The 230686-nt window shown below is 50.8% G+C and carries 171 protein-coding genes, 6 tRNA genes, 3 rRNA genes and 4 pseudogenes (2 of these 184 running past the window's edge); 80 read left to right on the forward strand and 104 right to left on the reverse strand.

Features of this window, described 5'->3' with window-relative positions; genetic code table 11:
* The 5 genes from fusA to DYH27_RS06215 all read right to left on the reverse strand — a co-directional run.
* Window positions 1-1825: the 5' portion of an elongation factor G gene (gene fusA / locus DYH27_RS06195; RefSeq protein WP_025067930.1), read on the reverse strand. It extends 293 nt beyond the left edge of the window; the window shows 1825 of its 2118 coding nt (coding positions 1-1825); its start codon is at window positions 1823-1825; the stop codon falls past the left edge of the window.
* Window positions 1826-1854: 29 nt separating this feature from the next.
* Window positions 1855-2331 (reverse strand): 30S ribosomal protein S7, encoded by a 477-nt coding sequence (gene rpsG, locus DYH27_RS06200; RefSeq protein ID WP_008821977.1) that lies wholly within the window; start codon window positions 2329-2331, stop codon window positions 1855-1857.
* A gap of 196 nt (window positions 2332-2527) precedes the next feature.
* A complete protein-coding gene (rpsL, locus tag DYH27_RS06205) occupies window positions 2528-2911 on the reverse strand; it encodes a 30S ribosomal protein S12 (RefSeq protein WP_004352803.1) in 384 nt (127 codons plus the stop codon).
* Between the two features lie 194 nt (window positions 2912-3105).
* On the reverse strand, window positions 3106-4161 hold the full coding sequence (locus DYH27_RS06210; RefSeq protein WP_025067931.1) for a hypothetical protein: 1056 nt from the start codon (window positions 4159-4161) through the stop codon (window positions 3106-3108).
* A gap of 23 nt (window positions 4162-4184) precedes the next feature.
* Complete coding sequence (locus DYH27_RS06215) at window positions 4185-4859, reverse strand: hypothetical protein (RefSeq protein ID WP_025067932.1); 675 nt, start codon at window positions 4857-4859, stop codon at window positions 4185-4187.
* A gap of 691 nt (window positions 4860-5550) precedes the next feature.
* Here DYH27_RS06215 and DYH27_RS06220 point away from each other — a divergent pair.
* Window positions 5551-7626: an LTA synthase family protein gene (locus DYH27_RS06220; RefSeq protein WP_025067933.1), complete on the forward strand. Its 2076-nt coding sequence runs from the start codon at window positions 5551-5553 to the stop codon at window positions 7624-7626.
* A gap of 127 nt (window positions 7627-7753) precedes the next feature.
* Here DYH27_RS06220 and DYH27_RS06225 read toward each other — a convergent pair whose 3' ends face one another.
* Together DYH27_RS06225 and DYH27_RS13560 are read right to left on the reverse strand one after the other, a co-directional pair.
* Window positions 7754-8167 carry an EamA family transporter gene (locus DYH27_RS06225; protein WP_025067934.1) on the reverse strand — a complete coding sequence of 138 codons (414 nt, stop codon included), beginning with the start codon at window positions 8165-8167 and terminating at the stop codon, window positions 7754-7756.
* 62 nt (window positions 8168-8229) lie between these two features.
* A complete protein-coding gene (locus DYH27_RS13560) occupies window positions 8230-8403 on the reverse strand; it encodes a hypothetical protein (RefSeq protein ID WP_244595151.1) in 174 nt (57 codons plus the stop codon).
* Between DYH27_RS13560 and DYH27_RS13565 the strand changes: the two genes are divergently transcribed.
* On the forward strand, window positions 8386-8583 hold the full coding sequence (locus DYH27_RS13565) for a four helix bundle suffix domain-containing protein (RefSeq protein ID WP_244595152.1): 198 nt from the start codon (window positions 8386-8388) through the stop codon (window positions 8581-8583). The genes DYH27_RS13560 and DYH27_RS13565 overlap by 18 nt on opposite strands.
* 152 nt (window positions 8584-8735) lie before the next feature.
* On the opposite strand, the gene DYH27_RS06235 is transcribed toward DYH27_RS13565, so the two are convergent.
* The 24 genes from DYH27_RS06235 to DYH27_RS06350 all read right to left on the reverse strand — a co-directional run bounded on the left by DYH27_RS06235 (window position 8736) and on the right by DYH27_RS06350 (window position 31067).
* Entirely contained in the window at window positions 8736-9068 is a 333-nt protein-coding gene (locus DYH27_RS06235; protein ID WP_004351845.1) for a DUF3467 domain-containing protein, read from the reverse strand.
* A gap of 239 nt (window positions 9069-9307) precedes the next feature.
* Window positions 9308-13681 carry a DNA-directed RNA polymerase subunit beta' gene (gene rpoC, locus DYH27_RS06240; RefSeq protein ID WP_004351854.1) on the reverse strand — a complete coding sequence of 1458 codons (4374 nt, stop codon included), beginning with the start codon at window positions 13679-13681 and terminating at the stop codon, window positions 9308-9310.
* 28 nt (window positions 13682-13709) lie between these two features.
* Window positions 13710-17519, reverse strand: a complete 3810-nt coding sequence (gene rpoB / locus DYH27_RS06245; RefSeq protein WP_029216583.1) for a DNA-directed RNA polymerase subunit beta — start codon at window positions 17517-17519, stop codon at window positions 13710-13712.
* 152 nt (window positions 17520-17671) lie between these two features.
* Window positions 17672-18049: a 50S ribosomal protein L7/L12 gene (rplL, locus tag DYH27_RS06250; RefSeq protein ID WP_004351841.1), complete on the reverse strand. Its 378-nt coding sequence runs from the start codon at window positions 18047-18049 to the stop codon at window positions 17672-17674.
* Between the two features lie 61 nt (window positions 18050-18110).
* The gene (gene rplJ, locus DYH27_RS06255; RefSeq protein WP_004351857.1) at window positions 18111-18629 is read right to left on the reverse strand and encodes a 50S ribosomal protein L10; all 519 of its coding nucleotides are present in this window, start codon (window positions 18627-18629) and stop codon (window positions 18111-18113) included.
* A gap of 18 nt (window positions 18630-18647) precedes the next feature.
* Entirely contained in the window at window positions 18648-19340 is a 693-nt protein-coding gene (gene rplA, locus DYH27_RS06260) for a 50S ribosomal protein L1 (protein WP_004351870.1), read from the reverse strand.
* Window positions 19341-19361: 21 nt separating this feature from the next.
* Window positions 19362-19802 (reverse strand): 50S ribosomal protein L11, encoded by a 441-nt coding sequence (rplK, locus tag DYH27_RS06265; RefSeq protein ID WP_004351875.1) that lies wholly within the window; start codon window positions 19800-19802, stop codon window positions 19362-19364.
* Window positions 19803-19856: 54 nt separating this feature from the next.
* On the reverse strand, window positions 19857-20405 hold the full coding sequence (gene nusG, locus DYH27_RS06270) for a transcription termination/antitermination protein NusG (RefSeq protein ID WP_004351838.1): 549 nt from the start codon (window positions 20403-20405) through the stop codon (window positions 19857-19859).
* Window positions 20406-20417: 12 nt separating this feature from the next.
* A complete protein-coding gene (gene secE, locus DYH27_RS13725; RefSeq protein ID WP_004351832.1) occupies window positions 20418-20609 on the reverse strand; it encodes a preprotein translocase subunit SecE in 192 nt (63 codons plus the stop codon).
* Between the two features lie 17 nt (window positions 20610-20626).
* Window positions 20627-20699 (reverse strand) — tRNA-Trp (locus DYH27_RS06280).
* A 67-nt stretch (window positions 20700-20766) separates the two neighbouring features.
* Entirely contained in the window at window positions 20767-21963 is a 1197-nt protein-coding gene (gene tuf / locus DYH27_RS06285) for an elongation factor Tu (protein WP_013671024.1), read from the reverse strand.
* 68 nt (window positions 21964-22031) lie between these two features.
* A tRNA-Thr gene (locus tag DYH27_RS06290) sits at window positions 22032-22103 on the reverse strand.
* 11 nt (window positions 22104-22114) lie between these two features.
* Window positions 22115-22187, reverse strand: a tRNA-Gly gene (locus DYH27_RS06295).
* Between the two features lie 17 nt (window positions 22188-22204).
* Window positions 22205-22286, reverse strand: a tRNA-Tyr gene (locus DYH27_RS06300).
* 32 nt (window positions 22287-22318) lie between these two features.
* Window positions 22319-22392: transfer RNA gene (locus DYH27_RS06305), tRNA-Thr, on the reverse strand.
* Window positions 22393-22480: 88 nt separating this feature from the next.
* Entirely contained in the window at window positions 22481-22780 is a 300-nt protein-coding gene (gene hpf, locus DYH27_RS06310; RefSeq protein ID WP_004351873.1) for a ribosome hibernation-promoting factor, HPF/YfiA family, read from the reverse strand.
* 22 nt (window positions 22781-22802) lie between these two features.
* Window positions 22803-23687 (reverse strand): tyrosine recombinase XerC, encoded by an 885-nt coding sequence (locus DYH27_RS06315; RefSeq protein ID WP_004351877.1) that lies wholly within the window; start codon window positions 23685-23687, stop codon window positions 22803-22805.
* Between the two features lie 69 nt (window positions 23688-23756).
* Window positions 23757-23948 (reverse strand): 30S ribosomal protein S21, encoded by a 192-nt coding sequence (gene rpsU, locus DYH27_RS06320; protein ID WP_004351865.1) that lies wholly within the window; start codon window positions 23946-23948, stop codon window positions 23757-23759.
* Between the two features lie 19 nt (window positions 23949-23967).
* Window positions 23968-24321 (reverse strand): hypothetical protein, encoded by a 354-nt coding sequence (locus DYH27_RS06325; RefSeq protein WP_025067936.1) that lies wholly within the window; start codon window positions 24319-24321, stop codon window positions 23968-23970.
* A gap of 851 nt (window positions 24322-25172) precedes the next feature.
* Window positions 25173-26792 carry a tetratricopeptide repeat protein gene (locus tag DYH27_RS06330; RefSeq protein ID WP_004351852.1) on the reverse strand — a complete coding sequence of 540 codons (1620 nt, stop codon included), beginning with the start codon at window positions 26790-26792 and terminating at the stop codon, window positions 25173-25175.
* Between the two features lie 449 nt (window positions 26793-27241).
* A complete protein-coding gene (locus DYH27_RS06335; RefSeq protein WP_036860567.1) occupies window positions 27242-28069 on the reverse strand; it encodes a Fic family protein in 828 nt (275 codons plus the stop codon).
* Window positions 28070-28462: 393 nt separating this feature from the next.
* On the reverse strand, window positions 28463-30250 hold the full coding sequence (locus DYH27_RS06340; RefSeq protein ID WP_029216584.1) for an aminopeptidase P family protein: 1788 nt from the start codon (window positions 30248-30250) through the stop codon (window positions 28463-28465).
* 65 nt (window positions 30251-30315) lie between these two features.
* On the reverse strand, window positions 30316-30849 hold the full coding sequence (locus DYH27_RS06345) for a hypothetical protein (protein WP_004351835.1): 534 nt from the start codon (window positions 30847-30849) through the stop codon (window positions 30316-30318).
* Between the two features lie 11 nt (window positions 30850-30860).
* On the reverse strand, window positions 30861-31067 hold the full coding sequence (locus tag DYH27_RS06350) for a hypothetical protein (protein WP_025067937.1): 207 nt from the start codon (window positions 31065-31067) through the stop codon (window positions 30861-30863).
* A 325-nt stretch (window positions 31068-31392) separates the two neighbouring features.
* Here DYH27_RS06350 and DYH27_RS06355 point away from each other — a divergent pair, with 325 nt between their 5' ends.
* Window positions 31393-32385 (forward strand): malate dehydrogenase, encoded by a 993-nt coding sequence (locus DYH27_RS06355; RefSeq protein ID WP_004351851.1) that lies wholly within the window; start codon window positions 31393-31395, stop codon window positions 32383-32385.
* 285 nt (window positions 32386-32670) lie between these two features.
* Here the strand turns inward: DYH27_RS06355 and DYH27_RS06360 are convergent, their stop codons facing one another.
* Window positions 32671-33495, reverse strand: coding sequence for a class I SAM-dependent methyltransferase (locus tag DYH27_RS06360; protein WP_004351861.1), 825 nt, complete (start codon window positions 33493-33495; stop codon window positions 32671-32673).
* A gap of 413 nt (window positions 33496-33908) precedes the next feature.
* Here DYH27_RS06360 and DYH27_RS06365 point away from each other — a divergent pair, with 413 nt between their 5' ends.
* Window positions 33909-34367: a GNAT family N-acetyltransferase gene (locus DYH27_RS06365; protein ID WP_004351843.1), complete on the forward strand. Its 459-nt coding sequence runs from the start codon at window positions 33909-33911 to the stop codon at window positions 34365-34367.
* Window positions 34368-34963: 596 nt separating this feature from the next.
* On the opposite strand, the gene trpS is transcribed toward DYH27_RS06365, so the two are convergent.
* Genes trpS through gltX form a run of 4 tightly spaced genes read right to left on the reverse strand, consistent with a single transcriptional unit; the run spans window position 34964 to window position 39373 of the window.
* Window positions 34964-36052, reverse strand: a complete 1089-nt coding sequence (trpS, locus tag DYH27_RS06370; RefSeq protein WP_025067938.1) for a tryptophan--tRNA ligase — start codon at window positions 36050-36052, stop codon at window positions 34964-34966.
* Window positions 36053-36099: 47 nt separating this feature from the next.
* Complete coding sequence (locus DYH27_RS06375) at window positions 36100-36591, reverse strand: hypothetical protein (protein WP_004351833.1); 492 nt, start codon at window positions 36589-36591, stop codon at window positions 36100-36102.
* Window positions 36588-37823 (reverse strand): 3-deoxy-D-manno-octulosonic acid transferase, encoded by a 1236-nt coding sequence (locus DYH27_RS06380; RefSeq protein ID WP_025067939.1) that lies wholly within the window; start codon window positions 37821-37823, stop codon window positions 36588-36590. The genes DYH27_RS06375 and DYH27_RS06380 overlap by 4 nt, the downstream gene beginning before the upstream one ends.
* 32 nt (window positions 37824-37855) lie before the next feature.
* The gene (gltX, locus tag DYH27_RS06385; RefSeq protein ID WP_004351864.1) at window positions 37856-39373 is read right to left on the reverse strand and encodes a glutamate--tRNA ligase; all 1518 of its coding nucleotides are present in this window, start codon (window positions 39371-39373) and stop codon (window positions 37856-37858) included.
* Window positions 39374-39526: 153 nt separating this feature from the next.
* On the opposite strand from gltX, the gene DYH27_RS06390 reads away from it, so the two are divergent.
* Window positions 39527-41578 (forward strand): HD family phosphohydrolase, encoded by a 2052-nt coding sequence (locus tag DYH27_RS06390; protein WP_004351867.1) that lies wholly within the window; start codon window positions 39527-39529, stop codon window positions 41576-41578.
* A gap of 258 nt (window positions 41579-41836) precedes the next feature.
* On the forward strand, window positions 41837-43522 hold the full coding sequence (locus DYH27_RS06395) for a membrane protein (protein WP_025067940.1): 1686 nt from the start codon (window positions 41837-41839) through the stop codon (window positions 43520-43522).
* A 479-nt stretch (window positions 43523-44001) separates the two neighbouring features.
* Here the strand turns inward: DYH27_RS06395 and priA are convergent, their stop codons facing one another.
* Window positions 44002-46308: a replication restart helicase PriA gene (gene priA, locus DYH27_RS06400; protein WP_029216585.1), complete on the reverse strand. Its 2307-nt coding sequence runs from the start codon at window positions 46306-46308 to the stop codon at window positions 44002-44004.
* A 154-nt stretch (window positions 46309-46462) separates the two neighbouring features.
* Between priA and DYH27_RS06405 the strand changes: the two genes are divergently transcribed.
* On the forward strand, window positions 46463-47188 hold the full coding sequence (locus tag DYH27_RS06405) for a hypothetical protein (protein ID WP_025067941.1): 726 nt from the start codon (window positions 46463-46465) through the stop codon (window positions 47186-47188).
* Between the two features lie 194 nt (window positions 47189-47382).
* Here DYH27_RS06405 and DYH27_RS06410 read toward each other — a convergent pair whose 3' ends face one another.
* The 13 genes from DYH27_RS06410 to DYH27_RS06470 form a co-directional block, all read right to left on the reverse strand.
* Entirely contained in the window at window positions 47383-48018 is a 636-nt protein-coding gene (locus DYH27_RS06410) for a porin family protein (RefSeq protein WP_004351879.1), read from the reverse strand.
* A gap of 161 nt (window positions 48019-48179) precedes the next feature.
* Window positions 48180-49211, reverse strand: coding sequence for a type IX secretion system ring subunit PorN/GldN (porN, locus tag DYH27_RS06415; RefSeq protein WP_029216586.1), 1032 nt, complete (start codon window positions 49209-49211; stop codon window positions 48180-48182).
* 151 nt (window positions 49212-49362) lie between these two features.
* On the reverse strand, window positions 49363-50952 hold the full coding sequence (porM, locus tag DYH27_RS06420) for a type IX secretion system motor protein PorM/GldM (protein WP_025067942.1): 1590 nt from the start codon (window positions 50950-50952) through the stop codon (window positions 49363-49365).
* Window positions 50953-51016: 64 nt separating this feature from the next.
* Window positions 51017-51805 carry a type IX secretion system motor protein PorL/GldL gene (gene porL, locus DYH27_RS06425; protein WP_025067943.1) on the reverse strand — a complete coding sequence of 263 codons (789 nt, stop codon included), beginning with the start codon at window positions 51803-51805 and terminating at the stop codon, window positions 51017-51019.
* Complete coding sequence (gene porK, locus DYH27_RS06430) at window positions 51806-53287, reverse strand: T9SS ring complex lipoprotein PorK/GldK (RefSeq protein ID WP_004351862.1); 1482 nt, start codon at window positions 53285-53287, stop codon at window positions 51806-51808.
* A gap of 9 nt (window positions 53288-53296) precedes the next feature.
* The gene (locus DYH27_RS06435) at window positions 53297-54235 is read right to left on the reverse strand and encodes a PorP/SprF family type IX secretion system membrane protein (protein WP_025067944.1); all 939 of its coding nucleotides are present in this window, start codon (window positions 54233-54235) and stop codon (window positions 53297-53299) included.
* A 409-nt stretch (window positions 54236-54644) separates the two neighbouring features.
* Window positions 54645-54866 (reverse strand): DUF2795 domain-containing protein, encoded by a 222-nt coding sequence (locus DYH27_RS06440; protein WP_004337463.1) that lies wholly within the window; start codon window positions 54864-54866, stop codon window positions 54645-54647.
* A gap of 20 nt (window positions 54867-54886) precedes the next feature.
* On the reverse strand, window positions 54887-55867 hold the full coding sequence (locus tag DYH27_RS06445) for an IS982 family transposase (RefSeq protein ID WP_036876464.1): 981 nt from the start codon (window positions 55865-55867) through the stop codon (window positions 54887-54889).
* 88 nt (window positions 55868-55955) lie between these two features.
* A complete protein-coding gene (locus DYH27_RS06450; RefSeq protein ID WP_081640809.1) occupies window positions 55956-56537 on the reverse strand; it encodes a cob(I)yrinic acid a,c-diamide adenosyltransferase in 582 nt (193 codons plus the stop codon).
* A gap of 33 nt (window positions 56538-56570) precedes the next feature.
* A complete protein-coding gene (locus DYH27_RS06455; RefSeq protein ID WP_025068503.1) occupies window positions 56571-57179 on the reverse strand; it encodes a hypothetical protein in 609 nt (202 codons plus the stop codon).
* 309 nt (window positions 57180-57488) lie between these two features.
* A 5S ribosomal RNA gene (rrf, locus tag DYH27_RS06460) occupies window positions 57489-57601 on the reverse strand.
* A 192-nt stretch (window positions 57602-57793) separates the two neighbouring features.
* Window positions 57794-60696 (reverse strand): 23S ribosomal RNA (locus DYH27_RS06465).
* 391 nt (window positions 60697-61087) lie between these two features.
* Window positions 61088-62618, reverse strand: a 16S ribosomal RNA gene (locus DYH27_RS06470).
* Together the 16S, 23S and 5S rRNA genes form the textbook arrangement of a ribosomal RNA operon.
* Before the next feature lie 462 nt (window positions 62619-63080).
* Between DYH27_RS06470 and DYH27_RS06475 the strand changes: the two genes are divergently transcribed.
* The gene (locus DYH27_RS06475; protein ID WP_025068175.1) at window positions 63081-63773 is read left to right on the forward strand and encodes an alpha/beta hydrolase; all 693 of its coding nucleotides are present in this window, start codon (window positions 63081-63083) and stop codon (window positions 63771-63773) included.
* A gap of 61 nt (window positions 63774-63834) precedes the next feature.
* Here DYH27_RS06475 and DYH27_RS06480 read toward each other — a convergent pair whose 3' ends face one another.
* Window positions 63835-64737, reverse strand: a complete 903-nt coding sequence (locus DYH27_RS06480; RefSeq protein ID WP_025068174.1) for a DUF3298 and DUF4163 domain-containing protein — start codon at window positions 64735-64737, stop codon at window positions 63835-63837.
* 163 nt (window positions 64738-64900) lie between these two features.
* Between DYH27_RS06480 and DYH27_RS06485 the strand changes: the two genes are divergently transcribed.
* The 4 genes from DYH27_RS06485 (at window position 64901) to DYH27_RS06505 (ending at window position 69300) form a co-directional block, all read left to right on the forward strand.
* A complete protein-coding gene (locus tag DYH27_RS06485; protein ID WP_029755026.1) occupies window positions 64901-65848 on the forward strand; it encodes a Gfo/Idh/MocA family protein in 948 nt (315 codons plus the stop codon).
* Window positions 65849-66002: 154 nt separating this feature from the next.
* Window positions 66003-66731 (forward strand): Bax inhibitor-1/YccA family protein, encoded by a 729-nt coding sequence (locus DYH27_RS06495; protein ID WP_025068173.1) that lies wholly within the window; start codon window positions 66003-66005, stop codon window positions 66729-66731.
* A gap of 500 nt (window positions 66732-67231) precedes the next feature.
* Complete coding sequence (locus DYH27_RS06500) at window positions 67232-68278, forward strand: Rid family hydrolase (protein WP_081640799.1); 1047 nt, start codon at window positions 67232-67234, stop codon at window positions 68276-68278.
* Between the two features lie 119 nt (window positions 68279-68397).
* Window positions 68398-69300: a M48 family metallopeptidase gene (locus tag DYH27_RS06505; RefSeq protein ID WP_025068171.1), complete on the forward strand. Its 903-nt coding sequence runs from the start codon at window positions 68398-68400 to the stop codon at window positions 69298-69300.
* A 595-nt stretch (window positions 69301-69895) separates the two neighbouring features.
* Here the strand turns inward: DYH27_RS06505 and DYH27_RS06510 are convergent.
* Entirely contained in the window at window positions 69896-71101 is a 1206-nt protein-coding gene (locus tag DYH27_RS06510) for an esterase (protein WP_025068170.1), read from the reverse strand.
* Window positions 71102-71183: 82 nt separating this feature from the next.
* On the opposite strand from DYH27_RS06510, the pseudogene DYH27_RS13730 reads away from it, so the two are divergent.
* Together DYH27_RS13730 and DYH27_RS13390 are read left to right on the forward strand one after the other, a co-directional pair.
* Window positions 71184-71360 (forward strand): annotated as a pseudogene (locus tag DYH27_RS13730) (DUF6377 domain-containing protein); the annotation flags it as partial.
* The gene (locus DYH27_RS13390) at window positions 71361-71498 is read left to right on the forward strand and encodes a hypothetical protein (protein ID WP_155803264.1); all 138 of its coding nucleotides are present in this window, start codon (window positions 71361-71363) and stop codon (window positions 71496-71498) included.
* A 159-nt stretch (window positions 71499-71657) separates the two neighbouring features.
* On the opposite strand, the gene DYH27_RS06515 is transcribed toward DYH27_RS13390, so the two are convergent.
* A complete protein-coding gene (locus DYH27_RS06515; protein ID WP_004351375.1) occupies window positions 71658-72611 on the reverse strand; it encodes an NAD-dependent epimerase/dehydratase family protein in 954 nt (317 codons plus the stop codon).
* A 182-nt stretch (window positions 72612-72793) separates the two neighbouring features.
* On the opposite strand from DYH27_RS06515, the gene kbl reads away from it, so the two are divergent.
* On the forward strand, window positions 72794-73981 hold the full coding sequence (kbl, locus tag DYH27_RS06520; protein WP_004351360.1) for a glycine C-acetyltransferase: 1188 nt from the start codon (window positions 72794-72796) through the stop codon (window positions 73979-73981).
* A gap of 843 nt (window positions 73982-74824) precedes the next feature.
* Here the strand turns inward: kbl and DYH27_RS06525 are convergent.
* Complete coding sequence (locus tag DYH27_RS06525; RefSeq protein ID WP_025068169.1) at window positions 74825-77407, reverse strand: thiol protease/hemagglutinin PrtT; 2583 nt, start codon at window positions 77405-77407, stop codon at window positions 74825-74827.
* Between the two features lie 978 nt (window positions 77408-78385).
* On the opposite strand from DYH27_RS06525, the gene purL reads away from it, so the two are divergent.
* The 3 genes from purL to DYH27_RS06540 all read left to right on the forward strand — a co-directional run bounded on the left by purL (window position 78386) and on the right by DYH27_RS06540 (window position 83531).
* Window positions 78386-82132, forward strand: a complete 3747-nt coding sequence (gene purL / locus DYH27_RS06530) for a phosphoribosylformylglycinamidine synthase (protein ID WP_025068168.1) — start codon at window positions 78386-78388, stop codon at window positions 82130-82132.
* A gap of 52 nt (window positions 82133-82184) precedes the next feature.
* The gene (locus DYH27_RS06535) at window positions 82185-82838 is read left to right on the forward strand and encodes a chromate transporter (protein ID WP_013670990.1); all 654 of its coding nucleotides are present in this window, start codon (window positions 82185-82187) and stop codon (window positions 82836-82838) included.
* Window positions 82839-82955: 117 nt separating this feature from the next.
* Window positions 82956-83531: a chromate transporter gene (locus tag DYH27_RS06540; protein ID WP_025068167.1), complete on the forward strand. Its 576-nt coding sequence runs from the start codon at window positions 82956-82958 to the stop codon at window positions 83529-83531.
* Between the two features lie 592 nt (window positions 83532-84123).
* Here the strand turns inward: DYH27_RS06540 and rseP are convergent.
* The 6 genes from rseP to tsaB all read right to left on the reverse strand — a co-directional run bounded on the left by rseP (window position 84124) and on the right by tsaB (window position 90097).
* Window positions 84124-85524 carry an RIP metalloprotease RseP gene (rseP, locus tag DYH27_RS06545; protein WP_025068166.1) on the reverse strand — a complete coding sequence of 467 codons (1401 nt, stop codon included), beginning with the start codon at window positions 85522-85524 and terminating at the stop codon, window positions 84124-84126.
* Between the two features lie 14 nt (window positions 85525-85538).
* Entirely contained in the window at window positions 85539-86696 is a 1158-nt protein-coding gene (locus DYH27_RS06550; RefSeq protein WP_025068165.1) for a 1-deoxy-D-xylulose-5-phosphate reductoisomerase, read from the reverse strand.
* Window positions 86697-86716: 20 nt separating this feature from the next.
* Complete coding sequence (rimM, locus tag DYH27_RS06555; RefSeq protein WP_013670986.1) at window positions 86717-87238, reverse strand: ribosome maturation factor RimM; 522 nt, start codon at window positions 87236-87238, stop codon at window positions 86717-86719.
* Window positions 87239-87424: 186 nt separating this feature from the next.
* Window positions 87425-88738, reverse strand: coding sequence for a UDP-N-acetylglucosamine 1-carboxyvinyltransferase (gene murA / locus DYH27_RS06560; protein ID WP_029216623.1), 1314 nt, complete (start codon window positions 88736-88738; stop codon window positions 87425-87427).
* Window positions 88739-88748: 10 nt separating this feature from the next.
* Window positions 88749-89348: a DUF4290 domain-containing protein gene (locus DYH27_RS06565; RefSeq protein ID WP_025068164.1), complete on the reverse strand. Its 600-nt coding sequence runs from the start codon at window positions 89346-89348 to the stop codon at window positions 88749-88751.
* 56 nt (window positions 89349-89404) lie between these two features.
* Complete coding sequence (gene tsaB, locus DYH27_RS06570; protein WP_025068163.1) at window positions 89405-90097, reverse strand: tRNA (adenosine(37)-N6)-threonylcarbamoyltransferase complex dimerization subunit type 1 TsaB; 693 nt, start codon at window positions 90095-90097, stop codon at window positions 89405-89407.
* Between the two features lie 90 nt (window positions 90098-90187).
* Between tsaB and DYH27_RS06575 the strand changes: the two genes are divergently transcribed.
* From DYH27_RS06575 to nadD, 3 genes are all read left to right on the forward strand, one after another.
* Window positions 90188-91066, forward strand: coding sequence for a YicC/YloC family endoribonuclease (locus DYH27_RS06575; RefSeq protein WP_029216622.1), 879 nt, complete (start codon window positions 90188-90190; stop codon window positions 91064-91066).
* 115 nt (window positions 91067-91181) lie between these two features.
* Complete coding sequence (gene gmk, locus DYH27_RS06580; protein ID WP_025068162.1) at window positions 91182-91859, forward strand: guanylate kinase; 678 nt, start codon at window positions 91182-91184, stop codon at window positions 91857-91859.
* Window positions 91856-92419: a nicotinate (nicotinamide) nucleotide adenylyltransferase gene (gene nadD, locus DYH27_RS06585; protein WP_025068161.1), complete on the forward strand. Its 564-nt coding sequence runs from the start codon at window positions 91856-91858 to the stop codon at window positions 92417-92419. Before gmk ends, nadD begins: the two co-directional genes overlap by 4 nt.
* A 212-nt stretch (window positions 92420-92631) precedes the next feature.
* On the opposite strand, the gene DYH27_RS06590 is transcribed toward nadD, so the two are convergent.
* Window positions 92632-93597 (reverse strand): helix-turn-helix domain-containing protein, encoded by a 966-nt coding sequence (locus tag DYH27_RS06590; RefSeq protein ID WP_115338003.1) that lies wholly within the window; start codon window positions 93595-93597, stop codon window positions 92632-92634.
* 744 nt (window positions 93598-94341) lie between these two features.
* Between DYH27_RS06590 and DYH27_RS06600 the strand changes: the two genes are divergently transcribed.
* The 12 genes from DYH27_RS06600 to DYH27_RS06655 all read left to right on the forward strand — a co-directional run bounded on the left by DYH27_RS06600 (window position 94342) and on the right by DYH27_RS06655 (window position 108015).
* Complete coding sequence (locus tag DYH27_RS06600) at window positions 94342-94557, forward strand: hypothetical protein (RefSeq protein ID WP_231287552.1); 216 nt, start codon at window positions 94342-94344, stop codon at window positions 94555-94557.
* Between the two features lie 25 nt (window positions 94558-94582).
* Window positions 94583-96193 (forward strand): hypothetical protein, encoded by a 1611-nt coding sequence (locus DYH27_RS06605; RefSeq protein ID WP_025068158.1) that lies wholly within the window; start codon window positions 94583-94585, stop codon window positions 96191-96193.
* Between the two features lie 194 nt (window positions 96194-96387).
* Window positions 96388-98043: a CotH kinase family protein gene (locus DYH27_RS06610; protein ID WP_025068157.1), complete on the forward strand. Its 1656-nt coding sequence runs from the start codon at window positions 96388-96390 to the stop codon at window positions 98041-98043.
* A 115-nt stretch (window positions 98044-98158) separates the two neighbouring features.
* Complete coding sequence (locus DYH27_RS06615) at window positions 98159-99988, forward strand: phosphoethanolamine transferase (RefSeq protein ID WP_013670978.1); 1830 nt, start codon at window positions 98159-98161, stop codon at window positions 99986-99988.
* Window positions 99985-101088 carry an acyltransferase family protein gene (locus tag DYH27_RS06620; protein WP_013670977.1) on the forward strand — a complete coding sequence of 368 codons (1104 nt, stop codon included), beginning with the start codon at window positions 99985-99987 and terminating at the stop codon, window positions 101086-101088. The genes DYH27_RS06615 and DYH27_RS06620 overlap by 4 nt, the downstream gene beginning before the upstream one ends.
* A 27-nt stretch (window positions 101089-101115) precedes the next feature.
* Window positions 101116-102141: an acyltransferase family protein gene (locus DYH27_RS06625; RefSeq protein WP_025068156.1), complete on the forward strand. Its 1026-nt coding sequence runs from the start codon at window positions 101116-101118 to the stop codon at window positions 102139-102141.
* Window positions 102138-103028 (forward strand): decaprenyl-phosphate phosphoribosyltransferase, encoded by an 891-nt coding sequence (locus DYH27_RS06630; RefSeq protein ID WP_025068155.1) that lies wholly within the window; start codon window positions 102138-102140, stop codon window positions 103026-103028. The genes DYH27_RS06625 and DYH27_RS06630 overlap by 4 nt, the downstream gene beginning before the upstream one ends.
* Window positions 103029-103092: 64 nt before the next feature.
* A complete protein-coding gene (locus DYH27_RS06635; RefSeq protein ID WP_025068154.1) occupies window positions 103093-103725 on the forward strand; it encodes an HAD-IB family phosphatase in 633 nt (210 codons plus the stop codon).
* A complete protein-coding gene (locus DYH27_RS06640; protein WP_081457098.1) occupies window positions 103715-104089 on the forward strand; it encodes a GtrA family protein in 375 nt (124 codons plus the stop codon). The genes DYH27_RS06635 and DYH27_RS06640 overlap by 11 nt, the downstream gene beginning before the upstream one ends.
* A gap of 180 nt (window positions 104090-104269) precedes the next feature.
* Window positions 104270-105628, forward strand: coding sequence for a DUF6080 domain-containing protein (locus DYH27_RS06645; protein WP_029216621.1), 1359 nt, complete (start codon window positions 104270-104272; stop codon window positions 105626-105628).
* On the forward strand, window positions 105622-107046 hold the full coding sequence (locus tag DYH27_RS06650) for a DUF6080 domain-containing protein (RefSeq protein ID WP_029216620.1): 1425 nt from the start codon (window positions 105622-105624) through the stop codon (window positions 107044-107046). Before DYH27_RS06645 ends, DYH27_RS06650 begins: the two co-directional genes overlap by 7 nt.
* Before the next feature lie 6 nt (window positions 107047-107052).
* On the forward strand, window positions 107053-108015 hold the full coding sequence (locus DYH27_RS06655) for a glycosyltransferase (RefSeq protein WP_025068152.1): 963 nt from the start codon (window positions 107053-107055) through the stop codon (window positions 108013-108015).
* Here the strand turns inward: DYH27_RS06655 and DYH27_RS06660 are convergent.
* Together DYH27_RS06660 and DYH27_RS06665 are read right to left on the reverse strand one after the other, a co-directional pair.
* Window positions 108012-109454 carry a lipopolysaccharide biosynthesis protein gene (locus DYH27_RS06660; protein WP_025068151.1) on the reverse strand — a complete coding sequence of 481 codons (1443 nt, stop codon included), beginning with the start codon at window positions 109452-109454 and terminating at the stop codon, window positions 108012-108014. The genes DYH27_RS06655 and DYH27_RS06660 overlap by 4 nt on opposite strands.
* Before the next feature lie 108 nt (window positions 109455-109562).
* Window positions 109563-109757, reverse strand: a complete 195-nt coding sequence (locus DYH27_RS06665; RefSeq protein ID WP_036860676.1) for a hypothetical protein — start codon at window positions 109755-109757, stop codon at window positions 109563-109565.
* Between the two features lie 626 nt (window positions 109758-110383).
* Between DYH27_RS06665 and DYH27_RS06675 the strand changes: the two genes are divergently transcribed.
* Together DYH27_RS06675 and DYH27_RS06680 are read left to right on the forward strand one after the other, a co-directional pair.
* A complete protein-coding gene (locus tag DYH27_RS06675) occupies window positions 110384-112372 on the forward strand; it encodes a leucine-rich repeat domain-containing protein (protein WP_025068148.1) in 1989 nt (662 codons plus the stop codon).
* Between the two features lie 13 nt (window positions 112373-112385).
* Window positions 112386-112610, forward strand: coding sequence for a hypothetical protein (locus tag DYH27_RS06680; protein WP_029216619.1), 225 nt, complete (start codon window positions 112386-112388; stop codon window positions 112608-112610).
* Window positions 112611-113038: 428 nt separating this feature from the next.
* Here DYH27_RS06680 and DYH27_RS06690 read toward each other — a convergent pair whose 3' ends face one another.
* The 3 genes from DYH27_RS06690 to DYH27_RS06700 form a co-directional block, all read right to left on the reverse strand.
* The gene (locus DYH27_RS06690; RefSeq protein WP_044112721.1) at window positions 113039-114019 is read right to left on the reverse strand and encodes an IS982 family transposase; all 981 of its coding nucleotides are present in this window, start codon (window positions 114017-114019) and stop codon (window positions 113039-113041) included.
* 487 nt (window positions 114020-114506) lie between these two features.
* Window positions 114507-116534, reverse strand: coding sequence for a M13 family metallopeptidase (locus DYH27_RS06695; protein ID WP_013670967.1), 2028 nt, complete (start codon window positions 116532-116534; stop codon window positions 114507-114509).
* A 640-nt stretch (window positions 116535-117174) separates the two neighbouring features.
* Complete coding sequence (locus tag DYH27_RS06700; RefSeq protein WP_029216589.1) at window positions 117175-119658, reverse strand: DUF2339 domain-containing protein; 2484 nt, start codon at window positions 119656-119658, stop codon at window positions 117175-117177.
* Between the two features lie 111 nt (window positions 119659-119769).
* Here DYH27_RS06700 and DYH27_RS06705 point away from each other — a divergent pair, with 111 nt between their 5' ends.
* From DYH27_RS06705 to DYH27_RS06715, 3 genes are read left to right on the forward strand one after another with little or no spacing between them, the layout of a single operon-like run.
* Window positions 119770-120729 carry a glycosyltransferase gene (locus DYH27_RS06705; protein WP_025068291.1) on the forward strand — a complete coding sequence of 320 codons (960 nt, stop codon included), beginning with the start codon at window positions 119770-119772 and terminating at the stop codon, window positions 120727-120729.
* 14 nt (window positions 120730-120743) lie between these two features.
* Window positions 120744-121463: an IspD/TarI family cytidylyltransferase gene (locus tag DYH27_RS06710; protein ID WP_025068292.1), complete on the forward strand. Its 720-nt coding sequence runs from the start codon at window positions 120744-120746 to the stop codon at window positions 121461-121463.
* A complete protein-coding gene (locus DYH27_RS06715) occupies window positions 121460-122494 on the forward strand; it encodes an NAD-dependent epimerase/dehydratase family protein (RefSeq protein ID WP_025068293.1) in 1035 nt (344 codons plus the stop codon). The genes DYH27_RS06710 and DYH27_RS06715 overlap by 4 nt, the downstream gene beginning before the upstream one ends.
* 7 nt (window positions 122495-122501) lie before the next feature.
* Here the strand turns inward: DYH27_RS06715 and DYH27_RS06720 are convergent, their stop codons facing one another.
* Entirely contained in the window at window positions 122502-123332 is an 831-nt protein-coding gene (locus tag DYH27_RS06720; RefSeq protein ID WP_004352561.1) for a LicD family protein, read from the reverse strand.
* Window positions 123333-123674: 342 nt separating this feature from the next.
* The gene (locus DYH27_RS06725; protein ID WP_244595153.1) at window positions 123675-124592 is read right to left on the reverse strand and encodes an Abi family protein; all 918 of its coding nucleotides are present in this window, start codon (window positions 124590-124592) and stop codon (window positions 123675-123677) included.
* Window positions 124593-126195: 1603 nt separating this feature from the next.
* Between DYH27_RS06725 and bcp the strand changes: the two genes are divergently transcribed.
* From bcp to DYH27_RS06745, 3 genes are all read left to right on the forward strand, one after another.
* On the forward strand, window positions 126196-126654 hold the full coding sequence (gene bcp, locus DYH27_RS06735; protein WP_004352558.1) for a thioredoxin-dependent thiol peroxidase: 459 nt from the start codon (window positions 126196-126198) through the stop codon (window positions 126652-126654).
* 486 nt (window positions 126655-127140) lie between these two features.
* Entirely contained in the window at window positions 127141-129294 is a 2154-nt protein-coding gene (locus DYH27_RS06740; protein WP_025068295.1) for a helix-turn-helix domain-containing protein, read from the forward strand.
* A gap of 549 nt (window positions 129295-129843) precedes the next feature.
* Complete coding sequence (locus DYH27_RS06745; RefSeq protein WP_029216590.1) at window positions 129844-132033, forward strand: glutamine synthetase III family protein; 2190 nt, start codon at window positions 129844-129846, stop codon at window positions 132031-132033.
* Between the two features lie 434 nt (window positions 132034-132467).
* On the opposite strand, the gene DYH27_RS06755 is transcribed toward DYH27_RS06745, so the two are convergent.
* Together DYH27_RS06755 and DYH27_RS06760 are read right to left on the reverse strand one after the other, a co-directional pair.
* Window positions 132468-133457 (reverse strand): GNAT family N-acetyltransferase, encoded by a 990-nt coding sequence (locus DYH27_RS06755; protein ID WP_025068296.1) that lies wholly within the window; start codon window positions 133455-133457, stop codon window positions 132468-132470.
* Between the two features lie 57 nt (window positions 133458-133514).
* A complete protein-coding gene (locus DYH27_RS06760) occupies window positions 133515-134366 on the reverse strand; it encodes a glycerol acyltransferase (protein WP_025068297.1) in 852 nt (283 codons plus the stop codon).
* Window positions 134367-134618: 252 nt separating this feature from the next.
* Between DYH27_RS06760 and mraZ the strand changes: the two genes are divergently transcribed.
* The 14 genes and pseudogenes from mraZ (at window position 134619) to DYH27_RS13740 (ending at window position 151286) form a co-directional block, all read left to right on the forward strand.
* Complete coding sequence (mraZ, locus tag DYH27_RS06765) at window positions 134619-135131, forward strand: division/cell wall cluster transcriptional repressor MraZ (protein ID WP_004353250.1); 513 nt, start codon at window positions 134619-134621, stop codon at window positions 135129-135131.
* Window positions 135128-136072 carry a 16S rRNA (cytosine(1402)-N(4))-methyltransferase RsmH gene (rsmH, locus tag DYH27_RS06770; protein ID WP_013670951.1) on the forward strand — a complete coding sequence of 315 codons (945 nt, stop codon included), beginning with the start codon at window positions 135128-135130 and terminating at the stop codon, window positions 136070-136072. The genes mraZ and rsmH overlap by 4 nt, the downstream gene beginning before the upstream one ends.
* Window positions 136065-136679: an FtsL-like putative cell division protein gene (locus DYH27_RS06775; RefSeq protein WP_004353286.1), complete on the forward strand. Its 615-nt coding sequence runs from the start codon at window positions 136065-136067 to the stop codon at window positions 136677-136679. The genes rsmH and DYH27_RS06775 overlap by 8 nt, the downstream gene beginning before the upstream one ends.
* Window positions 136680-136684: 5 nt before the next feature.
* Window positions 136685-138844, forward strand: coding sequence for a penicillin-binding protein (locus tag DYH27_RS06780; protein ID WP_029216591.1), 2160 nt, complete (start codon window positions 136685-136687; stop codon window positions 138842-138844).
* Between the two features lie 46 nt (window positions 138845-138890).
* Window positions 138891-140345, forward strand: coding sequence for a UDP-N-acetylmuramoyl-L-alanyl-D-glutamate--2,6-diaminopimelate ligase (locus DYH27_RS06785; protein WP_025068298.1), 1455 nt, complete (start codon window positions 138891-138893; stop codon window positions 140343-140345).
* Window positions 140346-140574: 229 nt separating this feature from the next.
* The gene (locus DYH27_RS06790) at window positions 140575-141846 is read left to right on the forward strand and encodes a phospho-N-acetylmuramoyl-pentapeptide-transferase (protein ID WP_013670948.1); all 1272 of its coding nucleotides are present in this window, start codon (window positions 140575-140577) and stop codon (window positions 141844-141846) included.
* 195 nt (window positions 141847-142041) lie between these two features.
* Entirely contained in the window at window positions 142042-143373 is a 1332-nt protein-coding gene (gene murD, locus DYH27_RS06795; RefSeq protein WP_004353258.1) for a UDP-N-acetylmuramoyl-L-alanine--D-glutamate ligase, read from the forward strand.
* A 43-nt stretch (window positions 143374-143416) separates the two neighbouring features.
* Complete coding sequence (locus DYH27_RS06800) at window positions 143417-144706, forward strand: FtsW/RodA/SpoVE family cell cycle protein (protein ID WP_013670947.1); 1290 nt, start codon at window positions 143417-143419, stop codon at window positions 144704-144706.
* Between the two features lie 85 nt (window positions 144707-144791).
* Window positions 144792-145898 carry an undecaprenyldiphospho-muramoylpentapeptide beta-N-acetylglucosaminyltransferase gene (gene murG / locus DYH27_RS06805; RefSeq protein ID WP_025068299.1) on the forward strand — a complete coding sequence of 369 codons (1107 nt, stop codon included), beginning with the start codon at window positions 144792-144794 and terminating at the stop codon, window positions 145896-145898.
* Between the two features lie 134 nt (window positions 145899-146032).
* Window positions 146033-147409, forward strand: a complete 1377-nt coding sequence (gene murC, locus DYH27_RS06810; protein ID WP_025068300.1) for a UDP-N-acetylmuramate--L-alanine ligase — start codon at window positions 146033-146035, stop codon at window positions 147407-147409.
* 47 nt (window positions 147410-147456) lie between these two features.
* Window positions 147457-148395 (forward strand): cell division protein FtsQ/DivIB, encoded by a 939-nt coding sequence (locus DYH27_RS06815; protein WP_025068301.1) that lies wholly within the window; start codon window positions 147457-147459, stop codon window positions 148393-148395.
* A gap of 54 nt (window positions 148396-148449) precedes the next feature.
* Entirely contained in the window at window positions 148450-149898 is a 1449-nt protein-coding gene (ftsA, locus tag DYH27_RS06820; RefSeq protein WP_025068302.1) for a cell division protein FtsA, read from the forward strand.
* A 177-nt stretch (window positions 149899-150075) separates the two neighbouring features.
* A pseudogene (locus tag DYH27_RS13735) lies at window positions 150076-150440 on the forward strand (cell division protein FtsZ); the annotation flags it as partial.
* Window positions 150441-150653: 213 nt separating this feature from the next.
* The gene (locus DYH27_RS13740; RefSeq protein ID WP_394366009.1) at window positions 150654-151286 is read left to right on the forward strand and encodes a hypothetical protein; all 633 of its coding nucleotides are present in this window, start codon (window positions 150654-150656) and stop codon (window positions 151284-151286) included.
* 120 nt (window positions 151287-151406) lie between these two features.
* Here DYH27_RS13740 and DYH27_RS06830 read toward each other — a convergent pair whose 3' ends face one another.
* Window positions 151407-152441, reverse strand: coding sequence for a YeiH family protein (locus tag DYH27_RS06830; protein WP_029216592.1), 1035 nt, complete (start codon window positions 152439-152441; stop codon window positions 151407-151409).
* A 200-nt stretch (window positions 152442-152641) separates the two neighbouring features.
* Window positions 152642-153370 (reverse strand): DNA repair protein RecO, encoded by a 729-nt coding sequence (gene recO, locus DYH27_RS06835; protein WP_025068303.1) that lies wholly within the window; start codon window positions 153368-153370, stop codon window positions 152642-152644.
* Between the two features lie 308 nt (window positions 153371-153678).
* Here recO and rpsT point away from each other — a divergent pair, with 308 nt between their 5' ends.
* The 3 genes from rpsT (at window position 153679) to DYH27_RS06850 (ending at window position 158007) form a co-directional block, all read left to right on the forward strand.
* Window positions 153679-153933 carry a 30S ribosomal protein S20 gene (rpsT, locus tag DYH27_RS06840; RefSeq protein WP_025068355.1) on the forward strand — a complete coding sequence of 85 codons (255 nt, stop codon included), beginning with the start codon at window positions 153679-153681 and terminating at the stop codon, window positions 153931-153933.
* A 942-nt stretch (window positions 153934-154875) separates the two neighbouring features.
* Window positions 154876-156849, forward strand: coding sequence for a DNA topoisomerase (ATP-hydrolyzing) subunit B (gene gyrB / locus DYH27_RS06845; RefSeq protein WP_004353263.1), 1974 nt, complete (start codon window positions 154876-154878; stop codon window positions 156847-156849).
* A gap of 273 nt (window positions 156850-157122) precedes the next feature.
* Window positions 157123-158007 carry an AraC family transcriptional regulator gene (locus DYH27_RS06850; RefSeq protein ID WP_029216593.1) on the forward strand — a complete coding sequence of 295 codons (885 nt, stop codon included), beginning with the start codon at window positions 157123-157125 and terminating at the stop codon, window positions 158005-158007.
* A 79-nt stretch (window positions 158008-158086) separates the two neighbouring features.
* Here the strand turns inward: DYH27_RS06850 and DYH27_RS06855 are convergent, their stop codons facing one another.
* From DYH27_RS06855 to DYH27_RS06885, 8 genes are all read right to left on the reverse strand, one after another.
* Window positions 158087-158677 carry a DUF3109 family protein gene (locus DYH27_RS06855; RefSeq protein WP_025068354.1) on the reverse strand — a complete coding sequence of 197 codons (591 nt, stop codon included), beginning with the start codon at window positions 158675-158677 and terminating at the stop codon, window positions 158087-158089.
* Between the two features lie 16 nt (window positions 158678-158693).
* On the reverse strand, window positions 158694-158819 hold the full coding sequence (locus tag DYH27_RS13670; protein WP_262498233.1) for a hypothetical protein: 126 nt from the start codon (window positions 158817-158819) through the stop codon (window positions 158694-158696).
* A gap of 154 nt (window positions 158820-158973) precedes the next feature.
* Window positions 158974-159675 carry a uracil-DNA glycosylase gene (ung, locus tag DYH27_RS06860; protein ID WP_004353210.1) on the reverse strand — a complete coding sequence of 234 codons (702 nt, stop codon included), beginning with the start codon at window positions 159673-159675 and terminating at the stop codon, window positions 158974-158976.
* A 15-nt stretch (window positions 159676-159690) separates the two neighbouring features.
* Window positions 159691-160356 carry a uracil-DNA glycosylase gene (ung, locus tag DYH27_RS06865; RefSeq protein WP_029216594.1) on the reverse strand — a complete coding sequence of 222 codons (666 nt, stop codon included), beginning with the start codon at window positions 160354-160356 and terminating at the stop codon, window positions 159691-159693.
* Between the two features lie 98 nt (window positions 160357-160454).
* Window positions 160455-160757, reverse strand: a complete 303-nt coding sequence (locus DYH27_RS06870) for a hypothetical protein (protein WP_004353216.1) — start codon at window positions 160755-160757, stop codon at window positions 160455-160457.
* A gap of 293 nt (window positions 160758-161050) precedes the next feature.
* Window positions 161051-161512, reverse strand: coding sequence for a hypothetical protein (locus DYH27_RS06875; protein WP_004353238.1), 462 nt, complete (start codon window positions 161510-161512; stop codon window positions 161051-161053).
* Window positions 161513-161660: 148 nt separating this feature from the next.
* The gene (gene gpmI / locus DYH27_RS06880; RefSeq protein WP_025068353.1) at window positions 161661-163178 is read right to left on the reverse strand and encodes a 2,3-bisphosphoglycerate-independent phosphoglycerate mutase; all 1518 of its coding nucleotides are present in this window, start codon (window positions 163176-163178) and stop codon (window positions 161661-161663) included.
* Window positions 163179-163391: 213 nt separating this feature from the next.
* Complete coding sequence (locus DYH27_RS06885; RefSeq protein ID WP_025068352.1) at window positions 163392-163913, reverse strand: energy transducer TonB; 522 nt, start codon at window positions 163911-163913, stop codon at window positions 163392-163394.
* 331 nt (window positions 163914-164244) lie between these two features.
* Here DYH27_RS06885 and DYH27_RS06890 point away from each other — a divergent pair, with 331 nt between their 5' ends.
* Window positions 164245-165426 carry a hypothetical protein gene (locus tag DYH27_RS06890; protein ID WP_025068351.1) on the forward strand — a complete coding sequence of 394 codons (1182 nt, stop codon included), beginning with the start codon at window positions 164245-164247 and terminating at the stop codon, window positions 165424-165426.
* 119 nt (window positions 165427-165545) lie between these two features.
* Here the strand turns inward: DYH27_RS06890 and DYH27_RS06895 are convergent, their stop codons facing one another.
* From DYH27_RS06895 to DYH27_RS06940, 10 genes are all read right to left on the reverse strand, one after another.
* Window positions 165546-166748, reverse strand: coding sequence for an SGNH/GDSL hydrolase family protein (locus tag DYH27_RS06895; RefSeq protein ID WP_029755009.1), 1203 nt, complete (start codon window positions 166746-166748; stop codon window positions 165546-165548).
* Window positions 166749-166928: 180 nt separating this feature from the next.
* Window positions 166929-167888, reverse strand: a complete 960-nt coding sequence (locus tag DYH27_RS06900) for a helix-turn-helix transcriptional regulator (protein ID WP_051132054.1) — start codon at window positions 167886-167888, stop codon at window positions 166929-166931.
* Window positions 167889-168011: 123 nt separating this feature from the next.
* Window positions 168012-168767, reverse strand: coding sequence for a hypothetical protein (locus tag DYH27_RS06905; RefSeq protein ID WP_025068349.1), 756 nt, complete (start codon window positions 168765-168767; stop codon window positions 168012-168014).
* Between the two features lie 29 nt (window positions 168768-168796).
* Window positions 168797-170467, reverse strand: a complete 1671-nt coding sequence (locus DYH27_RS06910; RefSeq protein ID WP_025068348.1) for a RagB/SusD family nutrient uptake outer membrane protein — start codon at window positions 170465-170467, stop codon at window positions 168797-168799.
* 20 nt (window positions 170468-170487) lie between these two features.
* On the reverse strand, window positions 170488-173763 hold the full coding sequence (locus DYH27_RS06915) for a SusC/RagA family TonB-linked outer membrane protein (protein WP_025068347.1): 3276 nt from the start codon (window positions 173761-173763) through the stop codon (window positions 170488-170490).
* 623 nt (window positions 173764-174386) lie between these two features.
* Entirely contained in the window at window positions 174387-174824 is a 438-nt protein-coding gene (locus DYH27_RS06920) for a hypothetical protein (protein ID WP_013670929.1), read from the reverse strand.
* Window positions 174825-174986: 162 nt separating this feature from the next.
* Complete coding sequence (locus tag DYH27_RS06925) at window positions 174987-175766, reverse strand: glycosyltransferase family 2 protein (RefSeq protein WP_025068346.1); 780 nt, start codon at window positions 175764-175766, stop codon at window positions 174987-174989.
* Window positions 175763-177037 carry a glycosyltransferase family 4 protein gene (locus DYH27_RS06930; protein WP_025068345.1) on the reverse strand — a complete coding sequence of 425 codons (1275 nt, stop codon included), beginning with the start codon at window positions 177035-177037 and terminating at the stop codon, window positions 175763-175765. Before DYH27_RS06930 ends, DYH27_RS06925 begins: the two co-directional genes overlap by 4 nt.
* Before the next feature lie 365 nt (window positions 177038-177402).
* Window positions 177403-178989, reverse strand: a complete 1587-nt coding sequence (locus DYH27_RS06935; RefSeq protein ID WP_029216595.1) for a hypothetical protein — start codon at window positions 178987-178989, stop codon at window positions 177403-177405.
* 38 nt (window positions 178990-179027) lie between these two features.
* Window positions 179028-179663: a DUF4294 domain-containing protein gene (locus tag DYH27_RS06940; protein WP_013670925.1), complete on the reverse strand. Its 636-nt coding sequence runs from the start codon at window positions 179661-179663 to the stop codon at window positions 179028-179030.
* Window positions 179664-179890: 227 nt separating this feature from the next.
* Here DYH27_RS06940 and DYH27_RS06945 point away from each other — a divergent pair, with 227 nt between their 5' ends.
* Window positions 179891-180259: a desulfoferrodoxin gene (locus DYH27_RS06945; protein WP_013670924.1), complete on the forward strand. Its 369-nt coding sequence runs from the start codon at window positions 179891-179893 to the stop codon at window positions 180257-180259.
* A gap of 359 nt (window positions 180260-180618) precedes the next feature.
* Here DYH27_RS06945 and DYH27_RS13395 read toward each other — a convergent pair.
* The 3 genes and pseudogenes from DYH27_RS13395 to DYH27_RS06960 all read right to left on the reverse strand — a co-directional run.
* Window positions 180619-180775: pseudogene (locus DYH27_RS13395) on the reverse strand (HlyD family secretion protein); the annotation flags it as partial.
* An 18-nt stretch (window positions 180776-180793) separates the two neighbouring features.
* A complete protein-coding gene (locus tag DYH27_RS06955) occupies window positions 180794-182983 on the reverse strand; it encodes a peptidase domain-containing ABC transporter (protein WP_029216596.1) in 2190 nt (729 codons plus the stop codon).
* Complete coding sequence (locus DYH27_RS06960) at window positions 182984-185257, reverse strand: TonB-dependent receptor (RefSeq protein WP_025068344.1); 2274 nt, start codon at window positions 185255-185257, stop codon at window positions 182984-182986.
* A gap of 695 nt (window positions 185258-185952) precedes the next feature.
* Here DYH27_RS06960 and DYH27_RS06970 point away from each other — a divergent pair.
* Entirely contained in the window at window positions 185953-186297 is a 345-nt protein-coding gene (locus tag DYH27_RS06970) for an ISAon1 family transposase N-terminal region protein (protein WP_025068505.1), read from the forward strand.
* Window position 186298: 1 nt separating this feature from the next.
* Entirely contained in the window at window positions 186299-187282 is a 984-nt protein-coding gene (locus DYH27_RS06980) for an ISAon1 family transposase (protein ID WP_455430468.1), read from the forward strand.
* A 110-nt stretch (window positions 187283-187392) separates the two neighbouring features.
* Here the strand turns inward: DYH27_RS06980 and DYH27_RS06985 are convergent.
* Window positions 187393-187466: transfer RNA gene (locus DYH27_RS06985), tRNA-Asn, on the reverse strand.
* 195 nt (window positions 187467-187661) lie between these two features.
* On the opposite strand from DYH27_RS06985, the gene DYH27_RS06990 reads away from it, so the two are divergent.
* The 10 genes from DYH27_RS06990 to DYH27_RS07035 all read left to right on the forward strand — a co-directional run bounded on the left by DYH27_RS06990 (window position 187662) and on the right by DYH27_RS07035 (window position 200901).
* Window positions 187662-189410 carry a S41 family peptidase gene (locus DYH27_RS06990; protein WP_025067166.1) on the forward strand — a complete coding sequence of 583 codons (1749 nt, stop codon included), beginning with the start codon at window positions 187662-187664 and terminating at the stop codon, window positions 189408-189410.
* A 531-nt stretch (window positions 189411-189941) separates the two neighbouring features.
* Entirely contained in the window at window positions 189942-190409 is a 468-nt protein-coding gene (gene rimP / locus DYH27_RS06995; protein ID WP_013670917.1) for a ribosome assembly cofactor RimP, read from the forward strand.
* 4 nt (window positions 190410-190413) lie between these two features.
* Window positions 190414-191679, forward strand: a complete 1266-nt coding sequence (nusA, locus tag DYH27_RS07000; protein WP_004353260.1) for a transcription termination factor NusA — start codon at window positions 190414-190416, stop codon at window positions 191677-191679.
* Window positions 191680-191814: 135 nt separating this feature from the next.
* Window positions 191815-194661: a translation initiation factor IF-2 gene (gene infB / locus DYH27_RS07005; RefSeq protein ID WP_029216336.1), complete on the forward strand. Its 2847-nt coding sequence runs from the start codon at window positions 191815-191817 to the stop codon at window positions 194659-194661.
* Window positions 194662-194793: 132 nt separating this feature from the next.
* The gene (gene sufB, locus DYH27_RS07010; RefSeq protein ID WP_025067165.1) at window positions 194794-196239 is read left to right on the forward strand and encodes a Fe-S cluster assembly protein SufB; all 1446 of its coding nucleotides are present in this window, start codon (window positions 194794-194796) and stop codon (window positions 196237-196239) included.
* A gap of 18 nt (window positions 196240-196257) precedes the next feature.
* On the forward strand, window positions 196258-196662 hold the full coding sequence (locus tag DYH27_RS07015) for a hypothetical protein (protein WP_029216335.1): 405 nt from the start codon (window positions 196258-196260) through the stop codon (window positions 196660-196662).
* 12 nt (window positions 196663-196674) lie between these two features.
* Window positions 196675-197433, forward strand: a complete 759-nt coding sequence (sufC, locus tag DYH27_RS07020) for a Fe-S cluster assembly ATPase SufC (protein WP_004353236.1) — start codon at window positions 196675-196677, stop codon at window positions 197431-197433.
* A gap of 109 nt (window positions 197434-197542) precedes the next feature.
* The gene (gene sufD, locus DYH27_RS07025) at window positions 197543-198886 is read left to right on the forward strand and encodes a Fe-S cluster assembly protein SufD (protein WP_025067164.1); all 1344 of its coding nucleotides are present in this window, start codon (window positions 197543-197545) and stop codon (window positions 198884-198886) included.
* An 81-nt stretch (window positions 198887-198967) separates the two neighbouring features.
* Window positions 198968-200185 carry a cysteine desulfurase gene (locus tag DYH27_RS07030; RefSeq protein ID WP_013670913.1) on the forward strand — a complete coding sequence of 406 codons (1218 nt, stop codon included), beginning with the start codon at window positions 198968-198970 and terminating at the stop codon, window positions 200183-200185.
* 113 nt (window positions 200186-200298) lie between these two features.
* Window positions 200299-200901, forward strand: coding sequence for a ribonuclease HII (locus DYH27_RS07035; protein ID WP_013670912.1), 603 nt, complete (start codon window positions 200299-200301; stop codon window positions 200899-200901).
* A gap of 190 nt (window positions 200902-201091) precedes the next feature.
* Here DYH27_RS07035 and aspA read toward each other — a convergent pair whose 3' ends face one another.
* The 9 genes and pseudogenes from aspA to DYH27_RS07080 all read right to left on the reverse strand — a co-directional run bounded on the left by aspA (window position 201092) and on the right by DYH27_RS07080 (window position 215782).
* Window positions 201092-202504, reverse strand: coding sequence for an aspartate ammonia-lyase (gene aspA, locus DYH27_RS07040; RefSeq protein ID WP_004353205.1), 1413 nt, complete (start codon window positions 202502-202504; stop codon window positions 201092-201094).
* Between the two features lie 138 nt (window positions 202505-202642).
* On the reverse strand, window positions 202643-203848 hold the full coding sequence (locus DYH27_RS07045; protein ID WP_025067163.1) for a porin: 1206 nt from the start codon (window positions 203846-203848) through the stop codon (window positions 202643-202645).
* A pseudogene (locus tag DYH27_RS07050) lies at window positions 203845-204389 on the reverse strand (asparaginase domain-containing protein). Before DYH27_RS07050 ends, DYH27_RS07045 begins: the two are co-directional and overlap by 4 nt.
* Window positions 204390-204546: 157 nt before the next feature.
* Window positions 204547-205866, reverse strand: a complete 1320-nt coding sequence (locus DYH27_RS07055) for an anaerobic C4-dicarboxylate transporter family protein (RefSeq protein ID WP_029216334.1) — start codon at window positions 205864-205866, stop codon at window positions 204547-204549.
* Window positions 205867-206381: 515 nt separating this feature from the next.
* A complete protein-coding gene (locus tag DYH27_RS07060) occupies window positions 206382-208397 on the reverse strand; it encodes an alpha-amylase family glycosyl hydrolase (protein WP_029216333.1) in 2016 nt (671 codons plus the stop codon).
* 346 nt (window positions 208398-208743) lie between these two features.
* A complete protein-coding gene (locus DYH27_RS07065) occupies window positions 208744-209751 on the reverse strand; it encodes a SusF/SusE family outer membrane protein (RefSeq protein ID WP_025067162.1) in 1008 nt (335 codons plus the stop codon).
* 82 nt (window positions 209752-209833) lie between these two features.
* Entirely contained in the window at window positions 209834-211015 is a 1182-nt protein-coding gene (locus DYH27_RS07070) for a SusE domain-containing protein (protein WP_025067161.1), read from the reverse strand.
* A gap of 54 nt (window positions 211016-211069) precedes the next feature.
* Window positions 211070-212695, reverse strand: coding sequence for a RagB/SusD family nutrient uptake outer membrane protein (locus DYH27_RS07075; RefSeq protein WP_025067160.1), 1626 nt, complete (start codon window positions 212693-212695; stop codon window positions 211070-211072).
* A 21-nt stretch (window positions 212696-212716) separates the two neighbouring features.
* On the reverse strand, window positions 212717-215782 hold the full coding sequence (locus DYH27_RS07080; RefSeq protein WP_025067159.1) for a SusC/RagA family TonB-linked outer membrane protein: 3066 nt from the start codon (window positions 215780-215782) through the stop codon (window positions 212717-212719).
* Between the two features lie 278 nt (window positions 215783-216060).
* On the opposite strand from DYH27_RS07080, the gene DYH27_RS07085 reads away from it, so the two are divergent.
* The 7 genes from DYH27_RS07085 to DYH27_RS07110 all read left to right on the forward strand — a co-directional run bounded on the left by DYH27_RS07085 (window position 216061) and on the right by DYH27_RS07110 (window position 229503).
* A complete protein-coding gene (locus tag DYH27_RS07085) occupies window positions 216061-217086 on the forward strand; it encodes a LacI family DNA-binding transcriptional regulator (protein ID WP_007369033.1) in 1026 nt (341 codons plus the stop codon).
* Between the two features lie 167 nt (window positions 217087-217253).
* Window positions 217254-218582, forward strand: coding sequence for an MFS transporter (locus tag DYH27_RS07090; protein ID WP_025067158.1), 1329 nt, complete (start codon window positions 217254-217256; stop codon window positions 218580-218582).
* Window positions 218583-219552: 970 nt separating this feature from the next.
* Window positions 219553-222246 carry a 4-alpha-glucanotransferase gene (locus DYH27_RS07095; protein WP_029216332.1) on the forward strand — a complete coding sequence of 898 codons (2694 nt, stop codon included), beginning with the start codon at window positions 219553-219555 and terminating at the stop codon, window positions 222244-222246.
* 25 nt (window positions 222247-222271) lie between these two features.
* Window positions 222272-222397 (forward strand): hypothetical protein, encoded by a 126-nt coding sequence (locus DYH27_RS13675; RefSeq protein WP_004353551.1) that lies wholly within the window; start codon window positions 222272-222274, stop codon window positions 222395-222397.
* Window positions 222394-224307 (forward strand): type I pullulanase, encoded by a 1914-nt coding sequence (gene pulA, locus DYH27_RS07100; protein WP_025067157.1) that lies wholly within the window; start codon window positions 222394-222396, stop codon window positions 224305-224307. Before DYH27_RS13675 ends, pulA begins: the two co-directional genes overlap by 4 nt.
* A gap of 71 nt (window positions 224308-224378) precedes the next feature.
* Window positions 224379-226262, forward strand: coding sequence for a glycoside hydrolase family 13 protein (locus tag DYH27_RS07105; protein WP_029216331.1), 1884 nt, complete (start codon window positions 224379-224381; stop codon window positions 226260-226262).
* Window positions 226263-227754: 1492 nt separating this feature from the next.
* Window positions 227755-229503, forward strand: a complete 1749-nt coding sequence (locus DYH27_RS07110) for a phosphoethanolamine transferase (protein WP_244595155.1) — start codon at window positions 227755-227757, stop codon at window positions 229501-229503.
* A gap of 232 nt (window positions 229504-229735) precedes the next feature.
* Here the strand turns inward: DYH27_RS07110 and DYH27_RS07115 are convergent, their stop codons facing one another.
* Window positions 229736-230236 (reverse strand): hypothetical protein, encoded by a 501-nt coding sequence (locus tag DYH27_RS07115; RefSeq protein ID WP_029216329.1) that lies wholly within the window; start codon window positions 230234-230236, stop codon window positions 229736-229738.
* A 413-nt stretch (window positions 230237-230649) separates the two neighbouring features.
* On the opposite strand from DYH27_RS07115, the gene DYH27_RS07120 reads away from it, so the two are divergent.
* On the forward strand, window positions 230650-230686 hold the start of the coding sequence (locus tag DYH27_RS07120; protein ID WP_013670893.1) for an AAA family ATPase. Its footprint extends 257 nt past the window's final position; only the first 37 of its 294 coding nucleotides appear in the window; the start codon lies at window positions 230650-230652; its stop codon lies off the right edge, out of view.

The following is a 230686-nucleotide window of genomic DNA, read 5'->3' on the forward strand; positions in this document are numbered from 1 at the left end:
GCTCCATGAGAACAGGACCCGCCTTCGGGCAAAGCACCTTGAAAGCCTGGTGAGCGACAAGCTCGAATGACAGCTGATCAGAGTCTACCGGGTGGAAAGAGCCGTCCGTCAGGGTTACTTTCATACCTGTCAATGGGAAGCCGCCGAGGACACCATTGCTCAGACAGTCCTTGAATCCCTTCTCTACAGAAGGAATGAATTCCTTAGGCACATTACCGCCCTTGACAACATTGATGAATTGCAGGTCACCCTCTGTGTAATCCTCGTCTTTCGGTTCGATGGTTACATCAATACAAGCGAACTTACCACGACCACCAGACTGCTTCTTATAAGTCTCACGACTCTGGGCGGCCTTTGTAATAGCCTCCTTGTAGTTAACCTGCGGCTTACCCTGGTTACACTCTACCTTGAACTCACGCTTCAGACGGTCGATGATGATATCCAGGTGAAGCTCGCCCATTCCGGAGATAATCGTCTGGCCACTCTGCTCATCAGTGCGGACAGTAAATGTAGGATCCTCCTCGGCGAGTTTGGCAAGACCATTGTCCAACTTGGCAACATCTGCCTGGCTCTTCGGCTCGACAGCAATAGAAATCACCGTATCCGGGAACGTCATGGACTCCAGTACAATCGGCGCATTCTCATCACAGAGTGTATCGCCCGTACGAATATCCTTGAAACCTACACCAGCGCCGATGTCACCAGCATCAATTGACTCCATAGGAATTTCCTTGTTGGAGTTCATCTGGAACAGACGGCTGATGCGTTCCTTTTTACGGGAACGTGGATTGTATACATAAGATCCTGCAACGACCTTACCGGAGTAGACGCGGAAGAACACCAGACGGCCCATGAACGGGTCGGTAGCGATCTTGAACGCCAGCGCAGCCGTAGGATCGTTCTCGCTTGGTTTGCGGTCTTCTTCTTCCTCCGTATCAGGATTCGTACCGACGATAGCCGGTGTATCGAGCGGAGAAGGCAGGAAAGCACAGACATAGTCGAGAAGCGGCTGAACGCCCTTGTTCTTGTACGAAGAACCGAGGAGCATCGGGCAGCACTCCATGGCGATACACCCCTTGCGAATAGCTGCAATGATCTTTTCTTCAGGAACATCTTTGCCTTCAAGGTACAGTTCCATCACCTCATCGTCAAAGTTGGCAGCACCTTCGAGCAGCTTGTCACGCCACTCGGCAGCCTCGTCGGCGAGGTCGGCAGGAATCTCCTCGACATCGTATTCTGCACCCATCGTCTCATCGTGCCAGAGGATAGCCTTCATCTTAATCAGGTCTACAACACCCTTGAAGTTCTCCTCTGCACCGATTGGAATCTGGACGGCAATCGGGTTAGCCCCCAGAATGTCCTTCATCTGCTGTACCGTTTCGAAGAAGTCTGCACCGGAACGGTCCATCTTGTTCACATAACCGATACGTGGAACATTGTATTTGTCAGCCTGACGCCATACGGTTTCAGACTGCGGCTGGACACCGTCAGCAGCAGAGTAAGTTGCGACAGCACCGTCAAGGACACGGAGTGAACGCTCCACCTCTGCGGTGAAGTCAACGTGTCCCGGGGTATCAATCAAGTTAATCTTGTAAGACTTGCCCAGATAGTTCCAGTTACATGTGGTCGCAGCAGAGGTAATCGTGATACCACGCTCCTGCTCCTGTGCCATCCAGTCCATTGTGGCAGCACCATCATGAACCTCGCCGATCTTGTGCGTCTTACCCGTATAGAAAAGAATGCGCTCAGATGTAGTCGTCTTACCGGCATCAATGTGTGCCATGATACCGATATTACGAGTCAAATGTAAATCGTGATTTGCCATTTTCTTTTTACCTTATTATAATAACTTGATTAGAATCTGAAGTGAGCAAATGCACGGTTAGCCTCTGCCATGCGGTGCATATCTTCCTTGCGCTTGTAGGCACCGCCCTGGTTGTTGAAGGCATCCATGATCTCTGATGCGAGTTTGTCAGCCATGCTCTTACCGCCGCGCTTGCGTGCGAAAGCGATCATATTCTTCATCGAGACGCTCTCCTTGCGGTCCGGGCGGATTTCAGTCGGCACCTGGAAAGTGGCACCACCGATACGGCGGCTCTTCACCTCTACTTGCGGGGTGATGTTGTCGAGCGCCTGCTTCCAGACCTCAAGTGGAGACTTCTCCTCGTCTTTCATCTTGCCGCCCACGATGTCGAGGGCTGCGTAGAAAATCTCGTATGAGGTGTTCTTCTTACCGTCATACATCAAGTGATTTACGAACTTTGACACCTTCTGGTCGTTGAACTTTGGATCCGGAAGGATTACACGCTTCTTTGGTTTTGCTTTTCTCATTTTATTTTTAAACTTTAATTCTGCGGAGGCTGTCGTCTTTCCGTTCTTCAACACCCTCTCCTGGGCATTTACTCAACCTTTGTGATTACAAATCTCCAGCAAAACTGTTTGTTTTTAGTTGCTTCTTCTTGAAGAGCCCCGGCGCATCGGCCATCACCGGCCGTTGCACCTCGGCTTTATGGATTGAAGTCTTCTGTTACTTCTTGGCCGCCTTAGGACGCTTTGCACCATATTTGGAGCGACGCTGTGTACGGTTGGCAACACCTGCGGTATCGAGTGTACCACGAACGATGTGATAGCGCACACCCGGAAGGTCCTTCACACGGCCGCCACGAACAAGCACGATACTGTGCTCCTGCAGGTTGTGACCTTCTCCCGGGATGTAGGAGTTGACTTCCTTCTGATTGGTCAGACGAACACGGGCAACCTTACGCATTGCCGAATTAGGCTTCTTAGGGGTCGTGGTGTAAACACGGACACAGACGCCGCGACGCTGAGGACAGTTGTCCAGAGCCGGGGACTTGCTCTTGTCTACGATGACCCGTCTGCCTTTTCTTACTAACTGTGAAATAGTAGGCATGATTTTTACTTTTTATTGTTATATATTTATTTTGTTTATTTTCAATCCATTACGAACGCAAGCTGAACGCTTTAAAAGCCTTATAATCTGCTCTGTCGTTTCGGGTTGCAAAGGTACAAAGATTCCCTTAAATGACCTAATAATAAGAAAAAGAATAATTCCCCGCACCTCTCATGTTAACAATAAATAACTTTTTATTCATTATTTAACGTACCTGCTGGAGTATTCTTTGTATCGACTTCTTGGACAAAGCAGTTCCTGCCCAAATCTATTGTGTAAATTTTTGCAGCGTCTGCCTCTGCACTTTCCTCATCATAAGTCAGCATAACAGTCCATATCCTGCGCTGAACGGTATCAATATAATATATCTGCTCATAAGCCGACAGGGTCTCGGCATTGTTATAATATTCATAACAGAGAACAGAGTCGGTAACCTTATCATTTACAGACAACAAGGCATAGACTTTTATGTATTCTTCCGATTTACTTTTCTCTTTACGCTTCTTGAACAACAATTTATGTGCTGCATCCAACTGCACCACCGGCATAAGGGAACTGGAGGACAAAAGGTAATAATCCACTCTCAGACAATCAAGTACACAATCCTCCCTGCCTGCAGCACAAGAGCCATTAACCCGATCTGAGAAGTCCGGCAAAGACACCAGACTGTCTCCCAGCACTTCAAAAAACTTTTTATTATTTCTGCCTGATATATTCATAAGATACTCACCTGTATCCTTCGGAGCATCCTGCACCTTAAAACTGTCGGTTTGTATCCATTTCCCGTTTGTCAGCAGATATGTCTTATAAACAGCATTACTGTCTGGCTGGAATTCATCCCCTTTTATGTCCTTGACCATTTCCTTGTTCAAGGCAATGGCAAAAACGTCATATCGCGTTATTCTCGCATTGATATAGCGTTCCATGTCTTTTTCGTATCTGTACGCCTGTTCAGCATCTTTGCCCTTCCAATATCCTTTCTTATTATATACATCCCAGAAACTTCGTTCTTTCTCCGTGCGACCAAGAAAATAAACCACATATAACTCGGTGTTGTTTTCGCCGGAAAAACAAGGCAACATAATCTGTTCGCCATCCGTAAACCTCAATGCCGAAGTCCTGTCATTGATGTTCAGGAAGTTCTTGGCATCATCTTCTGCATTCCCTTTCAGAATATGCCCTGCCGAAGCCACGCTGTTGACACACCCCCCAAAAGGTAAAATCATCAACAAAAGCAATAAGACTTTCATACTCGTTTTTCTTTTCGTTTACCTTACAGTGGCTTCTCCACAACTACTATATGCCTGCGCTCCTGTTGCTTCCAATATTGTATTGCAACCGTCCTATACTTTATTTGAGGATAGGCATGTAGCTGCCTGAAAGATGCAAAATCTTTATCTTTCATGGCAAGAACGTCCTTTGCCTGCTCAATATACTCCGGACAACATTCCTTATACTCGGTCTGTCTTTCCAGAATATTGTTATAGTACATCTTTTGAAACTGCAAAGACAACCCTTTAACAGCCCCCCAGTGATGCCTGTATAAATATTCCTCCTGTTCTTGAGAAGTCCAGAGGAAATACTTTTGTTTCATACGCTTCTCCAATCTGCTTCTTTCAGAAGAAAATTCCAACCATACAGCAGGTGTATCGTCTGTCGTTTCCTGCTTGACACCGATAACAATCGTTTCCTGTAGATTTACAACATGGATGTCCTCCGGGAAGAAAAGACCTGCTCCATCAAGCGTGAAGTATGTCTGTGGCATGATATATAAAGTATCATTTCTTTCTTCAAACATGAAATCTTCTTTGTCAGCATCAAGTAAATACAATACAATCCCATCAATGACATACAAATCGCCTTTCCATACGCAACCTGCCGTACTTTTCTGTATCAAACTGCTCAACAGAATGAACAAGACCAACACTTTCCTCATCCTATTCATCATACACTTAGCTTTTAGTTGATGATACTACCCTACGGCACGCTTTAAGCCTACAAGTCTCTTGCCACAGACCTCATACTCTACGGATCACAAGTACCTCATAATCAGAGCTATCACCCATTTGCTCAACATGCAGGACTCTCCTACCTTGACTTTCCCTTCCATCAGCACGGCAAAAGAGAACCTCCACCAGTACAGAAAGTTTCATCATGATGGTTTTATGCCTGCACAAAAATAGACTTTAATTTCTGAAAAACAAAGAAACAGAAAGAAAAAATGTCCTATACTTTGTAAGGGAGGAAGTAAACATCTTAGCCACAACACCTTACTTTAGTGGATAAAAGATAAATAGTGCTGCCCAATAAACATTTTCCCATATAAATTAGCCATTAGTGTCTTACTATATACATCATAATGGCCATAATGAACCACTCCTCCCACCTTCAGCCGATGTGGTGTTGCCCATCTCATGTGGTGTTATTGGTAAACACCAATGGTGATGAGTGCCAAACACCAATGGTGATGAGTGCTAAACACCATACAATACGTTGCCGATGTAGAATCAACTTGCTGTTTTCCCCCTGAGAGAACGGCATCCGATAGGTCCTCCGTTCCTCTTTGGGGAAAACGAAGAAGTTTTCTGTTCCGTCCGCTACGTTATCCACGGATTTTATGTAATTTTGCAGCAAAACAAATGACGATGAACAAGAACAAACTGATCTACAGAAACCCTGTCTTCCTCATCGAGACCCGATTCCTGAAACTGTATATGCTCGTAGGATTTCTCCTGCGAATCATCCTGATGTACACGGCACCCGGTGATGTCTCTTTCACTGTAGGAGAGACGGTCAGACTGTTGTGCATCGGGCTGCTCGCCGATTTCGGCATGGGCATCCTGCTCGCCTTGCCGCTACAGATTGTCTACCTCGGACTGAACGAGGGGAAATACCACCGCATCGCGGGATGGGTGATAGAACTGCTGCTGGCTGCGGCCTTCGTCTACGTGCTGTTCTTCCATACCATCTTCCACGAGTATGGCGGCGGTGCGCCCAAGATAGCCCGCCTCTTCCTGGGCTGGAAGCTGTTCAGCTTCTCCATCCGTTTTTTCTTCCCGAAGACGAGGGAGGCATGGCGGAGGGTCTCCCTCTATTTCGTCTGGGCAGTGTACGTCTTCCTGTTCCTGTGCATCACCGCAGGAGAATACATCTTCTGGGGAGAATTCGGAGTAAGGTATAACTTCATCGCCGTAGACTACCTCGTTTACACGCACGAGGTGATTGGGAACATCATGGAGTCGTATGCCATCGTTCCCCTGGTCGGTGCCACACTGCTTCTCACGGCAGGTATCATCTTCCTTCAGTCGCGCCATTACCGGATGAACGTCACCCGGCTGTACGGGGCGAAGCTGCTCATCGTTCACCTCTCCCTCTATGCGGTCTTTGCGACAGGCGCCTACTTCATCCTGTGGGGCACACATACGCTGCAGAGCGACAACCAGTACGTTACGCAACTGGAACAGAACGGAGCGTGCGACTTCGTCATCGCCTTCCAGGGCAACAAACTGGAATATGACAAGTTCTACGCCATGCTGCCCCAGAAGGAATGTGTGCGACTGTACCGGCAGCTGAGCGGCCTGGACAGTAACGGCAGGAAGACCGTCGGCGACAGTCTCGGGGCACAGCGTCCGAACATCGTGCTGATCACCGTGGAAAGTCTCAGTGCCGACTTCCTCACACGATACGGGAACCGGCAGAACCTCACGCCGCAGCTGGACAGGCTCATGCAGGGAAGTCTTGTTTTCGACAGTCTCTATGCCGCCGGCAACAGGACGGTGAGGGGACTGGAGGCCCTGTCGCTCTGTCTGCCGCCGAGTGCAGGGGAGAGCATCATCAAGCGGAAGACCAACCGGATAGGTGGGCTTTCCGTGGGGAGCGTGCTGTCGCACTTAGGCTACAGGGCGCAGTTCATCTACGGCGGCGACAGCTACTTTGACAACATGGGCGACTTCTTCAGCCATAACGGATATGAGGTCATCGACAGGAAATCCATCCCGGACAACCAGGTGACCTTCGCCAATATCTGGGGTGTGTGCGACGAGGATATATTCAGGAAAAGCCTGCAGGTGTTCGATGCCGACCATCGGTCGGGGCATCCTTTCTTCGCACAGATCATGACGACCAGCAATCACCGCCCCTACACCTACCCTGCCGGACGGATAAAGGTAGACGGCGACCCCAACACCCGGGAGGCTGCCGTGAAATACACCGACTACGCCATCGGCAGATTCATCGCCGAGGCGAAGAGGAAAGTCTGGTTCAGGAACACGGTGTTCATCGTCATTGCCGACCACTGCGCCTCCAGCGCGGGAAAGACATCGCTGCCCATCGACCGCTACCACATCCCATGCCTTGTCTATGCCCCGGAAATCATAAGGCGGGGCAAGGTGGGGAAACTCTGTTCGCAGATTGACCTCATGCCAACCGTCCTGTCCCTGCTCCACCTGCGCAGCAGCGTAGCCTTTACAGGACAGGACATCTTTGCCCCGACCTATCATCCCCGCGCATTCATGGCGACCTACCAGGACCTGGGCTATCTGGAGGGCAACCGCCTGACCGTGCTCTCCCCTGTCCGCAAGATAAGGCAATACACCGTGCGCCCACTGCAGGACGGCACCTGCGACGAGCTGCCTGTCAGACAGACAGACCAGAGTCTCGTTCGCCAGGCACAGGCATACTACCAATATACGAACCTGTATGTGAAAGCGAAGTAGACTGAAGGCAGTTCTGCCTGAGAGGGGGGACTGACAACTTCCACAAACGTGGAAGTTCCAGGATATGCCGCAAAAAAGATGGAGTGGAGACTTCCGTACAGGACCGTCTCCACCCCATCATAAAATCTCATACAATCATAAAGATACTGCCCGACGCTATCAGCACGGCACCGATGACGACCTTCAACGACGGCTGTTCGTGCAGGAAAAGGAAGGCAAGCATAATAGTAATCACCACGCTCAGCTTGTCGATCGGTGCCACACGGGAGACATCTCCCAGCTGAATTGCCTTGAAATAGAAAAGCCATGACAACCCGGTGGACAAACCCGAAAAGATGAGGAACACCCACGTATTCCGGTTCACGTCCTTCACCTCACTGAAATGGCATCCGAAGATAACGATACCCCATGTAAGCAGAAGGATAATAGTGGTACGGATGGCAGTGGCAAGATCGGAGTCGACATCCCTGACACCGGCCTTGGCAAAGACGGCGGTCAGTGCCGCAAAGAAAGCTGACAGAAAAGCATACAATTTCCACATAAACATCTGTTTTTTGACGGGCCGGGACCGAACACTATGAGGACTACATCAAGTCGCGCCAGCTACAGCTGTGGAAGAACACGCATCCCCGCTATGCACCGCTGTTCGAACACTGTCGGTCCCACAACGAGTATTCCGACTACGAGCCGTTTGTCTACCGCTGGACAGATGAGGAATTCTGCAACACTGCCGTCACGCTCCTGCATATCACGGACCGCATGATGAGCAGGTATCATGAATTTCTGCAAAAGACGTTCGTGGAACAGGGAGGAATCAAAGAGCGGATGTATGCCGCCCGTACCGGCTACCGCAGACAGCAGAACGAGCTCCTCAAAAGACTACAGCAGGAGAATGCAGTCCTCAAGGCTGAGAACGATCGGCTGAGGAAAGAGCTGGCAAAGATAGCAGGAAGATAGCGAGACGGGCGGGACCAGCGGGAATAAACGAGGATAGCAGCACTAGCAAGACTAACATTTAATAGTTTCGCCAGGACTGCTATCTTTCGATAGAGCCACTAATTTTTGATAGGGCTGCCAGTTTTTTCCAGACCCGCCAGTACCACCAGGACTTACGCCTCGACCTTCCCATTCCCGAAAGGCGCAATGGTACGAGGCCCATTGTCAGACTTGCGGGGACCAATCTCGCCGAACTCCTGCTTGTAGCGGACTATATTCTCCTGCAGGGCGGAAAGAAGGCGAAGAGCATGCTCAGGAGCGATGATGACACGGCTGGTCACGGTGGCCTTAGGCACACCGGGGAGAAGCGTGGCAAAGTCGATTACGAATTCCGAGCTTGAATGGGAGATTATCTGGAAGTTGGTATAGACACCTTTGGCGATTTCCGGTGAGAGGTCGATCTGCAGCTGCTGCCCCTCCTGATTCTGGTTGTTTTTATTGTCCATTCTGATTAATAGGATTTAGATAACAATTCGTTTATTTATTGCAAAGATAACACTTTAAAATCAGCTGCCCAAATAATAACGCAAAAGTTTTTACCTGTCCCCAGGTGTGAAAACAACCTGTCGGCAGGGCATCTGTGACGGATACACCATACAGCCTATACAACAGAAAAGGGATCCACGACATCGCCGTGAATCCCTTTTATTACCTTATGTTTATATACAGGAGGAAAGACCTGGATTTACTCCTTTGTAACCTCTGCTGCCTCCTGGTTGGCATAATCAAGAACGTTCTTCTTGTTGGCCTCCATGCGCTCGTGCTCTTCCTGTGAGCCGACGATGAGCTTCTGCCACTGGCGGAGTCCCGTACCGGCAGGGATAAGGTGACCACAGATAACGTTCTCCTTCATACCCTCAAGGTAGTCTGTCTTGCCACGGAGAGCAGCCTCGTTGAGCACCTTGGTTGTCTCCTGGAAGGAGGCAGCACTCATGAAGCTCTTCGTACCGAGGGCAGCCCGTGTGATACCCTGAAGAATCTGAGTGGCCGTTGCCTGAACGGCATCACGCACCTGGACGAGCTTGAGGTCACGACGCTTGAGGCTTGAATTCTCATCACGCAGCTTGCGGACAGAGAGAATCTGACCCTTATAGCAATTCTCCGAATCGCCCGGATCAGTGACTACTTTCTTGCCCCAAATGCGGTCATTCTCCTCGGCGAAGTCGAGCTTGTCAACCAGTTCCTGCTCAAGGAAAGTCGTATCACCCGGGTCGTCGATACGCACTTTGCGCATCATCTGGCGAACGATAATCTCGAAGTGCTTGTCGTTGATCTTCACACCCTGGAGTCGATACACATCCTGCACCTCATTGACGATATACTCCTGAACAGCCGTCGGTCCCATGATAGACAGGATGTCGGCCGGTGTAATGATACCATCAGACAGTGGAGTGCCGGCACGGACAGCATCATGCTCCTGCACCAGAATCTGCTTGGACAGACTTACAAGATACTTGCGCTGCTCACCGGTCTTGGAAGTCACGATGATTTCACGGTTACCACGCTTTACCTTGCCCATGGTAATCTCACCGTCGATTTCTGATACGACAGCCGGATTAGACGGGTTACGGGCCTCGAAAAGCTCGGTGACACGTGGAAGACCACCTGTAATATCACCGGCACCGCCAACGGAACGCGGAATCTTGACAAGCGTCATACCTGTCTTGACCTCTGCACCGTCCTGGAGAACCTGCTCCAAGTGGCCGCCTACCGGGAGGTTGTAAGTACCGAGGATGTCAGATGGCGCATAAAGGCCGTCATCGCCCTTCTCGGCACCGACCTTGACGATATCAACCGTCGGGACTTTCGTCTTGTCACGTGAATCCGTGATGATACGCTCGGTAAGACCCGTTGCATCATCGGTTTCAGCCTTATAGGTTACACCCTCTTCCACATCGTGCAGACGGAGGACACCGGCATACTCACTGACGATAACGGCATTGAACGGATCCCACTTACAGATAAGGTCGCCTTTCTTGACCGTGTCACCGGACTTGAAGTAGAGAGAACTACCGTAGGGGACGTTGTCCGTAAGGAGAACAATGCCTGTATTGGGATCGATGAAGTGGATCTCCGCCAGACGGCTGACAACCATCTGACACTCCTTGTCCTCATCGTCGACAAACGGTACGGTACGAAGTTCATCGAACTCAATCTTCGCCTCGTTCTTTGCAGTAATCGTTGCATTGGCAGCAGCATTACCAGCTACACCACCGGCGTGGAACGTACGGAGGGTAAGCTGTGTACCCGGCTCACCGATGGCCTGTGCGGCAATGACACCGACCGCCTCACCCATCTGCACCATGCGGGCAGTGGCAAGGTTACGGCCGTAACACTTCTTACATACACCCTTCTTGCTCTCACAGGTAAGTACGGAACGGATTTCAACCATCTCGATCGGCGACTCCTCGATAGCCTGTGCTTTGGCTTCGGTGATTTCCTCGCCGGCAGCGACGATGATGTCACCTGTCGTCGGGTTGATGACATCGTGTACCGACACGCGGCCCAGGATGCGCTCATAAAGCGTTGCGATGGTCTCATCGCCATTCTTCAGTGCCCGGCACTCCAGTCCACGGAGAGAGCCACAGTCCTCCTCGGTGATGATGACATCGTGGGAAACGTCTACAAGACGACGTGTCAGGTATCCGGCATCGGCTGTCTTCATAGCCGTATCGGCCAGACCCTTGCGCGCACCATGAGAAGCGATGAAGTACTCCAGTACGGACATACCCTCCTTGAAGTTGGAGATGATCGGGTTCTCAATGATCTGGGCACCTTCTGCACCCGCTTTCTGAGGTTTCGCCATCAAACCACGCATACCGGCAAGCTGGGCAATCTGATCAGCAGAACCACGGGCACCGGAGTCGAGCATCATATAAACAGCGTTGAAGCCCTGATCAGCCTCGGTCATGTGCTTCATCACACTTGCCTTGAGGTTATTGTTGACGTGTGTCCAGGCATCGATGACCTGATTGTAACGTTCCTTGTCCGTAATGAAACCCATTTCATAGTTGGCCTTCACCTGGTCAACCTCGTCCTGCCCCTTGCCTACGATGTCTTTCTTCTCATCCGGTACGATGATATCATCGAGGTTGAAGGACAGACCGGCAACATAGGCCATATGGTAACCGAGATTCTTGATACCGTCAAGGAACTCGCAGGCACGTGCCATGCCGACAGCCTTGATGACATCGGCAATGAGACCGCGGAGCGACTTCTTGGAAATAATGCCATTGAAGAAGCCAATCTCGGTCGGGATGATCTGGTTGACGATGACACGACCGACAGAAGTCTCTACCATACGCTTCTGTATCTTTCCGTCGACAAGGTCGTCAACGATGACCTTTACCTGTGCATGGAGGTCGCATCGCTTCTCGTTGTAAGCAATGATGGCTTCCTCTGAACCGTAGAAGGAGAGTCCCTCACCCTTGGCACCCGGACGGAGCTTGGTGATATAATAGAGACCGAGTACCATATCCTGTGAAGGGACGGTAATCGGCGCACCATTGGCCGGATTGAGGATATTGTGGCTCTGGAGCATCAGAATCTGCGTTTCCAATACTGCCTCATTGCTCAACGGGAGATGGACGGCCATCTGGTCACCGTCGAAGTCGGCGTTGAACGCCGTACATGCCAGCGGGTGCAGCTGGATAGCCTTACCTTCGATGAGCTTCGGCTGGAAAGCCTGTATACCGAGACGGTGCAGTGTCGGGGCACGGTTCAGCATGACCGGATGCCCTTTCATGACGTTTTCAAGGATGTCCCAGATAACCGGCTCGCGACGATCAACAATCTTCTTGGCACTCTTGACGGTTTTCACGATGCCACGCTCGATGAGCTTGCGGATGATGAACGGCTTGTAAAGCTCAGCTGCCATCAGCTTCGGCAGACCGCATTCGCCCATCCTCAACTCAGGACCAACAACGATTACCGAACGTGCAGAATAGTCAACACGCTTACCGAGGAGGTTCTGACGGAAACGGCCCTGTTTGCCCTTCAGCGAGTCGGAGAGAGACTTCAGAGGACGGTTGCTCTCACTTTTCACTGCCGACGACTTGCGGCTATTGTCGAACAGTGAATCGACAGCTTCCTGAAGCATACGCTTCTCGTTGCGGAGGATAACCTCCGGGGCTTTGATCTCCATGAGCCGCTTCAGACGGTTGTTGCGGATGATCACACGCCGATAGAGGTCGTTGAGGTCGGATGTTGCGAAACGGCCGCCATCCAATGGAACCAGCGGACGGAGTTCCGGGGGTGTAACCGGAATAATCTTCATGATCATCCACTCCGGTCTGTTCACGCCGACTGACTGGCGGAAGCCCTCAACCACCTGCAGACGCTTCAGAGCCTCTGTCTTGCGCTGCTGGCTCGAGTCGGTTGTCGCACGGTCACGCAGCTCGCCGGCAAGACGGTCAAGGTCAATCCCCGTAAGGAGGTCATAAACCGCCTCTGCCCCCATCTTGGCTATGAACTTGCTGGGATCGGAATCATCCAGACGGTCGTTCCCCTCCGGGAGCTTGTTGTCGATGATGTCAAGGTATTCGTCTTCGGAAAGAAGGTCGAACTTGTGAGAACCATTCAGGTCCTCTTCTGTATCGGCATTCTTCATGCCTTCCACGACACCCGGCTGGATGACAACATATTTCTCGTAGTAAATAACAGCATCGAGCTTCTTGGTCGGCATACCCAGAAGATAACCTATTTTGTTTGGAAGACTACGGAAATACCAGATGTGGGCCACCGGGACAACCAGTTCGATGTGTCCGGCACGCTCACGGCGCACCTTCTTCTCCGTCACCTCAACACCACAACGGTCGCAGACAATCCCTTTGTAACGGATGCGCTTGTATTTACCGCAGGCGCATTCATAGTCTTTCGTAGGACCGAAGATACGCTCACAGAACAGACCGTCACGCTCTGGTTTATAGGTACGGTAGTTGATGGTCTCTGGCTTGGTCACCTCACCATAGGAGTTTTCGAGGATTTCCTCAGGTGAAGCCAGTCCGATAGTAATCTTGCTGAAATTACTCTTTACTTTATTATCTTTCTTAAAAGCCATGTTTTACTTTTATTATGGGGTGTACGTATTAATCAAGTTTGATGCTCAGACCGAGGCCGCGCAACTCGTGCAACAGTACGTTCAGCGACTCTGGAATGCCAGGTGTCGGCATCGGCTCGCCCTTGACGATAGCTTCATAAGCCTTTGAACGACCCACAACATCATCTGACTTGATCGTAAGGATTTCCTGAAGGACATGGGATGCACCGAATGCCTCGATGGCCCATACCTCCATCTCTCCGAAACGCTGACCGCCGAACTGTGCCTTGCCGCCGAGTGGCTGCTGGGTGATCAGTGAGTAAGGGCCGATGCTGCGGGCGTGCATCTTGTCCTCGACCATATGACCGAGCTTCAGGAAGTAAGTGATACCCACCGTGGCCGGCTGGTCAAACTTCTCGCCTGTCTCACCATCATAGATGTATGTCGAGCAGAGATTGGGCAGACCCGCTTTGTCCGTCCATTCCTTCAGATCGGAGAGTTTGGCACCGTCGAAAATCGGCGTGGCGAACTTCACCCCTAACTTACGGCCTGCCGCACCGAGAATCGCCTCGAAGATCTGACCGAGGTTCATACGTGAAGGCACACCCATCGGGTTCAGCACCAGGTCGACCGGACTTCCGTCCTCGAGGAACGGCATATCCTCTGTACGTACGACCTTCGATACGATACCCTTGTTGCCATGACGGCCAGCAAGTTTGTCACCGACCTGGATCTTACGTTTCTTGGCGATGTATACCTTCGCCATCTGAAGCACACCCGACGGAAGTTCATCGCCGATGGTGATAGCGAACTTCCTGCGCTTCAGCTCTGCATCCATCTGCTTGTACTTGCGGATGTAATTCATGATCAGCTTCTGAATCAACAGGTTGGTATGCTCATCGTCTGTCCAGCCATTGGACTGGATTCCCTCGTAGTCGAGATTCTTCAATGCGGCAACGGTGAACTTGCTGCCCTTGGTGATAATCTCTGCATCAGAATAGTCCTTGACACCCTCCGACACCTTATCAGCCGTCAGTTCGAGCAGCTTGTCGACCAGAAGATCCTTCAAGTCGTTGACCTTTGCTTCCTGCTCCTCGTCGATCTTGGCAAGTGTCACCTTGTCCTGACGCTTGCTCTCACGTGTCTTGATGGCACGGCTGAAGAGTTTCTTGTCTATGACGACACCGCTCAGTGACGGATTGGCTTTCAGGGATGAATCCTTCACATCGCCGGCCTTGTCGCCAAAAATGGCACGGAGAAGCTTCTCCTCCGGTGACGGATCGCTCTCACCCTTCGGCGAAATCTTACCGATCATGATGTCGCCGGGCTCCACACGAGCACCGACACGGATGATACCGTTGTCGTCGAGGTCCTTTGTCGCCTCTTCGCTGACATTCGGGATGTCCGACGTAAACTCCTCTACGCCACGCTTCGTCTCGCGCACTTCAAGCGAATACTCGTCAACATGGACAGAAGTCAGCACGTCCTCACGCACCATGCGCTCTGAAATGACAACGGCATCCTCATAGTTGTAGCCCTTCCAAGGCATATAAGCAACCAGCAGGTTGCGGCCAAGTGCCAGCTCACCATTCTCTGTAGCATAGCCCTCGGTAAGGATGTCACCCTTCTTCACACGCTGCCCCTTGTCGCAGATCGGACGGAGGTCGACAACCATGTTCTGGTTGGTGCGGCGGAACTTAGGAATACGGTACTCCTTCAACGCCGGTTCGAAGCTGACGAACTCCTCCTCTTCCGTACGGTCGTAGAGGATGCGGATGGTCGTGGCATCTACATATTCTATAATACCGTCTCCTTCGGCAGTAACCATCGTACGTGAGTCCTCACAGACCTGCTTCTCAAGGCCCGTACCGACAATCGGCGCATCATTATGAAGCAACGGCACCGCCTGACGCATCATGTTACAACCCATCAGCGCACGGTGACCGTCGTCATGCTCCAGGAAAGGAATCAAACCTGCCGACACAGAAGCAATCTGTTGCGGAGACACATCAATAAGGTTGACCGAATCTGGCCCGACAACCGGATAATCAGCATCCTGACGGCACTTGACCGTTTCACGGATGAACGTACCGTCATCGTTCAACGGCGCATTGCCCTGTCCGATAATCTGGTCTTCCTCCTCTTCCGCTGTCAGGAAAACGACATCCTTGTTGTCCATGTCCACCTTGGAATCCTTCACACGGCGGTAAGGGGTCACGATGAAGCCGAGGTCGTTGATCTTGGCATACATACAGAGAGAAGAGATCAGTCCGATGTTAGGACCTTCAGGAGACTCGATCGGGCACAGACGGCCATAGTGGGTATAGTGGACGTCACGCACCTCGAATCCGGCACGTTCACGCGACAGACCACCGGGACCCAGGGCGGAAAGACGACGCTTGTGGGTGACCTCAGCCAGCGGGTTCGTCTGGTCCATGAACTGGCTCAGCGGATTGGTACCGAAGAACGAGTTGATGACGCTTGAAATGGTCTTTGCATTAATCAGGTCCGTCGGCTGGAACACCTCACTGTCACGGACGTTCATGCGTTCGCGGATAGTACGGTTCATGCGTGCCAGCCCGATGGAGAACTGGTTGGCCAGCTGCTCGCCTACAGTACGGACACGGCGGTTTGACAGGTGGTCAATATCATCAACCGTGGCATTTGAGTTGATCAGGCTGATGAGATATTTGATGATTTCAATGATGTCATCCTTTGTCAGCACACGGACATCCATGTCTGTATCCAGATTCAGCTTCTTGTTGATACGGTAACGTCCCACCTCGCCCAGGTCATACCGTTTGTCGGAGAAGAAAAGGTTCTGGAATACCTCCCGGGCACTGGCGTCATCGGCAGCATCCGCATTGCGCAGCTGACGGTAGATATAGTTCACAGCCTCCATCTCCGAATGGCTCGGGTCTTTGGCAAGCGTATTGAAGATGATGGAATACTTGTTGGCGGCCTCCTCATCTTTATGGAGCAGAATGGTTGATACAGAACTGTCGAGAATCTCATCTACGTTCTCTTCCGTAATGACGGTCTCACGTTCTACAACCACCTCGTTGCGCTCAATGGAAACCACCTCGCCGGTATCCTCATCCACGAAATCCTCCGTCCAGGTCTTCATCACGTTACCCGCAATCTTGCGGCCGATGGCAGCTTTCATGTTCTTCTTGTTGACTTTCACCTCCTCGCAAAGATCGAAAATCTGGAGAATGTCACGGTCGGTCTCGTAGCCGATGGCACGGAGCATGGTGGTGACGGGCAGCTTCTTCTTGCGGTCGATGTAAGCATACATGACATTGTTGATGTCGGTAGCGAACTCGATCCATGAACCCTTGAACGGAATAATACGGGCACTGTAAAGAACGGTACCGTTGGCATGGACACCCTGTCCGAAGAAAACACCCGGAGAACGGTGCAGCTGGGAAACGACGACACGCTCGGCACCGTTGATCACGAAAGTACCGTTGCTCGTCATGTAAGGAATTGTACCCAGGAACACATCCTGAATAAACGTACCGAAGTCCTCATGGTCCGGATCCGTACAATACAGCTTCATCTTGGCCTTCAAGGGTACGCTATAGGTCAGGCCACGCTCCAGACACTCCTCTATGGAGTATCTCGGGGGGTCAACATAGTAATCCAGGAACTCAAGGACGAAATTATTACGCGTGTCGGTGATAGGGAAGTTCTCTGCGAACACCTTATACAAACCGTCATTCTTGCGTTCCTCAGGCGGAGTGTCCAGCTGCAGGAAGTCACGGAAAGACTTCAGTTGCACATCGAGGAAATCCGGATAGGGATACGGATTCTTAACGCTGGCGAAATTTATTCTGGGTTTGTTTTCTAATGCCATAAACTGAAATTGAATAATCGAATGTTTAAAGTCCGGCGACGGACTGAAGAGGGAGTACAACTCCCTGTCAGTGTCAAAAGACACAAAAAGGTTAGGACTCACCTACCTGGTAAATCCTAACCGTATTGTATGAAATGTAAGGTAGAAGTAAATTACTTCAGTTCAACCTTTGCGCCCTCAGCCTCGATAGCCTTCTTCAGGTTCTCAGCCTCAGCCTTTGCCATGCCCTCCTTCAGGGTAGAAGGAGCACCGTCTACGAGGTCCTTAGCTTCCTTCAGACCGAGACCGCAAGCCTCCTTGACAGCCTTAACGACCTTCAGCTTGTTAGCGCCGACCTCAGCGAGGACAACGTCAAACTCCGACTTCTCCTCAGCCGCACCGGCTGCACCGGCTGCAGCAGGACCAGCAACAGCAACAGCTGCAGCTGCAGGCTCGATACCATACTCGTCCTTGAGGACAGTTGCCAACTCATTTACTTCCTTAACAGTAAGATTTACTAACTCTTCTGCAATAGCTTTTACGTCTGCCATTTTATTCTAACTTTTTAATTTTTTGTTCTAAAAATAATATATCTTTTGACTTTATCAGATTTTACTCAGGACGCTCGCCTAAAGTCTTAAGCACACCGTGGAGGGTGCCAGCGCCTGACTGGAGAGCAGAAACAACGTTCTTTGCCGGAGACTGCAGCAATGCCACAATGTCTGCAATGACCTCGTTCTTGCTCTTGAGAGCTGCAAGTTCCTCGAGCTTCTCGGCACCGACGAACAGAGTCTCCTCTGCGTAAGCAGCCTTCAGAGAGGGAACACCCTCCTTCTTGTACTCTTTCAGCAGCTTTGCCGGAACATTCGCAGTCTGTGTGAACAGCACTGCCGTATTGCCCTTGAGAGAACCATACAGTGGTTCAAAATCTACATCTGAAGCCTCAAAAGCCTTGTGGAGAAGTTTGTTCTTCACGACGACCATATTGATCTCGCTCTTGAAGCACTTGCGGCGGAGAGCACTCGTAGCCTCTGCGTTCAGACCGGTCACGTCAACCAGATAGAAATGAGGATAACTACGGAGCTTCTCACCGAGTTCAGCGATAATTGTATCTTTTACTTCTTTCTTCATTGTACAAAACTTTTAGAGTTATTCAACTGATTTAGGATCAATCTTGACACCCTTACTCATTGTGCTCGAAATAAAGATACTCTTGATATATGTACCTTTAGCAGCAGCAGGCTTCAACTTGATGACAGTAGAGATGAACTCCTTGGCGTTACCATAAATCTGCTCAGGAGTCATGCTGACCTTGCCGATTGAGGTGTGGATAATACCCGTCTTGTCAACCTTGAAGTCAATCTTACCCTGCTTTACTTCCTTTACTGCCTTAGCGACATCCATAGTCACCGTACCGCTCTTCGGGTTCGGCATCAAGCCGCGAGGACCGAGTACACGGCCTAAAGGCCCTAACTTGCCCATGCAGGACGGCATCGTGATGATGACGTCCACATCCGTCCAGCCGCCCTTGATCTTTTCAACGTATTCGTCGAGACCAACGTAATCAGCACCAGCCTCCTTAGCGGCAGCCTCCTGATCAGGTGTACAGAGACAGAGCACACGGGTAACCTTGCCGGTACCGTTAGGTAGTGACACGACGCCACGGACCATCTGGTTCGCCTTGCGAGGATCCACGCCGAGACGGACATCCACATCTACAGAAGCGTCAAACTTGGTAGTGGTGATTTCCTTCACCAGCTTAGCCGCCTCTTCCAATGAATATGCCTTCCCTGCTTCAACCTTCTCAGCTACTGATTTCTGATTTTTTGTCAGTTTACTCATTTTTACTTCTGAAGTTTAAAATTATTTACCAGGGAAGTCCCCTTTTACAGTGATACCCATACTGCGGGCCGTACCGGCAATCAGCTTCATGGCACTCTCCACCGTGAAACAGTTGAGATCCGGCATCTTGTCTTCTGCGATAGCCTTTACCTGCTCCCAAGTTACGGATGCGACCTTCTTGCGGTTCGGCTCTCCTGAGCCGCCTTTCACCTTGGCAGCCTCCATGAGCTGTACGGCTGCGGGAGGTGTCTTGATGATGAAGCTGAAAGACTTATCGTTGTAGTAAGTAATTACGACTGGAAGAACTTTGCCAGCCTTGTCCTGGGTACGGGCGTTGAACTCCTTGCAGAATCCCATGATGTTGATACCCTTGGAACCCAATGCAGGGCCTACTGGGGGGGATGGATTTGCAGCGCCACCTTTAATCTGTAATTTGATTAATCCAGCTACTTCTTTAGCCATTTCTTTGTTAATATTAAAAATTAAACTATAAGTCGAACAGTATCCGTAACAATACTATTCTTCTTTTGCGACTTGCATAAAACTCAGCTCCAGCGGATTCTGGCGACCGAAAATCATCACCATCACCTTCAGCTTGTGCTTCTCGGTATTCACCTCTTCGATGACACCGTGGAAACCGCTGAAAGGACCGTCGGTGACCTGAACCGTCTCACCCACCAGATAGGGAATATCCTGAACCTCATCAAGTTCGGTCTCTTCCACATTGCCCAGCAGACGGTTGATGTCTGCCTGACGGACAGGTGAGGGGTCGGACATACCTCCGAGAAATCCCAATACATTAGGCATGAAACGCAACGTAGAAGCTACGTCTGGACTCATGTTGGCCTGGACAAGCACATAGCCGGGGAGACTCAGTTTCTCCTTGACGACACGCTTACCGTCTTTACGCACAGTTGCATGTTTCTCCATAGGCAGCAACACCTCGAAGACACGCTCAGCAAGTTTCTCGTTCAGCCGCAGCTGGGCATCGATATACTCCTTTACCTTGCCCTCTTTGCCACTGACCGCCCGAAGAACATACCATTTCTTTTCTGTATCAGCCATTTTCCTAATGAATTAACCTGGATATACGAAATTCATCACATGCTGGAATACGAAGTCCATGGCAAACACAACCAATGCAATGACAAGGGAAGCAGTTAAAACAACCATTGCACTATGTGTAAGCTGGGCACGTGATGGCCATGTAGTCTTATGCGCAAGTTCGTCGTAGCAGTCCTTGCAATAATTAACTATCTTCTTAAACATAAAATCTTCTCTTTTTGCACGGGTTGAAGGACTCGAACCCTCGACACCTGGTTTTGGAGACCAGTGCTCTACCGACTGAGCTAAACCCGTAAGTCAGTTCCCGGTTCCGGAAGAACCGGGAACTGAATATCTGTGTAATCTACGACTTACCTTGTAATTACTTGATGTCGTCGAGGATTGCAGTAATCTGACCGGAACCTACCGTACGACCACCCTCACGGATAGCGAAACGGAGACCCTCGTTCAGCGCAACCTTGTAAATCAGGTCGACCTCGATCTCAACGTTGTCACCAGGCATTACCATCTCAACACCCTCCGGGAGCTTGATCTCACCTGTACAGTCCATTGTACGGAGGTAGAACTGCGGACGGTACTTGTTGCCGAACGGTGTGTGACGGCCACCCTCTTCCTTCTTCAGAACGTAGATGGAAGCCTTGAAGTGATCGTGAGGAGTGATGGCACCCGGGTGTACGACTACCATACCACGCTTCACCTCTGCCTTGTCGATACCACGGAGGAGCAGACCTACGTTGTCGCCTGCCTGACCCTGTGCGAGGTTCTTGCGGAACATCTCGACACCTGTGATGACAGACTTCTTGTCCTCACCGAGACCGAGCAGCTGGACTTCGTCGCCCACCTTGCATACACCTGTCTCGATACGGCCGGTGGCAACAGTACCACGACCTGTGATAGAGAAGACATCTTCAACTGGCATCAAGAACGGCTTGTCAACCTCACGTACAGGCTCCTGAATCCAGGTGTCAACGGTGTCCATGAGCTGCATGACAGAGTCAACCCACTTCTCAACACCGTTCAATGCGCCGAGCGCAGAACCGCGGATGATCGGGGTATCCTCTTCGTAACCGTACTGCTCGAGGATTTCACGGACCTCCATCTCAACGAGGTCGAGCATCTCCTCATCGTCAACCATGTCACACTTGTTCAGGAAGACAACCAGACGAGGCACGTTCACCTGACGGGCGAGCAGCACGTGCTCACGGGTCTGAGGCATAGGACCGTCGGTAGCAGCTACAACCAAGATGGCACCGTCCATCTGAGCGGCACCGGTAACCATGTTCTTCACATAGTCAGCGTGACCCGGACAGTCTACGTGTGCGTAGTGACGTTTTGCTGTTTCGTATTCGATGTGTGCAGAGTTAATGGTAATACCACGCTCTTTCTCCTCCGGAGCATTGTCAATCTGGTCGAAAGACTTGACATCTTCAGAACCGAAGCCCTTCTCGTGAAGAACCTTTGAGATTGCTGCAGTAAGAGTGGTCTTACCGTGGTCAACGTGACCGATAGTACCAATGTTTACATGCGGTTTGGTGCGCACGAATTCTTCTTTAGCCATAGCTTTTTCCTATTTAATATTAAATGAATAATCTGTGCTTTTTAGTTACACTCACTGAACGGCGGAAGAGCTGTAACTGAGAGTTGAACTCAGGACCTCTTCCTTACCAAGGAAGTGCTCTACCACTGAGCTATTACAGCAAAACCACGAGAGCGGAAAACGGGACTCAAACCCGCGACCCCCAGCTTGGAAGGCTAGTGCTCTATCAACTGAGCTATTTCCGCAGATTACATTTCCGATGTGGGTAGTGATGGATTCGAACCACCGAAGCAAGAAGCAGCAGATTTACAGTCTGCCCCATTTGGCCACTCTGGAAACTACCCGTCATCTCAATGTGTCCTCTCAGCCAGAGGAGAGCCTCTTGTCGGATTCGAACCAACGACCCCGAGATTACAAATCACGTGCTCTGGCCAACTGAGCTAAAGAGGCGTTACTTTGCAGCCGAAGGCTACTTGTCGTAAAACGGCTGCAAAGGTAAGGCTTTTATTTTAATCCCCAAAATATTTCAAGGATTTTTTCAACGCTTTCTCTGTTTTTCCTTATGCTTGGTAAGCTGGACCTTCATCGCATCCAGACACAGGTCGACACCTTCCTCGAACGTGTCGCAGGTCTTCTCCACGAACAGCGTCGTACCGGGAACGGTGACGGAAAGGCTCGTGGTCTTATTTAATGCGGTGGCCGGCTTCTCCACCTTCAACTGCACCTCTACTTTCTGAATGTCTTCGTAAGACTTTTCCAACTTTTCGGCCTTCTTGTTGATGAAGGCCTGTAACTTCTCGGTAGTGTCGAAATGAATCGACTGAATCTTAATTTCCATAGGTACCTCCGTTTTTAAAAGGTTAAGCCCTTGGATGGGCATTCTTATAGACTTTCTTCAGCTGCTCGAAAGTGGTATGCGTGTAGATCTCCGTCGTCGACAGACTCTCATGCCCGAGCAGCTTCTTCACACTTTCCAGTCCTGCCTCATGATTGAGCATCGCCGTGGCGAACGTGTGGCGGAGAACATGCGGCGTGCGCTTCTTCAGCGTCGACACTTTCGATAGGTTCTTCTTCACCAGCGCCCTCACCTGTGCATTCGTTATCCGTTCACCCTTCTCCGTACGGAACAGGGTCGGGGAGCTGTCTCCCGTCCTGGCATCACGCACACACCGGTAGGCGGCGAGCGTCTCTTCCAGCTCCTTGCCGAAAGGAATGATACGCTGCTTGTTCCGCTTGCCGGTCACTTTCAGCTCGCAGGTGACATCGTCGACATCCCTGTCGTCCAGTCCTGTCAGCTCCGACAGGCGGATGCCTGTCTCGTAGAACGTCACAATCAGCGTGCGGGCAAGCACGTCTTCATAGCCGTCTGTCCACATCGCCGGGTCCAGCAGCTGTTCCATCTCCGATTCCTTGAGGAACTGCGGAAGGGGCTTCTGCCGTCTGGGACCTTGCAGGCCGTGGACAGGGTCCTTGCTGACAAGTCCGCATCGGAGGGCGAACCGGTAGAAAGACCGCAATGCACTGATCCGCCGGTTGACGGATGATGCGGCGTTGCCCTTGTCCATCATGTCCTCCATCCAGTCTCTGACGACATCCGTGTCTACAGACTCCCAGGTAATCTGCGGGTCGAGTTCCTGGCAGAACCGCTCGAACGCTTCCAGGTCCTTGCGGTAGCTGATTACGGTCATCGGGGAATAGTTCCGCTCTAACCTCAAGTAATCCAAGAACATATCAATCATCGGCACATTGTCGGATCGTTTATGGCAACGAATTTACGGAAATTAATCCGGACTACCAAATTTTCAAGGAAGATTTTACTCCTCTGCGTCGCGAAGCTTCTGTACGTAAACGGCGTGTTCCATTTTCAGGCGCTTCTTGACAGATGGCTTGTCAAACTGCTGACGAGCACGGAGCTCTTTTACGACACCTGTCTTCTCAAACTTTCTCTTGAACTTCTTGAGCGCGCGCTCGATGTTCTCGCCGTCCTTTACTGGTACAATAATCATGCTTTTTGTTTTAAATTATTTATTGATTAAACATCTGCGAAAGGGCATGATACCACTTTTGCGCCTGCAAAGTTACACTTAATTCTCCTAACCGCCAAACAATTGCGGATTTTTCATCCGGACAGGGTCTTAAAACAGTTAAAACGGCTTTACAGGGGACTATCTTCCCAAAAGAGCCGGGCAGCACCTTATTAATAATGTCATCCAAAGCCATATCCATGATGGATCGCCTGCCCCGGCTTCCGGCAATATACTTCATAATCAGCCGCATGACATTGAAAACATCCGCAATCGGCAGAATAAAGCATATTATATTCTGCCGCAACAGGATTTTTTGCACCATTGCGGCAGAATCAAACATAAAATCATTCATACAACCCAAAGACTGCCTACAACAAAAGTACATTTTCGATTTGCTGTCATTTTTTGATATTCTTCATGCGTACATTGTGTATCATCTTGTCATGCATTTCTAAAGCCTGACGGCATTATAATGCCTGACGGAGTCCGTACCGGGCTTGACACCGAGGATGAATCCCACCTGCATCCATGGCGTTTGCCATCAACATACTGACAGAGAATGCCCTACCGGCATTTCAAACAGGATAAAACAAAAAACGTAACACGTGTTTCACAACAGATGTTACGCTATAAACTTAGAGAGTTGTAAAATCATTCAATCAGGTTATTTTTACCTTTGTGCCTCTCGCCAGAGGTCACGACGAATTTATGTTGTCTGGTAAAAGAGTATCACATAATTTCATTGTCGAGAACACTGCCTGTCATCTGCCCCTGCAGCTTCGCTGCCAAAGCCAATAAGCATACAGGCGGAAACCGACTAAGGAGAACACATTAAGAGTGACTTATAGGTAACTGGCGTGCAAGCCCATCACGCATGAATCTCCTTATATTATTATATTACCTGTTTTTCTCATCAGGAGTCTGCTAATATTCTCATCGCCCTGTTCTTCTCAGCAGGTCTCTCTCCTGCCCCTACTGACAGCAATGAGACCGGCTGCCGGTTTACGACTTCCTGTATCGGCGAAGACGTGTTGCAAAGTTATGGAACAGCACGAAAAAACGCCGCACAAAGACCTTGAAATCTTTGTGCGGCGAGAGAGAATTGTCAAACCAGGCTGGAATTTACCCCCTCGAAACAAAATTTAACAATCTGAAAACCAATTTGTTACATACAACAACAGGTTTTTTGACATCAAGAAAAGGTCATGCGCTGATATTCGTGTCATCTCCCTGCTGTTTCTGCCGGCGTATGTTGTAACGCATGGTGCGGATGCTGCCGTTGGAGACGTTCATGATCCGGGCAATCTCGGCATCGTTGTAGCCCTTCTTCCAGAGATAGAAGAAGATGGTGGGCTTCGCCGTCAGCTTCTCGCTCAGGGTGGCGAAGACATCCGGATCGATGAAACGTGCGTAGCAGATGTAGCGTTCCTGCGTGTCCTTGTCCCAGCCTTCCATCGTGGCCGTACCCCGTTCTATCGATTCGTAGAGGGGCTTTCCGTCGATGATCCGGTCGGCCTGCGTCTTGGAGTATTCCTTCACCTGTCCCTTGAGCTTCTCTATCTCGTGCGTCTGCCGGTAGGTCTTCCGCCTGAGCTTTCCCATCCGTTCGCGCGACCTGCGGATGTACCGCCGTGCCAGCAGGAACACATATCCGCCTGCCAGCAGGACGACGATGCCGGCGAACGTCATCCGCAGGCGGTTCTGCCGCTGGTTTTCCTGTTCCAGTTTGCGTGCGAGGTAATCGCGCTCCTGCACGGAGGCCTCGTTGAGCAGCCGGGCGTTGTGCCGTGCCAGTGCCGTGCCTACCGTATCGAGCCGGCGGCGTGCGTGCAGCTCTTCGTCCTTTGCCCCCATGTCGCTGTAGAACCGTGCCAGCGACCTGAGGAAACTTACCATCGGGGTGCGGTAGCTGCCGTCAGCACGGTAGAGGGAATCGGCCAGCGTCACGGACCGCTGCAGACATCGCTGGGTGTCGGCCGGGCGGTGCTCCATCCATGCGATGCGTGCCAGCCCCAGCTGGGCGTCCGGCATCCGTCCGTCGGCTATCAGGGCGTGTGAGAGATAGTATTTCGCCTTCGGCAGGTCGTTCTGTTCCAGGTAGTAGCTGCCGAACACCTCGTTGAAAATGTCGAACCGGTGGTCGTTGAACTTCGCCCTTTCACGGATGGCGAGCCGCAGATAGTAGTCGGCGCTGTCCTTCTGGCCGTTCTGCCGGAAGATGGTGGAGATGTCGTAGTGGGTGACGAGCTGCCCCACGGGGTCGTCCCTGCTGTCCATGAGCCTCACCATCTGCTGCATATAGCGGACGGCCATGTCGAAGTTGCCGAGCTGCTCGTAGACGGTGCTGAGCTGCTGGTAGAGACGTGCGCGGAACTCCGGGTCGTCATCGGGGAGGATGAGGAGGGCGTTCTCCAGCGCCACCATGCCTTCCACGGGCTTTCCGTAGCAGAGGTTGCTGATCATTCCCTGCCAGTAATAGCTCTCGGCCAGCTTCGGGCTGTCGTGCCGCTCCAGTTTCTGTACGGCGGTCGTGATGACGGAGTCGAGGCGGGGCGGGAAGCTCTGCGTCATATAGTTCAGAAAGAACTGCGCCTTGGCCTTGGCCAGCAGCATCCGTCCCTCTTCCTCTTCCTCGTCCGACAGGCCGCCACAGGCCAGTATGCTGTCAGTCCGGTGAAGGACGACCGCTGCCAGTTTGGGGTTGTCCGACTCCTTCTCTATCTTCCGGAGGGAGGGGTTACCGCTGCAGGCGGCAAGGAACACGATTGTCAGGACAGCGATCCACAGGCTTCTGTTCGTGCTCTCGTTTCTCTTCCGGTTCATTCTGTCAGATCTGTTTTGTTCCATAGTCTGCAAAGTTAAACAATCTTTTGCAGACTATGGCTTTTTACCCGAGGTTTGCGTTTCCCTCCCGGCCTATTTGCATAATCCGGACAGTTCTTTGCTGTTTCCCGGCAAAGTCCGGCTGCATACGATTCGCCCTGCGGCCAAGAAATCAAGCAGTCCAATTCAGACCGAAGAGGGATGAAATCCGTCTTGATGACTTTTTGCTTTTTACCCTTTTCGTTTCCTAAATATCCACAATCATCCCAATCAGCAGATGCTATGCTTGAAACTCGTCCTGTTAGTACATATACACAAGGAAGAAGGTACTCAGACAGCCTATAGGAAGGGTAACAGAAAATCTTCCAGACAAAGGTTTCCTTTGTTTTATATTACATGAGAAAGGGCCACTTGGACAGTGAAGTCCAGATGGCCCTTCATTTAATTGTTTATCTGGGGAAATGCCGGCGGTGTTTCTGTTCCTCCTCATCTTCCATGGACAACTTGTAGTTCTCGATTTCCTGTTGGAGGTTCTTGGCGTGCTCCTTGAACATGAAGTCCTGGAACGGTACACTCGAATCTTCCTCCCTTGACTTCACCAAGGCATTGATATATCCGGCCTTGTCCTCTTTCAGAACTTTATTGGGAACCAACCCAAACTCATTCTGAAGATGATTCATGATCAACCTCGACATTCTTCCGTTGCCGTCTACCCATGGATGAATCGTCACGAGTTTCAGATGTGCGTCAAAACTCAGACAATACTGCCCATATACATCAGGATTCTTTAAGAGATGCTCTCGTCTCTCATTCATCTCCCCGCAGAACTCTTTCAGCTTCTGTGGCACCTTCAGATAATTCATATAGGATTTTCCATCCTGTCCGGCTGTTACGTTTACCAGGCGTAAATCTCCTTTTGAAGAATCGAAGGTACCGGCAAGCGTGTTATATGTAGTACCGGTTCTCCGCATTACTATTGACGAAAGTTGCTTTAGCATATCAACAGAGAAGGGTGTATGTTCCTTTGCCAGTTCCATGCTTTGCTCATAAGCGTCTTTCAAGTCAAGGTTCATGTTTTGTTCTATGATGTTTTTCCCTTTGGCTGTAATGCCTTCGTCAAAGAGCAGCTGGTTCTCCACCTCGCTCATTGTTGAACCTTCTATGGCCGTTGAATGCGTTATGATGGAATACAGACAAAACTTTCCATAATCTATCTGTTCCTGGAAGCCCAGTTTCCTATGTTCTTCCAGTATCTCGAGAAATTCTTGCTTATTCATAATCATCTTGCATTTATGACGGCAAATATACTAACTTATACGGAGTAATACAATTTTTTCTGCAAGAAAAAACCCGTCCTGCCGGATAACGCAGCATTGACGTTTATGATTTAAAACGAATATCCGCAAGTACGTGTCAAGGATACATAAGCCCGCAATTTTTATACCAAGGATTGATTGTCCAGGCAGAATAAACTTTGCTGACTGGGATGATTTCGGGATATTCAAATTTACTTTTCCAACATTCCCAACCGGCCGGGAACTGGATTCCCAAGCCTTGGGAACAGAAGTCCCGACCGGTTGGGAACAGCATTCCCGACCGACTGGGAACAGCAACTCCGACCGGCCGGGAAAAACTACAGAACCGGCAGAACAAGGAGAAAGGAGACGGCCTCAGAGCGGGCGAGCAGCCGCCTTCAGCCATGCCGCTTCAGCAGCAGAGAGGTGAGGGGAAAGCGTTTCACGGACACGGCGGTGGTAGCTGTTCAGCCACTGCCGCTCCTCCGCAGTCAGCATATCCGGCAGGACCGGCGTCGTGTCGATCGGTGCAAGGGTGAGCGTCTCGAACCCGAGGAACTCGCCGAAAGGTGTTGTCGCAGCGGGAACGATGAGCAGGGTGTTCTCGATGCGCACGCCGAACTTCCCCTCGAGATAGAGCCCCGGCTCGTCGGTGACGGTCATCCCCGCCCGGAGCGGCGCCGGCCGCCACTCCATGCGAATCTGGTGAGGACCTTCATGCACATTCAGATAACTTCCAACCCCATGTCCCGTTCCGTGCAGGTAGTTATACCCCTCGCACCACATCGGTTCGCGGGCGATGGCATCGATCTGCGAGCCGCACGCCCCGGAGGGGAAACGGCACAGGGCAAGCTGGATGTGTCCCTTCAGCACCAGGGTGTAAATGCGCCGCTGCTCCTCTGTCAGCCGGCCCAGGGCAACGGTCCGTGTGATGTCTGTCGTACCGTCTTCGTACTGTGCCCCGCTGTCAATGAGCACCAGCCCGTGCGGCTCTATGGGGGCGTCCGTCGCCGGGGTCGCCTCGTAATGCACGATGGCACCGTGCGCCTCGTAACCCACGATGGTGTCGAAGGAGATGCCTTTGAAAAGCGGCTGTTCGGCACGCAGTGCCGTCAGCCTTCGGTCGAGCGACATCTCCGTCTGTCCGCCGGCCTCGACAGCAGGCTTCAGCCAGGCCAGGAATTTCACCATCGCAATGCCGTCGCGTAGCATGGCGGCACGGAAGCCGTCCTGCTCCACCCTGTTCTTGACGGCCTTCATCCCGGGGACAGGCGACTCGCCGAAGACGGCCTTGCCCCGCTGCAAGGCAGAGACCAGCGTGTGGTTCGTGGTGGAGTCGTCGACGAGCAGGTGTCGCCCGGGGTAATGTTCCAGTCCCCCGGCAACCGCTCCGTAGGGTTCTACCGCAATATTCCCGGCTGCAAGACAGTGCCTCACCTCCTCCGGGAGTTTCTCCTTATTTATATATAAGGTGACGTTCCCAGGCGTTATCAGCAGGTAGGAGACGAAGACGGGGTTGCAGTGTACGTCGCTGCCGCGCAGGTTCAGCACCCAGGCAATCTCGTCCAGGGCGGTCACCAGCAGGCCGTCGGCCTCCCGGACAGCGAGGCTCTTGCGGATCCGGCTTATCTTGCTTGCGGTCGTTTCGCCGGCATACTTCAAAGGATGGAGGCATACCTTATGGCCGGGTATGGCCGGGCGGGCGGTCCATAGCGTCGCCATCGGGTCGGCATCTGTCCGCACCCGGATGTTCCCTCTTGTCGCCAGTTCCTGCGTCAGGGCGGCTACCTCTGCAAAGGAATTGACGTTGCCGTCCAGTCCGACGACGGGCTTCTCATACGCCGCCAGCTCGTCGGCAAGCCATTCGCACACCGTAGGCGTGCCTTCCACACGGAGCTTCATCAGCCGGTATTCCGTGCCTGCCAGCTGTTCTGCGGCAGCGATGAAATAGCGCGAGTCCGTCCACAGGGCGGCGCGGTCGAGGGTGACGACAGCCGTCCCCGCCGATCCCGTGAAGCCGGAAATCCACTCGCGGCTCTTCCAGTGGTCGGCGACATACTCGCTGTTGTGCGGGTCGCTGCTCGGGAAGACGAAAGCGGAAAATCCGTTCGCCCGCATCCATTCCCGGAGGTCTTCAATTCGTTCGTTGATGGTCTGTTTCATATCATTGTCTGTTTAAGGTCGGTCACAGTCAGAGCTTAAGGCGGGGTGTAAAGCAGGGCGGGCGGTCAGTCGAAGTAGGGATATAATTCTTTGAATCCTTCGACAATGTCCTTGATGAGACCAGGGTTCGCCGACAGTTCCTTCTTGTTTATCAGCAGATAGGTACTTTTCTCTATGTTGACTAAATGTTCATACTCGCCCGGACCGAACAGCGTAAGTGTATATCTTCTGTAGACACGGAATCTGCTGGTATTTTCCTCCGGCTCATCCACTCTGTTCGCACCGATAAAGCCAAAGGAAGCCCGCGGGTCTTTCTTGGCAGTCTCGGCCATGATCGCCATGCAGGTGTAAATACATTCTCTCGGTTCATTGAGCCCGGTCATCAGATTATACCGCTTGCTGCTGTCCCGATGTGCCTTCAGGTGGAACTTGACAGCATAGAGGTGATGCTCATATACCTCTACCCACACCCAATAAGTCTGGTGGCTTTTCGGGGACTTGAAAGAATAGAGGTATTTATAAAGCAAAAAGCCCTGGGGTCCATCCCAAGGCTCTGTCACTTTCTTTACAAATCGATATGGATAATGCTTTATTTCCATTCTTCTGCCCTTTATTGGATGAGATAGGGATAAACATCTATTTTCTCTCGTTTCGCTTCTTCCTCCGGGACACGTATGAAGCCTTCTCCGCTGAAGAGAATCCGCTTGTCAGCATCCGAGAGGTAAGCTGCTATGCGCTGTTTATACTCTTTCGTTTTCTGGGCTTGATAGGCTCTGCGTCTGGCCCTTAACTCCTGTATCTTACTCATTGTTCCCATAAGCTCATTCTTTATCTGCTGCAAATATATGAATATTAGTTGATAATCCCAAATGTTTGGAGACTTTATTCCCAGGAGCATTGAGACCGCCAGGGCCGTGTTTCCACGCCGAGCTGACCCGGCAGGCGGCCGTCAGCCGGACAACGCGTCACCGCATCCGCTTTCCCCTTACAGGCCGGTTTGTCAGACGGAGTTGGCAAAGCCCTTTCTTTTTTATATTTAATAACACATTTATCACGGTATATTCTTCTCGCATGGTCTTTTTTTTTCGTAACTTTGCGGTATCGTATAAAAGAGAATCATACTCTTAAAAAATATATTTATTATGAAGTACTTAACAAACGAGAAACTCGTCATCGTCGGTGCCGGCGGCATGATCGGTTCAAACATGGTCCAGACCGCACTTACACTCGGTCTTACCCCTAACATCTGCCTGTACGACATCTATGAGCCGGGCGTTCATGGTGTGTTCGACGAGATGGAACAGTGCGCTTTCCCGGGTGCCAACCTCTCTTACACCGTTGACCCGGCCGAGGCTTTCACCGGTGCAAAATACATCATCTCTTCCGGTGGTGCTCCGCGCAAGGAGGGCATGACCCGTGAGGACCTGCTAAAGGGCAACTGCAAAATCGCAGCTGACTTCGGTGAGAACATCAAGAAGTACTGCCCGGACGTAAAGCACGTTGTCGTTATCTTCAACCCGGCTGATGTCACCGCATTGACGGCTCTGATCCACTCCGGTCTGAAGCCCAACCAGCTGACATCACTCGCCGCACTCGACTCTACCCGTCTGCAGCAGGCGCTGGCTCACGAGTTCGGCGTACAGCAGGACAAGGTTACCGGCGCGCACACCTACGGCGGCCACGGTGAGCAGATGGCAGTATTCGCTTCTCAAGTGAAGGTCGACGGCAAGCCGCTGTCAGAGATGGGGCTTTCTGCCGAGCGTTGGGAAGAAATCAAGCATCACACCGTGCAGGGCGGTTCAAACATCATCAAGCTGCGCGGCCGCAGTTCCTTCCAGAGCCCGGCTTACAATGCTGTCAAGATGATCGAGGCTGCCATGGGCGGTGAGAAGTTCACCTTGCCGGCCGGCTGCTACGTCAACGATGAGAAGCTCGGCTTCAAGAACGTGATGATGGCCATGCCTACGACCATCGACGCTACCGGTGTCCACTACACCGAGCCTACAGGTACGGCAGAAGAGATGGCGTCTCTCCAGGCTTCTTACGAGCACCTCTGCAAGATGCGTGAGGAAATCATCAGCCTCGACATCGTTCCGGCTGTTGCGGCGTGGAAGAAGGACAATGCCAATCTGTAAGACAAGCTGACAAGTCAACGTCAAGCTGACGAGCTGACAGCAGGTATTATCAAAGAAAGGCAACCGACATTTGCAGTCGGTTGCCTTTCTTATTTCACTGGCATACGTGTAAAGGGTTCAAGGGTTTTCTCCCAAAAGCTTAGGAGCTTTTCACAGAAAGGTTAAGAGCTTTTTCAAGAAAGCTTAGGAACTTTCCGAAAACAGTCTGCACTCCATTTCCGAATTACCCTCGCCCCGTTCTGCCTGCTTTCTGCCACTGACAGAAGCCTGGAACAAGGACTGGGACTATTCTATCTCAATCCTGACAATGCGCTGGTTGAGACGGCGATAGAAATAAGGAATGTACAGGGGCAGATGGAAGAAGAACGGGAACCGCCCTTCGTCGTAATCGCTCATAAAGTACTCCTTCCTCACGTGCAGCCGGCTGTTCCATGTCTCCATGTCCTTTGTATTGAGCAGCGACCACTTGAACTCGGCACCCTTTCCCATCTTCCGCAGCATATCATGCTTCTTCTCGCGTCCGACAAACATAAAGGAAAGCATATCAAACAGCACGGTGGCTGACGGCAGCTTGTCGCAGATGTTGCGGAACAGTGCCTGCACCTTTTCCTCCGGGAAATACATCAGCACACCTTCGAGGATAATCAGAACGGGCCTGCCATACGAGCTTACCTTGTCCAGCCAGTCGGTCTCGAACATGGATTCAGACAGACAGGTGTTGCGGTCCGTCTCTGTGAGGAAGCGGCGGCGCAGGTCGACGGCCTCCGGGAGGTCGAGGTCGAACCAGTGTGTCACCTCCGGCCGTCCCAGCCGCTCGTACCGTGCATCCAGCCCCGCCCCCAGCTGTATCACGACAGCATCGGGATGGCGGGCAAGAAACTGCCGGGCCTCATTGTCAATCAGCTTGGCACGAATGCAGCAGCCCAGTTGCGAGAACTTTACATTATTGAACTTCGAGAAGTCATAGTCAATCTGTCCGATAATCTCCTTTGCCTTCTCGTCACGCAGCAAAGGATCGGGACGGTCGGTCTCCACAGCCTTCGCCCACAGCGTGGTAAGCATCGTCTCGGGAATCTCCGTCAGAGTGGATTTAATCTTTTCCATCAGCATTCAATATTAATAATGTAATGATGCCCTGTCCGCTTCATAAGTACAGACCTCTTATACTGGTATTACACAGCAGTACAGGGCTTCATCTTTTACTTTACAGTTATTCAGTCAGAAGTGGCCTCGTGTATGTGATTCGTTATAATGAAGACAATCATTGACAAACGGATAATGCCTGTCAAAGTCGTTGGTGCAAAGATAGGGAATAACCTGAAGCCGGACAATACCTAAAAATCGGTAAATAGACATTTGCGACAGCGTTTCCTTTGCATTGAGACAGGAAAAACCAACGTCTTGTCGCTACACAGATTGACAGACAGAAACATCTGCATAGCCCCGAAGAAAGCAATGCGCTGCCTGTGCCATGTTCCAAATAATTTATATATCTTTGCAGCATAAGCAAAGTTTTTGGCAAGATGACAGATATTAGAATTGAAAAGGGAATCAAAAAAGACAATGCCTTGCTTTTATGTGAATGGTCTAATGAACAGGGGGAAGCGTTTCAGGAGCAATGGACAGGCTCCAAGATTTCTTACCCGCTGGATTATGGCAAAATAAAAGACCTGGAGTATGTGTTTTCGATATTCAACCAAGGGGAATTTATCGGAATGATACAGGAAGTACGAATTGACAAGGACAACATACACATTGGCCGGTTTATCATAAATCCTCGGAAAACAGGGTCGGGTCTGGGGACAGAGGCATTGAAGAGATTCGTAGACCTCATCTTTGAGAATGACAGTATTAAAAGCATTACCCTTACGGTTTTCGCCTTCAACCAAAACGCAAAGAGAATTTACGAGAAACTTGGATTTGAAATCAATGAGGTAATTGAGACACCGAGACTGAAATACAAGATGAAGAAACACAGATGAATCCGAGTTTACCTGACTCCATGCAACAAAGTAGTTTGAGAGGCAGTACCTGTCCGGTAGACATTTCCCATGCTGGTCAGTCGTCAGCATCCCACTATACATCATGACGACAGGATTGAAGCGGCCTTTCCCTGCAAATGTGCTGATGCCCGTCACGTGTGGAGTTGTCGGTAAACACCAGTCGTGTTGACGGCCCGAACCTTGCCGATATATTGCCAGGATGGGAGCAACCTGTGAATAGAAAAGAGTTGTGTCGGGGAGAATTTATCTGATCAAGAGGCTTGTTTTTCCAAGAACAATGCAGAATTGTCTGTTTAAAGGAGATTACACATGGGGGATCATGCTGTTTTAGCTTTATCGGACAGCATTATTAAAAAACAATTCATCAATTTACAAGATAAAAATCAGCACTTGATGCAGGTCTGTCCCTGACAATATTCAGTCGGTAGGGAAAAGTCGGATCAGAAACAAAAGAAAGCCTATTTCTCTACTCACAAACGAGTTTTGAAATGGGCTTTCTTATCGGGGAGCCTCAAACTGTAAGACTCTCAAAAAGGCATTTGTTTTTCTGCACACTCTCATGGAGAGGCGAAACTTTATTGCACCTTGTACTTCTCCGCCTGGCTCCGGATCAGTTCTGCATCCTCGAAGTAATTGATCTGTATGGCGGAGCGCACCTCGTCCATCGTCTGTGCGGCAGTCTCACGGGCAGCAAGCGAGCCTTTCTTGAGGATGTTGTAGATTTCCGGAATGTCCTGCTCGTACTCGTGACGGCGTGTGCGGATAGGATCAAGCATCTTGTTCAGGACGCTGTTGAGCAGCTTCTTACACTTCATGTCACCGATACCACCGGCTGTGTAAGCCGCCTTCAGCTCGTCAAGGTTCTTGAACTCCGGCCAGAACTCCGCAAAGTCTTCGTCCGTCGAGAAAGCATCAAGGTAAGTGAACACGGCATTGCCCTCGACATGACCAGGGTCGGAGACATTCAGATGGGCAGGGTCGGTGTACATTGTCTTCACCTTTTTCCACACCGTATCGGCATCATCCGAGAGATAGATACAGTTGCCGAGGCTCTTGCTCATCTTTTCCTTGCCGTCCGTACCGGGCAGACGGCGCGCCGTAGCGTTCTCCGGAAGCATGATGTTCGGTTCTACCAGCACAGGCGCATAGATCTGGTTGAAGCGGCGTACGATTTCACGTGTCACCTCCAGCATCGGTTCCTGATCCTCACCGGCAGGCACGGTCGTCGCCTTAAAAGCCGCTATGTCGGCCGCCTGTGAGACCGGGTAGGCAAAGAATCCCATCGGGATATTGGCTTCAAAGTTACGCATCTTGATTTCCGTCTTCACCGTCGGGTTGCGCTGTACACGGCTGACGCTGACAAGGTTCATGAAGTAAGTGGTCAGTTCGGCCAGTTCGGGTATCTGACTCTGTATGTAGAGCACACACTTCTCCGGAGTCAGACCGGCAGAGAGGTAATCCAAGGCCACCTCTATAATGTTCTGGCGAATCTTCTCCGGATTATCGGCATTGTCAGTCAACGCCTGGACATCGGCCATGAAGACAAACATCTTATCGTAGTCGCCGAGGTTCTGCAGCTCCACACGGCGGCGGAGTGAACCCACATAATGACCGAGGTGCAGCTTGCCTGTAGGGCGGTCACCGGTCAAAATAATCTTTCCCATGTATCTTCTTTTGTTTTTGTTCGTTATTCCTGTCTGCTGCCAGCCTCCTATTCGTCATGTGCCGTCACGGCAGCAGTGTCAGCCTGTTCCTCCTGCGGTTCCTCCTCCGTATTCTCCTCCTGCTTCGGTTTCTCTTTTGCAGGGGCTTCGACAACGGTATCAACCACCTGTGCAGGCGGTTCGTCAACCGGCGTTTCGTATGGAATCGTGTCGGTGGGGATGCTGTCCGTCGGTGTGGACTTCGGTCCGGAAGACCGGAATCCGATATACGCTCCGACACCAATCGTCAACAGAAGCAGACCGATGACAATTCCCCATGCAACGGCATGACTGTTTTTCTTTTCCTTTCCGTCGTCATTCCCAGAATCCTGCGCCGCATAGGCAGGCTGCTGTTCATACTGCTGCCCGGCACTCACCAAAGGCAGCGTGACTTCCATGACACCGTGGCAGTGCGGGCACTTGCATTCGATTGTCTGCCCCTCGCCTGCCTCAACAATGAACTGTGTGCCACAGTTATCACAGGTTATCTGATACTTCATAACTTTACGTTGCTTAGAATTTTCTTTGTTGCACCGGCCAGGCCCTTGACATAAGCACCGGCCATATTACCGCAAGCCATGCGATATTCTTCGTCATCGGCAAGGCGATCCATCTCCAGCGTAAACGTAGCAAGATCGCATACCTCCAAGCCTCCGCCGTCGTGCAAGAGTCCCTGCGCCTCGGCAAAGTGCTTGTTATTAGGACCGAACAGAACCGGCATACCCCATACGGCTGCTTCGAGCACGTTATGGATGCCAACGCCGAATCCACCGCCGACATAAGCGACATCGCCATAGTGATAGATGGAAGAGAGAAGTCCGAAGCAATCAATGACCAGCACATCGGCATCAGCAACGTTCTCTTCCGTCGCCTGTGTATAGCGCACCACCTTCTTATCCTTAATCAGTGCAAGGATGAATTTCAGGTGGTCCTCCCCGATGACATGTGGCGCGACAATGAGTTTCCAGTCCTTGTGTCCGTTGAAGTATCCGAGGAATATCTCCTCGTCAGGCTGCCAAGAAGAACCAGCCACAAAGACTTTCTTACGGTCGGCAGTATCAGTTCCAACGAATTTCTCCACCAATGGCAGCTGTCTGCTGGCTTCTCTGATCTGCAGAACCCTGTCGAAACGTGTGTCCCCCACCACCATGGCATCGTGAATACCTATCTTGTCCAGAAGCTGCTTACTCACTTCGTTCTGTACAAAGAAGCGTGTAAAACACTTCAGCACACGTCCGTAGCTCCGTCCGTACCATCTGAAAAAGACCTGGTCGGGACGGAAGATACTCGACACGCTGTAGGTGGGAATGCCCCTGTGTTGCAGGATATGGAGGTAGTTGTACCAGAACTCGTACTTGATGAAAAAAGCCATTACCGGCCGTACGGCACGTAGGAACTTCCTTGCATTCCCCACCGTATCAATCGGAAGATAAGTGATGATGTCAGCACCGGCATAGTGTTTTCTCACCTCGTAGCCTGAAGGCGAGAAGAACGTGAGCAGAATCCTGTACTGCGGACAGTCCCGCCGTATCTGCTCCATCAACGGACGGCCCTGCTCGAACTCACCCAGTGAAGCAGCATGGAACCAGATGTACCGTGCATCCGGATCCACTTTCTCCTGTAATGTCCTTACAGCCTCCCGTTCGCCCCGCCACATCCTGCGCAGTTTCTCATTGAAGCGACTGCCGACGGCAATACCGAACTGGATGGCATACATTATTATATCATACATATTCGGCTTGTTTTATTTAGCCTTCAAACTTTTCATCCAAGTACTTCAATTGCCTTGCGCATTCGTTTCAAGGTCTCCTCCTTCCCGAGGAAAGCGGAGATGTCGAACATACCCGGGCCCTTGCCGATGCCGACGAGCGTGAGCCGAAAGGCATTCATGATGTCACCGAGCTTGTAGCCCTTGTCCTCCACCCACTTCATGACGACAGCCTCCTGCCCTTCAACAGAGAAATCTTCTATTCCCTCGAGCACTGCCGCCAGTTCGGTCATCTGCTGTGCCGAATATTCCTTCCACCGCTTCTTGACGGTTTTCTCGTCGTAGCTTGTCGGGGCAATGAAGAAGAAAGAGCAGAGTTCCCACAGCTCCTTCACAAAGCTGACACGGTCCTTCATCATGTGAACGACCTGCTTCACCTGATCCATCGTGGCCTCGACACCATTGTTGGCAACTATGGGAGCGAAGAGTCCGGCTATTTCATCATCACTCTTGCGGAGGATATACTCATGGTTGAACCACATTCCTTTCTTATAGTCGAACTTGGCTCCGCTCTTTGAACATTTCGTGATGTCAAAAGCCTGTACAAGCTCATCGAGCGAGAAGAGTTCCTGTTCCGTACCGGGGTTCCAGCCCAGCAACGCCAGGAAGTTGACCACCGCCTCGGGGAAGTAGCCGCTCTCACGATAGCCGGAGCTGACCTCTCCGGTCTTAGGGTCGTGCCATTCCAACGGGAAGACCGGAAAGCCGAGACGGTCGCCGTCCCGCTTGCTGAGCTTGCCCTTGCCCTCCGGCTTCAGCAACAGAGGCAGATGGGCAAAACGCGGCATGCTGTCTTCCCAGCCGAAAGCACGATAAAGCAAGACGTGCAGCGGCGCACTGGGCAGCCACTCCTCACCACGGATGACATGGGATATTTCCATCAGGTGGTCGTCGACAATGTTGGCAAGATGATAGGTAGGCAGCTCGTCTGCACTCTTGTAAAGCACCTTGTCGTCCAGGATGTCACTTTTGATGCAGACATCGCCCCGAATCATGTCGTTGACATGGACTTCCTCTCCCGGCTCGACCTTGAAACGGACAACAAACTGCTGTCCGTCGTCAATCAGACCGTCCACTTCTTCCTTCGACATCGTCAGCGAGTTGCGCATCTGCATACGTGTGTGGGCGTCATACTGGAAGTTCTGTATCTCCTTTCGTTTAGCTTCCAGCTCTTCCGGTGTGTCGAAAGCAATGTAAGCCTTGCCTGCATCCAGCAGCTGACGGACGTATTCCTTGTAAATCTCACGACGCTCACTCTGACGGTAAGGGCCGTATTCCCCTCCGAAGCTGACACCTTCGTCGAACTTGATTCCCAGCCATTTGAACGAGTCAAGGATGTACTCCTCTGCTCCTGGGACGAAACGGTTGGAGTCTGTGTCTTCAATACGGAAAATCAGTTTGCCGCCATGCTGACGGGCGAAAAGATAGTTATACAAAGCAGTACGCACGCCGCCGATATGCAGGGCACCCGTAGGGCTTGGTGCAAAGCGCACTCTCACATTTCTTTCTGCCATTGTCTTGATGATAGTCTTAAATGTTATTTTTCCTGCAAAATTAATGTTTTTTTTTGACTATACGCCATATTTTTCGTATTTTCGCAAGTTGTTAAGCCATTAACACGGCAAGGCCGGACAGGTTGTCAGAACATTAACGAAACAAGGAACTAAATGATAAGATTCAGAAACATAAGCCATCACTATTGGCGCAACATGATTTCGAGGACCGCACTGGTCATCGTTGCCGTGGTACTGATCGTGCTCTTTCTTCCACGCACAAGGGGAAAACTCTTCCATTATGACGAGGGAAAACCATGGATGTACGGACAGCTGATCGCCAAGTTCGACTTCCCGATCTTCAAGACGGACGAGGCTCTGAAGGCCGAGCGCGACTCAATGATGAAGCATTTCCAGCCGTACTTCAACGTCGCTCCGGCTGCCGAACAGAAAAAGATCGGCGAGTTCAGGAGTGCTTACAGAAACGGCATCCCGGGACTGCCGCAGGAATATGTCGAAGTGATTGCACGCCGGCTGCACGAAGTCTATGAAGCCGGCATCATCGACCCGCAGCAGTATTCCACGCTGGTCAAGGACAGCGACAACCTGATACGGGTGGTGACGGGGAAACAGGCGGTCAGCGTGCCCATCAGCAAGACTTTCTCCACGCTCGGCGCCTACGAACATCTCTTCATGGATCCGTTACTCGGACCGAAACGATCGGTGCTGCAGCAATGCAACCTGAATGAATACATCGAACCCAATCTCGTCTACGACAAGGACCGCAGCGAGACGGAGATGAACGATATGCTCAGCCTCATTCCGCAAGCCTCGGGCATGGTGCTGGAAGGTCAGCGCATCATCGACCGTGGCGACATCGTCGATGCCAAGACCTACCGTGTACTGAACTCTTTCGAGCAGGCCATGGAGAAGCGCAATGCAACCGAAGCAGAGATAACCTCGACGCTCATCGGGCAGAGTCTCTACGTGCTTATCCTCATCGGGCTGTTCACCCTGTATCTGGCACTTTTCCGCAAGGACTACTTCGACAAGCCGCGTTCCATCTCCCTGCTCTATGTGATGATCGTCATCTTCCCGATCCTCACATCGCTCATGATGGAGCACAATATTCTGAGTGTCTACATCCTGCCGTTCTCCATGGCGGCAATCTTCTTCCGTGTGTTCATGGATTCACGGACGGCTTTCATCGGCCATGCGACAATGGTGCTTATCAGTGCCGTTGCCGTGAAATACCAGTACGAGTTCATCATCGTGCAGCTTGTAGCCGGCCTTGTGGCCATCTATTCCCTGCGTGAGCTGTCGAAACGAAGTCAGATCTTTCTCACGGCCATCCTCGTCACGATCGGATCAGCAGCCGTCTATTTCTCGCTCCAGCTCATCCAGGCCGACGACCTTTCGAAGCTCGACCAGACCATGTACTATCACTTTGCCGTCAACGGCTTCTTCCTCCTCTTCACCTATCCGCTGATGCTGGTGATCGAGAAGACCTTCGGATTCGTCTCGACGGTGACGATGTTCGAGCTGTCGAATACGAACAACGAGCTGCTGCGCCGTCTCAGCGAGGTCGCCCCAGGAACTTTCCAGCACTCCATCACGGTGGGAAACCTTGCCACGGAAATAGCCAACAGAATCGGTGCCAAGAGCCAGCTGGTGCGTACCGGCGCACTCTATCACGACATCGGCAAGATGCTCAACCCGGCTTTCTTCACCGAGAACCAGGCTGGCGTAAACCCGCATGACAAGCTGAACGACCTGGAGAGCGCACGCATCATCATCAGTCACGTGACCGAAGGGCTGAAACTTGCCGAACAATACAACCTGCCACGGGAAATCAAGGAGTTCATCACGACACATCACGGGACCGGACTTGCCAAGTACTTCTATATCCATTACAAGAACGAGCACCCTGACGAGGAAGTCAACGAGGACCAGTTCCGTTATCCGGGACCCAACCCCTTTACCCGCGAACAGGCTATCCTCATGATGAGCGACACTGTGGAGGCCGCCTCCCGCTCTCTGCAGGAATACACCGAAGAGAGCATCAGCGAACTGGTCAACAGACTGATTGACGGGCAAGTGGCCGACGGCAACTTCACCGACTGCCCCATCACCTTCCGCGACATTACAGCTGCAAAGAATGTACTCATCGAACGTCTCAAGGCCATGTACCACACCCGCATCCAATATCCGCAGCTGAAAGTGTAGCGGTTCCCCCGCAGTTTTATATCTATATTTGAACAGCGGTTCTATCTAGCCTGGCAATGTCAGGCCTGCTAGGCTTGGTCAGTATAGATAGTCTAACCAGGCTAGCTGATATAGCTAGGATAGCTGATTTATCTAAGTTCGGATAGCTTCGTCCCAGTCTGCCAATCAGCAAAAAACAAGTAAATATTTGGAAGTTTAGAACAATATTCATAACTTTGCAACCAAATTTTACAGTTTTATACAGTTATAGTTTATTCGATGAAGCATCAAAAGACCCTCATTGCCGTCGCATTGTTGGCAATGACAACCCCATTACAAGCCGGAGGGTTGCTTACAAACACCAACCAGAACATTGCCTTCAACCGTAACTTCGCACGCGTCGGTGCCATCGGCATAGACGGTGTTTACTTCAATCCTGCCGGTGTCGCTTTCCTTGAGCAAGGATTCCATCTCTCTCTCAATTTCCAGAATGTCTATCAGACACGTGAAATAACATCCTCATTCAGTGTCCCTGCATTTGCCGGCACCCCCTACGAATACCCTTTCCGGCTGAACGGAGGTGACCCTGCAGACGGCAGCAAGTTCTATAAGGGAAAAGCTTCTGTTCCTATCCTTCCGTCCTTCCAGGTAGCCTACAACAAGGACAGATGGAGCTTTCAGGCCGGATTCGGACTGACGGGCGGCGGCGGGAAGGCCACCTTCAACGACGGTCTGCCCAGCTTCGAACGGCAGGTTTCTCTGCTCCCCGCACTGATCAACCAGCAGCTACCTGTCTTCGCACAGCTCCTCGGACAGCAGGAGACACCTGCTACCTCCTACAGTATGCAGAGCTACATGAGCGGTCAGCAGTACGACTTCGGACTCCAGCTGGGTGTCGCCTACAAGGTCAACGAGCATCTGTCCGTATACGGCGGCGCACGTTTCAACTATATCTACAACAAGTACGAAGGGAACATCACCAACATCTCTGCCAACGTAGGCGGAAACAACCAGAACCTCTACGGCTACTTCGATGCCAAGGTGAAGGCTCTGAATGAGAAGGCAAGTGCCCTGCAGACACAGGCCGCAGCGGCACAGACACAGGCTGCAGCTTACCAGGCACAGGCGAATGCCGCAACCGACCCGACGGTAAAAGCCCAGCTTCAAGGAGCTGCCGACCAGTATGCCGCCGGAGCGAAGAAAGCCAGCGAAGGAGCCCAAAAGGTAAGGGCCGGTGCTGACAAACTGAACAGCAGCAAGGAGCTTGTAAAAGACCGTTATGTGGAAGTACGGCAGCGGGGCTGGGGCATCACCCCTATTCTCGGCATCGACTACCGGTCGGGCAAATGGAATATCGCCGCACGCTATGAGTTCACGACGAAGTTCAACATTGAGAATGACACCAAACGCGACGACACCGGACGTTACGAGAACGGAGTGAATACGCCCAACGACCTCCCCGGCATTCTTGCCTTCGGCGCACAGTACGAGGTGATGAAAAACCTCCGTGTCATGGCTGGCTACAACTATTACTTCGACAAGGATGCGCGCATGGACAACAACAAGCAGCGTTTTCTCAAGAGGAACACGCAGGAGTTCCTTGCCGGTGTCGAGTGGGACGTCACACCGGCTGTTACCGTCAGCGCAGGCGGACAACGCACGCTCTATGGTCTCGGCGACGGCAAGTATCTCACCGATCTCAGTTTCGTTACCAGCAGCTACAGCTTCGGTTTCGGAGCAAAGGTCAAGGTGGCCAGGAACATCCATCTCAACGTAGCTTATTTCTTTACGGACTATTCCAACTTCAAGAAGGAATACAACGATGCCATCACTGTGGGCAGCCAACAGGTGACACAGCCTGACGGGACCGTCCTGACACAGCCGAAGACGATAGCAACGAAGAACACCGACATCTTCACCCGCACCAACAAGGTACTGGGTGTGGGACTGGACATCGACTTCTAAGCGGCAGGCAAACCGTACACACCTGATTAAAACAGCAATACCACCTATTAAAATCTGGCGGAAGTACCCGGTATTTTCCAGGAGCTTCCGCCTTTTTCCATTTCTCTACAGGAGGATCCTTGCCTCAGAACCAAGGCCTGGGCCGCCGGTTCCCATACGGTCGGGACATCCGCTCCCAAGGCTTGGGAATCCTGTTCCCATACGGTTGGGAATCCCATTCCCACACAACCCGGGTGACAGTACCTGTGTAGTTTTATGTTCGGGGTCGTATAGTCTAATGTTTTTGGCTGACTACTTTCCGTCCTATATCTAAACTTGGTTGACAGGTTTAAGAACTTATTTTTAATATTGGGTGTTGACAGAATCTTGTTTCAATCATGCCTGAAGTTTCCACTTCTGTAGTTCTTTGATCAGTCTCCCTTACAGGGCAAAGACAAAGTGGCCTGCAGGCGTATGGGGAAAGATCTTATGTGGCACGACTATAACGGATCAACATCATAATACACCTGAAGAGCACCGTAACGTTTGTCTTTCAACATAGCCTCCATGGCACCACGGAGATACTGGCGGACACGTGCATGGTCGATTCCGTTCTCCAGCTTCAGCACGATCTTCCGGATGCTCAGCGTCTTCACACGCGCAACGGCGGGTTTGTCCGGCCCGAGCACACGGCCTGCGAAGATTTCACGCAGGCGGCTGCCGAGTTCCAGTCCGGCCGAATTCACCGTATTTTCCTCTCTGTGCTTCAGGTAGACATAGATGAGATGGTAGAACGGAGGATAACGGAAATCACGCCGTTCAGCCAGCAGGTCGGAATAGAAAGACCGGTAATCATTTTGCACCACCTGCCGGATAACAGGCAGGTCCGGACTTTTCGTCTGTAGGATGACCAGTCCCTGCCGCCCTTTCCTCCCGGCCCGCCCGCTCACCTGGCTCATCATCATGAACGCCTGTTCATAGGCGCGGAAGTCAGGATAGTTCAGCATCGTGTCGGCATTCAGAATGCCCACCACTGACACCTTGTCGAAATCCAGCCCCTTGGAAATCATCTGCGTGCCGATAAGCAGGTTGCTCCTGCCGGCAGAGAAATCATTGATCAGACGTTCGTAGGCATTGCGTGTCCGGGTGGTGTCAAGGTCCATGCGGGCTATGCGTGCCTCCGGGAAGATGCTACGGACCTCGTCCTCTATCTTTTCCGTACCGTAACCGCGTCCGCGGATGTCTCTGCTCTCGCAGCAGGGGCATACTTCCGGCACACGCATCGTGTAGCCACAATAGTGGCAGGTGAGGTAGTTCATGCTCTTATGGTAGGTCAGCGAGACATCGCAGTCGGGGCATTTCGGCACCCATCCGCACTGCCTGCACTCCACCATCGGGGCAAAGCCGCGCCGGTTCTGGAACAGGATAGCCTGCTCGCCACGTCCCAGCGCATCCCTTACAGCGGCAAGCAGACGCGGCGAGAAAGGACCTGTCATCATCTTCCTTCGGTAGAGGTCTTTGATGTCCACCACCTCGACTGCGGGAAGCTGCAGATCCTTGTAGCGGCGTGTCAGCTCAACAAGTCCGTACTTGCCCTGCCGGGCATTGTAATAAGTTTCCATCGAGGGGGTAGCCGTTCCCAGAAGTGTCTTTGCACCGGCATACATCTGTGCCAGGACAATGGCTGCCGACCGTGCATGATAGCGTGGTGCCGGATCCTGCTGTTTGAAACTCTGCTCGTGCTCTTCGTCGATGATGACAAGTCCGAGCCGCTGGAATGGGAGGAAGACGGCACTTCTCGCACCCAGTATCACGTCATAAGGGGTCTCTGAGAGCTGCTTCTTCCATATCTCCACCCGCTCGGCATCGCTGTACTTGCTGTGGTAAATACCCAGCCGGTTGCCGAACACCGCCTGCAACCGTCCGGTTATCTGTACGGTGAGGGCAATCTCCGGAAGCAGATAAAGTACCTGCTTGTGCTCGTTGATGGCTTTCTGAATCAGATGGATATAGATTTCGGTCTTTCCCGAGGAGGTCACGCCGTGCAGCAGTGTCACTGGATGTGTCATCATCTGTATGAGCGTCTGATTGTAGGCATCCGTCTGCGCTTCGTTCAAAGGTTTTATGCGTTCGGGATGAGGGACTGCGCCATGGTTCAACCTGCCCACTTCCTTCTCGTAAGTGACAAGAATCTTCCGTCTCTGCAATGCCTGGACAACAGCGGCAGAGGCATGAGTGACGTTCATCAGTTCCTCCCGCGTCACCTCTCGGAGCGGTGTGCCGGGCGTGATTCCGCCCATTTCATCGACACCAGCCAGCCGCAGGTACGCCTTCAAGACCTCTATCTGCTTCGCCGCCCGTTGCATGGATTCAATGATGAATGCAAGCGTACGGCCGTCCCGTAAGTTATCTGCCAGGCGAATGTAAAGCTCTGTCCTCGGGCGGAAGCCATCCTCTGCCTTCAGTCCGGACGGGAGTGCTGCCTTGTAGACCTCGCCGATGGGCGACATATAGTAATCGGCTATCCAGTGCCAGAGCTTCAGCTGCCGGGGGAGAAGAACCGGACTGTCATCCAACACTTCAATAATGTTTTTATAAACAATTTTCCTTCCGGATACAGCCTTCTCCTCCGATGAATCCGGGATTTCTACAGGATAAGCCGCAACAATCCCTACGTACGTTTTACACTTTCCCAAAGGTACGGACACACGAACACCCGGCCGGACATCCGAAGCCAGAGCATCAGGAACACCGTATGTGAAATAGCCCTCAAGAGGCAGGGGGAGGATAATGTTTGCGTAAGTCATTCGTTGGATATAAATCGTACAGTAGGGTCGCAAAGGTACGAATAAAATGGCACGTGTACAATGAAATCATTATCTTTAGGTATTGTACGGCCGTTGGGAATTTTCTATTTTTGCGACAGATTACATACTCTATTCACCTTTCAAACAGAGAATTATGAAAAAAGTCATCTTCATCACCTTATGCCTGCTCGGCCTTATCCGTATGACTACAACGGCATGTCCTCCAGAGAACGGAAATCAACAGGATATACCGCCTTCGGCTTTACAGGCAAAGCTGGCGGGCACGTATGTCCCGATTTTCAGTGAGCAGGGAATCAACGCTCCCAAATGGGACCAGCTGTGGATCAGTGAGACTGCGAAATATACGGGCATAGAGCATGCACCGGCAGTTGTAGAAAAGCTGAAGAACAGTATGGCGGGAACGGTGATTGGACAGGAGGCCATCGCCAAATTCGGCGACCATCCCAACAGCGACATGGACTTCTCCGGTCCTTATCAATTCGACTGCGGCTTCAAGCAAGGAGTGGCAAAACTCATCATCAGCGGAAGAAACATCAAGGGGCTGGACGGCCAAGGGAATGTGCTGTTCTCACACAACTACTCTGAATATGATTACGACAAGGGTCTGGACACCCACAAATTCAAGAGCGACGATGGCAACAAGGATGAATTTACCTATTTTTTCTTCCGTCCGGACACACCCGAGGAGACCTGTCATTTAGAGTTCCGTTACGGAAGCGATCCCAAGGCACTTACGGGATTACGGACAGGACGATATGCTTACTGGATGGCTGCTGCCGTGCGAGAAGGGAATGATGCCGACTGCGAAGGAGCAATCCGGCTGTTCGTAAAAGAGAATCTGTCAGGGGAAAAGGAATAAGGGAGAGAGAGCTTTGGCATTTGCTTTCTGCCGCCATCCGCCCGCTTCACCCTTTTTACAAGTCCAACCGCCATTGAGACAGGTACCCTTCTATCATCAACCCAATACATAGCTGCACAAAAACAAAAATCCCCATTCCATCGGTAAGGAATGGGGAGAGATTGCAATATAAAAGAGGTCATGTGTCTATACTGTCAGAAGAAGTAGGCTACACCGATCTGCCAGGAGTTGTTGTGGCTGCTCTTCTTGTTGAGTCCGAGCGCACCGCCGGCAGCCTGCGTAGCCGATTTCCAAGTGACATCGGCCGTCTTGCCACAGGCGACATTGTAATTGGCACTTACCTGGAGATGCTTCAAAGCAGTGACGCCGAAGCCAAGGTTAATGCTGAAGTTGCTCTTCTTCAGGGCATAGTTGCTTCCCTTTGTCCACTGGAAGTCTTTTCCGCCGACATTGAATGCCACCTGCGGACCGGCAAAGAAGAAGATGTTGGCCGTACTGCCCAGACCGATTGCATAACGCACATTCACAGGGACAGCAATCTGCTGCTGCTTCACGGTCTTTTTTTCCGATTCATAATCGAGCTTGGCAGAACGGTAGTCGTAGAGTACCGAAGCATCCATTCCCAGACCGACAACCGGCAAGGTGAACTTAACCGTAGGACCGAAGAACCAGCCGGCCTGGTTTGTCTTGTCGAACACATCACTGCTGAAATGAAAATCACTCACATTCAAACCTGCTTTCAGACCGAACTTCAGAGGTTCGTCCGCACGTGCAGAGACAGAGGAAAAGACTGAAAAAGCTATTAAAGCCAATGAAAAAATTCTCTTCATAATCGTCAATTTTTAACGATAGCGGTTGCCGGCAGCATCGGCTTCCTACAGCCGCATATCCCTGTTAAACATATAAGGCCTGTCCTAAGAATTCCACGTTGGTATGCCAGTACTATGAGGGTGTCAACTCTTCGTGATTTCCAGGACCTGCCATAAAAAACTCAATGCCGTTCCCGCCGGACGGTAACACGAGCCGGACCAGAACTGCTGTTTGATGCCGGACGACGTGTGCGGCGGAGGCTGCCTGCCGATGCACTGCGACGGCTGCGCCCCATCTTCTTAGGTGCTTTCTCCGCTTCCTTGGAGGCAGCAATGCTGTCGAGACTGTCGCGCCGGGCCGGGTCACCGTAGATGGTCTTCTCGAAGTCGGTCAGCTCGCGTTCTATCTTTTTCTGCTCTGCAGCCATGGCAGAGTCGGTAGGACAGTATTGTGCAAGCGTCTTGCCCAGCATATTGGTCGTCTTGTAAATCTTTCCCTGATAGAGGTTCATCGTGAAATAGTCGTCCACACTCATCGTCGCCGCATTGTTCAGATTGCTGGTCATGATGATCTGTTTGGAAAGGAAAGGTGCCAGATCATCATAACGGACCCAGAAGAGCGGATATTTGACTTCGCCGTCACCGAAGTCATCTTCACGATACATAATCGGGCAGAGGGCTACGACCTTGCGGTGAAACGTAGAAGTTCCCTGGTCGTAATAGGCACTTTCCTTGAGGTAATAGCCTTTCACCTCACCGGAGGGGATGTCGCTGTTGTCGAGCCGGATACCATGATCCGTACGCTCATAGAAGATGTGGTAGTTGTCGAGAAACTGCAAAGGCTTCACCCTCGCTGAATCCGTAAACATCTCATTGCCGTCCATACGGTAGTTATAGACTGCGATGCCGCCACGGTTGGGCCCGTTCATCATCAGCTTGAAGATATAGGTAAACAGATTCATCTGCGAACCGACAGGCTCGACAGGATAATACAGACCCGCATTGGCATCCTCGGTGAGCTTCAGTTCACGATAAATGTCACGCCGCCAGACAACATCCTCCTGCATAGGAGCTGCCGTAGGAAAGGAAATCTGCGCACGGGTCGTTATCACATTGGCTGGCGACCGGTGCTGTAAACTGCGACGTGCAGCAGGCTGGGCACTTGCCGTAAGTACCAGAAAAGCTGAGCAGGTTATGAGAATTATTCTTTTCATTGTTTATTTGTTTATCCTTTGATAAGTGGAACCTCCCCGAAGCTCTCTGAAAGAAGCGATATGGAAGAGACTGTGACCAGCTGTCATGGAGAGTGACAAGCAGCAAACTGTCGACTGCCAACCGTCCATTGCCGACTGTCACGACCGCCCGCTATCTCACTATCACTTCCATGTTTCTTCCATTAAGAGTTCTCGTTGTCCCGTCAGGACCATGAACGACAACATTGGTGATGTAGAACCGCTTGTTACGGCTCAGCTGACGGAACTGTTCCTTCTGCTGTGCAGAGAAGGAAGCGCCATTGCTTGCCAGGGGAACAGCATTGCCCATATTGTCGAAGAAGACAACACGGAAACTGGTGACGGCAAACGGAATGTCAAGCAGGCCGTCGTCAATAGCCGCATGGATGCCCGGTGCTGACATAAGGGCAGCCTTTGACAATGCACCGCTCTTGAACCGGTCAGTCCCCATGGCGATATACGGTGACGGATCCGGCAGCTTGCGGACACGGAACTTATACTCCCCTATCCTGCGTCCCTTGGCTGACACGGCAATTGTGACAGGCTGACCGACGGACGAAGGACGAGCGATAAAGTGCCCTCCACCCCGTGACACGAGGGAGCCGCCCGACATCGTTGCCTGCACATCTCCCTGTGATGTATTGGGGATGCTGATGGTTATCGGGTTGTCAAAGCCTGCATAGAGCACGTTCATCAGGTCGGCGGCAATTGTAGCCATACCATCGAACGGCGGGACTTTCTGCATACCCTCCGGACTGATATACTGCCGGGGCTGCGGGCCACCTGTGACCCAATAGTCCTGAGAAAAGTTACGGCGCAGCACATTGCCTGCCATATCCTTGATGAGGATATATCCGTTCAGCGTATGACGGCCCGGCGCACCGGCCCTGACAGTTATCTGGTTGCCCTTGACAAGCTGTCCGTTGACATAGACCTGTGGCTGCTGCGTAGAGTCAACAGCCCCCATGAACATCCGGGCAGTCATCGATTCACCCGGATAGAGACGTGTCTGGCTCGGTACGACAAACGCCTGCAGCTTGTTGACACGCAAGTCCTTCAGACCGACGTTTGCTACCAGCGTATGCAGCACTTCACCTTCAGCATAGCGGACATCACTCTGCAGTTTGGAGAGAAGCGTCACAGCTGCGGCAACAGGCATATTCTCAAACATATACTCTTCCCAGTTCTTTCCCATCGAATGACGGGGAACAACCGTGGAGAGGTTGCTGGAGATGATCTTCTTCTGCCGGGGATCGGTCACGAAGCGGAGAATGCGCGAACGGTAACTGTTGATTGCCTCATAGAGTCTGTGCCCCTGTCCGTTCGCCGGATTCAGCATGATGTAGCTGGCCGCTTCGATATTGTCTTTCCCATCGATGTGCAAGGGGTCTCCTTTCTCACCGTCAGCCTCACGGACAATGGCAACTTTCAGCGACTGTACATAGTCGTAGAGCGAATCGCTCATCTCCCTGACCGTCGATGCCATCATGAACCACTCCTTTACCTTCTGCGGATTCTTGCGCATCATCTGGTCCAGCTCGCCGAATATGGCCTCGTTCTCCTTGGTCGAATTCCCCGTCGTGCGGTTCAGGCTCTCTTCTACGACGGAGAAGCCATTGAGCACCTCGGTAGAGATGTTCAATGCCAGCATGGCCATGAGGACGATATACATAAGATTGATCATCTTCTGGCGAGGGGAAATCTTTCTCTTCTTAATAGCCATTCATTCTATTCTTTGCTGCGGGAAGACATCTGCAGACAGACTTCCTCCCCGCCATGACACTTCGTTACAAGCTCCCGGAAGCTGAAGGCTGAGGGGCAACACCAGGGGCAGCTACACGCATATTGACCGTCATCGCCTCAATCATCCGGGCATAGATACTGTTGAGCTGTTCAATCTGCTGCGCCATCCTGCGGGTCTGCTCATTGATCTGGTCAATAGTACCAATCTGCTGGCTGGCTCCCTTGAGCTGCATTTCGTAAACTTTCGCAATACCCGTAAGAGTGCGGTTGAGGTTTTCCATCTCTTCGCTGTCCCGGGTAAGACGCTGGCTCTGGTCATTCACCTTACCCAGCATTTCAGTCAGGTTCTGCAATGCAGAAACATAATTCGTCTGCGCCTCTACCATCTCCGGTGTCTGCTGCTGTGCATCGGCAATCACCTTGCTCTGCTGGCTGACGACTGCCGCCGCAATGTCATTCGCCGACGGAACCGGCTGCTGCCCTGCCGCTGCGACTGCGACACCGGCCGGAGAGACCGGAGACGGCTGTGGTGCAATGTCGTGTCTGTCTCCACCAAGATACTCTTCCGTCACGTGCGTGGCGAGCTCACGTCCGTCATCCGTCTTGTCGAACGGGCGGTCGAAAGCCGAAAGGAAGAATACGACAACCTCTGTACCCATACCGAAATAGAGCATGATGTTGGCCCCTGGCAGGTGGGTCAGCTTGAATAATGCACCGAGAATAACCACCGAAGCGCCCCAGCTGTAACCATAGTTAAGGAACGTCTGTCCAGGCACGCTGTCCATCCACTTCTGCAGACGGTAAACGAAATTGTATTTACTGTACTGTGTCATTTATCTTCTCTTTTTCTTACTGCTTTTCTTATTCTCCCTGGCAGCCTCGCTGGACGAGCTGGCAAGACTGCGGACACAACGGAAGCCGATGTAACTGCGGGGCTGGTTCTGGTACTCCCATGTGCGCCACGCACTGCGGATATAGCTCTCCGGATCCTTCCAGCTTCCGCCTCGCACACTCTTTTTCTTCAGCCGGTAGGGGTCTTCCCTGGCCGCCTTGTAGTCAAGCTGCGGATTGAGGTCGTTCATCGCATCCACCCCGGCCTCGGTGTAGATCGTACTGGTCCACTCGGCAACGTTCCCCGCCATGTCGAAGAGACCGTTGGAATTGGCACCGTAGATGCCCACCTTGCTGGTAATCAGGTTGCCGTCCTTCGTATAGTTTCCACGATCCGGCTTGAAGTTGGCAAAGAAACATCCGTTCCCGTTCTTTACGTTCTGATTGTCCCAAGGGAACTCGTCCTGGTTCTTCCCCCGGGCAGCATACTCCCACTCGGCTTCGGTTGGGAGACGGTAACGCTGCACGTAGCGGGCTTCCTTACCGAGTCCCTTGAGCAGGTACTCTGTCCGCCACGCACAGAAAGCATTGGCCTGTTCCCACGTGACACCGACGACCGGATAGTTGTTGTAAGTAGGATTGCTGAAATAGTTGCGGAGGTAAATCTCGTTGTCCGAATTCCGGAAGTCATTGACCCAGCAGGTCGTATCAGGATAGATATTGACAATATAAGTGTTCAGGAAGTCCCAAGGACCTGTCAACGGACGGTTGATGGTTTCGTTATGAATCATGCCGTTGTCATCAACATAAGCCGTATCCTTGGAAATCATCACCACCTCGTCAGGGTCGACCGTGACATCCGTATTCAGGTTACGCTCCTGCGGTTTCAGCCGGTTGCGGCGCAGAGCTGCCGTCGTATAGTCATAAATTTCATAACGGTAGTTCATCTGGCTGGCATCGAGACTCTTCTCTCCGGTGACGGGATTGGTCACATAGAGACTCTCGAAAGCACGCTGCTCATCCTCATTAGGCTTGCGAGGAAGACGCTTGTTCCAGTTCAGGTGAGGGGTGACGGGGTCGCCGTTCTTATCCTCGGTAATCATATAAGACTCATCGCCGCCGTATGCCGGATCTGCCAGGCGGGTGCGGAGAATGGAGTCGCGGACCCACTCTACAAACTGCTTGTACTCCGAATTGGTGACCTCCGTTTCATCCATCCAGAAACCGTCTACCGAGATGTCCTTTACCGGAGTCTTCTTGCCCCAGAGAGAGTCCTGCTTTTCCAGCCCCATTCTCAGCCAGCCGCGCTTGACCAGCGTCATTCCATAAGGGGTCGGCTCGCGGAAGGAACGCCCGCCGCCAACGCCAGTAACCTCACCTCCGCGACCTGACGAGGATGTCGCCTTGCCGGCAAAACAACCTGTGAGTGTTCCCAAAGAGATTGCGCCAAGGCAGAGGGCAATTATACTTTTCTTCATTTTCATTATATCTTTCTATAGAAATCTTACGCTTTTATGTTTGTTCCTTCCTTTTTTCTGAAGGTTAATGTCGGTCTGATAACTGACAAACAGCCCATGGCTGCCGTTCTTGAAGGCCGTTGCGCCGGTGTACATCTCATAACTGTAGCCGACGTTGATGCCGTGGAACGTACCGCCTACGAAAGCTGTAACGGAGTTTGTCGGGCTGTAGGAGACACCCCCGTAAAGCATTCTTTTCTCGTGAGAATATACCACCCGGGCTGTAAGGTCGGTCCGACAGGCCGTTCCGTCATACCGCACGAGAGCGGAGACCGGTATAGTAAGAAACGGATTACGCAGTTTTATATTGTATCCACCTGTCAAATAATACGTACGATTTATCTGCAACTCATTGGTTTCTCCCAGTTCTACCAAGGGAGAATTTAAATGTTGGACAGATGCACCGACATACCAGTTCCGGTGTGTATAGTAGAGCCCTGCTCCGAAATCAAGACTGTTTCCATTGACCTCCGACTGTGTCAGAGCCGGATCACTCGCTTCTTCTGGATCCAGTTTTGAACCGTCGAACTTCTCGAAAAGCATACCGGCCTGAACACCTGCCGAGAGCATTCCCCCAAAAAGATGATGACGGAAAGCATACTGAACACTGATGCGCTGGTGTGTAAAAACGCCCAGCTTGTCATTGAGAATAGAGATGCCGACACCATGGTACTGCTTTAAGAAATAAAGCGGCATATCGGCCCCTACATAGAAAGTATTCGGGTTATTCTCGTAGCCGGAAAAGTCGAGACCATAGGCTCCCACGACATTCAGCTTGTTGTCCTTGCCCACCGATGCCGGATTGAATGACGGTTCCATCGCCCAATAATGACTATAGGACGGATCATACTGTGCCTTGACAGAGGCCTCTGCCAGACAAGCAAGCGCAATTATGAACATTAAGCGTTTAAGCACGCCTTTATAACGAACAGGATGAAGAAATATTGCTTTCGACTACATATTTGTTAAGGCCGGCCTGTTCAAGAAGATTTACCCATCTATGCTTCAGTTGAAATTATACACACATAAAATCAATATCCATAAATCAACTGACACACAAACAGTTACATACAGAAGAGGAAGAGATGCCCTATTGCAGTGCAAGTAACGCCTGATTGAAGCCCAAACAGGCGTTAGTTGGGATGCAAGTAACGCCCAGTTGCAAAAGAGTCATGCACCAACCTATTTGTATCGACCAGCTACACTTGAATTAAATGCGATTGCCATCCTGAAGTACGAAACCAGAATCACGGATCAGACACCAGAAAGCCCGAAACAAAAAAGGTTACCCACACTTGCATGTAAGTAACCTTTTTCCCACCTTTTAATATTCATCTTCATTCCACAGGAAATCATCTTTCGAAGGATAATCAGGCCAGATATCCTCGATACTGTCGTAGACATCACCTTCATCTTCGATTTCCTGAAGATTCTCAAGCACCTCAAGGGGCGCACCTGACCGCATAGCATAGTCAATCAGTTCGTCTTTTGTTGCAGGCCATGGAGCATCTTCCAGCTTAGAGGCCAATTCCAGCGTCCAATACATATTCTTACCCGTTGGCGGAATTAATTTAGTGCGTATTTAATTCTTCCGATGGGTTTGTTATTAATAAAGTTGACATATTGTAATATGGTCAGCGCACTAATTTTCCCGATTATTCGGGCAAACAGACCATTTGTTATTTTCGCATAATTCCTGATAACCAAAAATTGATCTGTGAGTTGTGAGAAGAGAGTTTCAATCCTTTTTCTGGCTTTGGCAAAAGGGATTAATTTTGGTTTCCAATTCTTTTGGTTCAGCCTATATGGACATTCCAATCTAATGTGAGCCGTTTGGAAAAGATCGAGTTGAACATCAGCCCCTATATATCCCTTGTCGCCATAGATGTTACAGTCATGATAGACCAGCTTGACATCTTTCATATAATTGAGGTCATGCACGCTGGCCTTTGACAAGTCATAGGAGTGTATCACCCCACTTAACCCACAGAGTGCATTGAGTTTATAGCCAAAGTAATACATATTTTGAGATGCACAGAAGCCGAAATCCGGTGCTTGTGAGAAATCTCCCATTCGCCCCATCTTGCAACGCTTCCCTCTGGCAACCCTGCATACGGCTATCGGCTTGGAATCTACGAAGAATTGAGTTTCCCCACCGTCCATTTGGGCAGCGATTCTCTTTCGTATGTCTTCGCATAATCCTGCGGTATTCTTTCTACGGTCGTTGAATTGCCTGCGAGATATGAGGTTAGGTATTTTGTCTTTGTACTCCTGAAGCTTATAATCAAAAAGCCATTTTTCACTATCAATGCTCTCTGATTCCGCTGTCAAGGACAAGGCAACGACCTCCAAATCTGAAAATTTTGGCATGGGACCACGACGGGGTATATTTCCCTGCTCATTGACAAGGTTGTGAGAGAATTGCTTGCATATCTCAAGGATTTTGACGAATTTTGTGTATAAGTTGCACATACGAGGATTTGTACTTAATGGTTTTGACTTCACTAAGTTACTAAAAATCAACGATATGTGCAACTTTTTGTATATCATTATAGCTACATTTTAATTCCGCCAACGGGTATATTCTTGTTTTTTTACACATTCATTAGTGCGTGCAAAAGTAACATTTTATTTTTTATCTACAAGTGTTTCCCCACGTTTTTTCATCATTTCCACCATGAATGTTCAAATAACGTGACAGGACAAAGAAATAGTCTGACAATCTGTTTATGAAAGCCTGCATTTCATCCGGAATGGCAACGCATTCTGACAGTGTTGTCATACGTCTTTCCAAACGTCGGCAGACTGTTCGGCAGATATGGCTTTGTGCAGCAACGAGGACACCTCCTGGAAGTACAAAACAATGCTGAGGAGGAAGATTCAACTCCACAAGGTCAATGAAACCTTCAATTTCCTTGGTCCTGCATGCGACAGCAGACAAATCCGCCGGCTGTACTCTACCAGAAGCGACAAAACCTCCTATGACAAACAAGACACTTTGAAGCTGTCGGAGAAATGAAGCAATCTTCCCGCAGGAATCTTCAGACATCTGATTTATTCTGACATCAAGCAACAAAGAGACCAACAGCCCGATATGTGCATTCAACTCGTCAAGTGTCCCGCAGACTTCGATATGGACATCATCCTTCCGAATACGGACTCCTCCACACAAAGAAGTAGTCCCATTATCACCACCTTTTGTATATATCTTCGTCATATCTTCCCCGACAGACCCGTTAACAGGATATATTTAGAAATTTACGATATAGTTCTGCTTGATCATTGCAGAATTGAGAAATATCACACCACAATAGTACAAGTCGAAAGAAACCCCTGTTCTATCATCTGCCATCAACTCCTTCCAGTATTCCTCAGACTCCCTGTCCCGTTGAATACGCTCAATAACCAAAACCGAAGAAGCAGGCAGGGTGTCAAGAGCCTGATCGAGAAATTTTCTGTATTCTCCAGTCAAAGACACACGGACGATGCTGTGCTCACCTGCTTCTGCCAGCATACTGTACTGTTCTTCTATCGATGTTTCCAATGTTACCAGCCTGTAATCCGCACGTCTCGCCCCTGCCGTTACATAGAACTTATAGCAGGGAGACGGAGGACAAAAATCGATGAAAGAAACTGGCTGTTGATAATTTGACAAGCGAAAATAGAATCTGCAAAGCTTTCTGGTACGTCTATCAAGACCATAGACAGTCTCCTCAAGCTGCCTGTACTTATAATATGGATAGTGCTCATTCACCACATATCGAATAAAACGGTATGCCCAAGGCGACTGTACTCCAAAACCTCTGGAATACTTCAGTCGTCTGATCCACACTAAGGTCCTTTTGATAAAATAAAACATACTAAAAACGTTTCAACGGACAAAATTACATAAAAACTGTGATTTACAAGCCAGTTTGATAAGGAAAGTAGCTTTTCGTTAGAGGAAAAAAATAGTTTTTCTCAAAAAGGGAAAATCACAACAAGAAATCTCTCTTCAAAGAAGAACCATACGTATATTCAACAATCAATCAAACTTCCTTTATCGCTTATCATCGCCCATCATCGCTTATCACAGCCCATCACACCCTTCCCCCTCTCCGCCTTCATCCCTCCAGACGAAAAAAGGAGAGCCCCGGAGACTTGTCTCCGGGGCTCTCCCGTGTGTGAAAGGAGGCGGCCACCTACTCTCCCGCATTGCATTGCAGTACCATCGGCGCAGGCGGGCTTAACTTCTCTGTTCGGAATGGGAAGAGGTGGGACCCCGCCGCAATAACCACCTGACATGACTTCCGGACTGACTTCTCTCCTTCCCTACAGTGCTTTCCTGATGGAGAAGGATCCCTGCCAGCCGTATGAGGTGACGTATTTCCACAGGCAAGACCGTCATAGAACCCGTCCTCCGTCCCGGAAGGACACACAGCTCAAAGTCTGAGCCGCCGGCCCCCGCACTCCGACTGCCGGAGGCGGGAGACCGGGAGAAAGCTTCGGGCAATTAGTAGCGCTCGGCTTTGACGTCGCCGTCTTTACACCTGCGCCCTATCCACGTCATCGTCTGTGACGGCCCTCGTGAGGAGTTCTCATCTTGCGGACGGCTTCGCGCTTAGATGCTTTCAGCGCTTATCCGTTCCAGACTCAGATACCCGGCGGTGCACCTGGCGGCACAACCGGCTGACCGGAGGTCTGTCCGTCACGGTCCTCTCGTACTAGTGACGGCACCGCGCAAAACTCCAGCGCCCACGATAGATAGAGACCGAACTGTCTCACGACGTTCTGAACCCAGCTCGCGTGCCACTTTAATGGGCGAACAGCCCAACCCTTGGGACCTTCTCCAGCCCCAGGATGTGACGAGCCGACATCGAGGTGCCAAACCACCCCGTCGATATGAGCTCTTGGGGGGGATCAGCCTGTTATCCCCGGAGTACCTTTTATCCTTTGAGCGACGGAGTTTCCATACACGTCCGCCGGATCACTATGCCCTGGTTTCCCACCTGCTCGGCATGTCTGCCTCCCAGTCAAGCGCCCTTATGCCATTGCACTCCATGAGACCGGTTACCGATCGGTCCGAGGGCACCTTTGGAAGCCTCCGTTACGCTTTTGGAGGCGACCACCCCAGTCAAACTGCCCGCCAAGCAGTGTCCGCGCCACAGGCGCGTTAGACCTCAGACAGCCGAAGGGCCGTATTTCAAGGGCGGCTCCGCGGACGCTGGCGCGCCCGCCTCGAAGCCTCCGGCCTATCCTGCACATCGGATGACCGAGGTCAGTGCTAAGCTGCAGTAAAGGTTCACGGGGTCTTTTCGTCCCATCGCGGGTAATCGGCATCTTCACCGATACTACAATTTCACTGAGATCATGGTCGAGACAGCGTCCGGATCATTACACCATTCGTGCAGGTCGGAACTTACCCGACAAGGAATTTCGCTACCTTAGGACCGTTATAGTTACGGCCGCCGTTTACCGGGGCTTCAATTCGACGCTTCCCATCGCTGGTGACGTCTCCTCTTAACCTTCCGGCACCGGGCAGGTGTCAGGCTGTATACTTCATCTTTCGAGTTCGCACAGCCCTGTGTTTTTGTTAAACAGTTGCCTGGACCTATTCTCTGCGCCTCATGTCGCCATGAGGACCCCTTATCCCGAAGTTACGGGGTCAGTTTGCCTAGTTCCTTGACCATGAATCTCTCAACGCCTCAGTATGTTCTACCCGACCACGTGTGTCCGTTTGCGGTACGGGTCGCAGTACCATTGAGTTTAGCGGATTTTCTCGGGAGTATGGTTACCTGCGCTCGGCGCTTCCCGAAGGAAGAGCCGTACTTTCGTGTTTCAGCTCCAGCGGCGGATTTGCCTGCCGCTGTCACAGCCTACGCACTTAAACGCCCTGTTCCGTCAGGGCGCGGCAGTGTCACTGCTCCGTCTCCACGTCACTGATAATGCGAGTTGCGGAATGTTGACCGCATCTGCCATCGCCTTCGCCGTTCGGCTGGGGCTTAGGACCCGACTGACCCCGGGCTGACTGGCATCGCCCGGGAAACCTCGGTCTTTCGGCGAAAGGGAATCCCACCCTTTTTATCGTTACTCATACCTACATTTGCTTTTCCATAAGCTCCAGGATCGGTCACCCTCACCATTCGACGCCGATGGAATGCTCCCCTACCGATACTTTCAATATACATTGCTATCCCGCGCCTTCGGTATCTGCCTTATACCCGATTATTATCCACGCCCGGACCCTCGACTAGTGAGCTGTTACGCACTCTTTGAATGAATGGCTGCTTCCAAGCCAACATCCTAGCTGTCACGGGGACCGGACTTCGTTAGACTAACTCAGGCAGAATTCCGGGACCTTAGACGGCGGTCTGGATTCTTCTCCTCTCGGGGACGGACCTTAGCACCCGCCCCCTTACTGCACGGCTGCGGTCCGAGAGCATTCGGAGTTCGTCAGGTCTCGACAGGCGGTGAAGCCCTCTCGACCTACCGGTCGCTCTACCTCTCGCGGACAACGCCGCACGCGGCACCTAAATGCCTTTCGGGGAGTACGAGCTATCTCCAAGTTTGATTGGCCTTTCACTCCTACACTCGCCTCATCGGGAAGCTTTTCAACGCTTATCCGTGCGGCCCTCCATCCGGTGTTACCCGGACTTCAGCCTGGGCAAGTGTAGATCACTTGGTTTCGCGTCTGCCCCGTCCGACTACACGCCCTGTTCAGGCTCGCTTTCACTGCGGATGCGCGTCTCCTGACGCTTATCCTCGCCGGACACGGCAACTCGTAGGTTCATTATGCAAAAGGCACGCCGTCACCGCTCGCGCGGCTCCGACCGCTTGTAGGCGCATGGTTTCAGGAACTCTTTCACTCTCCTCGTCGGAGTGCTTTTCACCTTTCCCTCACGGTACTCGTTCACTATCGGTCTCACGGGAGTATTTAGCCTTGCCGGATGGTCCCGGCGGGTTCGCGCAGAATTCCACGTGTTCCGCGTTACTCAGGATGCCACTACGCCTCCTCATGCTTCGGATACGGGACTCTCACCCTCTATGATCATACTTTCCAGTATATTCTCCTCACAATCAGAGTACGACAGCGTGGTCCTACAACCCCTGCGGCGCATCGCTACGCCGCAGGTTTGGGCTCTTCCCCGTCCGCTCGCCGCTACTGGGGGAATCATTAGTTTATTTTCTCTTCCTGGAGGTACTAAGATGTTTCAGTTCCCTCCGTTCGCCTCACCGCTCCTGCGGTGATGACAGGCCTCCAGCCTGCCGGGTTGTCCCATTCGGAAATCCACGGATCAAAGGTCATTTGCACCTCCCCGGGGCTTATCGCAGCTTATCACGTCCTTCATCGCCTCCGTGAGCCAAGGCATCCGCCATGCGCCCTTTCCTGCTTTCTTCGCCTTCTCCGCAATCGCCTGCGGAGAATGTAGCTCATACTTTCAGCTGTTGTGTGATTCTGAAGAATCTGAAGCCCTTGCTTCAATCATCAGAATACTGATTCTTCCCTGACGGAAAGAACCGTTCTACTTTACAGTCTTGCTTGTGTCAATATGTCAAAGATCTTATGCCGTGCAATCTGTTTGCTCTGAGGCAGTGCCGCAGAAACAGATGACAGCGAAGCGGAGAATAAGGACTTGAACCTTTATGTGAGCCTTAAACTCTGGACTCCTACATTATATAATACAGAGTGCAGTGAGTACAAGAAGAAAAACGAACCAAAGGTCCTTCTTACGTCATTGATGCCATAGCGTCTCGTAATAAAACGAGACAGACAAGCGTCCTCTCCAGAAAGGAGGTGTTCCAGCCGCACCTTCCGGTACGGCTACCTTGTTACGACTTAGCCCCAATCACCAGTTTTGCCCTAGGCCGATCCTCGCGGTCACGGACTTCAGGCACCCCCGGCTTTCATGGCTTGACGGGCGGTGTGTACAAGGCCCGGGAACGTATTCACCGCGCCGTGGCTGATGCGCGATTACTAGCGAATCCAGCTTCGTGGGGTCGGGTTGCAGACCCCAGTCCGAACTGAGACCGGTTTTCAAGATTGGATGCGGCTCGCGCCGCACCGGCACTCTGTGCCGGCCATTGTAACACGTGTGTAGCCCCGGACGTAAGGGCCGTGCTGATTTGACGTCATCCCCGCCTTCCTCGCACCTTGCGGCGGCAGTGTCCCCGGAGTGCCCGGCATCACCCGATGGCAACTGGGGAGAGGGGTTGCGCTCGTTATGGCACTTAAGCCGACACCTCACGGCACGAGCTGACGACAACCATGCAGCACCTTCGCAGGAGTCCCGAAGGACCTCAACATCTCTGTATCGTTCTCCTGCGATTCAAGCCCGGGTAAGGTTCCTCGCGTATCATCGAATTAAACCACATGTTCCTCCGCTTGTGCGGGCCCCCGTCAATTCCTTTGAGTTTCACCGTTGCCGGCGTACTCCCCAGGTGGGATGCTTAACGCTTTCGCTTGGCCGCCGGCGCAAGGCGCCGACAGCGGGCATCCATCGTTTACCGTGCGGACTACCAGGGTATCTAATCCTGTTCGATACCCGCACCTTCGAGCTTCAGCGTCAGTTGCGCTCCCGCCGGCTGCCTTCGCAATCGGGGTTCTTCGTCATATCTAAGCATTTCACCGCTACACGACGAATTCCGCCGGCGTTGCGCGTACTCAAGGGAACCAGTATGCGCTGCAAGTCAGACGTTGGGCGCCTACATTTCACAACACACTTAATCCCCGGCCTACGCTCCCTTTAAACCCAATAAATCCGGATAACGCCCGGACCTTCCGTATTACCGCGGCTGCTGGCACGGAATTAGCCGGTCCTTATTCATGCGGTACCTGCAAAAAGGGACGCGTCCCTCACTTTATCCCCGCATAAAAGCAGTTTACAACCCCTAGGGCCGTCCTCCTGCACGCTACTTGGCTGGTTCAGGCTTCCGCCCATTGACCAATATTCCTCACTGCTGCCTCCCGTAGGAGTTTGGACCGTGTCTCAGTTCCAATGTGGGGGACCTTCCTCTCAGAACCCCTACTGATCGTCGCCTTGGTGGGCCGTCGCCCCGCCAACTAGCTAATCAGACGCATCCCCCTCCGTTACCGACGGATCTTTGCTTCGAATCTGATGCCGTCATCGAAGAACATGCGGTATTAGTCTGCCTTTCGGCAGGTTATCCCGCAGTAACGGGAAGGTTGGATACGCGTTACTCACCCGTGCGCCGGTCGACGTCCATTCAGTGCAAGCACTCAATGCCGTTTCCCCTCGACTTGCATGTGTTAAGCCTGTAGCCAGCGTTCATCCTGAGCCAGGATCAAACTCTCCACTGTAAAATATGTATTGATGGGAATTTTATATTAGCAGTAAATACAACTAAACAAAACTCTCATCGAGTGATCTCTGTTCCAGAACGCTTATCCTAAAGTATCAAGTAAAAAGCACCTTTTCTTCTGTTCCCCATAATTGAGGCGAGCCTCAAAAGCAGGGACGATGAATTGATCGGTTCGTTTCTTTTACCCATCCATCTGATATAGAATCAGACAGACGCTTCTTGTACTACTTCTCTGTTTATGTAAATCTTTTCAAAGAACTCTTTTCTTATCCGCTTTAAGCAACTCGCCGGACGGCTCGTTTTGCAAAGCGAGTGCAAAGGTATGGAGAAAATTCATTCCCGCCAAATGTTTTGAAGATTATTTTTTCAAGAAATGAACTTTTTTATTTAGAATTGACCCAAATCAACCAATTTGCTTAAAAATGATTATTTTTGTACCCTGAAATAAGATTTGAAAAGTATGAGACATAAAAAGGAGATTGTTAAGATTGGAGAGCACACTTGCATCCTACATAGCGAAGAAAATGCAAAGTTTTTCATTACTCAGCCTGTTGACAGTAATGACACAGAGGAGTTGGAGCGACAAATCACCTATATAGAAGATAACTCGCAGGCACCTTTTATTCATATTGCTATTCGCATAAATAGATGGAATGCCGAACTAACTCCTTGGCCTGCTCCACCCGTATTTGGAAAGATTCCCTTTGGTGATGGTGCTCATTCCACCTTATTATATATAATAGATCAACTTATCCCAGCCTTAAAAGCACGATTTGCTTTAGAACTCAATAAAAGCAATACCATCTTAGGAGGATATTCATTAGCAGGACTTTTTAGCCTTTGGGCAGGCTACCAACAGAATGTTCCTTTCCGTGGGATAGTCTCAGCATCCCCTTCTGCATGGTATACAGGTTGGTTAGACTATGCCAATTTTCACCAGCCACAAGTAGAACACGCATATCTCAGTCTTGGCGATAAAGAAGAGAAAACAAAAACAAAATTGATGTCAACTATCAGTAAAGACATCCTACGCCAAGAACAAATATTCAAAGACAAAGGCGTCAACTGTAAGATGGAATGGAACGAAGGCAACCATTTCCAAGACAACGGAGTCAGAATTGCCAAAGGATTAGTTTGGTTGATGCACCAATAAAAAGTCATTTCTCAACTTCAAAGCCGAAAGTAATCAATCCAACTTACAGAATTAAGAAAGATTACTTAATCCCTGCAAGGCGTCGTGCCTCAGGCGAAAGGTATTTTCCAATCTTCTCATAAGGAACCGTAAAGGTCGGCATTCCGACAGCATAAGCACTTATCTCATACTGTCCATAGGAAAAGACCACCCCCTCCGGAGACAGATAAAGCCCATTGCCTGGCAGCGGAATAACCCCATCCTCGAGGAAAAGCCCATCCATAAGATCCTTGAGCTCAGCTTCTGACATTTCCCTGTCATCCGAACTGACAGTCTGCTTTAAATAATTCTCTACTTTCTCTTTAAGAAGCGGCTGTAGTACTTTCTCACAATCTGCATTCAAAATATTCCGCAGTCTGACACCCGACTTCTTGTCAAAGGTTACGCCATACTCAGAAGTCATGCCATGCGCACCACCAGCATAAATATAATATGTCGACACATAAGTAACGAAACGCTCCGTCTCCCCCCTTTTCCTTACAAACAGAGAGACTTCTGGGACGCAGGGAGCAGCCCTTTTCCCATCATCCTCAAAAAGCCGGGTCATACCCTCGAACGCAGTTTTTGCATAATACGTTATCATCCCCTTCCCATCGGAAAGATTTCCATAAGGCTTGACATACCCGGCATCTGCCATCTCTGATGACAGATAAGCACGCAAAGAATCAACCAACGGACTTGGCCCGGAAACTGGGAAATCATAAGCAAAATCAAGGTTACCCTTTTTACTGCTGAACGATTTTCCTATGGAATCCACCACCAACGGTACTTCTTTCTCCACAACAACAGAATCAGGAACAGCAGTCTTCGAAGCTACCGAGTCGGCCAAACACTTTACTGCGGGTTTCTTCCAGTCTGCACATCCCACAGCTGCGACTACAGACAAAAGAAACGCTGAAAGGAATAAAAATTTTCTGTTCATCATATCAACTAATGCTTGTTAAGAGAGCACAAAAATAGTCATTTCCCCCATTTTCTGCAAAACATTCTATACTTTTGTTGCATCAGGAAAAGTAACAAGGCACATTCTATAAGTCTCATGTCGTGAAAAAACGACTATAGAATATGCCGTAAAACGGAAAACAAACATGAAGATTAGTATTGTAGGAACAGGAATGATAGCCACCGAGGTCATCAAGATGCTCAGGACAGAGGCAAAAGGAATAGAGATAACCAGCCTTTTCACACACAGCAACAAGGAGAAGGCACAGGCACTTGCGAAAACGAATCATATAGAGCGCATCTATACCGACTATACACAGCTGCTCAGAGAAGACGGTGCCGACTTTGTCTACATCGCCCTGATCAACAGCGTTCATTATGCGTTCGTACACGAAGCATTAGAGGCAGACAGGAATGTGATTGTGGAGAAGCCCTTTACCATGACTGTTGCAGAGGCAGAAGAGCTGGCAGCAATGGCACTGGAGCGGAAGCTGTATCTCTTCGAGGCCGTCTCACCGCTCCACACACCGAACTTCCGGCTTGTAAAGGAGAGTCTGGGACGTATCGCACCGATACACTTCGCACAGTGCAATTACTCACAATACTCAAGCAAATATGACCGTTATCTGCAGGGAGACATCGCTCCGGCATTCGACCCACTTTCAGGCGGTGGTACGCTGAACGACCTCAACGTGTACAACATCAGCGTCGTCACGGCCCTTTTCGGCCCTCCTGCTGCAAGCCGATATTTTGCCAATTACGGACATAACGGAATCGACACCTCCGGCGTAATGGTACTCTCCTATCCTACCATGACCGCCACCTGCACCGCAGCAAAGGACTCTACCAGTCCGTCGTTCATCCTCATCCAAGGTGAGAAAGGCTGGATACGCATTCCGACAGCCGCCAACAAGTTCGGCTGTGTTGAGATCATGGAGCAGGGAAGATCCACCAGCTACCAGCGCAACGCATACGAAAGCCGTCTTACCCATGAATTTCTGGACTTCAAGGATATATGGGAGAGGAAAGACTACAGACAGATGGAAGCGTGGCTCGACATCTCCGTGAAAGTGATGAAAACAATAAGACAATAGGATGAAACACACAGACCGTCACAGACAGAATGACATGACCTAATGGCAATCTGCAAATGGCATAAGGTTTGCAGACTTGTCAAACAGGCGGATCCGCCTCGCGAGACAGACCGCTATTCTATAACAGGAAGAAAGAAAACAAACAAAAAAACGAATGAATATGAACTTTGACAATTTCACAAACGTAGCTTCCAGTCACGAACGCGACCTGGAGATGTCACGCACATTCCCCGCACTGATGCGCAAGGTGTATGTATGGATGGCCATGGCGCTCGCCATTACAGGTGTCGTGGCTTACGGTGCAGGCAGTTCTCCGGCACTCATCCAGATGCTCTATATGAACAACGGACCACTGCTCATTGCCGGACTGGCCGAACTGGGTATTGTCTGGTATGTCACCGCACGCATTAGCCGGCTGTCACTTGTCAGTGCGACAATGTGGTTCATTGTCTTCTCTGCCGTCAACGGCCTGACACTGGGATGGATTTTCGTCGTCTACAAGATAGCCGCAATCTCCAAAACCTTCTTCATCACTGCCGGCACATTCGGTGCGATGGCACTGATCGGTTCTACGACGAAGAAAGACCTGACCCGGATGGGAGGTATCCTCTTCATGGCACTGATCGGCCTGATTATAGCCGGACTTGTCAACATCTTCCTTCGCAGCACAATGATGGATTTCATCGTCAGCGGCATCGGCGTACTCGTCTTCACTGGGCTTACAGCGTGGGATGCACAGGCCATCAAGCGCAATCTGCTCATGGCACCCGATGCCGGTGAGTCGGCACAGAAGATTGCTCTCCTCGGTTCACTGAGTCTCTATCTTGACTTCATCAACCTCTTTCTTTATCTCCTCCGTTTCTTCGGAAGCAAGAGAGACTGACAGAGGACAGGAAGAGAAGACATTGACCGGACAACATACCGGCACCCTTCCTGCAGAACAGTCGACATGGCATATATACCGGAAGGCTCCAAGAGCACATCAAAAAGAAACAGGGACAGGCGGAATCGTCTGCCCCTGTTTTTCTTGTCATCACTCAATCTGCCACTCATTGCATAAAACCTGCAACAAAGCAATAACCCTGCTCCTGACTTCGGCGAGGACTGGCTGCATTTTTCCTGACACTGTCTTTTCATACCGGCACACGCTTCCTCCCTCGCCCCATCCGAATACTCTTGCTCATTTTTCCACAGGACTATTGCCGGCAAGTCCTTCTTTTCCGACATCGGGAACAAGCCCCTTCGCTTCACGGCAATCCGGAACAGACAGTTCCCCACACATGATTATCAGCTCCGGTTTCATCCGCCGGCCTACCTAATAGTAGGTAATTGCATTCCCTCTGCATATATTCAAAACCTTTTTCTCCGCAAAAAGATATACCTTTGCGGGAAACAGAACACAAAAGGAAAATGGACTTCTATGAAATTCTGGCTCCGAAGAGCCAAGGCAAATTTACTGAGCAGCTGGAGGATCTGAGCCGACAGCTTTCCGAACTGCAGTCCCACGCAGGACATGCGGGACGCAGACTGGACTATGTCAGAATATTCCTCAGCGACATACAAAACCAACATCAGCTACTCATCGAGAGCGAACTCTTCCAGAACGTCTTGTCAACCCTGTCAACCACTATTGTAGAACAGCCTCCACTGAACGGCAGCAAGATCGGCATACTTGTGAAGACAACCTCCCGGGCAGACAACTGCATCTTCCAGAGCATCAGGCTGACAGAAGAGGAGACACACGGAACAAGCGCATACTTCCAGACCGTCATGCTCTTTGAAAAATATCTCAGGAGCATACAGGAAAAAGGACTTGACATCCGCACTCATCTTGTCCGGACATGGATTTACGTGGCAGACATAGACATCAACTATGACGGAATTGTCAAGGCACGCAACGACATCTTCCGCCGTTACGGCCTGACCGCAGACACCCATTACATCGCCTCGACAGGCATAGGCGGCAGTTCACCGGCACGTTCGGCGACCGTGGCCATCGACTTCCTGACCTATCCGGACATCGGGGAGGAAGACAAGAAATACCTCCAGGCACTGGACCATCTCAATCCTACCCACGAATACGGTGTAGCCTTCGAACGCGGCACACGCCTCACCCTTCCCGACAAGCAGATTGCATTCATCTCCGGAACGGCAAGCATCGACAGATATGGCAATGTCCTCTATCTCGGCGACGTGGAGAAACAGACTGTCCGGCTGCTCGATAATATCGAGGCCCTGCTCCAGGACGGCGGAATGTGCATGGCGGACATCAACTATTTCGTCATCTATCTGCGTGATCCTTCGGACTACACCGTCGTCAGCCGGTACATGACACGCCGCTTCCCAACCCAGCCTCACATCATCGTCCTTGCCAAGGTGTGCCGTCCGGAATGGCTCATTGAGATGGAATGTACCGCCACAAGACAATAGCAGAAAAGGCCGGGAGAATACAGGCACAAACATAAAAAAAAAGTCCGCCAGAACAGGATATACGAGGAAAAATGTATATATTTGCAGACGTATTAACGTTAATTTAACAACCTATTCGTATGAGAAAGAAACTACTCTTCGGCACTTTTGCCACTGCATTTCTCCTTCTTGGAGCAACCCCTGTAAAGGCACAGTTCAACATCGGGAAAGCCGCCGCCGGTGCCACAAAAGCTGTAAAGGCCGCTACACTGACCGACGCCGACATGGCCAAATATGTGAAGGAGTACATTGCCTGGATGGACAAGAACAACAAGGTATGCGATGCCAGAAGTCCCTACACCAAACGACTGAACAGGCTCACACAGGGGCTGACAAACGTAGAAGGAATCCCGCTGAACTTCAAAGTCTACTACGTCACCGACGTGAATGCCTTTGCCTGTCCTGACGGCAGCGTCCGGGTATTCTCCTCGTTGATGGACATCATGACGGATGAAGAGCTGCTGGGAGTCATCGGCCATGAAATCGGACACGTTGCCCACAAGGATTCCAAGAAGGGATTCCGTACGGCTCTGCTCACCAGCGCACTGAAAGACGGGCTGGCCGCATCAGGCAACAAGGCTGCCGCACTGACCGATTCGCAGCTCGGCGAACTGGGAGAGTCGCTGCTCAATGCCACCTACTCACAGAAACAGGAGAGCCGGGCCGATGCTTACGGTTACGAATTCCTGAAGGAGAACGGTAAGAATCCCTGGGCCATCGCCCTTTCGTTCGAGAAGCTGAAGAAACTGGAAGAGGATGCCGGCATACAGAAGGAAGGCAAGTGGAAACGTATGTTCTCGTCGCATCCAGACCTCGACAAACGTATCAAGACCATGAGCAAACGTGCACAGAAAGACGGCTTTGCACGTCCCGAGAACAAAATGCCGGAGAAAGTCGCACCTGAAAAACCTGCAGCAAAGAAGACTACTGGTAAAAAGACCGCCGGCACCGGCAAGAAAACAGCAGGTAAGAGAAGAAGATAAACAGTCAGTACCGTCCGGTAAGCATTTCTCCGTATAAGACAATCATCTGTGTCTTACCAATATTATAGCGACAGGATTGAACACGACTTCTCATTTTCTGCAGATGTGTTGTTGCCTGTCACTTATGGGGTCGTCGGCAGACACCAGTCGTGTTGATGGCTCACACCCCTACAAGACGTTGCCTTGGCAGAAGCAACTTGCGGTCAGAAAAGAGTTGTACTCTACCCAAAGCAAACACAACTTATTTGGTCAGCGGATCTTATTTTTCAAAGACAAGGCAGATTTGTCAGTCTGAAAGAGATTACGCAGGGGGAAATATGCTGTTTAGGTTTTATCGGACAGCAATAACAAATAATCAGATCTTCTCTTTTGGAGAAAACAGACAAGAGGCTATATCGAATCCGGAACTGTCAGTTCCCGTGATTCCGATATAGCCTCTTTCGTTTACCGGATGCCCCAAAAATTACAGGTCTAAAGAATCAAATCAGTGCATCAGCGGCCTTTTAAATGCCGACACCGTCACCGGACGCAAAGCCGCATGAAATGCGATGCCATGGGGTTCTCCGGTTTCTTTATCGCGGGATGGCAAGCGAGATTATTTGAAAAGCCTTGGCAACAGCGTGTTGAGATACTTGCGCCAGTTGCGCCACTCATGTCCACCGTCAGTCTCCATGTAGGTGTACTTATACCCGGCTTTATCCAGTCTCTTGCGGAAACCGACATTATCCTTATAGAGAAAGTCGCCGTTGCCAATACCGATGAAATAGAGTTTCACGCCATGATTGAACTGAGTGGCAAGTTTCTTGTCAAGATCCTGATAGATGAAGGAGTTTTCACCCTTGCCTTCACGATTGACAGCAGCAGAGAAAAGACCCACATAGCCGAACCTGTCAGGATAGTTGGCCGATATGTAGAGAGCGTGGAAACCGCCCATTGACAAGCCTGCGATGGCACGGTAATTCTTGTCGTTGACAGTTCGGTAATGTGATTCTACATAGTTCATGATGTCTGGGAAGGCAACCTCGAAAGAACCTTCCATCGTACGGCTGTTCATGAAGGATGGCTTATACATACTGTTGGGATATTCACCCGGTGCTGCTTCCTGTGTACCATTGCCGTTCGGCATAACGACAATCATCGGCTCAGCCTTACCCTGTGCAATCTCGTTGTCAAGAATCTGGACAGCACGTCCCAGCTCGCTCCATGAATTCTCGTCGCCGCCTGATCCGTGCAGAAGATAGAGGACCGGATACCTGCGTTTGGGATTGTCAGCATAACCGGCAGGTGTGTAAACTGTCATACGACGGGCCTTCATACCCAGCTTTGGACTGGGATACCATACCTTTGAAACGGTTCCGTGCTTCACCTCACGGACAAAGTAGTTCTGAGAAAGTTCACCATCGATAAGGAAATAATTGGTATAGGTCGCAATATCACGGATCATGTAGACGTTGTTCGGATCGGTCATACGGATTCCGTCAACATAGAAACAATAGGTATGAAGTTCAGGGGTCAGTGCAGAGGAGGTATAGGTCCACACGCCGTCAGTCCCTTTCTTCATGTCAGCCTTCCCATTAGCTTCCATCTTGCCAAAGGATGTCTCGACGATCTGTTTAGGAAGGAAATCCGCCTCCAGCTGCACCTTCTGCGCATTTGGTGCAAGCATTGAGAAGGTCACGGTTCTGTTGGCATTGAGCTTAGGCGAAGTAATGTCACCCGTATTCAATGCGACTGTCTCCTGTGCCGCCATATTCATAACGGAACAGAGAGAAAAAGCGAAAACAGTTAATATTTTCCTCATAGTTAAATTGATATTAATTTTAAAATAGGATTTATGCAAAGCATCGGGACTCGCACAACAGAGAGACAATGCCAAGGGCAAACGTGCGGACCTTCTTTATGCCCAGTTCGATGATACATTTCTCTCGATCCATCCCGACTTCATTGACCGCTTCAATGCACTTCTGCGTCCGGAGTGCCGCTTCACATCAGAGAACACTCACAGCCTCACGCCTGAACAGCGTATCTATGCGCTTATCACTCTTGGTGTGGACGAGAGTGTGAACATTGCAGAAATACTGCAATACTCCACACAGACGGTCTACAACTACCGGCTGAAAGTAAGGAAAAGCACGCTTGAGCCTCATTTCAAGATAGCAAAATGTATAAAAGAGATGTACAGTGTACCTGCATCATAAAGCTGTCATATCGGCAGCAGGAACATAAAAGAGGAGCGCATCATCCTACTCGTACCGACCGGTTGGCAGGATGATGCACTCTTCGTATAGACACGTACTCGGAGGCGGAGGGGGCGGGAGAAAGGGTGTGGACAACCGCTTCCGCACATCTCTGCGTCCTTACTTCAGCTTTTCTTCAAGATGCTTCAGCATGTCAACGGTCATGGAGTCGAGGTCGTACTGTGGCTGCCAGTCCCATTCTGCACGGGCACAGCTGTCGTCAAGACTGTCCGGCCAACTGTCAGCAATCCCCTGTTTGAGCGGATCGACATCATATTCCATCTCGAAACCGGGCCTGTACCGCCTGATGGCATGGAAAATCTCTTCCGGGTCAAAGCTCATGGAAGCAATATTGAAGCTGTTGCGGTGAACCAGGCGGGACGGGTCGGCTTCCATCAGGGAGATGGCGGCATGCAGGGCATCGGGCATATACATCATGTCCATCAGCGTTCCTTTCCGGATCGGACACATGAACTTTTCACCGCGGACAGCCGAATAGTAGATGTCAACAGCGTAATCGGTCGTGCCTCCACCGGGGGGCGTCACGTAGGAAATAAGACCGGGGAAACGTACAGAACGTGTGTCCACGCCGTACTTCTTGAAGTAATAGTCGCTGAGCAGTTCCGTCGTCACCTTCGATATTCCGTAGATTGTACCGGGACGCTGCACCGTGTCCTGCGGAGTCTTCGTGTGCGGCGTGTTCAGGCCGAAGGAGCCGATGGAACTCGGCGTGAAGACCGCACACTTGTTTTCGCGTGCCACTTCAAGGATGTTCCAAAGCCCGTCAATACCGATTTTCCAGGCCAGCTGCGGTTTTTTTTCTGCCACGACGGACAACAGTGCTGCAAGATTGTAGATGGTGTCAATCTTGTGTTTTCTTACAACTTCGGCAATCATCTCAGGATTCGTAACATCGGCTTCTGCAGACGGTCCGCCTTCTTTCAGCTCTCCTCCGGGTTCTGCACCCTTGATGTAGCCGGCGACGATTCCGTCGTTTCCATAACGCCTTCTAAGTTCTCTGGTAAGCTCCGAGCCTATCTGCCCTGTCGAGCCAATGACCAAGACATTTTTCATAAATATTGATAAGTTTATGTTTACAAGAATGCAAAGTAAGCATATTTTTTGGTGAATAGGCCATCTGCCAGTATTAAAATTCTTAAAAATATGGGCAGTCGGGCAAAAAAAACACGGCAGAATACGGTTTATCTCATTTTTTATAACTTACTTTGTCCTCAGCAAATATAAAATCTAATGTTATGTACGGTAAGATGAAAGAACATCTCAGCAACACGCTTGCAGAGATCAAGGAAGCCGGACTTTACAAGGAAGAAAGAGTCATTGAAAGTCCGCAGAGTGCAGCAATTGAAGTGAAGGGCAAGGAAGTACTGAACTTCTGTGCCAACAACTACCTTGGGCTTTCCAATCACCCACGTCTGATTGAAGGTGCCAAGAAGATGATGGACAGGCGTGGCTTCGGTATGTCCTCGGTACGCTTCATCTGTGGCACACAGGACTGCCACAAGGAACTGGAAGCCGCTATCTCGGAGTATTTCCAGACGGAAGACACCATTCTCTATGCCGCCTGCTTTGATGCCAACGGAGGTGTGTTCGAACCGCTCTTCACAGACCAGGACGCCATCATCTCCGACTCGCTGAACCACGCCTCCATCATTGACGGTGTGCGCCTGTGCAAAGCAAAGCGTTATCGTTACGCCAATGCCGACATGGCCGATCTTGAGCGTTGTCTGAAGGAGGCACAGGCACAGCGGTTCCGCATTATCTGTACTGACGGCGTATTCTCCATGGACGGCAACGTGGCTCCTATCGACAAGATCTGCGACCTGGCAGAGAAGTACGATGCACTCGTCATGGTCGATGAGTCCCATTCGGCAGGTGTCGTCGGTGCCACAGGGCACGGTGTGAGCGAGCTGTGCAAGACCTACGGACGTGTGGACATCTACACCGGTACACTCGGAAAGGCATTCGGCGGTGCGCTTGGCGGCTTCACCACAGGCCGCAAGGAGATCATCGATATGCTCCGTCAGCGCAGCCGTCCCTACCTCTTCTCCAACTCGCTTGCTCCCTGCATCATCGGTGCCAGCCTCGAAGTGTTCAAGATGCTCAAGGAGAGCAACGAGCTCCACGACCGTCTTGTCGAGAACGTCAGCTACTTCCGCGACAAGATGATGGCTGCCGGCTTCGACATCAAGCCGACCCAGAGTGCCATCTGCGCCGTCATGCTCTACGATGCCAAGCTGTCGCAAGTCTATGCCGCCAGGCTGCTTGACGAGGGCATATACGTGACCGGCTTCTACTATCCGGTCGTTCCGAAAGGTGAAGCCCGCATCCGTGTACAGCTGTCAGCAGGACATACACGGGAGCAGCTCGACAAGTGCATCGCTGCATTCATCAAGGTCGGCAAGGAGCTGGGCGTACTGAAATAGCCCGACTCTTATACGCTATAAGACGGAAGGCGCACAATGAACATCAAACAGGTTCATTGTGCGCCTTCTGTCTTTTTCGTGCATGAGATTATGTAGATTCAGCAGCTATCTTGCGGGCTCTAAACTCATTCGAGCTATAAAAAAGATTCTCTGAAAATTATAGTGGTAGGATGCTGACTATAGGCATGTTCTAAAAAATCCACGTCGATCCGTCGTTGACAGGGATATTGTCAACTCTTTGTGTCTTCTTCCTTTCATGCAGCATCTTCAGCCTTCTCCTTCAGTCGCATAGCCCGCTATGCTCTTTCAAGAAGAAAGCAGAATCAGCCCGTCTAAAAGGCAAAAAACATCAAAGGTAATTTTCAGGACCTGCCTATAAGGATAAAACTGCCGACTGTTTACAACAAAAGTTCATTTTTGATTTGCTGTCACTTTTAACATTCTCAGTGAACATATTATGTATCAATTCATTATACGTGTCTGGAGTGTGACGGTAGTGACAGGAAAAGGATTTCACAGCCGATTCGCCACAAACGTATCAGCTATGGATAAACAGCTTCCGTCCGGGCATTATCATATCTGACGTAGTTCGTGCCGTGGTCTTAACACCCATGATCAACAGCAATGGTGTTTACCGTCGAAACACTGACAGGAAATAATCAGAACGGAGGGACTGTCACAGCGGTTACATCATAGGCAAGGCTTAAATGACAATCCCTATTAACCATCTGCTGGTCCGTTATGTAAGCGACAGGCAGGCGGGGCAGTCAGAAACCGACTGACCACCGCCGTTCTGCTGTCATCAGACCATCCGCCACGCCTTTCTGCTGTATGAGTTTCTCATCATCGGATAACTGCCGAATAGCAGCCCTCCTGTGTCGTCACACGCACCACATAGGTGCCCTTGGGCAGGGAGAGTGATATGCTGCCGGAAGCATCGGCCGTACCGCCGGCCACACGCACTCCGTTCAGACCATACACCTCCACACTTTCCAGGCCCTGTCGCTGCACGGAAAGACGTCCGCCGGTGAACCGCAGGACATCTTTGGCGTGGGCCGTGTCAATCCCATCCGTCACATCATTGTTGACAACGGAAATGAAAGTCGGCCGGGAAGAAGCCGGTAGCAGGTCCACATTCCTGCCGTCTTCCTCGCCAATCAATGCCAGCCGGTAGCGGCGGTTGTTGATGAGCCGCTCTTTCCGAGGGTCGATCCAGTCGCTGGTAATCTGCGTCATAAGCCCGGCACTACTCAGGTCGACCTGCAGCGGTCTCTTCATCACGGGGATAGAAAACTCTGTCTGCGTATCGATCAGATACAGTGTCAGACTGCCTTTGTAATGCACATTTTTCCCAAGGAAAGCCATACAACTTACTCTGAAAGTAGAAGTTTTTTTGACATCTATCCCTTCACCCGGTATGCTTTCCTCGTTGTTGTCCTGAACAAAAGCACGCACGGTTGCAAAGACATCCCGCTTCTTCCCGTCCTCCACCGTGACCTTGTAAGGTCCGTGCAGGGGGCGGTCGTTTACCCTGCAGGTATTCCCATCGGCATTGACGATTGTCACACGCACCCGGTATTCTCCCGCAGCGGTACCGTAGGGAACGGTAAACGGCAGTCTGACCCTCGTCGTGGCATACATATCGAAGTCCACCTTGTTTTCTGTCTGCGAGGTATAGACAGCCGTCCCCTCGCCGTCAACCAGTTCAACCTTCACAGTTCCGTCAAAGACCTGTGCATCCAGTTTACGGATGGGCAAGAGCAGCCTGTTCTCCTCACCGGGAATCAGTCTGCCGTCCAACTGCGGGTCGGCTGCGAGCTGATAGGCAGGTGTCTTCGACGGCAGTTCCAGATAGTCGATTTTACCATCTGCCACCTTCATCACCACTCGCGGTGCCTTCTTCATCCTTACCCACGTTCCCAGCGTGCCGTCTTCCTGCAGCCCGGCCACAATGGGCGACAGTGTGTAAGTGCCGTTGGTCAGTGCAGAGAAGTCGAGCGTAAAGGGTATCTCCTCGTCTATAACAGCCCCTGAAGTCATCTTCTCGTCATTATAGACAAAGCGGACTTTGGTGAATATGCCTTTCCCTTTCTGGCTATAGGGAAAAACGTTCGTCAGTCTGCCGTCCGCATCATAGATTCCCACGCCGATGTCACCCATGAAAGGGTCGTTGCTCTGATTGGTGAAATCTTTGTACATCAGCTTCACGCCGGCAGCAGGCACTGCAGGCGCTTTGCCCTCGAAAGCCATCTCACTGCCAAGTCTGAAAGCTATGTTCGGCGACTTGTAGGCGATGTCGGCATCAATCTTGGGCGTATTCGGCTTGTTGGGATGTATGGCGATCACGTGCAGCGAACGGTTGAAAGTGAGCGGTTTCCCTCCGAACTCACTGCCTGTGGAAGTGATGTTCAAGGCCGTGACGGAGTAGTAGCCGTTGGCCTGACCACCCCAGCCGAGGTTCATGTGGAACCGGTCTTCGCTGTCGAAGCCGTCGCAGACCCACGCATGGCCGCCTCCGCCGCCGGCCGACATCCCCGACATATAGAGCGGGAAACCGTTTCGGATTTCCTTTTTCAGTATCTCCACGAAGTGGGCAGCCCCCTCGTCAGACCGCCCTATGAGGGAGGCATCGTAATCGAAATAGTCGCGCAAAGCCCGCTCTGCCAGATAGTCCTGTGTACCGCTTGAGGCAGGCGTGTACTGCATGGCCGTGGCGATGCCCACGTCGCTCATCAGCTTTGCCACGGCATTGTTCTGCTGTTCCGTAGCTCTCACGTGGGCATAATCGGGCAGCATGTGCCCCCAGTCGTAATGCGACTGGGAGAAGTCGGCCGACCGGACAGTATTGTCGTAAGTCGCCCGATAGCTTGCCTGTCCCTTTCCCTGCTCCGGCCACCGGTGGTAACACATGACCTGTGCCACCGCCGTTGCCACACAGCCCGTCGGGTAATCACCGCCCACCAGTAGGTTGTAAGGCTCGAACTGGCTCCATTTCGTGCTGACCAGCGGGTCCACATGGTCCCCCGCCGCCGTGGCAGCGGCCGCCCGCGTGGTAAGCCGCTTGTCCTTCCCTAATATCTCATAGACCTGCCGGTAGGCCTCGAAGAGATAACGTGCCTCTGGACTGAGTCTGTCCATGTCAATCGCAGCCTCATCGCTGTAGGCCAGCACCTCGCCCATTCTGTCGTCACCGGCGACGACCACGAAGCCCTTTCCGGCAGCATCGTTGAAAACATAGTATGGCTGCGGGGCCTTCGATACTGCCGAACGTGTCTTCTGCACTTTGGACGCCTTCCGTCCGACCGTCACATAGCGGCGGGCAATACGCAGAGCCGTCTTGAAATCTACATTGTCAGCATAGACTGCTGACGTAAAACACAAAAGAGACAGTGCAAGAAAGCACCGGGACAAAAAAGAACCAGACATACCGTTTCTATGCCTGTTCATAATCAATCGGAAAAATGAATATAACATATCAGGTTTATAATCCTATGAGTAACCGGCTGCAAAATTACAGTATTTTTTCCAAATATTCGCAGAAAGCAAGCTGAAACAGAACCGTGGAGCTGTCCGACGGAGAGAGGTCAGGCAGAAGCGACACATGAAGAAATGACGGGAAGTGTGGCATTGAGGCTTCGTCCTGTTCATAATTTTTACTGTCCAAAACACCTGTACAGCTTCCGCCTGGTCCCATCCGCCTTACCTTGAAGCGATCTGATGATCCGCAAGCTGAAGGAACGCAAAGCGGAATCTGTAAACAGCTCGTTTACAAGAATATACGGCACACGATGGGAAAGGTGCTTAGTTGCATCGCTGTTAGGCGTTAATAGGCTTGCAAGTAAGCACCACTTAGAGTGCAACCAGGCGTTACTTGGAATGCAGACAATGCCCACTTAGAATGCAGGTCTGCATCTCCGTTCTTCCAGTACCCACTATGACGAGGTGTAAACAACCCCAAGACGGCAAAAAAAACGTAAAGTAATTTCATCATTCCAAATAGATGTTGAGAATTATTTTATATCAGAATTCTTGTTCTTTAGGGTTTTTCTTAATAAAGAAACAAGTGAATCATTTGCATATATCCACAGAGGACATCTTGAAACAGCTATCAAGAAATTGCCGGCTACGTCGATTAGAGAAGAACCTGTCGCAGAAATCTCTGTCTGAGACAAGTGGCGTACCCTTCATACGGGTGAAGTTTCGCTTGCCAGCTTCGTGAAGATAGTCCGTGTACTTGGCTATGCCGAGGATATGATGGAATTAATCGGCAAACCACGGTATTCAAGTCTTGACGAAATGGTCAGGATTATAATGAAGACTAAAAAACACCTGTCAGAATACTGAATATCCAAAGAAAATAGTATCTTTGCAGATAAAAGTAACACCAATATTTATATAAAGACTATGATTCTTTTCTTCAGAACTCAGTCCAAAAGCGTGATTGCTACAGAAGTCAACCATGCGCTATCCGATGCGGAAATCAACAAACTTTGCTGGCTCTACGGCGATGCCACCTACTTGCGGAACGAGCAGACACTGCAAGGCTACTACGTGGGACCACGCCGTGAAATGATTACTCCATGGAGTACGAATGCCGTCGAGATTACTCAGAACATGAGTCTTGACGGCATTTTGCGTATAGAGGAGTACTTCCCTGTAAGCAGCAAAGAGGCGGATTATGACCCGATGTTGCAACGTATGTATGATGGCTTGGACCAGACTGTCTTCACTGTCAACCACGAGCCAGAGCCAATCAAACGTGTGGAGGACTTGGAGAAGTTCAACGAAGAAGAAGGTCTGGCACTCTCACCAGAGGAGATGGAATATCTCCACAAGATTGAGAAGCAGAACGGTCGCCCACTCACCGATTCTGAAATCTTCGGTTTCGCACAGATTAACTCTGAACATTGCCGTCATAAGATTTTCGGTGGTGAGTTCATCATTGATGGTAAGGTGATGGAGAGCAGTCTCTTCAGCCTCATCAAGAAGACTACAAAAGAGAATCCTGGTAAGATTCTTTCAGCTTATAAAGACAACGTTGCTTTCGCCCAAGGTCCAGAAGTTGAGCAGTTTGCACCAGCAAACCAGAGCACATCCGACTTCTTCCGTGTGAAGCCTATCGAGAGTGTTATCTCTCTGAAGGCCGAGACCCACAATTTCCCAACTACCGTTGAGCCATTCAATGGAGCAGCAACTGGTACGGGTGGTGAGATACGCGACCGTATGGGCGGTGGTGTCGGCTCGTGGCCTATCGCTGGAACTGCTGTATATATGACTGCTTATCCCCGCTTGAAGGAAGACGACGGCAGTACACCGGCCCTGCGCGATTGGGAGGATATTCTGCCAGTTCGCCAATGGCTCTATCAAACACCGGAACAGATTCTCATCAAGGCATCTAACGGTGCGAGCGATTTCGGCAACAAGTTTGGTCAGCCACTGATTACTGGTTCACTGCTCACCTTCGAGCATCAGGAGAATGGCGAGAAATATGCTTACGACAAGGTGATTATGCTTGCCGGTGGTGTAGGCTATGGAACCAAGCGAGACTGTCTGAAGGGCGAGCCACAAGCTGGCAACAAGGTGGTTGTCGTTGGTGGTGATAACTATCGTATCGGACTTGGTGGTGGTTCTGTTTCATCAGTTGATACGGGTCATTATTCAAATGGTATTGAGTTAAATGCCATACAGCGTGCTAATCCAGAGATGCAGAAACGCGCTTATAACCTCGTACGTGCATTGGTAGAAGAAGATAACAACCCTGTTGTTTCTATCCACGACCACGGTTCTGCAGGACACCTGAATTGTCTGAGTGAGTTGGTTGAAGAGTGTGGTGGCAAGATTGACATGACACAGTTGCCAATCGGCGACAAGACACTGAGTGCCAAGGAAATCATTGCCAACGAGTCACAGGAACGCATGGGCTTGCTCATTGACGAGAAGCACCTCGACCACGTGAAGAAGATTGCAGAGCGTGAGCGTGCACCGATGTATGTTGTTGGTGAGACCACAGGCGATGCTCACTTCGCATTCGTACAGGGCGATGGCGTAAAACCATTCGACTTAGACGTAGCGCAGATGTTCGGTCATTCACCGAAGACAATCATGAAGGATGAGACCGTAGAGCGCAGGTATGAGAATGTTTCTTATAATATAAATAAGGTGGAGGAATATCTCCAGCGTGTGCTTCAGTTGGAAGCTGTGGCCTGTAAGGACTGGCTGACGAATAAGGTTGACCGCTCTGTTACAGGTAAGGTTGCTCGTCAGCAGTGTCAGGGTGAGATTCAGTTGCCACTCTCTGACTGTGGTGTTGTAGCCTTAGACTATCGTGGTCATAAGGGAATTGCTACCGCACTCGGTCACGCTCCACAGGCAGGACTCGCATCACCAGAGGCAGGCTCAGTCCTTTCAGTAGCCGAGTCATTGACCAACATTGTATGGGCACCATTGGCAGACGGCATGGATAGCCTGAGCCTTTCAGCCAACTGGATGTGGCCTTGTCGTTCACAGAAGGGTGAGGACGCACGTCTTTATAGTGCGGTTAAGGCATTATCAGACTTCTGCTGTGCTATCGGTGTGAACGTTCCAACAGGTAAGGACTCACTTTCTCTGACCCAGCAATATCCTAACGGCGACAAGATTATCTCTCCAGGAACCGTCATTGTGACCAGTGGTGGTGAGGTGAGCGATGTGCGTCAGGTGGTTTCTCCAGTACTTGTTAATGATAAGAATACACGCCTCTATCATATCGACTTCAGTTTTGACGAGCAGCGTTTGGGCGGTTCAGCCTTTGCACAGAGCCTCGGCAAGATAGGCAGCGATGTCCCGACAGTGAAAGAACCACAGTACTTCTGCGACTGTTTCGATGCCGTACAGGAGATGATTCGCCGTGGATGGATACTTGCTGGACACGACATCTCGGCTGGAGGTTTGATCACAACATTGCTTGAGATGACCTTTGCCAATGCTGAAGGTGGCCTGCATATCAACCTCCATGACATCAAGGGCGACGATGTTATCAAGAAGCTCTTTGCAGAGAATCCAGGTGTCGTAATCCAGGTTGCTGACGAGCATAAGGAAGAAGTGAAGGCATTCTTGCAGGAGAACTGCATCGGTTTTGCCCGCATTGGTACGCCAAGTCCTGACAAGCGCACTCTCAGTATCGCTGATGGTGACTGGAAGACAGAGTTAGATATCAACGCACTGCGTGACACGTGGTACAAGACTTCTTACCTGCTCGACCGCAAGCAGAGTATGAACGGTATGGCGAAGAAGCGCTACCAGAACTACAAGAAGCAGCCAATCGAGATGAAGTTCAATGCTGACTTCACTGGTACTCTCCAACAGTATGGACTTGATGCAGACCGTTGGAAGACTTCAACACCTAACACCCAACATCCAACACCAAAGGCAGCTATCATCCGTGAAAAGGGTACCAATGGTGAGCGTGAGATGGCTTACGCACTCTATTTGGCAGGCTTTGAGGTGAAAGATGTCATGATGACCGACCTTATCACAGGTCGTGAGACCTTGGAAGAGGTGAATATGATAGTCTTCTGCGGTGGTTTCTCTAACTCTGATGTACTCGGTTCAGCAAAGGGATGGGCTGGCGCTTTCCTCTATAATCCAAAGGCAAAGCAAGCACTCGACCGCTTCTATGCACGTGAAGATACACTCTCATTGGGTATCTGTAACGGTTGTCAGTTGATGGTTGAGTTGAACCTTATCAACGCAGAACACAAGCATCGTGCTCACCTCTGCCACAATACCAGTAAGAAGTTTGAGAGTTCATTCTTGAACTTGACCATTCCACAGAACAATAGTGTGATGTTCGGTTCTTTGAGCGGCAACAAACTCGGTATCTGGGTAGCACACGGTGAGGGCCGGTTCTACCTGCCGGAAGCCGAGGACAAGTATAACATCATTGCCAAATACAACTATGCGGAATATCCGGGCAACCCGAACGGTTCAGACTACAACGTGGCCAGCATCTGCTCTGCCGACGGCCGTCACCTTGCCATGATGCCCCACCTGGAGCGTTCCGTCTTCCCCTGGCAGCAGGCATGGTATCCACGTGAACGCCGCCAGCAAGAGGTTACTCCATGGATCGAGGCGTTTGTCAATGCCCGCAAATGGGTTGAGAGCAAGCTGTAAAATCAGACACATACGAGAAGAGGGGCATCCATACCCTCTTCTCTCATTATTCATGTATAATATCAGAAACGAAGTGCTTAGTGAGAACAACAAGATAACATCCCATCCTCGACAGCCATCCGACGACCTGTCACCATCTCCCAACGCCCGTCCCTTAACCCCTAAAGGCTTCTATTGGGATGCTTTCAAGACCTTTTTCAAGATCGGGGCTTTCACGCTGGGCGGCGGCTATGCCATGCTTTCTATCATCCAGAATGAAGTAGTGGAAAAGAAGCGATGGATTCCCAAGGAGCAGTTCATCGACCTGGTAGCCGTTGCACAGAGCTGTCCCGGTGTCTTTGCTGCCAACATCAGTATCTTTGTCGGCTACAAGATGCGAAAGACGTCAGGTGCTCTCTGTACCTGCCTGGGAGCCGTCCTGCCCTCTTTCCTCATCATCCTCTGCATAGCCCTTTTCTTCCATCAGTTCATGGATATTCCCTGGATAGCCGCCATGTTCCGCGGCATACGTCCTGCGGTAGTGGCCCTTATCGCCGCTCCGACGTTCCAGCTGGCAAAGGACGCACGCATCACCCTGACAAACTGCTGGATCCCTGTCGTCACCACGCTGCTTATCTGGCTCTTGGGAGTAAACCCGGTATATATCATCATCGCAGCAGGACTGGGAGGCTTCCTCTATGGGAAGTTCATCAAGCCGACCGAGTAAGAATCTCCCCCTCTGAACCAACGGACAATGACCGAAGAGAAGTAATGGAGGGGAGACAGATTACCAACAGTAGAAATGCCATCCGGCTCTTAGCCCTATAACATCAGAAACAACAACATGATATACTTAGAACTCTTCTACACCTTCTTCATCATCGGACTCTTCGGATTCGGTGGAGGATACGGAATGCTGTCGCTGATACAGACCGAGACCGTCCTTAGACATCATTGGCTCAGCTCTGCCGAGTTTACCAACATCGTTGCCGTCTCTCAGATGACACCGGGGCCGATCGGCATCAACTCTGCCACCTACTGCGGATATACTGCCGTACACAACGCCGGCTTCGGTGGAGGAATGGCTGTTCTGGGAAGTATCACTGCCACCTTTGCCATCATTCTCCCCTCGCTGATACTGATGATTCTTATCAGCAAGATGTTTCTCAAGTACATGAACACGCCCGTCGTACAGTCAGTCTTTGCAGGTCTGCGACCTGTTGTAGTAGGCCTGCTGGCCGCCGCCACCTTACTATTATGCAACAGTGAGAACTTCTCGACACCAACCGTCAATGTCTGGCAGTTCTTCATCAGCCTCTTCCTTTTTGCTGCCACCTTTATCGGTACGATGTGGATGAAGATAAACCCAATCCGAATGATCTGTTATGCGGCCTTTGCTGGATTGGTGCTGCTGTATTAGAAAAAAGCCTCACCCCCCGACCCCTCTCCGAATGGAGAGGGGAGTAGAATGCACTGTTCACAAGCGACTTTGCAGACGATGCTTTTCTTTTTCACCCTTTTGAACTTTTGCCAAAGTCCCTTTCGTTCTGAGATACAGCACAGTCTGGCAAACACATCCCATATAAGCTGGTCATTAGTGTCTTATTGTATTTTATAATGACAATAACAATCCTCTCCTACCATCTTTTACCATTGTGTTGTTGCCCATCACACATGGTGGTGTTGGTAAACGCCATTCGTGCCGAGGCTTAACACCTTGCTATATATGGGCGAGGAATGCTATAATCGCCTGCTGTTAGAAAAGAGTCATACTGTCAAAGATGAAATAAAACTTATTGTTCAGAGGGCTTACCTTTCCAAAGACCATACGATTATATCTATCTAAAAGAGATTCCACATGGGAGAGTATGCTGCTTAAGTTTCATCGGACAGAAATAAGGATAAATAAAAATCACGCAATACCTGCGATGACAAGTATTGCGTGATTTCGTATTGAGATATTGGTAACTGACTACCTCAATGAAGTTAATCCAGCTGATTCCTGTTTGTTCTTACATTATATGCAACCAACGGAGGATGTCGTTGAGGTTGGCAAATATCATGAGGAGAATCAGCAGGGTAATGCCGACATACTCCGCACGGATCATGAACTTCTCGGAAGGTTTGCGGCGGGTAATCATCTCGTAGAGCAAAAAGACCACGTGACCGCCATCAAGTGCCGGGATAGGCAGAATGTTCATGAAGGCGAGGATGATGCTCAGGAAGGCCGTCATCGACCAGAACATGTACCAGTCCCAGTAAGGAGGGAAAAGGCTTCCGATAGCTCCGAAGCCTCCGATGCTCTTCGCACCGTCAGCCGAAGCGAGGTAACGGAAATTGCCGACATAGCCTCGCAGCACGTTCCAGCCGTGCTTGATTCCGGCCGGGAAGCTCTCGAAGAAGCCATATTTCTCCTGCACTGGTTTGTAATAGGTGGCAAGCGTCGCCTGAAGAACACCCAGTTTGAGGTCGGGTGTCAGCACCATCTTCACAGTATCGAGCTTCTCCACGCCCTTGTGCTGTACGGTCAGGACCACCGAACGGGCCGCCAGCGAATCCTTGTGCGTATTCTTCACGGACATGACATCATCGAGCACGCCCATCTGATAGTTCATGTCGCTCCATGTCTCAATCTTCTTGCCATTGACCGTTCTGATGAGGTCACCCGCCTTGATGCCCGCCCTGGCAGCAGGCGAACCGCCCATCACACTGTCGACCTGTGCCGGGATGAACGGCTCGACGAAGTAAGGACGTGTCTTGATCATCGGCAGCATATCCATGTCGCCGGGCAGCGCAATGCTGTGCTTCTTGCCGTTACGCAGTACATCAACATGTTTCGCCTGGGCTATCTGGCGGAAGAAGTCGCCGTTCACATTGGCATATTCACGGAAAGGTCCCTGGTCCGTCCCGAGCATGACATCATGGTCGCGGAAGCCCAGTGCCTTGGCATCAGCATTGAAACGCATACCCATGCTCATGTCCGACACCTTGAAATAAGAATCACCCCAGGTGAACATGATCATCGAATAGATGAAGAGCGCAAGGACAAAATTGACCAGCACGCCACCCACCATGATCAGCAGCCGCTGCCATGCCGGCTTGGTGCGGAACTCCCACGGCTGCGGCTCTTTCTTCATCTGCTCGGTATCAAGACTCTCGTCAATCATACCGGCAATCTTGCAGTAGCCGCCCAGCGGCAGCCAGCCCATGCCGTACTCGGTATCGTCCTTTTTCGGCTTCCAGCTGAAGAGCTTTCCTTTCCACTTCCCGATGTTCACATCGAAGAAGACAAAGAACTTTTCGACACGGACACCGAAGAGCTTCGCAAAGAACATATGTCCGCCTTCGTGAAGCAGGACAAGCAGAGAGATTGCCAGAACAAACTGTAGCAATCTGATCAGAAATGTTTCCATTATCTATTTACAACTTATTGATTATTCATAATATCCTGTGCCACACGGCGTGCTTCAGCATCCGTCTGCACGTAAACCTCATAGTCGGGATTGCTGTCGAAGGCAACCTGCTGCATGGTCTGCTCGATGATGTCGCCCATGGCGAGGAACGAGCACAAGCCACGCCGGAAGCCCGCATTGACTATTTCGTTGGCCGCATTGACAATGCACGGCATATTTCCGCCCTTGTTGATTGCCTCGTAAGCCATCGCAAGACACTTGAACTTCTCCACATCCGGCTCGAAGAACTCCAGCGGCTGGCGGAACAGGTCGAGACGGTCGCCGTTCAGATGCAGCCGTTTCGGGAACGAGAAAGCATACTGGATGGGCAACCGCATATCGGGAACCCCCAGCTGCGCCTTCACACCACCGTCACGGAACTGCACCGCACTGTGGACGATAGACTGCGGATGGACGAGTACCTGTATCTTATCGGCCGGTACACCGAAGAGCCACTTCGCCTCTATCACCTCAAAGCCCTTGTTCATCAGCGATGCGGAGTCGATGGTGATCTTGGCCCCCATGTCCCATGTTGGATGCTTCAGGGCATCAGCGGCAGTGACCGTCTTCAGCTGCTCGTGCGTAAACCTGCGGAAAGGACCGCCCGAACAGGTGAGCAGAATCTTCTCAATCTCGTTGCCGTCCTCGCCGACAAGGCTCTGGAAGATGGCACTGTGCTCGCTGTCAACCGGCAGGATAGGCGTATGATGCTGCTGTGCCAGCTGAAGAATCATCTCACCGGCAACGACAAGCGTCTCCTTGTTGGCAAGGCAGATTTTCTTCTTCGCCTTGACGGCATGGATGGTCGGAGCAAGACCGGCATAGCCCACCATCGCCGTCAGCACCATGTCAATGGAAGGGGATTCGACAATCTCTTCCAATGCCTTGCTGCCACAATACACCTTTACATCGGGTATATCGGCCAGTTCTTTTACCAGAGGTTCATAGAAAGTCTCGTCGGCAATGACCACGGCGGCGGGATGGAAACGGCGTGCCTGAGCAGCAAGCTCTTTCCAACGGCGGTTGGCCGTGAGTGCATAAGCCTCATAAAGGTCGGGGTGCTGGCTGATTACATCCAGTGCCTGCGTACCGATGCTGCCCGTCGAACCTAATATACAGATTTGTTGTTTCATTCCATTTTTTACAAAGTAAATCAAAGATCAAGCAGCCCAGCAGGGATGCGCATTGCAATCGTCTGCTTTTCTGCATCTACCTTCACTATCAGGTCTGTACTGGCAGGAATCAATCGTTCTTCATCTTCCGGTGTCATCACCTCAAGGAGCGTATTGATTGTCGTTTCATCGATTGAAACAATCCTGCCGACAGTCTTTCCTGTAGCCTTGTCTATCAGGGTATAGCCAACGACTTGTGCCCATGATACATCAGCAGTTCCTTCTTCTGCAAGTTTGCGCGGAAAGTAAACCTCACTTCCCGTCAGTTCACGTGCCTGCGCCTCGGTATCGACATCACAGAACTTCATCAGGACTACTTCGTCCGAACGGAAGCGGTATTCCTCCATGAAGAAAGGCACAAGTATTCCGTCTATGTCCAATAGCAGATAATCGGCATCAACGGCATCAAACACATCATCGGAGAACTGCATCTGCAGCTCTCCGTGTACGCCGTGCGGTTTCCCGATGCGGCCGATTTTATAGACCTCTTCTTTCCTTATCATCTTTTTCTGTTAAATCAGCGGTCCTGATACATGATTGCTTACTTCAATCCCCAATTGTGCATTATGAAGAAAGGGGTCGACCTATTTGCGGAAAACCGTCTACCTTTTTGCGGAAAAAGGGTAGACCTTTTTGTCTGGAGCCTATAACACGCTTGGTCAAGGGATAGGTTTCACAAGGCTATGAGGCTAACATATTTCGGCTCTGCGGATCTTTGCCCCCAATGCGTTCAGGCGTGCCTCGATGTTCTCGTAACCGCGGTCAATCTGTGCGATGTTGTCAATACGGCTCGTGCCTTCCGCTGTCAAGGCTGCAATAAGCAAGGCGATGCCGGCGCGGATGTCAGGACTTGACATACGTCCGGCGCGGAGTTTCCTGCCGTTGTCGTGTCCGACAACTACGGCGCGGTGAGGGTCACAGAGAATAATCTGCGCCCCCATGTCGATGAGTTTGTCGACGAAGAACAGCCGGCTCTCAAACATTTTCTGATGGAAAAGCACGCTGCCCTGTGCCTGCGTCGCCACAACGAGGAGCACGGAGATGAGGTCCGGTGTCAGTCCCGGCCAGGGCGCATCGCTGATGGTCATAATCGTTCCGTCAATAAAGGAATCTATCACGTAATGGTCCTGGCGGGGAATGATGAGGTCATCTTCATCCTCAATGATCTGCACGCCCAGTCGGCGGAAGGTATCGAGAATCGGGCCGAGGTTGGGAATCGATACATCCTTGATTCGTACGCCGTCTCCCACCATAGCTGCCATTCCGACAAACGAGCCGACCTCTATCATATCCGGGAGGATTCGGTGTTCTGCCCCATGCAGCGTCTTCACACCCTCTATGGTAATCAGGTTGCTGGCTATACCGCTGATTTTTGCACCCATCGCATTGAGCAGGTGGCAGAGCTGCTGGATATACGGTTCACAGGCAGCATTGTATATCGTCGTTGTTCCCTCCGCCAGCACGGCAGCCATGATGATGTTGGCCGTACCCGTCACCGATGCCTCGTCCAGCAGCATATAAGTGCCAACAAGGCGGTCGGCCTGTATCTCGTAGACATCACGGTTCTCGACACGTCCGAAGTGTGCCCCGAGGTTCTTGAAACCCAGGAAATGCGTATCGAGACGGCGGCGGCCGATTTTGTCCCCCCCCGGCTTGGCTATCGTCGCCTTGCTGAAGCGGCCTAACAGCGGACCAATCATCAGTACGCTGCCACGCAGGGACGAGCATTTCTTCACGAAGCCGGTACTCTCCAGATAGTCAAGGTTCACATCGTCTGCCTGGAAAGAGAAGTCGTTCGGAGCGAGCTTTCTCACCTTCACGCCGATGTCCTGCAGCAGTTTGATGAGGTTGTTCACATCAAGGATGTCCGGAACATTACGGATGATGACCTCTTCCGTCGTCAACAGGGTTGCACAAATGACTTCCAAGGCTTCATTCTTCGCACCTTGCGGGGCAATCGTGCCACTCAGCCGATGTCCACCTTCAATGATAAAGGATTCCATGTTCGTCGTCTTACTTTTTCTTCTTGTTACGAGGCTGGGCAAAATCACGGGCATTGATTCTCTCGAACTTGAAAGTATCAAGGTCGAGCTGAATCTTTCCATCGGTGAAACGGGCAAGGTCTGACGCCACTTTCTCGTCGTCGCTCGAGCCGTGCCCCCACTGCATCAGACTGCGTTTCATCTGATTGGCGACAGAACGGACGAAAGCATCCCGCCGTTCACCGGGCTCCATGGTCTTCAGCTGTTCGAAAGCCTCAAAGAGCAGTTTGCCGTAATGTCTTACGGGAATCTTCGACATGGGATAGGTCATCGGCTCCGGCTTCGTGGCGATTTTCAAGGCCTGCGATACGTCGCAGGGATAGTCTATATCCAGCTTGAAATTGGCCATCAATGCCAGATGGTCCCAGAGTTTCTCCATGTGGTCGTAATTTCCACGGTTCTGGGCATTCATCCTGTCCATAATGGCGACAATGGCTTCTGCACACCGCTGACGCTCTTCCTTGGTAGGGAGCATCATGGCATAATCTACCATGTTCTGTATTTCTCGCCCATACTGTGGCAGTATGAGTCTCTCGCGCTGTGTGTTGTAATCTAATCCGGGTATGTTCATTGGGTGATGGGTGATGATAGGCGATGAATAAGATAATAAACGGTGATAGGCTTTCCCTACAGCAGCGGTTTCGCCTTCTTGGCAACAAAGTCCTTGAGATAGAACGGGACGTAATACGCCACATCCTCGAACTTCTCCTCCGCCATGCGCTTCTCTGCCAGCGGAAACATATTCTTTGCCAGTGCGTCAATGCCCTTGATGAGGTGGGCATTCGGGTGATGGATGACCTCCATGCACTTCTCGGCACCATTGCCGAAGAAATAGACCGGACCACGGTCAAGATATTCTTTGTAGGTATGCCCGTCAACGATATCCGCCTGAATGCCGCGGACCTCCTTCAGCGCACGGTCATAGACAGCAGAATATACCTCCATCCGGCGTGCATCGATCATCGGAACGAGGCGTGCATCGTCCTCGACAGCCTCATGGTGAAGCAGTACCGGCACAGCCAGCAACTCCAGTGTAGGCACAGCCAGCAGCTTCACGCCACGCCCGTAGCAGATGCCTTTCGCCATGGACACGCCGACACGCAGTCCGGTGTATGACCCGGGACCGCCGCTGACTGCCACCGCATCCAACGACAACGCATGACTCTCTGTAAAGGCAAGTGCCTCGTCAACGAATGTTCCTAACTTCTCCCGATGCTTGGAATCGAGCGTATCCTGCTTCTCGAAGATACAGCTCCCATCCTGACTTACTGCAACGGAGCACACGTTTGTGCTCGTGTCAATATTCAATATACAAGACATAAATGACTCTTATATTCTAAATAACGTGCAAATATACTCCTTTTATTCCATATTTTTTGTACATTTGCAGAAATTTAACGCGAAAAGCTCATGATACTATCAATGACAGGCTACGGGAAAGCTACCGTAGCCTACAAGGAAAAGAAAATCAATGTCGAAGTGAAGTCGCTTAACAGCAAGACACTCGACCTATCAGCACGCATCGCACCCCTCTACAGAGAAAAGGAAATGGAGATACGCCGCCTGCTCGCCCAGAAGCTGGAACGCGGAAAGGTGGATTTCTCCATCTGGATTGAGAAAGAGACGACGGTTGACGCAACGCCCATCAACGCTGCCCTCGTAGAAAACTATTATAATCAGATCAAGACCCTCTCCAAGAACACCGGCATCCCTGAACCGGCCGACTGGTTCACGACACTGCTGCGCCTGCCTGACGTCACGACGAAGACCGAGGTGGAAGTACTTGAAGACGGCGAATGGGAGGCTGCGCTGCAGGCCGTCAACAAGGCGGTAGACAAGCTCATCGAATTCCGCACCCAGGAGGGTGCAGCACTGCAGAAGAAATTTGCCGAGAAGATTGACAATATCGCTGTTCTCTTGAAGAACATCGAACCCCTCGAGCAGAGCCGTGTGCCGAAGATAAGAGAGAAGATCATCGAAGGCCTGAAGCTGATTCCGGAAGTGGAATACGACAAGAACCGTCTGGAACAGGAACTGATTTATTACATCGAGAAACTCGACATCAGCGAGGAAAAGCAGCGGCTCGCCAACCACCTCAAGTATTTCCGGGAGACCATGGACGAGAGCGGACACGGTGTCGGCAAGAAGCTCGGCTTCATTGCCCAGGAGATGGGGCGCGAAATCAATACGACCGGCTCGAAGAGCAACCAGGCAGAGATGCAGAACATCGTCGTCAAGATGAAGGACGAGCTGGAGCAGATCAAAGAGCAGGTGCTGAATGCCCTGTAAGAAGCCCATCACCGCCCATCCTGCTTACCACCCGCCTATTATCGCTTATCACCGCCTACCCCCTCGGAGGAGGCTTCCTCACCCGCAGGAGAGAATACAGAAAATAAAAACCATCATGAGCAAACTTTCATCTGACCACCCGACAACCGGCACATCGCCAGTCACCCAAACACAGGAGGCCGCAGCCCACGACATCCCGTCAGGCGATTCCCTCCTTCAGAGAGGCGGGGGGAGGCTGATCTTCTCCGCCCCTTCCGGTTCGGGCAAGAGCACCATCGTGCAATGGCTGATGCGGGAACATCCGGAACTGCGGCTCGCATTCTCCATCAGCTGTACCACCCGGGCACCGCGCGGTACGGAGCAGAATGGCGTGGAGTACATCTTTCTATCGCCTGAAGCGTTCAAGAAAAAGATTAAGAATGGAGAGTTCCTGGAGTATGAAGAGGTATACGAAAACCGCTTCTATGGTACATTGAAGTCACAGGTGGAGAGCCAGACGGCAGCCGGGCAGAACGTGGTCTTTGATGTCGATGTCAAAGGCGGCTGCAACATCAAGAAGTTCTACGGCGACCGGGCCTTGAGCATCTTCATCCAACCGCCATCGATAGAAGAACTGCGCCGCCGACTCGTGGGCAGACAGACCGACAGTGCCGAAGCCATCGAGAACCGCCTTGCCAAGGCTTCCTACGAACTTACCTTCGCTGACAAATTCGACCGGATCATTGTCAACGACAATCTCGAAAAGGCAGAACAGGAAGCATACGAGATTGTGAAGGAATTTATAGAAAGATGAACATCGGCATCTTCGGCGGTTCTTTCAACCCCATTCACAACGGACACCTCACACTGGCAAAGGCCTTTCTTGAGAAAGAAAAATTGGACGAAGTATGGTTCATGGTATCCCCCCAGAATCCTTTCAAGGCAGACCAGGCACTGCTTGACGATCACCTTCGCCTGAAGCTGGTACAAAAAGCCACAGACAACAATCCGCACTTCAAGGCCTCGGATTACGAGTTCCGTTTACCGAAGCCTTCCTACACATGGAACACCCTCCGGCATCTCAGCAGCGACTTCCCTGCCCATCGCTTCACGCTCCTTGTGGGAGGCGACAACTGGGCTGCCTTCGACCGCTGGTATCATGCCGAAGATATCCTCTCCCATTACCGCCTCGTAGTCTATCCACGCCGTGGCGAGCAGCTCTCAGACAATGCCCTGCCCCCCGGCGTAAGCATCCTCCGTACGCCCTTCATTGATATCAGCAGTACGGAAATCAGACGACGCATCCGGCAGGGAATGTCTGTCCGGGGGCTTGTACCGCCTGTCATCGAGACGGAAGTAGGCCGTCTTTATTAGTCCTTCCGCAGTCTGTTATCGTCCTTCCTCCCATTTAAGCAGATAACACTCCTGCCTCAATCCATTTATTCCGTGACCCGCTGTGACCCCATGAGAAAAACGGACGGAAGAAAGATGTATATATATAGAGGAAAATTCTGGAAGAGCGGGAAGTTTCGTTCAGAAAGGGATAACGTGAACCAAACAACATATTGTATATCAATAACTTACAGTTATTTATGGGGTGGGGGGGGAGCCTCTATGGAACTGCATGGGGTGTCTTCAGGCATCATCCTGTATTCTGTCGCCGTAATCCCTGTACGCCGCTTGAAGAACTTGCACAGCGAACTGAGCGAGACGAACTCGAACTCATTGGCAATCATCTTCAGCGACTTGCTCGTATAGCGCAGTTCCAGCTGGATGAGGATAGCCAGCGTCTTGTCAATCCACTCCTTCGCCGTAATGCCCGTCTCCTTCTTCACCACCATACCCAGATAATGCGCCGTCATGCAGAGCTGAGAAGCGTAAAACTCGATCTCATGCTCCGTCTTGGCATAATCGTTGACCAGCCGGACGAAACGCTCGACGGTCTGCTTGTTGCGCGACCAGCTGCCCCGCTTCGTCACCCGCTTCGCATTATACAGCGATTCGACATAGTTCAGTGCCGATACGAAGAGCGAACCGGCAACCTCTTCATTCACCGTGGACAGATGGACAAGGTTGAAAAGGGTGTGCGTATACTGTCCCCACACCTCCTGCTCCGTGTCGCCCAGGTGGAATACGAAGCACTGGCCTGGCGAGACGAACAGTTCGGGCAGACGGCCGCCGAAGATCGTCTTCATATATTCCTCCGTCAGTGCGATGCCCTCGAAGGTGGTGTCAACCCCGAAAGTATCGGAACTGATTGTCACGCCCCAGTTGAGGAACAGCATATCGCCCGGGCCGCAGCGGTACTTTCTGAAGCCTATGACCGGCTCGCACCATCCGCTTTTGACAATCACCACACGGACAACACTGAACCGGACAGGCTCTCTCTCCTCGATAATCGGTTTGAAGAAAGGATTGCAGCTACGAACCACCAGAAATCTGGAACCCATGTAGATATCGCCCTCTACATGGGCCTTGCCGCTTTTCATATAAGATACAATCTCGTCGAAGTCGGAGACTGCATGAGCAGTTGATTTAATTTCGTCGTTCATTCAGTTATAAATTGCGTTGTAAAGATACTGATTTTATAAAAAGCCACTTGCCCGGATAGTGTTTTTAACAATATAATTAACACAATGACAATATCATTTCTGATCTGTTAACATATGACACGCTTTCGTACATCTCTGTAGTAGCCGAACCCGAATGACCCCCAGTGTCGCCTGGTAAACTTTTCCCATGTAAGTCAGCCATCAGCATCTTGCTGTATATCATAGTGACTGGAATCAACCGGCTTTTCCGGCAGACGTGCTGATGCCCGTCACATACTGTGCTGACGGTAGACACCAGACGTGTTGGCGGCCCGCTCCTTGCAATATATTGCCAGGGACGGGTAAACTTAAGTGCTGGAAAGGAAATGTAGGGGTCCGGTAGACGGTCTGTCCTTCACGTTAAAGCTATACGCCCTACAAGACAGCCATCTACGCATTTAATGAAAGACCCAAAACAGATGTTTGATTTAGCCGAACCACATAGATGGTTTCAATCTTAGGAAAGACAAAATAATTATCAAAAAACGCAGAGACGGATACAATTGAAAAAATCTATAACTTTGCAGCGATAATTAGAGGGCATTCTAAATTGTGTGTACTTAAAAAAGATTAACCCAAAGTGGATGCTTTTTCAGCTTAAAAAAATGAAACATACAGTCGGCGGGAGAAAAACAGAAATCTCGCCTGAAACTGTTGCATCCCTTATACATTATAAGGAATATATCCTAATTAAAACTATAAATTATGATGAAAGAAAATCAAGTGAAAAGGAGAATGTACATCACTCCTCAAATCGAGATTGCTCGTATCAAGATGTCTTGCCACCTGCTGGAGGCATCTTATCCAGGTCAGCATAATCCTGCACAAAAAGGAGGGGAGGTAGGCGAAGATCCTGCGGGCCAGAATGATGCAAAAGGTGCGATATTCTCTCAGGGAGGAGTTTCTAGTTGGGAAGATTAAACATAACAACATAAAAAGAACAGAAATGAATATCAAATATTTTATTGCAGCTTCAGTCCTGATGGGATTCATGGCAAGCTGCTCAAGTGACGACCTTTCCCAAAACAGCACGGACACCGGGAAGGAGACAGAGAATACAAGTCTGACAGCTTTCGCTTCGACAGAGCAGACGAATAATATAAGTACCCGGACATCCATGGATTACAGCACGGGGAATTTCTTTTGGGAAAAGGACGACAAGCTCTATGTAAAAGACGATGACGGTGGTTTCCAGACAAGCAGCAATGCCGTCGATGCCGACAGGCAGGCTGCTTTCAAGTTTATGATGCCAGGCAAATATACAAAACAAGAATACAAAGTCTATTATCCTGGAGCAAAGACCAAGGAAGACCATGTGGTTATCTTAGACCAGCAGAAACAGACTGCACCTGATGACACAAAGAACTTCGGAGAGAACGGAGACTGCGGTCTCGGCAAGGCAACACTGGAAAACGGACAGTATAAATTCAAGCTCGACCACATGGTGTCTTTTCTCGCACTCCAGCCCTTCACGAGCCGGGAACTCAAGTCGACTTATATCACGGCAATTGACGTGGAAACGTCAGGAAGCGAGAACATAGCCGGTCCCTACACACTTGATGCGCAACAATACAAACTGACAGGTACCAGAGATAAAAAGACCATCACGCTTACAACCAAGGGGACAGGGACCTACAAAAATGGATTCCGTCTGACGAAGCTCGACCCTGGCGTTGAACCTTACCGTGCGTTTGTTATCATCGCACCTGGCGAGCACAAACTGACCATCAGGTATCACCTGAAAGACATCAAGACCAAAGTGGAGGGTGTCATGACCAAAACGCTTACATCAAAAGAATACAAAGCGAACAACATCTACGATATCAAATCAAGGTTAGACATGGAGGAATATAGTGCCAAGGTCTATATGTGGGATGCCCTTAACGATTATTGGAACGGATACGAGGCCGTACAGCCTTTCCTCAATTCTGACCCTGCAAATAACAACTATCCCAAGAATGAGAGTGACAGTAACAACCGCTGGTACAACACCACGCAAATGAAAACTACTGGAACAAAGCAGGCCCAGCATTCGGCAAAAGACTGTCCCAACATCAACGAGGCCTTATGGTATGTATTCAAGGGCGACCCGCATTGGGATAACATCAAGCTGTGGACAATCGGCGGGTACCTGTACAAGGGTGGTATATGGTTCAAAAACGCATTAACCATCGCTTCAGACAATGGTGGACTGGACGTTGAGTCCTTAAAGACTTCATTTGAAGGTAAAGACTACCGTAATGGTACAAAAGTGCAACAAGATGAGTTCCCTAAAAAATATACTCTCACTTCTGAACAGAAGACTCCACCTACCGATAAGACCAACTACTTCTATTTACCTGCAATAGATAATTACCTGGAGGGGAGAATAAGAAATGGAGATGGTCGTGGTATGGGCTTAGAAGGGCAATACTGGACATCCACCTGCTATGGCCTTCACGAGTCTGCAACAAGCCCCTACTACTCTGGAGCTTTCAACATTACCGTCAAAGAAAGCCACATAGGTATATATAGGAGCGGTCGTGACAACGGTATGAGATGCGTAAAATTCCAGTAAATCTGATTTCACGTAATAGTATTCTTCTGTAAATTTTAATAGAAACAGAATATAAAAGAGATGGGAGACGAGAGAATACGTTTCCCATCTTTTCTTTCAAAAGGCTTCCTCTTTTATCAGCCTTCAAAAACAAAAAGCAAAATAGAAAAGAGAATAATAATCAAAGTTCTGTTATCACTCTAAAAAACAACAGTATGGACTTAAAGAGCTACACAAGAGGTTTCGTTGCTTTATCACTGTTTATCAGCTTCTCTTCTCAGGTTTATTCAATAGGAGGGAGGACACCTCTCGCTGGGTCATTCTCCAAAAAGCATACCATCTTTCAGGCTGCACCTGACACCCTGGACAAGCCTGCTAATGTCTTTCCAGGCGACCATAACCCCGCACACCACGAAGAAGAGGTTGAAGAAGAAGGGATGCACATTGCAAGCGACCACACCCCTGCACACAAGATCATACTTGAGGAGACGGAAATCCGAGACTTAGACAATATCCGGAACTCCCCTGACGACCTATCCGAGCAAGGTTTCCACATACCACGCATGGACATTCACATTGACGGAGGAGCCTTCGTCACCGACAAAAAGAACTTTCTCAAGGCACTGATAAAAATAGACGGGGGCGGATATTATCCGGACATGACAGACTCTGTCTGGATAAGGGGAAGAGGCAACAGTACCTGGAATGCAGACAACCCTCATGACAAGAATCCGTACCGGCTGAAGTTCAGGGAGAAGGTATCTCCCTTTGGACTGGAAAAGGGGAAAAACTGGATACTGCTTACCAACAAACAAAGACATTCCATGATGGCAAATGCCATAGGCATGAAAGCTGCCCGCCTGGTGCGTGTGCAGGCTGCCAACCACATCATTCCGATAGACCTTTTTATCAACGGAGAATATCGTGGGAACTATAACTTCACGGAGAAAGTGGGATTAGCTGACAACAGTGTAAAACTGGCAGACCAGTCACGGGCTGCGTTACTTGAACTGGACACCTATTTCGATGAAACGCATAAGTTCCATTCCAACCTCTACAATTTACCTGTCAACATAAAAGACCACCATTTCAGAAAAGGCGAAAAAGCCGCAATGTTGGACTACATTCAGACAGGATTCGACCAGCTCTGCTTTGCACTGCAAAACGAGGGAAAGATTTCGCATCTTGTTGATGTAGACCAGCTCGCACGATATCTTATGGTGAACGAACTGATCGGGAATTATGAAATCATGCATCCGAAGAGCCTTTTCCTTTATAAGGAAGACTTTACTTCGCCAGACAGTAAATTCGTCTTCGGTCCGATATGGGACCTGAACTGGACTTTCGGATATGAACAGGACCGTGACTATGGCACTGCCGATCCCAAGATTGACTTCTGGAATGCGCCAGCCCACTTTGAAAACAAAAGATTCATCAACGACCTGCTATTTAAAGATAGGTCTGTATACCAAGCCTATTGCAAGGTGTGGGCTGATTTTATGGAAAATCACTTGCAAGAATTACTTGATTACTGTGACGTCTATTATCAATATACTAAAGACTCATTCTTGAAGAATGCGGACAAATGGAGTGACGGGAAAGACTATCGGACCGTAGCACAGAACATGAAGAATTGGCTGGAAAGACGTGCTCATCACATCTATTCACGTCTTTCCTCTCAGCCCCCTTCCCAAGGCAAGACTTCTACAACAGGAAGTATCAAAGCCTATGAAGCTCCAGCGAACAGAGGCAACGTCACCTATACCTTACAAGGTATACGCATAAAAGACCAAAAGCAAGGAACGTATAGCGAGCTTACACCAGGAATTTATATCGTCGGAGGTGTGAAAATCGCAGTAACAAACCGATAGGCTAAAACAGCCCTCATTGTGGGCTACAGAATCATCTACAATATAAAATTGTAGCCTAAATGTTGACATCCTCACAAAATAGAGCTACCTTTGCAGGTAAATTCTATGCGCATAAATGAAATACAGAGAGAAAGCCATCTGCCTGTTGAATAAGGTGTGGCAGCCCATCAGGGACAATGCCTCATTCTTCGTTTTCATGTACCTGATAGGGATATTCGTGTCGTATGCCGAACTGCCATCCGACAATCCCGAGGAAAAAGTGTACGGAAACCTGTGGCTGGAGCTGTTCCTCGACCTTTATATAATAGGCATCTTCCTTGCGCTGCTGCCACGGAAGCTCCGCCGGTGGGTACGTGGCCTCCTGTATGTCATCGCCTACGGAACAAGCTTTGCCGAACTGTTCTGCTGGGTGAAGTTCCAGTCGACGCTGAATCCCTCCATGCTTCTTCTCGTCAGTGAGACCAATGGCCGTGAGGCCAGCGAGTTCTTCAGCAGTTACTTCACTACCGACCTTCTTGCATCGAGTGTGGGCGTGTTAGGGCTGATCCTGCTTGTCCATATTCTTACTGCTTTCTGCAGAAAGACCATGCTGCCGGCAACTTTCAGACGGCGGGCAGCGGTCTGGAAGCAGCGGCTTGCTCTCATGCAGCCAGCCCTGGGATTCATCGGTCTTGTACTGCTTGTCTGGTCGGTAGTCAGATCCGCACACAACAAAAGGGAAATAGCGCAGATATTCTCGCTGGACACCATCGGCTCCGTAGAACATGAGCTGACGACCCGCAAGTGCGCCGAGTTCTATCTTCCGGTCTACCGTCTTGTATTCAGCATCTTCTCCAACGAGCTGGCATCGAAGCAAATCGACCGCCTTATCGAGGCAAAGGACAAGGTGGAAGTGGACAGCTGCTCGTTCACTTCGCCGAACATCGTCCTGATTATCGGCGAGAGCTACGGAAAGCACCACTCAGAGCAGTATGGATACTTCATGCCCACAACACCACGGCAGATAAAGCGTGAGAAGACAGGCCTACTGGTGCCGTTCAGCGATGTGGTATCACCATGGAATCTGACCAGTTTCGTTTTCAAAAATGTCTTTTCCCTTCATGTGGCAGGCGAGAAGGGAGAGTGGTGTGACTATCCACTCTTCCCGGAGCTGTTCCGCAAGGCAGGCTACCATGTGACCTTCCTCACCAACCAGTTCCTGCCCAAGGCAAAGGAAGCCGTGTACGACTTCAGCGGCGGATTCTTCCTGAATCACCCGGAGCTATCGCAGGCAATGTTCGACACACGCAATACGCAGCTGTACCGCTTCGACTGCGGTTTGCTCGACGACTATGACAAAAACCAACGGCAGCACAACACGGAGCACAACCTCATCATTTTCCACCTCATCGGACAACACGTCAACTACCAGCAGCGTTATCCGAGTGACCGCCATCACTTCCGGGCAGAGGACTATGCAGACCGGCGCCCCGACCTTGACTTGAAACGGCGGAGCACACTGGCAGACTACGACAATGCCGTGCTGTACAATGACTCCATCGTGGACCAGATCATCAGGAGATTCGAAAGTCAAGATGCCATCGTCATCTACATGCCTGACCACGGAGAGGAATGCTACGAGGGCAACCGCGGCTTCATCTGCCGCAACCATTCTGCTGCCATCGACTACGACCTGGCTCACTACGAGTTCGAAATTCCGTTCTGGATTTACTGTTCACACAAATATACAGTGAAGCATCCCGGTATCTTCCAGGAAATCGTCAGTGCCAAGGACCGCCGATTCATGACGGACGCACTGCCGCACATGCTGCTTTACCTGGCCGGCATCAAGACAAAAGATTACCATGCAGCGTACAATCTCCTTAGTCCGCAATACGACGAGAAGCGACCGAGAATACTCAAGAATACAACCGATTACGACCGACTCGCAAAAAAGAAGAAATGAAAAAGGAACTCTTGACAAAGACGGAATGCAATGCGTTGCGAGGGCTTGCCATCATTGGCATTTTCCTGCATAACTACTGCCACTGGCTGAGACCGGTGGTAAAAGAGAACGAATACCAGTATTTCCAGCACAATGCCGACTGGTTCTGGAGTGCGCTGCAAGGACCTTGGAACGAGCTGTTCTTCTTTCACGTGCTTTCTTTCTTCGGACATTACGGCGTACCGGTTTTCCTGTTCCTGTCTGCCTACGGACTGACGATGAAATATGAGAGAACAGCAGATAACACCGGCATCCGTCAGGTACAGGGAGGTCTTCCTCTGTTGAGGTTCGTCAAATATCACTGGCTCAAACTTTTCCGCATGATGATCGTGGGGTTCGTCGCATTCACTATGCTGGATGCCGTCACACCCGCCCCCCATACCTATACCGTGATGGACATCATCGCCCAGATGGGCCTGTTCAACAATGTGCTGCCAATGCCGGACAAGATCATCTGGCCAGGGCCCTACTGGTTCTTCGGGCTGATGATCCAGCTCTACATCGTCTACCGACTGTTCCTTTATCGCAGACACTGGGCGTGGACTGTCGCCTTGATCGCAGTCTGCACCGCCATCCAGCTGGTCTGTGACCCTGAAGGCGAGGCATTGAACCGCTGGAGATACAACTTTGTCGGCGGTATGCTGCCGTTCGGTTCTGGGCTGCTCTATGCAAGATATATGCGTCCCTGGAATACGGCAACCCACATTGCAGCTTTCCTTGTCTCCATGCTGTTCATTCTGCCCATGAGCCTCAACTATCTGACATGGTACTTCGTGCCACTTGCCGTCTGTACTGCTGCTGTCAGCTTTGTGAAAATACTGGGTCGTCTGGAAATTGCGGTCAACAAACAGGCTACACCGCTGACGGACATTCTTTCATGGACAGGCGGTATCTCGGCGGCCCTTTTCGTCTGCCATCCCATCACAAGAAAGATTTTTATTCCCATCTCACGCTCAGGAGACTACTGGACAGGTCTGCTGCTTTACATCATTTCCTCTCTCTGCCTGGCATGGCTGTTCAGGGAACTGATGAAAAGGATACCAAGTCCGGAACTAAAGTAAAAGCATACGATTCCTTCGATGAAAGCAATGAAGATAAAGGACATCGAACTAGCCAACATAAGCCGTTACCGCAGCGAACTGATGGGAGCAGCTATGCTCTTCGTCATCCTCTTCCACGTGGGACTGCCACGAGAGGACACTTTCTTCGGTCTGCGGAGGATGGGCAACATCGGTGTGGACATCTTTCTTTTCCTGAGCGGCATGGGGCTGTGGTTCTCATGGACGAGACGACCTTCCCTGCGCCACTTCTTCCAGCGTCGTTTCCTGCGCATCTATCCTGCATGGATTGTCATGGCCTCCTTGTATTATATTCCTGATTACCTTGGAGTCAGCATCGTAGGACATAGCGGACACAGTACCAGCATCATCGACCTCATCGGCGACATCACGATCAACTGGGATTTCTGGCTGCATGATGAACTGACCTTCTGGTACATCCCGGCAATCATGTTCCTCTATGTCGCCAGTCCATTTTACATGAACCTTATCATCCGCCACCCCATCTACCGCTGGCTGCCAGTGACCATGATCATGTGGTGTATCCTTGTACAATACGTCACACCAATCCATGAAGCTGTAGGGCATCTGGAAATCTTCTGGAGTCGTGTTCCCATTTTTTTCATCGGAATCAATATGGCGGCAGCGGTGGAACGGAAAGAGACGATGGACGGGGCTTCCATCTGGATGATCGGACTGATGTTCATCATGGCACTCGCCTCAAGCATCTTTCTGGAACAGGTGAAGCACGGACAGTTCCCCCTCTTTCTGGAACGAATGCTCTATATTCCCCTTACGGTTACGGCCATCCTCCTGCTGAACCGCATCTTCCGCCGTCTGCCAGACACTGCCAACAGACTGTTCCGACTTATCGGCACACTGAGCCTGGAGGCTTACCTCATCCATGACCACTTTGTACTGGAATATATCGAACAGGTCGGATGGGGCTACTGGCCTACTTTCCTCATAACGACGGCTATTACGGTCATGCTGGCATGGCTTCTGCACACATTCATAGAGCGTATCGTCACACCCATAGAAAAAAGAATAAGATGAAGAACCTCATCCGATTAATCCGTCCACATCAGTGGATAAAGAACCTTGTCGTTCTCCTCCCTGTTTTCTTCGGAGGAGCGCTGCTGCACCCTGAGGCGATTTATGCCGGAATTACCACAGCATTGTCGTTCAGTCTTGCAGCCTCATCCATCTACTGTCTAAACGACATTGTGGATGTGAACGATGACCGGCAGCATCCTCTCAAATGCCATCGCCCGATGGCTTCCGGAGCTATCAGCATTGCACAGGGCTATCTGCTGATGGGGATGATGTTTGCCCTCTCGATGATTTCAACCTTTCTCTTGTATGAACATCAGGCTGAGACGGCCAGCGTGATACTTTGCTACTGGCTGCTGAACATTGCCTACTGCCTCCGGCTGAAGCGATATGCCATCATAGACGTATGTATTGTTGCCTTCGGGTTTGTCCTCCGTATCCTTGCCGGCGGCTATGCCACGGACATCCGTCTGAGCAAGTGGATCGTGCTGATGACCTTCTTGCTGATGCTTTTCCTCTCCTTTGCCAAGCGGCGGGACGATGTCATAAGAATGAACGAGACGGGGCATGCACCACGTCAGAACACCATTCGCTACAACCTTACGTTCATCAACCAGGCAATTACAATAACAGCCAGTGTTACTCTGGTATGCTACATCATGTACACGGTAAGCCCCGAGACCATTCAGAACTTCCATACGGACTATCTCTATCTGACAAGCGTATTCGTACTGGTAGGCTTGCTTCGATATATCCAGATTTCCGTCGTCGACAAAAAAAGCGGCGACCCCACAAAAATCATACTTCACGACCGCTTCATGCAGTTTACCGTGCTGGCATTCGGCCTGGCCTTCCTGTTCATCATCTATGTGCTCAAAAACATTCAGTAAATTTCATAAGACATTCCGTAATCATCAGATTACCTTATACATGACATAAAACGACCAATCAAACATGAAGAAAATTTATGCCTTCGATTTCGATGGGACGCTGACCACCAAGGACACACTGCTTGAGTTCATCCGCTTTGCAAAAGGCAACGTAGGATTGGCCGTTGGTTTTCTATACTATTCTCCTCTGATTATACTGATGAAACTGCATCTTTACCCTAATTGGAAAGTGAAGCAAAAGATTTTCGCATGGTTCTTCAAAGGAATGGCAATCGGCGATTTCGAAAGGCTTTGTCTGGTCTTTTCCCAGCAGAGCCGTCAGCTGATTCTTCCTGCAGGGATGGAAATGATAAAAAAAGCACTGGAGGAAGAAGATTCGGCAGTTGTAATCATCAGTGCAAGCATAGACAACTGGGTACGTCCTTTCTTCGATGGAATCGGAGGAAACATCAACATTCTGGGGACTCAGATTGAAGTAAGCAATGGCCGGCTTACAGGACGATTCGTATCAAAAAACTGTTACGGACAGGAGAAAGTCCGCCGCCTTACGGCACTCTATCCAGAGAGAGAGAACTATGAACTGATCGCATTCGGCGACAGCAGAGGCGACAGGGAACTGCTGGCATACGCAGACAAAGCCTTCTACAAACCTTTCAGAAACAAAAAGAGAAATGCAGGGAACAGATATGAAGCATAAGAAGAAAATCGATGAAATCGTGCGTTTCTTTACTGTAGGCGTATTGGCAACAGGCATCCAGTATGGTACTTATCTGCTGATGATTGGCTGGCTGCACCCTCTTGTTGCCAACACCTTTGCTTACCTTGTCAGCTTTACCTTCAACTATGCCGCCTCGGTACGTTATACCTTCCAGGTAAAGTCTACCACCAAACGCTACATAGGTTTTGCTTTTTCACACGTTATCAACTATCTCTTACAGACCGGCTGCCTCCATGCCTTCCTTGGGCTGGGGCTCAGCAAACAGACCGCAATGCTTCCCATGTTCGCTGTCTGCGTACCCATCAACTTCCTGCTGGTGCGTTTCTTCCTGCACAAGGAGTAACCGGACCCTTTGCCTACCATGGAATCTGTCGTCGGATGGATTCATGAGAAAGGACTTTGCCCTCCAGAAAACTCCACCTCAAGATGCCTTGCCGACGTTTGCATTACGACTTATCCCCCATATTCCTTTGTTTAGTCTGCTTTAATTCGTAACTTTGCAGCCACTAATCAAAACGGCTCAATGCACATATTCAAGGTTTTCAAGGTGAAGAAGGAAGAACGCTGGCTGGCACTTGTCATGCTTGTGGTCTTTATCGCATTCAACGTCCTTGTCATTGCCAGCCATTATCATGTCTACACCATGGGAGCACACGGTGGATTCTGGAGCATCTTTACCAAGAACTTCCGTATTTCGGGTTATGATAATTGGTCGTGGATAACCATTTCTGGGATGCGCATCCATTTCGAGACCATACGTCATCCTCTCTATCTTACCTTTCTTTATCCCCTCTACCTACTGGACAACTGGCTCATCCATACAGTAGAGTACAATTTTGCCGTCTACTTCATGGCAGCCATCATCGTCTTCTCAGCTCTTTATGCCGTGCTTTTCATGTACCGTATTCTCCGTGAAGTCCTGGAACTGAAACGCTTTGATGCAACCCTGCTCACTGTCCTGCTTTTTTCTTTCGGGCACGTTCTTGTTCCAACCATGGTACCCGACCATTTCATCATTTCCATGATGCTTCTTACAATGACTCTCTATATCACAGGTATGAAGATGAAGAAAGGACACCTGCTCACAGCATGGCAATCGTGTATCCTTACTTTCTTCACAGCAGGCATGGCAACGTCCAACGGAGTGAAGACACTACTGGCAGGGGTATTCACAAACGGGAAAAAGTTCTTCACATGGAAATATATATCCTTTGGAATCATACTCCCGATCCTACTGCTGCTGGGCATCCAACAGTCACAATACTATCTGCTGGAAGTACCACAGAAAACTGTCATACACAATATTGAGAATGTCAACAAGAAAAAAAATGCCGGGAAAGTGGAACAGTACACCCTTGAACGCGAGATGTGGCTGAAATCGCATACAGGAGAAAATGCCGGCAACAGCACTATCGGAAAACTGATGGATATTTCCACACCACGTTGCAGGACACTGGTGGAGAACTTCTTCGGCGAGTCCATCCAACTCCATCAACAATACTTGCTGAAAGATGTTTCCTGGGATCGCCCTGTATTCGTTGCTTACAACTGGACAGCCAATTACATCATCGAGGCTCTTGTCGTTCTGCTTTTCATCTGTGGTATCACACTCGGCTATAGAAAACGGTTCTTCCAGATGCTGCTTGCATGGTTTGCCTGCGACATGACACTGCACATCCTTCTGGGCTTCGCCATCAATGAGGTGTATATCATGATGGCAGGCTGGGCATTTATCATTCCGATAGCCTACAGCTACCTTCTCAAGGAACTTCCCCCAAAGCTGCAGTGTACGTGCCGATCGCTGCTTGTTGTCCTCACCATCTACCTGTGGATTTACAACGCTGGCCAGACCGCCCTTTATCTGACTTCTCAAATATGCTGATGCAGATTTTCAAGATAAAAAAGGAGGAACGTTCCGCTGCCGGACTGTTCTTTTACTGGCAACTGTTGATGCAGATTGCAGTCATCATCCGTTACTATCCCCGATTCTCTGTCATCACAAAGGATTACAGGAAGGTATTCCTCGACTGGTTCCACATTTCAGGCTTCGACCCGTTGACCTATTGCGTTGTGACGGACTGGTCTACTGCCTACAATGTGTACCGGCATCCACTTCTGGCATTCTACTTTTACCCGGTCTATCTGATCAACCGGGCACTGATGGCACTGACAGGTGTCAACTGTACACAGTTTCTCGTAGCAGCCCTTCTGCTCTTCTGTTCGCTTTACGCCTTCCTCCTGATGATCAGAATAGGCAGAGAACTAATCTATCTTTCCCAGAAAGAGGCAACCTTATTGGGCTTCCTGCTCTTCTCTTTCGCATATGTCATGCTGTCCGCTATATCACCCGACCATTTCATATTCTCTCTCTTTCTGATCCTAATCGTTATCTATGTTACCGGAAAACAGATGCAGGAAGGCAGATGCCTGAAGAAAGGGCAAACCATCCTGCTTTTCCTTCTTACAGCAGGCATATCGCTCAACAATGGGCTAAAAGTGATCTTAGCCAATTGCTTCAGCAGAGGCAAAAACTTCTTCCGTCCCTCTAATCTTCTTTTTGCAATACTCCTGCCCTCCGCTGCCCTCTGGGGATTCAGCGAATGGGAAAACAAGACCTTCGTAGCCGACGGCGTACATACAAGACAGGTGAAACGTGCCAGAGCTATAAAAAATGAGAAAGCTCACATGCTGGCCGTTTTCCGCGATACGACACAGCTGAAAGACAGTGCTGGCCAGGTGGCAGCCTTTGACAGAATATGGAAAATCCATCGGCAGGGACAAATCAGAGAACGGGACAAAGAGCCACAGTATGCCCATGCCGGCACACCAGTCAGCAAGCGGCCGTTTCTGAACTGGACGGATATAACCACATCACGTGCCACAACCCTCGTGGAGAATCTCTTCGGTGAGTCAATACAACTGCACAGCTGCAACACATTAGGCGATGTCATGCGCGACCGTCCGGTAATCGTACACTACAGCTGGCCAGGCAACTATATCATAGAGGCCGGCATCGTCCTGCTCTTTGCTGCAGGACTGTGGGCAGGCAGACGAAGCCGGCTTCTGTGGCTCGCCTTTTCCTTTTTCTCCCTCGACATGATTCTCCACATCGGTCTGGGCTTCGGCATCAACGAAGTCTATATCATGACGGCACACTGGGCGTATGTCATCCCTATCAGCATCGGCTTCCTGATCAAAGGCAGTACAGGCAAGAGGAGAAATGCCATAACAGCCCTGACCGCCGTCCTCACCCTGTATCTCATCACTTATAACAGTATCCTGACCCTTCTTTCACTTTGACACACTATGCAGACAAAACCATCCGTTTCCATCGTCCTCTGCACTTATAATGGCGAGAAGTATCTGCGCGAACAGCTCGACTCCCTGCTGGCGCAGACATACCCACTGCATGAAATCATCGTCCAGGATGACGGCTCAACGGATGGAACATGGGAGATACTGGAGGAGTACAGGAACGAAAATGCAGTAATGCACATTTTCCACAACGAAAGCAAACAGGGTGTAAACCCCAACTTCCTCTCTGCCATCCACAGAGCGACAGGCGATTTCATCGCCATATCCGACCAGGACGATATTTGGGAAGCAGACAAGATCGCCTGCCAGATAGACTGCATCGGCAACCAGTTGCTCTGCAGCGGACTGTCTCGTCCGTTCTCTTCCGACGGCTCTTTTGCACACTTCGACGGCAGGGAACGCAACGTAAACATCTTCCGCATGATGTTTCTTTGTCTGCCGGGGCACACCCTTCTTTTCAGACGCGAGCTTGCGAGCATGCTCCCTCCAGTACATCATCCTTTCTTCCAGGTGTCCTTCTATGATGCAGCACTCTGCATCACTGCTTCAGCCTACAACAGTATTGCTTTCTGCAACAAGGTACTGGTAAACTTCAGAAGACACACCGGCGCCGCCACCTACAACAACTACAGCCACAGCCTCCCGTCCTGGGGAAATGCCCTGTACGAACTTACATGGGGGCTGCGCCATTACCATGAAATGCGTTCCAGAGCATTGCCGCTCTTTAAGGGGAAACTGGCACTGATGCAGACAATAGAGACCGAAAACACCGATTTCATCGAAGCAAGAAGGGCTATGGAACTGGAGACACAACGTGGCCTACGAGCCTTCCTCCAATTGCAATACCTGTTCGGAAAGAACTATCGGAAACTATTCCAGACCCCCGGCGGCAGTCTTGCCAAGCTGCTCCGTGCCCTGCTCTATCCCATCATGCAACTTTACATGTACCACTAATTCTTCCGGCAGAGAAAATAGCCGATACAATCCTTCTGAATCCGCGAGCCAGACACTTTCATCACAGAAAGATAAAGCAAAGCCGCTACAACAAGTCTTGCCAGCAGCAGTAGGACAAGGGGCTTGATCCATAAGGTGACATAAAAAGTGACAGCCATGACAACCGCCGAAACCAGCAGATAAGGACTGACATCCTTCATAACGTCCCACAAACGAAGTCCAATCTCCCGGCCGGCAAAAAACTGCCATACAGACAACCAGAGAATCGTCACCGCTGTATAGATGCTCACCATGAATACGACACCTTCCTGACGGCACACGATGACGAAGACGGCCTGCGCCACAATCAGCAGAATGGTACACCACATATATATGGCCGACTTTCCACGACTGATAATCAGATTCTGATACATCGTATAAAAAGGCAGGAAAGCACCGCTGACACAAAGGATGCGGAGCAGGGGAATGCTGTCCTCCCACTTGTCGGATATCAGCAGAAGGATAAATTCCCGTGCAACCATCGACAGTCCGAACATGGCCGGAAACGCAAAATAGGCCGTGAAACGGAGCATCTTGCGGAACACATGAACCTGTCGGACAAGGTCGGTGTTCACCTCCACAAGCACCGGCTGTGCCACCTGTGAGACTGTTCCTGAGACGAAAGTGCTCGCCATCGTGTCCCACTTGAAAGCCTGCGAGAAGTTGCCCACCGCCTTTGCGGGATAGAGCCGCCCGAAGACAAACGTCAACAGATTTTGGCTCAGTGTGTTCACAATAGTTGTTATCAGTATCTTGTACGAGAAAGAAAACATGGAACGTATGGGAGTGAAGTCTATCTTCAGTGACGGACGCCAGGGAATAATAAAAAATCTCCACAGACTGGTCATGGCAATATACAGTACCTGCTGCCAGGCCAGACTCCAGTAGGCATATCCCCTGAAAGCAAGAATGACACCCACGACACCGGACACCAACAGCGATGTAACTCGGAGCAGCGTGGTCTCCTTCACCATAATATTTTTGAACAGATAGGCCGCCGGTGCCGTCCCGACCGAAGAAAAAAGCAGAGAGGCAAAGACGAGACGTGACAGACTGATAAGTTCAGAATGGCGGAAGAAGGCAGCAATCAACGGGGCAGAAAGGAACAGAACTGCATAAGAAGCCCAGCCGACAAGCGTACTGAACCAGAACACCGCATTATAGTCGTTGTTCCCTGGACGTTCGATATTGGCCAATGCTGATGTGAAACCACTCTCCTGCAAAGCACCTGCCACAGCCGTGAATACAGCCAGCATACCCACCAGCCCATAGTCAGCCGGTGAGAGCAGACGTGCCAGGAAAATTCCAATCACGATATTCAGCAGCTGCATCGTTCCGTTGTTCAATGCCCCCCAGAAGAGTCCTCTGGCTGTCTTCTCCTTGAGTGTCTCGTTGCCCATTAGTTAAATCATCATTGTAAAACACATAAGCCGCAGCAGAATAGCCGCAACGGTATTCCATGCCCTCCACAGCAGTGCCGATTTACAGAATCACATCCCCGGCTATGGTCACAATCCTTTGAGGAGTCCGACAGGTTCTTGACCATCCAAAGGACATACAGAAGATTCTTCTGTGTGCAAAAGTACGGCTTTTCCATTGAAAAAACAAATCTGAGGAACAAAGTAATCCATGGATAAAAACATGTAGCCGGTTCCAGACAAAAGTAGCGGCAGCCGTTCCACCGCCACCTCTCCATCCGCCATGCCGGCTTCCTTGCAGCTCACCCTTGTTGTTCACACGTTGTTTCCTCCTGCAATCTGATGTGAGAAATGGATAAGGAACACTCCGAGAAACTCCTTGAACCCACCTCATAAAAGTCCATCCCATACTCCTACCTTTCTGGCAATCCTACAATCAGCCAGAAATAGGACCTTTACCTATATCCCTAGAGCGGACACTGCATCTAAACTTCAGATTTGTATTGTTAAGCTATATTGTTAATCAATGCTAAATACCCAAGAAAGAAATAAGAAGACAATGCTTAATAAGAAAACTTTTAGCTATTTTTGCAATCGAAATAATTTATATGGTAAACATAGAGTAGAAAAAAGAATCGTTCATTCAGACAAAGAAAATTATTTAGGCAACGAAATTAGATTGACCACAGCTGTCTTGGATAGCGAAAAAACGGTTTAATCAAGCTGCTTGCCAACACCTCCTCTGCTGAGGGGGAGACTGTGGAGACCTGTCATCACCCATCGTTTCCTGCCTGCAGGTACTGATGTGGCGGAGATTTCCTGTGTACCTGTTCGTTTAGTGATAGACAGGCAGTTTGACAAATAACCCGACAGATAATTAGATCAAGGAATATTACACACATTTTTAACACATGAAGAGAGTTTTACTATCATTCGCTGCCATCTTATGGATGGTGGCGACGTATGCAAAGGTGACCGTGACACAAGAGCCGGACGGGACAGTGACGATTGCCGTGAAAGGAGAAGCCGGGCAGATTGGAACAGAAAAAGAGAATTACGGCAACAAGACGTATGAATACACCAATGCTGTTTCATCTTATGCAAGTCAAATCAAAGCTGTCCAAAATGTAATCGTGAAAGGTAATATCAATGCTACTGATGTAAAGACGCTGGTAGCAAAGAATGCTGTCGCAAACAAGTGGACGCTGAATACACTTGACATGGGTGGAGCTACAATTGAGAAGATAAAAGTAGAGGGTAGTGAGTGGTATGCCAGTGCACATACTTTCATGCCAAATGATCAGACATTTATTCAGAGCAAGACTTTTGTGTTGCCTTTGGCAAAGGATGGTATTCTTCCTGATTACTTCAGGGCTTGTCTTGGGAATGCTAGTACGGTTCCAGTAACAGAAAGGATAATCCTTCCTGAAGGGTATACGAAGATTGGGAAAAGTGCTTTTAAGAATGTTGCAAGTCTCTCTTCTATCGTATTACCCAATACGCTCGTCTCTGTAGAAGATGAAGCATTTGTGGAGTGTCATAGTCTCAAAGTAATAGTTTTCCCTGCCAGTTTGAAGTCGTTGGGTGACAAGGTCTTCTCAAACACAAAGCTCATGGATGTCTACTTCCTCGGTAAAGAAGCACCGATTGTACATGCAGAAACCTTTGACGATGGTACATATAGGGGCTTTGATAGTTTCAATCCGAATGCTAAAGATGAAAGCGGAAACCCAATTGGAGATATAAAGAATGGCTATGCGGAGCGCAGAAACTACGTGAATGGTGCGAATACGTTTGGCCTGTTACACCTCCGTGCCGACCTCACCGATGATGAACGTGCAAAATATACAGATATTACTCGTCAGTATAAGGTTGAAAAAGATGCAAATGGAAGTGGCTTCTATCACGCCTTCTACGACCTTTATTATGGTAAGATGAAGATCTGGCCGGGCAGCTATTCTTATCAACATACCCGCGAAGATGCGGATGATGGTAAACTTTGGGACGGTGTAACTACTTACGACAAGGACAAGTATCAAGGTCTGCACCGCTTCTCTCTGACGGTTTCCAACATCTATAATGACGATACAAAGAAATGGCCTTTCGACCGCATCAAAAGTGCCGACCAATGGTGGACCATCTGTATACCGTTCAGTATGACCAAGGCACAGGTGCGTGCGGTGTTCGGCGATGATACGGAGGTCTGCAAGATGAATGCCATTGTCCGCGACGCAAACCACAAACGCATTACCCTGAAGTTCCAAGACGAGCAGATGGCAAAGGCCATCAGCGATGATGCCGTAGTACTTCAGGCAAACATCGCCTACATGATTTTCCCGACCAAGCCACTCGCTTCCGGTGAAAAATACATAATGGAGAACTATCAGATGGAAACCGGTTCGCCGGAGCCTACCTTCGTAAAGCCTACCCTTCTTCCGGCAGGTTCTGGTGACAACGGATATACCTACCGTTTTATCGGTACTTACCTCTCACAGTGGCAGCAGGGCGTAGACAACGGAAAGGGATTCCCTATCTATATGCCAAAGCACAGCTACTTCCTCGGACAGAGCGGCGACAAGCACGTCTTCTTTTATCAGACAGGCGAAACAGGCAGATGGAATCCGTTTACGGCTACCGTGCAGGTGTTCAAAGGGCAGTCACACGACAATATCGACGACTCCTTCAACGAGGCGTCCGGTGCGAAGACCGTCTCCCTCTTCGGACTGGCAGATGATTCCACCGGCATCGATGAACTGGCTGTGGAGTTCGGCAAGGGGAAGAATTCTGTCAAGGCGGTCTATAATCTGAACGGACAGGCAGTACGTCAGGGTACAGACAGTCTTCAGGGACTGGGACACGGCATCTATATCGTGAATGGAAAGAAGTATGTTGTACGTTAATTCAGGAAACAAAATGAGCAAGCACATTTATACAACACCGGCGTGCATCGTTGCCGGTATAGACATGGAACAGCATCTGCTGCAGACAAGCCGTAACAGTGAGACGGGAAACAAAGAAACATCCACCAACAAGGACAAACCGCATTACAATGATCCTACGGGCAGCATCACAGGCAGGGATGGCGGCGAGTCGCTGGCAAAGGACAACAGCTGGTCGCTGCCGGAGTGGGATGATTAGTCCCTCCTGTCCCCTGCCTCTCTTTTACAGCTTAGGTGGAAACAGCGGGCAGATGGTTTGCAGGGCAATAACGTGAACAATGCCTGAATACAATGAGGGGTGTACCGGATATGCCGATGGCAGCATATCCGATACACCCTTTCTGTTTTTGTTCTTTATTTTTGTATCTTCCCTTTCGCTTTGTCTCCCCCCTTCACTGTATCCCTGCACACAAGGAGAATCGATCATGACAGTCGGGGGGCCTAATAACAGTTCTTCCGAAATAGGGAGTGATAAAGTAATCCTACTACATAACAAGGCACACGGAGAAGCGGAGAAAACAGAGGGGAAAAATATCACGGAGGTGCCGACGGCACAAGAGAGTGACAGAGAGGTAACGTACGGGGCTTTTATTTTCGAGATAAACACTATTCAACCCGTTGGCGGAATTAATTTAGTGCGTATTTAATTCTTCCGATGGGTTTGTTATTAATAAAGTTGACATATTGTAATATGGTCAGCGCACTAATTTTCCCGATTATTCGGGCAAACAGACCATTTGTTATTTTCGCATAATTCCTGATAACCAAAAATTGATCTGTGAGTTGTGAGAAGAGAGTTTCAATCCTTTTTCTGGCTTTGGCAAAAGGGATTAATTTTGGTTTCCAATTCTTTTGGTTCAGCCTATATGGACATTCCAATCTAATGTGAGCCGTTTGGAAAAGATCGAGTTGAACATCAGCCCCTATATATCCCTTGTCGCCATAGATGTTACAGTCATGATAGACCAGCTTGACATCTTTCATATAATTGAGGTCATGCACGCTGGCCTTTGACAAGTCATAGGAGTGTATCACCCCACTTAACCCACAGAGTGCATTGAGTTTATAGCCAAAGTAATACATATTTTGAGATGCACAGAAGCCGAAATCCGGTGCTTGTGAGAAATCTCCCATTCGCCCCATCTTGCAACGCTTCCCTCTGGCAACCCTGCATACGGCTATCGGCTTGGAATCTACGAAGAATTGAGTTTCCCCACCGTCCATTTGGGCAGCGATTCTCTTTCGTATGTCTTCGCATAATCCTGCGGTATTCTTTCTACGGTCGTTGAATTGCCTGCGAGATATGAGGTTAGGTATTTTGTCTTTGTACTCCTGAAGCTTATAATCAAAAAGCCATTTTTCACTATCAATGCTCTCTGATTCCGCTGTCAAGGACAAGGCAACGACCTCCAAATCTGAAAATTTTGGCATGGGACCACGACGGGGTATATTTCCCTGCTCATTGACAAGGTTGTGAGAGAATTGCTTGCATATCTCAAGGATTTTGACGAATTTTGTGTATAAGTTGCACATACGAGGATTTGTACTTAATGGTTTTGACTTCACTAAGTTACTAAAAATCAACGACATGTGCAACTTTTTGTATATCATTATAGCTACATTTTAATTCCGCCAACGGGTTATTCATAATTCTCACAGACAAATGCCCTAATAAAACTCTCTGATAACCTCCGTTGCTCCACGCACCGGCGGTGCCTCCGTTATAGGGTTTTTACCTCCGTTCACTCCCTGCCTCTGTGTGATATTTCATCAAAGTCATCAACTCACGAGACAAACCTCATCACTCCAAATTCCTGAAAACCCTTAATAACCTTTGTTTTTGTAGATTTCTTACGATATTCGAAAAAATATTTGCTATATTGGCCTTGAAGAAAGGGAAATGCTTTTCTTGAAAGTCTTACAGTTTAAAACGATACAATAAGAAAAGCCCATTTCAAAACTCCTTTGTGAGTAGAGAAATGGGCTTTTCCTTGTTTTTAGAAGATTTCAGCTTACCGATTGAATTTGTCAGACCACCGGTTTCTATTTTGACACATCCTCTTTCTTATTGCTATGGATGTGCCGTCAGTCTCAATTACCAGATGTGTGCACGCTTCTCCTGCGGTACGAAGAGCTTGTCGCCCTCCTTGACGTTGAAGGCCTTGTACCAGCTGTCAATCATCGGCAGGGCAGCATTCACACGACTGACGTTCGGCGAATGTACGTCTGAGTTGACGATGTAGGCAACAAACTGCGGTGCGACGTTGCTTGCCCACACACGTCCCCAGGCAAGGAAGAACCGCTGCTCAGGAGTAAAACCGTCCTTGTCGGCCAGCGGGTTCTGCTTCATGCTGTTCTCCAGTGCACGGTAGGCGATGTTCAGGCCGCCGTTGTCACCGATGTTCTCTCCGAGCGTCTTCTCTCCGTTCACTTTCAGACCGGGGATGACCTCCTGCTGGCTGAACCAGTCGACAAGCACCTTCGTACGGGCATCATAGTTTTTCTTGTCCGTTTCGTTCCACCAGTTCTTCATATTGCCCTCCTTGTCGAACTGGCAGCCCTGGTCGTCGAAGCCGTGGCTCATCTCATGCCCGATGACAGCACCGATGGCCCCGTAGTTAGCTGCATCGTCCACCTCCGGATCGAAGAACGGCGGCTGCAGGATGGCTGCCGGGAAGTTGATGCTGTTGGTCGTCGGGTCGTAGTAGGCATTGACGGTCTGCGGTGTCATGTGCCATTCTTTCTTGTCGACGGGCTTTCCCCAGCGTTTGGCAATGCGGTATTTCATGGCAGCCTCCTGTACTCCCTTCACATTGTCGAACAGCGACTTTGCATCATCGATAACGAAGACACTGTCCATATTCTGCCACTTGTCCGGATAACCGATCTTGACATCGAATGCCTGCAGTTTTTCCAATGCCTTCTGCTTGGTGTCAGCGGTCATCCAGGTATTCTCCTCGATGCGCTGTGCGAAAGCTGTCTGGAGATTCCTGACCAGTGCTATCATGCGCTGCTTGCTGCTCTCCGGGAAGTATTTCTGCACGTAGAGTTTTCCGACGGCCTCGCCCATGATGCCCTGTACGAACGACAAGGCACGCTTCCAGCGCGGCTGCTGCTGCTGTACACCGTAGGCCACCTTCGTGTATTCAAACTTGCGGTCGGTAAAGTTGTCGGACAGCATTCCAGCCGCACTCGACACGACAGCCAGCTCCATATAAGCCTTCAACGACTCCAGCGGAGCGGTAGCAAGGATCTTCTCTACCTCATGCACCGGTTCCGGCTGACCGACATCCACCTTTCCGCCGTTGTCCGGGAAACCTGTCGCCTTGAGCAGATAGTTCCAGTCGATGCCGGGATAATCCTTCAGCAGCTGCTCCCACGTCATCGGGTGGTAGTTGGCCTGCGGGTCACGCGACTTCACCTGGTCGTAGCTGACCTTGGCAATCCGGTCCTCCAGGGCAAAGGCCGCCTCCATCTTCTTCTTGGCAACAGCCGGCGCATTGCCGACCATCTTCAGCAGGTCGTTGTTCAGGCTTTTGTAGGCGGCGACCACGGCTTTCTGCTGTTCGTTGGGATGCGTATAATACTCCGGATCCAGTCCGATGCCGCTCTGGCCGATGCCGATGATGTAGCGGCTGGAGTTCTTGGCATCTACCGTCATGCCGAAGCCCACGGGGAAGGTCCCGTAGCCTTTCACGTCGAGGTCGTACATCAGTTTGAGCAGCTCCTTGCGGTTCTTCACGGCACGTACCTTCGCCAGTACCGGCTTGATGGGTGTGTACCCCTCACGGTTGCGGCGTGTGCTGTCCATGTAGAGGTTGTAGAGCGAAGCAATCTTCTGGGCAACAGTGCCCTTCGTCTGCGGCTTCCCGGCATAGTCCTCCACCATCTCGCGGATGCGTTTCTTGTTCAGTTCCTCCAGGTCGACGAAGGCACCGTTCATGGGATGTTCCTTGTCAAGCGGATGGGTCTTCATCCAGTTGCCTGCCGCATACTCATAGAAATTCTCACCGGGCCGGACATTGAAGTCCATGTTGTTTCGGTCAATGCCCGACTTCAGTCCCTGCGCCATAGCTCCTGTCGCTACGAGCGAAGCTGTCAAAAGTAGCATTTTTGTTTTCATGTGCTTTGATGTTTTATATGTAGAATATTGATTCTCCCGCCTCATGCCTGACTTGGTGAAAATCCCATAGGCCTAAAACCTTCACGCCGGGCAATCGTTTCACAAAGGTAAGTAAAAAAGCTCAATATTATCCTGTCCGTCGTTTTTTTTGGTAAAAGACCACCTATCCAGCCACTTTTTTCAAATCTTTTAACAGGTCGTACTCGTCTTGCACCCATTCTGCAATACCGGGATAGTAAGTCCTCTCTGATCTGATAAGTTCTGCCGTCACAGCTCTTCTCCAGCTACAAGCTGCTTCCATCCCAGCAATGTTATGGCAAGGAGTGGGGCGTCAACACGACCGGTGTCTGCCGTCAGCACAATCTGTGACGGGCATCAGCACATCTGCAAGGAAGGCCTGTTCAATCCTGTCGCTATCGTATACAGCAAGGCACCGACGACCGACTTACACGTCAAATGTTTACCGGACAGCACCCTGTTGAGATAGATTTGCCTTATTTACCCCGTCTACGGCCTATCAATCGGTCTGCCTGCAGAACCCTCTCATGTAAAAGAAACGCCCTGTCTGCTCAGGTAGCCATTACAGACCTGGACAGACAGGGCGTTTCATGTGCCTATCGGATATTCTGAAACCGGGTGGTTATTCCCGCTCCACCTCGTCCTCATTGAAAAGTACGTCCTTGAGCTTCTGATAGAGGAAAGACAGTGTCAGGAGGAGAATGCCGAGACTGATGAAGACGATGATCTTGCCCAAAGCAGACATTGTCCATACATCGTTGAAGATGAGTTTGCCCAAGACAATGCCGAACTCTGCCAGACTGACGATACGCACCTCCTTGCTGTGATAGCGCATACCGGCACACATGAGAATGAAGGCAGCAAGGCCCAGAGAGAGGGAAAAGGCCGTACTGAAACTCTCCTCATGAAAGGACGTCATCAGCAGGCGTGTTCCCGTGATCCACACCAGTGTTGCGATAATGGCAAACTCCGTGTGCTGGTTTCTGTTGTCAGGCATTGCGAGCAGCAGTCCACGCATGACATACGCCAGATAGGCTATTGTCACGAAGGTCATGATCCACCGGAGCAGGTCCGCCTCCGTACTGGCGTTGTTCCACACAGCAGCGGCATATAAACCTGCTGCAAGGTAGACCGTAACGTCGTAGGGCACTTTGTACCTGTCCATCCCGAAGCGGTTGCGCAGGACAAACGCGCCGACACACAGCAGCACATTGGCCGAAAGCAGGGAAGCATAGTCAGCGACAGGACTCCCGACATGGATATGGAAGTCGTCCCAGAATGCCACGTACAGGATTCCGAAGCCGACGGCATAGGCAACCGCATTGCAGGGAGAATAGGCAATCAGACGTCTGTCTTCCGAGAACAGCTCTCTGTTGCGCTGCAGAATGATGGCGACAACAAAGGCGACCGCACTGATGAACAGCATCACCAGGAAGTTTCCATTGAGGAACAAGGATTCTCCCGGGTCGGCCAAAGGTGTGCCCAACAACCTGTAAAACAGCAGCGAGGCAATTGTCAACAAGGAAAGCACAACTGCCCCCACCTCAAATATCCGGTCTTTCTCCCTGGTGAATAGCCACAGGAGAAGCACCGCCTCTGCTGCCCACAGCATGACGAGATTGGCGGTATCGAACTGCATCGGTATGCCGATGGAAACAAAAGTTATCGTCAGAGCCAGCATAAAGTTGCGCAGGGTGTTCTGTCCTGCTATACGGAAGCGCAGATAGAGATAGACCGCCAGGTTGACAACGGCGATGAAGAAAGCGATGAATCCGTCCTTGGCGAACGTCGTATCACAATGTTCCAACACGTAATTGCCATACAGAAGATACAGGAAGCTGTCGGCGGTCACGACCGTCAGCATCGCCCGCCTCATGTTGCCGCTGCACTGTGTCCGCAGGATGAAGATGACCGGCAACAGGAAAATGAGATAGAACAGTGTTGCAAAAGCCAGCAAGATGATGTAACACACAGGTGTGGCCAAATCCCCGCTCGTCAAGGTCGTCATCCATAATATAATGTACGTGAAACAGAATGCGACGACCGGCAGAATCCCCCATTTCTTGTACATCGCCAGACAGAACATACCGACATTCAGGATACTGATGTAGGTCTGCAGGGTGATGATACTCCCTGAATCGGTGCTGACGATAAACGGTGCAAGGAAGCCGCCGACAAGCGCCGTGACGGCCAGTTCCCTCCTGTCGTACAGGATGGAGACAACCGACATGAAGACTGTGGTGGCACAGAGAATGACAAACGACACAGTCTGCGAAAACAGTTCATAATAGTGGAAGGCAATGGCGGTGATGAGATAGAACACGCCGAAGGCTCCGCCGGCCAGCAACGAACTGAAGGCATGATAACGCCTGTGCAGCCGTTCAGCCAGAACAAGCATACCCGCTCCAACAGCATAGCCCAGAATGGTCCGTGCCGTCTCATTGATCCAGTTCTGGTCAATGGCATATTTGACGAAGAAGCCGATGCCTATAATGAACACCAGGATACCTATCTTGCCGAAAAGGTTCTCACCGATGAACTTCTCGTAGTTTGTTTCCTTGCCGGAAGCCTCATCTTCTACACCGTCACTTGTCGCCTCTTCTGCGGAGGAGCTGACAGAACGCTCCATGACCATTGAGGGCTTCCTGTCCGGCAGACTGGCTGGCTGTTCAGCTGCAAGACTCTTTTGCCCAACGGATTCAGCCCCCTGCCTGACCGCATCTTGTGTCTTTTCAATGCTCTTTTCCACAGGTATTTCAACAACGGAGGAGCGTGTCGCCTCCGGCTGCTGCCACCAGACGGCAGAACGTTGAGACCGCACGGTCTCCACCTCAGCCGTCTTCTCAGACTCCCGCTGCGGTTCTGCCGGAACTTTCTCTGCCGTCCGTACCTGCTTTTCCATCTTTGCATCCGATGCCGGTCCAGCCGGTTTCCTTTCTTCTTTTTTCCGGTTTTCTCTCACCATCTGCTGCAGTGCAGAAATTTCTTCATGGATGGTGTCAAGCGAATCACCAAGTGCGTTTATCTTAGAAACCAGCAGAAAACAGATGACAGCCGGAATTCCCAAGAAAGCCAGAAACAGAATCCAAATAAATCCGAAATCCATAGTTCATTCAAATCAATCCAGCTGTAAAGGTAGTGTTTTTCATCATAATCTCCTAATCCTTTTGAGATTTTAATTATTTTCTGTATATTTGCTGGCAATTACATCGCATTTATGAGCACAAAAGAAACGGACAAGACGGTCTCGGTGATTGTCTGTACCTATAACGGAGAGCAGTACCTCCGAGAACAGCTCGACTCCATTCTCTTGCAGACCTACCCCATCCGAGAGCTTATCATCCAGGACGACGGTTCGACGGACGGGACGGTGCAGATTGCGAAAGAATACGAAGCCGGACATCCTCAGGTGAAAGTCTACCTGAATGAGCATAACCTGGGCTTCAATGCCAACTTCGAGACAGCGGCCATGCGTGCCACCTCCAACTTCATCGCCATTGCCGATCAGGACGATGTCTGGTATCCTGCGAAAATCGAGAAGCAGGTGGCTGCCATCGGCGACAAGGACATCTGCTTCTGCTGCCATCACCGGGGCAGAAGCCGGGACAAGATTGTCTATGTCACCCCGCAGTACAGCCTTGAAGCTCTTCTCTTCACAGGCTTTGCAGGGCACACCATGCTTCTGCGCCGCGACTTCGCACAGCAGCATGAGCACTGGGCAGGCTACATACACTACGACTGGTCGCTGGCCATCCACGCACAGCTGGGGCAGGGCATTGTCAGGATTGACGAACCCCTGAACTGGCATCGCTCCCATGCCGCATCGGCCATTGCCCAGGAGAACCTCGCACACGGCATAGACAACAGCACACCGCAGAGGCTGGCACCCTATCTCCATGGCTACCGTAATTACAGACAGTTACAGTCCAAGCCGAACTGGCAGCAGCTGTACACCTATATTTACAACGCCTCCACGCATTGCCAGCCACTGGCGCACCGGATGTCGGGGCTCATGCTGCAGAGAGGGGCCGTCCCTCTGCTGAAGCTCTGCCTGCTGTGTGCCCGCCACCGGAAGAGCATCTATTACAACCAGAATGCAAAGGGACTGATGGGATGGATCAGGAGTTTCTTCTATCCTTTCATCTTCACCTATCACAACGTACAATACGATCTTTAAATACAGGAAAAAGTATGAACATCGCTTTATTGACAGCCGGCGGAACCGGCAACCGCATGGGACAGGACATCCCCAAACAGTTCATGACGATTGACAACGTCCCCGTGATCATCTATACCCTGAAGGCCTTTCAGGAACATCCGGAGATTGATGCCATCAGCGTTGTGTGCCTCCAGGGATGGGAAGTGGTCCTGCAGGCTTACGCCAACCAGTTCAACATCACAAAGCTGAAGTGGATCTTCGAGGGCGGTGACAGCAACCAGCATTCCATTCTGAACGGTCTGCAGGGACTGAAGTCCGAGGGTTGTCAGGACGACGACATCATCCTGGTGCATGACGGAGTACGCCCTCTGGTCTCCGAACGCATCATCTCTGAAAACATCGCGACGTGCAAGGAATACGGCTATGCCGTGACGGGACTGGTGTGCAAAGAAGCCATCATGGAGCTGCAGGGCAACTGCCTGCGCAACATCTCCATTCCCCGAGAACGGCTCATCAGGACGCAGACGCCGCACACCTACCGGCTGGGCACCCTGCTGAAGGCACATGCTGAAGCGAAGGAGCGGGGGGTTGCAAATACCGTCGCCTCCTGTACCCTGCTCGGAGCACTGGGCATAGACGACCAGCATCTCGTAACAGGATCCGAACGCAACGGTCTGAAACTGACCCAGACGGAAGATGTCGACCTGTTCAAGGCTTTGAAGAATACGGAAAAAGAATACTGGCTGAAATGACAGACACCTATTCACGGCAGCTGGAAGAGGCTGCACAGGCCGTCCTGCCCTGGGAGAAGCTGTCGGGCTGCAACATCCTTGTGACAGGTGCCACAGGACTGATCGGAGGCTGTCTGGTTGATATCCTCATGCACAGGCAGCATCGCGACTACACCGTCTATGCCGCGGGGCGCAACAAGACAAGAGCCGAGCGGCGTTTCTCCGCCTATCTCGATGATCCTTCCTTCCACTTCCTGTGTTTCGATGTCACAAAGCCGCTGACACCGGATATAGATTTCCATTACATCATCGATGCTGCCAGCGGTGCTTCGCCCAGCCTTTATGCCACCGACCCAGTAGGCATCATGAAAGGCAATATCTATGGAGTTGACAATCTTCTGGACTATGGCAGGCAGCACCGGCTGCGTAAGTTCGTCTACGTCTCTTCCGGAGAAGTGTATGGAGAGGGCGACGGAAGAGCCTTTACAGAGGATTACAGCGGCTATGTAAACCCAGTGGCAGTCCGTTCCTGTTACCCGTCCTCCAAGCGTGCAGCCGAGACGCTGGCGGTCTGCTACGCCCGGCAATACGGCCTTGATGTAAGCATTGCCCGCCCTTCTCATGTCTACGGCCCTTATTTCAGTCCGTCAGACAACCGGGTCTATGCCCAGTTCATCCGCAATGTCCTTGCCGGTGAAGATATTGTCATGAAGAGCAAGGGGACACAGTTCCGTTCCTGGTGTTATGTCATCGACTGCGCCGCCGCCCTACTCTTCCTGCTTCTGAAGGGAGAGAACATGACCGCTTACAACATTGCCGACGCACAGTCGAACATCACCATCCGCTCCCTGGCCGAACTGGTTGCAGCTGTCGGAAAACGGAAGGTGGTCATGAAATTGCCGGAAGAGACGGAGAAAGCCGGTTACTCCGTCGTCACAAAAGCGGTCTTCGACACGGCACGGCTGGAGAGCCTCGGCTGGTCTCCGCTCCCATCGCCTATGCAGGAAAAAATAAAAGCGACCCTACAAGAACAGAAGGAGGTACAGGAGTAATCTCCGCCTACAGGAATCGTACTGTTACCTGATGGCGGTTGCGCTTGTCCTTTGGGGGCAGGTCGTTGTATTTACCATAGATGATCCGGCAGAACTCCTCGGGTGCAGCAGGGCCGTTGTAGATCCTGCCCTCAAAGCGGATTTCCCTGTAAGGGCGCAGTACATGCCCAGGGAAACGCTCGTAAAACCACGTCCCGTAAGTGTGCATGAATTCCCCCTTCCGTCCGAGCAGATGTCCACACAGGCGGAAGAACGGGAACACGCAATGCTCCAGTACTTCATAACCCACCTGTGCCAGACGGGGATGTCCGGGCTGGAGGTCAAAGTTCACGACACAGGCCAGCTTACCTGCCAACCGCTGCAGCCGGGGCAGGATTCTGTCTTCATAAGGGAATATGTCGATGTGCAGCCCGCGGTATTTCATGCTCTCCAGAGCCTTCCGGTCTCTGGAGTTTTCTTTTTCCGTACTTATATGTTCGCTCTTCGTATCACGCAGACTGACCCACGGCTTCAGATAACCGGGGTCGGTACTGTTGTCCTGCAAGACATACTGCGGATGCGGATGCCGTTTCAGATAAGTACAGAAGCGTCCGTAGTCCTTGTGATCCACCACTATATCCACGTCGTCGTCCCAGGGGATGAATCCTCCGTGACGCAATGCGCCCAGCACGTTGCCACCGTCCAGCCGCCACGTCACCCCTGCTTCCGCCGCTGCTTCCTTCAGATAGTCGAGCATATCAAGCAGCCGCAGCTGTGCCAGCCTGAGTACAGATCCGTCGGGGTTGTATTCCTTCCGCAGGCTCTCTTGGGTTTCCCCTGTATTGAATGTTTCCGTCATCTTCTTTCGTGTTCGTTGTTGAGAAAACGGTACCGGCGAGCACAAGAAAGCCCAGCTTTCAGCTTGCCGAATGTGTCCGGTTTTATGCAAATTTACATAAAAAACATGATTTATAAGCCAGTTGGATAAATAAAGTGTTTTTCTTTATAGGAAAGATTCTACTTTTTATGTTTTCAGGGGTATCATTATAAGACAAAAATGAGGGACTTCCCATACCATAGGCAAACCCCTCATTAGTTCGTTTTATAGTGCAGTATGAAAGTCGAAACCAACAAGTGCACTTGCTTAATTGCGCTACAAAGATAATACTATTTTCTAAAACAACAAGCGTATTAACTTTTTTTACAAAACATCTTCTTCTGTAAAACCTGAAGTTTTTAAGATAATATCTTTGACACTTTGATATGGAATACAGCTATAAGCTTCTTTTAATCTGGTTTCCATCTCTATTACTCTGTTTTCTGATATCTTCTGCAAGAAATACCTGAAAACACAATATGCTCCTGACAGCATTGTCCTACGAACTTTTAAATCCCCTAATGGCCCTTTACTTATGGCTTTAGGTAACCTAAGATCGAAAAGTACTTTTCCGTGTGCACAACAGTTACGTAAATGTCTGACCGTATTTATGTAATTTGAAAAATTTGATGGATTTGTAATACCGTAAACTTTAGCAATATCACACCTCAGATGTTGATCCCTTAAATTATCGTACAGGTTGATTATTGTGCCAAAGGGCATGAACTCAAGTTCTTTCCATGCCGGTGCATCAGTCTTGTACTTGGTATAATGTCGGTTAATCAGTGGCTCTTGCCTAATATTCTTAAGGACATTCTTATATGTACGACTTTTTAAGAGTGAACTATCCACAACATTATTGTCTTTATACCAACATGGAATTTTCTTATATTTATTCGATACAAGATAAACAACAGTTGTTCTAAAATTCACTTCTATGCGACTGATATATCGAAGTAGAATATTCCGTAAGTCGAAATCGAAATAATACAATTTAATTGCATAGTCAAAAATAGTTCCTTCCTTGAACTTGTGACTGTGTCCCTTTCCAATAGGTGGTGTCTCTTCAAAAGGAAACCAATAACAGCCCAATCGATAATAGCCAATATCGAGGAGGGCATCTTGAGCCTTTGAAACCTGTGTGAGTCCAATTTCCATACCGCAGTCACGCAGCTTTTTAATTTGTTCGTCAATAGATGTTGCGGTTTTCACATTTGTCATTATTTCTTTTAACTTTTTCATGCAAAGATAACAAAAGTTTCCGATTTGCATGGAATCTTATCAGGAGAATGTGCGGAGAAAATAGAAAGGCTGCGGGAGAAGCTGCCATTTTCTATTCGCGGCCCGAAGATGAGGCTACAAACACACATACACTTTCTGAATACAAGAAACGAAATGGCAGGAAAGACACAGGAATTTCCGAATAATTGTCCTGATAAATTACCACTTCCTTGCCAGTAGAACAAGTGAAAAGAACTGTTCGCCGGACGACAAGGAGAAACTGACAGCACACAGCGAGAAAGGACATCATCCAGATTTATAAACTTCTTATAATCAACAAGATAAAGAACACCTTTCAAAAGAGGCTTAGTTGCGTCCCTAACAGGCCTTAGTTGCGATGCAAGTAAGCATTAACTGGAAGCCAATCAGGCATCAGTTGGAACGCAAGTTGTACCCGTTTGAAATCCAGGTGACTGATTCTCCGTTTACAGGTGACTGGCATGAACAAGAACAACCGGTGCTTTTGAGCTATAATTGTAAAAATCCTTTATCTTTAAAGGAGGGTGACATACAAAAGTCCCTGGGCGAGGTACAGGAATACAGACATTAAGGACAAGGGATAAGAATCGGTTGTAATATCAGATCAAGCAGGGTGAGCAAACAACAAAGAATCTGTTTTACAGCATAAAACCATTCCGGCTGATTCTAAAAGAAAGGATGCGCCCGACACTTCAATTCTTTGCAGAGCTTACGTTAAATGGTATGTTACATTTACAAAAACAAAAGCAATGGGGATATCAGCTTCAGGCATTCTCTACTGCATACGAACAAGCCGGATAAAACAGAGTTGTAAGGAAATTACATACATATCCGTAAATATACCAATTTTCAGAAGACACATTTTTTTGATAAGAAATAGTGATATTTATCTATTAATTCAACAAAATATAGTATATTTGCACCCGATAAGAAACTGACACATCTGCCAGACAATAAAAATAATTGCGCAATAGCGCAAAAGGCGGAGATAGTCAAGGACAGGATACCGACAATGACTACATTTATATTGACATACATACGACATTCTTAATCTCAGCAAATTCCTGCCGTTGTCATGCGACACTGTTCCGCAGACACCGGGAGAAACTGTCGGATACACACATCGCACATCCGTCGGAACAGATGCCGGATAGACGCTGCTGCCTGTCCCAAAGGAAGGCTGCTGCCAGAGGAAGACGAGGGAAGACAATCCCTCCCGACGAGTACAACAACAATGGAAAGAAAAGGTCTTAGTTACATTAACAGAAGGAAATAACTACCAAAATCCTATTATTATGGGATATTTTTAGTTACCAGTGGGACTTCATCGTGAGATGGGGTCCCACATCTTTTATTGCCGACAGGCGGACGGATAGACAGATCGGCACAGATGACGGGCAAGCTGTCAAGTGGTCCTTCCCATTCACCTGATAAAGTGTTTGACCGGCAACAGGCGGCATTCCGTTTCATGACATTTATCCCGTAAGCAAATGAAAACAACAATCACACTCACATTCTGCTGAGATACCGTTTCTTTTCCGTATCTTTGCCGACGGAATACAAATCCATCAAACACAAAGAAAACATGAACATAGGAGACAAAGCACCGGAAATCCTGGGAACAGATCAGGACGGGAAAGAAATCAGACTGAGTGACTATAAAGGACAGAAGGTCGTACTCTACTTCTATCCGAAGGACTCGACAGCGGGCTGCACGGCACAGGCCTGCAACCTGCGCGACAACTATGACGCACTGAGAGCCAAGGGGTATGCTGTCGTCGGTGTCAGCATACAGGACGAGAAATCACACAGGAAATTCATCGAGAAGAACGGACTGCCTTTTCCGCTCATTGCCGACACAGACCTGAAACTGGTGGAGACCTTCGGCGTGTACGGCGAGAAGAAAATGTACGGACGCACCTATATGGGCACTTACCGCACTACCTTCATCCTCAACGAAGACGGCATCGTCGAGCGCATCCTCGGCCCCAGACAAATCAGGACCAAGGACCACGCAGCGCAGATTCTTGCCGAAGACAAATAGACACGGTACAGAAACCGGGGACGAAAGAGTCGCGACAGTGCCGTCATCACCTGCCGGACCTCCGGAAGAGGACAAGAAAAAGAAAGCCCCGGCTCCACATTCCGTGAAGCTGGGGCACTGTCCTTTCTCTCAAACTTCTAAATTACGTTTTTTGAACTCAGGCAGCGATGTGGTTGTTCACGTTTACTGCCTTTGCTACCAATGCTGCAACTACTACAGCGGCTAATACTACTGAAATCATAATCTTCTTACCTTTTAATGGAGACCCTCTGTCTCCTGTTCTCAAATATGTTATCCTTAATCTTTACGCCTGCAAAAGTAGAAAGAATTAAGCCGGCGGGCAAGCAAAATGCCCCTGGGCTGCACTTTTCCGCCATATTAATTACCTTGCGTCAAGCCGGTTGACATTCGTCAAGCACATAAAGTTTGCTGTTCTCGAATATTTCAAGTACCTTTGTTCATCCAAACCGACAAACACACAGAAGTATGGAAAAGAACCAGGAACTGCGCAACGCATGGGAGTTTGTTGAACATACAGGCATAAGCATATTCCTTACAGGAAAGGCGGGGACGGGCAAGACGACATTTCTACGCACCATCAAAGAACAAAGCAGCAAGCGGACCGTCGTCGTCGCTCCGACAGGCGTGGCTGCCATCAATGCCGGAGGAATGACGATCCATTCGTTCTTCCAGCTGCCCTTGTCCCCCTTCATCCCCAACGCCAGCATCAGAAACCGCTTTAACTACAGCAAGGAGAAACGCAGAATTATGCGCACCCTCGACCTGCTGGTCATCGACGAGATAAGCATGGTAAGGTCTGACGTGCTGGATGCCATCGACTCCGTACTGCGCCGTTTCCGCGAACACGACAGACCCTTCGGGGGCGTACAGCTGCTCATGATCGGCGACCTGCAGCAGCTCACGCCTGTCGTGACACCGGAAGAGGAGAAACTGTTGCAGCAGTATTACGATACGCCTTACTTCTTCGGATCGAAAGCGTTGCACAGCATCAGCTACGTGACCATCGAACTGACACACGTCTACCGCCAGCAGGACGACACCTTCATCAACCTGCTCAACAATATCAGAGAAGGGCACGCCACGGCTGCCGACCTGCAGCGGCTGAACAGACAATGCCAACCCGCTTTCCAGCCGGAAACCGGAAGCGACTACATCCGACTGACCACGCACAACCGGATGGCAGAGAGCTACAATGAAGAACAGCTGCGCAACCTGCCTTCAAAAGCCTGCACGTTCAGAGCAGAGACTGACGGCAACTTTCCGGAATACAGCTACCCGGCCGACTTCAACCTCACCCTGAAGAAGGGGGCACAGGTGATGTTCATCCGCAACGACAACAACGGACGCTACTACAACGGACGCATCGGACACGTGACTTACGTTGACAGCAGCAAGATTGTTGTCCTGTGTCCCGGAGACGATGAAGCCATCGAGGTGGAGGCGGAGACATGGGAGAACACGAAATACACGCTGAACGAACGGACGAAACAGATTGAGGCCGAGGTGCAGGGCACTTTCAGACAGTATCCGCTGCGCCTCGCATGGGCGATAACCATACACAAAAGCCAGGGACTGACCTTCGAACACGCCATTATCGACGCACAGGCAGCCTTTGCCTCAGGACAGGTATATGTCGCCCTAAGCCGCTGCAAGACCCTGGAAGGGCTCGTCCTGGCCTCCCCCATCAGCAGCCAGGCGATCATCAACGACAGCCGCGTAAGCGACTACATATTCCACCAGACCGAACAAGCAGCACGAAGCATCCAGGCTCTGCCCGCCCTGAAAGAAGAGTACTACCGGCAACTGCTCATAGAACTGTTCACATTCAGCGAAATCAAGGCAGCAGAAGCAGCACTCTTCAGGGTGCTGACGGAATTCTTCTTCAAGTTCCCGAAGATTACAGCCCTCCATAAGATGGCACTCGCCGATTTGGAGACACGCATCATGACTGTATCGATGAAATGGGGAAATCTTATCCGAAAGATGACTGCCGGACAGCTGCATGAACAGGACTTTATGGAAAGGATCAGAAAAGGCACACTCTATTTCCACAGCCAGCTGACAGAACTGTTCAGCCATATGCTCAATATGACAAAAGAGCTGCAGACGAACAACAAGACTGCCGCAAAGCGGTTTGAAGCGGCATTCTCCGAGCTTCAGCAGACTTACAATGCCAAATGCAATCTGCTGGAAAGCATCAGGGAAGAAGGATTCTCCATACCCCGATACCTGGCAGCAAAGCAGGAAGCCATCCTCAACAGTCTTGACGATGGAAAGGGAAGAAAACGCAGGAAGAAAGAGGCTGGCACACCACCAGCGACTCCCAGGCCAAGTACCAACGAGGTGACCTTCAGCCTCTTCAAGGAAGGCAGGAAGATTGAAGAAATTGCAAAGGAGCGGGGATTAACCGCCGGAACGATTCAGGGACACCTCATCCCTTACATCCAGAAAGGGGACATAAGGATAGAAGAGGTAATGGGCAGTTCCAAAGTCAATCTCATTAAAAGAGTCATAAAGGCCGTGGGGACTGACAGCGGCATGAGACCCATCAAAGAACTCTGTCCGTCCGACATAACCTACAACGACATCCTGATGGTGATGAAAACGACGCCCCACTGACAACGCCGGAAGACAGAACCAAAGACTCAGGAAAGAGACACCACGGAAGAGGGAAACAGCTGATGAAACAGATGAAAAAAACAATGCAAGTAATAAAATGTACCGCATACAACATTTTTTGTGCTGCAGGAAAAAGAAAAAGGACTGTTTGACCTTGTTTTCTGCAGAAAAAGTTTTATCTTTGCACGCCGATTCAAAACAATTATTGAGCAGCAATCAAATTACGTTTAAATAGTTATTAGTTAGTTAATAGTCATTTTTAGTAGCCGGAACACCCCTCGTGATGAAGAGTAACCGGCAAAACCTTTAAATAATAAATTTAAGTTATTTAGTTAAGTGGCTGAGTGTATGTCTGCGTGAGCAGGTATACACTTTTTCTTTTCATGCCTTTTCCGGCATTCCTCGTCTGTTGATTCCAGTACAGGATTCTTTCCTGAGAAGCACAGACACTTCCGGAAAGATTCGGTACATATCTCCTGAAATACTTTGCAGAATAATGGGAAAATACGTAATTTTGCAGCAGAAAGTTCCATTTTTAAGGTAAGAAACATGGCTAATTTAAGATTTGAAGCAGTCGAGGAAGCTTTCAGGAAACGCCCCCTCGAGGTCAGCACGCCCAAAGAACGCCCGGGAGAATTCTACGGGAAGTATGTGTTCAACCGCACGAAGATGTACAAATACCTGCCTGTTGACATCTATCAGAAGCTGGTGGATGTCATCGACAACGGAGCACGTCTGGACCGTTCCATCGCCGATGCCGTGGCACAGGGCATGAAGAAGTGGGCAGAGGAAAACGGTGCGACGCACTACACCCACTGGTTCCAGCCCCTGACAGAAGGTACAGCAGAGAAGCATGACGCCTTCGTCGAGCATGACGGAAAGGGCGGTATGATGGAGGAATTCTCCGGCAAACTGCTCGTACAGCAGGAGCCGGATGCCAGCTCCTTCCCCAACGGCGGCATCCGGAACACTTTCGAGGCAAGAGGCTATTCGGCCTGGGACCCGACAAGTCCGGTCTTCATCATCGACGATACGCTTTGCATTCCGACCATCTTCATCTCCTACACAGGCGAGGCACTCGATTACAAGGCACCGCTGCTGAAGGCACTGCATGCCGTGAACCTTGCCGCAACTAAAGTATGCCACTATTTTTACCCAGAGGTCAGACAGGTACACAGCAACCTCGGCTGGGAACAGGAATACTTCCTCGTTGACGAGGACCTCTATCTTGCCCGTCCCGACCTCATGCTGACCGGCCGTACTCTCATGGGGCATGATTCGGCCAAGAACCAGCAGATGGACGACCACTATTTCGGCACCATCCCCGAGCGTGTACAGGCCTTCATGAAGGATCTTGAAATACAGGCGCTCGAGCTGGGAATTCCCTGCAAGACACGCCACAACGAGGTGGCACCCGGCCAGTTCGAGCTGGCACCTATCTTCGAGGAATGCAATCTGGCCGTAGACCACAATATGCTGCTGATGTCGCTCATGAAGAAGATCGCTCACAAACACAGCTTCCGTGTCCTCCTGCACGAAAAGCCGTTCGGAGGCATCAACGGATCAGGCAAGCACAACAACTGGAGTCTGTGTACCGACAGCGGCATTCTTCTCCATGCCACAGGGAAGACACCGGCAGACAATCTGCGCTTCGTCGTCTTCATCGTCGAGACGCTGATGGCTGTCTACCGACACAACGGACTGCTCAAGGCTTCCGTGATGAGCGCCACCAACGACCACCGTCTCGGTGCAAACGAAGCCCCGCCGGCCATTATCTCTTCCTTCCTCGGAAAGCAGATCAGCGACCTGCTCGACCATATAGAGAAGGCCGACAAGGACAACCTCTTCACCCTCAGAGGAAAGACCGGAATGCAGCTTGACATCCCGGAGATTCCGGAACTTTTCATCGACAATACCGACCGTAACCGGACTTCACCCTTCGCCTTCACCGGCAACCGCTTCGAATTCCGTGCTGTCGGTTCAGAAGCCAACTGCGCATCGGCCATGATCGTGCTCAACACCGCCGTTGCCGAAGCCCTGACCGACTTTTCGGAACGTGTCGACGCACTGACGGAAAAGGGAGAAGAACAGACCTCTGCCATCATCGACATCCTCCGCGAGGACATCAAGGCCTGCAAGCCTATCCGCTTCGATGGAAACGGCTATTCTGACGAATGGAAAGAAGAAGCTACCCGGCGCGGACTCGACTGCGAATCAAGCTGTCCCGTATGTTTCGACCGCTATCTTGACAAGGATTCCATCAGAATGTTCGAACAGATGAACGTGATGAAACACAACGAGCTGGAGGCACGCAACGAGGTGAAGTGGGAGACATACACAAAGAAGATCCAGATTGAAGCACGTGTGATGGGCGACCTCGCCATGAACCACATCATCCCAGTAGCCACGCACTACCAGAGCCAGCTGGCAAAAAACGTCCAAAACATGGTTGACATCTTCGGCGACGTAGAAGGGAAACAGCTCAGCGAGCGCAACATCAAGATCATCAGGGAAATTGCAGAACGCACCAACATCATCGAGTCGGGTGTGGAGGAACTGGTCAATGCACGCAAGTACGCCAACAGAATTGAGGACCAGCGCAAGAAAGCTGTGGCCTACCACGATACCGTAGCCCCCAAGATGGAAGCCATCCGGTATCAGATTGACAAGCTGGAACTGATTGTCAGCGATGAACTATGGACGCTTCCTAAGTACCGGGAGTTACTCTTCATCCGATAAAAACGACGGTTTCATCGTATTCCTGAGCCGTAATAAAGCCCTGAAGAAAGACTGTTTCAAAATGTGTATCCATGAGTAAATTGATTTACGAATGCCCCCTGTATCCGTAAACAAAAGCCTGTGGCAGGTATCCTAAGCACGTGTGCCTGTATTTTGAAACAGCCTTTTTCCGTTTGTCATAAGCAACAATCCAAGAAGAAAAAATCTGTACTCTCGAATTATCTTCACGGAAAAAAGAAATTCTTTACATGAAAAGAAACATTTATCTTCATGAAAAAAAGAATTTCTTTTCATGTAAATAATTGACAACAGGCTGTATGCGATTTTCGTCATATATACAAAGAAAAAGACAGACAACCCATTAAACCAATGGATTGTCTGCCTTTTCTGCCATTCTCAAATACTGTTGAAAAAGCGACCCGCCCTTTCCGCTATCACTTCTCCTTGTAGATAACGTTGTTGGCACCGCTGGTGAACTTCAGTGCCTCCGGATGTTCCGCAACAAAACTTTCGATATGCCGGATGCGCTTTTCCTCGAAGATTTCGTCGACAGCAATGAGGATACCCGTTTCTTCCACATCACCGAATCCATAGTTGATGGCCGTTCCGAAGAGCTTCATTGTCGGCGAAAGATTCATATAGGCATTTACCAGGGGCGGAATGTTATAGCCCAGTTCGCGCACCTCACGGTTCAAGATTTTATAGTCTTCCTTGAAGTTCCTTCCCTGGAAGACCGCCTCAAGCTCCTTCTCCGGCGTATCTATTTTCAACGGTTTAATCGGAAGGATGAGATTATCCTTGTCGTCAAAATATTTCTTCAGGAAATAGAGAATCATATCCCTTCCACGACGGATATAAGAGGGGTACATCGTCATCTTGCCAAAGAAATACTTACAGTCAGGGTTCAGGACCGTCAAAGCACCAAGTCCGTCCCAAAGATTGTCGAGTGCAAAGATACTCTTCGAGTTCCTTCTTACGTTCTGGTACTCCAGCGAGACAAACGAACGCCCCAGCTCGACAGTATAAGGCGCATACTCCTCCATGAATCTGTCAGAGAAACGGAACATATGGCTCGTAGCCAGCACCGGCTGCCCGTCCGAGGCTGTTTCCCAGTCGCTCCCGAAGATGTAACGGTAACCTCCGATAATCTCCTCTGCCTCCGGATTCCAGACGATCAGCTGCCGGCAGCAGTTCTCCCTCGTGTCGAATTCATCGATATCCATCGACTTGCCCGTACCCCCGCCTGCCGTGCGGAATGCTATCTCACGCAGACGTCCAATCTCTTTCATCACGTTGGGAGCATTCTTTGCCGTCACCACGTAAATCTCGTTATGGCTCTTGTTGGTCATACGAAGCATCCTTTCAGGAGTCAGTTCATTTCTGAGCAGCTCCTTGCTGATGGGTTGGATGATTTCTTCTTCCATAATCTCTATTTGATCTTTTGCTTTCTCTACGGTCACCTTGGCCGTCTTCCTGCGGTGTCATTCATCTTTGGGGTGACGGCATGGCAGCTCATACACCTTATCCTCTACATATTTCGCCCATTCCAACAGCGAACGGCTTTTATCAAAAGTCTGCCAGGGAATGGGGTTCCCAATCACGACACGGAATGTTTTTCCAATGTTTCTGTACATTTCATCGACGAGGAACAGCATGGCGATATTCACTTTCCTGACATATCGGTCACAGAAATGTGCGATACGGTAGAACCGCTCGGAATTGTGCCCACCGAAGAAGATGGGCACTACATCCCGATGATACTCCACACTCTTGCTGATGAACGTTTTTTTCCATGCGATATCATGTATCTGCCCGTTGATTCTCCGACTGTTCAATCCGGCAGGGAACATGAGTATATGGTTGTCGCTCCGGAAGCCGGCCTCTACCATCCGAGGGAAGTCACGGCTCTGTTTCCCGGTCTTGTTGATGCCGATGCACACAGGTTTCAGGCCAGGGAGGTTCAGAAGCAGATCATTGACAAGATAGCGGAACTTTCCGTCATAATGCCTGCCGATGATGGAGCCGAGCGCAACACCATCCTGCCCGCCGAGCGGATGGTTGGAAACGAAGGTATAGAGCTTTCCGTCAGTCTTGTCCGGGAGGTTCTCCAGCCCTTCCACCTGCAGCGTCATGTCAAGATAGCGCACACACTCCGCAAGCCATTCTGTTCCCGAAAGCCCACGGCTCTCCCACAGAAACTGGTTCACCTCATCCTCGTGGATGATATGCTTCAGCCAGCTGACGGCAAAACGAGGCACGAACTTCGCCCTGCCCCCCATCTTGTCTTTCAGAATCTTCTCGATATCTATCGTTTTCTCTATTCCACCATGCATCTTCCCAAATTTCTCCTAACAACCTGCAAAAATAACGAAACGATTTGGAATAGCCCCCTTTTTTGCCGAAAATATGTATCTGAACCAGAAAAAAAGTGATTTGAAGCCGTTACAGAGAAGTCATAGCAACTGTCTTAACCGTTAATTTTCACAAAAAAAAGGAACGCAGACGAAATATGTGGAGTACGGTGGGGATATGTGGGGAAAAATGTGTAACTTTGAAGCCAAATACAGTTTCACCAGCAAGCGAGTATGAGGTTCTTGGGAAATATCGAAGCGAAAACAGATGCAAAAGGCAGGGCCTTCCTGCCTGCCGTCTTCCGCAAGGTGCTTAACGCATCGGGCGAGGAGTCGCTTGTCCTGCGCAAAGACATTTTCGAACCGTGCCTTGTACTTTATCCCGAATCAGTATGGAACGAACGCATGGACACGCTCCGCAGGCGGCTGAGCCGCTGGAACCGCCGCGACCAGATGATTTACCGTCAGTATGTGACGGATGTGGAAATGATCACACTGGACGGCAACGGGCGTTTTCTGATTCCGAAACGCTACATGAAAATGGCGGACATCGACCAGCAGATTCGCTTCACGGGGATGGACGACTGCATTGAAATATGGGCAAACGGCGAAGAGAACGAACCGTTCCTGTCGGCAGAGGAATTCAGCAAAGCCATGGAGGAAACCATGGGGACAGGCAGCCCTTTCCTCCCTGACGGCTACCCGGCTGACCGCAAGTCCACCGCAACAAACGAACCCGCAACATGACCAGAACCGCAGAGACTTACCACGTACCCGTACTCCTCAATGAAAGCATAGAGGGTCTGAACCTGCACGCAGGCGGAATCTATGTGGACGTAACTTTCGGAGGCGGAGGACACAGCCGGGAGATTCTCTCGCGCCTGGAAGCAGGAAGCCATCTCTACAGTTTCGACCAGGATGCCGATGCCGAACAGAATATCGGCAGAATGGGACTGAGCAGCGAGCAGGTGGACCGCTTTACTTTCATCCGTTCCAACTTCAGATATCTGAAGAACTGGATGCGTTATTACAGCGTGCCCCATATTGACGGACTTCTCGCCGACCTCGGTGTCAGCAGCCATCATTTCGACGATGAGACCCGCGGGTTCTCCTTCCGGTTCGAAGCTCCGCTCGACATGAGAATGAACAAGCGGGCCGGGATGACCGCTGCAGACATTCTCAACGAATACGACGAAGAGCATCTGGCGGACATTCTTTATCTGTACGGAGAGCTGAAACAGTCGCGCCGCATCGCTGCCGCCATCGTCAAGGGAAGGGAACAGAAGGCATACAAGACAACCAACGACCTGCTTGTCATCACAGATCCGTTCTTCCGACGGGCACGCGAGAAGAAAGACATGGCAAAGCTGTTTCAGGCCCTTCGCATAGAGGTGAACTATGAGATGGATGCCCTGAGGGAGATGCTGCTGGCAGCCATAGGACTGCTCTCTCCCGGCGGAAGACTGTCCGTCATCACTTACCACTCACTGGAAGACAGGATGGTAAAGAACGTCATGAAGTCGGGAAACATAGAAGGCAAGGTAAGCCAGGACTTCTTCGGACGCATTGACACGCCTTTCCGACTGGTCAACAGCAAGGTTATCACAGCCAATAACGACGAACAGGAACGCAACCCGAGAAGCCGAAGCGCAAAACTAAGAATAGCAGAAAAGAAATCAGATGAATGACGAGAACCACAAGAAACATCCAGAGGTGACGGCGCATCCCCTCCCTGAAGGAAACACCGCTGACACAGGAGAGTGCGTACACGTCACAGAACCACTCATTAAAACAGCAACGCCGGAAGAAGCCTCAACAGCCATCCCCGGCATGGACAGAACACAGACACAGACAGAAGAAGAAAGAGAACAGGAACATGAAGAAAAGAGAAAAAAAGAAGAAGACGATGAAGTAAAGGTGCTGAGGGCCGCCATCGCCGAACAGGCACGCGAAGACGAACAGCCACAGTCGTCCAACTTTACCCTGCGGAAGATCTTAGGAGGTGACATCCTTTCCGCACGCCTCTTTCGCAACAACATATGGCTGATCATCACAATCGTTCTGTTCGTGATTGTCTATATATCCAACCGGTACAGCGTACAGAAGTACCTGATCGAGATTGACAAGCTCAACACAGAACTGGAAGATGCCAAGTATCGTGCGCTGTCAAGCAGCAGCCAGCTTACAGAAAAGACACGGGAAAGTCACATCCTGGAGCTGCTGAAGAACAGGAAAGACAGCGTGCTGAAGATGTCGGACCGTCCACCTTATATTATAAACGTACCCGAAAAGTAAGAGATATGAGCAAGTTCAATAACGGAAAAGTCATGCCCCGATACAGTGCCATAGCCATCGTCATGTCACTCGTGGCTGTAGCGGTGATCGGAAAGACCGTCTACACCATGACTGCCGGGAGGTCGTATTGGATGGAGGTCGCCGCATCACAGAAAAAAGACAGTGTGACGGTCAAGCCTACCAGAGGCAACATCCTCAGCTGTGACGGACAGCTCATGGCCAGTTCTCTGCCCGAGTTCAAGGTCTACATGGACTTCAATGCGCTCAAAGAGGCTGGAAACGACACGGCCTTCGTCGACAGCATCAACTATATCAGCAAGGGACTGAACAACATCTTTCCCGAGAAACCGGCCTCTTACTTCAAGCAGCACCTTATGGAAGGCTTCCACAAGGTGAGCAAGCACTGGCCGATATGGGACGGACGCATCGACTACAACACGTTCAAAGAGATACAGAGCCTGCCTATATTCCACCTGTCCAAGTTCAAGAGCGGCTTCCACTGGGACGAGTTCAATGCACGCCGCCGCCCCTTCGGATCACTCGCACAGCGCACCGTCGGCGATATGTTCGGCGCAAAGGACACGGCACGCTGCGGACTGGAACTGTCCTACGACTCCATTCTCCGTGGCACAAACGGCATCATCCACCGCCGAAAGGTACGCAACAAATACCTGAACATCACTGACACACCGCCTATCGACGGTGCAGACATTGTGACGACCATCGATGTCAGCATGCAGGACCTGGCAGAACGCGCCCTGCTCGACGAGCTTCAGGAACCTACCGTGAATGGAAACGTCGGTGTCGCCATTGTCATGGAGGTTGCCACAGGAGATGTGAAGGCGATAGTCAACATGGACAAATGCAGCGACGGCAAATACCGGGAAGTGAAAAACCACGCCGTAAGCGACCTGCTGGAACCGGGGTCTGTCTTCAAGACCGCTTCCATCATGACAATCCTTGACGACGGACTCGTTGACACAACTTATACCGTCGAAACCGGACCGGGTGTATGGAACATGTACGGGCGCGACATGAAAGACCACAACTGGACACGCGGCGGCTACGGTACGCTCACACTGCCCTGGACCTTGAAGTACAGTTCCAATATCGGTGTCAGCCGCATCATCGACCTGCACTATCACAAGAATCCGGAGAAGTTCGTCCAAGGCATCTATGACCTGGGGCTGGCAACCGATTTCCACATCCCCATCGTCGGCTATTCCCCTGCGAAGATACGTATGCCCCACAAGAACCACCACGGACAGTACGACAACTGGAGTGCCACCGCTCTGCCATGGATGAGCATCGGTTACGAGACGCAAATACCGCCAATATCGACGCTTGCCTTCTACAATGCCATTGCCAACGGCGGAAAGATGATGCGTCCCCGCTTTGTCAAACAGATTGTGAAGAACGGAGAAGTCCTCTACGACAATCCGCCACAGGTGGTAAAAGAACACATCGCCAAAGAAAGTACCATCAAGGATATTACCCGTATTCTGACAGAAGTCGTGTCGGAAGGACTCGGCAAGAAAGCCGGATCGGACAAGTTCCTCGTAGCCGGCAAGACCGGTACGGCACAGATGTCGAAGGGTGCCCTGGGCTACAAGAGCGGCGGCACCAGCTACCTGCTCAGCTTCGCCGGCTTCTTCCCAGCCGACAATCCGCGCTACAGCTGTATTGTCTGCATCCAGAAGACAGGCCTTCCTGCCTCGGGCGGCGGCATGAGCGGTGTCGTATTCCATCATATTGCAGAGGGCATCATGGCACAAAGCCTGAAACTGAACGTGACTGATGCCCGCGATTCCTCATCCATCCTGATACCCTCGGCGAAGACTGGGAACCTGCTTGCGACAGACTATGTGCTGAACTGTCTCGGCTTCAACGTCACCAACGGCTGGAACGGTGCTTATCCGTTCGGTAACCCCATATGGGGTACGACGACGGAAAACGGCAAGTCGCTCACCTTCCACAGGGAAAGCATCTCCAAGGGAAACCGGGTCCCCAATGTTCGCGGCATGGGTGCGCGCGATGCCGTCTATCTCATGGAGAAACAGGGCATCAGGGTAAGACTTACGGGAAGAGGCAGGGTCATAAAACAGAGCCTTGCACCGGGAGACAGGTTGAAGAGAGGTATGCAATGCAACCTCAGACTGGGATGAAAGGAGCCCCCATTACTGACATAAGGAAAAAGAACAGAACGAAGATATGAAACTAAGCGAATTACTCAAGAACGTCAGCCCCATTGCCATCCACGGCAATACGGACGTTGAAATCAAAGGCGTGAACATTGACAGCCGCAGGATTGAGAACGGTCATCTGTTCATCGCCATGAAAGGGACACAGGTTGACGGTCACCGGTTTATCGGGAAAGCCGTTGAACAGGGTGCAGCAGCCGTCCTGCTGGAAAACCTTCCAGACACTCTGGACGAGAATGTCACATACATCCAGGTAGCCTCGACAGAAGAGGATGCAGGCAAAGTCGCCACGATGTTCTATGGGAATCCCTCCCGGAAGCTGAAGCTCATCGGTGTGACGGGAACAAACGGAAAGACGACCATTGCCACCTTATTATATAATATGTTCCGCAAGTTCGGATACAAAGCGGGTCTGCTTTCCACCGTCTGCAACTACATCAACGACGAGGAAGTACCTGCCGACCACACCACGCCGGACCCCATCGAGCTGAACTGTCTCCTTGCCAGAATGGCTGCGGCAGGCTGCGAGTATGCCTTCATGGAGTGTTCCAGCCATGCCATCCATCAGCGGCGCATCAGCGGCCTGACGTTCGTGGGAGGTATTTTCACCAACCTCACACGCGACCATCTCGACTACCACAAGACCTTCGAGAACTACCGGAATGCCAAGAAGATGTTCTTCGACGGACTGCCGAAAAACGCCTTTGCACTTACCAACGCCGATGACAAGAACGGCATGTTCATGGTCCAGAACACCAAGGCTTCCGTCAAGACCTACTCCATCAAACGCATGGCAGACTTCCGTGCAAAGATTCTGGAATGCCACTTCGAGGGGATGTATCTTGAAATCGACGGGAAGGAAGTGGGAGTGCAGTTCATCGGGAAGTTCAATGTCAGCAACCTGCTCGCCGTCTACGGTACAGCCGTCCTGCTGGGCAGGCAGCCGGAAGAGATTCTCGTTGCCATGAGTACCCTGAAGAGTGTCAACGGCCGTCTCGAGCCCATCCAGTCGCCGGAAGGATTTACGGCCGTCGTCGACTATGCACATACGCCGGACGCACTGGCGAATGTCCTTGCAGCCATCCACGACGTACTCGACAGCAAGGGCGGACACGTCATAACCGTCTGCGGTGCCGGCGGACACCGTGACAAGGGAAAGCGACCGTTGATGGCACAGGAGGCCGTCAGGCAGAGTGACACCGTCATTCTCACGAGCGACAACCCGCGCGACGAGGACCCGCAGGCAATCATCGACGATATGCTCGCAGGCCTTGACTCCACGCAGAAAAAGAAAGTCCTCACGATTGTCGACCGCAAGGAGGCCATACGTACTGCGGCCATGATGGCAAAGAAGGGTGATGTCATCCTCGTTGCCGGCAAGGGACACGAGAACTATCAGGAGATAAACGGCGTGAAGCATCATTTTGATGACCACGAGGTTATCCGGGAAATCTTCGGGAGATGACCGGGTGCGAGCAAGTCCAGCGATTTCAGCAATTCGAGCGGGACTGACAATTCCGGCAGCACTGGCGATTCTAGCAGAACTAAAAAAGCAGATCGGACAGGAAAGTTAGGATGGATGGCTATAGATCAGCCAGAAAGACCAGATCTGCCAGGAAGGCTAAATCAGCCAGGAAGGCCAGAACAGGAAAACCTCTCCTTCCCAACAAAGAACAATACAAAAACGAAGCAAAATGCTATACTACATCTTCCGCTGGCTTGACCAGTTCGGCATCAGCGGCTCCCATCTTTGGGGCTACATCAGCTTCCGTGCCATCCTCGCCATGATTCTGGCACTGATCATCTCCGCATGGTTCGGAGAACGCTTCATCAAGTACCTCAAGAGCAAGCAGATCACTGAGACACAGCGTGATGCCAGCATTGACCCGTTCGGTGTCAAGAAAATCGGCGTACCGTCAATGGGCGGCATCATCATCATCGTTGCCCTCTTGATTCCCGTCCTCCTGCTGGGCAGGCTGCGCAACGTCTATCTCCTGCTGATGATCGGCACGACTCTCTGGCTGGGTTTCCTCGGCGGAATGGACGATTTCATCAAGATCTTCAAGCACGACAAGGAGGGGCTTAAGGGGAAATACAAGATTGTCGGCCAGGTCACCATCGGACTTATCGTGGGGCTGGTTCTCTGGGCCTCGCCTGACGTGAAGGCCAACCTGAACCTTGAGGTTGCCAACCAGAACGGTCAGGAGGTCGTCATCAAACACGAGGCAAAAGCCGAAAAGACCCTGAAGACGACCATTCCTTTCGTCAAGTCACACAACCTTGACTATTCAGAGATCGTGGGTTTCTTAGGCAAATACAAGACTGCCGGCGGGTGGATTCTCTTCGTCATCATGACCATCTTCGTCGTCACGGCCGTCTCCAACGGTGCCAACCTCAACGACGGCATGGACGGCATGTGCGCCGGCAACTCGGCGGTAATCGGAGTCGTACTGGGCATACTGGCATACGTCAGCAGCCACATACAGTTTGCGGCATACCTGAACATCATGTATATCCCCGGTTCAGAGGAGCTGGTGGTGTTCTTCATGGCATTCATCGGCGCACTGATCGGTTTCCTCTGGTACAACGCCTACCCGGCACAGGTGTTCATGGGCGACACGGGCAGTCTCACCATCGGCGGCATCATCGCCGTCGGCGCCATCATCATCCACAAGGAACTGCTGCTCCCTATCCTCTGCGGAATCTTCTTCGTCGAGAGCCTGAGCGTCATCGTCCAGGTATGGTATTACAAGCTGGGAAAGCGGAAGGGGGTAAAACAGCGTATCTTCAAACGCACTCCGATCCACGACAACTTCCGTACACAGGACAGTCAGCTCGACCCTGAGTGCAAGTACCTGGTAAAGGTACCGCACGGTGCCGTACACGAGAGCAAGATCACCCTGCGCTTCATCATCGTTACCATCATCCTCGCCGCACTGACCATTATCACGTTGAAGATAAGATAGACTGCTGCCAGACAGCATGGAGCGCAGCACCGGCAAGTGAATCCCCCGGGATGATTCCCAATACGTTGGGAATCGCGTTCCCAACGCCTGGGAATACCGTTCCCAACGGCTGGGGACCGTATTCCCGACGGCCGGGAACATTCGCCGGGAAGTCAGGATATAAGCAAAACAAGAGTTAAGGAAAGGAAAAGATATATGAAAAGAATCGTAATATTGGGTGCCGGCGAGAGCGGAGCCGGTGCAGCCGTACTGGCAAAGAAGGAAGGATTCGATGTGTTCGTTTCCGATATGTCCGCCATCAAGGACAAATACAAGAAGCTGCTCGACAACCATGGCATCGAATGGGAAGAGGGGCACCATACGGAAGAGAAAATCCTCAATGCCGACGAGGTCATCAAGAGCCCGGGCATTCCCAAAGAAGCCCCGATGATCAGAAAACTCATGGAACAGGGCACACACATCATCAGCGAGATTGAATTCGCCGGCCGGTATACCGATGCCAAGATGATCTGCATCACGGGCAGCAATGGGAAAACGACCACGACAAGCCTCATCTATCATATCTTCACGAATGCAGGCTATGATGCCGGGCTGGCCGGGAACATCGGCAACAGCCTTGCCCTGCAGGTTGCAGAAGACCCGCACGAATACTACATCATCGAGCTGAGCAGCTTCCAGCTGGACAATATGTATGACTTCCGCGCCAACATCGCCATCCTGCTCAACATCACCCCGGACCATCTGGACCGCTACGACTACAAATTCGAGAACTATGCCGACGCCAAGATGCGAATCATCCAGAACCAGACTGCCGAAGACAGCTTCATCTACTGGAACGACGACCCTGTCATCAAGAAAGAACTGGAGAAATTCGACGTACATGCCGTATGCTATCCTTTCTCAGAACTGAAGGAGAACGGCAGCATCGGTTACATCGAGGAGGGACAGTACAAGATAGAGAAGCCCGAACCTTTCAACATGGAGCAGGAAGACCTCTCGCTGACAGGCCGTCACAACATCTACAATTCGCTGGCAGCAGGCATCGCCTCGGACATCAGCGGCATCAAGAAGGAGAACATACGCAAGAGCCTGGGCGACTTCCCCGGCGTGGAGCACCGGTTGGAAAAAGTCTGCAAGGTGGCAGGCGTGCAGTATATCAACGACTCCAAGGCGACCAATGTCGATGCCTGCTGGTATGCACTGGAAAGCATGCGCACACCGACCATCCTCATCCTCGGCGGCAAGGACAAAGGAAACGACTACAACGCCATCAAGGACCTGGTGAAGGAAAAGTGTACAGGCATCGTCTATCTGGGTGCCGACAACAGGAAACTGCACGAGAACTTCGACGGGCTCGGCATTCCCGTGCGCGACACCCACTCCATGAAGGACTGCGTGGCGGCCTGCACTGAAATGGCAAAGCCGGGGGACACGGTACTGCTGAGTCCCTGCTGTGCCAGCTTCGACCTTTTCAAGAACATGGAAGACCGAGGCGACCAGTTCAAGAGCCTTGTGAGGGCCTTATAGGGACTGAGTCATAGCTGCCATCCTCAAAGGAAAAGAAAAAACAATGAAGAATAAATCTCTCGGCAATCTGTTCAAGGGCGACAAGGTCATCTGGATGGTCTTCTTCTTCCTGTGTATCATCAGCATCATCGAGGTCTACTCGGCATCCAGCTCGCTGTCATACACAGGAGGAAACTACTGGAGTCCCATCATCTACCATTGCAGCATCCTTCTTGTGGGAATAGTGCTGATGGTAATCGTACTGAACATCAAGTGCCGTTACTTCAAACTCGCTACCCCCATCTTTCTGGGGTTATCGGTCATAATGCTCCTGTGGGTGCTTTTCGCCGGACAGAGCACCAACGGCGCAAGCCGCTGGATCAGTTTTGCAGGCATACAGTTCCAGCCATCCGAACTGGCAAAAGGAGCTTTGGTGCTGGCTGTGGCGCAGGTACTCAGTGCAATGCAGACCGACCACGGTGCCGACCGCAAGGCGTTCAAGTACATCATGTGGCTATCCGGCATCATCATCGGACTGATTCTCTTCGAGAACCTTTCCACAGCCATGCTCATCGGCCTGACTGTGATTCTCATGATGTTCGTGGGACGAGTGCCCTTCAACCAGGTGGGACGGCTGATCGGCATCATCGTACTGGCGGGAGTCTTCCTGTTGTCCATGGTCATGCTGGTCGGCGACGACAAGAAAGCAGCTGACGATCTGCCCGCCAGACAGAACCTCACCGAACAGACTGCCGCCGCACGGCAGGAAGCACAGTCGCCGGGGTTCTTCGGCAAGCTGCTGCACCGTGCTGACACGTGGAAAGCACGTGTCAAGAAATTCTTCAACAACGAATATGTCGCACCCAAGGATTACGACCTCGACAAAGATGCACAGGTAGCACATGCCAACATCGCCATCGCCTCATCAGATGTCGTAGGAAAAGGGCCGGGAAACTCCAACGAGCGCGACTTCCTGTCGCAGGCCTTCTCCGACTTCATCTATGCGATCATCATCGAAGAGATGGGCATACAAGGTGCCGTGTTTGTGGCGTTCCTCTACATCATCCTCCTTTTCAGGACAGGAATCATAGCCAACCGGTGTGAGAACTCCTTCCCGGCATTCCTCGCCATGGGCATCGCCTTTCTGCTGGTTACACAGGCCCTGTTCAATATGCTGGTGGCCGTCGGACTGGCACCCGTGACAGGACAGCCGCTTCCGCTCATCAGCAAGGGCGGCACCTCTACCATCATCAACTGCGTCTACATCGGCGTCATACTGAGCGTCAGCCGCTCGGCAAGGAAGAAAAAAGACGAGAGAACATCGCCGGGCGGCCTCTCCAAGGTGGCAGCCTGAAGTGTTGAGAAGTCTAAAAAGAAAACTGAAAGTTGGAGGAAGACGAAAAAATTGATTACCTTTGTAGGTTATAAGGAAGATTAGAATGGACAAGGAATTAAGAATCATCATCAGCGGCGGCGGAACGGGAGGACATATCTTCCCGGCTGTATCGATTGCCAATGCCATCAAGGCGAAGCACCCGGAAGCGGAAATCCTCTTCGTGGGTGCGGAAGGACGAATGGAGATGCAACGCGTCCCGGCTGCCGGCTACGAGATAAAGGGACTGCCGATCAAGGGATTTGACCGCACACACAAGCTGAAGAACCTTGAAGTATTGTTCAAGCTCTGGAAGAGCCTGCGCATGGCACGGGAAATCATCAAGGACTTCAAACCGCAGGTAGCTGTGGGTGTGGGCGGATATGCCAGCGGTGCAACCCTCTATGAATGTGCCAAGATGGGAATCCCCTGCCTGATTCAGGAGCAGAACTCCTACGCCGGTGTCACCAACAAGCTGCTGGCGAAACGTGTGGAGAAAATCTGTGTAGCCTACGAAGGCATGGACCGTTTCTTCCCTGCCGGGAAGATTATCCTGACAGGCAATCCGGTCCGCCAGAACGTCCTCTCTACTCCACTCTCGACAGGAGAGGCACGCAAGAGCTTCGGACTGGACCCGGAGCGAAAGACGGTTCTCCTCGTCGGAGGCAGCCTCGGCGCACGGACAATCAACCGTTCCGTCATGGAGCATCTTGACCTTGTTACCGACACCGACGTGCAGTTCATCTGGCAGACAGGCAAGTTCTACAACCAGCAGGTCATGGACTTCATGAAGGGCAGGGAACTGCCGAACCTGAAAATCATGGACTTCATTGGTGACATGGGGGCTGCCTACAAGGCCTCCGACCTGGTCATCAGCCGTGCCGGAGCAAGCTCAATCAGCGAATTCCAGCTCATCGGGAAGCCGGTCATTCTTGTTCCCAGTCCGAATGTAGCGGAAGACCACCAGACAAAGAACGCCATGGCGCTTGTCGACAAAGAGGCTGCACTCTGCGTAAGGGACGCCGATGCGCCAGACACTTTACTGAAGCTCGCACTTGAAACGATTGCCGACGACAAGAAGCTGAAAGCCCTGGGTGAGAACGCAAGAAAGATGGGACTTCAGAATGCTGCCGACGTGATTGCAGACGAAGTACTCGGTCTCGTCAAGGACTGACACCCTGCCTTCCCAGCCGGTTTTTCCTCCATCCTCCCCGCAACAGTCCACGCCGTCCACACTTCTGACGTACCGCCTCAGAGGCTTTCCCATTCAGGCAGACTGCAAACAAAAGAAAAAGAACAAACAAGAACATGGAACTCAAAGATATCAAATCAGTTTATTTTATCGGTGCCGGCGGCATCGGCATGAGTGCGATTGCCCGTTACTTCCTCCACAGAAAGCTGACGGTGGCCGGCTACGACAAGACACCATCTGAACTGACCCGCCAGCTGGAAAAAGAAGGGATGGATATCCACTATGAAGAGAATGTCGGGCTCATTCCGGAAGAATGCAGGAAGCCGGCATCGACACTGGTTGTCTTCACGCCCGCCATTCCGGCTTCCCATGCGGAACTGGTTTACTTCCATGAGAACGGTTTTGAAATCCAGAAACGCGCACAGGTACTCGGCACGCTCACCCGCACACACAAAGGGCTTTGCTTTGCCGGTACACATGGAAAAACAACCACATCGACCATGTGCGCACACATCATGCATCAGAGCCATCTGGACTGCAATGCCTTCCTCGGCGGCATTTCCAAAAACTACGGCACCAATTACATACTGTCCGACCGCAGCGACTTCGTCGTAATCGAGGCCGACGAGTTCGACAGGTCTTTCCACTGGCTTCGTCCCTGGATGAGCGTCATCACCTCTACCGACCCTGACCATCTGGACATCTACGGAACGAAAGAGGCTTACCTCGAGAGTTTCCGCCATTATACGGAACTCATCCAGAAAGGCGGCGCACTCATTCTCCACAAGGGATTAGAGATGAAACAGCACGTACAGGAAGGCGTGAAAGTGTATGAGTACAGCCGGAACGATGGCGATTTCCACGCCGAGAATGTCCGTATAGCGGACGGCACCATCACCTTCGACTTCATCTCTCCTATAGAGAATGTCAAGGATGTCGAGCTGGGACAGCCCATTCCCATCAACATAGAGAACGGCATTGCCGCCATGGCCATGGCACAGCTCAACGGCTGCACGGCAAACGAGTTGCGCAGAGGCATGAAGACCTATGGCGGCGTGGACCGCCGTTTCGACTTCAAGATCAAAAACAGCCGGCACGTGTTCCTGTCCGACTATGCACATCATCCGAAGGAAATCCTCCAGAGCGCAAAGAGTCTGAAGGAACTTTATCCGGACAGAAAGGTCACCGTAATTTTCCAGCCGCATCTTTATTCCCGTACGCGTGACTTCTACAAGGACTTCGCCGGTGCGCTCAGTCATTTTGACGAGGTCATTCTCACAGAAATCTATCCTGCACGTGAAGAGCCGATTCCGGGCGTTACCAGCAGCCTCATCTACGACAACCTCCGTCCCGGTGTAGAGAAACAGATGATCAAGAAAGATGATGTACTCGACTTTGTCAGGTCGCGCGACTTTGACGTGCTGGTTGTTCTGGGTGCCGGGAATCTCGACAACTATGTTCCGCAGATTACGAAGCTGCTCAACGAAAAATAAAAAATAAGGAGGAAAGAACTCAGGGTCTTTCAAACAAGCGAGAAGGTATGTACATTCACTGGAAAAGAATCATCATCACTGCGCTGGACATCGTGCTGGCAGTATATCTCGTCATGGCTGTCACCTCATGGAACAGACCCGATGAGAGTAAGCTGGTGTGTTCCAAGGTGAACATCAACATATCCGACTCCAACAACGCAGGTTTCCTTACTGCGGGAGAGATAAAGCGGATTTTAGAGAAGGACCATCTTTATCCTCTCAACAGGAAGATGTCCAGCATCAATCCGCGCGACATAGAAGAAGCTCTGAAAGTGGGGCCCTTCGTCAAGACGGCAGAATGCTACAAGACGAAGAATGGACACATCAACATCAGCATTACACAGCGTATGCCGATTATCCGCATCAAGAGCAACCGCGGAGCCGACTTCTATCTTGACGACAATGGCGGTATCCTTCCCAACTCCAAATACACGAGCGACCTGATCATCGCAACGGGCAACATTGACAACGACTTCGCACGGCTCTACATTGCACCTCTTGCCAAGGCCATCAGCGACTCACCGCTATGGCTGAACCAGATTGAGCAGATCAATGTCCTGCCGGACAGAGGAATAGAATTAGTCCCACGTGTCGGCGACCATATCATCTTCATCGGACACCTGCCGCAGAACACGGGACCATGGACACGAAAACATGAGATTGCCCTCTTCGTAACGAAGAAACTGTCACGGCTCGAGAAATTTTATCGGTATGGTCTCTCGCAGGCGGGATGGAACAAATATGCTTACATCGACATAGAGTTCGACAACCAGATCATCTGCAAGCGGAGGGATGCAAAAGCCGAAGAAGCTGAAGAAAAAGAACTGACAAAAGAAGAGAAAGCCGAAACGTCTGAGAACAGGCAACGGACAGAAAAGGAAGAAAGAGAGAAAGCCAGGAAAGAAGTAGAACGGCAGGAACACGCAGCAGACGGTCCTACGGAATAAGAGACGGATATTCAAAAGAACATCAAAACAAGGAATACATAATACTTAACGAATATGGCAGAGTTCATAGTAGCCATTGAATTAGGCTCATCAAAGATTACGGGAATCGCTGGCAAAAAGAATCTTGACGGCAGCATCTCCGTACTTGCCGTTGTAAAGGAAGATGCCTCACAGTGCATCAGGAAAGGTGTCGTCTACAACATCGACAAGACGGGACAGTGCCTTACCGGCATCATCAACAAACTGAGGAAACAACTGAAATACGAGATTTCCCAGGTCTACGTGGGCGTGGGAGGACAGTCCATACGCAGCGTACGCAACGTCATCATCAAAGACCTGCCCACTGACACCATCATCACATCGGACATGATCAACGAACTGATGGATGCCAACCGAAACATGACCTATCCGGAGCAGGAAATCCTTGATGCGGCCACTCAGGAATACAAAGTCGACAACCAGTACTCCCTCGATCCTGTGGGCATCAAGGCAACACGGCTGGAGGGAAACTTCCTCAACATTCTCTGGCGCAAGGCGTTCTACGACAATCTGAACAACTGCTTTGAAAAGGCCGGAATCTCCATTGCCGAGATGTATCTTGCTCCGCTGGCCCTGGCAGATGCCGTATTGAGCGAGGCGGAAAAACGCGGCGGATGCGTGCTGGTCGACCTGGGTGCTGATACGACGACCGTTTCCGTCTACTTCAAGAACATTCTCCGCCATCTGGCAGTCATCCCACTGGGAGGCAACAACATTACAAAAGATATTGCGAGCCTGCAGATGGAAGAAAAGGATGCGGAAGCGATGAAGCTCAAGTACGGTTCCGCTTACACAGAAAACAACGACATCGACAACAACCTGAAATACTCCATTGATGCAGAACGCAGCGTTGACAGCCGCAAGTTCATCGAGATTGTGGAAGCACGTGTGGATGAAATCATCGAGAACGTGTGGTATCAGGTTCCGTCCGATTATACCGACAAGCTGCTCGGTGGAGTCATCCTCACAGGCGGCGGCATGAATCTGAAGAACATAGAACGCTGTGTCCGCAATATCACACATATAGACAAGGTGCGCAAAGCGAACTTCGTCACACAGACCATAACTTCCAGCAATGCCGACATCACTGCCAAGCATGGCGATATGAACACAGTACTCGGTCTGCTTGCCAAGGGGGACATGAACTGCGCCGGTGCGGCCTACAACCCGTCACAGAACAGTCTCTTCAACAGCAACGATGTGGCCGTGGGTGTCCCTGCCGACTCCTATACTCCGTCAGCCGCCAGCCGTCAGGGACAAGGTATTGTCCCGACACCGGAGGAGAAGAAGAAAGCAGAGGCTGAACGCCGCAAGCGTGAGGAAGAAGAACGGAAACAGCGTGAAGAAGAGGAAGCAAGAGCACTTGAACTGGAAGAAGAGAAACGCCGCAACAGCTTCTGGCACAAGTTCACACGCAAAGCAAAGGAGTTCGGAAAGAAAATTATCGACGAAGAAGACGAATAAATTTCCCGGACTTCTACCTGCAACGAAAATATTGGTAACACATAATATAGACACTATACGGTTATGGCAGACAACAAGAACAAAATAGACGTATTGGATTTCGATGATACCGATGTTGCCGACAGCATCATCAAGGTCATCGGTGTCGGTGGCGGTGGTGGAAACGCCGTGAACCACATGTACCGTGAAGGAATCCATGAAGTGACCTTCGTACTCTGCAACACAGATGCACAGGCGCTCAACGATTCCCCCGTACCAGTTCATCTCCAGCTGGGGAAGGAGGGTCTCGGGGCCGGCAACCGCCCGGGCGGGCACGCCAGGCAGCAGAAGACACCATTGAAGACATCAAGCGTATGCTCGATGACGGTACGAAGATGGCATTCATCACAGCCGGCATGGGGGGCGGAACCGGTACGGGTGCAGCACCGGTCATTGCGCGTGTAAGCAAGGAACTGGGCATTCTCACCGTAGGTATCGTCACAATTCCTTTCCGATTCGAGGGAGCCAAGAAAATCGACCAGGCATTGGACGGTGTGGAGGAGATGGCAAAACACGTGGATGCTCTCCTCGTCATCAACAACGAGCGTCTGCGTGAAATCTATCCGGAGCTGAGCCTGCTCAATGGTTTCCGCAAGGCCGATGACACGCTGAGTGTTGCCGCCAAGAGTATTGCAGAGATCATCACCGTCCACGGTATCGTGAACCTCGACTTCAATGATGTCAAGACAGTCCTCAAGGATGGCGGTGTAGCCATCATGTCAACCGGCTACGGCGAAGGAGAGGGCCGTGTCAAGCAGGCGATTGAAGACGCACTCAACTCGCCGCTGCTCAACGACAACGATGTCTACAAAGCGAAGAAAATCCTGCTCTCCATCAACTTCAACAGTGACGACAAGGATAACCCCGGCCTGACCATGGAGGAGATGGGCGATGTGACAGAGTTCATGAATCACTTCAGTGCCGACTTCGAGCTGAAATGGGGACTGGCCATTGACCCGGAACTCGACAAGAAGGTCAAGGTTACTATCCTTGCAACAGGCTTCGGCATTGAGGATGTTGACGGTATGGGCAGCCATATCAAGAAGCAGACACAGGAAGATGCCGTACGGCTTGCAGAGGAAGAAGAGAAGGCTGCCGAGCGCCGCGACCGCCGCGAACGTTTCTATAAGGACAACAACAACTCACAATACAAGCACCGTCCGCACATCTACCGTTTCACAGCCGACGAGCTCGACAACGAGGATGTTATCCTTGCTATTGAGAACACGCCGACCTACAAGCGCACGAAGCAGATGATCAAAGACATCAAGCGTATCAGCACACCTGAACAGGAAATCGAAGAAAACGAAAACAAAAATACCGAAAAAGGGGTCATCAGCTTTGTCTGACAAGGATTGCCCTTGGTAGCCTATGATAAATGACAGGCGGTGACAGGCACTGAAAAAAGTGTCTGTCACCGCCTGCCGTCATTTTATCATCGCCTCCTCCAAAGAGCCAGTCAACCCTTCTCACAGTACCGGAACAAGGAACTTAGCCAGACAATAACCGCCGCCAATCAGCCAGCACCATAGAATCGCAGCCAGCAGGAACGGTTTGAAACCGGCTTTCCTGAACTTGTCAATACTCGTCTCCGCACCCAGTGCCGACATCGCCATCGTCAGTAGGAACGTATCAAGTGTGTTGATGAAGGAAACGACACCTGCCGGCAGCAATGCCAGGGAATTGAAACCTATCACGACAAGGAAAAGCACAGCAAACCAAGGAACGGTAATCTTGCCATGTCTACCGTCCGTATCCATACGCTCTTCCACATCCCTTGCCACGAAAAATGCAATGACAAGCAGCACAGGCACCAGCATCATCACACGGATCATCTTGACGATAATCGCCGAATTGCTCACCGCAGCCCCCATGGCATTCCCGGCGCCGACGACGTGCGCCACCTCATGGATTGTCGATCCGGCGAAGACTCCCATCTGGTCTGCCGGCAGTTCGAACACTCCTGCCCGATAAAGGACAGGATAGAGGAACATCGACAGCGTACCGAAAATAACCACCGTCGCCACAGCCACAGCCGTCTTATACGGCTTCGGACGAATAGCTCCGTCCACGCCCAGAACCGCTGCCGCACCGCAGATAGCACTCCCGCAGGCTGTCAGCAGGGCAATACTCCTGTCCATCCTCAGCAGCTTCCCCAACACGATGCCCAGCAGAATCGTCCCGGAGACAATCACCGCATCGATGACGATAGCCGGAAGACCTACTGCCGCCACATCCTGGAATGTAAGCCGGAATCCATAAAGAATGATTCCGAAACGCAGCACACGCTTTCCACAGAAAGCTATGCCCGGCACCCAGGTCTCCGGAAGATTGTTGCGGAGACTGTTCGCATAGAGCATACCCAGTACGATTCCCACAACCATCGGGCTCAGAGAGAGAGCCTTCACCCAGTTCATGTCGCCGATGTAGAAAGCTGCACAGGCGAACAAAGTAATCAGCAGTACACCATGCAGCATACTGCTCCGCTGTTCTGTCAATTTCATGTTATTCTTGTTATATGATAAAGATTAAAGTCACACGACAAATAAAGCAACGTAAATGATACGGAATTGCAAAAGTACGAAAATAAAACGACTTCAACGGCATCGGAAACCACGAATATTCCGTCATCGCTGTACATTTCTGCGTCTGCCGCTGTACTCAACACATACAGACAACATGGACTTACGCAGACATCGCAGACTTACTGACCGAACAGTTCACGCAACACCTGAAGGCTCTTCAGCTCCGGCATATCAGGAACATGAATGCGGTAATAATGCAGAATGATGTCGGAAATACGATTACGGTCATCCCGGGAAAGGTGGAAGAGCCGCATGTTCTCATAGTTCATACGCATCAGCTGCCCCATATTGGCGGCCTCGGCAGGAAGAAGGTAGTCTGGATGAAGAGGAATACGGTCGGTGAAAGCCGCATTGCGAAGGTCGAAACAGACTCCTGGCCGATATGCTTCAAGGTTGGGAAAGAAACCGATGAAACGGCTCAGGCGCATCATAAAAACAAGATGAAAACTGGCATAACCCTGTTCGGCCTCGTCCAGCCATTCCACACTCGCCTTCACATAATTATACAAGCCCGCATTCCGCTGTTCCCCCCGCGTGACATGATAAAGGAACTCAGAAAGGAAAAGAAGAATTGCCGACTTCACCGGATCAAAGGGGATAGAACCATAAGGATGCAGAATACGAACATCCTTTATCCGCTGCAACGACACTCGCTGCCGGTAGTCAAACACAAGGTCGAGCAAGGTCAGAGGCTGGAAATACTGCTTCTTGATTTTTCCCTTAACCGTTTTGGGAATATGGACGATAAATGAGACACGCCCTTCCTGCTCTGTAAACATATCGATGATCAACGAAGCGTCACCGAATTTCAGAGAACGCAGAACAATAGCCTTTGACTTCAATATCATATTAAAACAATCTGAAAGAGCCTGCCGGGTGCAGCTTGCTTTATGCAAAAGTAATGCAAACGAGCGCAGAAGAAAGCTCGCTTTCATTCTGCCGAGTGCAGCTTGCTTTATGCAAAAGTACAAAAATACAGTCTCTTACAGAAATTTATTTAAGAAAAGTTTGGCTGATTCAAATAAAAGGGGTAACTTTGCACCCGCAATTTAGCTACGGTCCCTTCGTCTATCGGTTAGGACGAGAGATTTTCATTCTCTAAAGAGCAGTTCGACTCTGCTAGGGACTACAAGTAAAATAAAAGAAGGAAACAAAGATGGCAAATCACAAATCATCATTGAAGAGAATCCGTCAGGACAAAGTCAGGACGCTGCACAACAGATACTATGCAAAGACTATGCGTAATGCTGTTCGCAAGCTGCGTAATATGACGGATAAGGAAGAGGCTACCAAGCTCTATCCTACCGTGCAGAAGATGCTGGACAAGTTGGCGAAGACCAATATCATCCACAAGAACAAGGCAGCCAATCTGAAGTCTGCCCTCTGCAAACATATAGCAGCACTTGGATAAAGTTTTCCTGCCATAGCTGAAAAGAAATACTGAGCCGCAGTCCTGACGGACTGCGGCTCTTTCTGTATATACTAGTTCCGATTCCGGCACAGCATCCACAACAGAGACCGCACGCCGCCCATAAGCAGAAAGGATGCTGGACCAATAGATAATTAATAGGGACATTTACACTGCACACTGAATCTTTGTTGTCAGTGTGTCGAGGGTAAACACCAATGGTGTTGAGGGTGTACACCAATGGTGTCAAGGCTTAGTACGGATCACGTCAAGCATCCTGTGCTTTCTGAATAAACATCCCCTGATAAAGAGTCTGCCACAGAAGAATATACTTTAGGATAAGACATAGTCTGGCATTCATCTGCAGCTGATGCGCTTGTGGTCGATCTGCTGTGAAATTATTTTCCTGTCACTGCCGTCACTCTGCAAACACATATAACATACTGATAAACAATGTATTAATAAAGAATATTAAAAGTGACAGAAAATGAGAAATAAACTTTTGTAGTAAACAGTTGGTAATTCTGTCCTCATTGTCAGCATTCCTGGCTACTCTAAACTTTAGAAGATTTCTTATAAGAAGAATGAGTCTACCCCCACGAAAGATCTACCGTCCCGGGGAATGCTTCCATCTGCCCTTCTGAAGACTTTTCGTCAAGCAACCGGGGAACGGGAAGTTTGCGGGAAATCCGGCTTTTCCTTTTCACAAGTCCACATCTCGATCGAAGATGCACAGAAGCCTCTTGCAGCCATGTCCGACATCCGGATTCCCACAGGATATCTGGCGAAATCCGGCAAGGAATCAACCTGACTACAAAAGGACATGAAAAAACACACGCAAAGCCAGTGGCTATCTATCTGACAGACGACCTTTTTAACGGTTTTTATTTCTATATCTGAAGGAAAAAGCGTATCTTTGCATACTCTAAAAGCAATCTAACGAAAATGGCAGAAAATCAAGAAAACGAGAATAATTACTCCGCCAGTAACATCCAGGTCCTCGAAGGGCTGGAAGCAGTACGGAAACGTCCTGCCATGTACATTGGCGACATCAGCGAAAAAGGACTCCACCACTTGATTAACGAGACCGTCGACAACTCCATCGACGAGGCAATGGCAGGCTATTGCAAGAACATCGAGGTGACCATCAACGAAGACAACTCCGTTACGGTTGAGGATGACGGTCGTGGTATTCCTGTCGACGAACATAAGAAACTCCACAAGAGTGCCCTCGAGGTTGTCATGACCGTCCTGCACGCCGGCGGAAAGTTCGACAAGGGTTCCTACAAAGTCAGCGGAGGTCTGCACGGAGTGGGAGTCAGCTGTGTGAACGCCCTCTCGACCCACATGAAATCACAGGTGTTCCGCGACGGGAAAATCTACCAGCAGGAATATGAGAAGGGAAAGCCTCTCTATCCCGTAAAGGTTGTCGGCGAGACAGAGAAGACAGGTACACGCCAGCAGTTCTGGCCAGATGCCGGCATCTTCACCACTACGGTCTTCCAGTGGGACATCGTGGCCCGCCGTATGCGCGAGCTGGCCTACCTGAACGCAGGCATCAGGATTACGCTTTCCGACCTCCGTCCCGACCCGGAAACCGGCAAGACACGAACAGAAGTCTTCCATGCCAAGGACGGTCTGAAAGAGTTTGTCCGTTATGTTGACCGCCACCGCCAGCATCTCTTCGACGACGTAATATACCTCAAGACCGAAAAGCAGGGTATCCCCATAGAGGTGGCCGTGATGTACAACACAGACTATACGGAGAATATCCACTCCTATGTAAACAACATCAACACCATCGAGGGAGGTACCCATTTGCAAGGTTTCAGGGCAGCACTGACCCGTACGCTGAAAGCATACGCCGACAGTGACCCGCAGATTTCCAAGCAGATAGAAAAAGCCAAGATCGAGATTGCAGGCGAGGATTTCCGTGAGGGACTGACAGCCGTCATCTCCATCAAAGTAGCCGAGCCGCAGTTTGAAGGCCAGACCAAGACAAAGCTGGGCAACAGCGAGGTGTCAGGTGCCGTACAGCAGGCTGTCGGCGAGGCACTGACCGACTACCTTGAAGAACATCCGAACGAGGCAAAGATGATCTGCAACAAGGTAATTCTTGCCGCTACGGCACGTGTCGCAGCACGCAAGGCACGCGAAAGCGTACAGCGCAAGAACGTGATGAGCGGCGGCGGACTGCCCGGGAAACTGGCCGACTGCTCCAACAAGGATCCGAAAGACTGTGAAATATTCCTCGTCGAGGGTGATTCTGCCGGCGGTTCAGCCAAGCAGGGACGCGACCGTTACACACAGGCCATTCTTCCGCTCCGCGGCAAGATTCTGAACGTGGAGAAAGTACAGCGTCACCGTGTATTCGAAGCAGAGTCCGTCATGAACATCATCCAGTCCATCGGTGTCCGTTTCGGTGTCGAAGATGAAGGCGACTTCGAGGCAAATACCGACAAACTGCGTTACGACAAGATCATCATCATGACCGATGCCGATGTCGATGGTTCCCACATCGACACACTGATTATGACGCTTTTCTATCGGTATATGCCGAAAGTCATCGAGCAAGGACATCTGTACATCGCCACCCCCCCTCTCTATAAGTGTACATACAAGAAAGTGAGCGAATACTGCTACACTGACCAGCAGCGGCAAGCATTCCTCGACAAGTACGGAAACGGTGTTGAAGACGGGAAAACCATCCACACACAGCGTTACAAGGGTCTCGGCGAGATGAACCCGGAGCAGCTATGGGAGACGACCATGGATCCCAAGACACGCCTGCTGAAACAGGTGACCATCGAGAATGCCGCTGATGCCGACGAGATTTTCTCCATGCTGATGGGCGACGACGTAGAACCGCGCCGCGAGTTCATCGAGAAAAATGCCACCTATGCCAATATCGACGCATAGTGCAAGGCCGGTTTTAACCATAAGGCTGCAGGACTGATATCTGTGTACACAAGAATCACTGGTACATGGCCGAAGGCCGACCAAGGAGCATGGCAGCAGAGACTGCCAATCGAAAGCTCCCCTCCTCACGAAACAAGGAGGGGAGCTTTCGTTTGAAGCAGCCTCTCGCCATCCATTCATCATCCGTCACCGCCCATTACTGCCTGCCGCATATCCTATACAGGAGAGGCCTTGGAGAAATTCCCTATCACTGCCAATCACAAACAAGGACAAATGAACAGAAACATAAGACTCACCGAAGTGAATGTAGCGCATGCAAAGCACGTCTGCCCCGAGGGGGACTACATTGACGACGATCTCATCCTCTTCGAGGACATAACGAAAGTACCGCTGCCGGAGAGTTCATCCCGCATGAAATCGCTTCTCTTTGCACTCTGCACCAGCGGAAAGGCCCGGTACACGGTCGACACCAAGGAGCATGAAGTAAGCGAGGGAGATGTCATCATCATCGGCGAAGGACAGGTCGTCGGCGACTACAGACTGTCGAACGACTGCAAAGGAATAGCAATCATCCTGTCGTACGATTTCTTTCAGAACATCGTCAGCGGCATCCACGAACTCTCCGCCCTCTTCCTCTTCGCCCGTACACATCCCGTCTTCCATCTCGACGCTGACCAGACAAAGGCCTTGGAAAGCGACATCCTGCACATCCGTCAGAAAGTCGTAGACACCAGTCACAGATTCCGCCGGGAACTGGTCATGACAATGCTGAAGGCACTGATTATCGACATGAGCAATGTCATCTACCGGTTCCAACAGGTAGGAGATGAGAACCAGACCCGTGCAGAGGTCATCTTCCGCACCTTCATACAGGCCGTAGAGAAGAACTACCGCACAGAAAGGCGCGTCGGATGGTACGCCAAGCACCTGTGCATTACATCGAAATACCTCTCTGAAACGGTACGTACCGTCAGCAGGCGTACACCCAGCGAATGGATTGACTCTTACGTCACACGTGAACTGCGCGTCATGTTGAAGAACAGCACGATGAGCATCAAGCAGATTGCCGACGAAATGAATTTCGCCAACCAGAGTTTTATGGGAAAATATTTTAAGGAACACGTAGGGATGAGTCCGTCGCAGTTCAGGAAGAGCTGACGAGTAGACAAGTCAGGAAGTCGATACTGACGGTAGAACCCAGAGAACTTGTCTTCCGGACTGCCAGCCGGTCTATCCGTCAACCTGCCAGCAGTCGTGCCACCTCGCACAACTCTTCATACCACTCCCTGCCGAATCTACGGATGAGCGGTTCCTTCAAGAACTTATAAAGGGGAAGATCCAGTTCTTCTCCTTTTTTTCGTGCATCAGCACAGATGCGCCAGTGATGGTAATTGATTCCACAGGTTCCGTTGCCGAAGTCTTTCACACGGATCGGATACAGCGAACAGGAAATGGGCTTTACGAAACCCGTCCTTCCGCTGCGGTAGGAACGTTCCAACGCACAAAGACAGCAGCCATGCTCATAACAGGTGAAGACACAGTCCTTACCACCGACGATACTTGTCACTAATTCACCCTCCTCATCGGTATAAGCCACCCCCTGCCGATCGATGACAGACTGCCCAGAGGCAGACAGGTCGTCCCAGACAGTATCCAGGGCATTCTCAATCTCCAACGTTTCATCCATGGTGACCGGCGCACCGGCATCCCCCTCAACGCAACACTGGCCATGACACTTGTCAAGGTCGCAGCAGAACTTCACTGTAAGAATGTCCGGCGAGACAAGAACATTGCCCACCATGAATATATGATCATACGTATTGCCCATCTTTCTTTTCGCTAAATTATTTCATTATCCACTGTTCTTTACCGTTCACCGGACAGCCTTTTTCTCTCCGCAGTACAGCCATTCCAAATTCTTTTCTTGAAAAAAAACATTTCTTTTCACGAGAATAAATATTTCTTTTCATGAAAATAAATTTTTATCACCATGAAAAGAACTCTCTCTGCACAGCATCTTAAAGTTCAGAAAGGATGCACAGAACCTGTTACCCCTATAAGCCTAACAGGCCAGATACGTCCAATACGCTTACAGGCAAACCACCAGTCAGCCTGCAAGCCTGTTCACCTGGCAGCTCGTCCGCTCACGCTCATCCAGTCTACAGGCACAATTCCATTCTCCTCCAAATACTCATTGCAGTGTGTGAAATGTTCCCTTCCATCCCATTCTCCTCTACGGCGGACTGCCAAGGGAGAAGGGTGTATCGCCTTCAATACCTTGTGCCTCTTATCGTCTACGTGAATCAATCGCTCCTTGCGCTGTGCTATACGTCCCCACAGCATAAAGACGATATGCTCACGATCAGCATCCAATGCCCTGATAACGGCATCCGTAAAACGCCACCACTTGTACTTCCGATGGCTGTCAGGTTTATTCTTGTGTACGGTCAATGTCGTATTCAACAACAACACCCCTTGTTCAGCCCAGCGTGTAAGATCGCCCGAAAGCTTATCGGAGCCGTCAAGACTCATCCCGAGTGCATTGTATAGAGTCCGCAACGAAGGTGGAAGCGGTGCTTTGTCAGGCACGGAAAAGCTCAGTCCCATAGCCTGACCTGGATTGAAATAAGGGTCCTGCCCCATAATGACGACCTTTACCTTGTCAAACGGACAAAGATTGAAGGCGTTGAAAATCTTATCTTCTGGCGGATAGCATGTACGGTTCTTATACTCCTCACGCAGCTTTTCCACCAATTCCTTATAGTAGCGTTTATCCTCTTCGCCTTTCAGCTTCTCACGCCACGACTCTTCTAAAATCCATTCCATTGCAGTTGAACAGCATTACCAATCAACTGGCTCGAGTCCACAAGCAGTCAGATAGGCATTACAACGTGAGAACTGGTGCTGACCGAACCACCCTCCCCGGTTTGCAGAAAGCGGTGAGGGATGTACACTCTCGAGAATACAATGACGCTGGGGGTCGATCAGAGCTTTCTTGCTGCGGGCAAACCCACCCCAAAGCATAAAGACCAGATTCTCCCGCCCATCGCTGAGTGCCTTGATGGCGGCATCGGTAAATGTGCCCCATCCTAACCGCTGGTGGCTGTTTGCGACGTGTGCCCGGACGGTCAGCGTGGCGTTGAGCAGGAGAACTCCCTGCTCCGCCCAGCGCGTCAAGTCACCGGATTGACAGACAGGCGTACCCAGATCGGCGGCAATCTCCTTATAGATATTCTGCAATGACGGCGGGAGCGGCACACCGTCAGGTACGGAGAAACTCAACCCCATTGCCTGTCCCGGCTCATGGTAAGGGTCCTGTCCGATAATGACAACCTTCACCTTGTCGAAAGGACAGAGGTTGAATGCATTGAAAATCAGCCTGCCCGGCGGGTAGCAGGGAAACTGCGCATACTCCTGCCTCACCTGCTCTGTCAGCTGGCGGAAGTAAGGCTTCACAAACTCACCGCCCAGCCGTTGTTCCCAAGAATGTTCTATCTTTACACTCATCGTTTCGTTTCTTTCCTACAAAAGTACAATAAAGTTCCGACAAAAACAAAAAAGCCGTGCCATTCCGGCACGACTTTTATCTGTTCACACAATCCCGCTTACTTCTTGTTCGGCTTGCACTGTTTCCTGCTGCACTTCTGTGCCTTCTTCGACCTGTCGTTGCGACAGTCCTTCTTACAGTTCTGCTTGTCCTGTTTGCAGCATTTCGCTTCTTTCTTGCAGCAGGGCTTTGCCGGCTGACTGTCACAACAGGCCTTTGCATGCTTCGGACATTTCTTTGCCTGCGGACAAGCCTGTTCCTGCTGGGGCTTATCACACTTGACTGCGTCCTGTGCCTGTGCGGTTACTGTACAAAGACTGAATGCTACTACGAAAGACAATGCTATTTTCTTAAACTCCATAATTTTTTACTGTTTTAAAATTACACATTAATAACTGATTAACTCATAAAGGAGGAAAATCCTTATGTGTACAAAGATAATAAAAAAAACAATTCCAAACGCTTCCTTAGACTGCAAACATTGGATTTTTTTGCTTTATTATAATATTTTCGCTAAATTGCAAGACCCTTTTAAGCTGCATATAAGTCTGTCTCTTACCCGCCATACGTGAAAGCATATCTTTGAGCTGCAATAAAAAAGCCGTGATTAGGAGCACGACTTTTTCTTATTCAAATAAAAGGGATTATTGAAGCTCAATTACTTCTTTGCTTCCCCTGTTTTTCCCAGGCCTTGATCTTTGCCTTCTCCTTAAGATAGGCACGCTTTACTTTCTGTTCGGTTTTAGCGACACCTCTCTTTACTTTCTTTACATCAGACTTCAACTTGGCTTTACCGGCCTTCTCAGCATGCTTTACTTTGCAATTGACTTTCTTTGCATCAGCGCAGATTCTTTCTTTGCCTACTTTCTCTGCGTTCTTTACCTCGTCTCCTACCTTCTTCGCACCTGCATCAAGTTTTTCTGCATCAGCATGGAACTTCTCTTCGCCGACTTTCTCTGCGTTCTTGACTTCAGAACCCACTTTCTTTGCCAGCGTATCGATACACTGGCCGATTGTTTCATAACCTGTCACTTTCTTGTCTGTCTGTGCCTGTGCGTCAAGAGAACAGAATCCTGCAAGTACTGCCAACAATAATACGAATTTACGAATCTCCATTGTTTCCAATCTTAAAATAACAACCAATACTTATATTATACTTAAAGAGCCATGAAAGAGACTCTCGACGACAAAGATAGCAAAAACAAATCCCAAAAGCCATAAACAGCCTTTGGGATTTTCTTGTTTTCGGATTATTAACACTTAATCAGTCTGTAATCAGATTCTCACCTGTCATGTCAGACGGCTGTTCCAGTCCCATGATATGGAGGATGGAAGGAGCAACGTCAGCCAGACGCCCGTCTTTGACCGTCGCCGAGTTGTTGTCCGTAACATAGATGAACGGAACCGGATTCAGCGAGTGGGCGGTGTTCGGCGTACCGTCATCATTGATGGCGTGGTCGGCATTGCCGTGGTCGGCGATGATGATAGCCTCGTAATCATTGGCCTTGGCAGCCTCGATAACCTCCTTTACACAGTGGTCGATAGCCCACACTGCTTTGGCGATGGCATGGTAAACACCTGTGTGACCCACCATGTCACCATTGGCAAAATTCACCACGATGAAATCATACTGCTGCGTATTGATAGCACCGACGAGCTTGTCCTTTACCTCGAAGGCACTCATCTCCGGCTTCAGGTCGTAGGTTGCCACCTTCGGCGAATGAACCAGAATGCGGTCCTCACCCTCGAAAGGCTGCTCGCGGCCGCCGTTGAAGAAGAAAGTCACGTGTGCATACTTCTCCGTTTCGGCTGTATGCAGCTGACGCTTGCCGAGCCGGCTGAGATACTCGCCCAGGGTATCTACGACATTTTCTTTAGGGAAGAGTACGTGTACCCCCTTGAAGTTGGCATCATAAGGGGTCATGCAGTAATACTGCAGATCCTTGATGGTGTGCATACCCTCCTCCGGCATATCCTCCTGAGTGAGCACGTGGGTCAGCTCCCGGGCACGGTCGTTGCGGAAGTTGATGAAGATGACGACATCGCCCTCCTGGATGGTTCCATCAACAGAAGAATTGTTAATCGGCTTGATGAACTCGTCGGTCACACCGTCGGCATAACTTGCTTCGACAGCCTTCACCATATCGGTAGCCTGGTTGCCTTTGCCTTCGACGAGCAGGTCGTAAGCCTCTTTCACACGGTTCCATCGATTGTCACGGTCCATAGCATAGAACCGGCCGACGATGGAAGCGACGTGTGCTCCGTTGGCATCACAGACCTTCTGGATGTCGGCGATGAAGCCGGCACCACTCTTCGGATCGGTATCACGGCCGTCCATGAAACAGTGGACATATACATCTTTCAGGTTGTATTCCTTGCCGATTTCGATGAGCTTGAAGAGGTGGGCCAGTGAAGAGTGGACACCGCCGGTAGAAGTCAGTCCCATCAGGTGGAGCTTCTTGCCTGTCTTCTGCGCATAGCTGTAAGCATCGATGATGCCCTGGTTCTTCAATATGTCACCTGTCTGACAGGCCTTGTTGATCTTCACGAGGTCCTGATAGACAATACGGCCGGCACCGATATTCAGGTGTCCCACCTCCGAGTTGCCCATCTGGCCGGCAGGCAGACCAACATCCTCACCCGAAGCCTGCAACTGCGAATGTGCGCTGACCGCATTCAAATAATCTAAGAAAGGTGTCGGTGTGTTGTAAATCACATCGCCTCTGTCATGCTTTCCGTTACCCCATCCGTCAAGGATCATCAATAAAGCTTTCTTTGCCATAATTTTACCTTTATTTTTTGTTATTGTCTTCGTTCCTGCAAAGGTACGATAAAAGAATAAGACCGTGGCAAAAAGGTGTTGGAATTTTACGGTCGGGGACTGGCGGGATATGCGTCAAGTTCCCTCTGCAAAGGGCAGTCACCGGCCACTCACAGCAATTAACAGCTTCCCGATGCCCCAGCAAGCTGAATGTTCCTTGCCATACCCCATGAGCTATTGCAACCGGAACGTTATGGGCACGCCTACCCATACGCCTTTTCTTGGCTTGCGTTTCCATTTCCAGGCCGGCATTGTCTTCAACACACGAAGTGCCTCTTGATCCAACACCGGATCGACAGAACGCAACACAGTGAACCGGCTGCACCTGCCCTTGGGACTGACAAAGAACCTTACGATGACCCTTCCTTGTACGCAGGTTTCCTGCAACACTGGAGGATAACGGAGATTGGCTGCAACGAACGCATTGAAATCACCGGGGAAACAAGGGGATTCCTCAAAGGAACATACCGTTTCCATCAACGGCTTCCGGTCTGTCGTCACCGTGTCTTCCTTGTCCATACGTACAACTACAGATGCCGTGTCACAGCAGGGAACAGAACTGGGCTCAGCACAGATCTTGGGTGAAAAAGAGCATTCATCCTTTCTTTTCTTCGATTTCATCGGCTGATGCTGTGCATCCGCATTTCCAACAGCAACAAAACACATCAGCAATACATAAAATAATTTTGTCTTCATAATCATAATTGTTTAGCATCTAACATATAGTCTACTTCATATTCCCATCAAAAGATTGTAATCATACTTCTCCCTCCATCCATAAGACCGGAGCGGATAATCAAAAACCTGCACCGACGCTTAAACGCAATCACGCCGCCGCAGGTTTATGAAATGCAGATGACAATCATTGGAACTTATTGTCAGTGCAAAGGTAAACAAGAAGAAGATACAAAGCAATACCTTGGCCTTACTTGACACATATACGGATATTACCGCACTGGCTGTCAGAAACTTATCTATTCTTATCCATGAATTCTGACACAACGGCGATTTGGCCGTACCACATAGAATGTGTATCTTTGCAAACATGAAAAAGAGAACTTGCCTGGTGATGATAGCCCTTTCAACACTGCTCTCATGCCACCAAAGGAGACTGCCGGCCTACCCTGCCACCGACGATGGAATCGCACGGATGCGGCTCGACAGTGCAGCATTGCTGCTCAGGAAACACGACACCCGCAATGCGATGTGCCAGCTGAAAGCAGCTGAAAAGCATCTTTTCAACGTAACGGAAGACTCTCTGAAGTTCACGACTTACTACCGTATCGCACTGCTGAATGCGGAAAACGGGGCCTACAGGCTGGCACTCGACTACCTCAACCATGCCGCCAGACATACCGACGACAGCAAAAAAAGCCACCGTCTGGCAGACATTTACCTCGAAAAAGCTTCTGTCCTCAACCAAATGGGACTTCGCGACTCGGCATTGCTGTATATAAAAAAAGCAGAGGCGTTCAGCCCCCGCATTCGGAAAGACCAGGAAGAAAGCATAAGAGAGATACGTACACGAATCGAAAAACATCAGATTCTTTCGGTTTCACCGGAGAAGGACATTGAGATCGTACAGATACAGGACCGTTATGAGGTGGCACTGGCACAGCGCAAAGCCCTGCAGTTGCAGCTGTACATTGCCTATCTTCTCCTGCTTCTCATCGCCGTTTCCATCGGCATTATCGTGTGGTTCCGCCGGCGTATGCACCAACAGCTCCGCTTCTATCGCCAACAACAGCAGGAAACGGAACAGAACATCCAGCGTATCTTACGACAGAAAGATACGACAATCGATGAAATGAAAGCTGATATTGACGAGAAAATCCATGAGCTGGAACAGCTGAAGCGAAAGATTCCTGCACATAAACGGAATGAGAAAACATCCGAATCTATCGACCAGATTAAACTCGGAGTCGATACGCTCTACTCGATTCTGAAAGGCGACAACCTCTCACAGATGGGCAAACGAGAGCAACAGGCACTCAACGCCATCATATCCAGCTACGACTACGAACTGGCGTATGTGCTCAACAATCCCCGTTATGCTTTCACACCTAAGGAGACTTTTTATTACATCATGGAACAGAACGGCATCACCGACGAGCAGAAAGCCACAGCTTTCTGCTGTACGGCACAGGCGGTGAGGTCGATAAAAAGCCGGATGAGGAAAAAGATGGAGAACAGAATCAAGCAACCCTGAACGGAAGTCCGTCACGTTTCATTCTACCCATAATAACAGAAAACAGCCCGTATGAAGACAATATGGGAACATTGGAGTGTCACGGTTTCGCATTCCTTGCTATAGACTGCCCTCTTCATTTACATCTTCTTCGCAGCATATTCTCCCATCTCCCTGTAGCCTGCAGGATTGGGGTGCAGCCAGTCGCCGATATGCCATTCACGGCGCAGCTGTTCCGGTGCGGAGGGATCACGCAGAAGGACATCGAAATCGATGAAACCGTCTATTTCACGTGTTGTCCGTATCCATTCGTTCACCGTTCTGCGTGCTTTCTCACGTGCCTCGGTGAAGTAGCCTTTGCAGCCACGGAAGGGAGTTATCGTTCCCATATAGACCTTGAGTCCGTGCAAGCGGGCTTTCCTGATCATTACATGATAGGCTTCTATGAGCTGCCGGGCTGTTTCCTCCGGATTCATCGACGTACCGATGTCGTTGATTGCCTCAAAGATGATGACTGCACGAAGTCCTCGCTGCCCCAGTATGTCCCGGTCGAATCGTTCCTTTCCAGGCTGTCCCAGTCCCACGGAGAGGATGCGGTTGTTGCCGATTCCGAGGTTCAGAATTCCCGTTCTGGCAGCTTTGGAACTATTGGAAGCAGCATCGCCATTCAATGCAGCTGAAAGGAAGTCGGGCCAGCGGTCCTGTGCATTGGTCGTACTGCCCTTTCCATCGGTTATGCTGTTGCCAAGGATGGCTATACTGGAAGCCGTGGCATCGAGCACGTCTATGGCCGAGATATTGAACCAGTGGTCTTCCTTGAAAGCGGTAGAAAAATCGGTATAGGCATTTGTCACACCCCGCAATATATAAGAGGTGGTGCGCGACCCCATGTGGACAGTCGGTTCCTTGGGTGCTTTCAGGTAATTGATGGTAATGGTGATACGCTCCAAAGGATGCAGGTTGAACCGCAATGCATCCGAGAAGACGGCCTTGCCCGCAAGAATCGTTACCCGTCGTTTCCTGCCGAACTGCAGATACTTCGCTGAACGCTTCTGTATCTCGGGACCGTTCCCAGCCCTGGCCACATAGACACTCGTTATCTCGACAGGCTCTGAAGAGCATTCATTACTCAGCTGCAGGCGGATGACACTCCCGCCGATGCTGACCTTCACCACCTGCCGGACGGATCGGTCGGTCATTTGGTTGTTGTAGGGCATAAACGCCTTGTCGACCGTCTGCGGCGCACAGGCCCATGTCCCCACCCAATGCGGTTGCTGCGCATGGACAGCGAGGGGTGCAAACAAAAAGAATAAAAGTAAAAGTTTCTTTGTCATAGGAATCATGAAAAACAAGGAAAAATGAAGACCTCCCAAAGAGAGAACTCACGAAGAGAGAGAAAACTGAAGAGAGAACTCACGAAGAGAGACCTCCCCACGTCCCTTAGAAGGAGGGATGTGGTAGGATAAGGCGGAAAAGACGAGGGCTGGCTCGTCTGTGCTGCGCAGAATCATAGGGGTAGCCTGCTATTCACTCCCCCTCTCCATTCGGAGAGGGGCTGGGGGTGAGGCTTTTGGGGGTGAGGCTTTTCGGGTAAGGCTTTCTATCTCCTCCTGCATATACGCCATGAACCCCTCCCCCTCTACGATGTCAATATCCTTGTACAGTCCGAGGACGAAACGTCCCAACCCACGGTAGTCACAGACCTCAATGTCCAGCAGCCAGGAATTGTCTTCCTGCCGGGCAACATAACGGACCCCTTGCGGATATTCCTCCACAAAAAGGTTGTGTGACAACTGCCCCAACCGGAGTTTCACCCGATGGCGTTCCTCACCGCTGAACATGAAGATGTCGGTGAACACCTGCCGGTGCCGGTCTTCATGCAGCCAGGGAGTATCAAGCTCTTCCACGTCCTTCATACGGGAGATTTTGAAAGTCTTGTTCGTATGAGACAGCAGTTCATGACAGCGCACATCCTCGTTGTCGTGCAGCAGGAGGAAAGGTTCGACGATACGGTCCTTCACCGTGTGGCTGTTCGGACTGGAGTATCCTACCAGCCGTACCATCCGCTTACGCTCCATTGCCCGCCGGAGCACAGACAGGTTGCTGTCCATCTGCCGGCGGACCGATGAGGGAGCTGATACAGACAGGGCGTAGGCATTCTCTATCTTCCTCCGAAGCTGGTTCACCGCCACACTGCTGCCGTTATCCGCCATCGTCAGCAGACTGTAGATGGTCCTGATGTCATTGTCCGTGAACTGGACGGCCTGCAACAGCCTTGTAAAGAAAGGCGACCGGCGGTCGATGTGATAACAGCCTTCATGCTTGAAGACGATGAAACCGGCATGTCTGATGAAATCGAGCAGATAATAAAAGTTCCTGCGCGACAGCTCCATCCTCTCGCACAGTTCCTCCACCGTATAGTTGCGGCCGTCAGACAAGAGCGCCAACAGTTCCAACTGCTTCCTTAGTTTGTCAAATCTCATACATTACACTTATCCTGTATAGTACTAAACGCACAGGAAGGCCATTAATTGTCTTAACATGAAAAAACTCTCTGTACAGGCATATAACCTGTACAGAGAGTCAATATCATTCGTCCTCAAACCTTACTTGTTCAAGACCAGAACTTCCTGCTTTACGCCGAAAGAGCCTGCAGAAACCGTGAACTTGAAATTGAAAGTGAATGTCTTTGTCCCTTCGTCATAAGTACTTCCCTGGTCTGTTGCACTGACCATTCCATACGACGGATGTTTAAATCCCGTCTCCATGGAAGAAGGATAGACTGTCACCTTACTTCCGTTCGGACTGAAAGAGAAGCCATGGCCTTCTGCCCACAGATCCTTGATACGGTAGCGATTGCCCACTTCTGAATACTCGACATTGACGGTACCGATATTGCCGAACATTTCCGATGTATATGTTCCTGTACCAAAAGCCTTGTAGTCAAGACCCTCGAAGTCGATACTCTGGGAAGTCTTCGTGCCACCATTCACCGCAACAACGGTTATGGAATAAAGCCCGTGCAGGTCCGTAACATAGACATCCTTGTAATCAGAAGGCTTCACGTCAACTTTCTTTCCATTGGCAACGACATAGTCGGCATATTCACCTTCTGTCATCTTACGTGCTTCCTTAGCCGACTTCAGTTCAGCCAGATAATATACTTCACTGACAGCAGCATTGGTCGCTACACGGAAGAGACAGTCGTTATCGGCATTGTACCCATCTCCGACTTTGTATTGATAAACCGTTCCAACGGGTGTGCCGTCATTGCCCGGCTCTGTGCCATACTCTTCCTTACAGCCCGTAAAAACAACGGCGGCAAGGGCAAGTAACAGTAAACTCTTAATGTATTTCTTCATAATCTTTTGCTTTTATATTCGTCAATTGCTTAGAAAACATACGGATCAGAGTCGGCGGCAGGCTGAACCGGATCAGGATTACGAGTCATACCTCCATTGTTGTCAGACTCTGTTCCCACAAATGCCCAGACCATCCAGTTAGGCAGCTCCTTCGTATTCCAGCGCGCATTTTCAAGATGATTGGTTCCAGCATAACTGCGGATAATGCCCTTGTTCAGACGTTTGATATCAAAAGTAGCAAAACCTTCACCCCAGAGCTCTACACGGCGCTGCCACCAGACTTCGTTCTGGAATAGAGACGTACTGGCATTGTAATAAGCATCTGTATGTTTGCCATACACATACTGCGGGTCTCGCGTCTTGGCAAATGCTTCCAACAACGCCTTACCACGTACTTCATCCTGCATCCCTGCGGCTTCAGCCTCGATAAGCTTCATTTCCTCAACACGCATCAAAGGGACTGATACACACCAGGCATCGTACTTGACATCAGCTTTCCCCGCTGCATTGCGGAACTTCAAAGACAAACCACCAAGACCGTATTTGGAGTATTCCATCCCTGACTTGTAGACGCGATCGGGATAATTAGAGTAGTCTCCCAGCTTGTTGATGGCAGCAGCTTTGCTCATGCCGTCCAAAGAGAAGTCCACCCAGCACTTGCGACGGAAATCCGTACTGGGAATCGTAGAATAGAGATGACGGTCAATCACCATCACACCACCGTATGAAGAGGCATATCCGCCGTCGAATCCGCCTTCCATCATCATTACAGATCCCCAGGAGTCGTCACCGTCATTCCCTTTGATATTGGGGTCGGTAGGAAGGAACTGTGTGGCGAACATCCAGGAACTGTTAGGTTTGTTGAAACCATTGTCACGGCTCAAAAACTCGCTTTCACTCATCATCGTGTAGCCCTGCTGTGCCAGCTTGGCATACTTCTCGGCATTCGCCCAGTCCTGCTTCTCAAGATAGGTACGTGCCTTGAGGCCGTAAACGACACTGATATCAGGAGTATACTTGTCCGATCTCTTATAGTTCGCAAGATACTTCTCTGCTGCGTCAAGATCCTTCAGAATGAAATCGAAAGCTTCCTCCCAAGTCATACGCTCACTATGAGTAGCCTCCTGCAATGTACGCAACTCATCAGCCTTAATCGTTGTCAAGGCTTTCGGATCAACCGAATAAGGTTTTGCCGCATACATACGTACCAAGTCCAGATAGAACATGGCGCGCATCGCATAAGCAATACCTGTACCAGCCTTTTTTGCGTTTTCGGGTTCTTTATATCCCGAAGCACCGGCACTTTTAATGACGTTGTTACAGTCAGTAATCCACGAATAGTAGCAGGTCCATGGGAACTGGGTAACGGCATAACCAGATGCCAGGTACTTGACGTTGTTGTACCAGGTGGTAAGATGATTATTGGCACCTGCCGGCACGACATCCTGTCCTTCAACATCACGGGTAAGGAAGAACGCCGTATAGCCGAAATCCCACACGTTGTTTCTCCTGGGAGAATACGTTCTCTTTCCGCTGAGGTTCGTTGTCAGTGCGCTGACCATGTTATCAAAGGCACCCGGAGCTCTCGCCACCTGATCCAGTGAAGCGACATTGCTCTGCGGCTCTACCTCTTCGATACAACCCGTAAGCACAGAAGTGCCTAAAGCCGCCAGGAGTATTGTTGAAAAAATCTTATTCATTGTCATATTCTTTTTGTTAATTAGAAAGAAACCTGCAGACCACCCATGACTGTACGTACAGGCGCATAGGAATTGACACCCGAGCGAGATGTTCCCTGGAAGCTGAAGCGGGGATCAAGTCCCTTGCGGGCAGACCAGAAGCAAAGGTTCTGTCCTTGTACATAAAGACGGATTTTGCTCAGCATCAACTTACGGACCAGTTTTGTCGGAACAGTATAACCGACAGTAAACGACTGGAAATTGAGGAACCGCGCACTCGTAAGGAAACGCGTGGACTGTGCCGTCAAGTCAGGATCCGTGTACATGAAACGTGGAATATCGGTGGAAGTATTGTTTGGAGTCCAAGACTTCAATATATCCTTGGACAGATTTGATCCGTCTCCCGTTGTCCTGACATTATTCATCAGCGAAGCATAGCCGAAATCATAGATCTTACCGCCGATCTGATAGTCAAATGTAGCATTGAGGTCAAAATCGTAAACTCTCAGTGTCGTAGTGAAGCCGCCATTGGCAGCCGGTAACATCTCATGAGTATAGTTCGTAGCTTCGCTCCAATCCGTCGTTGTGAAAGAATGCTTCGTTCCTGGCTTGTTACTGTTTGACAGCCTGCCGGCTTTGAACTCCTTGTAGATGTCCTCGTCAACCCAGTAAAGCGGCTGTCCCTTTTCATTCACACCGGCATAATCAGCCATCATTCCATTGTAGAGTGGTTGACCTTCTGCGTACCACATCGGGATATTGAATCCTGCACTGACATCCGCCTGTGAGAATCCGCCATACTGTGCAATCTTGGTAGGGTCGAGCTTCAAAGCCTTTGCACGGTTGTGAGAAATATTCGCCGAAGCACTCCATACAATATTCTTCGTACGGATGATGTCTCCGCCGAGCGTAAATTCGACACCTGAGTTGCGGATGTCTCCAATGTTACCATAGTAACCCCGTACACCTACACTCTCCGGAACACCCAGCCAGAAAAGCATATCCGTTGTCTTCTTGGTATAGCAGTTGAGCTCACCATTCAAACGGTTCTGGAAGAGTGCGAACTCAATACCGAAGTTGAAATTGGTGGTTGTCTCCCAGGTAATGTCAGGATTGCCAATGGAAGTGAACGAAGGCAACATCGACTTCTCACCACGTACCAGGCTGTAATAGTCAACATAGTTGAAATCAGGAATACCATCGTTACCCTGCTGTCCGATAGAGACTTTAAACTTCAGATTGTCAACCCACTTGGCATTCAGATCCTGGAAGAACTTTTCTTTGCTGAGAATCCACGCTCCTCCAATGCTCCAGAAGTTACCCCAACGGTTTTTCTTTGCGAATCGGCTGGAAGCATCACGACGGAAAGAAGCCTGTGCGAAATACTTCTGGTCATAGTTGTAAAGCAAATTGGCAAAATATCCTTCCACATTATAGATGGTACGATAAGAATAGCTGTCATAACGATCTGCAAACGCATTGATTTCCTTGATGTCCGGTGAGAAGCCACCACGAGCCAATACCTCCAGATAGTTATAATTAGACTTATACCACTCATGTCCTACCATCAGCTGGACATCATGCAGGCCAAAGGCCTTATGCCCCGTCAACGTCTGGACATAGTTCCAACGATAGCTAACACCAGTATCCTTATTAATGCGCCCCTTGTCCGCAGCAGCACCGCCAATAAAAGGATTCTCATAGAAAGAATAACGTGTCAGTAAAAGGGTGATGGAGTTCATCGAATTGAATTTCAACCATGGAGTCAACGTAACATCAAAGTTGAACTGTCCCTGCAACTGATCGAGTATGGTATTCTGCTTGTTGTACCTGTTCGCGCCCAGCGGGTTACCTGTACTGAGGAAAGGCCGGGTCCCGATGCCCGGATAGTTTGTTGACGGCACACCGAAGTCATATTTCGGGTGACCGTATTGATCTGTAGCAATCACCGGATTGCCGTTTGCATCCAGTGTGCGGACGTAGACAGGATAGATAGGAGCAATATACTGAGTGAAATAACCCAGATTAGCCGCATCAGTCCTGGTATCGCTCAGATTAGGATTCGACTCACGGTCAGAATGCACATATCCGGCATTTGCCAAGAGGTGCAGCCAGTTGGTAGCCTGATAGTCCGCCTTCAACCGAGCCGTAAACCGCTCATATCCGGAGTTCTCCAGTACACCTTTCTCTTTCAGGTAACCTACACTCGAGTAATAGCTCATCTTGGAATCACCACCACTTACATTGATGTTATACTCCTGACGGAATCCATGGCGGTATGCCTCATCCTTCCAGTCATCCGGCTGGAGGTAGTACTTTGTACCATTATATTCGTAAGCGCGTCCGAGGGTCGCCTTCGGATTCAACTTACCATCAAGCCCGATAAGATTCTCACCGGCGGGAAGTGTATATGGATTATACTGCAATCCGAAGCTGCCATTGGTGATCATGTTATCATTCGCCCACTTATTAGCCTGTTCACGTGTCATACCCTGCTTGTAGAAAGCATAGTTGAAGAACTGTGAATAGTAAGCCTCCATGAACTCGCCGGGATCCGTGAACACGTCATAGTCCTGAATACTGCGGCTCGTCGCACCCCACTTCATCTCAGCATTGATGTTTGCCTTGCCTTTGCCTTTCTTCGTTGTAATCAGTATGACACCTGCCGCACCGCGTGCACCATAAAGAGCAGCAGAGGAGGCATCCTTCAGAACGGTAACGCTCTCGATGTCGTCCTGCGGAATGTTGCTCAGAGAAGCAGGATAAGGAGCACCGTCGACGATGATCAACGGATCTGTAGAAGCATAAAGAGAAGCGATACCACGGATATGGATGTTCGCATTTCCAGCACCGGGAGCACCGGATCCGCCTGTCAGCTGCAAGCCCGGGACCGACCCGATGAGAGCATCAGCCACATTGGTAGTAATCTTCTTTTTCAAGTCACCGGAATTGACAACGGCTGCAGAACCGGCAAATGAGGCCTTGGACTGCGTACCGAAGGCAACGACCATCACCTCGTCCATCACCTTCCCGTCCGGATCAAGCGTGATTTTCATGTGTGCCTTACCCGTCAGCGTCTGCGTCTTCATGCCGATGTAGGACACTGTAATCTTAGAACCAGCCTTGACAGGCAACGAGAAATGCCCGTCTATGTCCGTCGCGGTTCCCGTCTGCGTCCCTACCACGAGGATAGACGCACCGACTACGGGCTGCCCGTCATCTGAAGAGATTACGGTCCCGCTAATCTCTGTTTGCGCCAGTGCTGTTCCCATACAGAGGAAGAACACGGCTAAAAACATGGTTAGTCTTTTTTTCATAAAATCGCTTTTTTGTTAACAATAAATATACTCTGTTTGTCTTATTGCAACTGGTAAAATTCACGAAACCAATCGTCAGGTTCTTGTCAAGAAGGGTATTCTCGTCAGATTACAAAGCTAATATAGTTTTTCTCAACATCCAAGCAAACGTAAACATAAGTTTTATTTTTTCACATTAATTAAGATTTCGGCGGTAAAATCTGTCATTGTGATGGTCAGAAAACAAAATAACCATAAGCAAAAGCGGCTTTCCACAAGCAATATTGTAAGTAATACACAATTTTACAATTTGACAGATAAGCCCATTGAAAACATCTATAACAGCTCCCGCATCCTTACAGAATGACAGGAGACTTTCGTCCCGACAGACGGGAGACAAGACCGGAAAAGACAGCTGAAAAAACCGATTGAGAATATTCCCAACCGCTTGGGAATGTCGTTCCCAGACCTTGGGAATACCGTTCCCGACGGCCGGGACTGCTGTTCCCAAGCGGTCGGGAATGAGCGGTCTGCAGCTTAATGTTTTGGCTGTATGCGGACCGAAGAAAACAAAACGTCCCGCCACGATGAAAGGAATACTTCACCGTGGCGGGACGAGCCTAAGGTTATGGCCTGGAAGAATGTCAGTTACGGTCTGTGCTGTCAGGTTTGAAGGAGTCGGAAATACCTTTTCCGAGTTTCCTGAAGAACTTTTTCCCGCCTTCTCCTATCTTGCGGGTTATCTCGCCCACCGTCCTGGCTTCACGCTTCACGACCTGCCCCACACCATGTGAAACAGACTTGATTCCCTGCCTTACTTCCATCTCTCCGGAGTCCGTGCGGGCAGTCTGCCGTGACGTGCCGCCGGTCTTCGCGCTACGCCCGGAAGACGGACGTGCCGTCGGCATCTCTGCCGCGTCATTCGCCCTGGCGTTGCGCCTTGCCTCCTTCTGCATTTCCTTCTTGTGTGCCCTGACCAGCCGGGGGGATGCTCCGGCAATGCCGCTGTACTCTGTCTGTGCCGAAGCTGACAGGCACATCAGTGACAGGGCTATCAATGCTTTGATTCTGATACTTTTCATTGTCGTTTGTTCTGTTATATGGGTTAAGAACGTCCGACTGCCTAAGGATATTGCCGGCCTTAACAATCAATAGGACGTATTAAGGGGATTTAAGTCACGTCTGCCTCTGCCAGACAGGTTCTCCGTTCCAGAACATTCCTGCCACAGCGGCCCCGTTCCGGCCTATCTGACAAGGCTCCGCACGGCAAACCATGCGTGCAGCAGCACGGTCTGGAGAAGTCCGTAGTGCCGGCGCATCACGTCGAAACGCTCCCGGAGCGACTCTTTGTGATGGAGGGTCGTCTGTCCTTCCTGCACGTAATCCGCCACGACGGCATGGATATTGCGCAGCAGGAGTCCCCTCCGCTCTCCTTCCTTCATGACCCGTATGCACCAGTCTACGTCCGCCGAATAGCGGTAGACGGTATCATACGGCAGCGAACGTGCGATGTCCGTCCGGGCATAGAATGCCTGGTGGCATACCAGCATGCCGTAGCGGAAGGAACGCCAGGTGAGCCGTGCAGGCGGAGTGAGGCGGCGGTGGCAGAGGAAGTTGCCTTTCCCGTCGATGATGTCGGTATCGCCGAAGAGTACGGCAGGACGCTCCTCGCCGTCGCCCACCACGGCGGCCAGCACCACACGGTCGAGCGTGTCGGCAGCCGGAAAGCGGTCGCCGGCATTCAGGAAGACGACATAATCGCCTGTCGCCAGCTGCAGACCTTTGTTCATTGCATCGTAGAGACCGTTGTCCGGCTCGCTCTGGATGCGCACCGTGTGTCCGTTCTCCGCCTCTCCGGACTGTTTCCGGTAGGCTTCTGCAATGGCCACGGTATTGTCCGTCGACGCGCCGTCGATAATGAGATGTTCCACATGAGGATAATCCTGCATAAGCACGCTGTCGAGCGTCGGCTGCAGTACCTGGGCCGCATTGTAGGTTATCGTGACGACTGAGAATGCAATCATAGACAGAAATTCTTATAGGCCATCGCCTCGTTATATACTTCAAGATACTGCATGGCAACGCTCCGCTGCGAATAGCTGTGCAGCACCTTCGCCACGGCCGCTTCGGAGAGAGCCGCATAGTCGGCCTCATCCAGCACCCAGCGGATGCCCTCTGCCAGGTCCCGGGCATCGCGTTCCGCCGCCACATAGCCGTTCCGGCGGTGATCAATCATCTCGGGTATGCCTCCAACACGGAATCCCACACACGGTACGCCGCACGCCATGGCCTCCATGATGGTGTTGGGAAGATTGTCCTCGAGCGAGGGCAGCACGAAGACATCGGCGGCATTGTAGACGTCGCGTATCCGCTGCTGGTCGCTCACGTAACCGATGGGATAGACCGGCAGTGCCAGTCTCCCCTCCAGTTCCTCGGCGTGTCCGCCGAGGATGGCGATGCCGGTATGCTCCTTCATTTCCGGATGCTCTTCCGCCATCCGGGCTACTGCCTCCACGAAATAGTCCATCCCCTTGCGCTGGTCCGTCACACGCTGTGAGACGAAGAGCACGAGGCGTCTGTCGTCGGGGAGGTGCAGCCGCTTCCGGGCCGACTGCCTGTCCTGCGGCGAGAAGAAACGGCTGTCGATGGGATTGGGGATGTCTCTGACGCTGATGCCGCGCAGGAGTCCGCTCCGCTTTGCCTGCCGGGAGAGCCACTGGCTGCAGGTGACGAACCAGATATTGCCGTGGCTGAGCATTTCCTTCTTGCGTTTCCACACCTTTGCCGACAGGTCGTGCGGACTGCCGCCGCCGGGCAGCAGCGGACAGTTTCCGCATCCGTTCTCGTAGCGGCAGCAGCCATGGGCATAATGGCAGATGCCGGCAGCCGGCCAGAGGTCGTGCATCGTCCACACGACCGGCTTTCCCGAGCACAGGATTTTGCGGATGTTCTTCAGAGAGAGCATGCCCTGGTTGATCCAGGAGAGATGTATAATGTCGGCCTCCTTGAACTCGCGCAGCTTCGTGATGTCGCTGCCGGCGTTGGCGATGTCTATCTCAAAAAGGTGGTTGCGGGAGAAATGCAGGTGCCAGAACACGCAGAACCGTTCCCAGAGGAGGTGCCGCTGGTTCTGCCACTCGTGGCCGAGACTGACCACGGTGATGTCGTCCGTCAGCTTGTCACGCACCAGCATCTTCGCCTTCACGCCGTTGTTGTTCAGCGCATCCTTGAGCCGGTTGGCGGCAACAGCCGCCCCGCCTGTCTTCTCACTGGTATTTACTATCAGTATTCTCATTGGCGTATCATTTGCAGCAAAGTTACAAGAAAAGCGATAAACAGACAAGAAAAGTAACAAAATATTAGTTGTTTGCGGACACAGCAGGTTGATTTGCGTCAAGAAAGACGTAATATTCGAGGAAATTACAGGTAAAAAGTTGCAGAGAAGCAGAAATCCTCCTACCTTTGCATCGTCAAAAGGTTAATAGATTGTTTAGGTTAGTAGTAATAGATTTAGGTTTTTAGTTATTTTATTAAGGTAAAAGTTTAACGATTGATCCAGGATGACAAAGGAGGCCGTGAGGTTCCCTTTCATTGAGAAAAGATTATTTAGTTAAACATACTGATAACGCCGGTGCTCGCAGAGAGTACCGGCGTTTTTCTTCATCTTGTCCGTTCTATCGTATATCCGCCGTCCATGTCTTCCATGAGGCTGTGATACACTATCTTTTCTATAAGTCCCTTTGTATCAACATAGACATCCATGGAATCCTTCGTCGGACAATACCTGTCTTTCTCCGACCGAAGGGAAATCACGGTTCCCTGTCCGGTGTGTGCAATATGGTAATTCACCACGCCTTCAAATCTGTCGAAATAGTATTCTCCTGATGTCTGCCTTGCTGAAAAGCGGTTGTTGAAGGTGGTCATCATCTGCAGTTCAGGCATGGAAGGATAGAAATCCCATAGATTAACCCCATTGACGATATAGAAGGTCATCACCATGGCCACCTCTTCTGCGGTATCGCCCGACTTTCTCTGATGTGCTTTCTTCCATGCCGGGGCCTGGCGCATCAACACTTCCATCAGCTCTTTTCCGAACCGTCCCTTGTCCTTCAGTTCTATGTCCGTATCGTTCGATGCCGGTTTATACACGATGACGAAGTGGTTGCGGCGCAACAGCTTACGGTATTCCCCTATCGGAATCCTGAATCCATGGAACTCCAGGTCTTCCTCGCTGGAAGAGAAAACGGTATCGGCAATAAACTCCAGACGGCAGAGACTGTCAGTTGACAACAGCGGCACAAGCCGGAACGTATGGTCAGGACTGTTTCCTTCATACGATTTCGGCCATGTGACCCGATAGATGAGCGTGTCGCCGACAACATACTGCGGACGGAACAGGGGAGCGGGTTCCGGCACGTGGGTGACACCTGCCTTCAGACGGTCGTAAAGGCGGCTGCGCTTCGCATCCGCCGGATTGCAGACAAGCAGCAGGCTTCCGTCATAATGTTCTACGGGGATGGGACGCGGGATGCCAACAGGCTCATTGTCCACGAAGATAGCTGCCACGTCGCTTATTCTACGGTGGCTGAGCAGAGCGAAGGCATCACTTGACTCACAGGTCATACTCAGAGAGAACAGCCAGGGATTGTTGTCACAGTTTTTCCGGGCATCCTCCGACCAGACATCTGTATACTGGACAGAGGGGATGGCATAGGGGCTTTTCATATCAGCTATATAAAGATACAGCTGTGTATTGCTGAGGCCGTCCAGCTGGAAGAAGTACCGGTAGCGAGAAGCGTCATAGAACCCTTTCTCACGGGCAAGTGCCAGCAGGGCTTCCACCTTCGCCGAGTCGGTTCTGTTGACGATGAAAACCGTAGAAGCATCTTTGTCCTCCGCTATGCCGCAGACAGCGGAGTCCACGACAACGGAATCCATGTCATCCTCCCTGGAAGCCGCATCTTCCGCATCACTTTCCTCATCATCCGACGGAGACGGCGGACAGGTGGGCTGCGCCGAATCTGCCGGATCGGAACCGGGAATATACAGTTCATGTGTAAGGAGCTTCATGAGCGGTATCTCCGTTATCTTTCCCTGAACCGGCAGCAGCTTCTCGCTGATAACTGAAATGACTTCATGGATATTGGACGGGACCGGATAGACGGACACGTGTGCGGGCTTCACGCCCTGCGCCAGGACGGTTTGCAGACAGCAGGCGAGCGATAGCAAAAGGAATGTTCGTTTCATAAGGATGATTTCATTCTATAAGATGTAGACCAGAATTGTCACAGCTGTCCGGCCTCGACCTGCAGGACGATGCGTTCCACCAGTCTGTCAGCACCCTTGGGGTCGTACCGCTTCTTCAGACTGCTGCCGAAAGCCCAGGCGAAAGCCTGGTAGAAACCGGCACGGACCGGACCGAGGAAAGCCTGGACAAGTTCGTAGGAAGTAGAGTTGCATTCGCGGTCGACAAGTTTGATGAGGAGCTTTCCCTGCGAGAAGCTCAGCTTCTTCATACGGGGTTTATAGGTGTTCCATATCTCCTTCTCCACACGTTTCATGTGCTCCGACCGTTCCTTTTTCGACGGGATGGTCTCAAGATAAGCTCCGGTCTCAAGGATGATCTGATGGCACTCCTTGGCTATCGGCAGCACTTTCTTGATGTTGTAGACAAGCCTGTAATAAGCCATCTCCTGCGATTTGTTCTTGAACTCCAACGGGGGGAAAACATAGACATTGCTCGTCCGCACATACTGAATACTGTCTGTCCCCACTTTCGCCTTGCCGATATGTACCATGGGCACGAACGTGGGAGAATCCATATCCACCGTCCGGTCCTCGGGATTGATATGGTCCTGCGCAGCTGCCCCCACCGTGAAAAACAGCAACACAGCAAATGTGAAAAGTATCAGTCTGTTCATATCTGGTGACAAAGGTACAAATTTTAAACTAAAGGCGATTTCATATTCCAGGAAAAAACAGTCCGCTCCCGCCAGACTTTTCTTGGACCTGCCATCCCTGCAAAACCAGCAAGGAACCCCATCAATTCTTAAACTATGTAAAAACTGTAATGATTTCAAGTTAAAGGCTTGTTTCTTTCAGGAAAACGCTTTATCTTTGCACCCGAAACATTAAGAAATAATTTATTATGGCAAAAAGAAACGAATTATATAAGTGCGCAGAGAGTGGCAACATCGTAGAGGTTCTTGTTGGTGGTGAATGTGGATCCGGCAATATGCAACTGCTGAAAGAAAACACAACCGATGCCGCCACCGAGAAACACGTGCCGGTCGTTGAGAAGATCGAAGGCGGCTACCGTGTGACGGTCGGCGAGGTGGAACACCCCATGACAGAAGCCCATTCCATCCTCTGGATTGAGTTGATCACCAATAACAACGAGGTACTCCGCAAGTATCTGGATCCGACAGACCGTCCGGTAGCCGAGTTCAAGACCGATGCTACAGAAGTCTATGCACGTGAATACTGCAATCTTCACGGCCTCTGGCGTTCAAAGTAAGAACTGAATTTCAAACTGACATATCGTAATACGGGTGCATACGCCTCCTTGAAGATGGAGGGTATGCACCCTTTTTCAGATTCCTCCGTTAACAGACAGTTCCGCATTGCGTTCGGAAAAACAAGCCTCCCTGATCAGATAAGTACTGCCGGCACAGCTCTTCTCCGGCTACAGTCCGCTCCCATCCCGGTAATAGGTCGTGAGGTTCGGGCCGTCAACACGACCGGTGTCTGCCGACAACACAATATGTGATGGGCCTCAGCACGTCTGCAGGGAAGGCCCGTCCAATCCTGTCGCTATCATATAATAGCAAGATGCTGATGACTGACTTGCACCGCAAATATATGCCGGACAACCCTGACGGTTTCAGGACAGGAAATAAAGGTATGCTCCGGCCAGCAGTCCCAATGTCACAACGGTGATTACCGTGATGCCGTAGCGGACAATCCATGAGGGCTTCTCGTCGATGATGCGCCTTACCTTCTCGCTGCGGAGTTCTATCTTGTCGTCTGCCATAATCTGTCCCTTCTGCTGTTAGTTTCCTAATTCCAACTGATTCTTCACGAGATTGTAGTATGCGCCGCGCTTCCGTGTGAGTGCTTCGTGACTGCCTGTCTCAACCACCCTGCCCTTGTCCAGTACCACTATCTGTCCGGCATTCTTCACCGTACTCAGCCGGTGGGCTACGATGACTACCGTCTTCCCTTTGTAGAACGCATCCAGATGCTCCACGATCATGCGCTCGTTGTTGGCATCAAGTGAGTTGGTGGCTTCGTCGAGGAAGATGTAGTCGGGATTCTTGTACACGGCCCTCGCTATGAGGATGCGCTGTTTCTGTCCCTGGCTCAGGCCCACGCCGTCGCGCCCTATCTTGGTGTTGTACTTCAAGGGAAGACCCATTACATAATCGTGGATGCAGGCTATCTCTGCAGCCGTCTGCAACCGCTGCCTGTCTATCTCGTTATCATCTACGGCTATATTGCGGGCTATCGACTCGGAGAAGATCACACCGTCCTGCATTACCACGCCGCACTGCCTGCGCCACCATTTCTTGTTGAGCGTGTTGACATCCGTTCCACCTATATTAATTTGTCCACCCAGCACGGGATAATAGCCAAGCATGAGCTTGATGAGCGTTGTTTTACCGCTACCCGACGCACCTACGATGGCTGTTACCTCGCCTTTGGGGATATTGAGGCTTACATTATCTATGATAGTTTTCAGTGCATGCGGGTCGTATTTGAAGTTTACGTTTTCCAGGTCTATACCCCTGCCTTCTTCTTTTACTGAAGTTTCCAATCCCTGTTTTCCGTTCTCATCATCCATGCGATGGATCTCGTTGATGCGTTCCAGGCTTATCTTCACGTCCTGCACCGAATAGAAGAAACCCATCAGCTGTTCCACTGGTGAGTTGAGCTGTCCGATGATGTACTGCACGGCGAGCATCATACCCAGTGTGAGTTGTCCGTGAATAACGGCAGTTGCTGCCACCACGGTGATGACAATATTCTTCAGTTCGTTGATGAATATACTGCCCGCCTCCTGCGTTTGTTGGAGCTTTAGCGATTTCATCTGTACGTTGAATAAATCGGCCTGCACGTCCTCCCATTCCCAGCGTCTGCGCTGTTCACAGTCTTGCAGTTTTATCTCCTGCATAGAGGTAATAAATTCGTAGGTTTTATTGTTGTTGATGGCTTGCTGCTCAAAGAGTTCGTAGTCGAGAACCTTTCTGCGCCTTAGGAAGAGCGCAAGCCAACCGCCATAGAGCAGGCTGCCGAGCATGAAAATGGCGAAGACAAGCCAGTTATAGGATAACAATACAATGCTGAACACCACAAAGGTAAAGAGCGAGAACACAATACTGAGTGTTTGCTGTGTCAGAAACGAGTTTACACGGTTGTGGTCGCCCATACGCTGCATGAGGTCGCCCATCAGCTTGGTGTCGAAGAACGACATGGGCAACTTTAAAAGCTTGATGAAGAAATCGCTCACCAGCGAGATGTTGATTCGCATGGAGATGTGCAGCAGCAGCCAGCGGCGGATAAAATCGATGGCAGTTCGACTAATGGTAAGCATCAGCTGCCCAAGGAGTATCAGCCATATAAAGCCGATATTCTGGTTCTTAATACCCACATCCACAATGGATTGTGTGAGGAAAGGCAGAATAAGCTGCAGCAGGCTGCCGACGAGCAAGCCTAAAACAATTTGACCGAAATACTTACGATATTGCTTAATGTAACCAAAGAGGAACTTAAACGAGCGTTCCTCTTTAGGTTCTTCGTCCATCTTCTTTTCATAAAACGCAGGAGTAGGTTCTAAGAACATAGCGATACCCTTTTCCTCACCGTCCGATTGAGTGCTGACCCAATGCTTCTTAAATACTTCGAGGTCGTATTTTACATGCCCTTTTGCAGGGTCTGCAATGTAGAATCCGTTCTTTTTAACTTTGTATAGTACAACAAAATGATTTTGGTTCCAATGGAGTAAGCAAGGATAATTTATGTCTTTTATTTGATACAAGCTTGCTTTTCCACATAGCACATCAAAACCTAAGGCTTCTGCCAATTGTTTTAAAGCCTGCATTGAAACACCCTCATTGGTTATAGTACAGGTATTTGATAGAGTTTCAAATGAACACTTTCTACCATAATACTTACAGACCATAGCCATGCAGGCAATCCCACACTGCATGGCGTCATGTTGTCTATAAAAATAAAAGGACATTTATTTTGCTGTGTTGTATTTGGTAAGACCGGAGTCGTTGTCTCTATTATTAATGTTTTTACCCAGATGCCTTCGTGAATTGCCTTTTGACAAAGAATAGACGAAAGTCAGTGCCACAAGATTTTTGAAATTACCCCATCGGGTCTTTTCTACGAAATGGAATGAAGGAGTATCTGCATAAATCTTGGAAGGATCGGGATTGTAAATGAACATGGCACCCACGGTGACAGCACCGATTCTGTATGTAAGGGATGCGTTCGCATTATACCCAATCTTCTCAAAAACATCACCTTCAACAGTGGTCATCGGTAGATTGTGGTTGGTAATGAACTGCCACTTGCCTGCCACCACCTGACAAGAGATTCCGACATTGTTCAGATTGTGGTTGACACGCTGATTAGGCGTATTGTATTTGGAAAACATATAGTTATAGTAAGGCTGCAAAGTTAGCCAGGAGAAAGGTCTGCAACTCAGAACAAGCGATGCGCCATACTCGTTGACATGGCGGATGCCCACAATCTGGTTCACGAAGTCCGAACCGTCAGCGGAAACAACTGTCATATTCTTGCTGGGATAGTAGGCATGGCTGACGGAAGGTTTGACAAACCAGATATTATTGGCCGACGCATACTGGAAGCTAAGTTCGGTGCGGTAGAAATGGTAGGGCTTCAGACTGCTGTTGCCTTGTAGATAGAATCGTTCATCCACGACGGTACGACTATCTGTGAGCTGACCGACGTTAGGAACCGCAGATGCTATGGACGAGGTCAGGCGTAGCGAACTGTGTTTGTGCAGCTGGTAATTAAGAGAAACAGAAGGCCGCATAAGGATGTAGTTGGCTATTGCCTTCGTCGCAGTTCTATATCGGTTGTTCTCCACACCGATTCCCAGGTTGTAGGACAATGCCCCCCATTGATTGGTGTAGTCGGCGTATAGGTATTCCTTTTGCGTATTCACTGTCGACAAATTGGATGCCCCGTCTGTCTGACGCAGGTTTTTGTATTGATAGTAGGCTCCTATCTGTATATTTCCCTGCCACAGTTTGTCAGTATAAAGTGCTTCTGCTATTAGCGAGTAAGACTTGTTGTCGACGACGTTGGTAAACGTTCCCGTTCCCGAGGTGTTTGTTAGATTATTGTTCGAATTGGATTTGAAATAAGTGTTCACCACATTGACCGACAGACTGTTGCCTTTACGGAAGGTGTGTCCGAAGTAGATGTTGGCCGATATGGATGAAAAGTCACTTTGAAGCCTTCTGTGGTTGGCATCTTCCAATGTACCCGTCCGCAAGAGCTGTTGACTGTATTGCTGGGTAGCCGGAAACTTACGATATTCTAAAGTGATATTGAAAAGGTTGCTGTTTTGGAAACGCTGATAGAATAATTGTCCTATGTGGTAGGTACCAGTGTATTTACCCGACAGACTCTTGTAATCGTTCGTCACATCCGGATAGACATAACGGTTTTCCATGGTGTTCCGGTTAAGATGTCTGTAGTCCAGAAAATATGCCGCAGACACCTTGTTGAGCGAATCGCTATAACTGGTGGAAATCAAGTTGGTACCATATCCTGTGGTGATACTGTTTTTGGTGTCGAGATATAGTGAATAGTGCCTTTTGTTGGTGCGCTTAGTCGCTACATCTAATACAGCACCTATCTTCTCATGCGCAAACCTTGCAGGCGGATTGGAATAGTAGTGCAGGGTCTTTATTTCGTCGGCTTTGAGCAGCATCAGTTCACGTACCGACCTCCTGATTCCATCAATCAGCACCAAGACAATTTTACCATCTGCCGTCAGCAGTTCACCGCTGTTTGTTGAAAGTCTGAATTGCGGCAGGCTACTGATGGCCTCCAAAGCGTTGTTTCCCATCTGTCTGGCACGCCTGTCTAACAGGATGATGTCTGCGTTGCCGAAGCTTCTTAGTCCTTGGGCCGACACAGTGACCTCTGAAAGGTTCTGTATGCTTTCTGTCAGCTTGACCACTCCGACATCGCCACGCTTGCACGTTAGCTGTTGTGGCCGATACCCTAAACAAGAGAATTTCAACAGGAACTGTCCGTCTTCGTCTACATTCAAACTGAAGGTTCCTTTTGAATCCGTCAACGTGTGAGCAATGGCTGCCGTGTCAGATAAGCTGGCCAATACGCAGTCAACGCCGGCTAATGGACAGCCAGACGAATCGGTCACCGTACCGTATATCCTGTTCTGTGCGTTGCTGCTTATCAACGAGACTACAAAGGCAAACCATAACGTTGTGAAAATTCTTGCCACCATAATATAAATTATTTACACATTGAATCAATGTAATTTACCATTGAATGTCCGTTAAGCACGTTGCCCCATCCTGTTGTCCATCCACAATAGCAATTTGACATCCGCATCCTGCAACATTGTTAGGACAATCGGTTCGAGAGGCTTCCATTCCAGACACTCCACCCTTTGCCTCAGATGATTCCATTAAGGACAATCCCTCAACAGGAAAAGTTCTTGGTTTTTCATTGCTGTAATGATTAATTGCCATCTTACTGCTTCAGGTACTGCATTTTCCCAGCGGTAAAATTAGGAAAAAACATTATTGAATCCAAATCATTTTGAGGTTTTCTTTCAAAGTTACTTTAAAAAACACACTTTTGTAGGATGATTTGGAATCTTCCATATAATATGGGATAGTAAAAAGCTGTAAACACATAAAAATAGGCTTTGAAAATGAATGGCGAAACATGGCTCATTAATGATGTTAATAGCTGAAGGAGCAGTATTATGACTGTCGGGGGCAAGCTTATCCGCTGTAAGAAAGTATCTGAGAGGAAAAGTCATGCGAAGAACGCCTTATGAATTAATCAGGTTAGAAAGTGTCTCTTCTTATTTTATATAATACGACGAAATGATTCTGGGTCAGTCCTAAACCCCAGTTGCAAACCTACTTCTCTTAAGCGCATAATTTCATAAGTATTTATTACCTTTGCATCATGAAGAGTGACCAACTATTACGTTGCATCTTTCCAGATGTACTTGCCGACTACTTTGATGTTGTCGATATTCAAGAGGGTGTTTCCCAGTTTGACTTTTGGCTTGACGAGCGTAACTTTATGGAAAAGTCAGACCATAAGTTAGGCACTGTAAGCAGTTATGGTTTTACCAGCGAGCGTGTAATTCAGGACTTTCCTCTTCGTGGCAAAGCCGTCTACCTCCATGTTCGCCGACGCAAGTGGCGTGACAGTTCCAACGGAGAGATATTTACTTATTCATATGATGACTTGACGGCTGAGGGCAGTAAACTATCCCCCGAGTTCGTTTCTTTTTTAAAAGAATAGAATTGAGTCCACTGCAGAGAGCATCGCAAGCATCGGTGCGCACTATGGCGTAAATGGCAAGCAGTTATCCACACAGTACAAGGAACATTTCAGTGACTACCGCAGCTGGGATCAGTTGGATCATGCTCAAGACTGGCTATTGTTTGAAAATAACATAGGTGAGAGTCTAAGTATTGATGAGACCTGTCTAAGCAGTGGCGAGGTCTATACTTTTCTGACCAACAAGGCGGGAAAGGGCAGAAATGGAACTTTAGTGGCTGTGGTTAAAGGGACCAAGGCAGAGGACGTTATTCAGGTTGTCAAGAAGATAGACCTGTCCAAACGAAAGACTGTCAAAGAGATAACACTTGATTTGTCATCTTCGATGATGCGCATAGCCCGTGCCGTTTTTCCCAAAGCACTCATTACCAATGACAGGTTTCATGTGCAGAAACTGTATTATGATGCTCTGGATGACATGCGTATCGCTTACCGGTGGATGGCAAGGGATAAAGAGAATGAGGAGATAAAAGAAGCTAAAAGTGAGGGAAAGGAATATATACCATTTAGATACAGCAATGGTGACACGCGTAAGCAGTTGCTCGCCAGGGCAAAGTTCATATTGACCAAGCACAGGACCAAGTGGACTGAAGCACAGAAAGCCAGGGCGGAAATCATCTTTGAACATTATCCTACACTGAAAAAGGCATATGATCTGGCTATGAAACTTACCGATATTTATAACATCAAGAGCATCAAGGATGCTGCAAGACTGAAGCTGGCTAAATGGTTCAATGAGGTTGAAGAGCTGGGAGTGGACAATTTCTACACGGTGATTGACACGTTTGAAAATCATTATCAAACCATACTCAATTTCTTTGTAAACAGAGCAACAAATGCAAATGCTGAGTCATTCAATGCCAAGGTTAAGGCATTCAGGGCACAGTTCAGAGGAGTCACAGATATTCCTTTCTTTTTATATAGGCTTATGAAATTGTGTGCTTAAGAGAAGTAGGTTTGCAACTGGGTTTTAGGACTGACCCATGATTCTGATTCATTACGGGAACAGGGAAGTAGAAAACAAAAAGGAATTACGCTCGTAATTCCTTTTCCATGCGCTCCAGGATGGGCTTGAACCAACGACCCCCTGATTAACAGTCAGGTGCTCTAACCAACTGAGCTACTGAAGCAGTTATTTGTGCTTGTCTCTTGTAAGCGGTTGCAAAGGTACTATGTTTCTCTGAACCCACCAAATGTTTTTGGTGAAAAAATCAATCAAACCGTAATTTTCTTTATTTTCATGCCTGTAAAGATGCGTTTTCCACTATAATAATGTAATTTTGTCTCGTAAAAAGCATATTAAACAACAAACAGAACACATACAAATGAGAAAACTGTTCCTGGCTTTCGGGCTCTGGCTTCTGACTTTCGGAGGGTCTGCACCGGCACAAAACAAAGCAGACAAAGACCACAACTTCAAGGTGGCAAAGAACCTTGAGACATTCTCGGCCATCTATAAGTATCTTGACATGATGTACGTCGACACGCTGGATGCCGACGAGGTGGTCGGCAACGGCATCAACTACATGCTGCACTCACTCGACCCCTACACGGTCTATTATCCGGAGGAGAAAGTAAAGGACCTGGACCTGATGATTTCGGGCAAATATGCCGGCATCGGTGCGCTGATCCGTTACAACTTCGCCCTGAAGAACGTCGTCATCGACGAACCGTACGAGCACATGCCTGCGGCGGAAGCGGGACTGAAGAAGGGAGATATCATCCTTTCCATCGGCGACTCGTCGATGGCAGGCAAGGATGTCTCATACGTCAGCAACCGTCTGCGGGGCGATGCGGGCACGACCTTCATCCTCACGGTACGCCGCCCGTCAACCGACAAGAAGATGAAGTTCAGGATTACCCGCCGTACCATCCAGCTCCCTGCCGTACCTTATTACGGCGTGCAGGACGGCGGAGTGGGATACCTCAATCTCAATTCCTTCACGGCAGGATGTGCGAAGGATGTGCGCCGCGCTTTCCTCGACATGAAGAAGCAGGGGATGACTTCACTTGTCTTCGACCTGCGCAACAACGGCGGCGGCAGTCTGCAGGAGGCTGTCAACATCGTCAATATGTTCGTGCCGAAAGGACTTACGCTGGTGAAGACCGTGGGCAAACTGGAGCGTGCGAACAAAGAATACAAGACGACCGTGGAACCGATTGACACGGTGATGCCGATTGTCGTGCTGGTAAACGACGAGACGGCGAGTGCCAGCGAGATTACCAGCGGCAGCCTGCAGGACCTCGACCGTGCCGTCGTCCTCGGCACACGCACCTACGGCAAGGGACTCGTACAGGCTTCGATGGACCTGCCGTACAACGCCACCCTCAAACTGACAACCAGCAAGTATTACATTCCCAGCGGACGGTGCATACAGGCCATCAACTACAAACACGCCAACGGCGGCTACACCGAGCACGTCCCCGACTCGCTGACACACGTCTTCCATACGGCAGACGGACGCGAGGTGCGCGACGGAGGCGGCATCAAGCCCGATGTAGAGGTACGTCCCGACTCGCTGCCGAACATCGCTTTCTACCTCGCTTCGTCAGGGCGCGACTCTACGGAGGTAATGTGGAACTGGGAACTGCAATACCTGAAGAAGCATCCTGCCATCGGGCCGGCAAAGACATTCGTGCTTTCTGATGCGGACTACGAGGACTTCAAGCAGACGGTGCTGAAGAGCGGATTCAAGTACGACCGTGAAAGCCGGAAATACCTGGAGAACCTCGTCAAGCTGGCCAAGTTCGAGGGATATTACGAAGATGCGAAACCCGAGTTTGACGCATTGGAAAAGAAGCTGAGCCACAACCTTGCCAAAGACCTCGACTACAACAGGCAGACGCTGAAGAAACTGCTGACAAGCGACCTCGTATCGGCCTATTACTACCAACGCGGTTCGCTGGAGAACAGCCTGCAGTTTGACAAGCAGTGGAAAAAGGCTGTGGAGATTCTGCAGAACCCGGCGGAATACAGAAAGCTGCTGCAGCCAGCCGCCGGTCGGACAGCCGTGAAGACGGAGACGGCAGCCGGACCCGTTGTTGACGCCAAGGCGAAAACAAAGACGAAATAAAGGGGAGTCTTGTCGGTCGAATGGGGCTTACAGGTCCATCAGGGCCTGTAAGCCCCATTTTTCCATTGCGCCTTCCGAATTTCCATAGCGTACGACCGCAGCCTTGCAGACGTTGTCTTTTGTTACGGCAAGGTGAAGATCCCTTGATCATCAGTCCTTTTGCGAAAAGGATCCCCCCCCCACTTTTCCGGCCATTTCCGCCGTATGGCTGTTCAAGACAGTGTTGCCGTAGAATTATTTTCACGTAAAGAAGAAATAATCTTCACGTAAAAAAGAATTTCTTTTCACGTAAAGAAATATTTCTCTTCATGATGATAATTTTTTCTGTTTATCAGAAAAACACTTCCACATTGCCCCTCTTTACACAGGAAACGTCTCAGCCGGAGTCCGTCTAAATCTGTCTAAATCGTTTGTCGGCTGATAAAAAAGCCGTAAAACATTTGGTGTGTGGCGAAAATATTCGTAACTTTGCACACGTTCAGAGGAATGAGGGGCTTTCAACAGTCCCTCATTTTTCATATTAAAACACTTATGGTAGACAAAAACGTTGTAAAGAGCCTCGTCGACGAGTGGCTGGAAGGCAAGGAGTACTTCCTGGTCGACATTCAAATCAGTCCTGACGACAAAATCGTCGTGGAGATTGACCATGCCGATGGCGTATGGATTGAAGATTGCGTGGAGCTGAGCAGGTACATCGAAGACCGCCTCTCCCGGGATGAAGAGGACTACGAGCTGGAGGTAGGCTCCGCCGGGCTGGGACAGCCTTTCAAAGTCCCGCAGCAGTATCAGAACTTCATCGGGAAGGAAGTCGAGGTACTCGATAAGGACGGAAAGAAAGTAAAAGGCGTATTGAAGAGCGTCGACGGCAACGACTTCGTGGTGGCTGTCAACGAGAAGGTACACGTAGAGGGCAAGAAGCGTCCTGTGAAGATGGACGTGGACCATGCGTACAAGATGGATGAAGTAAAATACACAAAATATATAATAAGTTTCAAGTAAAGCTATGGCAGCAAGAAAAACAGAAGAAGAGCGTCCGAACATGATCGAGACCTTCAAGGAGTTCAAGGACACCAAGAGTATCGATCGTACCACCCTGGTGAGCGTACTGGAGGAGAGCTTCCGCAACGTACTCGCCAAGATTTTCGGCAGCGACGAAAACTTCGACGTGATTGTGAACCCAGACAAGGGCGACTTCGAGATACACCGCAACCGTGTGGTCGTGGCCGATGGTGAAGTGGAGGACGAGAACAAGCAGATCAGCCTTACAGATGCACGCAAGATAGAGGCGGACTACGAAGTAGGCGAGGACGTGAGCGAGGAGGTCGACTTCAACAAGTTCGGCCGCCGGGCCATCCTGAACCTGCGCCAGACACTGGCTTCCAAGATACTTGAACTGGAGCACGACTCCTTATATAATAAATACAAGGACCGTGTCGGGCAGATCATCTCGGGCGAGGTCTACCAGACCTGGAAACGCGAGGTGCTGCTCGTCGACGACGAGAACAACGAGCTGATCCTGCCCAAAGACGAACAGATTCCGCGCGACCAGTACCGCAAGGGCGAGACGGTACGTGCGGTCATCCTGCGCGTCGACAACGAGAACAACAACCCGAAGATCATCCTCTCACGCACTGCACCGGAGTTCTTGGAGCGGCTGCTCGAGGCGGAAGTGCCGGAAATCAGCGATGGTCTGATAGCCATCCGCAAGATAGCCCGTATGCCGGGTGAGCGTGCCAAGATTGCCGTCGAGAGCTTCGACGATCGCATCGATCCGGTCGGTGCCTGCGTCGGTGTTCGCGGCAGCCGCGTCCACGGCATCGTGCGCGAGCTTTGCAACGAGAACCTTGACGTCATCAACTGGACCGCCAATACGAAGCTGTTTATCCAGCGTGCGCTGTCTCCGGCAAAGGTCAGCAGTCTGAACGTCGACGAAGAGAACAAAAAGGCAGAGGTCTACCTGCAGCCGGAGGAGGTCAGTCTTGCCATCGGCCGCGGCGGCATGAACATCAAGCTGGCAAGTATGCTGACGGGATACACCATCGACGTCTTCCGTGAACTGGACGAGCAGAACGCCGAAGAAGACATCTACCTGGACGAGTTCTCTGACGAGATAGACCAGTGGGTCATCGATGCCATCAAGGGCATCGGACTCGACACGGCGCGCCAGGTGCTCAATGCTCCGCGTGAGATGCTGATCGAGAAGGCCGACCTGGAGGAAGAGACCGTTGACAACGTGCTGAGAGTATTGAAGTCAGAGTTTGAACAGTAAAAGGTGATTGGCTGGTGGGCGATGGCTGTTGACTGAAGGCTAACGGGTGTGACTATTCAGCAACTCCATGTTCGGAACCCCTCTCTACCAAAAGGCATATCAACAACCAACACCCAACACCGAAATATAAAGTTAATGAGCATCAGATTAAACAAAGCAATTCGAGAATTGAACATAGGACTCCAGACGGCAGTGGAGTTCCTGGAGAAGAAACCGGAGCTGGGCGAGGTGAAGAGCGACCTGAACTTCAAGCTGAGCGACGAGCAGTACCATGCGCTCGTCGGCGCCTTCAAGAATGACAAGGAGGTGAAGAAGGACGCTGCAAAGCTTTTCCAGAAGAAGCCGAAAGAGAAGAAACCGGCTGCTGACCACAGGGCGGAAAACCTCCTGAAGACAGAGCGTCAGCAGTACACACCGGTCGGAAAGATCGATCTCGACCAGCTGAACAAGCCGGCCGCCAGGCCATCTGCTGCTCCGGCCGAGAAGAAAGAGACTCCCGTGCAGGCTGCTGCCGTAAGCCCCGCACAGGAGAAGAAGGAGACGGACAATCCTGTCGACAGCGAGAAGCCTGCAGGGAAGAACGAAGGGGAAAAGTCTGCTGTAACCAAGACAGAGAACCCCCTTGCGTCTTCCGGGAGCGTGCCCCCTGCTGCCCCCAAGGCTGAAGAAGCCAAGGAGCAGGCGACTGAGGAGACGGCCGCACCAGCCGGTTCGGCAGCCGTGGAGGAAAAGAAAGAGAGCGGGCTTTTCCTGACCAAAAACGAGAAGAAAATCCTGAATACGCCGAAGGTAAACGTCCTGGGCAAAATCGACCTCAGCACACTCAACCAGAGCACCCGTCCGAAGAAGAAGAGCAAGGAAGAGCGTCGCAAGGAACGTGAAGAAAAGTCAGGACAGGGCAGTGGCCAGGGCAAGAAGAAACGTGTCCGTATCAACAAGGAACGTGTCGACATCAATGCCGCAGCCAACCAGCAGCAGAACCAGAACGGCAAGAAAGGCGGGAACAAGAACGGCGGAAACACCGGCGGAAAGAACAGCGGCAAGAAGAACCGCAACCGTAATCAGAAACCGTTGGAGGTGGATGACGAGGCGGTAGCACGCCAGGTAAAGGAGACACTTGCCCGACTGACAAGCAAGAGCCAGAACAAGAAGGGTGCGAAATACCGCAAGGAAAAGCGTGATGCCGTTCAGGAACGCCTGAGTGCCGAGGCCAAGGCCGAGCGCAAGGAAAGCAAGACGCTGAAGCTGACAGAGTTCGTTACCGTTTCGGAACTGGCGACGATGATGAATGTCCCGGTCACAAAGGTCATCTCCACCTTGATGTCTGTCGGCATCATGGTTTCCATCAACCAGCGTCTGGATGCCGAGACCATCAACCTTGTTGCCGACGAGTTCGGCTTCAAGACGGAGTATGTCAGTGCCGAAGTACAGGAGGCGGTCAGCGAAGAGGAGGATGATGAGAACGACCTCGTTTCGCGTGCTCCTATCGTGACCGTCATGGGTCATGTCGACCACGGCAAGACCTCTCTGCTCGACCATATCCGCAACACCAACGTGATTGCCGGTGAGGCCGGCGGCATTACCCAGCACATCGGTGCGTACAGCGTGACGCTGGAGAACGGCCGCAAGGTGACGTTCCTCGACACGCCGGGTCATGAGGCGTTCACTGCCATGCGTGCCCGCGGCGCACAGGTAACGGATATCGTGATTATCATCATCGCAGCCGACGACTCGGTCATGCCTACCACCAAGGAGGCGATCGCCCACGCACAGGCTGCCGGCGTGCCGATGGTGTTCGCCATCAACAAGATTGACAAGCCGGGAGCGAACCCGGACAAGATACGCGAGGACCTGTCGCAGATGAACCTGCTTGTGGAAGAATGGGGCGGCAAGTACCAGTGCCAGGAGATCAGCGCCAAGAAGGGACTGGGTGTGAACGACCTGCTCGACAAGGTGCTGCTCGAGGCGGACATGCTCGACCTCAAGGCCAATCCTAACCGCAAGGCGACGGGTACGATCATCGAGTCATCCCTCGACAAGGGGCGCGGCTATGTCAGTACAGTGCTCGTGTCAAACGGTACGCTGAAAGTGGGCGACAATGTCATTGCCGGCACTTCATGGGGCCGCATCAAGGCCATGTTCAACGAGCGTAACCAGCGCATCGAAAGTGCGGGACCGGCGGAGCCGGCCATCATCCTCGGTCTGAACGGTGCGCCTACGGCCGGTGACACGTTCCACGTGATGGAGACCGAGCAGGAAGCACGCGAGATAGCCAACAAGCGTGAGCAGCTGCAGCGTGAGCAGGGCCTGCGTACACAGACCCGTCTTACCCTGTCGGATATTTCCCACCGCATCGCACGTGGAGAGTTCCATGAGATGAACATCATCGTGAAAGGTGATACGGACGGTTCTATCGAGGCTCTGTCTGATTCGTTCATCAAGCTGTCTACGGAGAAAGTCAAGGTGAATGTCATCAACAAGGCAGTCGGCCAGATTTCAGAAAACGATGTGATGCTGGCATCGGCTTCTGATGCGGTCATCGTCGGCTTCCAGGTACGCCCTTCAGCCGATGCACGCCGACTGGCCGACCGTGAGGGTGTCGAAATCAACACTTACTCCGTCATCTACGATGCTATCGATGATGTGAAGTCAGCCATGGTCGGTATGCTCGACAAGGTGAAGAAGGAGATTGTCACCGGTCAGGTGGAAGTCAAGCAGGTATTCAAGATTTCCAAAGTCGGGACTGTCGCCGGCGGTATGGTTACCGAGGGCAAGGTCCACAGCAAGGACAAGGGACGTGTGGTCCGTGACGGTATTGTCGTCCACACTGCTCCGATTGATGCCTTGAAACGTTACAAAGACGATGTGAAGGAAGTCGCCACAGGACTTGAGTGCGGTATATCTCTTGTCAACTACAACGACCTGCAAGTAGGAGACATCATCGAGACCTTCACGGAGATTGAGGTTGAACAGAAACTGTAAGAATAAAGAAAGCCGTCTTTTCTCCATCCGAGGAGTGAAGACGGTTTTTTCTTTGTGGTAACAATTGTTGCTGCCGGGCAGGTGGCATACAATTTGTTTGCCCATACCATATATATTAGCATTGAATTACAAATGGATGAAAACAAGAATAATGAATTTGTAAAGAAGGTCGCAGAGCAGAAGTACGAGTTCGGCTTTACAACCGATGTACATACAGAGGTCATCCCGAAAGGACTGAACGAGGAGATTGTCCGGCTCATTTCGCAGAAGAAAGGGGAGCCGGAGTGGCTCCTCGATTTTCGTTTGAAGGCTTTCCACTACTGGGAGACGCTGCCCATCCCTACATGGGGACATCTGCATCTGCCCGAGCTGCACCTGCAGGACATCTCCTATTATGCCGACCCCTTGGCAAAGAAACCCAAGAACAAGGAGATGGATCCGGAGCTGGCAAAGACCTTCGACAAGCTGGGGATTCCGCTGGAGGAACGGCTCGCATTGAGCGGCACGGCAGTCGATGCCATCATGGACTCCGTGTCTGTAAAGACAACCTTCAAGAAGCAGCTGGCAGAGAAAGGAATCATCTTCTGCTCTATCGGCGAGGCCGTCAAGGAACATCCCGATCTGGTACGGCAGTACCTCGGAAGCGTCGTCCCTTATCGAGACAACTATTCCGCCGCACTGAACTCCGCCGTATTCAGCGACGGATCCTTCGTGTATATTCCCAAGGGGGTCCGCTGTCCGATGGAACTCAGTTCGTACTTCCGCATCAATGCCATCAACACGGGGCAGTTTGAGCGCACGCTGATCGTAGCCGATGATGATGCCTATGTCAGCTATCTTGAGGGCTGTACGGCTCCGATGCGCGATGAAAACCAGCTGCATGCAGCAGTGGTGGAAATCGTCGTGAACAACAATGCCGAAGTGAAATACTCGACCGTTCAGAACTGGTATCCGGGCGATGAGAACGGAAAGGGAGGCGTTTTGAACCTCGTGACAAAGCGCGGCGAGCTGCGTGGCGTGAACTCCAAGCTGTCATGGACACAGGTTGAGACAGGCTCTGCCATCACCTGGAAATATCCGTCCTGCGTGCTGAAGGGCGACAACTCACAGGCTGAGTTCTATTCTGTCGCCGTGACGAACAACTATCAGGAGGCTGATACCGGTACGAAGATGATTCACATCGGCAAGAACACCAAGAGCACCATCATCTCGAAAGGCATCTCTGCCGGACACAGCCAGAACTCTTACCGCGGACTGGTCCGTGCGACGGCAAATGCAGAGAATGCCCGCAACTACTCGAGCTGTGACTCGCTTCTCCTGGGTTCGGACTGCGGTGCTCATACCTTCCCTTACATGGATGTCCACAACGATACGGCCATTGTGGAACATGAAGCGACAACATCAAAAATCAGTGAAGACCAGCTCTTCTACTGCAACCAGCGCGGCATTCCCACGGAGGATGCCGTCGGGCTGATTGTCAACGGCTATGCGAAGGATGTCCTCAACAAGCTCCCGATGGAGTTCGCTGTAGAGGCACAGAAACTCCTCTCCGTGACATTGGAAGGAACAGTGGGATGATATAACAGAACGAACAATATGCGAAAAGTCATTCTCATCACGTCTGGCTTGCTGCTCGCAACAATGCTTCAAGCCCAGTCATGGCAGTTAAAGCCATGGCAGAAGTTTCTTATAAATGAACAGGTGAAGCGAGATACGACAAGTACTTGTCGGTCGGTAATGGGTAACGCCGTTGCACCGATGCCTTATGACCGTCGTCTTTTTCACACGGTAACGGGTTCAGGATTTATAAAGGATCCGCCTCCTTACAAGAAGAAGCCTAAGTCTTTCTTTGGTGGCAATGATACATCACCGTCGCTTTTCGATGAACAATGCGAGCGGGAGAGATCAGAGAGAATGGCTCGTGGCGACTATCACACATCCGACTTTTTAGCTGATATGGTGTGTGACATCATTGACATTTTTATTTTGAAAAGTAAATAAAACAAAAACAATATGTTAGAAGTAAGAAACCTGCACGCAACGATTGCAGGTAAAGAAATATTAAGGGGCATCAACCTCACGGTGAAAGACGGTGAGGTGCATGCCATCATGGGACCTAACGGATCCGGTAAGTCAACGCTCAGTGCCGTACTTACAGGTAATCCACTCTATGAAGTAACCGACGGCATGGCCGTCTTCAATGGAAAGAATCTCTTGGAGATGAAGCCGGAGGACCGTTCTCATGAAGGGCTCTTCCTCTCTTTCCAGTATCCGGTGGAGATTCCGGGAGTGAGCATGACCAACTTCATGAAGGCAGCCGTCAATGCCAAGCGTGCTTATCAGGGACTCGAACCGCTGAAAGCAGCCGAGTTCATGGCCCTTATGCGGGAAAAACGCCGGCTGGTGGGCATGGACTCCAACCTGTCCCGCCGCAGTGTGAACGAAGGCTTCTCGGGTGGTGAGAAGAAACGCAATGAAATCTTCCAGATGGCGATGCTCGAACCGAAGCTGAGCATCCTCGACGAGACCGACTCCGGCCTTGATGTTGATGCCATGCGTATCGTAGCGGAAGGGGTGAACAAGATGCATACTGATGAGACGTCCACCATCGTCATCACCCACTATGAACGTCTGCTCGACATGATCAAACCGGATGTCGTCCATGTACTTTACAAGGGGCGTATTGTCAAGACAGCAGGTCCGGAGCTTGCCAAGGAAATTGAACAACGGGGCTACGACTGGATCAAGGAAGAGGTGGATGCCGAAGACTGAAAGGCTGCCGTTTATCTTGATTGTTCAGTCCGGCTGGAGTCCCTGTAAGTCATGGGGATTGTCTTATCCACTATATCCAGCCGACTAAAACGCCTAAAAAGAAACAACAATGCAAAGCGAAAAACAATATATAGACCTCTACAACGAGGCGCTGCAGTTGATAAAGGAGCACGCTGCACCCGTTCTCAATGAGGTACGCGACAAGGCTTTCGAGGACTTCCGCCGGCTTGGCTTCCCTGACAGGAAAGTGGAACGCTACAAGTACACGGATATGCAGAAGCTCTTTGAGCCGGACTATGGCCTGAATCTCAACCGCCTTGAGATTCCTGTCAATCCCTACGAGACTTTCAAGTGCGATGTTCCCAACCTCAGCACTTCCCTTTATTTCATTGTCAACGACCAGTTCTATACCAAGGCGTTGCCGAAGACAAAGCTCAACGACGGCATCATAGTCGACAGTCTGAACCGCATAGCAACAGAACATCCGGAACTGGTGCGGAAGTACTATGGCCGTATTGCCCACACAGAAGCCGATGCCGTAACGGCATTGAACACGATGCTGGCACAGGACGGACTTTTCATCTATGTGCCGAAGACCGTACAGATGGAACGCACCGTGCAGGTGGTCAACATCCTCCGTTCGGATGTCGACCTGATGGTCAACCGACGTGTGCTCATTGTCCTCGAGGAAGGTGCGAAAGCCCAGTTCCTCTTCTGCGACCATGCTGCCGACAACCGGAACTTCCTCGCCACACAGGTCATCGAGGCTTTCGTAGGCGACAATGCACGCCTGGAACTGAACTGTCTGGAAGAGACTCATGCGAAGAACACGCGGGTTTCCAACGTTTATATAGAGCAGCAGCGCAACTCCCGTGTCAGCCACAACGTCATCACGCTGCACAACGGTGTGACCCGCAATATGCTCGACCTTGTCTTCAAGGGTGAGGGCAGCGAGTGCTTCTGCAACGGCTGTGTGGTTGCAGACAAAAGCCAGCACGTGGACAACAACACGCTCATCGACCATCAGGTGCCGCATTGCACGAGCAACGAACTCTACAAATACGTTCTTGACGGAAACGCCGTCGGTGCCTTTGCCGGTCGTGTGCTTGTCCGCAAAGGCGCACAGAAGACGCTCTCGCAGGAGAACAACCGTAATCTCTGCGCCAGCAAGACGGCCCGTATGTTCACGCAGCCGATGCTCGAAATCTATGCGGATGATGTACAATGCAACCACGGATCGACCGTCGGACAGCTCAATGATGCCGCCCTCTTCTATATGCAGCAGCGCGGTATCGACCGCAAGGAAGCCAAGCTCCTTCTTGAGTTCGCCTTCGTCAACGAGGTCATCGACAAGATGGAGCTTGAGCCGTTGCGCGACCGCCTCCACCACTTGGTAGAGAAACGCTTCCGGGGCGAGCTGGACAAGTGCGAGGGCTGCACGATGTGTAAATAGTATGACATTGGGCTTATGGGGATATTTTGCCCCATAAGCCCGATTTGCCTAATAAGGCAGACAAGTCCAATACAAGAAAATATGTACGATATCAACAAAGTCCGGGATTCCTTCCCAATTCTCTCCCGCACTGTTTACGGCAAGCCGCTGGTTTACCTTGACAACGGTGCCACCACACAGAAACCGCTCTGCGTGCTGGATGCCATGCGCGAGGAATACCTCAATGTGAATGCCAACGTACACCGTGGTGTACACTGGCTGTCGCAACAGGCAACCGACTTGCATGAGGCTGCACGTGAGACGGTACGGAAGTTCATCAACGCACGTTCCACAAATGAGATTGTCTTTACCCGCGGGACGACGGAGAGCCTGAACCTCGTTGCCTCCAGCTTCACAGAGGGCTGCATGAAGGAAGGCGATGAGGTGATTGTCTCTACGATGGAACACCACTCCAACATCGTCCCCTGGCAGCTGCAGGCACAGCGCAGGGGGATTGTCCTGAAGGTGATTCCGATGACTGAAGAAGGCGTGCTGGACCTGGACGCATACCGGAAGCTCTTTACAGAGCGCACACGGCTTGTGAGCATTACCCATGTCAGCAATGTCCTCGGGACGGTCAATCCCATCAAGGAGATGACACACATTGCCCATGAGCATGGCGCACCGGTCATGGTGGATGGCGCGCAGAGCGTACCCCATTTCGCTGTCGATGTACAGGAACTCGACTGCGAGTTCCTCGCCTTCAGCGGGCACAAGGTCTACGGCCCGACAGGTGTCGGCGTGCTTTACGGCAAGGAGGCATGGCTCGACAGGCTGCCACCTTATCAGGGCGGCGGCGAGATGATCGAACACGTGAGCTTCGAGAAGACCACCTTTGAGCGGCCACCATTGAAGTTCGAGGCCGGGACTCCTGACTATATCGCCACACACGGACTAGCCAAAGCCCTCGACTATGTTTCTTCGCTGGGCATGGACAATATCCTTTCCCACGAACAGGATCTCACCCGATATGCCCTCCAGCAGCTGCGTACCGTTGAGGGCATACACATCTACGGACACAGTAACGACAGCGGTGATGCCGTCATCAGCTTCAATGTCGGGAACATCCACCCCATGGATCTCGGTACACTGCTCGACCAGTTGGGTATAGCCGTACGAACAGGTCACCATTGTGCCCAGCCGCTGATGGATCGTCTCGGTGTCCTGGGCACTGTCCGGGCATCATTCGGACTTTACAACACACGTGAGGAGGTCGATGCTTTGGTAGCCGGCATCAAGCGGGTTTCTGTAATGTTTTAGGAGGGGGTAAGCGGTGATAGGCGATGATAGGCGATGATAGGCGTTTATAGGTTCTCATTAACGCTTATCATCGCCTATCACCGCCTACCCTACCCCCTTTATTCTTATCCTTTATGCTGAAAAATCATTATTATCAAGATCTTGTTGAAGCCGGCTGCGACGAAGCCGGGAGAGGGTGTCTTGCCGGAAGCGTTTATGCAGCAGCTGTCATCCTGCCTCCCGGTTACCAGAACAGCCTGCTGGACGACTCCAAGAAGCTGACGGCCAGAAAGCGTTATGCCCTCCGTGATACCATAGAACACGATGCCGTGGCCTGGGCTGTGGGAATCGTCACACCCGAGGAAATCGACAGAATCAATATCCTCAATGCTTCTTTCCTCGCCATGCACCGTGCGCTGGACCAGCTCAAAGTACGGCCAGAGGCAGTCATCGTGGACGGCAACCGCTTCACTCCCTACCGGAAACTGCCCTTTGCCACCATCATCAAAGGCGACGGAAAATATCTTTCCATAGCAGCGGCATCCATCCTTGCCAAGACTTACCGGGACGATTATATGTGCTCACTGGCAGAAGAATATCCACAATACGACTGGCAGAAGAATATGGGTTATCCCACGAAGAAGCACCGCCAGGCCATCCGTGAATACGGTATTACGCCCTATCATCGCAGGAGCTATAATCTTCTGGGTGACGGACAGCTGAGTTTTGATTTCTGACCACTCTGAAGGAACTCACTCCCGGAAAGCAGAATCAGGACAAATGGTATAAACAGAATAAATGCTGTATCTGAGAATCCCGATGCACTGCCTGTGCATCGGGATTCTCAGATACAGCATTTTTCGTTTTATGCAGATGCAGGGGAAAATGCAATGCTCTTGCTCCCCTGCCCCACAACAGCCCAACCTGTTACTTTACGTGCTTCTCCGATTTGAGCATGTGCTCCGGCGACAGGATGGCATCAAGTTTCTCCTTGGACAGCAGCTTGTGCTCCAGTACGAGGTCGTAGACCGATCCGCCGGTTGCAAGCGCCTCCTTGGCAATCTTCGTGCTGTTCTTGTAGCCGATATAGGGGTTCAGAGCTGTGACAATGCCGATGGAATGCTTTACCATTTCAAGACAACGCTCCTTGTTCACTGTAATGCCGTCGATACACTTCTCGCGCAGGGTATCCATGGCATTCGGAAGCCATGTCAGGTCTTCAATAAGACACTCTGTGATGATCGGTTCCATGACATTCAACTGCAGCTGACCGGCCTCGGCAGCAATCATGACCGTCGTATCGTTGCCGATGACCTTGAAGCAGGTCTGGTTGGTCACCTCGGGAATAACAGGATTCACCTTACCCGGCATGATGCTTGAGCCCGGTGCCATCGGGGGAAGGTTGATCTCGTTCAGACCGCAGCGAGGACCTGAAGCAAGGAGGCGGAGGTCGTTGCAGATTTTCGACAGCTTGACGGCCAGACGCTTCAACGCACTCGAATAGCTGACATATGCACCCGTGTCAGGTGTCGCCTCAACGAGATCGGTACCAGCTACGAATTCCATGCCGGTAAGCTCACTGAGCTTCTGAGCACAGATCTTCGGGAAGCCCGGGGCAGCGTTCAACCCCGTGCCGATGGCCGTACCGCCCATGTTGATTTCATGCAGGAGGGCTGCATTGCGGTTGAGGTTGGCGATTTCCTCCTCCAGGGTGTTGGCGAAGGCATTGAACTCCTGTCCGCTCGTCATGGGCACAGCATCCTGCAACTGTGTACGTCCCATCTTGATGACATTCTTGAATTCCTCACCCTTCCTGCGGAAAGCAGCAATCAGCTGGCTCAGATGTTCTATCAGCTTCTTGTTCAAGAGGATAAGTGTCAGACGGATGGTCGTAGGATAGACATCATTGGTAGACTGTCCGCAGTTGGCATGGTCGTTGGGCGCACAGTACTGGAACTCGCCTTTCTTGTGTCCCATGATTTCGCAGGCACGGTTGGCAATCACCTCGTTGGCGTTCATGTTGACGGATGTGCCGGCACCGCCCTGCACCATGTCAGTCACAAAGTTCTCGTGCATCTTGCCGGCGATGATTTCCCGGCATGCCTGTGCCATGGCATCAGCCACCTCATCGCTGATTTCACCCAGCTGCCGGTTGGTCTCCACGGCAGCCAGCTTGACATAGGCAATGGCGACAACGTAGTCGGGATAGTCGCACATTCGCTTGCGCGAGATGTGATAGTTGTTGATGGCACGCTGTGTCTGCACGCCGTAATAAGCCTCCTCAGGTACCTGAAGTTCGCCCAGGAGGTCGCTTTCTACACGAAATTTCTTTTCTTCCATGATTTTAATTGATAAAGTTAGTATTGTTGTTCTTTTCTGTTAAAGTCAGTGTTATGATGCGACTGTTCCGAATGTCTCTCTGTTAGGGATATCTGACACACCTTCAGCCTGTTGTTCTGTTCCTGTACGTTTTCTCCTTTAGTAAGCCTTGATTCTGTACATGAATCCCAGCTCGATGCGGTTGGTATTGTACCTGTCGAGTCCGACTCCCTCCTTGTAAGTCACCTTCCTGCCGATGTAAGCAAGGAAAAAACGCAGGTCCTGGCTCTTGACAGGATAATACTCCACACTGCCGATGTAACTATAGCTCTTGCGGAAGTTCTTGATCCGTTCCGTCTTCTTCACACTGACCTGCTCGGACGCTCCTTTCAGCATGAGATTCCACTGTGGGGCGAACTGCCAGTTGAGCTTTGTCACGAACGAGTTGTAGTGTACGTCGCTGAGCCAGACCCTGCCCGAGAATCCTGTAACAGAAGGTGCGACATCACCTGTCGCTATTCCCAGACGGTCCAGTCCGTCGAACTCGCCCATATAGTCAAAGTACCACTGTAGTCTGTCAAGGTTCAGTTTCTGTCCCAGAAAGACCATACGGCTGTATTTATGGCGTGCCTCTCCCTGCAATCCCCACGACCAGCGGGTCTGAAGCCTGTCATGCAGGAAGCCGCCGTTCCAGTTTACGATGTAGGTAAGCGGGTTGTGCGACTTTTCCAGTGCTCTGGTGTGTGTTCCGTCAGCCTCCACAGCCATGGGATTGTCACCGTACACCTCGTTGAACTTCTCATTGTGGGAATTGGTGACTCCAAGAGCAAGTTCCTGTGAGGGAACCGGCCTGCAGGTTGCTATCACACCGGCCATGTAGATGTCAAGTGCTCCTGCAAGTTCCGAGAATTCATAAATATGCAGCGGGTTTTCATCATACTCGAAACCGCCCCAGGTCTGACACAGCTTACCGCCTTCCAGCTTGAACTTGTCGGAAAACCTGTAACCGATCATCATGATGTCGGTAGCCTTGGCAAAATTATCTTCCCCCTTGGCTTCGTTCGACTTGTCCAGCCTGTGACGCAGACGGTAGTAAAGCCTGTCGGTCAGGTTACCTTTGATTTCCAGACGGAGCAGCCTGTTGGCAAAGGCCGTACCCCACTTGTGGTCAGCATCAGACTTCGCCTGCACGCTGGCAGCATAGTTGATGTAGACATTGAACATATCGTTGTGTTTTTTCAGGCCGGCAACCTCTTCGGCCAGCGACTTGAACTGTCCGTCGTCGGCTCCATAACCATGGTTGTCCTGTGCCTCTGCACCCAGAGAGAGAGCAAGCAGACAGGCACATAATAGATTCTTTTTCATGTCGTTGGGTTTTGATTGGCTGAAGCGGAACGGTCTGTCGTATGGGACTTGATGAGTGCCTTCGCCGCAGACAGGTCGTTTTTCATGCAGGCCGCCACACCGTGTCCTTCCGAAGACAGGTCGACAGGTATGCAGACACCGTTGTAGAGGTTGGCCGGCCCGTCAGCGAAAGGAGGCAGGCGGTATCCTCCATAGTATCAGTGCCGTGCGTAATCAGCACACCGTCATACCCCTCCCTGTTCAAAGGGTCGTCCACACGCTTGGCGAGCTTCAGCCATACCTCATCGTTCATATCCTGACTGTCAGCGTTGGCAAGCTGCCCACCGGTCACGTCCGCAATGCCCTTCCCCTGAGGCACGGCTTCTGTCAGCGACAGGATGCCCGCCTGCCCAGCACCGTATACCGAACCTGTAGACGATGCCGACACGCCGGCAATGGCGTCTCCTGCGGCGATGATGCGGGACCTGGGGTTCTGCGCCATGGCGGCTGCCGACATCACCACTGCCATCACTGTCAGGAATGTAATCTTGGAGATTCTCATAAGAACTGAAAATTATTAAAATGTATCTGCCTGAAGGGACATAGGCACCGGCAGGTGGAAAAGCTGGACAGACATCCTGTTTACAGCCATCAGCACCTGCCGCATCTTCCTCTCTTTGGATGAGCCTGGAGGAGCTTATCCTCACCGCCTTTTCCTCCTACAGGAACTGTATCACCAGCACCCCCAGCCCGATGGAGACTACCGTGGTGATGAATCCCGGCAGCTGGAAGCTATGATTGACGACATACCTGCCCACGTGCGTCGTCCCTGTCCTGTCGAAATCGATGGCAGCCACCTCCGTAGGATAGTTCGGAAGGAAGAAGTAGCCATTGCAGGCAGGGAACATGGCAATGAGCAACAGCGGATTCACCCCCAAGGCAATGCCGACAGGGTAAAGTGTCGTCACCGTTGCCGCCTGCGAGAAGAGCATGATGCTCAACAGGAAAAGTGCCACGGCGAAGAGTATCGGTGCGGAAGTGATCATGGAGGACAAGGCCGCATCCAGGACTTTCTCGTTGCCCATGTAGAAGGTGTTGCCCATCCAGGCCACACCGAAGATGGCGACCACCGCATTCATGCCTGCCTTGAAGATATTGCCATTAACAGCATCCCCCACTTTCCCCTTTCCGACGAGCAGTATCAGGGCGGCATCAGACATCATGATCATCTCTATCGTCTGACTCATCGACACCCCCTCCGGACGAAGTCCTGGAAAGAATCCGAAGACGACTACCAGTGCTACACCGAACAGGAAGGCGAGAACAGAACGCTTCGCCGCTGGATGGTCTCTTTCCACGGTTACGTCCATCCCTTTCCGGACTTCATCCGGACGGATAAGTCCCGCCGCCACCCGCCGTCTGTATTCCGGATCGTCCTCCAGCTCCTTGCCGACATGGTTCTCTACGAACGCTGCGACAAGTATAGACAGGAAGGCCGTCGGCACACAGACCATCAGCACCGTCCCCAGTTCTATCCCTTTGGCTCCCAACAGATCCTGGCTGATCAGTGCCGCCGTGGCCGCACTCACAGGACTGCAGGTGATACCGAGTGAGGCCGCTATCACGCTGAGGCTCAGCGGACGCTCCGGACGTATCTTGTTGGTCTGTGCAACCTCCGATATAATCGGCAGCAGGGAATAGGATGTATGGGCAGTACCTGCCACGACACAGAACAGCCAGCAGATGATCGGCCCGAAATAAGTAATGTTATCCGGATGATTCCGGAGAAACCTTGCCGCTACCCCCACAAGATAGTCCAGACCGCCTGAGGCCTGAAGGGCTGAGGCCGCCGTAATGACGGCTACGATAATCATCATGACATCAACGGGGGCCGTGCCGGGCGGGAGGCGGAAGCCGTAGACAAGGACAAACACCCCCACCATGCCAAAGACTCCCAGCCCTATGCCTCCGATACGTGTGCCGATGAAAATCAAGGACAAGACGATCAGCAGTTCTATGATAACCAGTGCCGTTGCCATAAGCAGTGTCTTGAATGGCGTGTAATGGATCCACATCGCAAATATAGGAAAAATATCAATAGCTTTCTAAAACCAATCAGCAAAAACAGACGGTTTAACAAACTTTAGCTTCACAAAGCCACCTCTTCCGCCGATTCCGAGCCGGACGGAACAGAAGATGTGACACTTTGATTATCTGAAGTTGCAAAAAGAAACCGTCAGCAGGCTGCACAGACAGAAATTCCCAACCGGTTGGAAACCGAGTTCCCAATGCCTGGGAAACCTGTTCCCAACGGCTGGGAATGATGTTCCCGACCGACAAGGAATTATCGGATGCAGCGTTCTGAAGACAACACCCGCCGACGAGACCTCTTCCCATGTGTGTCTTCACCCTGTGAAAGACCTTGTCACTGCATCCAGCCTGACGGTCCTGTCACAAAAAAGGCGGACACACACGTGCCCGCCATTGCTTGTCGTCATTAAAATATTACTTGAATCGTTGTCTTGTCCTCATGTTTCCCGACACGGAAGATTCCCTACCGGATGACTATCTTCCGCCCGGCATGGATATAAATGCCGCGCTGCACCGGACGGGCGGAGAGCCGCTGGCCGGAGAGCGTATAATAAGCACTGTCTGCCACATTCCTGCCAGCCTGCACATTGTCAATGCCCATGGCAGCCGTCTTGTCAGTAACCGTAAACTTCCCGTTCTCCTTCTCTGAGGAGATTTCAAAGTAGGAAGTCTTCTTCACCCGCTCGACATCCAGCGTCTGGTTGTCGCTCGCAGTAGCTGCTGTTCCGATGCTGAACACGAAGTTCACGTAGTCGTCTGCATTGTTGAGGGTATAGTCCTTATAGTACCATTTCTTTCCGTCTTTGGTTTCCGCTGTCGTCACACGGTCGCCCGGCCAGGCCGTACCCTTGTGCGTGCCGCCCCAGGAGTGATAGTTCACGTAGCTGTTCCAGCCCACCTTATCGGCGTTCACATAGACCCGGATGGTCTGCGGCGTGAACGGTACGGGGCGTTTCACCTTGTAGGAGCGGGTAATGACCTTGCCCACAACTCCATTGACGAGCAGTGCCACCTTCAAGGTCGTCTCACCCTCGGGGATGGTTATCTCTGTATCTGAAGCTACCTGTGTGCTGCCTGCCGTGGGTGTCGTACCGTTCGTTGTATAAACAAGCCTGGCATCCGCATGGGTAGAGACGGCCGTCAGCTTTACTTTCAAATCCTCTGTCTCATACGTACCGCTTGCCTTGTCCGCCCATGGCGTCTCTGCTGAGCAGGCGAGATAGTAAGCATAGTGATAGCCGCTGAGCAGCTTTGCATAACGCCCCCGGGGTACAGACAGCCCGTTAGCTCCCTTGCCGACAACCACCAGCAGCTTGCCGTCCGTTCCCTCGACGGTATTGGCATAGTAGTCTTTCGAGGAACGGTAGGGCAGATAGCTGCTCGTATTCGTCACGCCAGCCAGCTTGCGGGCGGCGATCATCGACTTGATTTCCTTCGGATAAGCCAGGTAATGGGCATAGAACACACAAGGCGTGCCCGGCATTGCCAGCAGATAGGCATTCGTGGCAAGCGTGTCCCGGCGGATGGGGTCCTGAGGTTCGGAAGCCGAACGATACTGCATATCATGGTTCTCGACAAAGGTGACGGCATACTGCCGGTACTTCCCATCCTCGACCGTAAGCCCCGATGCCCCTGCGAGCTTCCGCCAGTCGTCGGCATTGACGGCATCACGCACCGTATAGCGGAAGGCGAAGTCGAAGGCCGCGCTCTTCTTGCCGGTGGCATCGATCCACGACTTCACCGTATTGGCATTGCCGTCCCAGTACTCGCCGACAGAGTACTTCACGTTGGCAGCCGTATTATAGTCGCCGATGTGCGAACCGGCAAAGCCCTTCACCATGTCATAACGGAAGCCGGCATAACCGAGATCGTTGAGCAGGTAATTCTCGTATGCCTTCACGATTTTCTGCACGTTCGCTTGCTTGTGGTCGAGGTCGCGCATACCGTCCCATCCCTCTCCTTCGTCATCATTCGGACTGAGCTGCACCCCTGTACGGCGGGCCTCAGCGGCAGCTTTGCCATTGTCGTCGTTGGCGCAGACATCCGTTGACTGATGCTGATAAGTCATCCCCTTGTAGGCCTCAGCAGGGAAGCCGAACCAGCCGCTGTTCGTGCCATGATGGTTGATGACGACATCGGCGATGGTCCCGATGCCTCTTGCCTTGAAAGTTTTTATCATGCTGCGGAGCTCCGCCTCCGTACCGAACGAGGAGTTCTGGTTGAAATAATAAAGCGGATCATAGCCCATCGACTTCGATGCAGCCGCCTTGCCGCTCTGCGGCACCCATACAAGGTCGAAGCAGCCGGCGAAATCGTCGGCTTTCTTCTCCAACACCGTCCATTGGGAGTCGTCGAATGAATCCCAGTAGAACCCCTGCAGCATCACGCCGCCGTAGCCGGCCGGCCAGCCCTGTACTCCCTGTGCCATAGAACAGAGAGAGAGTGCCAAAGTAAATGCACCTGCTAACATTCGTTTCATATAGATCTCAATTTTTAGTTCGTCTGTCTCTGGAGTCAGGAAGAATAAAAGGAGTCAAGGGGATAAAAGATTCCACCGCAACACTCCGATATATCCCATACTCTAAACGACACATTCAGCCATTGTCAGTAGGTACAAAGGTAACCATTAATCATCTGCCACACGACATATTGCCTTTCTGCTGTGCAAAATCTTGATGCAAACGTTTGCACTCGTATTTTCAATTCTGTGCGGGTTTCCACCGACATTCCTCAAAGAAACGTTCCATCCGTTTCATTCGCCCAACAAAAAAGGTGCATCAGCTTTCACACCGATACACCTCTTTCTCAATTTATAAATCCTGTATTTATGGAGCTACTTCCATTGTGCAATGAGACTTGGTATCACACAGAAGGTAGAGTTTGATGTTGTACTTACCGGCTGCAACCTTGATATTGCCGCCCTTGAGAGTAATGTCGGCCAATGAGCCGCCCCAGTCTAAATCCCAGGCTTCGTTGGCACGGAATTTTATCTCACCCTCGGTCAGTGTGATGCCTTTGATTTCCCAGCACTTGTCTGTTGCGTTGTAGGTCATTGCCTGGTCGCTGTCCCATCCGCCTGCTGTTGCAGAACCGATGACACCGACACGGTTGATGGCAGTGTAGGTAAGAGCCTGTGACGTGAGGTCGACATCCACCTTGTAGAAGCCCTCAGGCTCTGTCATGACGATGTTGCCACCTTTCTCGACGAGTCCTTCGCCATAATCGGTACCGTTCCAGTCCTGCTGGGTAGCGAACTTGAAGCCGTTCTGGTTGAGGTACATAAAGCCCGTGTACTTGCCGTCGGCATCAGGGCTATAAAGCGGATTGCTAAACGACCAGCCGTTGGCATCGCCCGACATGTACAGATACTGCGTGAAAGCCGGTGCGACACAGGTGACCTTTGCCTTCACGTTCTGTGTGAGTGAAAAGCCCTCGCCACGCTGCAGTCTCACCTTGTTCGTAACAGCGACAGCCACTTCGTGCAGGTCGCCGTTCTTGCCATAGAGGTTCTCTACGGCGGAGACAAGTTCTGAACTCTTCACCTTTCCGCCCTCACTGGCATTCAGTGTCGCCGTCTTGCTGTTGCTGGAGAGTACGGCCGTCAACGTTTGGGAAGTTACGGCATCTGCAGAAACCAACGTCGGAACGAACAGCTGGACTGAGTCGGCCGTCTCCGTCTTGAAATCGATGGCCGGTGCTTCAGCGACGGTAAATTTCACTTCGCCGGCTGTCTCTGCACCGTTGGCCTGTGGCTTAGCCCACTCTTCATATTCATCGCTGCCGCAACTTGCCAGCAGCAATGCGGCACTTGCCATGATAAACAATTTCTTCATTTCGATTCTTCTTGTTATGTGAGGAGGACGCGCCGCCATGGTTGTGCCTGCCGGCACGTCCCCTGTAATCATCCTTAATAAACTATTGCTTTACAAAAGAATACTGACCCGTAATATCGTTGAAGTAGACCGTGTAGGTGCCCTTCTTGTTACGGATGTTCTTTCCGCCCTTGGTGGCAACACCGTAAGGGAACGCCTCGGCGCCCCAGTTGTCGTCCCAGGCCCCGTTGGCAGCGAACTTGCAACCCTCGCCGTCGGCACCGGTAGACTTCTCCGTGAAGGTCACGGTACCCTTCCAGTCATGGTTCTCAACGACCGAGGTCTCGGCTGTCAGCGGCGTGCCGCCGGCAGCATTCCAGCTGTCATGTTTGCCTGGCAGTGCCATCGAAGCATAGGCAGTAGGTGCTGCACCCGTGTACTTCTCGATTTTCAACTTCAAATTCTTCGTATCGTAAGTAATCGTGTAGTAGCCTGCTTCCGGTACTTTAATGTCGCTGGAACCGCCGTCGTTGTACTTGAAGTCGCCGAAGCTTGCACCCTGACCGACCTGACCGTCATCCCAGCTTGAAGGATTCTTCTTCAGCTTGAAGCCGGCTGTTGACAGGTAACCCGTCCAGGAGATGACACCCTTTCCGGTCTTCTTGTCATACTCCTGGCCCTCCATAGGCAGCAATGGAACCACCTGGCTGTTGCCCCAGGAACCGTCACCGAACGAGCCGCCGATGAGATACCATGTCTCGACTGGTGCGTCGGAAAGTTCAACATAGTAAGGAGCAACGTTCACCTTCACCGGATTGGAGAAAATGGTATCACCTTTCACCAATGAATAGACACGCGCATAAAGTTCCTGACTTGCAGGAACCTTCCCCTCTTCATAACGTTCCATCTTCTCAACGGCCGTAGCAAGGTCGGCAGCAGAGACCGATGTAGAGCAAGTCGTTGTCGGCGAACCTACAGGCGCATAGTCGCCCCGCTCGCTATCCATATCCACCACCTGGTCGACAGACTTCGTCCACTTGTTGGTGGTAGAGAACTGCATACCGTACTCAGCCGATACCGGGAAGCCGTAATCCGGCTGTGACCAACTGAAGTTCAGGCCATTGGCAACCTTCAGGTCGACTGTCTGGGCTGCGTATGCAGGTGTATTCAGCGTGAAGGTTTTCGGTGTCTGGAGGGTCGGATTGTTGTCCAGATCCTTCTCGCAGGCAGAGAACAGCGCCACACTTGCACACAACAGCAATGATGACTTTATTATTGATTTCATATTGATTGTTCTTTAATCGTTTTGCTTTCTATTGTTCTGTACGTGTCACTTCGATTAATACCCCGGGTTCTGTGCCAGATTGCCGTTGGCTGTCAGGTCGCTCGTCGGAATCGGGAAGAGGTTGAAATGAGCATCAAAGTTACGGCCGTTCTTCACGCCGCCCTTCCAGCTCCAGTTGTAGTTGACGTTGCCGCCGAAGTAGCCGAAGCGGATCAGCGTCGTACGGCGCAGGCCCTCGAAGTAGAACTCGCGGCTCCACTCGTCGCAGATCTGGCGGAGAGAGTAAGCTGTATAGGTCGTTGCATGAGCACGGCTGCGGAGTTCGTTGATGTACTTCGCACCATCGGCGGTCGTCGTACCGCCGTTCTGGCGGGCATCAGCCTCGGCATACATCAGGTAAGCCTCGGCAGCACGCATAAGGAAGAAGTCGGCATCAGGGAACTTGGAATCGTGTCCGGCAGAACCGTCCGTCTTGAAGTTGTTGAACTTGCAGACAGAGAAGCCGTTGGTAAACACCTTCACGCCATTCTCATCATCGCCGTTGGTAACGTTGCGTCCGTCACCGTCGAAGAGGGCACGGTCGTCGTCGGCTGCCGCCGGCATGGCGTATGCACTGATATTGGGAGCATCGTTGTTCGGGAAGAACTTCTGTACAAGGTCGGGACGCATACGGTTGCCGGCCCATCCTTCTGTCGTGTTGTTACCCTTTTCCGTGGCACTCTTCACACGCTCCTTGTTGTCGTTGCAACCCGCCATGAGGAAGAGGGTCGTACCCCATGAAGTGGTCTTCTTGCCATCCTGCAGAATCGGGAAGATGGCCTCAACGGAGGAACCGTTCTCACCATTGTCACCCATGAACAGCTGCTGGTAGGCACTCCACTGTCCCTTCTTCGCAGTGTAGAGCTTATAAGGAGAGTCGATGACTTTCTTGGCATAGGTCTTCGCATCTGCCCAGTCGGCAGTGCCGGTATAGACCTCGGCATTCATGTAGAGACGTGCCAGAAGCAGCCAGGCTGCTGCCTTGTCAACACGGCCGTAACCCTGGGTGGAAGAAACCTTGGGCTGCGGTTCGTTCAGTCCCTGTTCAATCTCCTTCAGCTCGCCGACCAGCCATTTGTAGAGGTCGGCACGCTTGATACGCGGAGGTTTCGTTGAAGAGATGGCTGTCGTGAAAGGAACATTTCCCCATTCATCCAACAGATAATAATAGTTCAGCGCACGGATGAAGCGTACCTCTGCCGACATCGTTGCGTTGTAGTCGCCGTAATCAGCCAGATACTGGTTGCAGTAGGTGATACCCACATAAAGACGGTTATAAAATCCCTTCAGCATGGGGTTGGACGCATCGTAGGTGTTGAAGTTGAAGTTGGCAACACCCTCGTCGCCCCATGAACAGATGGCCTCGTCGGTTGGCAGCTCCTGCGAGTTGAACAGCTGACGGATGTAACCACTCGTACCACCGTCGATACCGTCAACATCACTGTCGCCGTTGGCACCGCCGTTTCCGGCCATGGCAATGTGGGCATAACACTTGTTGAACGAGCTTTCTGCCGGCGTATTCTCCTTCGTATTGAGGTTCGGGTCAATCGGCTTGACATCCAGGTCACCCGTACAAGAGGAGAGTCCTACAGACAGCAGAAGTGCTGCCGCAGAGAACATATATTTGAATTTAGTATTCATTGTCTTAACTCTTTAATAGATTTAGAAATTCAGGTTCAACCCCAGGATGAACGAGATAGGACGCGGATAGAGGTTGTTGTCAATACCGTTGAACACCTCCGGGTCGAGGCCCTTATACTTGGTGATGCAGAACACGTTGTTGACAGTTCCGTAGATACGGCCGGAGATACCGTTCCATGAACCCTGCTTGAGAAGGTTCGCGAAGCTGTAACCCAGTGTCACGTTGTCCATCTTCAGGAAGGAAGCGTTCTGTACCCAGTAGTCACTCTGTGTTGAGGTCGGATCATTTGACAGCCAGTTGTCACCCACAACTTCTGAAGGACGGTTTACAAGGAACTTGCCTTTCGGGAAAAGATCCGAAGTCGACATATTGGAAGTACTTGCAAAAGCGTCATTGTAGACATAGTTGCCGATGCTTGCACGGAGTGCGAAGCCGAGATCCCAGTTATGGTACTCGAGGCGGGAGGCAAAGCCCATGGTGACAGGAGCCGCCGGTTTCTTGTAGTAGTACTTGTCTGCATCGGTGATCTTGCCGTCGCCGTTGCGGTCTACGACAACACCCTCCAGCGGCTTTCCGTTCTTGTCGTATGCCTGCTGGAACACGTGGAAAGAATTGACTGCATTGCCTACGTGCTGCGCCTGGATGTTCCCGCCTGTACCGGCAGAGATACCGCCTGTAGGAACGTAATAGTCAGGGTCAGAACCACCGTTGAGGTCGGTGATCTTGTTGTAGTTGTAGGTGAAGTTGTAATCCATCGTCCAGTTGATGTCCTTGGAGTTCACAGCCAGCCAGTGAATGCTTGCCTCGACACCCGTGTTGTACATCGATCCGATGTTGCTCATCACCTCGTTGCGGAAGTTGGATCCCGCCGATACGGTCGCTTTGTTGAGGAGGTCGCTTGTCTTGCGGTAGTACCAGTCGACGGTACCGGAAAGACGCTGCCTGAGGACACCCCAGTCAAGACCTATGTTATAAGAGGTGGTCGTCTCCCACTTCAGTGTCGGGTCATACGCTTTCGGACGGGCCAGAGAGCCGTCACCGGCAATTGGATAGTAAGAGTCGTTACCTGTGTTCATTTCGTACACAGCGAAGTAGTTGTAGTCGCCGATACCTTCCTGCTGACCGGTCATACCCCAGCTGAGGCGGAGCTTCAGGTCGGACAGCCAGTCGATCTGCTTCAACATATTCTCTTCGTTCATGCGCCATGCGAAAGCGAAGGACGGGAATACAGCCCAGTGGTCCTGGAAACGGGAAGAACCGTCGTCACGTACTGTTGCCGTCACCATGTAGCGGCCATCCATCAGAGACCAGTTGGCACGGCCGAAGAAAGAAACGAGGTAGTTTTCCGTCGCATAGTCATAGTAAGTGCGGTTGCGCTCCTTGCCGGCAAGGCTGGTATCCTTGTTCGTCGAAGGATAGAAGCTCCAGTAAGAGTTATGGGTGTTATGCCAGAAGTGTGCCCACTCGTAGCCGGCCATGATGTCAAAGTGGTTCTTGGCCTTGTCGTTGAAGTCGTGGTAGTACTGTGCGTAAGCAGACAGCTGCATATTGCGCTTCAACTGTGACTCCCAGCCATATGAGCCATAGTAGACAGCCAGTGGGGAAGCCGGGTCGACATCTGTCGTCTGGCGTCCTTTGGCAACATCAAGGCCTGCCGTCACGTGGAGACGCAGGTCCTCAAAGCCGTGTACCTTATAGTCGATATCCGCACTGCCGAGGAAGTCGCGGCTGATGGCACGGTCGTTCTTCAGGTTGAGGATAGACACCGGGTTCTTGGTTGCCAGAGAATAGAATGTCATCGGCCATGTCGGATCGTTGAGGGCTGTACCGTCATCCGTCCACTGGTAATAACCGCCGAAGTTGCTGAAACCGTCTGCATAGACAGGCTGTGTCGGGTCGAACTGACGTGCAGCCTTGATGGCCTCGCCGTCAGCGTAGCGGTTCTTGGTCCACATACCCTTGGCATTCAGGGTGACCTTCAAGTGGTCGTTCAGAAGAGAAGGGCTTAATGTCAGGGCACCCGTGAAACGCTCGAAGCTGGAGGTCTTGACGATACCCTGCTGGTTGGTATATCCCGCACTGACACGGTAAGGCAGCCAGTTGGCAGCCTGACCGGACACAGCTACGTTGTGGTCGTGGCCGATGGCGGTACGGAAGATTTCGTTCTGCCAGTTGGTATTGGCCTTGCCCAGGCTTCCGTAAGCTGTCGGGACCTTGTTGCCGTTAGCGTCCAGCGTGTACAGTGCCGTACCGTACTTGCTCTTTATCAGGTCACGGTACTCATCAGCCGACAGCACGTCAAGGTTCTTCGACTTCGTGCTGACGGTAAAGCTGCCGTTATAAGAAATCTGCATACCGCGACGGCCCTTCTTGGTGGTGATGATGATGACACCATTCGAACCACGTGAACCGTAGATAGCTGTAGCGGAAGCATCCTTCAGGACGTTAAACGACTCAATATCCTGCGGATTGACGAGAGAGAGCGGATTGGCCACACCCTTGACACCAGTCTGGTCCATAGCCACACCGTCGATGACAATCAACGGACTGTTGGAAGCATTCAGTGACGAACCGCCACGGATACGGATGTTAGAACCGCCACCCGGCGTACCGCCGTCGTTGGTGACGCTCACACCGGCAACTTTTCCGGCGAGCATATCCTGCGCATTGACAACCAGGCCCTTGTTCTTGCCGTCCGGCTTCAGAGCCGTGACAGAACCGGTAAGGTCGCTCTTCTTCACAGCACCGTAACCGATGACAACGACTTCGTTCATCTGCTGTGCTACGTCTTCCTTGAGCGTGACGACCATGCCATTGGATGCAGCGACCTGCTGCTTCTGATAACCAATGTAGGAGATTGTCAAGGTTGCACCGGGCTGTACGTTGACAGAGAAGTTACCGTCAAGGTCGGTCACCGTACCGTTGGATGTTCCGTTGATAAGGACGGAAGCACCAATGACGGGCTCGCCGGCAGCATCCTTCACCTGTCCAGTAACAGTAGACTGTGCAAAAGCACTGACTGAAAGGAACAGACCCAGCAGAAGGGTCAGCATCCTGACAGGAAATTTGCATTTTACCTGCTTCATCATTTTTGTTAATTAAAAGATTATAAATTGATTAAAGTTATTTTATATACACTTCGTCAAGGTCGGTTAATAGCCGATAGCATTGGCTTATCTGCTGCAAAGTTAATCGAGTTTGAGGGATTTCACACTTTTTTGTCTTTGAAAATGTTATTTAGTCTGCGCAAACGTTTGCACAGATAAATTATGAATTAATAAATTGACATAGGTCAAACGATTTGTGAAAAATGTGTATATTTGCGTGACCAAAACAACAATCAGGCTAAGAACAGCTAAATCGAATGGTTGACACACCCAGCATAACGATGAAGGATATCGCACGGGACCTTGGTGTTTCCGTGGCGACAGTGTCCCGCGCCCTCAAAGACAGCCCCCGGATTTCCGTCGAGAAGCGGGAGGAAATAAAGAGGTATGCGCGCGAACATTATTTTTCTCCGAACATCATTGCTGAAAGTCTGCGGAAGAGCAAGGTGCAGCCCATCAAAATCATCGGTGTCATCATCCCGCAGCTCTCCCATTTCTATTTTTCATCCATCCTCTCGGGAATCGAGGAAGAGGCTTCGGCACGAGGCTACCGGCTGATGGTTGCACAAAGCCGGGAGAACTACGAAGACGAAGTGAAAATCTGTCAGGCGTTCTCAGAGAGCAAGGTATGCGGCATTATCGTGTCACAGGCCAAGAATACGACCAAGTACGACCATTTCCAGCGGCTGCTCAAGCACGGTGTCCCTGTCGTCTTCTACGACCGCATCTGCACGGGCGTCAATGCCAGCCGGGTCGTCGTCGACGACTACATGGGGGCGTACGCTGCCGTCACCCATCTCATCGATACGGGATGCAGACATATTGCCTTCTACGGCACGACACTGACCATGGAGATCGGCAAGAACCGCTACAACGGCTACCGCGACGCTCTGCTCAAGCACGGTATGCGGCCCGACGACCTCCTGATAAGAAACTGTGACAACCGGGCTGACGCAGAGGCCATCACCCCCGACATCATGAGCCTGGCCACCCCTCCAGACGCTTTCTTCGCCGTCAACGACGACACTGCCATCGGCATCCTTTATTCCTGCAAGCGCATGGGCTACCGTGTGCCGGAGGATATCTCCATCTGCGGATTCACCAACGGAGAGCGTGCCGTGGCCTGCGAACCGATGCTGACAACCGTAGAGCAGCGCGGGACACAGGTGGGCGAAGAGGCTGCCAACATCCTCATCGATCAGGTGGAGGGTGCCTTGCCGAAGGACCGGGTGGAGAAACGGGTGGTAAGGACAAGGCTGATCATCAGGGGGACAACAAAGTAAGTCCCCCAACCCTTCCGAAGGAGGGGAATGCCTACGGAAGCTCGTCTGCAGAAGGCTCATCAACGCCTATCATCGCCTACAATCACCTATAACCGCCTATAACCGCCTATAACTGCCTTCCCCCCCTCCTCTGGAGGATTCGGGGAGGCCCAAATACAAATACAACAATGAAGCAAAAGCCTAACTTAAGTTTCTGGCAGCTCTGGAATCTCAGTTTCGGATTCTTCGGAGTGCAGATTGCCTATGCGCTGCAAAGCGCAAACATCTCCCGCATCTTCGCGACACTGGGTGCTGACCCGCATAAACTCAGCTATTTCTGGATACTCCCGCCGCTGATGGGCATCATCGTACAGCCGATCGTCGGGACACTGTCCGACAAGACATGGACACGCTTCGGACGGCGCATACCCTATCTCTTCATCGGGGCTGCCGTTGCCGTCCTCGTGATGTGCCTGCTGCCCAATGCCGGGTCGTTCGGCATGGCGGTATCGACGGCAATGGTCTTCGGACTGCTCTCGCTGATGTTCCTCGACACGAGCATCAACATGGCCATGCAGCCGTTCAAGATGCTGGTGGGCGACATGGTCAACGAGAAGCAGAAGACGCTCGCCTACTCCATACAGTCGTTCCTCTGCAACGCCGGATCCATTGCAGGCTACGTCTTCCCCTACTTCTTCACCCTGCTGGGCATCTCCAACCAAGCGCCGCTGGGAGTCATCCCCGACTCCGTGGTCTATTCCTTTTATATCGGTGCGGCCATTCTCATCCTCTGTGTCATCTACACGACAGCCAAGGTAAAGGAAATGCCACCGGAGGAATATGCTGAGTACCACAGCCTGAAAAAGGCCGACAACGAATCAAAGGCAAGCATGATCACCCTCCTGAAGAATGCGCCGGCCACCTTCTGGAAAGTGGGCCTGGTACAGTTCTTCTGCTGGTTTGCCTTCATGTATATGTGGACTTACACCAACGGCACCGTGGCAGCCAACTGCTGGGGCGTGGATATGTTTGCAGCTGACGCCACCACGACCACGGGCTATCAGGAAGCCGGCAACTGGGTGGGCATCCTCTTTGCCGTGCAGGCCATCGGATCCGTAGCATGGGCAATGGTGCTCCCGCAGTTCAAGAACCGCAAGATGGCATACGCCCTTTCGCTTGTCTTAGGCGGCATCGGCTTCACCATGGCGGCCTACGTCCACGACCAGTACCTGCTGTTCCTCCCGTTCGTCCTCATCGGCTGCGCCTGGGCGGCAATGCTTGCCATGCCGTTCACCTTCGTCACGAATGCGCTGGAAGGCTACGGACACATGGGGGCATACCTCGGACTCTTCAACGGCACTATCTGCATACCGCAGATCGTTGCTGCCGCGGTAGGCGGTGTACTGCTCCGTCTGGTCGGTTCCGTACAGAGCAACATGATGATTGTCGCCGGCATCGCCCTCATTCTGGGTGCCCTCGCGGTCAGCATCATCAAGGACCGCCGTACGGCAGAATAAGATTTCATAACTCTCTTTATATACATCTCTCTGAAAAACAAGGTGTGTTGGATAGCGATTCAACACACCTTTTCTTGTTTCCCCCTCGCAGGATTAAGGAGTACAGAGGCAGACAGCTCGCATGGCACATGATTGGTCAACGTGTCCGGTAAGACCAAGTATCCGTCATTTCAGCATAGAGTATCAACTTGTGTCTGACGTTCCAGCAGACAGAAACAACAGCCACCTGCAGATTCGGTCAATATAGAAAGAAAGTATCTGGTACAATCAGGAAAAGTCACTTTACCGCACTGTCCCTGATTTCTTTTCATGAAAATAAATATTTTTCTTCACGAAAAGAAATATTTATTTTCATGAAAAGAAATGTTTCTCACCATATACATAACTCACAACAAGAATTTCGTTGAATGGGAAAACACTGCCGGAAAACATTAACCATCCATCAGCTTTCAGTATCGGTTGACGTGAGTCCTGTAATAAGAAAGCACATTAAAGTAATAGAGGGCAGATGCTTTTATAATCCCTCAAGCCGAATAACAAACAGCTGTTTCTGCTCTCTATCCCAATGGCTAATTGTAGATGTCGGTGATAATCAGTGTTTTTCATTGTGCAAACGTTTGCAAAAAGCCAAGAGACAGTACTGTACCGTCAGTTACTTTGCAAGGCCGGGGAGAGAACAACAGGTCCGCATACGGCACAGACAAACCGAAGGCAATAAAACGTTCTGCCCTGACATGGATTCTGTATGAGAAACTTTCTCATGAATTTTGCTAACACCGTGAAGAGACGAATACGGATTTGGCGGCACGCCGATACCACGTCGGAGACATGACGGCATCCATCAGAAGAAATCTCATCTGCCCGGTGTCATGCAATCGATTACGCACAAATTGATTTAAATCATGTCGAGAGGAGTTGTTTTTTCAAATGAATATGACTAACTTTGACGAAAAATAACTATCCCAACTCTATGAACATACAGTTTCACATCGACTACAAGACCTACTACGGACAGGACCTTGTCCTGAACATCATCACAGGTCAGCACAACGGGGCGGAAGAGGCCTCACAGTACAGAATGCGTACGGCCGACGGCTACCACTGGGAGGTGGAAGTGAAGAAAGACACCAAGCCGGGCACACAGATGGACTACTTCTACAGCATCCTCCGCGGCGACAACGAGGAGCGAAGGGAGTGGGGTGCCATGAACCACCGGCTGGAATTCAACGCTGAACGCGGTCTGAACTATCAGGTCTACGACCACTGGAGCGATCTCCCGGAGGACGCCTACCTCTACACCTCTGCCCTCGCCGACTGCATTGTAGGCAAGAAACTGACGAAAGCAAGGCTCAACAATTACAACAAGGCCGTCACACTGAAGGTACGTGCGCCGCAGTTAGGTGCGGCGGATGAGCTGTACCTCACAGGGGCAGAACCGGCACTGGGCGCATGGAACGTAAAGAAAGCCCAGAAGATGGTGCAACACAACATCAACGAGTGGACCCTCACGCTGGATGCTGCAAAGCTCTCCGGCGACCAGATGGAAATAAAATTCTTCGCCAGAAGCCACGATGACGATGCGAGTCCGGTATGGGAGTACAGCAACAACCGCACACTGGAGCTGCCCGCCATGGAGGAAGGAGAGACCATCGTCTACGAACTGGACGAAGCGTTCTTCCCCGTCCCGGCGGTCCGTGTGGCAGGAACACTGGTACCGGTATTCTCACTCCGTTCGGAGGCGAGCTTCGGTATCGGCGACTTCGGCGACCTGAAGAAGATGATCGACTGGGTATGTCTGACCGGACAGCGTGCGCTGCAGATTCTGCCGATCAACGATACCACTATCACACACACATGGACGGACTCCTATCCCTACAGCTGCATCTCGGTCTTCGCCCTGCATCCGCAGTATGCCGACCTCAACGCATTGCCGGCACTGAAAGACAAAAAGCAGCGTGAGAAGTTCGAGGCACTGCGCAAGGAACTCAACGCACTGCCGCAGATTGACTATGAGCGTGTGAACGATGCGAAGACGGAATACCTCCGGCTGCTCTTTGAACAGGAAGGCGGCAAGGTGCTTGAAAGCAAAGCCTTCAAGACTTTCTTTGCCGAAACGGAGGGCTGGCTCGTTCCTTACGCACAGTACTGCTGCATGAGAGACAAGTTCGGGACAGCTGACTTCTCGCGATGGCCCGACCACAGACAGTGGAACGAGGCCGACCGCAAGGCTCTGTCCGACCCCAAGGACGCTGCCTATAAGGAAGCGGCGTTCTTCTATTACGTACAGTTCGTGCTGAGCAGCCAGCTGAAGGCCGTCCACGAGTACGCACAGGCACACAGGGTCATTCTGAAAGGCGACATCCCCATCGGCGTGAACCGCTACGGCTGTGACGTATGGACGGAACCTCGCTACTTCAACCTCAACGGCCAGGCAGGTGCTCCGCCCGATGACTTCTCCGTAAACGGACAGAACTGGGGATTTCCTACCTACAACTGGGACGAAATGATCAAGGACGGCTGCCAGTGGTGGGTCAACCGCTTCCGGAACATGGCAAAGTATTTCGATGCCTACCGCATCGACCACGTACTCGGCTTCTTCCGCATCTGGGAAATTCCGGTCAGCTCGGTTCACGGACTGCTCGGACAGTTTGCGCCGGCTCTCGGCATGAGCCGTGAAGAGATAGAAGGGTATGGGCTGCACTGGCAGGAGGAACTGTTCACGGAGCCGTTCATTACCGACTGGGTGCTCGACCGCATCTTCCGCGAGCATGCAGACGAGGTGCGGCAGAAGTACGTGGAGCACGTATGGGGCGACCGTTACAAGATGCGCCCGGCGTATGACACACAGCGCAAGGTGGAGAAGGCTTTTGCGGGCAAGACCTCGGACACGGACGTATGGATTCGCGACGGTCTCTACGCCTTGATCAGCGACGTGCTCTTCGTACGCGACCACAAGGACCCGAACCGCTTCCATCCGCGCATCAGCGTTCAGTTCGACTTCATCTACGAAAGTCTCTACGACAGCGACAAGGCCGTGTTCAACAAACTCTATAACGACTATTACTATCGCCGCAACAACCAGTTCTGGTATCAGGAGGCGATGAAGAAACTTCCGAAGCTGGTGAATGCCACCCGTATGCTGGTCTGTGCCGAAGACCTCGGAATGGTTCCCGACTGCGTGGCATGGGTGATGAACGAGCTGCGCATCCTCAGTCTTGAAATCCAGAGCATGCCGAAGGATCCGCATGTACGCTTCGGTCACCTGGGAGAGAACCCGTACCGGAGTGTCAGCACCATCTCCACACACGACATGGCAACGCTACGCCAATGGTGGGATGAAGACTGGGCACGCACGCAGGACTACTTCAACAGCATGCTGCACCGCGGCGGTCCGGCACCTCACCCGCTGCCGGGATGGCTGGCAAGGGACATTGTCAGCCGGCACCTGACATCGCCGAGCATGCTCTGCATCCTCGGCATACAGGACTGGATGAGTATTGACGAGAATCTCCGTTTGGCGGATCCGAACGCCGAACGCATCAATATCCCTGCCAATCCGAAGCACTACTGGCGCTACCGTATGCACGTCAGCATTGAGGACCTGATGAAGAACAATGCCTTCAATGAGCAGGTGACAGACCTGAGCAACCAGGCCGGCCGATAAACGGAAAGGCGGTGACAGGACTTGCATGAAGCACCTGTCACCGCCTATCACCACTCTCCATCGCCTGACATCGCTCATCATCGCCTATCCTGCCTGCCACGTCCCCTCCCCGGAGGTGCCTGGAGAGGCCTCTTATCCCCATAAACAATGAATATGAAATATCACCTTGCAGCATCCATCGCTGCCCTCCTGTTCTCACAGAACACAGCTGCCCAGCAGCGTTTCAACGAGATGTCCTACTCACCCGTTGAGACGACTTTCCGCCTCAACGCCCCCTCCAAGCCGACACTTAGGCTCTATAATGCGGGGAGAGGAGGCAAACCTTACAAGAAAGTAAAACTTGCACCGAACGGAAACAACACCTGGACAGCCACCGTAAAGGGCGACCTCAAGGGAAAGTTTTACACCTTCGACATCGGACACGGAGAGACGCCGGGCGTATTCGCCAAGGCCGTAGGCTGCAACGGAGGCCGCAGTGCTGTCATCGACATGAAGGAAACCAATCCGACAGGCTGGAGCACCGATCGGCGTGTACCGACGAAGAGTCCGGCAGATCTGGTCATCTACGAGCTGCATCACCGGGACTTCTCCATCGACCCGTCATCCGGTCTGGTACACAAAGGAAAATTCCTTGCACTGACCGAACAGAAGGCCATCGACCATCTGAAAAAGCTGGGCATCAATGCCGTCCATATCCTTCCTTCTTTTGACTTCGCCTCTGTAGACGAGTCAAAGCCGGGCGTACCGCAATACAACTGGGGCTATGACCCACTGAACTACAATGTGCCGGAGGGCAGCTATTCCTATGATGCCGACCTCCCCTCACGCCGCATCATGGAGTTCAAGCAGATGGTACAGGCACTGCACAAAGCGGGGATCAGAGTGATTCTCGACGTGGTTTACAACCATACCTTCGACCTTGCCAACAGCAACTTCGAGCGTACATTCCCCAAGGCTTACTACCGCTACAATGCCGACGGCACCCCCTCCAACGGGTCGGGCTGCGGCAACGAGACGGCAAGCGAAAAGCCGTTGATGCATGAATTCATGCTGGAGTCGATGAAATACTGGGTGGACAAGTACCATATCGACGGCTTCCGTGTAGACCTCATGGGCATCCATGACATACAGACCATGAACGACATCCGCCGTGAGCTCAATGCCATCGACCCAGGGATATTCGTCTATGGTGAGGGGTGGAGTGCCGGTACGTGCGCCTACCCACAGGAGAAACTGGCGATGAAAGCCGCCATCCCGCAGATGCCAGGCATTGCAGCCTTCTCTGATGACATACGCGATGCATTGCGCGGTCCTTTCTCCGATGACCATAAAGCCGGTTTCCTCGGGGGGGTAGCAGGACTGGAAGAAAGCCTGAAGGCAGGCATAGCGGGTATGATCGCCCATCCGCAGGTGGATTATTCGAAGGTAAACTATTCCAAGAAGCCATATGCCACAGAGCCGACACAGATGATCGCCTACGTCAGCTGTCACGACGATATGTGCCTCGTCGACCGGCTGAAAGCCTCTGTCCCGGAGGCTGAATACGACGAGAACGAGCTGATAAGGCTGGACGAACTTGCCCAAACGGCCGTCTTCACTTCGCAGGGAGTGCCGTTCATGCTCTCCGGAGAAGAGATGCTGCGCGACAAGAAAGGGGTACACAATTCCTTCAACTCACCCGACAGCATCAACCGTCTCGACTGGAACAACCTCAAGGTCTATCCACAGGTGTTCAAATACTACAGCGGCCTCATCCATCTCCGCAAGGCGCATCCAGCTTTCCACATGGGCAATGCCGACCTTGTCCGCAGACATCTTGAGTTTCTCCCGACGCAGGACTGTCTCGTTGCTTTCTGTCTGAAGAACCATGCCGGAGGCGACAGATGGAACGACATCTACGTCGTCCTCAACGCCAACAAGGAACTCCGCACAGTCAAGATACCTAAAGGCAAATACACCATCGTATGCGCCAACGGCGAAGTAAACGAAACCGGACTGGGCGAGATGGAAGGCGGTGAAGTGATGGTAGACGGCCAAAGCGCACTGATTCTTCACAATTAAACTATCGAGTTTATGAGCCTGACGAGGACTGATCAGGCCCATAAATCCGACACAACAATAATGAACCGAAAATGAATCTCAAACAAGTTTTCAGCAAGTCTGTCCTCCTTTTACTGTTCACTGTATCAATGCCTATAGCTGCCCGCCAACGTCCATCCGCACCTGTCATATCGCGCATTGATCCTGCCAGCTGGTTCGCCGGTATGCAGGATCCGACGCTCCAGCTGATGGTTTACGGCAGGGACATCAAGTTCTCGGACGTGTCCACAGACTATCCGAATGCAAGGATAGATTCGATCGTCCGCCTCGACTCGCCGAACTATCTCCTCGTTTACCTCAACCTGAAAGACGCGAAGCCGGGAGAAATAACCCTCAGCTTCACAAACAAAAACGGCAAGACCACCCGACAGAAGATCCAGCTCAAAGCCCGTGCCATGGCCGGTGCCGACCGGAAAGGGTTTGACAACTCGGATGTTCTGTACATGCTCATGCCCGACCGCTTCGCCGACGGCAATCCGAAGAACGACATCATCAAGGGGATGCAGGATCAGCTCTGCAACCGCAACGAACCGAGTCTGCGGCACGGCGGCGATCTGGAAGGCATCCGACAGCACCTCGACTACTTTACCGACCTCGGCGTGACAGCCCTTTGGTTCACGCCGGTACTGGAGAATGACCGTCCTGCTGACGGCGGGAAATACAGTACCTATCACGGATATGCCACCACCGACTACTATCGTGTCGACCCGCGCTTCGGTACGAACGAAGAATACAAGGCACTTGTCGATGCCTGTCACAGGAAAGGACTGAAGGTCGTCATGGACATGATCTTCAATCATTGCGGTGACTACCATCCCTGGAACAAGGACGTACCGTCAAAAGACTGGTTCAACCATCCCGGCTACGGACTGCAGACAAGTTACAAGCTCACCCCTGTTCTCGACCCGTATGCCAGCAAGGTGGACATGGCGGAGACCGTGGACGGATGGTTCGTATCGTCCATGCCCGACCTCAATCAGCGCAACCCGCACGTCATCAAGTACCTTATCCAGAATTCCGAATGGTGGATCGAGACCGTCGGCATCGACGGCATCCGCATGGACACCTACCCCTATGCCGACCGCAAGGCAATGGCAGCGTGGATGAAGGCACTCGATACGGAATATCCCAACTTCAACGCCGTGGGCGAGGCATGGGTCACAGAGCCGGCTTACACGGCAGCCTGGCAGAAGGACAGCAAACTGTCGGACATCAACAGCTACCTGAAGACCGTGATGGACTTCGCCTTCTTCGACCGCCTTTCACAGGCGAAGCACGAAGAGACGGACGACTGGTGGAAGGGACTGAACCGTATCTACAACTCCCTCTGCTACGACTATCTCTACACCAACCCGTCATTCGTGATGGCATTCATCGAAAACCACGATACCGACCGCTTCCTCGGAAACGGAAAGGACTCTACGGCCTTGAAGCAGGCTTATGCCCTCCTGCTGACAATGAACCGCATCCCGCAGCTCTATTATGGTACGGAAATACTGATGAACGGCACCAAGGAGGTGACCGACGGCAATGTCCGCAAAGACTTCCCCGGCGGCTTCCCGGGCGACAAGGTCAGCAAGTTCACGCCTAAAGGACGCACCGCAGCAGAGAACGCCATGTACGACTGGACCCGCCGACTACTCCACTGGCGGCAGAACAACGAAGTCATCACCCGTGGTTCGCAGACACAGTTCATCCCCTGGCACGGAGTTTATGTTCTTGCCCGTCAACATAAAGGCAAGACCGTCCTCACCATCCTCAACGGAAGGAAAGCCGACAACCAGCTTGAAGTCGGACGCTATGCCGAAGTAATCGGAACACATACGACAGCCACCGACATCACCACAGGCAAGACCGTCGACCTGACCAGGAACATTCCACTGGGACACCGACAGACAATGATTCTCTCATTCTGAAAACCATACGGAAATCACGGAAGCACTCCATACGGTCACCACAGAGTAAAACCCACTGCTGAAAAGCTCCGTTTCCACACCATTATACAATATGCAGCGAGGGCTGCCGGTATCTGCCGGCAGCCCTCGCTGTAGTATGTCCAGACTTCGTCAATGCGTCACCCACAATCAAGAATCACAGTTTCTCGATTCAAAAAAAGGCTTGACAGCGAGATGCTTCTCCGTCAGGAATAGCGTTTTGGTAAAGTAAGTCCAAAGAACAGCTGTCTGCCATCGGCAGCTCCGGACCACACCATATCGACAACCAAACTTCATTACACCGAATCTGAAGAAATCGTGCGGTCTTTACGCTACAACCCGGCACACAGCCTGCGGGCGTGTACCGGACTTTTCTCCCCTGGAAACGGGCCTGCCCTGGCAGAAAAACTCCAATACCGCCTTCTTGTGTAAGAAAAATTCCTACTCGTAAAACAAGTTGATGCTTAACAGCATCCCAACCAAGCCTCTTTTAGAACGCAAGTAAGGCTTAGTTGGAAGTCAGATGGTGCTTAGTTGGAGTCCAACTAAGCACTGTCTGCAACAGCACTCATAACCTACTGACAACGTGATGGTTGAAAAGGTGAAAACTACAGTGCCTCCATCTTCCAACAGGTATTGCAACCGGCAACCGGTGTAAGGATATTTCACACCATCCGGCAAGGATATTCGTTCAGAGTCAAGTCGGAAAAGGAAAGGGTGCCATCGAACCGATCACTTTTTTCTGTCATTCTCTTGTTGGTAGTCATTCGACGACGTACAACTGCATCCCCATTTCCGCCCAAGCTATCTCAGACGTTAAATACCGGACAGAAAACCTGCAGCAAGGCCATATTGCATCACGGAATGAATCATCTGCCGCAATGTATCTGGATGACCAGCGATGGGAGGAGCAGGTCTGCGCAAGGGTTATCACGTAATATTCCTGACCTACCAGCACAATTTGAAGAAGGCCGCTTTTTATTCCGTTTTCCCATAGAAAGTCGAGAAAAAAAAGTATCTTTGCAGAGATTTCGTCATCAACCTTTGCCTAAGCAGAGAGAATCGGCGGAAGTACATATATGATAAGGCGTTTACTAACACTTTGTTCTTGACAGTTCGAAACTTCGCAACTTTCAATCACAGTCAAGAATAGAGCAACAGTAGATGCCCACAGATGTGTATATATGGATTCTGTATGTGTCATTCGGTACAGCAGGTGCAGACATTTTCATATCGACGTGGGCTTCTGCGTTGCTCGTTCTAACTGTGATGGACAATGACGAAGGCTTCGGACCACAAGGACGGATAACCAGTCTGCCCACGCTTTTCATATCATGTAGAAACTTAATACGAACTTATAGGTCTCACAGGGCAGTAAGGGGACTTTTCCACAGCAATGCTGCCACATCAGTCATTTAAGAAAACAGACATCAGGCACAGCCTGACCCATTTTGCAAAGACGATCTTCAAAGGAATGTCATTCCCTATCCGCCATGAGTTCCCGTTCTTTGTCCTGTTCTTCCTGCTCATCACCCTATCTACGTTCAAGTATTTTATAGCCGGTGTAATGGGACTTCACCTTGATCCGATCGTATTCAAGGATTTCGCACGAGGACTTTCCATCAGTTATATTTTTACAGCAATCATCAGCTGTACAGGAAAGCAATGGCTTAAAATTGTATTCTATGCCATAGGTCTTTCCCTCTTCGGACTGAATGTATTCTTATGGCTGGTCTTCCATCTCATCATACAGCCGCAAATCATCACATTTATTGGAGAAACCAACAGCAGGGAGGCAACGGAGTTCCTATCCACCTATCTGCTTTCCCGGAACGGCATCATCTCAATTATAGTCATTTCCATTGCGTTCCTGACAATCATAATGGCAGAATCAAAGCATCGGATTATCAATGACTTTATCTCACAGAAAATAAACAGAACCGGCAGGAATGCCTTTCTGTGGTCTACCGTCATTATAGTAATCTTCGGTTTCTGCCAATTCGACATCTTTTATTATGTTGCAAAAAGCAAGACGACCGATGACTTGCCGATAAAAGACACATTTCCTTATGATACCGTCACGAAGATGATTTTCTCCCTTAACAGCATACGGACAACCGAAAATGAGTTACAGGAAGCTGTCAAAGCCTCTTGCAAGACGGAGAAGGGAACTGTCGCCGATAATGACTCTTTAAACGTCGTATATATCATCGGCGAATCGTATATTAAATATCACTCCAACCTGTATGGCTATCCTCTATTGACAACTCCAAGATTAACAAAAGAGAAAGCCAAAGGCAACCTGTACATCTTCAATGACGTGGTCAGTGCGTATGCAGCAACCTCACTCACCATAAGGAATACATTCTGCTGCAATTCCCTGATGGACAATGAGAAATGGTATCACACGCCATTCTTCCCTATTATATTCAAAAGGACCGGCTTCGATGTATACTATTGGGATAATCAGAAAACGGACGTGACAGAAGGGCTTACAGGGTTTACAACCAATTCATTCCTATACAACAAGACCATAGCAAGCCTATCTTATACCGCTTCATCTGATAAGACTTTCCGTTATGACGACCAGCTTATCCAGGACTATTTCAAGAACAAGAAACCAACAGGAAAATACAACCTAATCATGTTCCACCTCTGGGGACAGCATATAGACGCAGCCTCAAGATACCCCCACAACAAGTCTTTCAACAGATTCACGATCAAGGACATTCGGCGGAGGGATTCGTATCTTACAGAAAGCAAGCTGCAAGATATTGCGAATTACGACAATGCCACATACTATAACGACTCAGTCATCAGTCACATCATCAACAGATACCGGAAGACGAATGCTGTCATTGTTTACCTGTCCGACCACGGAGAGGAGATATATGATTACCGCGACTCAAAGGGACGGGTGAGTGCAGCCCCAGGACAATATAAGGAACTTCTGAAATATCAGTATGGCATTCCTTTCATGATATGGTGTTCTGACACTTACAAAAGAAAGCATCCTCAAGTCATAAGAAACATCAAGGCTGCACTGAACAGACCCTTCATGACTGACAATGTGTGCCAGATTCTTTTCTACCTCAGCGGAATCAGGACAAGGTACTACAACCCACAAAGAGACCTGTTGAACCCGAGATACAAGATAAGAGACAGAATACTGGGGAACGGAGACAACTACGACAAGATTATGCGAGACTCCCAACGCAAATAGGAATCCCGTCAGCTGATTACGAAAAAACACAGAACACAGCAACAGCCAGCCGCCTACAACAATCGGGGACTGCCGGTACGCGCCGGCAGTCCCCGATTGTTGGTTCTGCAGATATCACTTAAAATGATTACGGAAGCATCCTTATGAAACGCAGTGCATGGGACGCAAAGGGAGAGACGTCACCAATTCAAGTATCCACCATGCAGTTTCTCCCCGTCTTCCCGGCCAGATACTATTGAGGAAGCCGCCATTCCAGCCCCGTGAGTTCCAACAGCTTGTTGAATGCAGCAGAATACCTTGCACCGGCATAGCCGTGATCATACTCATACCGGACGACCTTCCCCGGATAGTAGACGGCGACCTCCAGCCCACCGAGGTCGTAACAGTAATCGTCAGAAACCAGGGAGTCAATGTCCCTGGAAGTATGATTGACGTAAATATCCCTGACAAGTCCGTCAATTTTCCAGGCTTTCACACCGCTGACCGGCACTTGTACGACAGAATCATCATCGTTATCTTTAAGAGGGAAATACACCTCTTCCTTCACGACACGATGGTTCTTGTAAACCATCCATCTTACCGTATGACTTACTTTTATCATTCCGGATGTGGGGGCAATCTCAATGGAATCGAAACTGGCAGCAGCACACTTGTCTGTTTTCTTCTGCTGCGTACCCGTGGAGCAGCCTGCCACCAAAGCGGCAAACAGCCCCAATATACAAATTGATTTCATACTCATGTCTGTTCACTAATTAAAAAAGTAATGTTGCAAAGATAAACATTTAGGACTGTAAAGCCAAACAAAGTCCATAAAAATATGAAGTGCCAACCATGAGAGGCTCCTGTCCGCTCCATCCATTTCACTTACAAGAGCGGCCAATCACCACAATCACCACAGAACAGACAACAGCTTCATCTTCCAAGAAAAATGCAATAGGGAACATTTCACTTTCTATGAATCAGCTTTATGGGAAAGTGCGGTTTCCAGCAGTCCATTTAGCAGAAAAGTGCAGGAAACAGCAAACCAGATACAGGAAAAGTGTAGTATGCAGCCTTCCATACTACAGAAAAAGTGTAGTATTTGCTTGCTTGTTTTATAGGAAAAGTGTATATTTGCCGCAGTATAAACATAAGAAAAGTGTATTCATGCTGTATAGAAAGATTGGAGAATTTATAAGCTCTC

The organism is Prevotella denticola, from assembly GCF_900454835.1.
Classification (GTDB): domain Bacteria; phylum Bacteroidota; class Bacteroidia; order Bacteroidales; family Bacteroidaceae; genus Prevotella; species Prevotella denticola.

Coding starts and splice junctions, on each gene's coding strand:
- DYH27_RS13565 (WP_244595152.1), top strand. CDS start 8,386: ATGATGAGCAGGTATCATGAATTTCTGCAAAAGACGTTCGTGGAACAG.
- DYH27_RS06675 (WP_025068148.1), top strand. CDS start 110,384: ATGAAGAGAGTTTTACTATCATTCGCTGCCATCTTATGGATGGTGGCG.
- priA (WP_029216585.1), bottom strand. CDS start 46,308: ATGACTTACGCAAACATTATCCTCCCCCTGCCTCTTGAGGGCTATTTC.
- rpsG (WP_008821977.1), bottom strand. CDS start 2,331: ATGAGAAAAGCAAAACCAAAGAAGCGTGTAATCCTTCCGGATCCAAAG.
- DYH27_RS06790 (WP_013670948.1), top strand. CDS start 140,575: ATGCTATACTACATCTTCCGCTGGCTTGACCAGTTCGGCATCAGCGGC.
- DYH27_RS07085 (WP_007369033.1), top strand. CDS start 216,061: ATGGTTGACACACCCAGCATAACGATGAAGGATATCGCACGGGACCTT.
- DYH27_RS06930 (WP_025068345.1), bottom strand. CDS start 177,037: ATGAGAATACTGATAGTAAATACCAGTGAGAAGACAGGCGGGGCGGCT.
- DYH27_RS07065 (WP_025067162.1), bottom strand. CDS start 209,751: ATGAAGAAATTGTTTATCATGGCAAGTGCCGCATTGCTGCTGGCAAGT.
- DYH27_RS06450 (WP_081640809.1), bottom strand. CDS start 56,537: ATGACGAAGATATATACAAAAGGTGGTGATAATGGGACTACTTCTTTG.
- bcp (WP_004352558.1), top strand. CDS start 126,196: ATGAACATAGGAGACAAAGCACCGGAAATCCTGGGAACAGATCAGGAC.
- DYH27_RS06345 (WP_004351835.1), bottom strand. CDS start 30,849: ATGGAAATAAAGCATTATCCATATCGATTTGTAAAGAAAGTGACAGAG.
- DYH27_RS06815 (WP_025068301.1), top strand. CDS start 147,457: ATGTACATTCACTGGAAAAGAATCATCATCACTGCGCTGGACATCGTG.
- DYH27_RS06615 (WP_013670978.1), top strand. CDS start 98,159: ATGAAATACAGAGAGAAAGCCATCTGCCTGTTGAATAAGGTGTGGCAG.
- DYH27_RS07080 (WP_025067159.1), bottom strand. CDS start 215,782: ATGAAGCAGGTAAAATGCAAATTTCCTGTCAGGATGCTGACCCTTCTG.
- DYH27_RS06970 (WP_025068505.1), top strand. CDS start 185,953: ATGAAGAGTGACCAACTATTACGTTGCATCTTTCCAGATGTACTTGCC.
- ftsA (WP_025068302.1), top strand. CDS start 148,450: ATGGCAGAGTTCATAGTAGCCATTGAATTAGGCTCATCAAAGATTACG.
- DYH27_RS06635 (WP_025068154.1), top strand. CDS start 103,093: ATGAAGAAAATTTATGCCTTCGATTTCGATGGGACGCTGACCACCAAG.
- porL (WP_025067943.1), bottom strand. CDS start 51,805: ATGACACAGTACAGTAAATACAATTTCGTTTACCGTCTGCAGAAGTGG.
- DYH27_RS13670 (WP_262498233.1), bottom strand. CDS start 158,819: ATGAAAAGAAATATTTATTCTCGTGAAAAGAAATGTTTTTTTTCAAGA.
- DYH27_RS06755 (WP_025068296.1), bottom strand. CDS start 133,457: ATGGAAGAAGAAATCATCCAACCCATCAGCAAGGAGCTGCTCAGAAAT.
- tsaB (WP_025068163.1), bottom strand. CDS start 90,097: ATGTCTTGTATATTGAATATTGACACGAGCACAAACGTGTGCTCCGTT.
- gltX (WP_004351864.1), bottom strand. CDS start 39,373: ATGGCAGAAAGAAATGTGAGAGTGCGCTTTGCACCAAGCCCTACGGGT.
- DYH27_RS06630 (WP_025068155.1), top strand. CDS start 102,138: ATGAAGAACCTCATCCGATTAATCCGTCCACATCAGTGGATAAAGAAC.
- DYH27_RS06920 (WP_013670929.1), bottom strand. CDS start 174,824: ATGAAAAGTATCAGAATCAAAGCATTGATAGCCCTGTCACTGATGTGC.
- DYH27_RS06640 (WP_081457098.1), top strand. CDS start 103,715: ATGAAGCATAAGAAGAAAATCGATGAAATCGTGCGTTTCTTTACTGTA.
- DYH27_RS06945 (WP_013670924.1), top strand. CDS start 179,891: ATGGCAAAAAGAAACGAATTATATAAGTGCGCAGAGAGTGGCAACATC.
- kbl (WP_004351360.1), top strand. CDS start 72,794: ATGTACGGTAAGATGAAAGAACATCTCAGCAACACGCTTGCAGAGATC.
- DYH27_RS06605 (WP_025068158.1), top strand. CDS start 94,583: ATGAATATCAAATATTTTATTGCAGCTTCAGTCCTGATGGGATTCATG.
- ung (WP_004353210.1), bottom strand. CDS start 159,675: ATGGAATGGATTTTAGAAGAGTCGTGGCGTGAGAAGCTGAAAGGCGAA.
- DYH27_RS06875 (WP_004353238.1), bottom strand. CDS start 161,512: ATGGAGATTCGTAAATTCGTATTATTGTTGGCAGTACTTGCAGGATTC.
- DYH27_RS07055 (WP_029216334.1), bottom strand. CDS start 205,866: ATGGCAACGGCACTGGTTATCATAGAACTGCTGATCGTCTTGTCCTTG.
- sufD (WP_025067164.1), top strand. CDS start 197,543: ATGCAAAGCGAAAAACAATATATAGACCTCTACAACGAGGCGCTGCAG.
- rpsL (WP_004352803.1), bottom strand. CDS start 2,911: ATGCCTACTATTTCACAGTTAGTAAGAAAAGGCAGACGGGTCATCGTA.
- DYH27_RS06335 (WP_036860567.1), bottom strand. CDS start 28,069: ATGAATAAGCAAGAATTTCTCGAGATACTGGAAGAACATAGGAAACTG.
- DYH27_RS07030 (WP_013670913.1), top strand. CDS start 198,968: ATGTACGATATCAACAAAGTCCGGGATTCCTTCCCAATTCTCTCCCGC.
- gmk (WP_025068162.1), top strand. CDS start 91,182: ATGAGCAAACTTTCATCTGACCACCCGACAACCGGCACATCGCCAGTC.
- DYH27_RS07115 (WP_029216329.1), bottom strand. CDS start 230,236: ATGAAATCAATTTGTATATTGGGGCTGTTTGCCGCTTTGGTGGCAGGC.
- DYH27_RS06350 (WP_025067937.1), bottom strand. CDS start 31,067: ATGGGAACAATGAGTAAGATACAGGAGTTAAGGGCCAGACGCAGAGCC.
- rpoB (WP_029216583.1), bottom strand. CDS start 17,519: ATGGCATTAGAAAACAAACCCAGAATAAATTTCGCCAGCGTTAAGAAT.
- DYH27_RS06695 (WP_013670967.1), bottom strand. CDS start 116,534: ATGAAAACAAAAATGCTACTTTTGACAGCTTCGCTCGTAGCGACAGGA.
- DYH27_RS06680 (WP_029216619.1), top strand. CDS start 112,386: ATGAGCAAGCACATTTATACAACACCGGCGTGCATCGTTGCCGGTATA.
- sufB (WP_025067165.1), top strand. CDS start 194,794: ATGGATGAAAACAAGAATAATGAATTTGTAAAGAAGGTCGCAGAGCAG.
- DYH27_RS06990 (WP_025067166.1), top strand. CDS start 187,662: ATGAGAAAACTGTTCCTGGCTTTCGGGCTCTGGCTTCTGACTTTCGGA.
- DYH27_RS06720 (WP_004352561.1), bottom strand. CDS start 123,332: ATGACGGAAACATTCAATACAGGGGAAACCCAAGAGAGCCTGCGGAAG.
- DYH27_RS06935 (WP_029216595.1), bottom strand. CDS start 178,989: ATGAAACGAACATTCCTTTTGCTATCGCTCGCCTGCTGTCTGCAAACC.
- DYH27_RS06850 (WP_029216593.1), top strand. CDS start 157,123: ATGAACAGAAACATAAGACTCACCGAAGTGAATGTAGCGCATGCAAAG.
- trpS (WP_025067938.1), bottom strand. CDS start 36,052: ATGGGAAAGATTATTTTGACCGGTGACCGCCCTACAGGCAAGCTGCAC.
- porK (WP_004351862.1), bottom strand. CDS start 53,287: ATGAAAATGAAGAAAAGTATAATTGCCCTCTGCCTTGGCGCAATCTCT.
- DYH27_RS06775 (WP_004353286.1), top strand. CDS start 136,065: ATGAATGACGAGAACCACAAGAAACATCCAGAGGTGACGGCGCATCCC.
- DYH27_RS06890 (WP_025068351.1), top strand. CDS start 164,245: ATGTGTATCTTTGCAAACATGAAAAAGAGAACTTGCCTGGTGATGATA.
- DYH27_RS06960 (WP_025068344.1), bottom strand. CDS start 185,257: ATGGTGGCAAGAATTTTCACAACGTTATGGTTTGCCTTTGTAGTCTCG.
- DYH27_RS06550 (WP_025068165.1), bottom strand. CDS start 86,696: ATGAAACAACAAATCTGTATATTAGGTTCGACGGGCAGCATCGGTACG.
- DYH27_RS06740 (WP_025068295.1), top strand. CDS start 127,141: ATGGAAAAGAACCAGGAACTGCGCAACGCATGGGAGTTTGTTGAACAT.
- DYH27_RS06715 (WP_025068293.1), top strand. CDS start 121,460: ATGACAGACACCTATTCACGGCAGCTGGAAGAGGCTGCACAGGCCGTC.
- DYH27_RS06830 (WP_029216592.1), bottom strand. CDS start 152,441: ATGAAATTGACAGAACAGCGGAGCAGTATGCTGCATGGTGTACTGCTG.
- rpoC (WP_004351854.1), bottom strand. CDS start 13,681: ATGGCTTTTAAGAAAGATAATAAAGTAAAGAGTAATTTCAGCAAGATT.
- DYH27_RS06645 (WP_029216621.1), top strand. CDS start 104,270: ATGCACATATTCAAGGTTTTCAAGGTGAAGAAGGAAGAACGCTGGCTG.
- DYH27_RS07045 (WP_025067163.1), bottom strand. CDS start 203,848: ATGAAAAAGAATCTATTATGTGCCTGTCTGCTTGCTCTCTCTCTGGGT.
- DYH27_RS06510 (WP_025068170.1), bottom strand. CDS start 71,101: ATGAGGAAAATATTAACTGTTTTCGCTTTTTCTCTCTGTTCCGTTATG.
- porM (WP_025067942.1), bottom strand. CDS start 50,952: ATGGCTATTAAGAAGAGAAAGATTTCCCCTCGCCAGAAGATGATCAAT.
- rpsT (WP_025068355.1), top strand. CDS start 153,679: ATGGCAAATCACAAATCATCATTGAAGAGAATCCGTCAGGACAAAGTC.
- DYH27_RS06235 (WP_004351845.1), bottom strand. CDS start 9,068: ATGGACAATAAAAACAACCAGAATCAGGAGGGGCAGCAGCTGCAGATC.
- DYH27_RS06485 (WP_029755026.1), top strand. CDS start 64,901: ATGAAGATTAGTATTGTAGGAACAGGAATGATAGCCACCGAGGTCATC.
- DYH27_RS06480 (WP_025068174.1), bottom strand. CDS start 64,737: ATGATGAACAGAAAATTTTTATTCCTTTCAGCGTTTCTTTTGTCTGTA.
- porN (WP_029216586.1), bottom strand. CDS start 49,211: ATGAAAAGAATAATTCTCATAACCTGCTCAGCTTTTCTGGTACTTACG.
- aspA (WP_004353205.1), bottom strand. CDS start 202,504: ATGGAAGAAAAGAAATTTCGTGTAGAAAGCGACCTCCTGGGCGAACTT.
- DYH27_RS06540 (WP_025068167.1), top strand. CDS start 82,956: ATGATATACTTAGAACTCTTCTACACCTTCTTCATCATCGGACTCTTC.
- DYH27_RS06440 (WP_004337463.1), bottom strand. CDS start 54,866: ATGTATTGGACGCTGGAATTGGCCTCTAAGCTGGAAGATGCTCCATGG.
- DYH27_RS06325 (WP_025067936.1), bottom strand. CDS start 24,321: ATGAATGATTTTATGTTTGATTCTGCCGCAATGGTGCAAAAAATCCTG.
- DYH27_RS06505 (WP_025068171.1), top strand. CDS start 68,398: ATGAGAAAGAAACTACTCTTCGGCACTTTTGCCACTGCATTTCTCCTT.
- DYH27_RS06395 (WP_025067940.1), top strand. CDS start 41,837: ATGAAGCATCAAAAGACCCTCATTGCCGTCGCATTGTTGGCAATGACA.
- DYH27_RS07095 (WP_029216332.1), top strand. CDS start 219,553: ATGAACATACAGTTTCACATCGACTACAAGACCTACTACGGACAGGAC.
- rseP (WP_025068166.1), bottom strand. CDS start 85,524: ATGGAAACATTTCTGATCAGATTGCTACAGTTTGTTCTGGCAATCTCT.
- DYH27_RS06885 (WP_025068352.1), bottom strand. CDS start 163,913: ATGAAGACAAAATTATTTTATGTATTGCTGATGTGTTTTGTTGCTGTT.
- DYH27_RS13675 (WP_004353551.1), top strand. CDS start 222,272: ATGAAGCACCTGTCACCGCCTATCACCACTCTCCATCGCCTGACATCG.
- rsmH (WP_013670951.1), top strand. CDS start 135,128: ATGACCAGAACCGCAGAGACTTACCACGTACCCGTACTCCTCAATGAA.
- DYH27_RS13560 (WP_244595151.1), bottom strand. CDS start 8,403: ATGATACCTGCTCATCATGCGGTCCGTGATATGCAGGAGCGTGACGGC.
- nadD (WP_025068161.1), top strand. CDS start 91,856: ATGAACATCGGCATCTTCGGCGGTTCTTTCAACCCCATTCACAACGGA.
- DYH27_RS06495 (WP_025068173.1), top strand. CDS start 66,003: ATGAATATGAACTTTGACAATTTCACAAACGTAGCTTCCAGTCACGAA.
- DYH27_RS06955 (WP_029216596.1), bottom strand. CDS start 182,983: ATGTCCTTTTATTTTTATAGACAACATGACGCCATGCAGTGTGGGATT.
- DYH27_RS06905 (WP_025068349.1), bottom strand. CDS start 168,767: ATGAAGAAATACATTAAGAGTTTACTGTTACTTGCCCTTGCCGCCGTT.
- DYH27_RS07105 (WP_029216331.1), top strand. CDS start 224,379: ATGAATCTCAAACAAGTTTTCAGCAAGTCTGTCCTCCTTTTACTGTTC.
- DYH27_RS06515 (WP_004351375.1), bottom strand. CDS start 72,611: ATGAAAAATGTCTTGGTCATTGGCTCGACAGGGCAGATAGGCTCGGAG.
- DYH27_RS06610 (WP_025068157.1), top strand. CDS start 96,388: ATGGACTTAAAGAGCTACACAAGAGGTTTCGTTGCTTTATCACTGTTT.
- pulA (WP_025067157.1), top strand. CDS start 222,394: ATGAATATGAAATATCACCTTGCAGCATCCATCGCTGCCCTCCTGTTC.
- DYH27_RS07035 (WP_013670912.1), top strand. CDS start 200,299: ATGCTGAAAAATCATTATTATCAAGATCTTGTTGAAGCCGGCTGCGAC.
- DYH27_RS06915 (WP_025068347.1), bottom strand. CDS start 173,763: ATGAAAAAAAGACTAACCATGTTTTTAGCCGTGTTCTTCCTCTGTATG.
- DYH27_RS06710 (WP_025068292.1), top strand. CDS start 120,744: ATGAACATCGCTTTATTGACAGCCGGCGGAACCGGCAACCGCATGGGA.
- tuf (WP_013671024.1), bottom strand. CDS start 21,963: ATGGCTAAAGAAGAATTCGTGCGCACCAAACCGCATGTAAACATTGGT.
- DYH27_RS06705 (WP_025068291.1), top strand. CDS start 119,770: ATGAGCACAAAAGAAACGGACAAGACGGTCTCGGTGATTGTCTGTACC.
- DYH27_RS07060 (WP_029216333.1), bottom strand. CDS start 208,397: ATGAAACGAATGTTAGCAGGTGCATTTACTTTGGCACTCTCTCTCTGT.
- ung (WP_029216594.1), bottom strand. CDS start 160,356: ATGAGTGTAAAGATAGAACATTCTTGGGAACAACGGCTGGGCGGTGAG.
- DYH27_RS06340 (WP_029216584.1), bottom strand. CDS start 30,250: ATGAAACAGACCATCAACGAACGAATTGAAGACCTCCGGGAATGGATG.
- DYH27_RS06600 (WP_231287552.1), top strand. CDS start 94,342: ATGATGAAAGAAAATCAAGTGAAAAGGAGAATGTACATCACTCCTCAA.
- rplA (WP_004351870.1), bottom strand. CDS start 19,340: ATGAGTAAACTGACAAAAAATCAGAAATCAGTAGCTGAGAAGGTTGAA.
- DYH27_RS06405 (WP_025067941.1), top strand. CDS start 46,463: ATGAAAAAAGTCATCTTCATCACCTTATGCCTGCTCGGCCTTATCCGT.
- recO (WP_025068303.1), bottom strand. CDS start 153,370: ATGATATTGAAGTCAAAGGCTATTGTTCTGCGTTCTCTGAAATTCGGT.
- rplK (WP_004351875.1), bottom strand. CDS start 19,802: ATGGCTAAAGAAGTAGCTGGATTAATCAAATTACAGATTAAAGGTGGC.
- nusG (WP_004351838.1), bottom strand. CDS start 20,405: ATGGCTGATACAGAAAAGAAATGGTATGTTCTTCGGGCGGTCAGTGGC.
- DYH27_RS06210 (WP_025067931.1), bottom strand. CDS start 4,161: ATGAAAGTCTTATTGCTTTTGTTGATGATTTTACCTTTTGGGGGGTGT.
- hpf (WP_004351873.1), bottom strand. CDS start 22,780: ATGGAAATTAAGATTCAGTCGATTCATTTCGACACTACCGAGAAGTTA.
- sufC (WP_004353236.1), top strand. CDS start 196,675: ATGTTAGAAGTAAGAAACCTGCACGCAACGATTGCAGGTAAAGAAATA.
- DYH27_RS06910 (WP_025068348.1), bottom strand. CDS start 170,467: ATGAATAAGATTTTTTCAACAATACTCCTGGCGGCTTTAGGCACTTCT.
- DYH27_RS06785 (WP_025068298.1), top strand. CDS start 138,891: ATGAAACTAAGCGAATTACTCAAGAACGTCAGCCCCATTGCCATCCAC.
- DYH27_RS06360 (WP_004351861.1), bottom strand. CDS start 33,495: ATGCTGATGGAAAAGATTAAATCCACTCTGACGGAGATTCCCGAGACG.
- DYH27_RS06760 (WP_025068297.1), bottom strand. CDS start 134,366: ATGCATGGTGGAATAGAGAAAACGATAGATATCGAGAAGATTCTGAAA.
- DYH27_RS06625 (WP_025068156.1), top strand. CDS start 101,116: ATGAAGATAAAGGACATCGAACTAGCCAACATAAGCCGTTACCGCAGC.
- rimM (WP_013670986.1), bottom strand. CDS start 87,238: ATGATAAGGAAAGAAGAGGTCTATAAAATCGGCCGCATCGGGAAACCG.
- DYH27_RS06925 (WP_025068346.1), bottom strand. CDS start 175,766: ATGATTGCATTCTCAGTCGTCACGATAACCTACAATGCGGCCCAGGTA.
- murD (WP_004353258.1), top strand. CDS start 142,042: ATGAAAAGAATCGTAATATTGGGTGCCGGCGAGAGCGGAGCCGGTGCA.
- DYH27_RS06380 (WP_025067939.1), bottom strand. CDS start 37,823: ATGTATGATATAATAATGTATGCCATCCAGTTCGGTATTGCCGTCGGC.
- infB (WP_029216336.1), top strand. CDS start 191,815: ATGAGCATCAGATTAAACAAAGCAATTCGAGAATTGAACATAGGACTC.
- murA (WP_029216623.1), bottom strand. CDS start 88,738: ATGGAATCCTTTATCATTGAAGGTGGACATCGGCTGAGTGGCACGATT.
- DYH27_RS06665 (WP_036860676.1), bottom strand. CDS start 109,757: ATGGCGGATGGAGAGGTGGCGGTGGAACGGCTGCCGCTACTTTTGTCT.
- DYH27_RS06535 (WP_013670990.1), top strand. CDS start 82,185: ATGTATAATATCAGAAACGAAGTGCTTAGTGAGAACAACAAGATAACA.
- DYH27_RS06800 (WP_013670947.1), top strand. CDS start 143,417: ATGAAGAATAAATCTCTCGGCAATCTGTTCAAGGGCGACAAGGTCATC.
- DYH27_RS06365 (WP_004351843.1), top strand. CDS start 33,909: ATGACAGATATTAGAATTGAAAAGGGAATCAAAAAAGACAATGCCTTG.
- DYH27_RS06225 (WP_025067934.1), bottom strand. CDS start 8,167: ATGTGGAAATTGTATGCTTTTCTGTCAGCTTTCTTTGCGGCACTGACC.
- purL (WP_025068168.1), top strand. CDS start 78,386: ATGATTCTTTTCTTCAGAACTCAGTCCAAAAGCGTGATTGCTACAGAA.
- DYH27_RS06525 (WP_025068169.1), bottom strand. CDS start 77,407: ATGTCTGGTTCTTTTTTGTCCCGGTGCTTTCTTGCACTGTCTCTTTTG.
- DYH27_RS06900 (WP_051132054.1), bottom strand. CDS start 167,888: ATGAGATTTGACAAACTAAGGAAGCAGTTGGAACTGTTGGCGCTCTTG.
- DYH27_RS06355 (WP_004351851.1), top strand. CDS start 31,393: ATGAAGTACTTAACAAACGAGAAACTCGTCATCGTCGGTGCCGGCGGC.
- DYH27_RS06620 (WP_013670977.1), top strand. CDS start 99,985: ATGAAAAAGGAACTCTTGACAAAGACGGAATGCAATGCGTTGCGAGGG.
- rpsU (WP_004351865.1), bottom strand. CDS start 23,948: ATGATTATTGTACCAGTAAAGGACGGCGAGAACATCGAGCGCGCGCTC.
- DYH27_RS06390 (WP_004351867.1), top strand. CDS start 39,527: ATGATAAGATTCAGAAACATAAGCCATCACTATTGGCGCAACATGATT.
- DYH27_RS07110 (WP_244595155.1), top strand. CDS start 227,755: ATGTCATTCCCTATCCGCCATGAGTTCCCGTTCTTTGTCCTGTTCTTC.
- DYH27_RS06855 (WP_025068354.1), bottom strand. CDS start 158,677: ATGGGCAATACGTATGATCATATATTCATGGTGGGCAATGTTCTTGTC.
- murC (WP_025068300.1), top strand. CDS start 146,033: ATGGAACTCAAAGATATCAAATCAGTTTATTTTATCGGTGCCGGCGGC.
- DYH27_RS06220 (WP_025067933.1), top strand. CDS start 5,551: ATGACGATGAACAAGAACAAACTGATCTACAGAAACCCTGTCTTCCTC.
- gpmI (WP_025068353.1), bottom strand. CDS start 163,178: ATGGCAAAGAAAGCTTTATTGATGATCCTTGACGGATGGGGTAACGGA.
- DYH27_RS06575 (WP_029216622.1), top strand. CDS start 90,188: ATGATACTATCAATGACAGGCTACGGGAAAGCTACCGTAGCCTACAAG.
- DYH27_RS06660 (WP_025068151.1), bottom strand. CDS start 109,454: ATGGGCAACGAGACACTCAAGGAGAAGACAGCCAGAGGACTCTTCTGG.
- DYH27_RS07015 (WP_029216335.1), top strand. CDS start 196,258: ATGCGAAAAGTCATTCTCATCACGTCTGGCTTGCTGCTCGCAACAATG.
- DYH27_RS07070 (WP_025067161.1), bottom strand. CDS start 211,015: ATGAAATCAATAATAAAGTCATCATTGCTGTTGTGTGCAAGTGTGGCG.
- DYH27_RS06895 (WP_029755009.1), bottom strand. CDS start 166,748: ATGATTCCTATGACAAAGAAACTTTTACTTTTATTCTTTTTGTTTGCA.
- DYH27_RS06565 (WP_025068164.1), bottom strand. CDS start 89,348: ATGAACATACCCGGATTAGATTACAACACACAGCGCGAGAGACTCATA.
- DYH27_RS06215 (WP_025067932.1), bottom strand. CDS start 4,859: ATGATGAATAGGATGAGGAAAGTGTTGGTCTTGTTCATTCTGTTGAGC.
- nusA (WP_004353260.1), top strand. CDS start 190,414: ATGGCAGCAAGAAAAACAGAAGAAGAGCGTCCGAACATGATCGAGACC.
- DYH27_RS06375 (WP_004351833.1), bottom strand. CDS start 36,591: ATGAAGTATCAGATAACCTGTGATAACTGTGGCACACAGTTCATTGTT.
- gyrB (WP_004353263.1), top strand. CDS start 154,876: ATGGCAGAAAATCAAGAAAACGAGAATAATTACTCCGCCAGTAACATC.
- murG (WP_025068299.1), top strand. CDS start 144,792: ATGGACAAGGAATTAAGAATCATCATCAGCGGCGGCGGAACGGGAGGA.
- DYH27_RS06870 (WP_004353216.1), bottom strand. CDS start 160,757: ATGGAGTTTAAGAAAATAGCATTGTCTTTCGTAGTAGCATTCAGTCTT.
- DYH27_RS07075 (WP_025067160.1), bottom strand. CDS start 212,695: ATGAATACTAAATTCAAATATATGTTCTCTGCGGCAGCACTTCTGCTG.
- DYH27_RS06330 (WP_004351852.1), bottom strand. CDS start 26,792: ATGAACCGGAAGAGAAACGAGAGCACGAACAGAAGCCTGTGGATCGCT.
- DYH27_RS13740 (WP_394366009.1), top strand. CDS start 150,654: ATGTCAACCGGCTACGGCGAAGGAGAGGGCCGTGTCAAGCAGGCGATT.
- DYH27_RS06455 (WP_025068503.1), bottom strand. CDS start 57,179: ATGTTTTATTTTATCAAAAGGACCTTAGTGTGGATCAGACGACTGAAG.
- rplJ (WP_004351857.1), bottom strand. CDS start 18,629: ATGAAGAAAGAAGTAAAAGATACAATTATCGCTGAACTCGGTGAGAAG.
- rplL (WP_004351841.1), bottom strand. CDS start 18,049: ATGGCAGACGTAAAAGCTATTGCAGAAGAGTTAGTAAATCTTACTGTT.
- DYH27_RS06725 (WP_244595153.1), bottom strand. CDS start 124,592: ATGAAAAAGTTAAAAGAAATAATGACAAATGTGAAAACCGCAACATCT.
- DYH27_RS06410 (WP_004351879.1), bottom strand. CDS start 48,018: ATGAAGAGAATTTTTTCATTGGCTTTAATAGCTTTTTCAGTCTTTTCC.
- DYH27_RS06655 (WP_025068152.1), top strand. CDS start 107,053: ATGCAGACAAAACCATCCGTTTCCATCGTCCTCTGCACTTATAATGGC.
- rimP (WP_013670917.1), top strand. CDS start 189,942: ATGGTAGACAAAAACGTTGTAAAGAGCCTCGTCGACGAGTGGCTGGAA.
- mraZ (WP_004353250.1), top strand. CDS start 134,619: ATGAGGTTCTTGGGAAATATCGAAGCGAAAACAGATGCAAAAGGCAGG.
- secE (WP_004351832.1), bottom strand. CDS start 20,609: ATGTTTAAGAAGATAGTTAATTATTGCAAGGACTGCTACGACGAACTT.
- DYH27_RS06700 (WP_029216589.1), bottom strand. CDS start 119,658: ATGGATTTCGGATTTATTTGGATTCTGTTTCTGGCTTTCTTGGGAATT.
- DYH27_RS06650 (WP_029216620.1), top strand. CDS start 105,622: ATGCTGATGCAGATTTTCAAGATAAAAAAGGAGGAACGTTCCGCTGCC.
- DYH27_RS06780 (WP_029216591.1), top strand. CDS start 136,685: ATGAGCAAGTTCAATAACGGAAAAGTCATGCCCCGATACAGTGCCATA.
- DYH27_RS07090 (WP_025067158.1), top strand. CDS start 217,254: ATGAAGCAAAAGCCTAACTTAAGTTTCTGGCAGCTCTGGAATCTCAGT.
- DYH27_RS06940 (WP_013670925.1), bottom strand. CDS start 179,663: ATGAACAGACTGATACTTTTCACATTTGCTGTGTTGCTGTTTTTCACG.
- DYH27_RS06745 (WP_029216590.1), top strand. CDS start 129,844: ATGGCTAATTTAAGATTTGAAGCAGTCGAGGAAGCTTTCAGGAAACGC.
- DYH27_RS06590 (WP_115338003.1), bottom strand. CDS start 93,597: ATGAACGACGAAATTAAATCAACTGCTCATGCAGTCTCCGACTTCGAC.
- DYH27_RS06475 (WP_025068175.1), top strand. CDS start 63,081: ATGAGACATAAAAAGGAGATTGTTAAGATTGGAGAGCACACTTGCATC.